Consider the following 230,686-nt stretch of genomic DNA (forward strand, 5'->3'; position numbering starts at 1 on the left):
AAGATGTCACAAATGATAACTATCAACAGCTTTTTCAAAGCCTGGGTATCATCAAAGGTGGATCAGCATTTAAAGCAAATCAGTTTATGGGCCGGAGGGGTGCTTTTTGGCAGTCGGAGAGTTACGACCATTATGTACGGGATGCTGCTGAACTTAAGCGGATTATAAATTATACGCTGCAAAACCCTGTTAAAGCAGGTTTTGTTACGAACTGGCAGGATTGGCCATACACGTATTTAAGTGAACGATTTTGACTGAATGAGACATAAAGAAATAACAGAATACGAAATGGGTGACGGGCAATACGGGCTAAAGCCCGTAGGTACACCTTCATATACATCAACCCGTCTGCTCTCGCTCGATTTTTTTCGGGGCCTGACGGTGGCCGCTATGGTACTGGTTAATAATCCCGGCGATTGGGCCCATATTTATGCTCCTCTCGAACATGCGCCCTGGAACGGCTGGACGCCTACCGATCTGATCTTTCCGTTTTTTCTCTTCATTGTCGGGGTGTCAATTACGTTTGCGCTGGACGGAGGGAAAGCGAAAAAAGGCGTTGTCGGTAAAATTGTGAAACGCAGCATAACCTTGTTTTTACTGGGCCTGTTTCTGAATTTCTTTCCCAAATTTGACATCTCCGTCGTTCGTATTCCGGGTGTTTTGCAGCGGATTGCACTAGTGTATCTGGCTTGTTCGCTCATTTTTCTAAAAACCAGTTCCCGGCAGCAGTTATACATTCTGTGCGGGTTACTGGTTGGCTATTGGCTTGCCATGACCGTAGTGCCGGTGCCGGGAGTAGGCTATGCTAACCTCGAACCCGAAACCAACCTCGCAGCCTGGTTCGACCGTGTTATTCTTACCCCCGCGCACGTCTATAAACCGGCCAAAGTATGGGACCCTGAAGGTATATTCAGTACACTTCCCGCCATTGGGACTGGAATTCTGGGTATGCTGACCGGCCGCTGGTTACAGAGCAATCGACCGGCAGCCGAGAAAGTAGCCTGGCTTTTTGCCGCCGGTTGCCTGGTGACCCTCGCCGGATTGATCTGGCATGGGTTCTTCCCCATAAATAAAGCCCTCTGGACGAGTTCATTTGTTTTGCTGGCGGGCGGTCTGGCCATGCTTGGACTGGCATTGAGCTACTGGCTCATTGATGTTCAATACCATACATGGGGTGTTTTGCCGTTTGTGGCGTTTGGCGTCAATGCGATCACGGTCTTTTTTCTGTCGGGGTTGATTCCGCGTATTATGAACCTGATTCACATTACGCAGCCCGACGGTACGGAACTGGGGTCGAAGGAGTATCTCTATCGTAATTTTATTGCCCCACCTTTTGCCGATCCAATCAATGCGTCGCTGGCGGGTGCCCTGACGTTTGTGCTGATCTGGTTCGGCATATTGTGGTGGATGTACCGGAAGAATGTGATCATCAAGGTGTAAAGGCGTCTTCGGTACGTTCTATAACCCAAGTTTTAGTTGAGCATTGGTTCCAAAACTCAATTTTTGCCCCGTATCGACATTTATCTGTCGGGCATTGGCTATATAACTGACCGGTACAAGTATTATATGCTTGATTAGTACTATATCAGTGCTAACGGGTACGCGGTTACAAGACCAGATTGTCGGGTCGTTCCAGGTTCCGCTTTGAATGGTATACATGCTGGAACAGGGTGTGCGGGTCTGAAAAATGGTTGATATTGTGAAGGCAGAACTTTCGGTGGCTGAGCAAATCGTTCTGATCTGCCATTCATACGTTGTGCCGGGTGTTAACCCGTTAAGAATTAGCGTACTGGAAATGGGCGTACCAAGTAAGTTAGTGAGTATTGTCCAGGTAGTAGAGCCCACTTCCCGGTATCGAATGGCATAGCGTGTGGATGCGTCTCCGTCAAAATAAGTCCAGTTCAGAGTAGCTGAAGTTGTCGTCACGTTCGTTGTAGGTGGCGATCCAAATCCAGGCAGACTACATGAGTACGTTGTAAATTGCACCAGTGAGGTGAAATCTGTATAGTCACCCAGCGCACATTTCGTTCTGACCTGCCACTCATACCTCGTATTGCCGGTTAAACCCGTTAGCGAACAGGTGTTCGTGAGCAGGTTACCAATGGTGGTCCAGTCCAATGTGCCCGACAGGCGATAGCGTACTTCGTAACGCACATCGATACCCATCTCATTCCAGTATAATGAGGCCGATGTAATCTTGACATTTGTATACGGAATAAGGGGAATCTGGCACTGGGTCGTGAATGTAGGGCCAGCGATATAGTGCCCCGGCTGATCGGGGCAAAGCGGAGCGATCAGCCATTCGTAGGTAGTATTGTTAGTTAATCCCGTCAGATTACAATAACCTCCTGTCAATGAGGCTGGTATTGCATTTATTTCAGTCCAGTTGGCTGCGCCTGCGGCTCTGTAGCTAATGTAATACTGAACCCCAGGATCATTGACGACAGTCCAGACCAATCGGGCCGACGATGAGGTGACAAGCAAACTTCTCAGGTTATTCGCTACCAGTTGATTGCAGCCAGTTGTAAATGTTTTGGTTATGGAGTAGCCAGACTGAACATTAGCGGTGCAATTTGTCAGCACATGCCACTCATAGGTAGTGCCGGCAGTCAGGCCGGTTAACGAACAGGAGGGTGTATTTCTGGCAACAGTGGTCCAGCCAGGCCTACCCACGGGTCGGTATTGCAGGGTGAATGCGGTAGCCGGATCTGGCGAAGAACTTACCGACCACTGGAGAGTAGCTCCTGTGGACGTAGTTGTATTGGTTAAGCCGTTGGGAATTCGGCAAGTGGTTAAAAAGGTACTCAGATAAGTATAGGTTGAACTTTCGAGGGCTCCGCAAACATTTTTAAGCTGCCATTCATAGGTCGTGTTGGTTGTCAGGCCCGTTACTGTGTAACTACCACCACCATACAGCACGTTGGGCAACCCGCTGACCGTATGCCAATCAGGTGCTCCCTGCGGTCTATAGCGAAGTTCAGCGTAGATGCCTGGTTCTATATTGCCTGTAGAAAAATAAATAGTAACCGACTCGGCACCTGGATTACTAACAGTTGTATAAGGAGAGGGGCAAGCCTCCGTTGTAAACGAACGAAGAGGAGTAAAATCCGAATTTACGGTAGGCGAACCTGGACAAACGCCCTGCACCTGCCACTCATAGGGTGTTTGGGAAGCGAGACCCGTTAGTGAGTAAGAGCCCGTGATACCAAATAGAGTAGTAGTGCTGGTCAGACCACTAATCGTATTCCAGGCAGTTGCGCCTATGGTTCGCCATTGAAGGGTATAAAGTTCGTTTATAGTCCCATTCCAGGACAGGGCTGCTGTTATCCTTGCCGGATAGCTGACAGGGTTTGTTGGTGTAGAACAGGGCGTCAGGAAGTTTATAGGGCCAGAATAGGCAACACTACCTATTCCTCGTACTTCCCATTCGTAGGCCGTATTACCGCTTAACGAAATTGATGTATACGTCTCATTAATGCCGGTGATTAATATCCAATTGGCTGCGCCTACCTGTCTCCATTGAACGTCATATCTTGTTCCTTCTCCCAGACTATTCCAGCTAAGCCGGGCACTGTTTCCGGTTAGTTCGGTTGTCATTAGTCCGGTTACGGGGGGGACAATGGGTATGACAAAAGACGCCGTCGAACTAATGCTGCCAGTCTTCGTATTGGAAGGGCGAATTCGGTAGTAATACTGTGTTAGCGGTGTCGTTTGGTTGTCTATGAATCGTAGTTCATCAGGCCCCGTTCCGCCAATTGGAACAAAATTGGTCGTGGGCGATGTAGATCGTTCAATGAAATACCCCATTTCATTAGTGGCATTATCCTGCCAGGTTAATAGTACGGCCCCGCCATTACTGGTTGCGGCCAAATGACTGACGGGATTTACATTAGTAGCTGGCGCGTCGAGGGTATAGGCTGTGTGGGTTTGACGTAGGGCTAACCCCGCCTGCATTCGGTCGTACTGACCGGGAGTGAAATCGTGTGTGCAGGGAAAATAGTATGACATGATGTTGGTAATGGACGGCGTGTAGGCGTCACCATGGGCATCTCGGGCCGTGCTGGCCGGATCATACTGTGGACAACCGTTAACAGAATAAAGGTTTGCGTCACCCATATTATAGGGGTCGGCGGGGGTATCGCAAATTAAGTCGCCTTCTGTGGCGCAGTTGGCACCGGCTCCCCGCGTGACTAACTCATTCGTTACGCCGGTACCAAGTATCCCGGTTCCTGAATTTTGGCCAAATGTGTGGATAAGGCCAAAAGTATGGCCTAACTCATGCGGAATCAGTCGATTACCTAAGTCATCTTCAGATTTAGAACCGGTCAGGATAAACGACCGGGTTGAGTTAATGGAATTGTTAGGATAAGAAGCATAGCCACCTAATGATGGATTCTGAAACCGATTGACATAATACTGGTTTAGCGCATCATGGGCATCATAAGCATCTACCGACTGACTGCCATACTGTTCATACATGTCGTCGTTATCAATGTAATCGGGCGTAGTTCCGGCAAAAGAAAATTGAATGCCGAACCCATTTAACAAGTAATATTTGTTGGTGGCTGCTAGTACATGATTCAAGCTAACTAGGCTGAACCCGCCTGTTCCATCACTCTGCCGAATGATGTGCGGGCGGATAGGTACATAAGTAATAGCGGTGAAAGCGGCATTGGAGGCACGCTTGCGTTGTAACGCCAGGTTTGCTTCCTGCACTAAAAATGTTGTCTGGGCTGGTGTCAGATCAACTGTACCGCAGGCAAGCGACGTTGACTGAGGTGTGCTTTGCCCTACTGATAGCTGATGTAAAGCCATCGACAGGAACAGGATAACAAGTGTATTAGTGCGGGATGTTCGCATAACTACCCCCAGGTGATCAGCATGAATTTAATCACTTGGAAGCCTCAAATGTCCACTTTAACTTTTGTTCTGGCAATAGATGGATAAGAATAATTCTACTAAACGGTTAAGAATAAACGTTTAGGTTTAATCTGCTGTAAATCAGTTACTTATTAAATTATTTTTTGAAATAAAAAAAGACTGCCAAAACGCCCTTTCTCCATCAGGTTTGTGTCATAGAAACTAATTTTTTCTTTTCTCTTCCAGTGCTATACGGATTAAATCGACAGTGTTTTTAACCCCCGCTTTGCGGATGATACTGGCCCGCTGATTGGCTACTGTGTTTGGACTTATACCAAATTTATTAGCTATCTCCGGGCTACTCATACCCTCGATCAGGCATGTAAGAACCTGGGTTTCACGGGACGTTATGCGATTCCAGATAGAATAGGAAACGGTGGTATTAGGCGTTATCGCGTCATTAAGCTGATTTCTGGATGGTAAAACCAGGCTCCGAATTATTACTGACGATGCATTGGGTGGGTAGTATAAATCACCTTTGACAACCGTTCGTACGGCCCGCAATATTTCTTCCAGGCCCGTGTCTTTAAGCAAATAACCCGCAGCACCGTGTTGCACGGCTTTCAGAATATAATCCGGGTTGTCGTGCATACTGAACATCAGCGTCCGAACAGTGGGGTATTGCTGCGAAATCACTTTTAGCGCTTCAATTCCCGACATACGGGGCATTGTGATGTCGAGTAGCAAAACATCTGTGCTGATACTGGCCAGCAAGTCGATCGCTTCGTCGCCATCGGCAGCTTCGCCCACGATTTGTATATCCGGTTCATCTTCCAATAACATCCGAATGCCTTTTCGTACTACGGAATGGTCATCAGCAATGAGAATTCGTATCGACATAACTAGTGAAGGTTATCAGATAAGTTGATGCTAACCCGCACTCTCGTCCCTTTTCGAGGCTTCGATGTAATGGTGAAATCGCCACTGAGCAAACGGGTTCGAGTGCGCATATTCTCAAGGCCGTTAATGATGGGCAATGGTTTTTTATCAGTTGGCGATGCCTTTATGACAAATCCTCTTCCGTCATCCTCAATCGTCAACAGGAGCTTCAGCGCATTCTGTTGCAATGTAATTTTTATCGTCTGCGCTTCTGCATACTTCAGGGAATTGTGCAAAGCTTCCTGTGCAATACGATATAAACCGATCTCCATAGCCGGACTGAGCCGTTTGGCATTCGCCGGGCCAATAAAAACGATAGAAATACCTGATGCCCGTGTCGTTTGCTCAGCCAGGAGTTGCAGGGTAGGACTTAAACCAAAGTCGCTTAATGTTGAGGGCATTAAGTTATAAGAAACCTGCCGGGTGGTTTGGATCGTATCGCCAATAAGGTCGCACAGTTCTGCAAACCGCTGCCGTTGTTTCTCGTCTGCGAAGGTGGTCGATTTTAGTTTTTCGGCATGCAGTTTCAGGCCGGTGAGCATCTGGCCAATGCCATCGTGAAGTTCGCGCGCAAACCGTCGACGCTCTTCCTCCTGTCCTTCCAGCAATGCCGCCGATCGAACGGTGTCTTCGGCCAGTTGTAACTGGTATTTTTCTTCCGTTGTGCGTACCAGTTCTTTCTGCGTGTCAACTAATTTTTGATTGGAAGCCGCCAGATTCAGGTTGGTTGCTTCCAGCTCCCGATTGGCAATTTCCATATGGCTGTTCGCCAGTTGCAACGCTTTCTCCGACCGGGCCAACCGGCGAATGACGTGCCTGGTGTGATTGACAACAGGCCTGAACACAAATAGACCCTCAATCAATAGTGTCAACAAAGTCGCAATAGTGAGCAGCCATTCAATGCGTTCAAGCCGTTTTACCTGATCAAAGCTTTCTGTATCAAACTGAAAGACGATGTCATTCATTTGCTGCAGAAACGAAAACTCATCCCGTAAAATGATCTGAAGTGCCGCTCTTTTCTCGTCAAGCGTCGTTGCCGGATTATTGATTCGCCCAAAGCTCTTGTAAATAGACTGAAATATTGGCTCGATACTGGTAAACATACGGTCCAGTTGATCGCTTTTGCGCACGGAATAAGCCTTTTCCATACGAAGCATGCCATTCCGTAACTGAATGTGGCTTTGGCTCCAGGAGTGAAGTAGCGAGTCGAACGAAACGGTATCGGCAGTAGCAAGCCCCTCAATTCGCAGCATGGCCAGTTTCGTTAGTCGCTGACTCAGCATCCGTTGCCGTCCGGCTACGTTTACCACCCGGCTGTCGTCGTAGTGGGTACTAATAGTTTTTTTGATAAACAGTAGCCCACTCAGAGACAGCACGGCAATGACAGTGAGGGCTATCATATAAAACCGTGTTAACCGATTGGCTACCTGTTGATCGAGTTGAGGCATGAAGTATTTGGGTTTTGCGTCTGGGCCAAGCCGCTATGGCAGACCGTTCTGGCCTGGCCCAGACAATCCTCACTATAGTCCAATATACACGACATCATCCACTACTTTGATGGGATATGTGGCAATTTCGTAGCCGTCATCGTTCAGGCATTCGCCCGTTTTGAGCGAAAACGTTTTTTTGTGGAAAGGACATGCCACTTTAGGCTCATTGCCTTGACTGCCAATCATGCCGCGCGACAAAGCCATTTGCTGGCGATGCGGACATTGATTATCAGTAGCATACCATTCGCCCCGACGCGCAAAGTTAAAGATAGCAATCTGCCGACCTCCGAGCAATACGCAGGCACCGCCGTCTTCGGGAATATGGTCGATTTGACACGCTGGGTGCCATTTAATTTCGTCTTTATTTATTGTGAGTGTTTCCATTTGTTTGATTTGCTTTGGACTGGCGCGGGTTTGAACCCGTGCCAGACCCACGTCAACTACGCCCATTCTTTGGCCCGCTTCTGATCGCGCAGTGACTCAAATTGAATTGTTGGGTCTTTTTCTTCAGGCACGTTGACGAAGTGAGCAAAGCGGGCGCGAAGTGCCGGATTATCCACTACCTCTTTCCATTCGCATTTGAACGTATCGACCAGCAGTTGCATTTCTCGCTCCAGATCATCGGCAATGCCAAGCACATCGTCGACAACAACGGCCCGCAGGTAGGTCATGCCGCCCTCCATCTTGTTGAGCCAGGTAGCCGTGCGGGTGAGCGGATCGGCGGTTTTGATGTAGAACATCAAGAATCGGTCGATGTAACGGATGCAGGTTTCTTTGTCCACGTCAGTCGCCAGCAACTGGGCATGTTGCGGTTTGGATCCACCATTGCCACCGATATATAGATTCCAGCCTTTCTCGGTAGCGATAATACCGAAGTCTTTACTCTGCGCTTCGGCACACTCCCGAATGCAACCCGACACGCCCGACTTGAGCTTATGCGGAGACCGAATGCCTTTGTAGCGCTCTTCGACTTCAATGGCAAACGAAACGGAATCCTGTACGCCAAACCGACACCAGGTGCTGCCTACACAGCTTTTCACCGTACGCAGTGATTTGCCATAGGCATGTCCACTCTCGAAACCAGCGGCTATAAGTTCTTCCCAAATGACGGGTAAATCGCCGACGTGGGCACCGAACAGGTCAATGCGCTGGCCACCCGTAATTTTGGTGTAAAGACCATATTTTTTGGCTACCTGCCCAATAACGATCAGTTTATCGGGCGTGATTTCGCCACCCGGAATGCGGGGAACGACCGAATACGTACCGCCTTTCTGAATATTTGCCAGATACCTGTCGTTCGAATCCTGAATCGTAGCGCGACCTTTTTCCAGAATGTTCTCATTCCAGAGACTGGCCAGAATGGAGGCCACTGCCGGTTTACAGACTTCACAGCCATCGCCATGACCAACATGGTCAATTACGGCGTCGAAGGTTTTCAGGCTGTTGATTTTCACTAAATCCAGTAATTCCTGCCGGTTGAAATCGAAGTGTTCGCAAAGGATAGTACGAACATAGACGCCCTTCTGCTTCATGACACCCTGAATGATGTCTTTCACCATCGGCGTACAGCCTCCACAACCGGTACAGGCTTTGGTTGCTTTTTTGAGCGCGTCGACGGTAGTATGTCCGTTCTCACCGATTTCGTGGCAGAGCATGGCTTTCGTGACGGCTTCGCAGGAGCAGATCAGCGCATCGTCGGGGAGGCTCATTACTCCGGCGCCACCTTCTTCGCCACCCCGCGAGCCTAGAATCAGGTCTTCGGGATCGGGGGGTAGAATGGTTTTATTCTTGCAGGTTTGCAGGAGCATATTATACTGTTCTGCATCGCCAACCAGAATGCCGCCCAGTAACTCCTTACCATCAGTCGATATATTGATTCGTTTGTAAACGCCTTTTGCCTTATTCTCGTAGACAATTGTTTTACAGTCCGACGCAAACGGGTCACCAAACGAGCCAACGTCTGTCCCGATCAGCTTGAGCTTCGTGGACATATCGTATGGCTTGAACTCCTTTTCTTCGCCAATCAGGCGCGACGCGACTACGTCGGCCATGTCATAGCCGGGTGCTACCAGCCCGTAAATCATGTGGTGCGCCACGGCACATTCGCCAATGGCAAAAATAGATGGGTCGGATGTTTGCAGGAAGTTATCGACAAGGATACCCCCGCGCGGGTGTGTTTCTATACCCGACGCTTTGGCCAGCTCGTCGCGTGGACGAATACCTGCCGAAATAACCAGCATGTCGACGTCTATGCGCGAACCATCGGCAAATAACATTCCATCAATAGCGTCGTTGCCGGTGATCTCCTGTGTGCTTTTGGCCAGGTGAATTTTCAGCCCCAGCGATTCAAGTTGTCGCTGTAAAACACCTGAGCCTGCCTCGTCAATTTGCCGGGGCATCAGGCGCGGAGCAAACTCTACCACATGGGCTTCGTCCATACCTAGATCGAGTAAGGCTTTAGCGGCTTCCAGGCCCAATAAACCACCGCCCAACACGGCACCTTTTCTGGCCTTTCGTGCATACGATTGAATGAGGTCGAGATCTTCGATGGTGCGGTAAACAAAGACGCCGTCCTTTTCGACGCCAGCAACCGGCGGCACAAAAGCGCCCGACCCTGTAGCCAAGACTAGGTAGTCATAAGGCACTACAACACCGTGGTGTGAACGAACCTCTTTGTGCTCCCGGTCAATGTCAACAACCGGGTCGGTGAGGTAAAGTGTGATGCCGTTATCGGCATACCAGCTTTTGGGGGCAAGCGTCAGGTCGTCGGCAGTTTTGCCATCGAAATACGCACTTAAATGAACCCGGTCGTAGGCTACACGAGGCTCTTCCCCAAAAATCGTCAGTGTAAACCGTTGTTCGTTTTTCGCTTTGGCTACTAATTTTTCGCAGAATTTGTAGCCCACCATGCCGTTGCCAATGACGACGACACGCCTGTTTTTGTTTGTGTTCATAGTTAATTATAACTATAACATTGTGAAAACCCCGTTTAAATATTGTATTATTCTTATAAAATAGCCTCCTTCCTCCCAAAATAGGCTAGTCAAAAGTAAGAGGTGTTTTTGGTAAATCCTAAAGAATTATTTCGTTATAGGGTGATTATGAAACATATTTTTTCGAAAAAGACTTGTTTTTAAGAATTTCGTCTCTACTTTTGGACGAGAAATTCACAATAGTGGTAAATTAATATTATAGTACAATACCACTATATAGCTACCAAGGAGGTAAAGTCAGATGAAGCCAAAGCTAACACTCGTGGGGGCGGGTCCCGGCGACGGCGAATTGATCACCTTAAAAGGGATCAGGACGCTCCGGCAGGCCAACGTTGTTTTGTATGACGACCTTGCCAACCATACTTTACTGGAGTTTGCGCCAGAGCAGGCTCTGAAAATCTATGTGGGAAAACGGGCTGGAAAAGCGTCGTTTACACAGGAAGAGATCAATGAGTTGATCGTTCGGTTGGCTCAGGAATACGGGCATGTGGTTCGGCTGAAAGGGGGCGATCCGTATGTATTTGGCCGGGGATTTGAGGAGTTCGAGTATGCCCGGCGGTATGCTATCGACTGCGAAGTAGTACCGGGCGTGTCGAGTAGTATTGCGGTTCCGGCTTCGCAGGGTATTCCGGTAACGAGCAGGGGCGTTAGCGAAAGTTTCTGGGTCATTACGGGAACTACGCGTAATGGTCAACTGTCCGACGATTTACAGTTGGCGGCTAAATCAAAAGCAACGGTTGTTGTTTTGATGGGCATGAGTAAACTGCACGAGATTTGTGAACTATTCTGTAAGGCCGGACGCGGTCATTTGCCCATGGCAATTATACAAAATGGTACACGTGCTGACGAACAGTGCGTAATTGGTCAGGTCTGTAATATGGAGTCGTTGGCCGCAGAGCAGGGCGTGGGGGCGCCCGCTGTGCTGGTTATCGGCGAAGTCGTTGCACTGCATCCGTCCTATCTGGCAGAATCCATGCGAAACTTTTCTATGGCCTACTAAAAAAGAAAAAAGCCGATCCGGTGTGGGGGCACCTTTGGATCGGCCAAAACAGGGTTTGTCTATGCGAAAAACACAAACATGTCAAAGAAAATGAAAAATAACAGGTAAAGCAAATCAACATCTTCCTGCCGTTGGTCACTCGCTGATCAATCTGCCCTTCTGTATTGTCTTCAGAGCCAATTCTTACGCTGCTCTACACGTCCTTACCCGAATTTGGGTAAGTCCCTTCCCTGTTGCCTTTACCGTTCGTTATCTTCTTAATCTGGTTGCCTATTTTTATGAAATCTACAATCAAACGGGTGTCATTAGCAGGGGTTATTCTACTGCTAGCCCAATCAACGATATACGCGCAGTTCTCACTCGTTGGGCAGGTTCGTACACGTACTGAATTGCGCAACGGGCTGGGTAACCTGGCACCGAAAAATGCCCCGGCAGCTTTTTTTACATCCCAGCGCACACGGCTTACGTTTGGCTACAAATGGGATCGGGTACAGTTTCAAACCTCAATTCAGGATGTTCGGGTATGGGGGCAGGATGCATCGACGATCAATAACGCCGACGGCAATCGCCTGATGGTTCACGAAGCCTGGGCCGAAGTGACACTGGCAAACAGTGCCGATACGACCATCAAGTTCAAACCAATTCAGAATCTTTCACTCAAAATAGGCCGTCAGGAGCTTGTTTACGACGATGTGCGGCTGTTGGGCAACCTCGACTGGCTCCAGCAGGGGCGCCGGTTCGATGCGGCTCTCCTGAAAGGTCAGCATATGGGCTGGGCACTTGACCTTGGCGTTGGCTTCAACCAGAACACAGACGCCTTCGGAACGGTGGGTGATAATTACACACCGGGCAATGTGGCCGCTTTGGCTCTCTCAAACAAGAACGTATCGCTGACTATCCCCGCTGGCTTTATTCCAACGGCGGGCAAAAGCGGGGCTCCGGTATTGGCAACGCCCCTGAGCACAAATGGACAGAATCAGCAGTTCAAGTCGTTTCAAATGGCTTATCTGACCCACAAATTCAATCAGACAAAATTCTCGGCCTTGTTCTTTAAAGACGACTTTCAAAAGTACCGGACCGACTCACTTGGGAGTGCTGCGGCAGGTTACGTATATGGGAGACGTTATGACGTTGCCGGTACTAATTCCCGCCTAACATACGGGGCAATGCTCACGGGGCAGCTAGGCAATACCTCGTCAAAATTGGGTAAAGTACAATGGCAGGCGTTTGCCTATGGGCAGGGTGGTAAAGACCGCGATGGCCTGAACATCAAAAAAGCCTATCACTACGGTGGTAACATCATGTTCCAGAAAGGACTGCTGAGTGTTGGGCCCGGCTACGAGGTGCTGTCGGGCAACGATGCGACCACGATTCAGTCGGGCGAAACCAGCCGATTTGACCCGCTGTACGGTACACCACACCGCCATTGGGGCTATATGGACTACTTCTATGTAGGGACAGGCTCGCCAGCGGGCGGGTTGAAAGATGCGTTCCTGAAGTTCAAATACGCCAATACCCGCCTTACCACAACTTTCGATATTCATTACTTCGCGCTGGCCGCTCCCACATACAACAAAATGACCGATGCGCCGGTCGGTGCGCTCTTGTCGAACAAGTTGGGTATGGAATATGACTTCGTGGCGAACTATGCCCTCAATAAGTTCACCAATCTGGAATTTGGCTACTCAGTCATGAATGGAACGAACAGTCTGGAATATGCCAAGCAGGGGACGATGGGCGAAAAGAACCATATCGGGACCTGGTCTTACCTGATGATCAACATCCGCCCGGATTTCCTTGCCGCGAAACCAGCCAATAAATAGACTCATCGAACGCATATTTTCTTATTTTCTAAACACAAACATCATGAATCTTACATCGAATAAACCGCTAGAGTCACTAAATGTATTCCGTTTCAGCGGAGTACAGATGCGCACTTTCCACATTACGTGGTTCACCTTCTTTGTCTGTTTCTTCGGCTGGTTCGGGCTGGCCCCGCTGATGCCCGCCATCCGGGCCGATCTTGGATTAACCAAACCAGAAGTAGGAAATACCATTATTGCGGCTGTGTCGGCTACAATTCTGGCCCGGTTGGTTATTGGAAAACTCTGTGATAGCTGGGGACCTCGCAAAACTTACACCGCTCTGCTGGTGCTGGGTTCGTTGCCGGTCATGTTCGTTGGACTGGCGCACGATTACACAACGTTCTTACTTTTCCGGCTGGCGATTGGCGTCATTGGCGCATCGTTCGTAATTACGCAGTTTCATACGTCGATCATGTTTGCCCCAAAAATAAAAGGAACGGCCAATGCAGTAGCCGGTGGATGGGGCAACCTCGGCGGGGGAATCACCCAATTGGCGATGCCGCTCATTATGGCCGCTATTGTTGGTTTCGGCTACACAAAACCTGAAGCGTGGCGACTGGCTATGATTTTTCCGGGCGTTATGATGCTCATCATGGCATTTGTATATTACCGCTTTACAAAAGATACTCCCTCTGGCAACTTCGACGAGATCGAACGGTCGGTAGTAACGGGCGAGAAAGTAAGTTTCTGGGCCGCCTGCGCCGATATCCGTGTCTGGGCGCTGGCCCTTGCCTATGCGTGTTGCTTCGGTATGGAAATTACCTTCGATGGTGTAGCCGCGCTTTACTTCTTCGATAATTTCAAGATGGCCGAAACACAGGCTGGGTTCTGGGCTATGCTCTTCGGTGGGATGAATATTTTTGCCCGCGCTCTTGGCGGTATCGTGGCCGATAAGGTGGGAAACAAATACGGAATGCGCGGCAAAGGTGTTTTGCTTGCGGGGATGCTGGTGCTGGAAGGGGCCGGTATTGTGCTGTTTGCCCAGGCCGGTAGCTTGCCGCTGGCTATTCTGTCGATGATTACGTTCGCGTTATTCCTGAAAATGTCGAATGGCAGCACCTACGCCATTGTTCCCTTCGTGAACCCCAAAGCTGTGGGCGTTATTTCGGGAGTTGTCGGTGCAGGCGGAAACCTCGGGGGCATGTTAATGGCCTTCCTCTTTAAATCTCAGTCAATCAGTTACGGACAGGCCTTTATGTACATTGGCTGTATCGTGGCTGCTGTCGGAGCGCTCTTATTTTTAGTAAATTTCAGTAAAGAAGTGGTCGTAGAACCGGCAGAAGTAGAATTGCAAACAGCTTAATTTTAATGAATAATTGATAATGTTCAATGAAGAATGAATAGGGTGTAAGGTGTGCACTATGGTTGGTAGGTTGCAAATAACAGACTTGATTTTCCATACATTATGCATTATCCATTTTTCATTATCCATTAAAAGACTATGCATCAAACGACCTGTTGTTATTGTGGTGTTGGCTGTGGAATTGTCGTCAAGCAGGAACCGAACGGACGATTGACCGTTGAGGGCGATAAGCAACACCCGTCCAATAAGGGAATGCTTTGCTCGAAGGGTATGAATCTGCACTATACCGTCATGGATCAGTCAGATCGGCTGTTGTACCCGCAAATGCGGCTCAACCGGAATATGCCTATGCAGCGCGTGAGTTGGGATGCCGCACTGGAGCGAACAGCCGCCGTTTTTAAAACATTTATCCAGAAATACGGCCCTGACTCGGTCGCGTTCTATGTGTCGGGACAGTGCCTCACCGAAGAATATTACCTGGTTAATAAGCTCATAAAAGGGTTTATTGGGTCGAACAACATAGATACGAACTCCCGGCTGTGTATGAGTTCGGCGGTTGTAGGCTATAAGCTATCATTGGGCGAAGATTCCGTGCCGGTCTGTTACGATGACATCGAAGATGCCGACGTTTTTCTGGTTCAGGGCGCAAACCCAGCCTGGTGCCATCCCATCATCTGGCGTCGGATTGAAGCGCACAAGGCAGCTAATCCGCATGTTAAAATTATTTGTGTCGACCCTCGTAAAACCGATACGGCCCGGTCTTCAGATCTCCATTTACCCATTCGCCCCGGCACAGACATTGTTCTGAATAACGCTATTGGCCGATTACTGATCGAGAATGGCGACATTGACGTTGACTTCATAACCAATCATGCCGACGGCTTCACGGCCTACCGCGAACAGGTCATGCAACGCTCAGTTGAGGAAGCCGCCGAAATTTGTGGAATTTCTGCCGGTGGTATTCGGCAGGCGGCCGAGTGGATTGGCCGCTCGAAAGGCTTTCTGTCGCTCTGGACAATGGGGCTGAACCAGTCGGTCATTGGCGTAAATAAAAATCTCGCGCTGATTAATCTGCACCTGATTACAGGTCGGATTGGTAAACCCGGTAATGGACCGTTCTCACTCACGGGACAGCCCAACGCAATGGGTGGTCGCGAAACGGGTGGTTTGGCCAATGTGCTGCCCGCTCACCGCGATGTAACAAATGCGACTCACCGAGCCGAAGTTGAAGCATTCTGGAACAGTCCGGTCAAAATTGCGTCGAAACCCGGCCTGACCGCTACCGAAATGTTCGAAGCGCTGGCTGATGATAAATTGAAGGCCATCTGGATTATCAATACGAATCCGCTGGTGAGTATGCCCGATGTGAATGCTACCGAAAAAGCCCTTCAACACGCTCGTTTCGTGGTCGTTCAGGATGTATCGAACCGCGCCGATACGGTGCAGTTTGCCGATGTGGTGCTTCCCGCTGCGGCCTGGCTCGAAAAAGAGGGCACCATGACCAACGCCGAACGCCGGATTGCGCACCTTCCTAAAGTTCTCGATGCCCCTGGCGAAGCCTTGCCTGATTCGGAAATCATCTGGCGATTTGCCCGGAAAATGGGTTACGCCGATTCCTTTACTTACGCAAACACTTCGGAAGTTTACGACGAATACGCCCGGCTCACCGCCGGAACAAACGTCGATATTACAGGCGTCAACTATGCGTTGCTCAAGGAAAAACGTACCATTCAGTGGCCTTTTAGAAAGGGAGAAGGGAGTAAGGAGGAAAGGGAAGAGGGGACAAAAAGACTATTTACCGATAATAAATTTTACACTCCTAATGGCCGCGCCCAAATCCATGCCGTACCCGACGAAAATACCTCTGAGCCTACCGATGCTGGCTTTCCGCTTGTCTTAACTACTGGTCGTATCCGCGACCAGTGGCACACCATGACCAAAACCGGGCGGGTAGCCAAGTTGAAACAGCACAGTCCGCAGCCGTTCCTGCAAATCCATCCCGACGATGCCAAAGCACGCGGTATCGAAGAGGGACAACTGGTTGAGGTGCGCGGACGCCGGGGAGAGGTTCGCGTAAAGGCGCAACTTACGGACGATGTACGGCCGGGACTATGCTTTCTGCCGATGCACTGGGGAAAGGTTTTGTCTGACAAATTGGGAGAAAACAACCTGAACCGGGCGAACAACCTGACTAACTCGCTCGTTGATCCCCGTTCGAAAGAGCCAGATTTTAAGTTCTCGGCGGTGGAGGTCATTCCCTATGCAAAGCCTGTTGAAAAAATTATTATTATCGGGGCCGGTTCGGCTGGTTTAGGCTTTATCAACTCGTATCGTGCCCTTAAGTCGGGGCGCGTCGACAGCCCCACGACGTCGGTCAATGACGAAATGCATGTTTTCTCAAAAGAGATCTATCCATTTTACAACCGCGTTCTGTTGCCCGACTATATCAGCGGGGCGCAGTCGTGGGAGCAGCTTGTCAAACTGCGCGAAGATCAATTCGAGGAAGCTCGCATCATCGTACATAAGGGTGTTGGCATCGCCCATATCGACCGAAAGGCTAAGGTTGTTGTCGATACGGATGGCGTTGAACACACCTACGACAAAATCTTGCTTGGAACGGGTAGCCGGGCGTTTATGCCCAAAGGAATACCCCGTTTGCCGGGCATTTTCAATATGCGTTCGCGGCTCGATGCCGATTCGCTCATGCCATTCCTTAATCAACAGGACCCCCATGCCGTCATTGTTGGTGGTGGGTTACTCGGTCTGGAACTGGCGGCTTCCCTTCGGCAAATTGACGTTCGGGTAACGGTTATTCAGCGAGTGGGCCGATTTATGGAACGTCAGCTCGACCCACTGGCCAGCGAACTGCTCTATCTGGAACTCCTCGACCGGGGTATCGACATCTATTTTAACGAAGAAGTCCAGACCTTTATGGGGACGGATCAGGTTGCGGGCGTTCAGTTAAAATCAGGTAAAAAGATTGATTGTCAGGTTGTTGTCGTTGCAATTGGTACGGTTCCTAATATCGAACTTGCCCGCGAGGCCGGTTTGACCTGCAACAGGGGCGTGGTCGTGAATGATTACCTGCAAACCTCCGATCCCAGCATTTTTGCCGCCGGCGAAGTGGCGCAGTGGAACGGCCAGATGTGGGGGATTACGCTGGCCGCCGAACAACAGGCCGAAACAGCCGCCCGTTACATCGCTGGCGATATTTCGCAACCGTACAAAGGCAGTCTGTCGATCAGTATTCTGAAAATGGAAGGCCTGCACCTGTGCAGCATGGGCATGACCGAGGTTCCAGCCAACGCCGGTCCTGAATTTGAAGAGATCATCTTTATCGACAAGTCGAAGCGGTATTACAAGAAGTGCATTGTGCAGGGCGATAAACTCGTGGGTGCCATTTTAGTCGGTGATAAGAACGAGTTTGCCGAATTCCGCGAATTGATCGCCAACGGTACCGAGCTATCCGAAAAACGACTCCAACTTCTCCGCGCCAGCAAACAGGTTGACCCCGTCGAAGGCAAGTTGGTATGTTCCTGCAACACGGTTGGACAGGGAAATCTGGAGCGGGCCATACAGGCTGGCTGTACCGATTTTCAGCAGTTATGCCAGAAAACCGGTGCCGGAACGGGCTGCGGCTCATGTAGGCCAGAAGTGCGCAGTATTTTAGAGAAAATGAGTGAAAGAGTGAAAGAGCGACAGAGCGCTATTACTGGATTAGCTCCCCTCGGCATATTCGCACTTTCACTCTTTCACTCTTTCGCTCTTTAAATTTCATGCGCGATTACTACACCCTGAAAGTCAACATGCCTGCCGGTATTGTTTCGCCCGGTACGTTGCAAACCGTATTGTCGCTTGCCTATGAAGCGAAAGTGCGGAAGGTGCGCTTTGGTGCCCGCCAGCAATTGCTGATGACGGTGCATTATGAAGACATGCGCTTTCTGGAAAAAGACCTGAAACAACAGCAGATTTCGTACGAACTGAATTCGGAGCAATACCCGAACATCATCAGCTCCTATTGTGGCGAAGACGTTTTTCGTACCGGTGCCTGGCTGCGGGAAAGTGAGTACCACACCGTGCTGGATCAGTTCGATTATCAGCCCCGGCTGAAAGTCAATCTGTCGGATTCGAACCAGAGTTTTACACCCTTTTTTACCGGAAACCTTAATTTTATTGCCTCCCCTGAACCGCACTTCTGGTATTTATACGTCCGTCCCAAACAAACAAATAGCCTGTTTCGCTGGCCGGATCTGATTTATACCAACGATATTGGCCGCCTTGCCAAAGCCGTCGAAGAATGCATGCTGGCCGAAGGGTTTCAGAGTGAGGATGCCCTCCATAAAGCGGTTACCGGCGGGCAAAATTTTATCACACAACCGGCTACGCAGGACATTGAATTACCCGAATTTTCGCTTCCCTATTACGAAGGTTTCAACCGATACGGGGAACGGTCGTGGCTGGGACTTTATCGTCGGGATGAACAATTTTCGATTGCTTTTCTGCTTGATGTATGTGCATTGTGTCTAAAAACCCGCCTTGGAGAATTGTGCATAACGCCGTGGAAATCCCTGATTATTAAAGGAATTGAAGAAAAGGATAGAGGGGCCTGGTCGTATATATTAGGCAAGCACAATATCAATGTACGCCATGCCGCCAACGAATTAGCCTGGCAAACAGAAGACAATACCGATGAGGGAATGGAGCTTAAGAACTATGTGATCCGGTATTTTGAGAAAAACGACACCCGCACCTTTGGGCTTTGTTTCGGAGTGCAAACACGTGCTAAATCAGAAGTATTTGGGTCGGTACTGATACGGAAACGCCCACTAATTCGGATTGGTCAGTTGGCCCTGTTTAGTGTTTATGATTTGTATTTTACAGAGAACTTTAACCCGAATAGCCGCACGCATCACCTGGCAGAAAAGGGTCTGCTTAAGATGCACGTTCCCAATCAACTAAATCGGTTATGCCGTAAATTCAACGCACGCCGGTCGCAGGAGCGAATCGACACGGTTCGGGCAGAGGTAGAAAAAGCAGAGCCTGTTTCGAATATGGCGGCTTCTGTGCATCAATGCACCCATTGCTTTACGGTCTACGACGAACAGTACGGCGATGCCCGGCGCGGCATTCCGGCTGGCACCCCGTTTGGGCAATTACCCGCAGATTATGCCTGCTCAACCTGCGATGCCCCGAAGCAGGACATCAAGTTAGTAAAACCAGCAACGTTAGTAATGGGGTCATAACCTAATAACACTGAAGGGGTTGACTGTGGATAACCCCGGACTACATCCGGGGTAGTGAGTATAGAGTAGTGCATCCGAGGTAGTGGCACATGCTACCTACCATAACCCCGGAGGGGTTGACTGTCTGGCTAGTAGCAGGACGCTGTCAGTGGCGGGATGCTCCCATCCGAGGGCTGTGCCCCCGGTTATCAATAGTCAACCTTTTCTGGGTTGGCAGGATGGTACGTTGTCGTCACTGCTATCCGAGGGCTTGTGCCCCCGGTTATCAATAGTCAACCCTTTCTGGGTTGGCCAATCAATTCTGTGCGCTACGCTTTTATACTAAAAAATCACTATTATTAAGGTATGACTCGGTATCATACCAACGACCTCAAACAGCAAATTGAACGTATTCTGCGCTGGGAACAATCGTCTCACTGGCGCCCGCGTGACTTTGTTCACCTGAGCGAACTCGTGTTCAGCCATACGCAACGACACGTTGATGCTCAGGAGTTAGAGTTGTTTTGGCTTTCGTCGGCGGTTCCGTCAGAAACGTCATTGGATACCCTTGCTATTTTTATTGATTATACCGACTGGGACGATTTCTGTTCCCGAAATTCATACGGCGTTGTTGAGGTTGACGAAGAAACCTCCATTCTTCATGCTCCCATGTGGGAAATTCCGGTTCGATGGGTCATTGCCATCTGCTGGTTTTCCGTTATCGCGTCGGTGGTCATCGGCGTTTTGTTAGTATGGAAACGCTAAACGATTCCACGTTTCGCAGCGTTATTGTTCCATAATAATGTCCTACGAACCACAACCCAATTCAAGCGACCGAATGGTACGTTTTCCTTTATGCCTGAGCCTGCTGCTCAGCGCAACGCTGGTGCTGGCTCAATCCACGCCAAAGGCCAAGTCAACAACGACAAAACCCGCCCCAAGGTCGGTGTCTTCACAGACCTCAGCCGGTAGCCTGAACAGTCTCATTCCCCTCGACCCCGATGTGAAGGTCGGTAAGTTGCCGAACGGGCTGACCTATTACATCCGTAAAAATGCCGAGCCGAAAAATCGCGCAGAACTACGATTGGTTATTCGGGCGGGGTCGGTACTGGAGAACGACAACCAGCAAGGCCTGGCTCACTTCATGGAACACATGGAGTTTAACGGCACTAAAAATTTCCCCAAGAATGAGCTTGTTAACTTTCTGCAATCGGCGGGGGTTCGCTTCGGGGCCGATTTGAACGCCTATACCGGTTTCGACGAAACGGTTTATCAACTGCCCGTTCCGACGGATTCGGCCAATGTATTCACGCAGGCGTTTCAAATTCTGGAAGACTGGGCGCACAATGCCACTATCGACCCAACTGAAGTTGACAAAGAGCGGGGTGTTATTCTGGAAGAACGTCGGCTTGGGCGTGGGGCTGGTCAGCGGATGCGCGATCAGTATTTCCCGATTTTGTTAAATAATTCGCAGTACGCCAAACGCCTTCCCATCGGTACCGAACAGGTGCTGACCACGTTCAAACCCGAAGTGTTACGTCAGTTTTATAAAGACTGGTATCGCCCCGATTTGATGGCGGTCATTGCCGTTGGCGACTTCGATATGAAGCAGGTAGAGAGCATCATCCGCGAAAAATTCGGACGAATTCCAGCCGTGAAAACCCCTAAACCCCGTACCGAATACGATATTCCGGCCAACAAAGACACTAAAGTGGTTATTGTAACCGATCCTGAACAACCCAATACGGTAGTGCAGGTGATTTACAAGCGCCCCGAAATCAAGGAAAAAACCCTGAATGACCTTCGGGAAAGTATTAAGCGCGGCCTGTTCAATACCATGCTCGGCAACCGGATTCAGGAGTTGACTCAACAGGCTAACCCTCCATTTCTGGGCGGCTATAGCAACTACAGCGATTTTCTGGGTAATCTCGATGCGTTTACTTCTATCGCGGTGGCAAAAGAAGGTAATGTTGAAAAAGCCATCCGGGCAGTGCTCGATGAGAATGCCCGCGTGAAGCAATTCGGTTTTACACCAACCGAATTAGCGCGTGCCAAGCAGGAGTTTATGACCAATGTGGAGCAGGCGTATAGCGAGCGTGACAAAACCCGGTCGGTTAATTACGTAAATGAATATGTTCAGAACTTCACTGACAAGGCCCCTTACACGAGCATTGAGTTTTACTATAATTTCCTGAAACGCGAGCAGGATGGTATCAAACTGGCCGAAGTCAATGCGCTGGTCGATCAATTCATTCACAATGACAACCGGGCGGTCATTGTCATGGCTCCCGAGAAAGACAAAGCCAAGTTGCCAACGGTTCAGCAGATTATCAGCTACGTGGACGATGCCGGAAAAGGGCTAACGGCCTATGATGACAAAACGCTGGACAGCCCGTTGCTGGCTACGCAACCTACGGCATCGCCCGTTGTGAATGAGAAGCAAATCAAGGATATTGGCGTAACAGAATGGACACTGAAAAATGGCGTTCATGTCGTGCTGAAACCAACGAATTTCAAGAACGACCAGATTCTGTTTTCGGCGAGTAGTCTGGGCGGAACATCACTTTATGATCTGAAAGATTTCCAGTCGGCGCGGTTCTCGTCTACGCTGGCAGCTATGGGTGGAACTGGGGCATACAACCAGATTCAGCTAGGGAAATTCCTGTCGGGCAAGCAGGTGAGCGTGTTCCCGTTTGTGGGTGAACTGAGCGAAGGTATCAACGGCAGCGCAGCCCCAAAAGACCTGGAAACGGCTTTACAGTTGCTTTATAGCTACTTCACACAACCCCGAAAAGACCCCGACGTAGTAAAAGGCTTCCTGTCGAACCAGCGGAGTGCCCTGCAAAATCGCATTAATACGCCAACACCACAAGGCGTTTTTCAGGATACTGTAACCGTTACGCTGGGCAATAACAACCCGCGTCGGCAACCGCTCAAACCCGAAGACTTAGACAAAATAGATCTCGACCGGGCATTGAAAATCTACCAGGAACGCTTCGCCAATGCAGGTGATTTTACGTTCTATTTCGTGGGTAACTTCAAAGAGGATCAGTTGAAACCGTTGGTCGAAAAATACCTGGGCGGCTTGCCTGCCACAGATAAACCGGAGAAGTTTAGCGACTTGGGCATCCGTGCTCCGAAAGGTCAGATCAGCAAGACGGTTTATTGGGGCCTCGACCCAAAGGCCAGCGTACAGTTAGTCTATACGGGCGACATAACCTGGTCGCCGGAGACGTCTACGCAACTGGACGCGCTGGCCGAAGTGCTGGAAATCAAGCTGATTGAAAAGCTGCGGGAAGAAGAAAGCGGTGTTTATGGCGTTGGAGCCAGTGCCGCCTACGCCAAATATCCGGTGCCGCGCTATACCTTCCGTATAAACTTTGGTTGCGCCCCCGAAAACGTTGAAAAACTCATCGCCAAAACGCAGGAGTTAATTAACAGCTTGAAAGAGAAAGGAGCCCTTCCCGCCGACATTGCCAAATTCAAAGCCGAAACCCGTCGTGAAACCGAAATACAGCTAAAAGATAACCAGTTCTGGCTGGGCTATCTTCAGAATCAGTACTACAACGGCGATGCACCCGACGAGGTTTTGCGCGAGGATGAACAGTTGAAAAAGGTAACAGTCGAAAGTACAAAAGAAGCTGCGAATCAGTATTTTGGCCCGAATTTGATCCGGCTGGTGTTGATGCCGGAGAAGAAACAGTAATTAGTTGATAAGCCTAGTCATCAGTAGTTTATGTCAAATAATACAGGCAGACTACTGACGGCTTTCTTTATATTTACGTAAAACCTCAAAAGCTATGGAAAGTACGCTGCTTGAAACTACAGAAGAGAAAGCCGTTCTCGGTATTCCAATGTCAAAGGAGCAGTTCATGAACTGGCATCCTGAAAGCAACTTTCTGTACGAATTTGAGAATGGATTGGCTATACCCACCGATGGAATGAAGAATGTTGAACGCCCTATTATTCAGAAAATTCTACGCAAGTTCACGCAGACATCCGCTTATCAGGAAATGGGTGAAATACTACCAGAAACCAAATGTTGGTTGGCCGATACACAAATGCGTATACCTGATGCAGCTTTCTTCACGTCGTCTCAAATTCGCGATTCTGGGGCTAATAAGCACCCCATTCCATCCTTCGTTATAGAAATAATTTCGCCCAGCGATACAGTTAAACGCGTTGAACAAAAAATAATTGAGTACTTCGATGCTGGAGTACAGGTTGTCTGGCATATTCATCCGGAACTTCGCATGGTCCGGGTATTTACGTCGTCTCGTCGGAATATAACGTGTTTTGAAAACGACACGTTTGACGCAAGCCCGGTTGTGCCAGATCTGCAACTAACAGTTGAAGAGTTGTTTATGCTTTAATATGGGTTATTTCCCAAGTACACAATAACCACTAGTGAGAAACGGGGGTATCGACTACAATCGGTACGCCCGTTTTCTTTATGGCCGCCAGACCGCCTTCCACGTTCACAACGTTGTCGAAACCCCGCGCTTTCAGGATGGAGTTAGCCACCATTGACCGATAGCCACCGGCGCAGTGAACATAAACCGGCTCGTTACGACTGATTTCAGCCATATGGTCATTGAGGTTATCCAATGATAGATTTTCGGCACCTTCAACATGTTCGCCCGCAAACTCGGCAGGCTTACGTACATCCACAACCGGAATAGTATGATTCTGCTGCCAGCGACTGGCAAACTCTTCCGCCGTGATAGACTCGACGGTATCGACTTCTTTACCTGATTTTGCCCAGGCTGAAAAACCACCCGCCAAAAAGCCGATACAATGATCGTAACCAACACGGGCCAGCCGCAAAACGGTTTCGCTTTCCTGACCCTCGGGCGCAACAAGGGCAATTGGCTGGGTTAATTCGGGAATTAACGCACCAACCCAGGGCGCAAACTGACCGTTAAGGCCAATATTGATCGAGTTTGGAATAAAGCCCTTCGCGAAATCGGCGGCCTCTCGCACATCCAGAATCAACGCGCTTGTTTCATTTACCGCCGTTTCAAACGCGTCGGGCGAAAGTGCCTGGCTACCTCGCTTCATGACGCGATCAATAGGCTCGTAGCCTTCTTTATTAAGCCGGGCATTTTCGGCAAAATAAGCGGGTGCCGCTGTCAGGCCATCGAGCACTTTCTCGACAAACTCTTCTTTCGACTTTGCCCGCAAAGCATAATTGAAGCGTTTCTGATTGCCGAGCGTATCGGTCGTTTCCTTGCTCATGTTTTTGCCGCAAGCCGAACCGGCGCCATGCGCCGGATACACGATCACATCGTCGGCAAGTGGCATAATTTTGGTTTGTAGACTGTCATAAAGCATGCCCGCCAGATCATATTCGGTCAGGTCGCCTTTTATTGCCAGATCAGGGCGGCCCACATCGCCGATGAACAGCGTGTCGCCGGTGAAGATAGCACGGTCTTTGCCGGTTTCGTCGATGAGCAGATAAGTTGTCGATTCCTGTGTATGACCGGGCGTGTGCAGTACCTTTATCGTTACGTCACCCAGCGTAAAAGTTTCGCCATCTTTGGCATGGTAAGCTTCATAGCTTGTGTTGGCATTGGGCCCATACACAATCGTTGCCCCCGTTTTCTTGGCTAAATCCACATGGCCCGACACAAAATCGGCATGGAAGTGTGTCTCGAAAACGTACTTGATTTTTGCACCGGCTTTCTCGGTTTTACGTATATAAGGCGAGGTTTCGCGAAGCGGATCAATGATAGCCGCTTCCCCCTTACTTTCAATATAATAAGCTCCCTGAGCCAGACAGCCCGTATAAAGTTGTTCGATAATCATAGTAACGCGGCCATCTTGTCCGTATTCGTATTGATATAGTTAATAACAGCGGACAGGATGCTGGAACGCCAGCCCGGCCGCGCTACATTAGTTCTCGCGTAATCATGTAAATCGCCACAACCAGAACAAACCAGCCAAAGCCTTTTTTGAGCCGGTCTGGTGCCACGAATCGAGATAAATATAGCCCAATGCCAATACCAATAATGGATAAACCTGTAAAGGGTAGTAGAAAATTCCAGTTCAAATCGGTGTGGTGAATATCACCCATAAACCCGACGAAGGAATTAACGGCAATAATCAGCACTGATGTGGCCACCGCCCGATACATGGGCAGGCCAGCCATTAAAACAAGCAGGGGAACAATTAGAAAGCCACCTCCGGCACCAATCGTTCCGGTCAGTAACCCAACGGCTAGTCCATCGAGTGCCAGACTCTTATAGCGCGGTTGCCCATCGGCGGCTTCGCCCTGTTCCGGTCGGTCGCTATGAATCATGGCACGAGCCGCAATAATCATAACGATAGCAAAAAAATAGAGGATAGCCTGACTTTTCGATAACGAAAATCGCTCAAACTGAAACAACGGATCGGGGAGGGCCGGAACCAGAAACCGGCGACTCAAATAGACGGATATAAAGGATGGTAGTGCAAACGCTACCGTTACGCGCACATCGACGCGCTTATTCCAGATATGGTTTAGGGAACCTATCAGCGACGTGGAGCCAACGACAAACAAAGAGTAAGTTGTTGCCAGCACCGTGGGAATATGAAAAACATACACAAAAATCGGTACCGTCAGAATGGAGCCTCCACCCCCCGCTAACCCAATAACCAAGCCTACAACAATTGCAGATGCATAACCAATAAGTTCCTGTCCACTCATCAGGGGACAAAACTACACTTGTTTAGTCTATAGACTACGGAAAACGCCCCCTAATGTTTGCATAAGGGGGCGTTTAATGAAATTTAGGCTAATAAACGTGATACCATCTATTGATGGTCGTCAGGGTTATTTAAGTGACTATGTTTGCGGCTGTACAGGAAGTACACAACGAGTCCAAGCGAACACCAGATAAGGAAGGAAATTTTGGTATCTGTCCGAAGGTTGTACATCAGGTACAGGTTGGCACAAATACCCAGTGTAGCCACAACAGGTAGAGCGGGTGTTTTGTAAGGACGTTCCAGGTTTGGCTCCCGAACGCGCAACAGCCACACAGCACCGCAAATCATAGCAAACGCCAGCAGCGTTCCCGATGAACATAACTCAGATACCTTGTCGATTGGGGTTAGAGCCGCAACGACCGAAACAATCGCACCGACCAGAATCGTACTCTTCCAGGGTGTTTTGAACGTTGGGTGAATAGATCCAAACAGGTTTTTTGGTAATAAACCATCTTTGGCCATGCCCAGGAAAATGCGTGTCTGGCCGAGCATCATTACTAGCATTACCGATGTCAAACCGGCAATGGCTGCAATCGTAATCAGGTAAACAGCCCATGTCAGACCCTGATCGGCAAACGCCTGCGCTACCGGCGCTTTCAAATCCAGTGCGTCATAACGAACCATACCTGTCAATACAAGGGAAACCAGGATGTAAAGGACAGTGCAAATGATAAGCGATGCGATAATGGCAAAAGGAACGTCTTTCTTTGGATTGATAGCTTCGCCAGCTTGCGTCGAAACGGCGTCGAAACCGATGTAAGCGAAGAACACAATACCAGCCGCCGTTACAATACCATTGAAGCCGTAGTGTTGTTGACCACCTGCATCCATTACCGGTGCCGGAATGAACGGTGTCCAGTTCGCAACATCAACATAAAATGAACCGGCGATGATAACGAAAATAACCGTTGCTACTTTCAGGATCACGATAGCGTTGTTGGTACTTGCGGCTTCTTTGATGCCTTTAACCAGTACATACGTCACGCACCAGACGATCAGGAAAGCAGGCAGGTTAACGGCAAAGGCAAAATCAGGAACATTCTCGCCAGCGGCCCGTAGTTTCTCCGCTTTTTCTTGGGCTGTAACGGGATCGTTCATCAGCCAGATTGGCGGATTGATACCCACTAAGTGAAGTAATTTCTCGAAATATCCAGACCAACTTACCGCTACTGTGGTGGCACCCATCATGTATTCTAGGATCAGGTTCCAGCCGATAAGCCAGGCAAAAATTTCGCCCACTGTACCGTATGAGTATGCATACGCTGAGCCTTCTACCGGTAGGATAGAGGCAAACTCGGCGTAACAAAGGGCGGCAAATGCACAAGCAACCCCTGCCATCACAAACGCCAGTGCCAGAGCAGGCCCCGCCCATTCGTTGGCCGCTATACCGGTAAGTACGAATACGCCCCCTCCAATAACAGCGCCAATACCAAGCGAGGTCAGCGACCAGCGAGTTAGTACACGCTTAAGTTCACTCTTTTTCATGTCGGCTTCATAAGCCGCCAGAGGCTTCTTGCGCCAGACACTGGTATCAATTGGTTTTAGTTTGGTTTCCATGCAGGAAGAATTAGAGTTTGGTGAAAGTGCTGTTTGGGGAAAGATTGTTGAGCATTTAGGCGAAATATACGAAATTAAATGAGCGAAAGAATGAAAGAGTGAAAGAGCGCGAAAAACGGTTAACAGGGTTTCGCTCTTTCACTCTTTCATTCTTTCGCTCATTTAATTACGATTGCGAAGGCCGGATCAGCGGCTTTTTGTCCTTCTTTTCTTTCTTCGTTGTAAACTCTTCCGGCGTAGCAGGTGCTGCGCTCGTAAAGTCGGCCGGGATAGCGTCGAAACCAGTTTTCTTTTCAGCAGCCGCAATAACGGTTGGTGTAATGGCTTCTTTCTCCTGAGCACTGGTCAGTGAGTCAACCACAATCGGTGTAGCAACGAACAGCGACGAATAGGTACCCACGATAACCCCGATCAGCATGGCGAAGGAGAAACCACGAATCGTTTCACCACCGAAGATGAAGAGGACTAATAACACAAGAATCGTAGAGAAACCCGTTACGGCCGTACGGCTCAGCGTGCTGTTCAGCGCATTGTTAATGATCGTTGCAATCGGCTCTTTCTTGCCTTTGTTCTCCGCCAGATACTCGCGAACCCGGTCAAATACGACAACGGTGTCGTTCATGGAGTATCCCATAATCGTGAGCAAGGCACCTACAAAGGCCTGGTCAACGTCCAGCGAGAAAGGTAAGATCCCGTTGAAAATCGAGAAAATAGCCAGAATAATCAATACATCGTGGAACATAGCCACAACCGCGCCATAACCAAAAGCCAACTTCTTGAATCGTATCAGGATATAAACAAACACAACGGCCACAGCCAATAGAATAGACCACAACGCCGATGTCAGCAAGTCGTAAGCGATTGTCGGTCCAACTTTCTGCGAACTTTCGATTTTTGCTGGATTGCCTTTAATACTGCTAAGACCCTGATAAACGACTGCTTCCGCTTTTTTATCAGCACCCTGCGAGTTGTCATCAACCAGGTATGGCGTTGTTACTTTCACCTGATTGGCACCGATACCCGTACCACCGTAGGTTTTTACCTCGGGCGAAGAGCCAAGTACTGCTTCCAGCGAATTACGAACATCGTCGGTACTAACCGCTTTCTCAAAGCGAATTACATATGAGCGGCCACCTTTGAAGTCAACACCCAGACCAAAACCTCTGAAAACAGCTGAAATGATACCCAGACCAATAATTACCGATGAAACGGTATAGTATAGTTTTCGACGGGATACGAAATCGAAATCAGAATCGGCAAACAGGTTTTTGGCCCAGGAAGAGCTAAACGACAGCGTCTTACCATTGCGGATGTAGTATTCCAGTAACAGACGTGTAATGAAGATAGCTGCGAATAACGATGTCAGGATACCGATTATCAGTGTTGTTGCAAAGCCCAGAATCAAGCCTGTACCGAAAATAAATAGAACAATACCCGTTAGGAAGGTCGTTACGTTCGAGTCAATAATTGAGGAAAGCGCATTCTGGAAACCATCCGAAACGGCCTGTTTGAACGTCTTACCCAATGCCAGCTCTTCTTTGATACGTTCGAAAATCAGTACGTTCGCATCTACGGCCATACCAATCGACAGTACGATACCGGCAATACCCGGCATGGTTAGTACCGCACCCAATGAAGCCATAACGCCCATCAGGAAGAACAGGTTGACAATCAGGGCAATGTCGGCAATCAGACCCGCGCGATTGTAATAGAACACCACAAAAGCCAGTACCAACAAAATACCGATGATCGACGAGAGTACACCCGCGCTAACGGCTTCTGAACCCAGCGTAGCACCCACCACATTTTCTTCAACAATGTTGGTCGGCGCAGGCAGTTTACCGGCCTTCAGCACGTTGGCCATGTCTTTGGTTTCTTCTACAGTGAAGTTACCCGAAATGCTCGACCGGCCATTAGGGATCTCGTTCTGTACGTTTGGCGCTGTATAAACCAGGTTATCCAGCAGGATAGCTACCGGACGACCTACGTTGGCAGCGGTCAGGTTTTTCCATTTACGGGCACCTTCGGGATTCATGTTCATCGTCACTTCAGGACGGCCACGGTCATCGTAGTCGTTCGACGCTTCGGTAATCACATCGCCTTCGAGTGGAGCACGACCACCGGCTTTTTTCAGGAAATAGATCGACAGGATTTCTTTGCCGTCGGTTGCTTTGAACGTCTTACGATCCCAGGCAAACATGACGTCAGCAGGGAACAGACCTTTTACTTCGGGGGCGTTCAAAACGGCATTCGCACGGGCGGTATCTTTCAAATAAACACCCAGTTGATCCTGTCCAACGGGTAAAAAGAGTTGGGTTAGCGCTGTACCTTGTGCAGCAGCAGCACTCGTGTCGTTTTTAGCTGTCGAATCTTTCTTGCTGCCCTGTGCCAGTTGCGACTCAAGGCTGGATGTTCCTTTTGCGGCTGTTCCGGCGGCAGGAGCCGTAGTTTTCAGAGCGGCTTTGCGAGCGGCTTCCTGGCTTAACAGATAAGCACCCATGCCTTCGAGAGCTGGAGCCAGTTCGCTTAGGCGATACACTTCGGTAAATTCGAGTTTGGCGGCACCAGTCAACAGACGACGAATACGATCCGGATTATCAACACCCGGTAATTCGATCTGGATACGACCCGACCCCGGCAAGCGCTGGATGTTTGGGTTGGCAACACCAAACTTATCGACCCGTGCCTGAATGATCTGAAACGCACGTGTGGTAGCACCGTTTACTTCGTCGTTAAGCAATTTCCGAACCTCGGTATCGGTAGACTGGTAGTTGATTTTGCCCCGGTTGGCACTGGTCGCAAATACGGTTGCCAGTTTAGTGTCTGGAGAAATTTTGCTGAACGCACTAGCGAACAGGTCGACAAAGCTGGTATTACTTGATTTCTGATCTTCAACGGCCTGTTTCAGCGCCTGATTGAATTTAGGGTCGCGGTTGTTGCCCGACAGACTGCGAAGAATGTCGGCAGGCGACACTTCAAGAACAACGTGCATACCACCTTGAAGGTCAAGGCCAAGGCCAAGTTCGCGCTCGGTAACTTCTTGCAGTGTACTGCCAAGGTAAACAGGCTCTTTCCAGAGCGAATCGAGGTAATGTTGTTTTTTCGCTCGATCAACTACGCCCTGCTTGGTTGTCGCGTACGCTTCGGCATCGGCCTTTATGCCCCGCGAGACAAATGTAAACGACAGGAAGTAAATGCAGATGGCTGCAATAACGCCTGTCAGAATGAGAATTCCGGTTCTGTTTTGCATTGGGATACACAGGCTGATGCCCGTGATTTGGCTATAAATTACTAAGGGTGATTAACGAATGGAGTCAGCTCCTGGCGGGCATTGACTCAATGAAAGGAACAGGCAGGCTACTGCGTAGACGCAAATTACAGCCTAAGCAAGTCATTAGGGGGCATTTGTGGCAATATGATGCCCAAATACGTGCTTGAAATACGAAAAATAGAAATGCGGGAGTGTAAAGAAGCGAAGCAGCGGAACGCTTAGCAACAATAAAATCAGAAGCGTTGGCGCTGGTAACAGAAAGGCCGTTTGGCCTGACTCGCCCAGTTGAATTGCGGGTGTCACAACGGCTTCAAACTCAGCCGCGCTTAGTTTGGCCGCTGATGGTACATCCGTTGCTTTACCTGATTTGGCCTGTTCGGTAATAGACTTATGCGCTGCCGGTATCTTTGCCTGAGTCACATTGCCACGGCCCCAAGCAGCTGTAAACAGCAGCAGGGTAGCCAGTGCAAAACTGGAAAGGCGTTGTATGACACGGGTTTGCTTCATATTATTCCTTAGCGGATGACAAATTTCGTACCAATTCCGGAGGAATGCAAATGGATAAGACAGGTTTTAAAGATGAAGCAAGGTATCAATCGAATGACTAAATGGATTTTGATGGTTCGGTAATTGAACACGCTACCAGAGACTATCAGTTGGTGGTTCTCTCATAGACGATCTTATCCGTTGCTACAGGCTAAGGCATATCAGACGGGTTTGTCTAAAACGTGTTTCATCAATCAGTAAACTGACTGGATTATAGCGAAACGTATCTAGTTCTTCAAGGCGGGTTAACATTTAAGAATAAATCTGGTTTTTTGTCTGTACTGCATACGGATAACCAACTGAAAGCATGAAAGAGTTTATCGTAAAACGGGAAATTCGAATCAAGGCAAAACCTGTTGAAGTCTGGAACGCTTTGACCAATCCAGAGAAAACGAAACACTATTTTTTTAACTGTGAAGTTTATTCTGATTGGGAGGTTGGTAGTACTATACGTTTTACCGGACGAATTTTCCTGATTAAAAAAATTGAGCTTACAGGTCAAATCATAAAAATTGAGCCAAACAAGCTATTAAAATATACCTTGACGAATGGAGATAGCGCGGATGAGCTGGATAATTTTTCAACGGTAACCGATGAACTAAGGTATGAAAATGGCGAAACTATACTGACCATTACCGACGACGTTGGGCAAGGAGAAGGGGCCGAAGAACGATATGAACGATCAGAAAAAGGCTGGGACAACATATTGAAAGGATTGAAAGAATTGGTGGAAACAGACAAAAAAGAATAATCTGCTACCTTGCGCCTATGAATCTACACGAGTTTATTCAGTTGGCCCTTGCCGAAGATGTCGGCGACGGCGACCATACTTCCTTATCGACAATTCCGGCTGATGCACAGAAACGTGCCCGGCTGTTGGTTAAAGAGCCGGGTATTCTGGCAGGTGTTGAGGTGGCTCAAGCCATCTTCGCTGAAGTTGATCCGGCCTTTGTGGTAGATGTACTTCTACACGATGGTGCCAGTATCAAACCCGGCGATGTGGTGCTGACCGTTAGCGGTAATGCCCGTAACATCCTTACTGCTGAGCGGCTGGTGCTGAACTGTATGCAACGCATGAGCGGCATTGCTACCCACACCCGCGAGTTAGTCAACTTGCTGGAGGGTACACGGGCAAAATTGCTGGATACCCGTAAAACCACGCCTAACTTCCGTATCTGCGAGAAAATGGCGACTAAAATCGGGGGGGCAGTCAACCACCGGTTCGGCCTTTACGATATGATTTTGATCAAAGACAATCACGTCGATTATGCCGGGAGTATTGAAGCGGCTATTACTAAAGCCGTTACCTATTTGAAGGAAACCGGTCGCCAATTGCGCATTGAGGTAGAAACCCGGAACCGGGCCGAAGTGGAAGAGGTGCTTCGGGTAGGTCAAGTCGATGTCGTTTTGTTAGATAATTTCGCACCTGAAGGCATTCGCGAGATGGTTCGGCTTATCAACGGCAAGTTCGTAACCGAAGCTTCGGGTGGTATTGACGAAACCAATTTGCGGGCCTATGCCGAAACGGGTGTTGACTTCATCTCATCAGGAGCCCTGACCCACCAGATCAAAAGTCTCGATTTAAGTTTAAAGGCATACTAACGGTAAATTTGGAGGTGTCAAACGCTGTAAAAAGCAGTCAAACGCCATATCTTTGAGATATGGCGTTTGACTGCTTTTTACAGCGTTTGACACCTCCAAATTTACCGGTCAGGATTCTCATCAATGCCCAACCTGGGTAACGCAGGGTTCAATACACGCGGAACGACTTTAATACGAAAGACCCGTGTGCCCGCCACGTTGAAATCACATCCATAAAATCCGCGTTGCTTCACGCCCCTGTATACGGCGGTGTAATTAATTTTGGGTGGCCAGTTATTCAGCGCCAGCTCGGCCGTAATGGCATCCACCGCTTTCCGAAGATTTGAGAAGTAAATGACGGTTGGCTCACGCTGCCGTAAAGCTGACAAGGAGCCGACATGTTGAATCGTAACCTCATAGATAATGCGGCCACTTAACCTTAAAATGGGTCCTTTTGGTGTGTTTTCTGTTAAATCATTCATACGTATCAATAATACGAAAAACTATGCGACTATTTTTCAAGACATAAACTATTTTAGCTCGACTGCCGTTTTACCTATAATTGCATCAAGCACACCGCCCGACCGTTGAAAAACGGTCGGGCGTTTTTGTTATAAAACAGATTTTTTGACTAAGTCTGTAGCAAAAAAAGCGTCGACCTGACAGGCCGACGCTTTTTTATGATGAGTGCTTCTCGCTTACTTTTTGTACATCACAGCTTCTACAGCTTGTAACGTCCGTTTCACGTTTGGCAAAATCGCTTCAATGAGTGTAGGCGCATAAGGCAACGGTAAGTCCATGCTGTTGACCCGTATTACCGGCGAATCCAGATAGTCGAACGCGTTGCGTTGAATATTATAAGTCAACTCCGACGAGATAGCCGCCAGTGGCCATGCTTCTTCAACAATAACACACCGGTTCGTTTTCTTCACCGAGTTGATAATGGTAGCATAGTCGATTGGGCGAACTGAGCGTAGGTCGATAACCTCAGCCGAAACGCCTTTTTTGGCTAATTCATCGGCGGCCTGAAGAGCCACTTTCATGATTTTGCCAAACGACACAATCGTTACATCGTTCCCTTCCCGAACTACATTCGCAAGGCCGATCGGGATCAGGTATTCTTCTTCCGGAACCTGGCCTTTGTCGCCGTACATTAACTCCGACTCCATAAAAATAACGGGGTCGTTGTCGCGAATACACGATTTGAGGAGGCCTTTGGCATCGTAAGGATTCGACGGCACGACCACTTTCAGGCCTGAAGTGTTGGCAAACCAGTTCTCGAAGTTCTGCGAGTGCTGCGAAGACAGCATCCCGGCATTACCCGTTGGTCCGCGAAACACGATGGGGCAAGAGTACTGACCGCCCGACATCGACATAATTTTAGCCGCCGAGTTGATGACCTGGTCAATCGCAACGAGCGAAAAGTTAAAGGTCATAAATTCGATGATTGGCCGCAGTCCATTGATGGCTGAACCAACGCCAATACCGGCGAAACCAAGTTCGGCAATAGGGGTATCAATAACCCGCTCCGGTCCAAATTCATCCAGCATTCCCTGACTGACTTTGTAGGCTCCGTTGTATTCGGCGACTTCTTCGCCCATCAGATATACTTTCGGATCCCGGCGCATTTCTTCCGTCATGGCCTCCCGCAGGGCTTCACGGAATTGTATTTCTCTCATAATGAGTGCGTTGATTGCGTTTGGTTGCTCATTCGGACTAGTTTGGTACCTGAATGAGATGGCAGAAAACCGACCAAAATTAGGCAAAATGCCCTGATTCATCAAATAGCAGTTACCCGCTTCTTTTAATACCTGTTTTATGGGTGCTTCTTCCAGACTTAGATAGGCACTTCGTCCGAAGAAAATAATGCTTATAGATGCAACATGTTGCGTCTTTCATTCATCCTTGATAGCAGAAGTTCGCCAGCCGTTAGTCAATAGAAATCGGGCATTGGTCGAAATGTTAAATTTCCATAACGACATATATCCTTGCTTTGCAGACATATAGCTTTGCATCATATTACTCTTCGACCTTGCCCTTTGTTATGAAAAACTTATTCCTGATTTTGTTCTTATTGCCCTCTTTTCTGGCGTTTGCCCAAACACCCCCCGGTCGTATCAGCGGTACGCTTACCGATTCGACCACAACGAAGCCCGTTCCTTTTGCAACAGTTGCTATCCAAACGCTGGATAATAAGCTTATTAATGGGATAACCACCGATGATAAAGGTGCTTTTATGCTTGATAAAATCGCTTTGGGTACTTACAAAGTGGTCATTTCGTTTGTCGGTTATCGAACGAAAACACTTGATAAAATAGCTCTCACCCCCGAAAAACCTGTTATCGATTTAAAACAAATCACGTTTTCTTCCGACAGCCGAAGCCTGAATCAGGTTGATGTAGTTGCGCAAAAGGCACTGGTGGAGGACAAAGGCGACCGGCTGGTATACAACGCTGAAAAAGATGTGTCGAATACCGGCGGAACTGCCGCCGATGTGCTAAGGAAAGTACCCATGCTGACCGTTGATCTGGACGGGAACCTGAAAATGCGCGGGAGCGGCAACATTAAAGTGTTGGTAAATGGAAAGCCATCCAGCATTATGGCCCGTAATCTGGCCGATGCTCTGAAACAGATGCCTGCCAACATTATTAAATCGGTGGAGGTCATTACCAGCCCCGGCGCCAAATATGACGCCGAAGGCTCGGCGGGTGTGATTAACATTATTACCAAAAAAGCCATCAAAGGCACCAATGGAACGGTTAACCTAACAGCGGGTAATATGAACCGTTCGCTGGGTGGCAACCTCAACATGAAAGGTAAAAAACTTGGCCTTGCTATTTCGCTCAATGGGTATCAATACCGAAATATTGGCGAAACATCCAGCACCCGTACGGCGCTGACCGAAGCTGGAGAACCATCCAGTATCTTACAGCAAAGTACCTACCGCGATAACACGGGCACAGGTGGCTATGGCGAAATGAGTCTCGACTACGACCCGGATTCTACAAACCGTATTAATTTTTCGGCTAACGCCTGGGGTGGAAACTTTCCAATGAACAGCACGCTGGATAGTCGCCTGACTAGTCCGCAGGGCGGGGTGTTGCAGGCGTATCACCGCGATATTCAGTTTCGGAATCCGTACGGTAATACGGAGTTTAATCTCGGCTGGACCAAATCATTTAAGAAACCCGGACGCGAATTTTCCGTATTGACTCAATACGCCCGGATGCCTGATAATTATTATTACACGATCCGGCAAACGAGTATGCAGTCTGAAGTGCCGACCTATCTGGAACGCAGTACTAACCTGAGCCGGAACAATGAATACACCTTCCAGGCAGATTATACGCACCCGTTTACGGCCCGCACGAAACATGACACGCTTAATTTTAAATTCGAAGCCGGGGCTAAAACCATTCTGCGCGGTATAGGCAGCGAGTTTGTCGTTGAACAAGCAACCACCGGCCTCGACGCCGATTATATGGTTGACCCGACTCGCTCGAATGATTTCACGTATGATCAGCGGGTTGTGTCAGGGTACACCTCGTTCAAAATGGATACAAAACGCAAATGGAATCTAACGGCGGGGGCTCGCCTGGAGCATACCAGCATTCAGGGCGATTTTGTGTCGACCCAGAGCGCCTTTAGCAGTCAATATCAGAATTTGATTCCAAGTTTTACGATCGCGAAGACACTTAAAGATAAGCACACATTTAAGGTAAGTTACACCCAACGGATTTCACGGCCACTGATCTGGTATCTGAATCCGTTTCGTAACTCCAGCGACCCAAAGAATATTCAGACAGGAAACCCCTTCCTGAATCCCGAGTTAACCCACGCTACCGAATTGTCGTACAGCACTTTTGGCAAAGAAGGTGCCTCATTTAATGCCGCCCTGTTTTGGCGGCAGACCAATAATTCGATTGAGTGGCTATCAACGGTCGATGAGCAGGGTGTGGCCGTGTCTACTCCTCAGAATATTGGTCGCAATGCCAGCTACGGTGCTAACCTGAACCTGTCCCTTCAACCCAACAAGAATTTTAACTTTAGCCTGGGGACAGATATCACCTATGTCGACTTGACAAGCGTTGCGCTTAACCAACGGACAAATGGATGGGTCTGGAGCGTTAGTCCCAATGCATCCTATAAATTGCCTAAAGACGTTACCCTGCAAGCCAACGGCTATGTTGGCTCGGGCTGGATATCGTTGCAGAGCCGTAACTCGGGCTGGTATTATTACGGTTTATCGGCGAAGAAAGAGATGATGGATAAGAAAATCAGTCTGACATTAAACCTCAATAATCCCTTTAACCGGAGTGTACGGATAACCGGGAATCAATTTGCGCCCACCTTCACGGCCCAAAATACATCACTATTTGTCAACCGCTCGGTACGGTTAACGCTGAGCTATAAATTTGGCCAAATGAGTTCAGGTGGTAAACAGAGTAAGAAAATTCGGAATGATGATAGTAAAGGGGGTGGGCAATAGTGGCTGGTCCAAATACGCTATTGTAACATCTGCCGACTTTCGTCAAGCAAGGACCGCTTTTGGTCAATGGACAAGCTAAGCGGCAGTTGTGCGGCCCCGATTAGTCGACGCATAATTTCGACACCCGTAAACCGTTGCCGCAGCGTTTCGTCGAAACCAGCTGGTTTTAGATAGCTGGTCAACACGGTATCTAAAGTCGTTGATGGTTGTTGGGCTATCATCAAATGGGCGATCAGCACACCCAAATCAAACTCAGCGGGGCCGTAGAAACAAAAACCGGGGTCAATTAATTTGATATGACCCTGTTGAGTTTGCAGCCAGCTTCCGGGATGGAAATCGCCATGCAGGAGCGTTTTTGTTGAGGCTGCCTGGTAGGATTGTCCGGATTGGGCAGGAAAACTATCTGCCAGATACACTTGCCCCAACTGACGAACTACTTTTTTTAGTGCCATATCCCGTTTATAGGGGAGGGCTAGTTCGGCCAAACCCGGCTGCACGGTGTCAAGATCGACACTGTTAGCCTGCAAAAAAGGGAAGCTGAAAATTTTTTCATGATTCAACAGCCGCATATCGGGATTGGCAAAGATTGGGTCAGGAACCTGAGTGGTAAAATGATAATGTAGTTCAGACAGGTAGTTGGTCAGCGTTAGCGTATCGGCTTCTGATAAAAATTGATCGGGTTCATAGAGAAACGTATAGTCTCGTACGTTCCCCAGATCTTCAAGGACAAGAATATTATTTTCACGGTCAACGCCCATCAATAAAGGCATCGCACTCGCCAACATAGGAATAGGCTGGATTTCCTGGTAAAAGCGCCCTTCAATAACGGCCCGGTTAGCCGGTGCTGCCAGAGCAGGGTTGGCTTCAAAATACTCTCTGGATTGTTTGATGATTAGCGACCGAAAAGGAGTCGTTACCCGAATGGTGTAATTTAGATTTTCTTTGCCGGGTGTTTCGACAGATGAGATAATTTCCTGATTATCAAGCCAACCAAGTCGGCGCAAGTAGTCTTGTAGGGTAGGCAGTTGTTGAGTATCCAGGTGCATAATCAGTATGCAGTTGAGTTATAGGCTGTGTTAATCTACAAACTATACAGCACTAATGCACACCTTTTTAACGCACGACCGCCAATTTACCCACCAATCCTTCCGAGCCATCCGTTTTAACGACCACGACTAAATAGATGCCCGTTTCGGCCATACGACCCCGGTAGTCCCGAAGATTCCATGTGGCCGTACCTCCCTGCGACCGGGTTTCGTAGACCAGTTGCCCGCCCGCATCAAAGATTTTTACTGTTATATTATCAAGCAAGCCATTGATACCCACGGTACCCGTAAAATCGGGTCGCACCGGGTTTGGGAAGATAGTGAGTTGACTAAGGGTTTCGGCTGGTTCGGTGGCTGGCCCCTGGTAGGAGACCAGGCCGCGAGGCTGGTCAGCGGTTCCGGTTCCTACGAATACCTTTCCACTTGTGGGCTCGATTGCCAATGTCTGAACCGTATTGTTAGGCAAAGGACTATTTTCTGCGGTAAATGTATCGAGCAACTGTGAGCCGTCGGGAGCCACATGATACAGGCCGCTGCGTGTGCCAATCCATTTTCGATTTCCGCCGTCAACGGCAATGGACGTAATAAGCTCATTTGCCAATAGCCGACGCCGGTTTAACAGGGGTGGTTGCGCGTCGATGCTCCCGTCAAATACCCCGGCCGGATTATCGAATACGGTTGGACCAAGATCGGTACCAACCCAGATTGCGCCATTTCGGTCTTTTACCAAAGCGCGGATGCTATTGGTTAACAAACCTCCCTGACCGGAAATGGTGCCTAAAGCAAGACTTCGATTGGCCTGAGGGTCAAAAACGAGCAAACCGCCACCAAGGTCGGGCCGGAGCCATAAAAAACCAGTATCGTCGGGCACAATCTGGACGATGTTCGTTTGGCTAATAGCCGGAAACGATTGAAACTGCCCATCGGCCCGACGTACGTGCAGGGTAGCCTGCTGCGTATTGGCGCGCCCGGTGGTTAGCCATAAATTTCCGTTAGTATCCGTTGCTAAACTGGTAATAAACGGGCTGATTGTAGCTGGTAAGGTTACGAGTGTGAGCGTTTGCCCGTCGGTCTGGCTCCAGAGACCTCCACCAAAATTGCCCAGATACAGTTTTTGTTCTGCCGGGGAGTAAGCCGCCGAATTAAATCCGCGCGTTATTCCGGTTGTTGAACTGGTTGTCCAGCGTTGGTTAGGTACGGAAAACAGATCGACGGGCGACTGATTAGCCGCAAGCGTAGTTGTTTCCTGCGGACCATTTGGTAAAGCCACCACCGTTTGTGGGTACGCGTATACTTGAGCAAACTGGTCGCGTGTTGGCCCTTCGGGGGCAATACGCTGAAAAGTGCCGGAGTTGGTAGTCAACAAACCATTCTGCGTATCCGCGACCCAAAGCGTATTCCCATCGGCAACAACCTCGCGTGGATCGGTCAGTAGTAAGCCGGTGAATGTGCCCGTTCCATCTAGTGTTATGGCCTGATTTGTCGCTAAAATTAGGCTCGATGGTCCCGTAAATTGCCTGATAATTGGATTTGTGAGCGATTGCGTGAGCACCCATCGGCCTTGTTGTCGCTCATAAATTCCCTGCCCATTGACCGTTGCGGATAATCGCCCCAGATTAACCGCAATCGACTCGGTTTGCAGGCCGGGGGCGGTAACGAGTTTCCAGTTTGCAGGGTCAACAATATTGACATTGGTTGCGAAACGAATTGCCCGAAGCCGTCGTCCGGACTCGGTCTGAACGAGAGGGGCGGTTAGCGCATAGAGACTATCGGTAGTAGCGGCTGTCTGAAAAATGGGCAGCGGTGTGCCATCTGCCCGTTGACTGAAATACGTATCCCGAATTTCGTCTTTTACTAAATCCAGCACAACAAGACCGAAATCGGTGCTGAGGTAGGCTGTCGTTCCAATGCGGTTGATGTGATTAATTCCTCGTGCACTGGGTAGTGATGAGGCTGTTACAATCGTATTGATATTGGTAACGGAACCTGGTTCACCCGTGCTAGTAAGGTTCAGAAGGTCAAGATTGCCGCTTCGATAGGCAATGAGCATCCTTTTCTGATCGGCGAGGTAGAGCAATCGACTGATGCCAACGCCACTCAAACCCTGTTCTTTGCCAACGGTTGTGGTTTCATGGGTGGTTTTGTCGTAATAGAAAAAACCATTTTGAGTAGACGCGTAAACGATGTTGCCAACAACAGCCACCGATTGCCCTGACTGATAACTAACGTGCGTTTGCCAAATCCCAATCTGGGCGAATGAGGAATGGTGAATGATGAATGGTAAGAATAGAGCGAATAAGTAATACCATAAGATTGACGGTAATCTCTTCCACACTACCCTTTTTTTAAATAAATATTTATTACAAATCATACATCATACATCATACATCATACATCATTATTTACGTCCTCATACGCCCATTCTTTCTGTCCGGCGTTGTCGCCAAGGTTAAAACACCGTCGGCAGCGGGCTTCGTAGCTATCGGTTTCGCCTAAAAGCACACGGTCCTTTGAGGGTACCAGCCGATAGGAGTATTGAGCTATATCGCCACAAATCACGCAAATGGCATGAACTTTAGTGACATATTCTGCGATACTCATTAGTTGAGGCATACACCCAAACGGCTGCCCGGAAAAGTCCATATCCAGCCCGGCAACAATAACGCGTTTGCCCTGATTGGCCAGCGAATTACAGGCATCCAGGATGTCTTTATCGAAAAACTGGGCCTCATCTATGCCAACCACATCACAATTACCGGCTAAGGTTAACATTTGGCTCGCTGTTTGTATAGGGATAGAATGAATTGTTAGCGCTGAGTGTGAAACGATATTTTCTTCGTGATAGCGCGTATCCAGGGCAGGTTTAAAAATTCTGACGTTCAGCTTCGCAATTCGGGCACGAGTAAGCCGACGGATCAACTCTTCAGTCTTACCCGAGAACATCGAGCCACAAATAAGTTCAATCCAGCCAGTACGCAGATGGGGCGGTTCGCGTCGTCGGGAAGGTTCAATAAACATATTGGGTTGGTCGGTAAAATAGACTATACAGGCAGGCCCCAAAATAATTAACGGTTTACCATGACAAATCGAAATGAATATTGTTTCATTTATCCACACGGTTTGCCCGTTGTGGGATTAAATCATGGTGCGCAGCCCGCTGCATTTGATTTCTTCATTGACAACAATCGGTTTGTAGCCGAAAGTTATATATTTACAAAACAAAGGCTTTTCCTAATGTCGAACAAGTTTAACGCCAACGCCCTTACGGAATACAGTAAATCCTATGCCCGTCGAATCGCATCGGATTTTTACCAGCAACATGCATCCATCAATGGCCAGCAGATTCTATCACTGACGCCTATTAATCAGATTAATCTATTCATAATTAGTAGTTTATCCGACAAATGGCAGGCCGATGCAGCGAAATTTCGCAGTCCTTATTTCGACTTCAAAGATGCCGACGTTGAAGAAGCTTTACGAAATTTTATGAACGTGGTATCGCAGCATATTTCGGTTCGGAGGGAACATCTCGAACCGTTATTAGCCGATGCCACGCGCCGGGCTATCATCATGATTTTCGATCCTCGGGCTTATTTCGATGACATGCTGCGCAGCCAGCCCGAGTTTACACTTACAGCCGACGTACTCAGGCAAATGGTGCGATACACGAAAATTAACCAGTTTATTCCGACGCACATCATGCAGCGAATGAACGGTAAACCGTTCGTGTATGTCAATCAGGCGTTGGGTTTTCTGGACGAAGCGTTGACGCAACGGGGTCACGATCTGGAGCATTACGATAAATTCGTGGCTCTATTCTCGGAGAAACTCCCTATGGATGTGTCGGCTCTACTACGGAGCCATGTTCCCGACACAATTCCTGGGACGCCTTTGCGGTCTTTTTTCGATACCGCTACCGAAACCAGCATTCCTCCAGCGCCCTTAGTGGCTACGGAAAGCGTAACGCTCGACTTAGAACAGGCCAACCCGTTACCTGTTCCGGTACAGGAATATCCTGCAAGTTCAGGTTTTGAGCATGCAACCGACAATTCAATCTCGGGCGGTGCTTTGTTTCTCAAGGATAGTGCCGGGCCGGACCCTGTTTCGCCCAGTAGCCAGCCATCACAGGTGGAGGTCAACGACATAGCGCGGGCAGTTGTAACAGAAATGTCAGCACCCGAGATTTCTATTGACACGCAGCCCACGTTGAACGATACATTACGGGAAAGTACGCCAGATGAACCCGCTACGGTAGCCGAAACATTCAACCGCGCACCCATCGAGAGCGTGGCCCGTAGTATTTCGCTGAACCAGAAATTTCGATTTATCAACCAATTGTTCAACGGGAACGCCAGTGCTTATAATCAGGCCGTTGAAGAAATTGATACCCTGAATAACTACGGTCAGGCGCTTGATTTGATCTCTTACCGCTATGCTTCGCAGTATCTGTGGGATATGAGTAGCGACGAGGTTAGTGAATTGGTTGAGATTCTAAAACGCAGGTTTGCGTAAAAATTTTTAGTATGATTTGTTTCCTCAGCTATGAACCACAAAGGTGGTTCATAGCTGAGGAATTTTTTATCCTTATGCGGTATGTATCCCTTTGTTGATTAGTGTATCTTTTGCGATGTGTATTCGTCTAACATCTTGTTAAGTTCACTTGACTGAGACGGGTTTTGCGAATCGTTTATGTATTTACACTTTTAGGATGGCTATCTTTTGGACCTGTTTTTGCTCAAACCGGTAGCCTTTCGTATCGAAACATCGACCAATCGGCCGATGCCATAAGCAAGCATTTGCAGGATCTTTTTCCCGTACAAACCGAAGGCATCGATTATCAAGCGGTCTACGATGCCCTAACGCAACTCTACGCTAATCCGCTCGACCTGAATGCTGCCACCCGCGACGAACTCGAAGCCACCTACCTTCTTTCCCAAAGGCAGTTGAGTAGTCTGGCAGCTTACCGCACTGAATTCGGCGATTTGTTATCGATTTATGAACTTCAGGCTATACCTGATTTTGACTTGTCGACGATTCGGCGATTGCTGCCGTTTATGACAGTGGCCGGTAGTAAAGGGCTGTTCGGCGCGATGGCCACACCAACAGACAATTACCTGATCGTGCGCTATGAACAGCTTCTTGAACAACAAAAGGGCTTTTCTGAAGCCATGCCAGATAAGAAAGGGAGCTTCCCAACCCGGTATATGGGTGGCCCCGGCCAGTGGTATGTTCGTTATCGATATAGTCGCCCACGGGCGTTTAGCATTGGGTTAACGATGGAGAAAGACCCTGGTGAAACTATGGGATGGCAACCAGCATCACGCCGATATGGTATCGATTACGTGTCGTTTCATGCGCAGATACAAAACCGGGGTAAGTGGCGAACGATAGTGATTGGTGATTATCAACTGCAAACAGGGCAGGGGCTGGTGCTGTCGGCGGGTTTTGTGCTGGGTAAGAGTTCCGAAACCGTACAAACCGTTCGTCGCCCTACGCTGGGTGCCCGGCCTTTTACATCACTTACGGAGTACGGTTATTTTCGGGGAGCCACCGCTACATATGCCATACGTCCAACGCTCGACTTAACCCTTCTGGTGGCCCGTAACCGGCGCGATGCCAATACATCCACCGATAGTTCAGATGTTGGCACGGTTGCTACCTCCCTGCAAACATCAGGATTGCACCGCACGCCATCTGAACTCGACGATCAGGGTAGTTTACTGGAAACCACCGTTGGAGCACACTTGCTCTATCATAATCGCCAGCAAGCTCAACTTGGTCTAACGGTTCTGCAAACTACCTTCGATACATTCTTACAACGACGTGATCTGCCCTATAACCAGTATGAATTTACCGGGAAGCACAACCTTGTTGTGGGCGTTCATGGTGGGTATATCCGGCATAACTGGAATCTCTTTGCTGAGTTAGCCCGCAGCGGTGGCTCGGCAACGAATTCGGGCGGGGTGGGTGCCGTGGGCGGGGCGCTGGTTAGCCTGTCGAAAACGGTTGATTTATCCGTTGCCCTACGGCATTATGACCGCAATTTTCATAGTTTTTATAGTAATGGATTTAGCGAAGGCACACGCACAATTAACGAATCAGGGGCGTATCTGGGACTAAAATACACGGTTTATCGAAAGGTGACGTTGGGTGGTTTTGTTGACTATTTCAACTTCCCGTGGTTGAAGTACTTGATAGATAAACCATCGAAAGGATTTGATTACTTGCTACAGGCACGCTACACTCCGAATCGAAAAACTACTTTTTATGCGGTTTATCATGAGGAGCATAAGCAAAAAAACCTCACTATTGGTAAAGACAAAGCGGTGGTTGGGACAACACGTCGGAGTTATTTACTAAATGCTGAGTATTCACCCCTGCGCCGACTATCGTTACGGTCGAGAGTGCAATGGAGTGGCTTTCGTTACGCCGGGCTATCGCTTTCGCGCGGTTTTGCCATTGTGCAGGATGCTACACTGGATTTCAGGCGGCTGAGTCTGAGCGGGCGGGTGGCCCTGTTCAGTACGGATGATTACGATAGCCGGCAATATGTTTACGAGCGCGATGTGCTCAATGCGTTTTCGTTCCCGGCCTACTTTGATCGGGGCGTTCGACATTATATACTGGCGCAGTATAACCTGAGCCGGCATTTGGATGTCTGGGTTCGCTGGGCCAGAACCGGCCTCACAAATCAGGATACGGTTGGGTCCGGTCTTGATCAGATCGATGCGTCCCACAAGTCAGAAGTAAAGGTTCAGGCCCGATGGCGCTTCTGAGCAAACCATTTTCGAAAGTAGTATCTTTACAAAGACGAACGATTGTGACGTTGGGTAGTAGTCCTATTTACTAATCAAATCAGTTTCGTTCTGACCTATCTGCAAACCAGCAACGTTTTATGGGCTTAATCAAACCAATCGGCACCCTTGACCGAAACATCTCGAAGACAGAAATTGTCAAATTAGCCAATGATCACGCGCACCAGATAATCGAGAGTGGCACCTACGACTTACTCAAGACCTACGTCGAGATGAAGCGGTATGAGTTGTACATAAAAACTATTATCAACAAACTCAAAGCAATTTCGACTTTGCAGGCTCAGGTGATGCGTGAAGACGATCAAAATCCGGTTCAGGCTGGAGAAATCGGCTCTCCACAAGCCAATCTGTCTACCCTAACCCCATTAGACAGCGACGAGAATTATGTTGATGAACAGGCTGTGGTACGTAAAAATACCATTCATTATGCCAGTGCCAGCGTTCAGATTACGAAGAAAAAGGTCTATGATTTTACACAGGATGCCGAGTGGCAACGCTTAACCACCAGTATCACCCAGTTGAAAGCGGAACTGAAACAGCGTGAAGAGTTTCTGAAAAACCAGGCAGATACACCCGTTCAACAAAGCGAGAATATTATGATACGGCTTTAAGCTTACCCCTTCGACATTTCACGAATCAGCTTATTCGCGTTAATAAACTCGTTTAGTTCTTTTACATGCGATTCTGTGAGCGTGTCGCTATTGCCCTCCCAGAGTTTATTGCCTTCGTAGAGGAACATAATTTTCTCGCCAATCTCCATCATCGAGTTCATGTCGTGCGTAATCACCACAGTCGTGATCTGAAACTCATCGGTAATTTCTGAAATGAGCTGATCGATCTTGATCGACGTTAAGGGGTCAAGGCCAGAGTTTGGCTCATCGCAGAACAAATACTTCGGGTTCAACACAATGGCACGGGCAATACCAACTCGTTTTTTCATTCCCCCACTAATTTCCGACGGCATCCGGTCGCCTGCATTTTCCAGCCCGACACGACGAAGGCATTCCTGCGCCCGGTCCACTTTTTCGCTTTCCGATTGTTCGGTGAGCATATCGAGCGGAAAGCGAACATTTTCCAGTACAGTCTTCGAGTCGAATAAGGCCGATCCCTGGAAAAGGACCCCCATCTCGCGTCGAATCGCTTTTTGTTCGTTCAGATTACTGGTCAGGAAGTTACGGCCATCGTACGTCACCTCCCCTGAATCGGGGGTGATCAAGCCAATCATGCATTTCAGTAATACACTTTTACCGGTGCCGCTACCACCAATAATCAGGCTCGTATCTCCCGGTTTGAAGCTACCGTCGATACCCGCCAGTACTTGTCGGCCGTTGAATGATTTCGTTATGTTTTTAATGTCTATCATAATAAAGAGCGAAAGAGCGAAAGAGCGAAAGAGTGGTAGGCGAATTAACGTTCGCTCATTCACTCTTTCGCTCTTCCACCTTTATTTACGTGAGTAATAACTGCGTCAGAACGAAGTCGGCGGCTACGATGGCGATGCAACTGTTTGTAACGGCGGAGGTTGACGCTGCTCCTACTTCAAGGGCTCCACCGCTCACGTTATAGCCCTGATAGGCCGAAATGGTCGAAATGAGAAAGGCAAATACGGTTGTCTTAATGAGGGCGAACGCAATGCCAAACGGTTTGTAGTCGAAGCGTAGACCAGAAATATAGTCTTCCGATGAAATTACCCCCGCCAGCGTTCCGGCGATATAACCGCCCAGAATAGCCAGAAAGGCGGCCATGATGACCAGAAGCGGAAACATCAGGACCGAGGCTATTACTTTGGGCAGAATAAGATAAGAACTTGAGTTAATGCCCATCACTTCCAGCGCATCGACCTGCTCGGTAATACGCATAGTACCTAGCTCACTGGCAATGTTTGACCCAACTTTACCCGCCAGTACAATACACGACAGCGTTGGGGCCAATTCCAGAATAGAACTGTCGCGCACGATGAGGGCAATTATATATTTTGGTACAAAGGGGTTTGTCAGGTTATAAGCCGTCTGGACACAGGTAACGGCACCGATAAATATATTGACCAGAGCAACGATAAAAATAGACCCGACGCCAATTGACGTACATTCATTCAGAATGAGGCCCATATAAACGCTGAGTTTTTCCCGATTGCGGAAGAGGGTGCCTAAAAAAATAAAGTAACTGCCTATTCGTGACATAAAAGCGTGTAGAAAAACATTTGGATCAATAAGTAGAGATCCTGTTAGTATCCATTCGGGAGAACCGCCATAAAGATAGAATGGTTTCTAACGTAACTTGCGGCATAACTTATCCTGTTCTTAACTGGTTTTTAAAATGAAGATGGGGTGGCTTTTAGAGGCTAACACAGATTCGATTTAGTCTATGAATTCATTGATTGTTGTAACTGGTGGTTCTAAAGGAATTGGCCGAGCTATTGCCAACCGATTTGTGGCCGAAGGATTCGATGCAGTTGTTTGCGCCCGTTCTGTTGACGGTATCCATGAGCCGGGATTGTTGCCCATTGCCGCCGACCTTTCCACCCGCGCCGGTGTCAATACCCTGCTTGACTACATTCAGTCGCTGAATCGGCCTGTCGATGTGCTGGTCAACAATACCGGCATATTTCATCCGGGCCAGATTCACAACGAAGCCGAAGGTACGTTTGAACAACTTATGAACACGAACGTAGCCAGTGCTTACCACCTCACCCGTGGGCTGGTAGGCGATATGATTACCCGTCGGAAGGGGCATATCTTTATGATGTGTTCTACGGCCAGTATAACGGCCTATACCAATGGGGGCTCGTATTGCATCTCCAAATTTGCGCTACTCGGTATGAGTCGCGTTCTGCGTGAAGAATTAAAGCCGCATGATGTAAAAGTGACGGCTATATTGCCTGGGGCCACCCTTACGGATAGCTGGGCGGGTTCGGGTTTGCCCGAAGAACGCTTTTTAAAGCCCGACGATGTGGCCAACAGTGCCTGGGCAGCTTATTCATTATCGAAAAGTGCAGTGCTGGAAGAAATACTTATCCGGCCGCAATTGGGGGATATTTAGAACCAATAGAGGCCCGATTTTGTCGGTAAACCAAATGGCCTGTTGGTAACAAATGCCTAACGACTACTGACTTTTTGTATCTTGCGTCCGATTTATCTATTCCTGACCTGCTAACTGTTCACAACTAACTGACTATTATTACGAATGGCTTCCGTTGAGTATTTGGGTATTGACGTCGGCGGCACGAACGTCAAAATGGGTATTGTTGATGCCAATACCGGTAAAATCTCTAATTTCTATAGCCACGACACCATCAGTTGGCGGGAATCGGGACACTTTGTTGAGCGTTTTGGCGACGCAGTTGCGTTGCAGCTACTGTCGAATAAAGATGTAAAGAAAGTGGGTATCGGTTTGCCGGGCATGCTTAATCGGGAGCGTACTGTTCCGCTCGAAATCACGGCTATTCCCGAAATCAACGATGTTCCAATGGTGGATTTGTTGAGCAAACGCTTTGTGGGTATCCAGTTTTTTCTGGCCAATGACGCAAACGCAGCAGCTTTGGGTGAATATTATTTCGCTGAAGAAAAAATTACTGAAAACTATATTTTCATCACGCTTGGAACGGGTGTTGGTGGAGCGGCTATCATTAACAAGAAAATTTTTACGGGCGGAGATGGCAACGCCATGGAGCCCGGTCATATTCCATCCCGGAATGGCCGGGTGTTGGAACGCAACATCGGCAAGAAAGAATTGCTCGATTTAGCCAATTTACGACGTAAGGAATTTAAAGGCGAAACGCACCTTGCCGATGACGATAGCATTTCGACAACAGGTCTGGTAGCGGCTGCTGCCGAAGGTGATGAATTAGCCCTTCAAATCTGGACCGAAGTAGGCGAAATGCTGGGTGAAGGGCTGGCTTCACTAATTAAAGTACTGGATATAAAACAGGTACTAATTGGTGGAGGGTTGTCTGCATCCTTCGATTACATTCTGCCAGCGGTTAACAAAACGCTCGAATACTGGCTCAATGATTATTATAAAAACGGATTGAGCATCAAGCGGGCCACTCTCGGAAACGATGCCGGACTACTTGGAGCCGCTTCGCTTTGTTTCGAATAAAGGAAAAAGGGAGTAAAGGGAATAGGGGGAAGAAAGAAACTAAAAGGAAATTACTCAGCGCGAAGTTTTCCCTTTAGTTCCTTTCTTCCCCCTATTCCCTTTACTCCCTTTTTCCTTCAGATAACATTTACTTCTGGCGATATTGTTACGCCGAATTTATCATGTACAGATTCCTGCACCTTTTTGGCAAGCAACAGAATTTCGTCGCCGGTAGCATTGCCGTAGTTGACTAAAACCAACGCTTGTCTGGCGTGCACGCCCGCGTCGCCGGAACGGTAGCCTTTCCAACCCGCCTGCTCGATAAGCCAGCCCGCCGGAATTTTCACCACATCGTCACCCATTGGATAGCCGGGTAAGTCTGGATGTTGGTCTTTTAGGGTATCGAACTGAATTTTTGGAATTTCTGGATTTTTGAAGAAACTTCCTGCATTACCAATTTGCGATGGGTCGGGAAGTTTACTTCGCCGAATGCGGATAACGGCTTCGCTGATGGCCTTTATAGACAATCTGTCATCCGACACGCCCATCTCGGTTAACGTTTCCTGAATGGCGCCGTAACGAGTGTGAAAGATTGGGCGCTTGTTCAACTGAAATGTAACACTTGTGATAATGTACTGCCCTTTTAAATCCCGTTTAAACACACTTTCCCGATAGCCGAATGCGCATTCGGCATGCGTAAAGGTCTTTCTTTCACTTGTCAGTATATGAACGGCGGTAAGTGATTCGAAGACCTGCTCCAGTTCAACGCCGTAAGCCCCAATGTTTTGCATAGGTGCTGCGCCCACTGTGCCTGGAATAAGCGCTAAGTTTTCCATACCAGCGTAACCACGTTGAACGCAAAACTGAACTAACTCATGCCAGTTAACGCCAGCCCCGGCCGTTATGTAAATATGGTCGTCGTCTTCACGAGAGACGTTTATCCCTTGGATAGCAACTTTTACAACCAAGCCATCAAAATCATGGCAGAGTAATACATTGCTGCCTCCGCCGAGTATAAGCTTGGGCTGGTTGATGAAATCGGTTAGTTGAAGTACTGTTTTAAGGTCATCTTCATTCGCAACCTCAACCCAATACCGAGCGTTGGCGTCAATTCCGAACGTATTATGTGGTTTGAGCGATACGTGGCTTTGTATATTTAGCATGTACTGGTATGCGTAGTAAGTGCCCAAAATTAACCAAAATCCGGGATGGGTTTATAAGGATTATACTTCGTTTGAGTTAATGCGAAGACAAATGGTTATTTTTGCCCTTAAATGTAAGGATGGCTATGCGTTTCCGATCGGGAGAAGTTATTGTATTGGGGTTAATGCTTATGACAGGTTGTGCCAGTAGTCGAACGACTACGTCGGCTGTTGATTACAATAGTTATAACGAAGACTTATCATCAACGCGGCCTGTTTACAATGCTGCCCCGGCGGTTGCGCCTACAGCTCCTGCAACGGTTACAACACCCGCTATGCCCGTAACGACTCCCCGAAGAACTGATACGCGCAAGCCCAGCATGCCTGTAGAAGCGCTTCACATAAACCGTCGGCTCGATATGGTATTGGATACCATTGCTACGCAGAATCGTTCTATACGGTATGCCCCCGGCTTTCGTATTCAGGTATATGTGGGTACGGTACGCAAAGAAGTTGATGACATCAGGTTGTTAATTTCTCAGAACTTTCCTGAGTTGAGCCCTTATCTGAGTTATAACCTGCCAACTTACAAACTGAAAATTGGTGATTTTATGCGTCGGATGGATGCCGAACGATACTATGCATCAGTGCGACGTTTGATTGGGTCAGCCCAGTTGCAAGCCGATAAAGTTGACATTCGAAGGAGCCTGTTAATAAAATAAATTAGTTGTGTATCGCACAATAATTTTTGCGATGTTACCTTTAAGTGCTACTAAAGATATTAGGTTTGTTATTTTACTATAAGTGTATATTATGAAAAAAGCGTTAGTTACCGGAATAACCGGACAAGATGGTGCCTACCTGACTGAACTGTTGCTGGAAAAAGGATATGAAGTGCATGGCATCAAGCGTCGGAGTTCGCTTTTTAATACGCAACGGATTGACCACCTGTATGAAGACCCGCACGAAAAAAATGTGCACCTTAAACTTCATTACGGTGATCTGTCTGATTCTACTAATATAATTCGTATCATTCAGGAAGTACAGCCCGACGAAATCTACAATCTTGGTGCTATGTCGCACGTACGGGTCAGTTTCGATGAGCCAGAGTATACTGCTCAAGTAGATGGAATTGGTACGCTTCGTATTCTGGAAGCGGTTCGACTACTCGGCCTGACCGAGAAAACCCGTATTTATCAGGCCTCAACGTCTGAGCTATATGGTGGTGTTCAGGGGCATGCTCAATCAGAAACGACTCCATTCTATCCACGCTCGCCCTACGCCGTAGCTAAACTATATGGCTATTGGATTACGGTCAATTACCGCGAGGCCTATAACATGTTTGCCTGTAATGGTATCCTGTTCAACCACGAGTCGCCATTGCGTGGCGAAACCTTTGTGACACGCAAAATTACACGCGCTGTATCACGTATTGGTCTGGGACTACAGGATAAAGTATACCTGGGTAATATGGATTCCCTGCGCGACTGGGGTCATGCCAAGGACTATGTTGAGGCAATGTACCTGATCCTGCAACAGGAGAAGCCTGAAGATTTTGTAATTGCTACAGGTGTTACAACCACTGTTCGTGATTTTGTACGGATGTCATTTGCCGAAATTGGTGTTGAACTGGAGTTTACCGGCGAAGGTGTTGATGAAGTAGGGACAGTTAAAAGTGCAACAAATCCAGACTTCGCGGTTGAAGTAGGTAAAGCAGTGGTAGCGGTTGATCCGCGCTACTTCCGCCCAACAGAAGTAGACCTGTTGCTTGGTGATCCAACCAAAGCGATGTCAAAACTGAACTGGAAGCCAAAGTATGACCTTCCTGCTCTTGTAAAAGACATGATGACTTCTGATATCAACCTGTTCCGTCGCGATCAGCTTCTGGCTAATAGCGGCCACCAGGTGCTGAACTACTTTGAGTAAGAAAAATAGTCAGCAAATCGATAAGTATCTATACGTGCGGTCGGGTTTGAGAACCCGACCGTTTTTTTGTCTGTTATCTACACAAAAAAGCGTCGGGTTTGAGAACCCGACGCCACTAATTAACTTACTAACTTATCAACTCTTATACGGGCACAGCGTAATAATACATCCGTGAACTGTTGGGGTACATCCCGATCAGCATCAGGCCTTCGCCTTCTTTTACTGACGCCATGATGGCTTGAAGATCTTTCGTCGTTTTAACGTTCTTGCCGTTCGCTTTCACGATGATAAACCCTTCTTCAACATCCGTCTCTGCCAGTTTGCCATCAATGATTTTCTTTACCCGAACACCACCCGTTACACCTAGTTGCTTGGCTTCCTGTGCGGATAAATCCTCGAAGCTGGCGCCCAGATTGCTCAACGATGTAGTGGCCGCTGTAACGTCGGTTTTTTTGATCACATCCCGACCACCATTCCGATTGCGAAGTTCAACTTTAACGTCGCGTTCGCTACCGTCGCGGTTAATCGTAACATTCACTATATCACCTGGCCGACGACGACCAATGATTTCACGCATTTGAACATCAGAATCCAACGGCTGACCTTCCATCTTAACGATAACGTCGCCTTTTTTCAGGCCAGCGGCTTCGGCAGCACCTTTTTCAACAACGCTATCAATATAAATACCACGACCTAATTTCAATCCTTTCTCTTTTGCTATCGTGCTGTTCAACTCGATAGGCAAAATACCGATATAGCCGCGTTGTACATTACCATACTTAAGCAGGTCGGACGATACTTTTTTAACCAGCGATACAGGTACAGCGAAACCGTAGCCGCTATAATATCCCGTGGCCGAGGCAATAGCCGAGTTTATACCGACTAATTCGCCACGAAGGTTTACCAAAGCTCCACCCGAATTACCTGGGTTGATGGCGGCATCCGTCTGAATAAAGGCTTCCAAGGGCATATCCGTTGCCTGTTTGTCAGTACGTCCTTGCTGACGTTGCGCATAATCCTGCTCCAGAATCCCGATTTTACGGCTCTTCGCACTTACGATACCGGCTGTTACCGTCGATTCCAGATCAAGCGGATAACCGACAGCCAACACCCATTCACCTAATTTCAATGCGTCAGAATCGCCCAGTGTGATAGCTGGCAGGTCTTTAGCATCTACTTTGATAACGGCTAGATCTGTGAGAGGGTCAGTACCAATTACTTTAGCTTTGAAACTCCGTTTGTCGGTCATAATCACTTCCACTTCGTCAGCATCCTGAACAACGTGGTTGTTGGTTACGATATAGCCGTCTTTGCTAATAATTACACCCGATCCTGATGCCTGACCCTGTTGACGGCGAGGTTGCCGCTGACCGCCGAGTTCGTCGCCAAAAAACTCCCGGAAAATATCAGGGACCTGTTGTTGGCGCACCGTCCGGGTCATTGTCGTGCGAATATGAACGACCATTGGTGTTACAGCTTCTGCTGCAGTAGAGAAGTCGCCAGGTACGGCAGAAGGCCCGCCCGGCATTGATGCCAGCCGTCCCGTAATCGCCTGTATTGGCGATGATTCGTTAAAAATTACATCCCGGTTGTTGAAGCCCAACAGGTTGTAAGCAGCCAACGTTACAACACTCGACAGGAGTGCCATTAACGCCAATAATTTCCAGTTGCTTTTCATAATTAATGGGAAAATCTAATTGCTTTCTTTTTGTGTTAGCGGCAGAGGTTTCTGTCTGATACTATAACGGAAAGTAACTTCCGAAAAATCCGATCTATGTGCGTCCTTAACAAAATTTAACAAGGGTTTGTTAACGAGATTTGAAGGTAATAAAAAGCCCGTGAGAACTACACTCATCACTCATCGGGCTTTTTCGTTTGCGATCTATACACTCAATCAGCCACCTATTTCGATCTGGCGCGGAGGCTTCACTTTAGCCTCTTCCCGTTTTGGTACATCAATTTTCAGAAGTCCATCAGCATAGGTTGCCTGAATGCGGTCGGCATTTATTGATGTGGGTAATGTAAACGTCCGCTGAAACGAGGAATAGCTGAACTCCCGGCGGGTATATTTCTCGTTACCTTGTCCGGGTTCATCTTTCTGCGTTTCCTGATAGGCCGAGATTGTAAGATTATTATGGTTCAGGTTGAGTTTGAAATCTTCTTTCTTCAGGCCTGGTGCCGCGACCTCAATACGAAACCCATCCTGATGTTCCAGTACATTGACCGCTGGAACGCTGGTCAGGCCTGAGGTGGTGTTGGTGTTGAAAAACTCGTTCATGTCGCGACCGAATAGGTTCTCGATCAACGACGGCAAGTGGTTGTTCGTGCGCATTAACGGATTCATGACTATCGTGGTTTTAGGTTTGAAAATACGTTAACAAATTCTGATAACTATTTTTCAAACTTTATGCCAGTTCTTGCGTCAGGTCAGATGCAGTTATTTTGTCATTCTACAGCCAGGGGCAAGACACGTTTATCTGTCAAAATGACGTATAGGATGCTAAAATGACCTATTCTACGCTTGCAGAGGAATCGTCTATGAAGGAAAGAAAACGAGGAAATGACACGACTACTTTATAGCCAGTGTCTCAAATGCCTTTTCGGCGGCAGCCTGTTCGGCTTTTTTCTTGCTGTAGCCACTGCCCGTTGCAAAGGGCTCATCATTAATAAATACCTGCGAAATAAACTCCCGGAAATGACTGTTACCTTTCTCCGAGACAATCTCGAATCGAATCTCTTTACCGTCGCGCTGAGCCCATTCAATCAGGCGACTCTTGTAGTTGCCGTTGTTTTGAACAACAGACTCAATATCGTAGTGGGCCAATAATTCTTTTAGAATAAATCCACGGGAGAACCGGAACCCCTTGTCCAGATACACAGCGCCAACCAGCGCTTCGAGGGCGTCGCCGTACATAGACGTGCGGGCCGGTAAACTACGCGTCCGGCTTCCGTCGTATTCAATGAGTTGATCGAGGCCAATTTTACGGGCAATGCCATTCAGGGTCTCGCGGTTTACAATGCGCGAGCGGACTTCTGTCAAAAAACCTTCGTCTTTGTAAGGATATTTTTTGAAGAGAAACTCGGCGATAACCATACCCAGCACCGCGTCGCCCAAATACTCAAGCCGTTCGTTCGATTCCCGAAACCCTTCGATAGCTGTGGCTTTTGAGGCCGATGTGTGGCGTAGGGCCAGTTGATACAAGCCCAGATTAGATGGGCGTGCGCCAATAATATGGGCGATTGAGCGACGCAGATTCTTACGTGGATCAGCGTTGCCAGACCGGAACCAGTCGAGAGGGTTAAATAAACTACGCGGCAGAGCGATTTGCACGACTCAGCTAAGTTTTCGGAAAATAACGATGGCGTTATGCCCACCAAATCCAAACGCATTACTCATCACGGTTGTTATCGAGCGTTTCTGCGCCGTGTTGAACGTCAGGTTAAAGCGGGAGTCTATTTCGTCATCGTCGGTGAAGTGATTAATCGTTGGGGGAACAAGTTGATGTTCCATCGCTTTAATACACGCAATGGCTTCTACAGCGCCCGCTGCACCCAGCAAGTGGCCCGTCATTGATTTGGTCGAGCTGATATTCAACTTAAATGAATGCTCGCCGAACAACTGATTAATGGCCTTTAGCTCCTGTGGGTCGCCAATGGGCGTTGAGGTGCCGTGTGTGTTAATGTAGTCGATTTCCTCCGGAGCGATGCCTGCATCGTTCAGAGCGTCCTGCATAGCCAAAAAAGCACCCAGCCCATCGGGGTGAGGAGCCGTAATGTGATAGGCATCTGATGACATTCCGCCCCCGATCAATTCGGCATAAATTTTGGCTCCGCGTGCCTGAGCATGCTCGTACTCTTCCAGAATCAGGGAACCGGCCCCTTCTCCCAGCACAAAACCATCCCGATCCTTATCGTAAGGCCGGGAAGCTGTTTCTGGCGAATCATTGCGCTCTGATAAAGCGCGATTGGCGTTGAAACCGCCAATGCCTGCCTGCGTTACAGCGGCTTCTGAACCACCTACTACACACATATTGAGTCTGCCCAACCGAATGTAGTTGAACGCATCAATAATAGCGTTGTTGGTTGATGCACAGGCCGAAACCGTAACATAGTTTGTTCCCCGAAAACCGTAGCGCATCGAAATCTGCCCCGATGCACTGTCGGCAATCATACGAACAATAAAGAACGGATTGATACGGGGCGTACCATCGCCTTTGGCGAAGCCAATCATTTCATCTTCAAATGATTTTAGACCACCAATACCTGAACCCCAAATGACGCCAACCTTATTTTTGTCGATTGTGTCCAGGTTCAAGCCTGAGTCGCGAACAGCTTCTTCGGTAGCAATGAGCGCATAGTGCGTAAACGCATCCATCTTGCGCGCTTCCTGACGAGGGATAAACTGGGTAACGTCTACGCCTTTCAATTCGCAGGCAAACCGCGTGCGAAATTTGCTGGCGTCAAACTTCGTAATGGGACCGGCCCCGCTTACACCGGCGGCTAAGCTGTTCCAGTAAGAGGCTACATCATTGCCGATTGGTGTCAACGCACCGAGGCCGGTCACTACTACTCGCTTGAGTGTCATACGGGTTTACTACGTAATGGGGAAATAAAATCAACGCCGATACCGTATTTGTTGGCGTTGGCTTCAATGCTCAGTACCTCTTCCAATTAATTTAACTGGATAGGTACCGAGTAATGCGTTATGACGTCTTCTAAATCTCGTAGAGACTTATTTGCCGATATTTTTCTCCAGATATTCGATGGCCAGGCCAACAGTAGAGATTTTTTCAGCCTCGTCGTCAGGGATAGGCAGATTGAATTCTTTTTCAAATTCCATGATCAGCTCAACTGTGTCGAGTGAATCGGCTCCCAAATCGTTGGTGAAGCTTGCCTCTGGCGTCACTTCTGATTCTTCAACGCCTAATTTTTCAACAATGATATTCTTTACTTTCTGTGCAATGTCCGACATTTCAGTATTCTGTTCTGAGTTAAAAAACTGCGCAAAGAAACGTATTTACCTTTGTATTATCAAACAATTTTTTAATGCGGGAATCGTTTTATAATACCTCAACTTGAGGGTTAATAATCTGATTGTTAGCTCTTTGGGCTTAAATTGAGGCCTCTGTTAACGAATTACAACTGACTTACAAACATAGGTAGGAATGATACCTGTGCTTCGAATCAGAACCTCTGCATCCTGTGGTTGTGTATTTCCGGTCAATACGAGAGCGGTATCCAGACCAAACTTATTGCCGCCCAGAATGTCTGTATGAAGCGTATCGCCCACCATCAGAATGTCGCGCTTACTAATATGAGCCGCATTTTCCAGCCGCTCGTAGGCAAACATGAAGAGTTGCGCATCGGGCTTTCCAAACTTGATAAACTGTTTACCAACTATAGACTCAATCATTTTGGCAACTGCTCCAATGGCAATGGCAATACGGGTTTTGGAAACAGGGTAGGTGTTGTCTGTATTGGCAACAATAACCGGAATGTTGCGCTTTCGGAGTAAGTTGACGGTTTTGGTCAGGTCGGCATTCCAGTCGAAGCCTTCATCATCCAGTAAGACCAGCGCGTTTATATCAGCTACGTCTTTGAGATCAACCTGGCTAATAGGCAATGTTTTCAAGCCCGTTGTTTCGAGATAATGGGCCGATTTTTCGGTGCCCAGATACGCTACCGTACCGCTGGGAACCTTGAGGTCCAGGTATTCGCGGGCCAGCATACCCGAAGAAATGATGCGTTCGGGTGGAATGGCGTAAAGACCTTGCTTGTAATAGGACTCGGCCAGTTCCTGCGGACTGCGCGATGCATCGTTGGTTAGTACATAAAACGTTTTATCGTTTTCCTTCAGCCAATCGAATGTGTGTTCAATTCCCGGCAACAGACCTTCTGAGTTTTTCAGGACGCCAAATGCATCGAAGAAAATTACCTTATACTTGTCCGCTACGGTTTTGAAATCAGTTAGTTGCATGAAGGCAAACGAAAAAAATGAGTAGCAATAAACCCGCCTTCTCGTTCAGGAAGGGAGATTTTTCGCCTTGGATTCAGAAGGATATTGGTAAAAATACGATCTATGCCGAATTTTTAATCATTTTTCCTTCAGTAGAGTTTGAATATCGGCGATTAATTTGTCGATGTCCAGTGGTAATGTACCATTATATATTCCCCGAATCCGGCGCGTTTGATCGACCAGGATCAGGTGCTCCGTATGCAGAAATTCGCTCGAATCTTTGGTAAAACCAATAGCCTCTTCGGCGAAGTACGACTTTCGGGCCAAATCATAAATACGACTTCGGTTGCCTGTGAGCAGATGCCACTTTGTTGAGTTGATGCCCTTACTTTTCGCGTAGCGCCGGAGTTGGGGTACCGAGTCCAGCCAGGGCGTTACGCTGAATGACAGCAATTGCACCTTTGGCTCATTTCGGAATGTATCCTGAACAGCTTTGAGCAGATTCGTCATCTTGGGCAAATGCTGGGGCAGGCCGTAAAGAAAAAATTGGCGACGTAGACTTTATTCGAAACGGTTTGCTCAGTAACGACCGCATCGGTTTGGTCCCGAAAGCTAAAGTCGGCAATTCGATGCGTAATTTGTTTCTCTACGTCAGCAGGGGCCGTCAGCCAGATGGGGGTGAAGTCGGGGGTGTTGTAGTAAGGCACTGCGTCGTCGGTAAGCTGGTCACTAGTGGTCGTACTGGCTGACTGGCAGGCGAGTAAATTTGGCAGTAAACTCAGCACTATACTAATGCGAAATAGCAATTGAATCCCAGACATTAACACAATTTTTGACTCCTGTAAAACCATAGTTCCGACCATTTCGAGCTACATAATTAACTTTCAGGACACCATTCGCAAACAACTGCTGCTGTGCCCCACTTTCCTGACCATTGTGGTAATGGCCATATAAAGCAGGTTGCCCGTTCCGATACCATTCTTTACGGATGCCTTCGTATTGATCATTTCGAAACTGATAAAAAAAAGCTTGCCTGCCGGATTCGAACCAGCCCCGTTGCTCCCCTTCTTGCCAGCCTTTCTGATAATGACGTATTTCTTTGAGCTGACGGTTGGCATGCCATTGCCGATGAAATCCCTCGGCCTGCCCTTGGTTGAAAGCGCCTACAAACAGGGTGTCTCTGGCAGGGCTAAGCTGGTATTGCCAGCCGCTAAACAGCGTATCGTTTCGCCACATGCGTCCTTCCCGTTTTTGCCAGCCGGATTGCTCTGTGGAAACATAAATGGTGGGAATGACACTAGTTGCCGGATTGGCTGGCTGACAGCTATAGAGGCCTAAAAACAGGGCCACCAACTGCCCTGGCCTACTGCGTGACAGTACCTGATTTGCCATAAAATCCGCTGCCGTTGAGGTAAGGATCTTCGGCGGTAATGTGATAGTGATAGATACTATTTGGATAGTCAGCCGTTGGTGCAGTGTGCCCATGGTATTTATCCAGATCGGTGTTGGTAATGGTTTTACCATTTTCCAGCGGGCCATAGACCGGGAACCCATCCAGCAGAAAACCCAGCAAAGCCTCTTTCCCTTTAAGTTTTGTTAAGTAGGTTGGCTCAACGTGGTAGTGATATTGACCTTGCTGTTGAGGGTGACCCTCGTATTGATCGAACCCGTTAATTTCGTTGGTTAACACGGCTCGCTGGGCTGCATACTGGTTGAAAAAGGCTACCCCATTAAGTGAAACGCCAATAGCACCCAGTGGTGTTTCGGCATGAGTCGCATCAACGACGGGGTTAAGTGGCATTTTGAAGGTCATGTTCACTTCGCTAATGGTGTTTGGGTTCACGCTGAATTTAGTGTTGGTGCCGTTATAGGCTTCGTAGAGTGTGCTTTCCCAGGCCGTTCCTTTATAATACGGGCTTTTGTGATCTGGACGCCCTTTGGTTTTAATAACAATGTTGGTGCCTTCTACATAAATCTCGGTGGCACCGTAGATTTTTTTGTAAACATCCGGTACACCCGAGCCAACAACTGTAGCCGTTGAACTGCTTGTGCCCGTTGTCGTGGTGGTTGGTGAAACAGTATCGTCGCTTTTCTGACAAGCCACAAACGCTACGATTGAGCAAAGGAGCACCAATATAATTGGTTTAAATGCGACTGAGAGCGTATTCATAAGTTACATTAGTTGACGTGTTACAGGCCTGAGTGAGTACTTGTTGTACCAAACAGCATCTTGCTGTTTGTGCGAAATGATTTTATAAATAGCCGCAAACAGCAAGATGCTGTTTGCTGTACAATCAATCTCGTCACTCAATACAGTTAGACGCCATTGGTTTACCCATTCCTACGGTCGCAGTAGTAAACTTTCGGACGAACCTCCTAATGACCCACCATCCGTTGGTCTGGGCGGACGCTGCTGGCCGAATAACCTGGATAAATCACCGACCAGACGGTTAAAACTGGCTAATTGATTAGGTCGGCAAATGGATTTGATTTGACTGAAATGAGTAAAATTGAGCTGAGCCAATTCACGTTGGTTTATCGCAATCTGCTCACTTAAGGCACTTGCCTTTAGTGAATCGGGTTGGACTGATTCAAGAAGACCATAGTAGTCCCGAAACAACTGAGCCGATTGGTCGCGCAACGCACGAACCTGACTCCGGTGCTCACGAACTAACGTCTGATAGGCTACCTGTTGATCCGTGTCGAAATGAAGTCGCTCGATAATGACCGCTACCGGACCTTCGGCGTCGGGCGGCCCGTCTGGATGGTCGGGCTTGAGTACTAAATAGCCAATAGTCAACAGGTTAAGGAGAAGTAAGCCTATAATCGCGAGGGTTAGTAGTTTTGTCCGTTCCATACATCATACAGTTGATTGCTTGCCGGGTAGAGTTGCATCTCTGTTACAACTGTATTTAACTCAGCTTCCCGATTCGTTGGCGCAGAAACTCGTTGTGTCGTCAACTGCCAGTTTAACAAGGCCAATAAGGCGAAAGAAGCCGCTGCAAGCCACACCGTTCGGGCTGGTACATAAACGGGTCGTTGCGGGACATTCAGTCGGTCCCGGATTTTTGCGAACAGAAATGAACTTGGTTCAGGCCGTTGAATCCCCTGTGTACTAGCCAGTACATCCTTGATCCATTTTTCTTGTTGAGGGTCCATAGTTAGGTAGACGACAAGTGTTTTCGATTCCTACGGGTTGATCCTTAATTGTACCCACGGGCTTCAGCCCGTATTTTGTACCTATGTTAGGAAAACACGGGCTGAAGCCCGTGGGTACAACTATTAATTCCTTAATGTTTTATAAAGCCCTGCCAATTGTTTTCTAAGATTATCAATAGCCCTTTGCAACAACGATTCAACCGCGCCAACGCTTACTGTCATGATTTGGGCTGTTTCAATATTGTCTAATCCTTCAATTTTTGTGAGGATGTAGGCTGTCTTTTGCTTTTCAGAAAGTTTGTCGATCGCCTTGAATAGCATGGCAGCTTGTTCTTTGTTTTCCAGTGTAATGCCGGGATGTGTAAAATCGGTGGGGTGGTGAAGTGTCTCGCCCGTTTGGGCATCGAATAAGCTCGTCAGGAAAGCAAACCGTTTTTGGCGTTTCTGGTGTTTAAGGAAGTCCAGTGACTTATTTACCGCAATCCGATAGAGCCAGGTTGTTCCGCTGGCTTCGCCTTTGAAAGCACCCACCGAACGAAATAACTCCACATATACATCCTGGGTAATTTCCTCTGCATCTTCCCGATTATGGACATAGCTGAGCGCCAGATTAAAAACCCGGGTTTTGGTTTGCTCATACACTTGACGAAAGGCCAATTCATTGCCTTGCCGTACAGCCTCAATCAATACGACCAGGTCGTTTGCGTCGGTCACGTTTACTCGAACTGCCGAAGCGGCTAAATACCCAACGCCTTCAGAATTTTGTCTGCATCGAAGGTCGCAATCGACGGGAAGTAAATGTCATAGGCTTCCTGCTGGAGTTTGATGGCGTAGGTACGGTGGAAAAAATAACGACCGTACTTTATGACGTAGTTGAGTATGAAAAAACGATAAGCCTCTGGTAGAAAACGAATTTCGGTTTCTGTGAGTGGAAACACTCGATGGTATTCTTTTAAAAACAATAAAAACCGATCTTCCATTAACGGTCCAATCACGTAACTAAACACTGTGCGATCGCCCGCGTTGGAAACCACCCGACTGAAAAAGTAAAAATCCATGACCCGGTAGCTGATCCTAAACCAGTCATAATCCCAACGGGAATACAGTTCCAGATTGTCGGTAACTGAAAAATTGCCAATGTTCCAGTCTACAAAAACGGGCATGGTTTCAACTGACTTAGCGACAAGTTTTTGCCGGTTTTCCAGAAAGAGTTCACACTGCCGTTTCAATTCGTCTACGTGCATCCGGTGTTCGAACTGCCCGACCTCGGTCTCCAGCAAATCGAGTAAATCCCAAATATCTGAACGTAGTGTTTTGCTGGATTTGGGCAATACCGGGCTCACTCTCGAAGAGGCTTTATGAAACCGGGCAACTTCGCGGCCAAGCAGCCTGATGTGGTGATCCTCTAACCGGCGCGGCAACTTTAACTGGATCCGGATGGGGTTATAAAAAACAACCCAGGCATCAATGAAACCATCTTTATGTCGATACGTATATACCTGTCCGTCACGCACCAGCGATTTAGCCAGCACGTTTTCAAACGGGTAAAGTAAATTATTAGCCAGCGCGTGAATGATTCGGTGATCTTCCAGAAATTGCTCGTAAGTGCCGAAGTAAGATAGTTTGGCAATAATACGTTCGCCATCTTCAAACGTGACTCTGAAGACGTGATTAGTCGAAACTTTGGCACTGATATCTTCAATAGTATCGATCTGTATAGAGCCATCAAACTCCGCCCAGGCCTTTTTTATAATGGATGAATAATCGACAAGACGCATCGTTTTTTGTAAAAAGGTGTAGTGAGTGAATATGTGCAGTAGGTATGGTGCGTATAGAGTTACCAAACCTTACTGCACCTTTTTACTGACATCACTTATTACACAAACTCCACTAGATAATCTCAAAATATCGTTTCAATTCCCAGTCGCTTACTTGGCGAATGTACTGTCGCCATTCCCAGTCGCGCGAGCGGGCAAAGTGGTCAACAAACGCTGCCCCAAACAGTTCAGCCGCTACCGGCGAATTTGCCATTGCTTGGGTGGCCTCGGCCAGATTTTTAGGCAGAACGCCGTTCCGCGTATCGTCATACCCATTACCAACCGATGCGGGAATGTCGAGGGGTAGTTTGTGGCGAATGCCGTACAAACCGGATGCCAGAGCCGCAGCGATGGCCAGATACGGGTTGGTATCGGAACCTGATACCCGATGTTCAACGCGGGTATACGCTTCTTTGTGGTTGAGAATTCGAAGCGCTGTAGTGCGGTTGTCAATCGACCAGGTGACCGTGGTGGGTGCCCAGGCCCCTTCGACCAGTCGTTTGTAGCTGTTGATAGTTGGCGCAAACATGGGCGTAATGTGCGGCAAACAATATAGTTGCCCGGCTATGAACTGGCGCATTAACTCGCTCATGCGATCGGGTTGATCAGCGTCGTAAAACAGATTATTTGTCTTATCGAGGTTCCACAAGCTTTGATGAATATGGCCGCTGCAACCCGGCAGGTCGGCATCCCACTTCGCCATAAAGGTGGCTATTGCACCATGGCGATAGGCAATTTCCTTGACCGCCGTTTTAAACAAAGCAGCTTTGTCGGCGGCCTTAATAACCTCATCGTGCATGATGGCGGCTTCATAAACACCCGGCCCGGTTTCGGTATGTAAGCCTTCGAGCGGTATGTCAAATTGAGCCAGTGAGTCGAACAGATCATGGTAGAAGGCACTTTCGAGCGATGGGCGCAAAATAGAGTAGCCAAACATACCCGGCGTTAATGGCTCCAGTTGCTGAAAGTTTTTTTCCTGCAAACTTTGGGGCGTTTCGCGAAAGTTGAACCATTCGAACTCCTGCGCATACTCAGCATGATAGCCCATTTCCTGACATTGAGCGGCAATACGTTTCAGTAAACTACGCGGGCAGGCCGCTGTTGCATATGTGCTTGGTTGCCCGGTTGGCGAAGGACTGAAATCGGCCAGAAAAAACGGAATATTGCCCTCCCAGGGTATTTGTCGGAACGTTTCGATATCCAGACGGACGGGGGCATCTGGGTAGCCGGAATGCCAGCCCGTTGTTTTTCCGTTATCGTAGGGCGCATCCGCCGAATCCCATCCCCAGACAACATCACAAAACCCAAAGCCGTCGGCCAGCCCATCCAGAAACTTTTGCCGATGAATGATTTTGCCACGTAACACCCCGTCAATGTCCGTAAAGGCATATTTGATTTTCGGGCTGTCGCTTTGTTTGATGAAGTCAATAATATCTTGCTGGTTCATGGATTTCTGGTTGGTTGACGACTGGGGGCGGCTAAAGATAATTACATCGTCCCAAACTTAGCCCATTTCCTCCCAAAGTTACGGGTGTTCGTCACACCGATTTCAAGGCGCGAAAGCTATGTGCTTGTTTTGATTCATCGAAACGGCGCAGGTGTCGCCGAATGCAACTCAACCCTTAACAAACTCAGGTGTATGAAAACGACTAATAATGCTTTCGCCCTTCTTTTTGCTACTTTTTCGTTTACGGCTTGCACGAACCAATCCATCGAGCCTGTGCGTTCGGCTACTCCCATTCAATCAACAGTTCAGTCCGACAGCCTCTCACCCGTCCACATCTTACCAGAGAAAACGCAACAATCTGAAACACCTTACCAGTATGGCCTCGAAACCGTAGACCAGAAAGAAGAAAACACGCCCTATCAACAACCTCATGTGATCACGCCATTGCCCCGGCAAACGGTGATGCCGGTCATGAAATCGGATACTCTCGACCAGTACTAATCATTACCCGGACGTTCCTGAAAACTTAATCGCCAAGTCAGATCATGAACACATTACAAACTACTTTTATCGACTTTCAACGCTACGTTCGTGAGCCGAAGTACAGCCAGCCGCTATCCGATCGGCCCGGCAACAAGTCGGTGCTGACGATCCGCCGTTTTTTGGCAGGCTATCCATTGATTCTTGGCATACTGTTGATTACCGTCGGAAACATTGTCCTGGCGCAGTTTATAACGGGGCAAGTCATCTTTAAACCACTTCTGGAGCGTTATAGCTCGTCTGTGGGTATCCTGCTGGTTTCTGTGTTGATTGCTGTTACCCTTGAGGAAGCGGTGTTCCGGGCCATACTCAGGCTTACCCCAAACCGGCTTCGTACTATTCTCGCTTTGGCTTTGTGGATATTATCAGGCAAGTATTATCAATTTATAAAACAGGAAACCAATGAATTTGCACTGTTGTGGATGATACTCCTGTGGTCGGCTATTGTTTATGGGCTGAATCATTATTTAAAACGTCCGGCTGTATTTGCCCGTATCGAACACATTTGGCAAGCTAATTTTCGCTTGATCTTTTATGGTATTGGCTTGCTCTACAGCTTCATGAAAATCATTGACGACGTAGGTACATTGAAAGACGCACAAGTGCTTTTGCTACCCGTGTTGTTGCTTTCCAGCTTATTGAATGGGTTTTATTTTGGCTATATCCGCATGAAGTACGGGTTCTGGTATGCGGTGGCAGTGCATATGCTGGTGCTACTGGCCGCGTTGGCACCGGAAGCCATACTTATCCTGTAAATTTGAAAACGCTAATGGAAACTACCCTGGAAAAAGTGCCGCAACAAACTATAACTCCTGGTACGAAGCAACCGATTTCTCCCCAACTTATTCAGTTCTGGGAAACATGGGGAATATGGATCGTTATTGTCGCCTGTACTTCTATTCTGATCCTATTCACAGATTTCGGAAACTTTGTAAAGGGCATAAGAGATGGTTATGCAGATGCTGGCAGTAAGAAACCAATGTCGCTCACCAGTACCATTATTGGTGCCACGTTTACGCTGATTTTTCTAGTGGGTATACTGTTTGGGCTTGCACATGGGTATTATGCACTATTTCATCGGCATGTATTCAAAAACAATAAGGTGACGTATACCGTGTTATACATCGTGTGCCTGCTTCTATTGTGGAATTTCAGCAGTGATGGGTTGACGGTCGTATTTGAAAAATATAGTCTGGTACAGAAGAAAAGTGACAAGGCTTATAACGAAATGTTTGCCTCATCATTAACGTCGCTGCTGCTGATATGCATGGTTGTTTATGGATTTATTATTGATTTTCGTAAGAGCCGGAAGGTACAGCTTGCCCTCATTCAGCAGCGCACTCAGGCCGAACTCGATGCCCTTAAAGCCCAGGTCAACCCCCATTTCCTGTTCAATTCTCTGAATAATATTTACGGTACGGCTATTCTGGAAGATAGTCCCCGAACGGCCGAAAGTATTCAACAGCTATCGGGTATTGTGCGCTATGTAATGGAGGAATCCCGGCTGCAAACGACCGATATTAAACGGGAGCTTCGGTTTATCGATGATTTTGTTGAGTTGCAACGGCTCCGACTGCCGAATCAGGATAACATTGACATTCATGTTGACATCGACTGGGACGAGAAGCCCGCGCAGATTGTGCCTCTGTTGCTAAATCCACTTATCGAAAATGCCTTCAAATATGGCATCAGTATGCAGTATCCCTGCTTTGTTCATGTTTCCCTAAGCGTGCAGGCGGGTGTACTCCATCTAACAACCCGAAACAGTGTTCTGTCTCGAACAGACCTGGAAAAGGGAACGGGTTTGGGACTGGCCAACGTTCGGCAGCGGTTAACTCTGGCCTATCCAGACCGACATACATTAACCTCTCAGGAAATTAACAGCACATTTTTAGTAGACTTGATTATTAAGCTTTGAGCGTTTTAAAGCCTCTTTAGGAGGTAGTTAAATGACTCATATTCCAAAGTATCATCAATACGTCACAAACTACCAGACGGCTGTCCCACTTTTTTGTGAGCCGTCATCAATTAGCCTTGTTTTGGTTTATTAATCACAAAAAAAATAGTTTCAAGCATGACATCTGATATGTCTTCTCCATCTGAGGATTTTAAGGTAGTTCCTGATAAGTTTACCAACGCCTATCCAACACTCAGCCAGATTTGGGCGCTATTGGGCGTTTTCTTTCTATCTCAACTACCGGCTGCCTTGCCTATGGTGGGCTTTAAAGCAGTGGCAGAAAGTTATGGTTTGCCCTTTCTGGATACGATTGGGCAAACGCTGGCCTATACCATTAGCTTAGTAATCACCATATGGTACGCATTCCGAAAGCGCGGTAGCCGAAATTTGTCCTTTGCATCGGTTCCGGTGGCTGCTTATCTGGTGGCAGCTGTCGGACTCGTTGCGATGGGTATGTTGGCCGAGCCAATTGTAAGTGCCATTCCCATGCCCGATGCGATACAGGAAATCATAAAGAATACGTTTACAAAGCATGTCATTTTATCGGCAGTCATTGCCGCCCCTATTCTGGAAGAAATTCTCTTTCGGGGCATTATTCTGGATGGATTCCTGAAAAACTACAGTCCAGCCAAAGCTGTTATCTGGTCGGGGGTGATTTTTGGGGCTATTCACCTGATTCCGGCACAGGCACTAAACGCAGCTTTTATCGGTATCGCGCTGGGTTGGTTGTATTACCGCACCCGTTCTCTTACACTTTGCATGTTCCTGCACTTTGTAAACAATGGCCTGAGTTCGCTCACATTTCTCATGGATGATAAACTGGACATGAGCCATAATCAGACCCGCGACTGGGCAGGAAACGATTTGCTATATGGGGCTTTACTCGTTGGGTGTGCGCTAATCTGTGTGGCCTGTTACTCGTATTTGAACCGTATTTTGCCAACTGCACAGATTAATTAGCCGCAACCCATGCCGCCTACTCTCCGCTGTATTGCCATCGACGACGAGCCGATTGCACTCGACATTATTAAATCCCACGCCAGCAAAGTGCCCTTTCTGGATCTCAAACGCACCTTTGTCAATGCGTTTGAGGCATTGACATTCCTGAAAACCGAACCCGTTGATTTGATTTTTCTGGATATCAATATGCCCGACTTAACCGGTCTGGACTTTGCGCAGGTTGTTGGGAATAAGTCGCAGATTGTATTTACGACGGCCTATCCAGACTATGCGTTGCAGGGTTTCGAGCTAAGTGCGCTGGATTATCTGTTAAAACCTATTGGCTTTGGTCGTTTCATGCAGGCCGCTAATAAAGCCTACGAACGCTTGTCGGGCGATACTAAAAAGTCGCCCTATGTGTTTGTGAAAGATGGATATGACTGGGTTCGGATCAATCTGGACGAGTTGCAATACGTGGAATCTGATGGAAACTACCTGACCTTCCAGGAAACGGGCAAGAAAACACTTACGCGCATGACCATTGGCGAAGCGACAGAAATGCTGCCTAAAGATCAGTTCATGCGGGTACACAAATCCTATATCATTGCCCTCGACCGTATCGAAAAGATCGAGCGGCACCAGCTTACCATTGGTAAAGTACAGGTGCCGCTCGGCGGAAATTATCGCGATGACTTGCTGGAACGGGTGAAGTAATGTACCGAACGGCCTCTGGCTGTTCGGCAACGGAACGTTGCAAAAAGGGCTCCTTGTCTCATAAGCCAGGATGAGAGCTAATCAACCTTTTTTTGCAACCTATCGGTTGCCGAACGGCTGGAAGCGGTTCGGTACATCTACTTCACATTATCCAGATTGAAATGAAGACCGCTGTTTTCGCGTCGGGCCATCGCCATTTTGATAACAAGATAGGCTACTTCGATCATGTTCCGGAGTTCGCAGATGGGAGCGGATACTTTCGACTGGCGGTAGAGTTCTTCATGCTCTAAATAGATGAGTTCGAGTCGATCCATTGCCCGTTTCAACCGTCGGTTCGAACGAACAATGCCTACATAGTTCGACATAATAGACTCCAGTTCTTTTTTCATCTCGGTCACTAACACCAGTTCTTCAGGGTGGGTCGTACCGGCGTCGTTCCAGGCGGGGATGTTTGCGGGCATAACAGCCTGGTCGAGTAGCTCAACGGTTTTCTCATAAGCCCGATGACCAAACACAACGGCTTCGAGCAATGAGTTTGAGGCCAGTCGATTGGCTCCATGAAGGCCCGTGCAGGAACATTCGCCAACGGCATATAGGAACTGAATGTTGGTTTGTCCCCATTCATTTACCCGAATACCCCCACAGAGGTAATGCTGGGCTGGCACTACAGGGATGTAGTCTTTCCGTATATCCAACCCCAAATGGTCGAGGCAATAAGCGGTTATGTTCGGAAAATGCTCGATAAATTTCTCATAATCGCAGTGAGTCACGTCCAGATACACGTGCGGATCACCAGCCTTTTTCATTTCGGAGTCGATGGCGCGGGCTACAATATCGCGGGGTGCCAGCGATAGGCGCGGGTCATAGTTTTCCATGAACGTTTCGCCTTTTCGGGTGCGCAATATGCCTCCAAATCCCCGAACGGCTTCCGAAATCAGAAAGTTGGGTTTCTTGCCCGGTTCGTATAACGCCGTGGGGTGAAACTGGATAAACTCCATATCCTTACCAATGCCTTTAGCACGGTAGGCCATCGCGATGCCGTCGCCGGTAGCAATGCTGGGGTTAGTGGTATTTTGGTAAATATTGCCAATCCCGCCCGTTGCCAGCAAGGTCGTCTTGGCTAAAAATTGCTCGACCTTGCCCGTTTGTGTATCGAGTACATAGGCTCCAAAGCATTTATTATCCGTATCGTAGCGGTGCACCGTTTCGCCGAGTTGGTGGCGGGTGATCAACTCAACAGCGTAGAAATGGGTGAAAATCTCGATGGATTTCAGGGAGTTAGCCTTTTCGAGTAAAGCCCGTTCAATTTCGGCCCCGGTAATATCTTTAAAGTGCAGAATCCGAAAGTCGGAGTGGCCCCCCTCTTTGGCGAGGTCGTACTCATCACCACCATGTTCTTTGTCGAAGCGCGTGCCGTAGCTAATCAATTCCTGAATACGGCCCGGCCCTTCATTCACCACGATTTCGACAATATGGCGGTCGCTTAGAAAATCGCCCGCCACCATCGTGTCTTCAATGTGTTTCTCGAACGAGTCATCTTCTGACCATACAGCCGCTATGCCACCCTGTGCATATTTGGTGTTGGTTTCGTCGGCCTGCACTTTCGTAATGACGCCAATACGAACCGATTGCTGCAACTTTTCAAAGTGCATGGCCAGTTTTGTGGCGTAACTCAGGCCCGCAATACCGGAGCCAATAACTAAGAAATCGAATTGATGGGGCATTGGTATGTCAATTGAACGACTCTGTACTATAGCACAACCTGTCGCTAGAAGGTAATAGATGTTCCTATTATTTATTTAGCCACAGCCTTATATGGCGAGTTATTTACTCAACTCCAGCATCCGTGCCACCGATTCATACGCTTTCAAACGCACATCCTCTGGCACAATAATTTCCGGCTGTTCGTAGAGCATAGCGTTATAGACCTTCTCCATCGTATTCATTTTCATGTATGGACACTCGGAGCAGGCGCAGGTGTTGTTCTGGGTGGCTGGGGCTGGAATAATCTTTTTGTGCGGCACAGCCTGCTTCATCTTATGCAGAATGCCCGCTTCCGTTCCCACAATGAACGTTTGCTCCGGGCTGTCGACTACATATTTTAACAAAGCGGTTGTTGACCCAACAAAATCGGCTTCGCTTAGAATATGCTCCTGACACTCGGGGTGGGCAATGAACTTAGCTTCGGGGTATTCGGTCCGAAGTCTGTGCAGTTTCTCCAGCGAAATGTCGATGTGAACGATACAGGCGCCGTCCCAAAGCACCATGTCGCGGCCGGTCTTCTTCGACACAAAACGGCCGAGGTTGGCATCGGGAGCAAAAATGATCTTCTGCTCTTTGGGCAGGCTCTCGACAATTTTCAGCGCATTGGACGACGTAACAATAATGTCAGAAAGCGCCTTTATTTCGGCGGAGCAGTTAATGTACGACAGAACAATATGATCGGGGTATTGCGCCTTAAAAGCCGCGAACTTATCGGCAGGGGCAGAGTCGGCGAGGGAACAACCCGCGTTGAGGTCGGGAATAACGACTTTTTTCTCGGGGGATAGCACTTTAGCCGTTTCGCCCATAAAGTGAACGCCACAAAAGACGATCATATCGGCGGGGGTAGCGGCTGCCTGCTGGCTTAGTCCAAGGCTATCGCCAATATAATCGGCAATATCCTGAATGGCGCCGTCTACATAATAATGCGCCAGAATAACAGCGTTTTTCTCTTTTTTGAGCCGATTGATTTCGGCGACTAAATCTATATCTTCGGCAACGGGCTTGTTCACATAGCCAACTCGTTGAACTTCTTCCAGGAGTGCTTCCATTAAGGGGTATTAAAAGCGATTTTATAATAAACAACGAATTTGGGCAAAATGTCACGCTACTGGAAAAATGCCCCGTTAATTCGGCCCATGCATTTACACAAATGACCAGTCGCGTAGCGACGAAATGTTTGTAGCAATCGTGTCGATTTAGCCGTTATTCGTGCCTTTAGGTACGAGACATCCTTTAATTTCGTACCTAAAGGCACGAGCGTAAGGAGTCGGGGTCCTGACACTACAAACATCTCGTCGCTACGCGACTAACCCGGAATAATAAATGCCGGCCGGTTAACCAATGACGCATAGCAGCAACGGGGTAAATTTCAGTAAATCGGATGGGCTTTCAAACAACGACCCGTATTTGATTAGTTTTGGCATAAAGCCGAGCTATTTTATGACCGACGATTTCCTTAAACTTCGTGTTGTTCGTATTCACGCAGAAACGTCAGATACCAAAAGTTACTTCCTGGAACCTACCGATGGAAAACTCGTTCAGCATCGTGCCGGGCAGTTTCTGACGTTAATACTGCTCCATAACGGCCATGAGGTACGACGGTCGTATTCGCTCAGTTCTGCCACAAATGAACCGCTCCGGCTGACCATCAAACGTATTGAAAACGGAGAAATTTCCCGCTATCTACTCGATACCGTACAGGTCGGGGATGTCTTGACGAGTTTGCATCCGGCCGGGCGTTTCACCCTCAACGACAATCTCTCCGGTGACCTTGTTCTCTTAGGCGCTGGTAGTGGAATCACGCCTTTGTTTGCCATTATCAAGCAAGTTTTATGGACGGAGCCGCACCGACGGGTGACGTTGCTGTACAGTAACACCCGCGAACGGAGCATTATTTTTCGGGAAGAGCTAGAGGAATTACAACGTCAGTTTCCTGATCGGTTTCGGCTTATTAACCTGCTTAGTAATCCATCCGACAATTGGACTGGGTTACGCGGACGCTTGAACAATGTAATGCTCGAACGGATGTTGCCCGAATTGGTCGGTACATCAGACTGGCAGACAGTTCAGTTCTACGTTTGCGGGCCGGGTGATTATATGCGAATGGTGCAGTTTACAGTTGTATTTAGCGGCTTTAGGCCCGACCAGATTCGTCGGGAGAATTTCGTAGTGGAGCCGGTTGTCTTAACACCACTGCCCGCTTTGGCACAGGATCGAACCGTATTGCTGAAATTCAGAGGGCGTGAGGTGGAGATTCAGGTGCCTGCTTACAAGTCTATATTACAGGCGGCTTTGGATGAGGGCATTCAGTTGCCGTATAGCTGTCGGGGTGGACGATGCTCGACATGTGTAGCCCGTTGCCAGTCGGGAAGCGTTCACATGACTATCAATGATGTATTAACGGAGCGTGATCTTCGCGAAGGCTGGGTACTCACCTGTACGGGGTACCTGGAAAGTGACGGAGTTGTGATAGAGGTGTAGCGCGGACATCCTGTCCGCATAGCTATTTGCTTTAATCTATGGCTATGCGGACAGGGTGTCCGCGCTACATCAAACCTTCGTTTTCAAAAACTCAATAACCACATTCAAGCCTTTCTGATAGTGATTATTGTTTGGAATCACGATGTCAGCTTCGGCGCGGTAGGGCTTGATAAACTGACGATAGGTAGGTTTTACATGGTATTTCCAGCGGTACATCACATCGTCGATATCGTAGCCGCGTTCTTCGGCGTCGCGTTTGACACGTCGTTCGAGTTTAATGCTGTTTTTAGCGTCGATGAAGATTTTCAAGTCCATCTGGTCGGCCAGTTCGCGGAAGTGAAAAACGAAGATACCTTCCACAATGATAATAGGCGCAGGATGGAACGTTAACATCTTTGGAACAATATTCGGGTTGTTAAACGTATATTCTTTCTGTGTGACCATTTCGCCACTGCGCAATTGCCCGATATGTTGCGCGTAAAGATGATGATTGATGGTTTCTGGTAAATCGAAGTTATGTATTCCCTGATCGTCGACAGGAATAACGTCGCGGCTGAGATAGTAATTATCCTGCGAAATCAGGCAGATTTGATCATCGTTGAACGCGTTAAGTACTCCTTTCAGGAAAGATGTTTTTCCCGAAGCACTGCCGCCGGTAATGCCAACGATAAATGGTTTTTTGGTCATGATAGCATCAAGGCTAAATAACGAAGAAAGCAGAAATTGATGAAGTATCAACAAAAAAAGCGGTCCACTTGCGGCAAGTGAATCGCTTTTAAGATAAGCTATTAAATTGGTTAGGCCACGATTGCTTCTGCAAGCACAAGGACCTTATTCTGAAGTACTTCGACTACGCCACCGTCAACCTGAAAAGTTTGCTCTCCAGAGGCTGTTTGCACAATGACCGGTCCTTTATCCAGGGTGCTAACCAATGGTGCGTGATCGTTCAGAACCTGAAACTGACCTTCGCTACCTGGAAAGGTAACGGCAGTTGCTTCACCTGAGAAGACTTTGCGGTCGGGAGTAATAATATCTATTGTCATAATAATGTACAATGAATAATGGTTAATGTATAATGAATGAGTTGTCTGTATTATTCATTGTACATTATTCATTCATTTATAAAGCTCCTTTTACAAAATTAAGTACGCTGCCAAGTTGGGATTTCACAGCGGGTTCGGCGGCTTTGGCTACCATACCGCCCTGGTCTAGCTTGCTTACGCTACCCAAAGCCGACGAAATCAACGATTTGCCGGCTGAGCCTCCACCGCCCAGTACCGACATGGCACTGCTGAGACCGCCTAAACTACTTGTCAACTGGCTGCCTTTACCAATCAACGAACCGGCTGTCATTAGTCCTTCAAGCTGGTTCCCACCCGATGCGAGTTTTGCCAATCCAACGGCTTTGCTCAGAACACCACTGCCTAACGCCCCTGTTGGAATGAGAGGAAGTAATGCTTTTAGCTTACCGACCTGCGCCAACACTTTGTCTTTGAACGAGGTCGGTTTCTGTTGAACAGAAGCCTCCAGAGCGGCAATTCCTGTTTGAAGTTCCTGCGTCGTAGTGGCTTTGTCGCCTTTATCAAGCGCTGCTACGGCCATGTCCAGATGCGTATCTGGCGAATCTGTCGATTGGGTAGCGGCCTGCGACGTCGCCGTTGTTGCGGCTACACCAGGCGTAACGGCCGTGTCTTTAATGGCGCCAATTACTTTCGGGGCTTCCGTAGTTGTTGGAACGGCTGGAACGGTCGGTGTTGTAATCTGCGCCGATAGGCTGATTGTGCTTAATAAGCTGGCCAGTAAACAGGCGGTTCCCACGCTGAATCGAATCGTTTTCATAAAAACTGAACGGTTTATTTATGAATAAAATAGACGTGGGCGAGGAAAGCCCGATTTAGTAGCTAACGGCTTACGCCAACAGCTTGTAAACTGTTAGCGTAAACCGCTGGCTGATAATGTTATTGACCGGCCTCTTTCATCAGACGTTCGCCTTTGGCGATCGCATCTTCAATCGTACCAACCAGGTTAAAGGCAGCTTCTGGCAAGTGGTCATACTTACCATCAATGATTTGGTTGAAGCCTTTGATCGTATCTTCGATAGGTACGAGAACGCCTTTCAAGCCAGTGAACTGTTCGGCTACGAAGAACGGCTGTGACAGGAAACGTTGTACCCGACGAGCGCGGCTTACAATAAGTTTATCTTCTTCCGATAATTCTTCCAGACCCAGAATGGCAATAATATCCTGCAATTCTTTATAGCGTTGCAGAATTTCTTTTACCCGTTGAGCAGTATTATAATGTTCGTCGCCAAGTACTTCGGCCGACAAAATCCGCGAGGTAGAATCAAGTGGGTCAACGGCAGGATAGATACCTAACTCGGCGATTTTACGGCTCAATACGGTCGTAGCATCTAAGTGAGCAAAGGTTGTAGCCGGAGCCGGGTCAGTCAAGTCATCGGCAGGTACATAAACGGCCTGTACCGAGGTGATCGAACCGCGCTTGGTCGACGTAATCCGCTCCTGCATCACACCCATTTCGGTAGCCAGCGTAGGCTGGTAACCTACAGCTGATGGCATACGACCCAACAGAGCCGATACTTCAGAACCCGCTTGGGTAAACCGGAAAATGTTATCAACGAAGAACAGGATATCACGACCTTCGCCTTCACCGTCGCCATCGCGGAAGTGTTCGGCAATGGTCAAACCTGACAGGGCTACACGAGCACGTGCTCCCGGTGGCTCGTTCATCTGACCGAACACGAATGTAGCCTGGCTGTTGGTCATTTCAGCCAAATCAACTTTGGACAAATCCCAGCCGCCTTCTTCCATCGAGTGTTTAAACGCGTCGCCGTACCGGATAATGCCCGCTTCGATCATTTCACGAAGAAGGTCATTTCCCTCACGGGTACGCTCGCCAACACCGGCAAATACGGAAAGACCCGCATAGGCTTTAGCAATGTTGTTGATCAATTCCTGAATCAATACAGTCTTACCAACACCGGCCCCACCGAAGAGACCGATTTTACCACCCTTAGCATAAGGCTCAAGAAGGTCAATAACTTTAATACCGGTAAACAGTACTTCGGTCGAGGTAGCAAGATCTTCAAATTTTGGTGCAGCGCGGTGAATAGGCAAACCAACACCGGTCGTCTTAGGCTGGGGGATACCGTCAATGGCTTCGCCAACGACGTTAAAAAGCCGCCCCCGGATGCCTTCGCCCGTTGGCATTGTAATCTGATGGCCCAGGTCAACAACCTCAATGCCACGGTATAGACCGTCTGTCGAGTCCATAGCGATTGTCCGAACACGGTCTTCGCCTAGGTGTTGCTGAACTTCCAGAATTACCTGTTGTCCATTGGCTTTAATTACTTTGAGGGCGTCCAGGATGGCGGGAATTCGTGAGCCTTCGCCCTCGAAACTCACGTCCACGACCGGCCCGATTATTTGCGTAATCTTACCCGTATTCACTGCCGTTGCCGTACTCATTTGTATAGGATATTCTTTTAATTATATGTTGCCCATTGTTTGGGACTGCAAAAGTAGGAGAAAAACAGCGTAAGGTCAAGGAACGCTCTAGTCATTTTCCTGCTGATTCTTACCGGAATAGGTTTAGCAATAAGGTTTTTACGATAAAAAGTAAACAAAAGCGGCTTGGAGCGGATTTGTACAAAAGTTAGTTGACTCCAATTTCTCGCTGGTCAATAGTCGTCTGTGATGATATACTAGTCACAGGCCCCGACACCTTGGCCGTTGTTAACTCTGCATTACTAACCATAGACTCACGACAGACGACTTCTTTTTCATGCTGCAACAACGTTCAAGTGGCTTATTGCTTCATATAACATCATTACCCTCGGCACACGGCGTTGGCGATTTAGGCGCCGAAGCGTACCGTTTTGCCGATTTTCTGGAGGATTCCGGGCAAACGTACTGGCAGATTTTGCCATTAACGCCTGTTGATCCCGGTGCAGGTTTTTCTCCTTACAGTAGTCCGTCTGCTTTTGCCGGTAACATCTTAATGATCAATCTGGAAAAGCTGGCTGAAGAAAATTTATTGAGTCCTGATCAATTGGCGATCTTTAACGAACAGCCTGTTCGTGATGTAACCGTAACCGAAGCACCCGGTACATCGGGCGATACAGCTACGGGAGTCTTGGCTGGTCCACTCGTTTTAGCTCCGTCGACACTCCATGCGGCCTGGATAAAAAAACGACCTTTATTAGTTCAAGCAGCCGAAACCTTTCTGCGCGATGCTACGCCCGCTCAGCGTAGTGACTATGATCGGTTTTGTGCCTTACAGGCCGATTGGCTTGACGATTATGCTCTTTTCACTGCCTTGCAGGAGTCGACGGGTGAGCCAGCATGGGTGCGCTGGCCCACTGAACTCGTCCGACGTGAACCGGTTGCGCTGGCTCAGCAAACAGAGCTGCTGCATGAGCAAATTGAGATTCTGAAAGTGCTTCAGTACTTCTTTACACAGCAATGGAATGGGCTTATGGCCTACTGTTATGCAAAGAAGATTCACCTCATGGGCGATATTCCCATTTACGTTCAGTTCAACAGTGCTGACGTTTGGGCAAATCCAGACTTGTTTAAACTCGATGCCAATTTCCAGCCGCTATTTGTTGCTGGTGCTCCCCCCGATTATTTTAGCGAATACGGACAGCGTTGGGGCAATCCTATTTATGACTGGGCCGAACACGAGCGCACCGGCTTTGCCTGGTGGATGCGCCGGTTGCGTCACCAAATGTCTTTGTATAGTCTGACCCGTCTGGATCATTTCCTGGGTTTTGCTGTCTATTGGGAAATCCCGGCCAGCGAGCCAACAGCTAAAGTTGGGGAGTGGGTAAAAGCGCCTATCGAAGCGTTTATGCACGCCATGCACCGGCAGTTTGTGCAGTTGCCTATTATTGCTGAAGATTTAGGCGCTAAAGCCGCCGATATCCAGCCGTATCTGCGCCATTACGGCATACCGGGTATGCGGGTGATTCAGTTTGGGTTTGGTCATGATATGCCGACTTCGACCTATGCTGTGCATAATCACGCAGAGAACTTTGTAGTCTATTCCGGTACCCACGACAATAATACGACCTTAGGGTGGTTTCGGGAGTCAGATGAGTTGCATCGCCAGCGAATGAACGACTATCTTGGTATTGAGGTAACGGAAGAAAACGTGGTGGATCAGGTATGCCGTCTGACGATGCAATCGGTGGCACGGCTGGCCATATTACCTGTTCAAGACGTATTGAACCTTGACGAAACAAACCGAATGAATACACCCGGATTGGGGGGGCGAAGCTGGCAGTGGCGCTTGCAATCCGGGCAGTTAACAAATGAAGTGGCTCAAAAGCTTTTGGCACTAACAAAAATGACTGGTAGGGTATAACAGGTTGATAGCGTGTGGTAAATCACGCGCTGATTGTTTTCAGGCACTTTGCCGGTATCACATTGATAAGTAAGAGGGGCGTTTAGACCAGACCTGGTTTGAACGCCCCTCTTTTTTGTATGTAGGCCATTCGATACAATTAATTGACGGGTAATGACAGCGTTGCAAATACCCGTCAATGTCAATATATTACGTATTACGTTACTTTGGCATTATAAATGCTTTGTTAAAAAATAGATTGCTCAGATACCCCTTACTAAAAGTTTGACATCTCTCAAATGGTACACAACCTCTACACAGCTTTCTATTTAAACGTATGTCCTTAATCGCTCTGATGGTTTAGCTGACTTATTCACATTAATTTACATGACTAATGTTTAAAAAATTATCCACCTCACTGTTACAACTGACTGGATTTGTTTTATTGGTAACTGCCTGTAAAACTTCAATTGACACACAGCCAGTTAGTTCAGGTAAAGCTATCGAATCATTTACATTTGCCGGTCTGACCCCAACCGTAACAGGCGTTGTTGATTCGGTTATACACACTGTAAGAGCCACGGTGCCGGTTGGTACAGATTTGGCCAAATTGGCTCCAACATTTATCCTCTCGCAGAACGCTATAATATCTCCTGCGTCAGCGGTTGCCCAGAACTTTAGCAAACCTGTTTCGTATACCGTAACGGCAATGGATAGTTCAGTTCAGCCATACACCGTCACCGTTAGTACAGCGAGCACCATTACAAACGGAGGCTCACTGGTTTATATAGGCAGTGGGTCTGGTAACTTTTTTGCCATTGATGGTGGTACAGGTGTAACGAAATGGCGGATGTCTACAGGCACATCAATTTCGTCTAGTGCCTTTGTTGCGGCCGGACTGGTGTTTACCGGTAGCGAAAATGGCAATATCTATGCGTTCGATGCCGAAGCGGGTACTCAACGCTGGAAATTTGGCACCGGAAGTAGTGTCCTGTCAAGCCCGGTCGTATCGGGCACACTGGTATATGTAGGTAGCGAAGACCAGAATCTATACGCCCTCAATGCGTTGACGGGTGTGCAGCGATGGAAATTTGGTACGGCGGGTGGTGTTACATCCAGTCCGACAGTGGTGAACGGAACCGTTTATTTTGCCAGTAAAGATCAAACGCTGTATGCACTCGATGCCGCTACGGGAACTCAACGCTGGAAATTTGGTGCTGGCGGAAAGATCACCTCCAGCCCGGCCGTGGTTGGCGGTCTGGTTTATATCGGTACTAACGATTATAACCTATATGCCCTTGACGCTGTAACAGGTGTCATTAAATGGAAATTCAGTACGGGTGGTATTATTACATCGAGCCCGGTTGTTGCTGATGGCGTTGTTTATGTAGGAGGAGAGGACCAGAATCTATATGCCCTTGATGCGGCTACCGGTGTTTTACGTTGGAAATATGGTACCAGTGGCCGCATAACCGGCAGTGCTGCCATTGACAACGGGCTGGTTTATTTCGGAAGTGACGACAAAACGTTTTATGCGCTCGATACCGCTACCGGAAAATTCCGCTGGAAATTCAGCACGGGTAGTGTCATCAGCGCAAGCCCCATAGTCTATAATGGGTTCATTTACATCGGTGGTCAGGATACAAGTTTATATTGCCTGAATTCGACAAGTGGCGTATTGCGGTGGCGTGTGCCGCTTGATGCGAAACTCTTGTCGAGCCCTTGCTTAGCCACAACAGATTTAGTCCCTTTTGCCGCCGGCATTAGTGGCGGACATCAGTAACCGTAATCTTTCTTTGTATTGATACTTCTTCCGAAACGCAGTAGGCACTAACACGCTGTTACCTGCGTTTCTTTTTTATGTCATCCTTATTTTTCTGGAAAGAGTGGAGTCGTGTCAATCGGCTTACCTATCTGATTAGTGCTATTGGTTTCATTATCAGCCTTGTTCTATTTGCTGTTGCCTGGGCGCAGGGTCTGGGCAATGTTGTTCGTTGGGATGTGCTGAGCGAGCTTAACGAATTGCCGATCACCTTTCATACTTTCTCCGACGGTCTGCTCGACTATGCTGTCAATGGGAAAGCTTACGCTATTTCAGAACAATTTATGGCGGGTGCCATGCAGGTACGACCGGGCGTGGCTACTGCGTTTCTGATTGGTATTTGTCTGGCCTTTGTGCTCCTAATGAGTGCCATCACCCGGTTTAGTCGGATTCGTTATTTAATCAGTATGGCCGTATTAATTCTCGGTCTGGCGTTTTTTCGGTGGGAGATGCTCGAAATACCGGGTCTGGGTAGCAATTACCTATTTCTACTGTTGGCGTTTGTGTTCGGCTCGGTCAGTTATTATTTCCATGCTTTCCGCCCCGATTATACGGTTGCGATTCGACTTGCTGCGTTTAGTGCGTTAATGATCCTCGTCGCCATAGGGGTGGGGGCACTCTCGCCTGTGAAGTTCCCCGCACTGGTTCTTGTGAGTTATGGAATGCCGGTTCTGCTCGTGTTCAGCATCGGCTTCGTTTTCTTCATCGCCACCGAAATTATTGCTGGACTTGTCTGGCTTACATCGGCCGGTCGCTCAGAAGGCACAAGTACACAAGTGGGCCAACGGCGTGTGCTGGGTATCAATAATTTCCTGTTTATCAGTGCGCTGTATTTGATTAATCTGGCCCTTATCTGGCTTAAAAACACGCGCTCCATCGACTGGGATGTACTGGCCATAAGTCCATTTATTCTCTACATAATCTCGGTGACGCTGGGCATTTGGGGGTTCCGCCGGTTGACTCAGCAGCAGGACGCTTTCTCGTTTCGCGATGCGGGTGCTTACCTGTATACGGGCCTTGCATTGCTCACGACGCTGACGATTGGGTATGCGTTTGCTACGGCAAATGACCCGTTAGTCGAGGTTTTTGAGGATATAATTGTGTACACACATCTGGCAATGGGACTGGTCTTTGTCGCCTATGTCGTTATCAATTTCCTGCCAATCTATCAGCAAAGTCTCCCTGTTTATCGGATTCTTTATAAGCCCAAACGGCTTGAATTGAGTCTGTTCCGGATAGTGGGTGTCGTGGGTGTTGTTGTCCTGCTGGCATCGGGCGGTCTGATCACGTTTCGTCAAAGCGTGGCCGGGTATTACAATGGACTCGGCGATGTGTATACAGCTACGAACGAACCACAATCGGCCAATGCCTTCTATCAACTTGCGCTCGAACAGGAATTTCAGAACCATAAATCGAATTATGCGCTGGCATCTCTGGCCTTATCGCAGAATAACCAGACGGCGGCTGCTTTCTTTTTTCAACAGGCCCTTTTGAAGCAACCCAACCCACAGGATTATGCCGGATTAAGTCAGACTTATCTGCAAACGAACTTGTTTTTCGAAGCCGTCAAAGTTCTTCAGCGGGGTATTCGGGCATTTCCGAAAAGTGGCGAGTTACAGAATAACCTCGGATTTCTGTATGCACGCACCAGCGTAGCCGATTCAGCTTATTACTACCTAAAGTCGGCAACTGGTCTGGCGGGTCGGGAGGAGGTTCCCGAATCGAACTTGCTTTCTTTTTATGCGCGTAACCCAAACGTGCTAGCGGCCGATTCAACGTTGATTTCGGAACGGAAAGACTTTTCGTATGAGTCGTATCAGGCTAATGCGCTGGTTCTTCAACTCATAGACCCTGCCAAAGCCGCCAAAGCTGGTAAACCCGGCTGGCTGGAAAGTGAGTCTGCTAAGCAGGGACTAAGCGTTGGGCGTTTTGCCAGTTTGTACAATTATACCCTCGCCGGGGAGGAGATTGACACCGTTTTGACGAGTACGCTACAGCGGCTATCAGAGAACCCTGTCAATCAGGATTTTACGGACGATCTGTTGTTGGCCCGAGCTGTAGCCGAATACAAACGACACAACCAGCCAGCCGCCTTTAGCCTGCTGAGTCAACTGGCCGAAAACGATCAGCGAAACGGCTCTACATATCGCTCCATCACAGGTTTACTGTTGTTAGAACAGGGTTTATACCGACTGGCTGCCGAAACGTTTGGCGCTAACTCCGATACAACGTCTATTTATTACCGGGCCATAGCGTTTACTAAAGCAAATGATCCGGCTCTGGCGCAGTCGTTCTGGGAAGTCGCGGCCAAAAATGATCCGGCTGTGGCAGCCTTGAAACAAGTGTTGTATCAGGAGCGCAAACCGCAAACGGATTTAGAAAAAGCAGTTTACGCTACCTATAAAACCGATGATTTTAACCGGGGTGCATACTGGGAAACCATTCAGGAACCTAGTCTAAAAACAGTAGCGGGTGTTGCCTTGATTAATGACTACCTCGATCAGTTACAGTGGCGTAATGCCCAGTTGGTGCTTTCTGGATTGCCCGATTCAAAAAAGGTAAGCTCCGTGGCTGCTTCATTGCGGAATGTAGCAGCTATTCGTTTATCGGCCTTTCGGCGGAGTGTTGGCTCGGCAGAAACGATGGCGAAGGAGCTTATCTTACCGCAATATCAGGCCGAACGCGATTATTGGCTTGGGCAGACGTATGAACGTACCCGCCGAACGGCTCAGGCACAAAAGGCCTATCGGCAGGCCCTGCAGCTGGCTCCTCTGAATGCCCAGATCGTTACATCAGCTGCACAGCTTGCACGGCAACAAAAACAAACCAAATCAGCCTATGATCTCGTCCTTACAGCTTTGCCATTTAACGAAGACAAGGCTGATTTGCTGAAAACGTATATTGCCTTATGTCTGGACTTAAGCTTGCCCGACTACGCCGAAAGTGGCTTGACCAAGCTTCAGGCTGCCACTACGCCTGCCGACTATCAGGCGTTTATGGCGACTTATCAGGAAAAATTAGCGTCAATCGAAAAGAGTAAAGAGAAATTTCTGCAATAAGGTAGATTTGTCTATTCAGCCCAACCGAATTATGAACATTATTGAAACCCGCGATATTGCCAAGCGCTATGTAATGGGCACCGAAGTTGTAGAAGCCCTCAAGTCGATTACGATTAGTATTCAGAAAGGCGAGTATGTCGCGTTTATGGGACCATCCGGCTCGGGAAAGTCAACGCTGATGAATATTGTTGGTTGTCTGGATACGCCAACCTCCGGCCAGTATATTCTGAATAATCAGGACGTAAGCGGTATGGGCGAAAACGAACTGGCTGAAGTTCGTAATAAGGAGATTGGGTTTGTGTTTCAGACGTTCAACCTGCTGCCCCGCCAGACGTCCCTGGAAAACGTAGCCCTGCCACTCATTTATGCGGGTTATAACAAAGCTGACCGTACTGAAAAGGCGATGATGGCGCTCAAAAATGTTGGCCTGGAGAACCGGGCTGGCCACCGGCCAAACGAACTTTCGGGTGGTCAGCGGCAACGCGTGGCCGTTGCACGGGCGCTGGTCAATGATCCAAGTATTCTGCTTGCCGATGAACCAACGGGTAACCTAGACACCAAGACATCCTACGAAATCATGGATCTCTTCGACCAGATTCACAGCAAAGGCAATACCGTGATCATGGTTACCCACGAAGAGGACATCGCCGAATACGCGCACCGTATTGTCCGGCTTCGCGATGGCCTCGTTGAAACCGACCGGGCCAATGCAAACATTCGTAAAGCTCAGGTGCTTATGCAGTCGCTAGGCCAATAAGAAAGTAATTATTTAACCGTACTTTTTCATTTTTCATGATTATATTTCGCTCTAATCATGACGAAAAATGCGCCGTAAAATCCTCCTTACCCTGCTCGGAGTTTTTGTCCTTATTCAGTTTGTCAGACCAGAGAAAAACCAGTCGACGGGCATGTCGGTTAACGATATTACAACTAAATACGCTGTTCCTGCTGATGTTCACAACCTGCTGAAGCGGTCTTGCTTCGATTGCCATTCCAATAATACAGTTTACCCCTGGTACGATACTGTTCAGCCCGTTTCCTGGTGGCTCAATCACCATATTAACGAAGCAAAAGGAGAGCTTAACTTTTCAGAGTTTGCCTCTTATTCACCCAAAAAAGCCGATCATAAACTGGAAGAGATAGGGGAGTCTGTTACCGAAGGCTGGATGCCCCTAAGCTCATACCTGTGGATTCATCACGATGCTAAACTCAAACCCGAAGAAGCCAAACTAATTGCTGATTGGGCGAGCCAGTTGCGGGCAAAACTAGACGTTCCTGCTGATCCAAAAGGAGAGGAGCATCACGAGGGTCATTTATAGATCAGTGTCTTTTTTTTTGATGTCGGGTCTGAGGACCCGACATCAAAAAATACACAGAATTTACGCTTTCAAATTGATCTTCCGGCCTGTTTCTGCGGCTTGATAAATGGCTTGTAATAGCTTCGTATCCCGCAGACCTTCTGCGCCCGTAACATGGTCGGGGAGTTGCTTGCCGTCGAGAAGGTCTTTGCAAACGCCATCCATATGGGCAGCCTGATGGTTGACAACGGGCATCTCAATGGGACCTTTACTGGTACGCCCTTTGAGCGGGCCATAGCCAAAAGCGGGCGATAGTTCAAACCAGCCTTTCTCGCAGGACGCATAAAGTCGCTCAACACCCGATGCGTAACTTGTTGTGGAGTTGGAAACGGCACCCCCCGGAAATTCAAACTGCCAGAACATCGTTTCTTCGACATCCTTAAATTTTACGGGGTCTGTTTTTGGAGCAAACTGGGCGGTTACCGAAATAGGTTCTTCGCCCGTTACATACCGGGTGCCCTGTACAGCATAAATACCTACGTCCATCAGGGGGCCGCCACCCGCCATGCTTTTTTTCAATCGCCATTGAGTAGGGTCGCCACTCCGAAAGCCATCGCTGCTTTCTATAAACTTAACGGCACCGAACACTTTTTCCTGTCCAAGCCGCATAATCTCTTTAGTGAATGGCTCATAATGCAGCCGATAACCAATAGCCAGTTGCTTGTTTGCCTTCTTGCAGGCATCAATCATGGCCTGGCACTCTTTCGGGTAAATTGCCATTGGTTTCTCACAAATGACGTGCTTCCCCGCCTGCGCGGCCCGAATTACATACTCGGCGTGCATTGAGTTTGGGAGCACCACATACACGACGTCTATATCTTTGTTATCCGCAATCCGGTCGAAGTTTTTGTAATCGTAGACATTGGCCTTTGGGATGTTGTATTTCTGCATCCATTCAGTGGCTTTTGACGGCGTACCCGTTACAATGCCAGCCAGTCGGCAGTTTTTTGTCTCTTGCAGTGCCGGTGCCAGCAGGTTTGCGCTATAATACCCGAGCCCAACTAAAGCGATGCCCAGTTTGCGGCCCGGCTGGCCCAAACTTTCGTTATCTGCATTTTTCAGCAATGAATAAAGGCCGCTGGATTCATTCTGGGCAAATTGATTATTGCCATAGCCCAGGAGCGGTAAAGATAAGGCCGATGCACCTGCGCCAAGATTGCGTAGAAAGGTGCGCCGGGAATTCGCGTCTTGATTTTTCATGAGTAGCCGTTTAGGGAAACTCGGTGAAGCTACGGAATGTGCTGCACTTCAGAGTCTATAAAAAAAGCACCAAAGCCGGGTTTTCTACCAGCTTTGGTGCTCTGTCATCCACGTTTTAATATTGCTTTATACAAGTCAACTCTGTGTCTATACCACACAGTTTGTCGAATTTGCCAGGTCAGGAACATGATAAATCTCACGGCTATGGATCGACGGCCTGTTCGCCAGGATTCGTGGCTAATTTACTGGCAATCCTGACTGCAACCGGGGAGCCATACAACTAGTTGGTATTGGCGCGGCCACCTGCGACACGCTCGAATTCTTGCAGATGATTATATGCTAGACAACTGAAGTTGTGCTTCAAAATGGGCTCGAACCTGTTGAGTGACTTTATGCTTATACTCTCGTTTCCGTAGGGTACGGCTGCGGTGGTTAGCCTTGATTAAGGTGAGCGGCTTCTCAGGAAAAGGAATTGCTAAAGTATATAACTGATTTGGTTGTTTTTCTCCTCCTAGCGCATCCCAAAATGCATCAAAGTTAAAATGAGTCGCCCCATTCGCTAAATTTCTCTCATTGCCCGCACCCCAGATGCACTTCAGATCACAAGCTAGAGAGATCCCTTGCAAGGCTGCCATCAGTAGAGCAGACGGAGAAATATCAAATAGAGCTTTAGTAGCTTGTTTGACAAGGTCAGGGTTTCTAACACCTTGGATCCCTCCTACAAAAAGGCTTTGACCGAACAACGAGTTCTCCAACTGCTCACCAACAATTGTAAATCGAATGGAGTAAACAGGAATCTTATTAAATTCCAATACGACGGCTAATTCACCCTCCCAGTCTATACCGGATGGAAATAACAGACTAATACTAAATGAGTCAGTGCCTTGGCAATCTTGCCAGATATAGGTTTTGTGAAGAATATCCTTAAAAAAGTGGGGATGCACGCATTTGGTGAAATAGCGGTAATGACTAGTGAGTAAAACCAGTTTATCTTTAGTAGGCAAATTAAGGGCTAAATACTGACCTAGATATTTGTATAATAGGCGGGGGTTTTCTTGCACTAAAGCCGCAACTTGTGGATTGATTTTTAGTAATTGAGTCAGTTCATAATGTTCCGGAAAGTGCCAAATAATTTGCCTGAATCGGAAGCCTGTTCTTAATGTGTACAGCATCCCTCGACGAATTACCTGATTAATTACCTTATATAAAGTTGTGAAATTAATAGAATTGGTATGTTTTGATAAGGATACAGAACCAGTAAATAGTTTCATTATACATTCGCAATTGGTGCAAGCGGACGAGTATTGCTTTTAAACGGCAAGTTATTCACTAATCTGAAAACTTGACTTATTATTTGGTCAACTTTACTAAGCGGTAGTTCAAACAGGTTTATCGACTTACCTTGGATTTATATACAAAAAGGTGCAAAAACCGTCAAAACTTCACCGCAGCTATACCATGAATTGGTCAACAGTATCCATTTGAAAAAACAACTCGGTGTCATTTAAGAACATGAGTTTGTTATAGCCTATCTTCAAGATGGCACCTCGCTTCCATCGAAACCAATACCTCCTCCAATCAATGCTTCGCTCAATGTCTGACTGAAACTGCCGTCTCAATTTATAATAGACAGCTTATCATCTCGAAGTAGAATAAATGAGTTCTATTTTTATATTTCTGTTGTTTTACATCAAACTCAGCGGGGCCGTCACCAGCCCCGCTGGTCTTCAGAACAGTGCATGAAACTGTCACTTCACACGGCTCTTCAATGAAGCGGTAATTGTCACCTATACCTTGCCGGACAACATCTCATGTTAGGATCCCTCCTTGAGTCGGGATGACAAAAGCAACGCATTGAATTTTTAATACTTAATTAGAAATCTATTTGTAATTCACACTGACTTTAAAAAATATACTTGTTCTCGGCAATCATGGCGTCGGCAATCTGACGGCGGGCATCTTTCAGATTCAACGGCTCAATTTTGGTGAACCGTTTCAAACCCATCAACATACCCCGTAGTTCATCTCCCTCGGCAAACGACGTTATTGCTGACCGACCGGCGTTATTAACTTTCTCAACAGCTTCATGCAGGTACACTAGCGCCATTTGCTTTTGCAGGGCAACAGCTTCCTCGCCTTTAATCCCGATCAATTTCTCAACACGAAGCAATACAGATTCAGCCACGTAGATTTCTATGGCCATATCAGCTACGTTCATCAGGATTTCCTGCTCGTTGGAAAGGTTCATCATGAACTTCTGAACGGCGGCACCCGATACCATCAGGGCAGCTTTCTTCAGGTTGCGGATAACTTTTTTCTCGGCAATAAATACGCCCTCTTCCTCGTCCGAATTGAAGTCGGGAATAGACATAATTTCTTTGGCAACTGCCATTGCCGGGCCCATCAGGTCGAGTTCGCCCTTCATGGCCCGCTTCAACAGCATGTCTACCACAAGCATCCGGTTGATTTCGTTCGTGCCTTCAAAAATCCGGTTGATGCGGGCATCGCGGTAGGAACGATCCATTGGTGCATCGGCCGAATAGCCCATACCACCATATACCTGAACACCTTCGTCGACCACATAATCCAGTACTTCCGAACCATGTACTTTCATGATGGCGCACTCAATCGAAAACTGCTCCAACGCCTTCAGTTTAGCTGACGAATCATCCAGACCCTGGCTTTTCAGGTCCTCAATCAGGTCGTCAATATTTTGACCAGCCCGATACGATGCTGTTTCAGAAGCATACACTTTAAGGGCCATTTCGGCCAGTTTATGCTTGATAGCCCCAAATTGAGAAATGGCTGTTTTGAATTGCTTCCGTTCGTTGGAATAGCGAATGGCATGGTTGATTACTTCTTTTGAACCTCCAACAGCGGCAATACCCAGCTTTATACGACCAATGTTGAGGATGTTTACCGCGATTTTGAAGCCATTCTCACGAGTCGACAATAAGTTTTCAACAGGCACTTTGCAATCGTTGAAGAAAATCTGACGCGTGTCGGAGCCTTTGATACCCATTTTGTGTTCCGGCTCGTTCATTGTGATGCCTTCGTAACCACGCTCAACAATGAAAGCGGAGAGATTTTTGTCGGCATCAATTTTGGCAAATACGATGTAGATATCGGCAAAACCACCGTTAGTGATCCACATCTTTTGTCCATTCAGAACATAATGAGTGCCATCTGCGGTTAGCGTTGCTTTGGTTTTTCCTGAATTAGCATCAGAACCAGAATCGGGTTCAGTGAGGCAGTAAGCGGCTTTCCATTCGCCTGAGGCTAGTTTAGGTAAATACTTGGATTTTTGGTCTTCATTACCATAATACACAATAGGTAATGTACCGATACCCGTATGTGCGGATAACGCAACCGAAAATGAATGGCCTGCGCCTGTCACTTCGGCAACCAGCATGGAAGTGTTGAAATTCGTGCCAAACCCGCCGTACTGCTCTGGTACGGATGTGCCCAGAATGCCCAGTTCACCGGCTTTGTCCATTAAAGATGAAATCAATTCGGGAGATTTAGCATTGTCTATTTCATTCAGACGCGGCCAGATTTCCCGTTCCAGGAACTCGCGGCAGGTAGCCGCAATCATTTGCTGCTCTTCGGTAAATTCTTCAGGGATAAAAACCTGCGCTGCCTGCGTTTCTTTGATCAGAAATTCGCCACCTTTCAAGGAGGCTTTTGGTTCTGTCGCAATCATGTTGAAAAGAGTTTATTATGCTTGCATACTAATTCGTTAACAAAGAAAATCATTTCAAAATTAGTATGCAAGCATACTAATAATATTTTTTAGCTAGAGCTGAGCTTGTATACAGGTAAACAACCTTCATGTACAGTAATGGCTGAATTAGCCAGTAAGAAAGGTTTATTAATCACAGAGGCATAAAGAACACAGAGATTGTATGGGTTAATTTCTCCCCGTTCAATCTCTGTGTTCTCTATGCCTCTGTGATTAATAAACCTTTCTTACTGGCTAATTCAGACGCTCAAAAATACCGGCTCTGGCGCAGGTATTCACCCATGCCGGTTCATGTGGCGAGCATACGCTCGCGTTTATGTGTAGGCACGTGTGAATACCCGCGCCAGAGCTTGCATTCTATTAATTCAAACGCTCAAAAATTCCAGCAACGCCTTGGCCGCCACCTACGCAGGCCGATACCATGCCATATTTCTGATCGCGACGACGCATTTCATTCAACAGTTGCACAGATAAGCGTGCGCCTGTCGAACCGAGTGCATGGCCTAAAGCAATGGCACCCCCGTTCGGGTTGATCTTACTAGGATCAAGACTCAGTTCCTGAATAACCGCTAATGCCTGAGCGGCAAAGGCTTCATTTAACTCAATAAGATCAATGTCGTCTTGCTTCAAGCCGCCTTTTTTGAGAGCGATTGGAATCGCGGCTACTGGTCCGATACCCATAATTTTGGGTTCTACACCGGCTGTTGCATAGGATACCATCCGGGCAACCGGCTTCAGGTTCAACTCATTGATCAGGCGTTCCGACATCACTACGACAAAAGCTGCTCCGTCAGACGTTTGCGAAGAATTTCCGGCGGTAACTGAGCCACCTGCTGCAAAAACTGGTTTTAGTTTGGCCAGGCCTTCAGCGCTAGTGTCTTTGCGCGGACCTTCGTCCTGGGCCACGGTCCACTCACGGGTTTTCTTTTTGTTGCTTTCAGCGTCGAAATACGTTTCACTCACCTTGATAGGTACGATTTCGTCTGTGAATTTCCCGTCTTTTTGAGCCGCCAGTGCCTTTTGGTGAGAGGCAAAGGCAAACTCATCTTGGGCATCGCGGCTAATGTTAAATTGCTGGGCAACTTGTTCGGCTGTCAGGCCCATACCAATATAATAATCCGGGTGTGTCTTCGCAATTTCGTAGTTCAGAGCTGTTTTCCAACCCATTACCGGCACCATCGACATTGACTCGGTTCCTCCGGCAATGATGCAATCGGCCAGTCCAGCGTGGATTTTTGCTGAGGCAATCGCAATCGCTTCCAATCCCGAACCGCAGTACCGGTTGATCGTCATGCCGGGAACGCTATTGGGCAACGACAGCAAAGCTATGTACCGGGCAATCTGCATTCCCTGTTCGGCCTCAGGCACGGCATTTCCAACGATGAGGTCTTCAACACGTGTAGGGTCAAGGTTAGGAACCTGGCTTAGTAAGTGCTTGATAACTTCAGCCGCCATATCATCAGGGCGGGTAAAACGGAGACCTCCGCGAGGTGCTTTACCCACGGCTGTACGATATCCGGCTACAATGTATGCGTCCATAAAAATGCGATGTTGATTTTACTGGTTAAGCGGGGAACCTAAAGCAATAACTTATTTGGTAAACGAAAAATTACAGATGATTCATAAATTATTATGCAAGCATACTATTTTCTTCTGAGAACTGCAACTCTTGGGCTCGAGGCAAATGTCGCCTGGGCGTTCAGATAATCGTTTGTAACGTGTACGGTCGGCCGCTGCCGTGGAAACCCGAGCAGTTAGAAGCCGGGTTGACGCTTGAATTGTTAGCCTTTGGCTACGCGGGTTTCCACGGCAGCGGCCGACCGTACACGTTACTATGCAAAAAAGCCGCTCGATGAGCGGCTTTACAATCAAAAATTTGGTAAATCTCTGTTAGAAGTGACGGTCTCCAGCTTCGCGCTTGCCAAGCAATACTGCACCAACCATTGCAACTAAAAATAAGACTGAAGCCAGTTCAAATGGTAAGATATAGCTGCTATAAAGCAACTGCCCAAGGTTTTCTACAAGCCCTGTTTTAGCATTGAAAGTTGCTGAATTAACTTCTGGCACCTGAGCACTTTTGGCCCGAAAAATCGTAATCAACATAATCATCAACAAACCGCCAACAACAACCGAAGCCATTTTTGTCAGATTGGTTTTCGACTCTTCGTCTTCTTTACGCAGGTTCAAAAACATGATTGTGAATAGGAACAGGACCATGATAGCCCCTGCATATACAATGATGTTTACCGCTGCCAGAAACTGAGCATTGAGCAGAATGTAATGACCCGATAGGCAGAAAAACGTGGCAATCAGCGCCAGAACGCTATAAATTGGGTTACGGGCTGTTACAACGCCAATAGCACTAAACAGAGTAAGTACCGTTAGGCCAAGAAACAGGTAGCCAGTACCCGTCAACGATTTGAAAAAGGTTATAAATTCAGTCATAGCTCAGTCGAATAGAAAACAATAGGGAGAAAGGCGATTAGGTCGCGGCCCGTGTCAAACTAGGTTCGGTTGGGGTGGCCTGTACCTCAGCGTTAGCGATGCGGATATAACGGTCGTCCATTTTTTCGACCAGCTTATCTTTGCCGTAGATAACATCGTCGCGCTCCATAAATACCGGTACCATAAGGTCGTGGCGAAGGTATACAGCCTGTTTTGGGCACGCTTCTTCGCACAAACCGCAGAAAATACAACGAAGCATGTTTATTTCGTAAACAGCCGCATATTTTTCTTCCCGGTATAAGCTTTCTTCTCCCTTTTCGCGCTCTGCTGCCACCATCGAAATAGCTTCGGCAGGGCAGGCAACGGCACATAGCCCACAGGCCGTACAACGCTCGCGACCCTGTTCGTCACGTTTCAGAATGTGGTGGCCACGGTAAATGGGTCCAAGGTATTTTTTTACCTCTGGATATTGAATCGTCGGCTTTTTTCGGAAAAAGTGGCTGATCGTGATGGCTAACCCGCCAACAATGGCAGGCAGATACATCTTCTCCGCCAGTGTCATTTCCTTATTGCTGACTTGTTTTGACCGATTAGTGAGTTGCATGTTAGTTTATAGTCCGATGTTTGTCGTTCAAGATTAACGACAAACCGTTTAAACGCTTTGCGGAATAACTGCCTGCTTTGGTGCCCGTGCTGATGATACCATAACTACGACCACTGTAACGATAACAATTAGCCAGGTGGCGTATTTGAAATCATAGAGTAAGCCAGCACCGGTTATAACCACGTTCAGAATTGACAAAGGTATAAAGGTTTTCCAGCCCAGATTCATAAGTTGATCGTAGCGGAAACGCGGTAGCGTCCAACGAACCCACATGAAGAAGAAGATGAAAAAGAAGATTTTGCCAAAGAATGTGATTACACCAAGGGCTGTCGCCACGTTATGCCCTGTAATAGCACCCAATGAGTTTTCGAGTGCAGTGCCAATCTCGTTCATGAACGGATAATGGAATCCGCCAAAGTACAGCGACGAGATGAAGGCCGATGAAACAAACATATTGATGTATTCCGCAAACAGATAGAAACCTAGTTTCATGGAACTGTATTCGGTATGGTAACCGCCAACGAGTTCTGTTTCGCACTCAGGCAAATCGAATGGGGTACGGTTACACTCGGCGAATGAGCAGGTCAGGAAAATAATGAACCCTACCGGTTGCGTAAAGATATTCCATTCGAAGAAGCCTGCCTGCTGATCGACAATTGCCCGAACCGAGAGCGAGCCGGTCATCATTAAAATCGCAATCATCGAAAGACCCAGGGCAATTTCATAGCTGATGTTCTGCGAAGCAGCCCGTATAGCACCCAGCAGCGAGAACTTGTTGTTCGATGCCCAACCGCCCACCATAACGCCATATACGCCCAGCGACACAACACCAAAAATGTATAGTACACCGATGTTGATTTCGATACCCTGTACCGGAACCGAGTAGTCACCAAACCGGATGCTGTCGCCGAACGGAATAACCGCGCTCGACATCAGGGCTGTAAGCATGGCTAGGCAAGGGCCCAGAATAAACAGCCATTTGCTTGACTGCGACGGGATGAAATCTTCTTTAAAAAACATTTTGCCCGCATCGGCAATGGGTTGTAACAGCCCCCACGGACCGGCACGGTTTGGACCAAGGCGATCCTGTAAAAAAGCCGCCACTTTCCGCTCAGCGTAAGTAGAATAGGTCGCAATGAGAAGCGTTATCCCAAATATGACCAGGATAATGATTCCTTTTACGAGTAATACGGTTAAGTCCATTTTTTTAAGTTTTTGGTTTTCCGTTTTTGGTTAGCTTACCGGTAATCACTGATGTGTTAGCCAACCAAAAACCGTAAACTATATACCTATAATAATCAAGGTTCTGGCTCCATAGCCGATGGTAACACTTTCGCGAAACGTTCGGCCGGTAGTTGTTGAATAGACAATTGCGACGTATCGCGTTCATCGTGAATCTGCTTGTAATCGGCTGCGGCCAACCGCTGGCCAAAACTTGGCTTTATGGTATCGGCCCGGTATTTGTTTGCCGAGATCACCGAACTCCGCGATATTTTTGTTGGTCCTTCGATGGTCCAGTCGCTGGTTTTCTTTGTTTCGAACCGGCAGGTGTTGCAGATAAACTCGGTTATTTCGCTCCATTCATTTTTACGGGCTGTAACACGAATAACTTCATCACCCCGATACCACAGCGTTACGTTTCCTGAACAGGTTGGGCAATTGCGGTGTGCATCGACTGGTTTTGTAAACCACACCCGGTTTTTGAAGCGGTAGGTTTTATCTGTCAGCGCACCAACCGGGCAAACGTCAATAACATTTCCGGAGAAATCGTTATCAATTGCTTTCTCGATGTACGTGCTGATCTCAGACGCATCGCCCCGATTCATGACGCCATGTACACGTTTTTCCGTAATCTGGTCGGCCGTATACACGCAGCGGTAGCACAGAATGCAGCGCGTCATGTGTAGTTGGATATACGGACCAATGTCTTTTTTCTCGAACGTACGGCGATCTTCTTCGTAACGAGTCGTTGCCTTACCATGATCGAACGCAAAGTTCTGAAGATCACACTCACCAGCCTGGTCGCAAACGGGGCAATCGAGCGGGTGGTTCAATAGCAGAAACTCCACGATACCATTACGGGCGTCAATCACCTGTGGACTGGTTTCGTTCTCAACGATCATACCGTCCTGAACGGCCGTCAGGCAAGAGGCTACCAGTTTAGGCATAGGCCGTGGGTCTTTAGCCGACCCGGCAGCTACACGCACCAAACACGCCCGGCATTTGCCACCGCTGCCTTTTAAGGGCTGATAGTAGCACATGGCCGGAGGAGCTACCGCCGGACCAATTTTGCGAGCGGCCTGCAAAATGGTCGTTCCAGGCTCCACTTCAACTTCAATTCCGTCAATAGTGACTTTTAATAGTTGCGGCTTTACGTCTTCCATATAGTTACTGCGACTAAGAAGCCGCAAATCATTCTGTTCTAAAACGGCTATCCAGCCGCGTTCCTGTTAGACCAATGCCATCTCACCGCGATAAACAGCACCCGGTTGAGTTGCTTCGGTTGGGTGATCAATGTGCCATTGAAACTCGTCGCGGAAGTGCCGGATGGCGCTGGCAACAGGCCACGCAGCGGCATCGCCAAGCGGGCAAATGGTGTTTCCTTCAATTTTTTTCGCCACATCTACCAACAGATCAATATCCTGCTGATGTCCGTGGCCATGTTCGATACGATGGAGAACTTTCTCCATCCAGCCCGTTCCTTCTCGGCAAGGGCTACACTGTCCGCAGGATTCGTGGTGGTAGAAACGGGAGAAATTCCAGGTATTGCGAACAATACAGGATGTTTCGTCGAAAAGAATAAAGCCGCCAGATCCAAGCATGGTTCCTGTGGCGAAACCACCATCCGACAGCGATTCGTACGACATTAACCGTTTCTCCCCATTAGCAAGTGTAAGTGCCAGATGGGCGGGTAAAATGGGGACAGATGAACCACCAGCCACCAGTGCTTTAAACTTATGACCCGGACGAATACCTCCGCACCATTCATCTGCATAAATGAAATCTTCGACCGGAACGCCCAGCTCAATTTCATAAACGCCCGGTTTGTTGATATGACCCGATGCCGAAATCAGTTTGGTGCCGGTACTGCGCCCAATGCCAACAGCGGCATAGGCGTCACCGCCATTATTCACAATCCAGGCCGTTGTAGCAATAGATTCAACGTTATTAACAACCGTTGGCGACTGATACAATCCTTTTACAGCCGGAAATGGTGGTTTGTTGCGGGGATTACCCCGTTTGCCTTCCAGCGATTCCAGCAAGGCTGTTTCTTCGCCACAGATGTATGCACCGCCACCGGGTTGTACGATCAACTCAAGATCGTAGCCGCTACCCAGAATGTTTTTACCTAAAAAACCTTTGGCGGTGGCTTCGGCAATGGCTTTTTCGAGGATGTGAATGACATACATCAACTCACCCCGCACATAGATAAATGACTTATTGGCTCCCAGCGCAAAGGAAGAAATAATCATCCCTTCAATAAGCAGGTGGGGGAGGTTCTTCATCAGGTAGTGATCCTTGAATGTACCTGGCTCCGATTCATCTGCATTGCAGACAAGATACCGGGGAACGCCTTCGGGCTTGGCCAGAAAACTCCATTTCATTCCCATCGGGAATCCGGCACCACCCCGACCCCGAACACCCGCTTTCTTAACTTCTTCAACAATGGCTTCGGGAGTCATTGTCTTGATTGCCTTTTCTACGGCCGTATAGCCGCCCTGCTTCCGGTATACATCGAAGGTCTCAATGCCGGGAACGTTGATATGTTCGGTAAGTATTTTAGTCGCCATGATGGGTTATTTCGACAGTTCGTCAATGATCTCGTCCACACGTTCGTTGGTGAGGTGCATGTAATATTTCTCCCGAATCTGGAAAACAGGCCCCATGCCGCAAGCAGCCAGACACTCTACTTCTTTGAGTGTAAACCGACCGTCTACCGTGGTTTGACCCGTATCAATGCCGAGACGTTGTTTCAGGTGAGCGTATACGTCTTCGCCCCCCATCAAACAGCAGGGGCCAGTTCGACAGTATTCGATAACGTGCTTACCAACCGGATTGAGGTGATACATGGTGTAGAATGACGCTACTTCATATACCTCAATCGGCTGAATATCGAGCATCCGGGCTACATAATCCATGCCTTCGGGGCTGGTCCAGCCTTCCTGTTCCTGCAATAAATGCAACAACGGTAACAAGGCCGATTTCTGCTTGCCCTCCGGATATCGGGCAATAATTTCCTGCGCTTTACTAACCCGCTCCGGGGTGAATGTTACGGCTTTATTAGTTTCGGTCGTCATAATATAGTGGCAGGTTTATGCGTCAAGTTCGCCTGCAATCACGTTCATGCTACTCATAATAACAATGGCATCTGACAACGTCAGTCCTTTGCACATTTCAGGAAACGCCTGATAATAAATAAAGCATGGACGACGGAAGTGGAGTCTGTAAGGAGCACGGCCACCATCGCTGATCAGGTAAAAGCCCAGTTCACCATTGCCGCCTTCAACGGCATGATAGACTTCGCCAACTGGTGCGTCGATTTCACCCATCACAATTTTAAAGTGATAAATGAGTGCTTCCATGTTCTTGTACACTTCCTGTTTTGGCGGCAGGTAATATTGAGGAGCATCGGCAAAATAGGACCCTTCGGGCAGGTTATCTATGGCTTGTTGAATGATGCGAAGGCTCTGCTTCATTTCCTCATTTCGAACCATGAAACGGTCGTAGGTGTCGCCACTTTGACCGACTGGAATATCGAATTCGAAGTCTTCGTATGACGAGTAAGGGTTCATCACCCGAACATCGTAATCAACACCCGCAGCCCGCAGGTTTGGACCTGTAAACCCGTAGCTTAGAGCCCGCTCTGCCGAGATAGCCCCAACGTTTACGACGCGATCCATGAAGATACGGTTGCGATTAAACAGGTTTTCAAACTCGTTCAATACTTTTGGAAAGCGAACGAGTAGTTCTTTGATCTTGCGAATAGCCGTGGGAGAGAGGTCGCGTTCCATCCCGCCAATACGACCCATGTTGGTCGTAAGACGCGCTCCACAAACTTCTTCGTAGATTTCGTAGATGTTTTCCCGCTCCTGATAGATGTACAAGAAGCCTGTGAAGGCACCGGTGTCTACTCCCAAAATGCCATTACAAATGAGGTGATCGGCCAGACGGGCCAACTCCATCATAATAACGCGTATGTACTGCGCCCGTTTGGGCACGTCAACGCCCAGCAACTTCTCTACTGTCATGTGCCAACCCATGTTATTAATGGGTGACGAACAATAGTTCATGCGGTCGGTGAGGGTGGTAATCTGGTAAAACGGCCGACGTTCGGCAATTTTCTCAAAGGCCCGGTGGATATAGCCGATTGTCTGCTCTCCTGACACAATTTTTTCGCCATCCATTTGCAGGATGTTCTGGAAAATACCATGTGTGGCAGGGTGAGTAGGGCCGAGGTTAAGTGTCGTTAGTTCATTAACGTACTGAATCGGGCCTTGCTCGGCGGGTAAGTTTTTATTCGCAATATCGAGTTCTTCAGAAACCATAGTTAAAAGAGCGAAAGAGCGAAAGAGTGACAAGCAGCAGACAAGCACCGCTCTTTCACTCTTTCGCTAATATTTATCGTCCAAACAGTGCGTCAATTTTGTCTTCCCGTGTTGCGTCTTCGAGTGGATACTCTTTGCGCATCGGGTGGTAATCCATTTCTTCCATATTCAATATCCGTCGTAAGTCGGGATGACCGTCGAAGATAATACCAAACAAGTCGAAGGTTTCTCGTTCCATCCAGTTTGCACCGGCATAGAGTGGAATAGCCGTTGGAATGTGAACATCGTCTGTCGTCAGATAGACTTTAAGACGTATCCGAAAATTGTTCGTCAGGCTATGCAGATGATAGACAACACAGAACTCTTTACCAACAGAATCCGGATAGTGAATCGCTGTAATATCGGTTAAGAAGGCAATTTTCAGTGTCGGATGCTCTTTCAGGTATTTAATGAGCGGGATAATCTGATCCCGGCTGGTCGAGCACGTTAATAAATCATACGGATCATCAAAGTCCGTAACGCTCTCGCCAAACTGGTTAATTATTATCTGCGCAACTTCTTCGTTGGTCAGCATTGTCAATGAGTGAATGAGTGACTGAGTAAATTAGTGAATGACAAAATAGACTGCCTGGTCAGGATCTGTTCACCAATTTGCCATTTATTGAATGCTGTATGAATTCAGCAAGTGCTGATACTCTTCAGTATTACGCCGACGAAGTGACTCGTTTTTGGCTATTTCCTGTAACTGCAAGATGCTATCCAGAATCTGTTCGGGACGTGGTGGACAACCAGGCACATATACGTCTACCGGAATGATGCGATCAATTCCCTGCAAAACGCTGTATGTATCAAAAATGCCACCACTGGAAGCACAGGCACCAATGGCAATCACCCAGCGGGGTTCAGCCATTTGAAGGTACACTTGCTTCACGATAGGCCCCATCTTTTTGGCAATCGTTCCGGCTACAAGCAGCATATCGGCCTGGCGCGGTGAAAAGCTGGGGCGCTCGGCACCAAAACGGCCTAAATCGTAGTGAGAAGCCATTGTCGACATGAACTCGATGCCACAACATGAGGTAGCAAATGGGAGTGGCCAAAGCGAGTTTGCTCTGGCTAATCCAATAATTTTATCGAATGAAGTAGCCGAGAATCCCGGGCCATCATAACTCGCGGGTGATTCTGCCAGCTTAATATCTGTTGCCATAAAAAACACGGTCCGCCGTTGCGGTTCTAGTTGCTTACTGTAACAACGAATAAATATGTTCTAAAATTCATTTAAATGCTTATTCCCAGTTCAATATCCCTTTGCGGATAACGTAGTAAAAACCAGCCAGAAGAAGGCCCATAAACAGAACCATCTCAATAAACCCGGTCATGCCTAATCCCTTAAAATTGACAGCCCAGGGGTACAAAAAGATTACTTCAACGTCGAACAGGACGAACAGAATAGCAATCAAAAAATATTTGATAGAAATAGGTGTGCGGGCATCTCCCTGAACAGGAATACCGCATTCGAACGGATCATCCTTTTTCTGACTATGGCGTTTTGGCCCAATATTGTGCGTAACAAGCATCGTTGTTACGATGAAACCAAGCGCCAAACCTAATTGGATCAGGACCGGCAAATAATCGACCGGGAGGTAGGTTGCGTTCATATAATTAGTTGATAGGATCGGCGCAAAGGTAACGATAAAACCAATAAGCCTATTTACTTGCGGGCAAACGATACACCGACTAGCCTTCAAATATACGTGACAACAGTTGTTTTATCAACCCGTATACATTTGGTTAAAGGCGTTAAAACAACAGAAGCCCCTTTTCCATCAGGGGCTTCTGTTTATAAGTAGAGTAAAAGAGCTTATCGGTTAATAATAACCCGTCGGGATATGTCGAAACCTGCTGAACGCACTCGGATGAGGTAAACACCCTGAGCCAGGCCCGACACATCTATAATTTGTCGTGTATTTAATAAAGGAACCTGCGATGTAAAGAGTTGCTGGCCGCTCAGCGTGAACACACTAATATCTGCATTTTTAAGGTCTTCGATGGTTTCAATTGCTACTATACCAGATGCCGATGGATTCGGGTAAATACTCAACCCACCATTCGATCGATCGAATGTGAATGGTTTAGGAACACTATAGTCCGATGAGCAGGTGATAGAGGTACCAGCCAATGTATAGGTTGAATTCGTACGGGCTGAATAATTGGCCGAAACAATTACTTTTACCACCGCGCCATTTTGTGGAATCACCTCGGCTCCACGGCGCCAGTCGAATAAGTCAGGTTGGCCACCTGTTGGTGTTGGTAAGACGGCTTGTAAGCTATAAGCCCCTATTTGTTCGACACTTGGTACGGGTACTTTTGGCCGTACGGTTAAAGCTATAGTAGCGGGTTGCGTCGATTTACAGCCATATACGTTTATAGCCTGTAGTGAATAGTTTCCCCCTTTGTTTAGCGTGATGGCTTTACTGATCGTTGTTGTTGTGCTCAAGCTCCATAAACCTGTGCTGTTTGCCGATGTATTGGCAACCAGCGATAAGCTTGAATCGGCGCATACCTGTTGTTGGTTAGCAACTACTTTTCCGGGCTGACTGGCTAATGATATAGTAGGCGTTGCTGGCTGAAGAGGGCTCTGTAGTTCAAGTGCCGGCGACAGGTACGTATTCCCATGACTATCCTTTAACGTAGCACGATACGTGCTGGGCTGAGAAACGGTAATGTTCTGAGTAGCTTGCCCCGAATTCCAACTGTATGATTTGTACAAACTGGGCAAACCAAGAGTTAAATTCGTACTGGATGTAGCACAGGCCACTGTAATGGTTGGCTGTGGAAGGGGAGGGAGTGGGCGTGAACTCGAAAAGAAAACCGCATTCATGCTGTTAAACCATGCCTGACCCAGATCATTCAGTCCTTTGTCACCCGGATTATTTGTTTCCCGGTTGCCAAAGTGAACATTATCGAAGCGTGGTATCATGAGGTTATCCAGGAACGGTCCGGCAAAAACGTTATTGTTATAGGTGTTGATAACATCGTTCTGTGCCTGAATGATATCCTCACTTACCGTGCCATTGAAGTAAGATGACCGAGCTAACACCCAGGCTGGATATCGGTCTGTATCAAGACGGGTCTTGTTGACCAGATACTGCATATTTTCGGAATAATCCTTTCGACTGGAATGCAACGGAAAATTATCAAACTCTCCTTGCTGCCATAAAACGGCCCGTAAGCCCTGTAACGAGCAATAATAACGAAGTGCAATAACCAGATTGGAATAAGGCATGCCCTTTGGAAAATCTTCATTGGGTGTACCTATTGCAAACAAGTTTTTTGTCGTCTTGCCATCAGCACTTTCCCGCCAATTCTGGATGGTCGTTCCCTCCCAGGCCGTATTGATAAACAAGACTGGAACATTATACTGTTTTACAAGCAGATCGCCCAGATAACCCCAACACCAGGCACTCTGACCACGAGGTCCAATGAGCGAGGTGGCGGCTATCTGTTGAAACGTTGGTACTGGCGGATCGTTTAATGAATTGAGCTTGCTATTATCGTAAGTCAAGCAATTGACGCGGTCATCTGTAGCTCCTACAGCACCAAATCCCTGAAATCCCTGTGCGTTTGATTGGCCGGTTATGATAAACACTTCACCAATTCCCACTTTACGGACTACATCGCTATTTACCACTACACCATTAACAAAAGCCTGCACCTCCAGGCGATACCAGCCACCCTTTCCCCGTAATGACCCTTGGAAAATTCCTCCCAGTGAATTCTTCTGAATAGTTAGCCAGTTGGTATTCGTTCCCTGTCCAGCCTCTTCGGCTTGTAAACGGGCCTGAACACTATCAACCGGTTGATATAAACTTCCTGAGAAATAAATAGTACTGGTATTGTCATTTTCCCGCTGGAAAATCGCCCGACTTTCTGGGTAAGTAATTTTTAACACCTGATTGGCAGTCTGCGCCGATGTTCGTATACTAACGGCCATCAAACAAAATGCTACTAGGTGTACTAGAAAATAACGATTGTTCATCTTTTGTTTTTCAATAACTTCTTAATTGTATTCTACTGTTTGGGTTGTGCAGTAGCTAAAAATACATATAAAAATTAGACTGCTCTTCAGGGTGGTTGAACTGCCCGAAAAAGTTTGAACGCTTTCCCGATAAAGTGCAAAATTAAGGCTTATTTCTATGACTAAACGGCCATAGTGAAATTAATATTACAATCCCATTATAATTCGTTTAGAAACGTCGAAATCGGCAGACTGAACGCGCAGAATATAATAGCCCGAGGGTAAACCCGTAAGAACAAGTTGTTTCCGTTCATCGAACGAAGGGACCGCCGTTGTAAACGCTGCCTGGCCGCTCAATGTATAAATTGTAATAACAGCATTGGTTAAATTAAACTGTGTTTCAAGCGTTATAATTTTGTCTGGATTTGGGTTCGGATATATACTTAACCCGTTCATACTCATATCGAGTGTAAACGTAATTGGTGCCGATGGTACTGAAAAACAGGTTAACGTTTGGTCATAGATAATTGATGAACGGGCTGTGTAAATACCCGATTGGCTAGCTTTAATAATAGCTGTTTGAGCCGCTAGTGAATCGCTGCCTACCCGCCAGCGGAATTGAGTGCCGTTAGTAGAACTTACAGCTTCCAGGGTGTATGTACCTATAATATTAATCGTTGGCGGGGGTGGCAGTGGCCTTAACGCAACGGTAACTGATCCTGCCTGTAATGACATGCATCCATTAGCGTCCCGTACCGTGGCCGAGTAAGTACCTGCAGTGCCTGTTGTAATTCGTTGTGTTGAATCGCCGGTACTCCAAAAAACGGTGTAAGCTCCATCAACACGTAAGGTGGCCCTATCACCTTCACAAATAATTGGAGATGGGTTGGCAAGTATAACAGGAGTAGCAGGCAGGGAATTAACTTTTACCGCTACAATGCTTGAGAAGGGTGATAGACAACCATTCTGATCAAGAGCCTGTACCGCATAATTGCCAGATGAACCAACGGTAATGATTTTATCAGTTTGCCCGCTCGACCAAATAATACCAATTGGACTGGTGGCACTTAACATGACAGTGTTACCATCACAAAAGGTGGTTGCTCCACCAGCGGTAACTGTAGGAGTTTGCGGCAGCGGATTTACCTTAAGCGTTAGAACGTCCGATTGTACAGACGAACAGCCAAACTGATTGGTGGTACGCACTGCAAAATCACCTGATTGGCCAACTGTAATACTTTGACTGGTTTGTCCGCTAGTCCACTGATAGGCTACATCCTGCGGAGCAGTTAATGTAATCGTTCTATCTGCACAGAACGTCGTCGGGCCATTTGTAGCAATGACGGGCTTAGCAGGTACCGGATTTGCTGTAACAGCAATGGTATTCGACTGAGCAGACGTACACCCATTCTGGTCGGTTACCGTCAGAAAATAGGCTCCTGAATTACCTACACTAATCACTTTATTCGCTTGCCCATCGCTCCAGTTATACTGAATATTATCAGCGCTGGCTCGTAACGTTGTGTTATCCCCCTGGCAAAAGGTCGTTGGCTTGTCATTGGCAATTGTAGGGGTAGGAGGTAAAGGGTTCACCGAAACGTTAAGCACATTTGAAGTAAAATCGCACCCGCTTATATCCCGGTATCGTACGTAATAAGCCCCCGCCGAAACTGTAGAGAAGGTTCGGGATGTTGCTACCGTTGTATTTGTTTTCTGATCGAACCAGGTGATGTTATCATAATTGGTTGTCAGTCCTAAACTACTTCCGATACAAACCGAAGGAGGCCCATTATTAACAACTGCAGCCACGGGGGCATCGGATACCCGAACCTGTCCTGTAAATAATGTATTACCTAAGGCATCTTTAACTTTGGCCCGGTAAACGCCTGCTCCTTTAGTTATACTATTACCCGATTCTCCCGATTCCCATTGCACAGATGAATAAGTGCCGTTTACATTGAACGTAAGGCTATTATTACTTGCACAAGCGACCAAAATGGTAGGTGGAAGTGAAGGGCTTGCCGGGGTTGAGCTTTGGAAAAACGAGTCATTCAGGCTATTATTCCAGGCACCGGCAACTTCAACAAGGCCGTCGAAGTCGAAATGGAAACCTTCCGCATCATTTAGCGGTGGACGTCTGCGAGGGACCTGAATATTATCTGTATTGGGTCCTGCAAAAACGTTGGCTGTTGAGGAAATAACCTGATTCTGGCCATCAATGATATTGGCGTCAGCACCAACATTATCACCATAACTTGATCTGGCCACAACCCAGGAAACAGCTCTGCCATAATCTCTTCGACTCTGGGCAATCACTGTCTGGAGTTGAGCTACATATTGGCTGGTTGGTACATTGAGCAGGTTGTCTGTTTCGCCCTGTTGCCAGAGTATGGCCCGAACTCCAAGGGTATTGGCATAAAACTGGAGCGCAATTTTTAAATTTATATAAGGCTGACGGGCTTCATAAGTCCCCCCTGGCCCATAAGCAATGCCACCATCAGGAGTAGTATCGCTCCAGTTCTGCGATGATGTACCGGTAAAGGCAGCATTGAAAAACATGACGGGTACATTCAGCCGTTTTACCAACAGGTCACCTAACTGCCCCCAACACCAGCTGCCAACACCTCTGGGAGCAATCGTAAATCCAGACGAATTGTCTAGCAGTGAAAAAGCAGGTGTGGGCGGGTCATTCGGAAATCCATTATCCGGATACCGATAGTTCACACAATTGACCCGGTCGTTGAGCGGGTTAGGTGCCGATTGGTGTATACCCTGTGCGTTTGACTGACCCGCAATAATGAAGACCTCGCCAATACCCACGCGTTCAACGGTAGTTGTATTGCCCACCTGCTGATCGCCATTCATACCACGTACTTCGAGATTGTACCAGCCGCCCGACCCGGTTACGTCACCAGCAAATGCACCACCGGTTGGATTATCCTGAATAGTTTTCCAGTCGGTGGTTGTTCCCTGACCATCACGCGCTACTAAATGTGCTTCGACTCGTGTAACAGAAGCCGTGTAAAAACCCGTAATACGAAGGGTAGTCTGGTTAGCACTATTTCGTTGTAGAACCGCCCGACTTGTTGGGAACGAAACCTGAATCTGAGCTATTGCCAGTATTGGAAGCAAAAAAAGAATGGCCGTACCCAGGGTTACGGAAATGTGTTTCATAGTCATTAATGGCGAGACCAGCCAGGGAGGCCAATTGTTGATAAACAGACAGGCGTCTTATCATACCGGCTCAATACTTGTCAGATTATGCCAGATAACATCTTTTAATTCGTCTAAACCGCGTTGGCTAACTGCCGAGATATAAACAACAGGTAATTTTTTAGGTAAATCACTTTCCAGCTTTACCCTGGTTTCTTCGTCAACGAGATCAATTTTTGTAATGGCCAGCATACGAGTTTTATCCATCAACTCAGGATTAAATTCGCGTAGCTCGTTCAATAGTGTATTATATTCCTGCCGGATATTCTCACTCGTAGCTGGAATAAGGAAAAGTAAAATCGAATTCCGTTCAATGTGCCGCAGGAAGCGTAATCCCAAACCCTTCCCTTGAGAAGCACCTTCGATAATACCCGGAATATCGGCCATTACGAACGATTTGTAATCTCTATAAGCTACGACCCCTAAATTGGGAACAAGGGTTGTAAACGGATAGTCGGCAATTTCTGGACGGGCAGCCGACAAGACAGAGAGCAAGGTTGATTTTCCGGCATTAGGGAAGCCAACCAGCCCAACATCAGCCAATAGTTTCAACTCCAGTACAACCCATTCTTCCTGGCCAGGTTCGCCGGGCTGCGCATAATCAGGAGCCTGTTGGGTAGGCGTTTTGAAATGGTCATTACCCATTCCGCCCCGACCGCCGGGGAAAAGAATAATCTCCTGACCCTCTTCTGTAATTTCGACTATTTTTTCGCTCGTTTCGGGGTTGCGGGCAATTGTGCCCAGCGGTACATCCAGAATGATGTCTTCGCCCTGAGCGCCACTGCGTCGGCCACCCTCACCGGCAACACCATTGCCTGCTTTAATGTGCTTACGGTATTTTAAGTGCAGCAGTGTCCAGAGCTGAGAATTGCCACGTAGAATAATGTGTCCTCCCCGACCACCATCACCACCATCCGGCCCACCTTTGGGGGTGTGTTTTTCCCGACGAAAATGGACGGATCCTGCTCCGCCCGCTCCCGAGCGGCAATTTATTTTTACGTAATCAATAAAATTCGATGAAGCCATACACTATAGTTACTGCGCAATTGACTCATCAATGTGTTGACATATTTCTTTGAAAATACTGTCAATCTCACCGATACCATCGATTGCTGCAAATTTCCCCTGCTGACTGTAATAGTCGGCTACTGGGGCAGTTTTGTCATTATACTCCTGAACCCGGCGTCTAATCAGATCTTCGTTCTGATCATCCGGCCGACCGGAGGTTTGTCCTCGTTGTAATAAACGTCGTGTCAGTTCTTCACTGTCTACAGCGAGGGCAATCATGCTAGTTATTTTCGTATTATGTTGACTCAGAAGTTCATCTAAAGCCACAGCTTGCGGTACAGTTCTTGGAAAACCATCGAAAATAAATCCCCCAACGGATGTTGCCCCAACGGATGTTGCATTTATTGATTGATTCTCTCGCAATTTTGCCTCAATCATACCAATTACGACTTCATCAGGAACCAGCAATCCCTGATCCATGAGCTGTTTCGCCCGCAGACCAAGCTCCGTTCCTGCCGCAATTTGTGATCGCAATAAATCACCTGTTGATAGGTGAACCAGATTATATTTTTTAATTAAATATTCACTTTGGGTGCCTTTTCCGGCACCCGGTGGGCCAAACAGTACAAGGTTAAGCATACGGTTCAAAAGGTAGTGTCAGTTTGGGTCTGTCAAAAGATATACTCGCAAAGTTACGATACCCATTGAGAATATTAACTGTAATCACTGACAGTCACGCGCTTTATTATATACAAACAATAAAAGCGTAGGTTTGATACCTACGCTTTTGTGACTCTTGGCTAAAAAATTCTATTATTTACTAGCTACTTTCTTTTTAACAGGAGCCTTTGTTCCAGGTTTCGCGGCTGGTGCAGGAGCTGCTTTAGGTCCTTCCAATGCCTTTTTGGCACTTTCATCATTCGGGTCCAGCGTTAGTACTTTCTCTAAATACTCTTTTGCTTTATTCTCGTCTTTTTTCAGAATTGCGAAGCCAGCTAAAGCCTTATACGATGTTATTAAGTATCGTTTATAGTCCGTCTTATCTGAAGAATCGGGAGCCATTGCCTGTTCAATGAATTTTTCATAAAGTGGACCTGCCAAGCTAGCCGCTTTATCCTGTTCTTTTGGATAAGCATAATAATTAGCGCCTGCCCGATAATAGTAAGCCAATGGATACTTTTTACCATCTGCTTCTATCTTCTGTGCCATCACCGAAAATGCAGAATCAGCACGTAAGTAATACTGTTGCTTTACCTGCCGAATCTGTGCGGTATCCATCGGGGCAGCAGAGCTATCCCGACCCACTCGTGGAGCGTACTGATAGTTGGCAAGACCTAACCACAGGTAGTCATTATTTTGGGGCTTCTTATCGTTGCTAATTGTCTTAACATAATAGTTGGAAGCCTTATCATACTGCTTCGTGTCGTAGTACTTTTTGGCAATCTCACGATATAGATTTTCTGTTGTATCCATAGGCGCTGCTTTCTCCAGGTTAACAATGCTTAAAGAGTCACCTTCGGGCGTTCCTAATTGAGCCTGAGCACGACCTAGATACTTATAATCGTCAGACATTACTTTCTGAGGAGCTGTTGAGATAAAACGATTCAACGACTCAACAGATTCGGCGTTTTTACCTAAAGCAGAATAGGCCCAACCATACATACGATCAATGATTGGGTTATTGATCTTCCCTTTCAACTGATCAAGATAGGCAATGGCACCCTGATAGTCCTGTGCCAGGAATTTATAACGAGCTACGTCAAGTAGCTGCTCAGGATCTGTCGTTCCGCTTTTCTGAACATACAGTTCATAGTTTTGAGCTGCTGCTTTGTAAGCCCGTGAATTAGCCAACGCATCGGCATACGTGCGATAAGTAGGGGCAAATTCAGGATCATTCTGGATAGCCAGTTTAAAGAAATCCTGTGCTTTCTGATAGTTTTTACCACGCAGATATAAACGGCCAATCTTATAATTGGCTTCAGCAAGGGCAGGATTAATAGCCAGCGCGTTCTCGTACTTGGTGATAGCGTTACCGCCGTCATTTTTCAGGAAGTACGCATCGCCCATTAACATCTCAATTTCGGCGTTTTCGTTCTTCTTGTCTTTCTCGTCAGCAACTGTTAAAAGGCTGAGGGCAGCTGCCGGATCGTTTTGTTTCGGTTGTTCAGACAATGTGTACATTTCAGCACCACGGATCAAGACATCCTGATTCTTACTTTTTGTTTGCGCAACGGCATTGTCAATAAGTGACTTAGCAGTAGCTCCATCGTTTTTTGCCAGGGCTACACCAGCCAGACCAATATTATTCAATTGGTTTTTTGCATCGGCTGCAGCTCCTTTTTCAAACGTTGCTTTTGCTTTGTCTAGCTGGCCGCTTTTTAGATAATAGTAGCCCAGATAAAATTGATTATCAGCCGTCGGCGAGCTGGTGGCCAACTGTGTTAGCGTTTGCCCCGCCTTAGTATATCGCTCTGCCTCTACATCCTTCAAGGCCGTCTGGACGTCCTGTGCTACTATAGGGGCCGTCATTGTAGCTCCAAAGAACAGGATCGTCATCAGCGATTGCTTCTGGTTGTTCATCATGTAATTCAAGTTGGAAATTAAGGAATTGGTTAGTATCTATTAAACGAATTAACAAATCTAAAAATTTGTAAGTAAATCTAAAAACTTACTTACTTGGTCAGATTGATGATTCGATCATATGGTATTCGAGGCCAAAGGCCCAATTTACGAATGATTAACGAGCCAGCATCTCTAACGACATAGTTAATTAATCCTCCGCCTAGGCCCGGGTGCGTTTCGCGGCTCAATATATATACTGGTCGCCGTAATGGATAACGCAACATACCTAAATCTTCCTGAAACGGTTGAAAATAATCATCACGTTTCGTAGGATTTAGCTTGTCTGAAACGCCCACAACCCGCAAATCCTTGGCTAACTCTACAGAAAGCGGTTCATCACTATCACTAATCCAATTAACGCCGATGAACCCCAACGCTGATGGATTTTTACGCACAAAGTCGATAACTTCCCGATTAGAGTGCGTCGTGAAAATGCGTATGTTTTTAAGGTCTTTAATCTTAAAGGTATTTAAGACAAACTCTAAATTGCTGGAATTGTTATTGTCAAATACCAATGTAATAGGTGTGTTTTGATTACCACCTTTAAGTTGTCCCCAGAGTTTTGTTTGCCCGTTAAAAATGCTTTGCAATTCTGTCATCGTAATCAGGCTGTCTGTATTGGCCTTATTTATGATGAGTGCCACGCCATCGGTCGCAATTTTTTCGTTTGCTCCCTTTATCTTTCGCTTATCGAGGACTGCACGTTCATTTGGCTTTAGAAGTCGAGTTGTAAAAACCATCCGGGCACTATCATGAAGCATCATATTGATAGCTTCCTGTTCAGGCCTGAAGACTACGTCGAAATGCACGTCTGGATAAATACCGGCATACGCTGACGTTAACTGAGTGACCAATGGTTGAAAAGATTCGTCAGCAGCAATAACGATAGATCCACGCGAAGGATTATCCAGAGGTGGCTTACCATTGCAGCCAATAAGGCCCGCCAATAGCCCTGCAATACCAAAGAATCGTTTAATCATTTTCCTGAAAGCGTTGGTAGGCCCTGTAGGCACGGAAAGCGCCATAAATAATCAATAACACCCCCATTCCGTATCGGAAGGGACCTGTGGGAGGAAGCACCCCAAAAGACTGAGAGGAGGCAATCAGTCCGATGCCTCCTCCCAAGTATGCCAGTGAAGCCAATACTGAAATATACAGCGTTAGCCGCGCTGGACCTCGATTTTGTCCGCGCATAGATGTTATTCCAGCGTGAAGTTAATCGGTAGGTTGTATTTTACCCGAACCGGACGACCTGACTGTTTACCAGGGCGCCATTTCGGCATGCCTTTCACTACGCGCTGTGCTTCTTCATCTGTGCCAAAGCCCAGACCTTTCAGCACTTGCACGTCCTGAATACTACCATCGGTATTAACGACAAAGCTTACAAACACACGTCCTGAAACGTTGGCCCGTTGAGCAGCCGCCGGGTAGCGCAGGTTTTTGCTTAGGTACTGGCCAAGAGCAGCCATACCACCACTAAATTCTGGCTGTTGTTCTACTACCGTAAAGATTTCTTCTTCTTTAGGAGCAGCTTCTACAGCAACTTCCACCTTCGTTGGAGCCGCCGAAGCTTCGGGAGCTGCAATGATGTTATCGGCATTAGGGTCACCTTCCTGCGTTTTTTCGGCAGCAACAGCTTCCTTTAGTTCCTCAACAGCTGGTGGAGGTGTTTCTTCAGGTACTTCCTCATCCGGTTTTACTTCCGGTGGCAGGAATTTCACCGTGTTCACCTTCGGTACTTCTACCGGTGGTGGTGGTGGCGGTGGCGGCTCATTCGGATCAATGGGCGGTGGTGGAAGTTTCATCAAATCCACCTCCGTCATCGATACTTCTTTCTCTACCGGTGTCAAAGCAGTGATGATAGTCGGCGTCAGTACTCCCAGCGTAAACAGGATACCCCCAATAATCAGGGCACGCGTCATCGTTTTGGGATACGTTTTCCGTAGATCGTAAGCACCATATGCTTTGTTCCGGTTAGCAAACACGATATCATCGAGTGTTGCCTGGGGGTTTACTTCTGCCATGGGTTTATACGTCTAATTTTGCTTTGTCTTTGAGAAGTTTCTTCTCGTCTGCAGTTAAGGCATCCACCAGAGCATAACGCTTCAGCTTCGTAATTGCCATCTCATCGAGTACGTCGACCATGTTTTTATAGGTCGATTGCTTCGTTGGTTTGATAACGACAACAAACTTTTCGCCACCTACCTTCTTTACATTTTCCTGAAGCGCCTGCCGAAATTCGTAGCCGTATCCAACGGTTTTCAACTCCGGATCTTCATTGGCGGCTTTACCAAAAATGTAATAGGCCTTGTTGTCTTTTCCAAGAAAGACCGTCATTACGTTGGACGCCTTAATAGGCTCCGTTTCTTCTTTTAGTGTTTTATCCGGCACGTTGAGCGTCATCGAAGATGGTTTGCTCAATGTGGTGGCCAGAATGAAGAAGGTAATCAGGAGAAATCCCAGATCAACCATGGGGGTCATATCCACCCGGGTTGACGCTTTCTTTGACCGTACCTTACCACCATCATGTTTACCACCACCACCGCCGGTATTAATTTCTGCCATGTTTTCTTAACAGATTCGCGTGGTGAAAATCAACTATAGTTTGCATTCGCTACGCGCTTAATCAGCTTTCCAACCGGCCGGGGGCGCTTCGGTCCCCGTAATCAGGTTGAATTTGTTGATGTTCTGCGCTTGTAGCGTAGCCAACACATTCTTGAATTCGGGGAATTTAGCGAGGTTATCGCCTTTCAACGCAATTCGAAGATTGTTGTTAGCCTTCCGGGCATTGTAAACCCATTCTTTTAACTCATTTGTCGGACCTGCGCCGGTCGTATCCGTTGGAATACCTGCCTGATTTACTTTAGCCTGCTGCTCCTTCGGGAGGTTGAGGTAGGCTTTCAGCTGATTGATAGGCAGACCAAAGTTCGACATCAGGGAAAATTCCTTTTTCTCGTTGTTCGTGAAGGATAATCCCTTTGCGGCAGCAATGTTATCCAGCATGGCAATGCGATTTTGTGCGTTGTCAATGCCGAAATAGACCTTGCCATCTCTACCAAGACCAATGGTCATGATATCGTTATCTGGAACTTTGATCCCTGATATGGACGAAGGCGTTTCGATGGCGGCAGCATCCTGCGACCGAAACTGAGCCGTCAGGATAAAGAACGTCAATAAAAGGAACGCCACGTCGCACATCGCGGTCATGTCCACTGCGGAACTGGCGCGTTTTACTTTAACTGCTGGCATAAGTGATTCTTATTGTTTAATAATGAGCTGCGAAATTCTGCTGAATGCTCAAGCCGATTTCGTCGATGTTGTAGGTCAGCACGTCAATACGGCTTGTAAAGTAGCTATACATGATCGTTGCGATAGCAGCTGTACCAATTCCAAGCGCCGTGTTTACAAGGGCTTCAGAGATACCAGTCGAAAGAGCACCTGTGTCAGGTTGGCCCGTAGCACCCATGGCTGCGAACGCGCGAATCATACCAAGTACCGTTCCAAGCAGGGCGATCAGTGTCGAAACCGAAGCTAGCGTAGCAATGATGGTCAGGTTTTTTTCCAGCATTGGCAACTCAAGCGTAGTCGCTTCCTCTACTTCTTTCTGCAGAGCAACTAATTTCTGCTCTTTGTCTAACTGGGTGTCGGTAGCTAGCTGTTGGTATTTTACCAAAGCGGTTTTCACAACGTTGCCAATCGAGCCTTTCTGCTTGTCGCACTCCTGGATGGCAGCAGCCACTTCATTGCGATCAAGCTGGCTTTTAACTTTCCGAACGAAATCGTCGATAGAACCTGTACCCGTTGCACGGCCAATCGTGATGAAACGCTCAATGGAGAACACCAGTACCGTTAGAAAACAGGTAAACAGAATTGGTACGATAAATCCACCTTTGTAAACGGTACCGAAGTAGTCGCCAGGTAGTGGTTCTTTCGTATTGTCGCCTTCCTGGAAGTGGCTGCCATCACCGAAGACGAACATGTACGTCAGGATACCGATCAGCAACAATACCGGAATTACGAACGCGGGGTTAAGACCACCTGACTTCTTTTTTGGTGCCGCTGCTTTGGCGGGTGCTGGAGAAGGAGTTTGTGTTTTCATTGGAACTGGACTGTAGGGTTAAAAATTAAAAGTTGGTTTACCCGGTAAAAAAAGTGAAAAATTTAGACTCTTTCGGTTTGTGCATCTAAATTTTTAAAGGAAATGCCTTCAAACCTCCACAAAAATATGTGTTTTCCGTTAATAACAACACAATTCAATGAGTCAATTGTTTCTCTTTAATTGCAATCCAGCAACAAATACTAGGACATAACCCACTCCTTCATTTTAGGACTAGCTTTAACGCGCTTATCCTAACGTCTTGTTTCTCAAGCGGCATACAACGATTATTTATCGTTCGACGTACTTATTCATAACGCGCTAGGGTGGAGCATAAGACATAAAATAATTGTTAAGATTATTGAAATGGTTCTCCAGAACTAATTTTTAAATTCTTTTAGGATAGATGCAGCAGTAGGCTAAATTCCACAACGAATTTGGAAAATAGTTTGTGATGGGTATGAAAAAAAGAAGCTGGTCGAAGCACTGACATGTTTAAACAAAGGGAAAATGAACCAGTAAACTGGGTAATTACTAACGTAGAATTGGGCAAGAATCGGCAAAATTACCTATCAAAAGGGACTCTATGAAGTGAGGATTAACAGTATAAACTCCACAAAACGACGGTTGGCTTTTCTTAACGACTCGCAATAATTAGTTAGCTTTACCGCTATGGCAATCCCCTGTTTAGATATTCAGCACCTGAAGACCAGTCATCAGAACGAGCCCTCAGGCTTGATAAATCGGTATTGGTTTCAGTGGAAAAACCGGCGTCAGCTGGGCAATGTTACGGTCCGACTTGATTTGCTGGATGTGAAAGGAAAAATATTGGTGACGAGTCGTACCAAGCTTCCCAAAGTAGCCGTAACAGATTACATTCCCGCTACGGCTACCGAACCAGCCTTACCTATCTATGCTGGCTCTACGTTAATATCGATTGATGAGCCAGCCAGTGATGAAAAACCCACCTCATTCCGGTACACGACTGAATCAGGAGCCTTCAAAAAATCTGATCTGGCAACTGGTCCTCTGGATGGTATATATGAGGATTTATCCATGAACAGCTAATGCGCACCGTTGCTATTCTTCTCTTCAATGAAATTGAAGTGCTCGACTTTGCCGGGCCATTCGAAGTATTTGGCGTAGCTGGGCGCCATGATGATCCCAAGCCATTTCGGGTATTTACCGTTGCCGAGCGTGGGCCAGTATATGCACGAAATGGCTTAAGCATTAATCCAACCTATTTGCTTAATGACCATCCGAAGGCCGACATCATTATTGTTCCGGGTGGGGGTGGCAATCATGCTGATGGCACCTCTTATGGTTCCAGACGCGAAATGGACAATCCTGCGGTGCTAAACTGGGTACGACGGGCGGGAGTAACTGCTGAACTGATTCTGTCGGTTTGCACCGGCTCGTTTATTCTTGGAAAAGCCGGTCTATTGGACGGTCTGGCGGCCACGACCCACTTTTTAGCTGTTGAGGGTATGAAGCAGGCTGCGCCAAAAACGGACCTGCGCCTTACCGAACGTTACGTCGATAATGGCAAAATCATTACATCGGCTGGCATTTCGGCCGGTATTGATATGTCGTTATACGTTGTCGGGCGGTTGCTTGGTAAAAACGTTGCTGACGAAACAGCCCGGTATATGCAGTATGACTATTGGACGTGAAAGGAGCCTGATGCTTTAATGAGTGCAGTATGTTATCTGTAAAGATTTTTAGCTACCGTGGTTCTAACCGAAATATCTTAGTGTCAGATCTGGGTACCTAAAAATAAATCAGCCACTTACAAAGTATGTAAGTGGCTGAATATAAAAGTCGGGAAGGCGGGATTCGAACCCACGACCTCTTGCACCCCATGCAAGCACGCTACCGGACTGCGCTACATCCCGAATTGGATTGCAAAGGTAATGAAGAGTGAAGAATGAACAATGAAGAATATCGAAAATTTGTATTCTTCATTGTTCATTCTTCACTCTTCATTTAATTCTTCCCACTACCCTGCACAGCGGGAGGCTGTGTTGCCTTCTTTTGTTGTTGCATTGGATTCGGGCCTTGCGGGCCGAAGCGCTGCTGTTGCTTGAACAACTGGAAACGCGTGGGCTGCGCCATCCGGGGGAATGCATTATTCTCCGTGTCGATGTCGGCGATTTCCTGATAAGGGTCAAGAACCCACTGCGTAACTTTTTTCGGCGTTGCAATTACTTTCTTGATCGATACATCGTTGAAACGCCAGATTTCGGCCGGGAAGCGAGCAACGGAGTCCGTGCCATCTTCGAACTGCATCCGAATAATAACCGGCATGGGCAGGCCACCTTTGTTCTTCAGCGACAACGTATAGAAATTAGTTGCTGCGTTTGTTTCCAGTGTCTTCCGCTCATCTGGGCTCAGGGTTGCCAGATAATCCTGATATTTCTTCTTGTCGGCTTCCGTTACGGCATACGGATCGTAGCTGTTGTAGAAGTCTTTCATAGTCGAATCCTTTGCAACAACCGTTTCGGCTTGCATAGCGGCATCCCGCTGCTTACTAACGGTACCGGCGCGACGTTTGGCTTCGGCGCGGGCAGCGGCTTTCGTCACCTCTGGATTGCCCGAATCAACCTGGAACCAATCGACCTCTACCAAATCCTGATCGACCGGTTCAACACCGTAGAACCAGCCTTTCCAGAACCAGTCAAGATCAACGCCCGAAGCATCTTCCAGTGTGCGGAAGAAATCGGCGGGTTCGGGTGATTTGAACGCCCAGCGACGCGCATATTCCTTGAACGCGTAATCGAATAGTTCACGGCCCATCACCGTTTCGCGCAGGATATTCAGGGCCGTTGCGGGTTTTGCGTAGGCATTTGGTCCAAGACCAATAACGTTATCGGACGAGGTCATGATTGGCGACAATACGGCTTTGTCAGATTTCATGTAATCGACAATGTACTGAGGCTCACCCCGGCGGCTCGGGAAATTATAATCCCACTCTTTCTCGGCCAGATACTGACAGAATGTGTTCAAGCCTTCATCCATCCAGGTCCACTGACGCTCATCTGAGTTAACGATCATCGGGAAGAAGTTATGGCCCACTTCATGAATAATGACCCCAATCATGCCCGCCTTGGTCTGGTCTGAGTAGGTTCCATCGGCTTCCGGGCGACCACCGTTGAACGAAATCATGGGGTATTCCATACCACCACCAGCGGTAGCATGGCAGGAAATAGCTACCGGATAGGGATATTTAATGGTCCGGTTACCGTACGATTTCAGCGTATGCTCAACAACACGGGTCGAATATTGTCCCCAGAGTGGGTTGCCTTCCTTTGCGTAATAGGACATCGACCAGATTTTACGCCCATCGCCGTAAACATCGGTTTGCATCGCATCCCAGATAAACCGGCGGCTGCTGGTGAAGGCAAAGTCACGTACATTCTGCGCGGCAAATACCCACGTTTTCTTGGCTACTTTATCCGTTGGTTTTGTTTTTAGAGCTGCCTCCGCTTCTTCCTGCGTTACGATAACAACCGGGTTCTTGGAGGTAGCTGCCTGAGCCATACGCTTTTGCTGCGTGGCAGATAATACCTGCTTGTAGTTCTGGCATTCGCCGGTGGCACCAACAATATGATCGCCGGGGGCGGTAATCGCTACTTTATAGTTACCGAAAATAAGCGTGAACTCGCCCTGGCCCAAGAACTGCTTGTTCTGCCAGCCGTTCACGTCATTGTAAGCGCACAAGCGAGGAAACCAGTGGGCAATGAAGTAGTTATAGTTGCCATCTTTGGCAAAAAACTCCATACCACTCCGACCGTAATATTCCGTGACGAAGTAGTTCCAGTCTACATTGAACGAATAGGTACCACCGGGCTTAATGGCCGTTGGCAGATCAACCCGCATCATCGTCTGATTAATGGTGTATTTGAGCGCAGTACCTGATTTGGTATCTTTTACCGATACGATTTTATAGCCGTATTTATCGGAAGCCTGCTGGCTGCTACGCTCACGAACCGATGTAAGATTCTGCAACTGCGCGAAGCTCATGCCGCTTTCGTTTACGCCACCTGTGCGGGTTACGCTGCCGATAGAGCCTTTTGCAAACAGATTCTGGTCGAGTTGAAGCCAGATAAACGGCAACTCATCGGTCGAATTGTTATGATACGTAACGGTTTCGGTGCCAATGATTTTCTGATTCGCATCGTCAAGTTCGACTTTGATGTCGTAATCGGCACGATTCTGAAAATAGTCTTTACCCGGTGCGCCGGATGCCGTACGGAAGGTATTAGGTGTTGGCAGAACCGGGCCTAGTTGTTCAAAGCGCGTGTTGGCGTTTTGGGTTGGGGCTGCCGGTGCCTGCGCCATCGAAGCGACGGACCAAAAGGACAGGCCAGCCAGTAACAAGAGTTGTTTCATGGTTTATTAGAAGTTGATGTCTGCTTAGTTTCGACCGGTGCCTTGTTTAGCCGGTGCCTGTTGACGTTGTTGCTGCATTGGGTTCTGGCCAGCGGCTCCGCCACCCCGTTGCTGTTGCTTAAACAACTGAAAACGAGTTGGCTGGGCAACTGGCGGGAATGAGTTGTCGTCGGTGTTAATATCCGCAATTTCGTAGAATGGATCAAGCGTCCACTGCTTCACTTTTTTTGGTGTGGCAATGACTTTATTGATGGATACATCGTTGAAACGCCAGATTTCGGCCGGAAAGCGGGCTATCGAATCGGTGCCATCTTCGAACTCCATCCGCACAATAACGGGCATTGGAATGCCGCCTTTGTTTTTTAGCGACAGGGTATAAAAATTCGTACCTGCTTCGGCCAGCGCCCGTTCTTCGGCAGATAGTGTCGTCAGGTAGTCCTGATATTTCTTCTTGTCTTCTTCGGTTACGGCATAGGGGTCGTAGCGATTGTAAAAATCCTTCATGGTACTATCCTGAGCCACAACAGTTTGGTCTTTGCTCAGTGCATCGCGCTGTTTGCTGATGGTATTGGCTCTCTTTTGAGCGGCTGCGCGGGCTTCAGCTTTTGCAATTTCCGGATTCTGCGATCCTGCCTGAAACCAGTCAACTTTCACCAGCGTCTGATCAACGGGCTGTACGCCGTAGAACCAGCCTTTCCAGAAGAAGTCCAGATCGACGCCGGACGCATCTTCCATTGTCCGGAAGAAATCAGCGGGTTCGGGCGATTTGAAGGCCCACCGACGGGCATATTCTTTGAAGGCATAGTCGAAGAGTTCGCGGCCCATGATGGTTTCGCGCAGGATATTGAGTGCGGTAGCTGGTTTGCTATAGGCGTTCGGGCCGAAAGTGCCTCTCGGAATATTGTCTGAGCTGCTCATGATAGGCACCTGTAAGTTTGAGTCGAGCCGCATGTAGGGCACAATACCCTGTGGGGTGATGCCCCGGGCTGGATAATCGGCATCCCACTCCAGACTGGCTAGTCCATCCATGAAGCTGTTCAAGCCTTCGTCCATCCACGACCATTGGCGTTCGTCGGAGTTGATAATCATGGGGAAGAAATTATGACCTACTTCGTGGATAATTACCCCAATGAGGCCATTCTTGGTACCAACAGAGTACGTGCCATCGGCTTCCGGGCGAGCCCCGTTAAAGCTGATCATTGGATATTCCATGCCGCCAACCGGTCCATGAACCGAGTACGCAACCGGATACGGATACGCAATTGTCCGGCGTGAGTACGAGATAAGGGTATGTGCCACAAGTCGGGTCGAATATTGGCCCCAAAGTGGATTGCCTTCTTTTGGGTACAACGACATGGCCCAAACACGTTTACCTTCTACATTAGGCTGCAAGGCATCCCAGATGAATTTGCGGCTGGTGGCAAAAGAAAAATCACGGACGTTATCCGCTTTGTAAACCCAGGTTTTGGTACCCGTTGGTTTGCCCTTTTCGGCGGCTTCGGCTTCGGCCTGTGTTACGATAACAACTGGATTCTCGCCGGGCTTATCACCTTTGCCTTTTGCTTCGTTCCAGCGTTTTATCTGCGTTGGGGTCAGTACCTGCGTCGGGTTTTGCAATTCGCCGGTGGCACCAACAATGTGGTCGTTTGGTACGGTCAGGGCTAATTTGTAATTACCGAATATCAGGGTGAACTCGCCCTGCCCCAGAAATTGCTTGTTCTGCCAGCCCGTTACGTCGCTGTAAGCACACAGGCGCGGAAACCACTGCGCTATTTCATAAATATAGTTACCATCCTTCGGGAAATACTCGTAGCCACCCCGAGCGCCTATGGCTTTAACATCAACGATATTGAAGTTCCAGTCGATGGAAAAAGTAACTGACTTACCGGGGCCTACCGGCTGGGTCAGGTCAATGCGCATCATGGTTTGGTTGATGGTGTGCTTGAGGGCTTTCCCTGCCTGGTCGCGCACTGCCGTTATTTTATGCCCGTAATCTTTTGCTGCCAGCGACGCACCCGCGCTGATCTGTTGGAAACTGGCACCCTGTTCGCTGATGGTGCTGGTTTGGGTTGTCCGGCTGTCGGCATCAGCCCTGAAGGTGTTCTGATCTAACTGTATCCACAAATAGGGGAGCGCATCGCCCGAATTATTGTGGTAGGTAATGGTTTCAGAACCCGTTATTTTTTGTTTTGTATCGTCGAGCGTAGCTTTAATATCATAGTCGGCACGATTCTGGAAGTAGTCTTTTCCGGGGGCTCCCGATGCCGTACGGAAGGTATTCGGCGAAGGCAGCATGGGACCCAATTGCTCAAAGCGCGTGTTGGCGTGTTGCGTGGGTGCCTGCACTTGCGCTTGCAATGCCGCTAGAGGAATGGCCAAAGTTGCCACCAGCAAAATTATCTTTTGCATATAACAGGTTGTAGTTGTTGATAAGAGGGGTAAAAATACAAAAAAAGAGGTAGCAAGACGTATTCAATTATGACAAAGCTCTATTCCGATCTGGCTTATCTGTATGATGCCATGTACCAGACGTTTATCGACTACGATAAAGAGTTTGACCTTTATGCGGACTTACTAAAACAACACAGGGTAGCATCGGTGCTGGAAATTGGGTGTGGAAGTGGTCACCTAGCTAAACGGTTCACAGACCGGCAATACGATTACCGGGGAATGGATATCAGTACCCAAATGCTGGCTATTGCCCGCCAACGCTGCCCAACGGCTCAATTCGAGTGCGCCGATATGCGAACATTCACGACCGATCGCCTGTTCGATGCGGTGATCATTACAGCACGGAGTATCAGTTACGTTGTTCATAATCAAGACATACTGAGCACGTTTCGCCATGTTGGACAATGCCTTTCTAATAATGGAAAACTGATTTTTGACTTTATTGACGCCGGTTCATTTTTGCCGGATATGGACCCTGAGTTGTTAATCGAACACCGAGCGGTGCACGACCGGCAGCAGTACCTTCGGCAAAGTCGCTACGTCCCTAACTTAGCAACAGGACTAACGTGGGACTGGCATTCTGCATTTTTCACGGAATCGCCTGATGGGCAGTTAGAGTCGATTGCTACTGATCTGGCCACATTGCGGGCTTTCCTCCCCGCCGAAATTCGGTTATTGCTTCAACTGTCGGGCTTTCAAATCATTGATGAACAGGTAATTGACACTTATGCTTTCCGTACGGTTGTAGTTGTGGCAACTAAGGTGTAAGAAAAGCGTCATGGCTTACTTCATGATAATCAATGATAAGGCCATACCGGCAACAATACCCGACACAACGAGTGTCCAGCGAAGTCGGGTACTTTTAAGGATGTTGATTACGATAAACGACAGCCCCAGTACAAGGCTCACGATAACTAACTGACCAATTTCCAGCCCAATATTAAAGGCCAATAAAGGCTTCACGATTTCGGCTTCGCGGCCCAGAAGGCTCCGCAGATAATTGGAGAAACCCATGCCGTGAATCAATCCAAAAGCTAAAGCCAGGCCATATCGCCAGGAGCGGTTTGTGGTTGGCCTGGGTATTCCCCGCGATTTAGGCTCCTGAAAAAAGAAGTTACTAACGGCGGTGATCAGGATTGTAATGGGGATAAGCAGCTCGATCAGTGCCGTTTTGTAGTGGATAAGTTGCAGCGTTGCCAGGGCCAGCGTAATGGAATGGCCAATGGTAAAAGCTGTCACCAGAATCAGCACCTGCCGCCATTGCCCAACGGTATAAACCGCACAGAGTGCCACCACAAATAAAACGTGGTCGTAGCCTCTTGGGTCGGTAATGTGGTCGAAACCTAAGCGTAGGTAAATGAGGAAATCTTCCATGCTTATTCCTTAAACCAGTCAGCGTACATGACATAATTATTGGCTGTACGGGCAAAGACCTCAGCCTGCTCAGGCGAAACTGCTTTCAGGAAGCGGGCTGGATTACCTGCATAAATTGAGCTGGGAGGAATGACTGTATTCTGAGTAACAATGGCCCCGGCGGCAACGATACTGCCCGACCCAATAACGGCCCCGTCCATTACAATAGCGCCCATGCCTATAAGTACATTATCCTCTACCGTACAGCCATGAACAATGGCGTTGTGGGCAATGGAGACATTATTGCCAATGGTGGTCTTGTGCTTCTGGTAAGTGCAATGGATAACGGCCCCATCCTGAATGTTCGTTCGGTCGCCAATGGTGATGGTATTAACATCGCCCCGAATAACGGCGTTGAACCAAACAGTACAGTCGCGACCCATGATTACCTCGCCAACGATGGTAGCGTTATCAGCGAACCAGCAGTTGTTGCCAAATTGTGGGTGATTCCCCCGAACAGCTTTTATTAATGCCATAGCGCAAATATAATGTGGTGTTGATGGTTTGCGCTTTGTCGGGCTATTTCCCAACAAAAAAAGGCCGATTCTATGAATCAGCCTTTACCCTGTAATACCGACCGTCCCGGTCGGGAGAAAAATTGTTGCCTATGCAATTCTCCCGACCAGGACGGTCGGCACTACACAACTCTTACTTCTTGTCCAGTTTATCGGCGGCTTTGTCCAGATCCTTGCCAATGTTATCGACAATTTTGCCCGCGTCTTTCTTCACTTTATCAAAGTCATCGGCACTTGACCGTTGAACTTTGTAATACGAGTCGGCTAATTGACGACGTTTGTCTTCCAGATCCTTAACGCGATCTTCGCGTTTCCGGCGATCCCGCTTGCTTTCATTCTTTACCTCAGCTTTTGCATCGTCGAGCTGTTTGTCAACTTTGTCCATCTGCTCCGAAATACGGTCGGTCAGGTCACGCTTGTCGCGATCGCTGGATTGATCATTGTTGCGGTTATTATCGCGGTCATTCTGACGATCGTTCCGATCATCATTCATGTTCCGGTTATCGCGGTTATCCTGATTCTGGTCAGAATTACGACGGTTATCCCGATCGTTGGATGTTGTGGACTGACGGTCGTCGTTGCGGTTGTTGCTGTCCCGATTGTTCCGGTCATCGTTCTGACGATTATCCCGGTTATCGTTCCGGCGGTCGTCGTTCATGTTCCGATTATCGCGATCGTTGTTCCGGTCGTCCGAATTGCGTCGATCATTGTAGCTAAACTGGTTGTTGCGATCCGACTGCATGCGGTCGTCATTCCGGCGATTATCATTCCGGTCGTTTGATGAATAGCGATCATCGTTTTGACGATTATCATTCCGGTCGTCATTCCGATTTCGGTCGTTATTGGAGTCCGAACGGCCATTATATGAATCGCGGGAATTACTACGGCTATCATACCGGTCGTTTGATGACCGATCATCATAGCGGTCGTTATACGAATTACGGTTGTCATTTGACCGACTGTCGTAAAGATCATTGTAGGAATCACGACGGTCAGATGAACGGCCATTTGAGTTCCGGTCATCATAGCGATCATTGTATGAATCGCGTCGGTTATCGTAACGGTCATCATTATTGCGGTCGCTGTATGAATCATTCCGATCATCTGATCGGCTATTGTAGCGATTGTTGTACGAACTGCTACCCGACTGACGGCTTGGACGGTCTGAGTCGTTACTCCGATAACTCATCCGATCATCCGAAGAGCTATATGGGTTCCGATACGAATCATTATCCCGCGAACTGCGCGAATCATTTCGGCCTGTGCGGTCGTCGTCCCGATCTCTGTTTCGGCGACTAAATATCCCCCCCTCATCATTGTCATAGGCCCGGTTGCGAGAATCCCGGTCGTTGCGCGAGTTGCTGCTGCGGTCACGTTGAACAATATCCTCCCGGCTATTTTCATTGTTCCCATAAATCATACGTTCAGTCGAAGCGCAGGATGACAAGCCCGCCATTGCCACCAGTAAAGCGCCTACTAACCATGTTTTCCTTTTCATAACGTTGTGTCTTTTGTTGAGTATACAGACTATATCAGCTCATACATGCATCAATTCTGTTTCGTCTGGTATAACCAACCAGACCACGCAAATGTTAGGAATAAAAAGGAGTTTGGCCGGGTGTTATATCAGGAGTTATAATGCCTAAACATGAATCCTGATATAATACCCACCAAACTCCTGAAGAACGAGATCTATGTCTTATCTCATTAACCTGCTTACCGAATGGTAATGACTCCCGCCCCATTATAACTTCGGTACTCGGCATTATACATCGCATCGGCAGAAACCGGCCCTACTACGAAACGACCTTTCGACACCGCGCGAGCCAGGTAATAGAACGTTCGTTCGGTGCCTGTAGCGGACGTGTAAAAATTGATTCGATCATCGCGCAGGTCGAAATGATCAGGTGCGGATGGTTTGACAATCCAGGGCATATCGCGTGCTTCGCGGCCCGGCGTTCCGGTCAGTCGTGGGTTTTCAACTTCCAGACCCGCCGGGAGCAAATCCGTTACCACCACGTTTTGGACATTCAGCCCGTTTTTACTGCTCAGGGTGATTTTTACAACCACCAGATCATTCTGTCGAATGGCGTTCATGGGTTTCCCGTCGCGGCTGAGGTATTGCCGACGTACGTGCAAGCCATTGTCTTCGGCAGTGATTTTTCCGCTCGATGGCACGCCTTCGCTCTGGGCGAAATAATAGACATTGCCGGAGCCTTTTGCACTCAAACTGAGCGGAACGTTTGTTGGCACTCGTTTCAGATTCAACAGATTACCATTCATGATACCCAGCGATTTGCCTCCCGCCGTTACATCTGCCGTGGCGGTACTGCCAGTCGTTTGTCGGGCCAGTTTGCCGAGCGCCAGGAAGGAAAATGCCGCTTCCTGCGTGTTCAAATAGGTTGTTTGTTTTACGGCTTCGGACAACTGCCGGGCCATTGTTGGAATCTGGATGTTGTCGCGGTCGGTATCCACGAGGGCGTCGAGAACGAGCGCCAGATTTCGCAGGGGCGAAGCATAACTGCCGCCCGATTGCCGCCCTGTCGTATTATCCGTAAAGCGTTTGGGTAACAGAGCCGCATAATTACGGGTATCGCCAACACGGAAGAAGGCCGAAGCCAGCAAATAGTGGCTGTCTATTGTCAGTAAGCCCGCGTTTTGTTTGTAGTAATTCATGGCCGACCGATTCGGCTTTCCCGCTACGGCCAGTGCATAAAGCGAGTAAATACTGGTGCGGCTTGCCACTTGTTTCACCGTTCGACCACCTGTTTCGTCAAACGTAACCGCGTTCTCCGTAGCAGGGCTGTTGGTAATAGTTGTCAGAAAGTCAATGGCCGAACTCAGCACCGAGGAGCGAACTTCGTAACCGGCTTCCTGCGCTTCGGCCAGGAAATGAACGGCGTAGGCAGTAGCCCACGGATCAACAGTCGATTGGCCAGCTGCATCGGCCATCCCCGGCCACATCGTGAAACCACCATTTTGTACTTGTTGACCCTCAATTTTTTGCACTGCTTGCCGGATGTTAGTAGCAGGGTTCAAATCACTCACTCCCGCTCGAACGAAATACGTGTTGGTCGATAACTGTTTCGATAAATCGGCGAAATACAATTGCGGAAAGGCTTTGGAAATCGTCTGTTCCAAACAACCATGCGGATAGCCTAACAAATACGACAACTCGCGGCCATACTGCGCCACCGGCGACCGACTTACCGTTAGACTTGCCTGCGCCGTACCCGGCAGGAAACCCCCCGTTAATTGCAATACCTGCGATTTCCCACCAGCAATAGCTCCCGAACGTGTTGTTTTCTGTAAGGATGCCGCCGGGCGAACGGTTACGTCGGTTTTCTCGGTAAACGTCTCGTTCAAACCATTCACCGTTACTGTAATCGCCCCGGTACCAATGGCCTGAGTGGCGGCTATACGGAAAATGGCCCGGCTTTCCCGACCGGCCTGAATGGTAAGTTTCTGGGAGATTACACTATCGGCTCTCAGCGGGCCGGTTAGGCTCAGGCGGGCAGTAACGGTGGCTGCCTGTTTTGTGGTGTTGCTGAGGTTAACGGGTAATTCGAGTTGATCGCCGGGTGTCAGAAAACGGGGAACGCCCGTGCTGATCACAATAGGATCGGCCACTTTCATGTTGGTGTTGGCAGAACCAAAAGCATTGTCTTTGTAGGCAACCGCCATCACGCGTAAATCGCCTGAAAACTGGGGAATATCGACCGAGAATTCCGCTTCTCCATTGGCACCGGTTTCTAAAATGCCACTCCAAAGGGCTACCAGCCGTACACGCCCGTTGCTGAGCGGATTCACACGCCGTTCGAGATCATAGCCATCGCCCCCCGTACTCGACGCAGGCTTCAGCGAAAGTTCAGGGTAAAGCAAGGCGTAGAGGTCGTGACTGTCGACTTCGAGCGCACGTTTCTGATAAAAAAAGCCGTGGGGATCAGGCGTTTTGAAATTTTTGAGTTGTAAAATTCCCTCATCCACTACCGCCACCGTTACCTGTGCGTTGGCCGCCGTTTTGATGCGAATGGTCTGTTTCGTTTTCGAGCGAGATTGCGGTGCAGCCGTGAGGGTTACGGGCAATTTTGTATCGGCATCCTGCACCGATACGGGCGCAAATCCGTGTGCTACTGTGAGCGGAAGATTGGTGGCGTCCATGGCCCGAATAAGTGTGGCCGTAACGTACACGTTGGGTAAATGCTCGGCTCCAACGGAAAAACTCCATTCCGCCGATTTATTAGTAGTCGTAAGCCAGTGCTGTTCGAGAACGTGATTGCGCTCGACAGTTACCAATAGCTTACCGTCGAAGGGCGCTTTGAAGAGCACCGTCGCTTTGTCGCCGGTTTGATACGTTGGCTTGTCGAGTGTTATCAATACCTGACCTTCCTGACTCACATCGAACGACGAGGCCGACGTGCTGCCAAAGCCATAGGCATAAAAGCTGGTTGTCGTGTAGGTCGTTGCCGACGCACCGGGCCGACGAACGCGAATTTCGTACTCGCCCGAAACCGTTGGTACATACCGAAAGTCGGCTTTCCCGGCTTTGAACAATAAGGTATTGCTGTAAACCGACTTCTCCCGACGTTTTGTTGTGTATTTAATTCGCGACTGCCCACCGCCATTATCTTCTTTCTCAATAACGGTCTGGTAATCATAGCGAACGACTTCAACCAGAGCCGAAGCGGAGGCCCGTAACTGTCCATTGAAATCGAGTGCTACAAGGTCGGCGGCAAGGGGTGTATTGGTTGCAACATAGCTATCGGGTAATCGCACCCCAAAAAACGTGTCCTGCGTCAGGATATTCAATCGACGGAGCCGGTTAACAGGACGCCCGTTTTCGTCAAAGACCGTTACAAAAAGTTTGCCTTCCAATAACCCAATGTCCTCATAGAGAGCCGGAATTGGAAACCGTTCAGTAGCCTGCCCGTTGGCATTCGTCCGGCCCTGTCGAAGTTCTTTCGGGAATAGATCCGTTTTGGCCGCATCGCCCGTTGGCGACTGGCTGTTGGCAATGTCGAAATCATACTCGCCAAAACCTTTGGGCGCAAATGCCTTACGTTTAAGCTGAAGTTCGACTTCGTAGGCCCGATCAGAAGCGGGTGGGCCAAACAGGTTCATGGCCGTGAGCGACAGCGTAACCGTCTGCCCCGCTTTGTAGTTGGCTGGTATGGTGGGGTCGGACTGTCGATCTGTTACAACATCGACTTTGATCCGGTCGGGCACAAATTCTTCAACACTAATCGACTGTGAGGTGAGCAGGACGTTGTTCGCATTTAAAATCTCGACGGTATAGGTGCCGGTCACGGCCGCCGGGTCGAGTGGCACATCGGTGGCAACGGCTCCCTGGGCATTGGTTGTTTTGCGGATAGCCCTCACTTCGCGTCCGTTGGGGGCCAGCACACGAATAAGTACCGGAATTTCGCCGGGCGTGGATTCGCCCCGCGTGGACAAACCCACACGTTGCCAGCTTTGCGACCGGATGACGGTGTTAAAATGGATAGTTTCGCCGGGTCGATAAATATCGCGGTCGCCATATACGAAGGCATCGAAACCGGATTCGTTATCGCGTTTACCTTCTACCTCAAAACGCGATGTTTCAACCTGTGTATCGGGCAAAGACAGGAAATTAAAATCGTCCTGTTCCGACCGGACTGCTGCGGTACTGGTTGTGCGGGCCGTTAGCAACGCAATCTTGAAACCGGGGGCTTTTTCGGTTACTTTCTCGAATTTGACAAAACCAGTTCCGTCGGTTTTGAGTGTATAAACTGATTGGTTATTACTGCTGATCAGTGTTACCTCAACACTCTGTAACGGCTCGCCGGTACGGATTGAGTTCGCCCAAACCAGTACCTCATCATTTGTATGACGGGCAATCAGTCCAATATCTGATACGGAAACCAACTGACTTGCCTGCAAAAAGGCTTCGTCTTTTGAGCTTACCGAAACAAGATAAACGCCCCGGAGTGGATGCTCACGGAAATTATTGTTCTGATCGGGTAGCGCCAGATTCAAAGCTGACACGCCCCGAACTTTGGGCAGATCGGTTGTTTCGACGGTTTTGCTAACAAGAACATCGCTCAAATCGCCAGCCTCATCGTCGCTGTAATTGAATATGCCCGATGGCCCCCACTCGCCATTGGCGTTTTCTTTATAGTCTTCGTAGCGGTTCGAGCGCAGGTAGTTCAGGAGGTTGTTTTCGTACACCTTCGCAATTTTGACCTGTACTTTGGGCACGTTAACGATGTTCAGACCAATATTACGTGCGCCCTTCGACGACAGATACATGGCCTTTTTATTGGCGAACTGAATACTGGCGGGCATTTTCCCGAAAAACAGATCACGCGTTACGGGTTCGTCCAGTTTTGTGCCCAATACGCCACGAATCTGGTCGGTGAGGGTTAGCACATAGGTGTCCACTTCGTTAAAATTTCCCCGAATAACGAAGCCGTTTTCAGATAATTCGGCTGTTGTTTCTACCTGTGGCTGGATGGAATAGTACTGACTCAGCTCTCCCGGCTGAAGCTCCTGCGTTGTAATGACACGCACGACCCCGCGGTTATTCTCAAAACTCGTTTGCACATCAGCAATTTCGACCTTGTAGCGCGAGGGTAACGTACTCGTTTCGCTAATATCTTCTTTGCTGACGAAAGCCGTTTTTGGCACTTTTAGCCCTTTGTTCAGCTTTATTGCCAATGGTTGCTCATTTTTTAAGCCCGGCGCATTCGTGAGGGTCAGTGCAACCGAATTCTGAGCATCGTTGGGCGCACTCAGCACCGATAGGGGGTTGCCATCTGTAGACACAGCCAGTTTGCCAACGACCTCTTCTGCCGAAACCGGGTAATTGAAATTAAGTCGGCTTTTGGCAACGGGCTGGCCGCTTTCGCGGGCGCGTGTCCACCAGTTTTCAACGCTGGTTAGTTGAAGGTAAGGTGTGTGAAACTCGATATTATCACCCGAAATTTTCAGGTCTTTATCGTCAGAGCGCTTTAATAAATCATTGGTAAGTTCGGCGCGGTAATCGGTAGCTGGATCGAAGGCGAGAGCAGGCGAAAAAACCAGTTCGTTGGGGGCTGTCCATTTGAATTTGCCGCGCACTGCCGGAACAAAGCGCACATACTGCGTTGAATCCCAATCGCCAAACTGCGTTGTTGGGCCAATATTTTTATTAAAAGAAAAAGTCAGATTCTGGGTCTGTTGTACCTCCTCATCAAAGTTTCGACCAACCACCGACACCTCATTGAATGATAAGCGCGAACAATCAAAAAGCAGAAAAGGAAGCAGAGTAACAAACAGGTTACGGAGGTAAGGCAGTGTTCGCATGAATAGTAGTTGTGAGGTGCCGAAGATAGACGAAAAAGCCCACTCAGAATTATTGAGTGGGCTGAATTTCAAGAGGTCACTTAGTGAACGGTTACTGACGTATGGGTGTAAACTGCACATTCACGATTTTCCAGGTGCCGCCCTGTTTGGCACTTACCACCGAAAAGGCTACACTGTTGTCAAATGCCTGTCCCTGAATATTGCCCTTCGATTTCCAGGTGCCTGTCATAACGGCGGAATCACTGTTGTATTGGCGGGTAACGGCATCTGATACAGTGCCGGTTTCGATGATAACGGCTCCACCCCCAACACCCTGTACCAATAAATCGCCATCAACAGATTGCCCATCGAAGCTAATAATATCCAGATCGCTTGAAATAAGGTTTCCCAGGGTTTTACTGTCTTCGTCGAGAAGCGCTTTGAAAAACGCATTACCGAGAGCGGTAGGGTCCTGAGATGTTGTTGCGGCTTGTTGGGCAAACGTGGCCGTTGTGAACAATAAAGCGATAATAACTAAGGAAATGCGTTTCATAGATCAATTAATTGACTTTTAGGGTGGAAAAATGTAAATAATTTAGGTGAAAGCAAAGGTCTTACTCATTTTTAATCGTGACCCGTATATCACGATTTCGGCCCTTGTCATCGGCGCAGGAAACTTTTAAGGTGCCCGGCCGGGGTTTAAAAAATACTGCTTCGGTAGGTTTAGCGCGGCAATACAGTTTGTCGTTCAAATACCAGAATACGGTCTGCACATCATTCGCTGCCTGACATCCCAACTCCAGTTCAACTGGTTGTTTGGGGTTGATAAAATAGTCGCTGCCATCGTTGAGGCTCGTTATAGTCGGCCCTGCCTGACCAACTCCCTCACTGCCGAATACGCGCTCGCAAGCCGGATTATGCGGGGGTACAACCTCAATCGGGATGTGATGGCTTTGGTAAAATGCCATAATTTCGGGTGATACATTCGGGTACGATTGGCGAATTGCCCCACTGTCGGGCATACAGTGAGCGCAGTAAGATAGTGTTCTGGCTACGTTGGTAAAAACGGCTTTCCGGTGCTGACAGTGCCGGTAGCGCGAAACCCCAACAATGTAATAATCAGTTATCGGGTTGGTGCAAAACTCGCCCGGCACATCACCTGTTTCAGGACAAATAAGCCGCATACTTAATTTAGAAGCGGCTTTGGGGACTTTGAACCAGCCCGTTGGCGAATTGTAATCCAGTACATTGAAAAGCTGGAACAAGAGTGGTGTGGCTGTATTGGCACCACTTAGTTCGGCCACGCCCACCCCCGAAAAGTTGCCTACCCATACGCCAATCGTATACCGCTGGTTATACCCTATACTCCACGCATCGCGCCGACCGTAGGACGTTCCGGTTTTCCAGGCAATTCGCGGCAGGTGGTAACTATTGTCGAAATTGTTGGGCAGATCGGGCCGGGTAATTTGCGTAAGCGTATGGGTAACGAGGTAGGCGGCTTCGGGAGAGAGAATGGATATCTCCCCTTTTTTTAGGCGGTCCGATGGGGTAAGCTTTAAGGGCTCTATGCGCCCTTCATTTGCCAGACCCGTATAAAGCCGTGTCATTTCTTCGAGTGTAACGCCACAGCCCCCTAAAATCATAGAAAGGCCTAACTCGTTGGCTTGCTTTTTTATGGATGAGAACCCGGCTTTTCGTAAGGTCGAGACAAGCGTTGGGGTGCCCACTTCTTTCAATAAAGCCACCGCCGGAATATTAAGTGAGTTTGCCAGGGCAAATTCTGCCGTAATGAGCCCGTTGAAGCGCCGGTCGTAATTATCGGGTTCATAGCCGCCAAAATTAGTTGGTACATCGGCCAGTTTGGTTTTCGGCGTGATGATACCCGCGTCAAAGGCCAATCCATATAGCAGCGGTTTCAGGGCACTTCCCGGCGACCGAACCGCCCGAACGCCATCTACCTGCCCGCCGTCGAACGAATTGCTAAAATCGGCCGAACCTACATAGGCAACCACCTCGTGCGACTGGTTATCCACAACCAACACCGCCGAATTGTGGATATTGTAGGCTCGAAGGCGGTTCGCGTATTGTTGCACCAGCCGTTCGGTAATCGATTGGATAGTGGGCAAAAGGGACGAGTGTACAATTGGAGCATCCGGGTTTTCGGCCCGAAGCCGACGTGACAAATGCGGAGCCAGTTGCGGGGCTTCGCGTCTATACGCCATAAGTGGCTCATTCAACGCGTCGTCGATAGTGGCGGCATCGAAGATATTCCTGGCCTTAAAGCGGGTAAGCCAGCGATTACGCTCCTGCACAACCAGCGCATTGTGTGTGCCCAACCGCAAACTCGACGGTCGGTTTGGGATAATGGTCAGGGTTGTCAGCTCGGCCAGACTCAGCAGGGTGGGCGATTTGCCAAAGTACAGTAGCGATGCCGACTTGAGTCCTTCAATGTTGCCACCATAGGGAATCAGGTTCAGGTAGAGTTGCAGAATCTCGTCTTTAGAATAGTGGAGTTCGAGTTGAAGGGCGCGAAATAGCTCAATCAGTTTGCTGCCATACGTTCGTTCGCGGGGTTCGAGCAGGCGAACAGTTTGCATCGTAATGGTCGAAGCGCCCGATGTTCGTCGGCCTTTCAGCATATTTCGGCTAGCCGCCCTGAGCATAGCTACGGGGTTGAATCCGGGATGATAGCGGAAATATTTGTCTTCTTTAAACAGAATGGCATCACGGAGGGTGGGTGTAATTTCGTTTAGTTCAGCATACATTCGCCACTTGTCGTCACGGCTCAGAAAAGTGTGTAGAATGGAGCCATCGCGAGCCGTAATAATGGTCGAATACGGAACGGTTGTATTGATAGGAAACGAAAAATCCAGTCCTAAAAAAATCAATAAGGCCAAAAGTAGGGTTTTTACCAGAAGGTGTCGCCAAAGCCGTTTGCCGACACCGATTATGTTACCCCAAAGTGGCTTGAACGCTATCATAATTGTTGTGACTTGTTTATGTCCTTCGGTCTTTACAGTAAAAAGATTTTTTAACCACAGAGGCACAAAGAGCACAGAGTTGTAAAAGGGAACAAAGTCTGCAATTTAATCTCTATACTCTCTGTGCCTCTGTGGTTAAAATTTTGCTTTAAACGTTAGACAAATTCCTTAACCAACGAAACCTTATTCTAAAATGACCATTCAATTTTTCGGTGCGGCCCGAACCGTAACTGGCAGCAAACACCTGATTACAACCGTTGGCGGTAAACAAATTTTGCTCGATTGCGGGCTATTTCAGGGTATCGAAACTGACGAGCTTAACCAGCAGTTTGGGTTCGATCCGGCTCAGGTCGATTATATGGTGCTTTCTCACGCGCACATTGACCACACCGGGCTCATTCCCCGTCTTGTTCGGCAGGGCTTTGCCGGGCCAATTTACACGACTTCGTCTACAATTGATCTTTGCGAAGTGATGCTCCTGGATAGTGCCCGTATTCAGGAGCACGATCTTGAGCGCGTAAATAAACGCCGTGTTCGCCGGGGACAACCAGAGCTAGACGTGCTTTACGACGAAAAAGACGTCCAGCAGGCGCTCGACCAAATGCAAGCTGTAGACTATAACAAGCCATTTGTTATTTGTGATGAAGTTACGGGCTTGCTCACCGATGCGGGCCATTTACTTGGCAGTGCCTCGGTAAGCCTGACAATTCGGGAAGGTGCTCAGGAAAAACACCTGTTTTTTAGTGGCGATATTGGCCGCCCCGACGATAAAATTCTGCGCTCGCCACAACCGTTCCCGCAAGCCGACTATATTATTTGCGAATCGACCTACGGCGACCGCCTTCACGAAGCGGAACCCGATATGAAGGCGCACCTGTTGCGAATTGTACAGCAAACCTGCGTTGAAGGAAAAGGTAAACTGATTATACCGGCCTTCGCCGTCGACCGTACGCAGGAGCTGATCTATGCCCTCGATCAACTATCGAGTGAAGGCCGTTTGCCGCGATTGCCTGTTTATATTGACAGCCCAATGTCGGTGAAAGCGACGGATGTGATGCGCGACCACGAAGAAGATTTTAATCCTGACATTCTGGCTTATATCAAAAAAGACGGCGATGCCTTTCAATTTCCCAATCTACATTACATTACCGATGTAGAGCAGTCGAAAGCGATCAACGACATGAAGGAGCCCTGTATCATTATTGCGCCATCGGGCATGGCCGAAGCGGGGCGGATCAAGCACCATATCAAAAACAACATCAGCAAGCCCAACACAACCATATTACTTGTTGGGTACGCATCGCCCAGCAGCCTTGGGGGCGCGTTAAAACGGGGCGACAAAGAGGTAACTATTTTCGGCGAACGCTACCCGGTTATTGCTCAGGTTGCTATCATGGACTCGTTTTCTGCCCATGCCGATTACCGCGAAATGCTCCAGGTTTTAAGCTGTCAGGAGGCAAGCCGCATTAAAACCGTGTTTCTGGTACATGGCGATTACGACAAGCAACTCATCTGGAAAGATCACTTGCAGGCGGCCGGGTTTAAACACATCGAAATTCCGGAAATGCGGCAGAAAGTAACCTTGTAGTAGTCATTATAAAACAGAAATGCCCCGGCTCATAAAGCCGGGGCATTTCTGTTCGGGACAACCGGCAACACCGTCAGGTGAAGCGTACCCGTGCGAATCGGCGATTTAAAACAGCACGATAAATTTTGCCGAACTGGAGATAACACCAGCGTTTAAGTTGCTTTACCTCTTTTGGAATGAGCATTTTAATGGCTTTGGCCAGCTCTTTATCAAAAAGACTTTTATCAAAACTCACCTTCTGAAGGATCGTCTTGATATACTCAAGCATGGAAAGCATAGGATAACATTTTTTTCGGTTAAAAGAAGCTAAAGGATATTAAGAGAGGATAGACAGTTCGTTCTTACCTTTGATACCTTATTTCGTAACGGCTGATCTTGTACTTTGTTGCTCAAAAATACTAATGTTCTTTGTAATATTCCGAAGACTTCTTGTATTATTTTTCTTTTACGCCTATATAGGCTTTGGGCAATCTATTGGTAATGTTGCTTCTATCGAATTGGGGTCAACTACTTTTTCGATTGAACGGCCTTTTACCATTTCGCTGCTTATTCCAAATAGCGAAACCCGCGCCACAGTGGCTTTCCCCGACATTCCCGGCTTCATCAAAAAAGGTACATCAACGAGTGTAACGCCCGTTGAATCAGGCGATAAAACAGTTACGAATCAGGTTATTACCCAAAATTATCAGGCACAGGCAGCGGGTCGTTTTCGGCTGCTGCCGTTTACCATACTCGTCAACGGCGAACCAGTACATTCAGATGGAGCCATTCTTATTGTGCAACCGTCGGCAGTTGCATCCGCGCCGGGCAGCGTTACGCTGAACACGATTGAGGTAGTCCCCGCCGGAGCCGCATTTTTGTCGTTGCGGACATCGAAATCAACAATCTACATGGGCGAGGGCGTGGCCCTGACATTGTCGTTCATTGTTGCAGATAATTACCCTTACGAGCTCAACTTTCAGGCACTTGATAAACAATTGCAACGTATTGTCAAGAAAATCAGGCCGGTTAATTCGTGGGAAGAAAACGTGCCGATCAACGACTTGAAACCCATTCCGGTTCGTATCAACAAAAAGAAATTTCGCGAGTATCGAATCTTTCAGTCGGTGTTTTTTCCGCTGTCGAGTCAACCCCTGCGCTTACCCGCCGTAGCGCTTCAACTAGGCCGTCGACCGGTAATTGGCCCGCCAGCATCGCAGCCTGAAACGGTCTTATTTACCAGTAAGCCACTATCCATCGCCGTCAAACCATTACCTTCTCACCCGTCAGGAGGGCAGGTATCGGTTGGAGCCTTCCGGTTGGAAGAGGGGCTGGAACGTCAGCATATTGTGGCCGGTAAGAGTGTTCGTTATACGTTTTCTATTATTGGTACTGGTAATGTGGCTACGTTGCCAGCTCCCACTGTGCCAGGCGAGCGTGCCGAAATTGATGTATTCCCGCCCGAGGAGCGGCATACAATTGCTCATGGGGGCGATGAGATAACGGGCCATAAGACGTTTACCTATTTTATTGTGCCGCACCAAAATGGAACGGTTTCGTTGGCAAATTACTTTCAATGGATTTACTTCGACCCGAAAACCGCGCGTTTTGACACGCTTCGGCCACGTATGGAACTTTACGTTGGAGGTAATGGGCAGCGTGTCGCTCTCAATACGGATTTATTGAGTGGGTCGGCCGTTGCCAACGGTGAAGCAGTGCCAGTAGCGTCAGTTAACAGTTCAATTTATGCGGGTATCGAAGCTATGGATAGCGGTCGTCAGTCCATCAGCATTTCGGTTTTGATTCGATCTGTTGCCAACGTGATAATTGCCCTGATGTTACTGGGGATGGTTTTTGTATTAGTGAGGAAATAGATATAGCGGGGAAAATGCCCCAAATCGGCAGCATGAGCAGTACATACGGAACAATCTTTAAGATTTCTACATTTGGCGAATCGCACGGGCCAGCTATCGGCGTTATCATTGATGGTTGTCCGGCAGGACTGGCTTTCGACACCGATTTTATCCAGCACGAACTGGATCGTCGTAAACCCGGCCAGTCGCGCATTACGACCCAACGGCGTGAAGCCGATGAGTTTGAGGTGTTGTCGGGTGTTTTTGAGGGCTACACACAGGGAACGCCTATTGCGCTGATTATTCGAAATACCGACCAGCGCAGTAAAGATTACGGGCACATTTCGGAGCAATTCAGGCCATCCCACGCCGATTATACCTATCAGACGAAATATGGCTCCCGCGATTATAGAGGAGGTGGCCGATCGTCGGCCCGCGAAACGGCCGCTCGGGTAGCGGCCGGGGCTGTTGCTAAACTAATGCTTGCTCAACAAGGTGTTCAGATTACCGCCTATGTCTCGCAGGTAGGGAAATTGAAACTCGAAAAGCCGTATTCAGAACTGAACCTCGCTCTTGCCGAAGAGAATGCCGTTCGCTGTCCCGACCCCGAAACGGCCGAACAAATGTTTGATTATATTGATGGTATCCGAAAACAGGGCGATTCTGTTGGCGGTATTGTTGACTGCGTTATTAAGGGTGCACCCGTTGGCCTGGGCGAGCCTGTGTTTGATAAGCTCCACGCCGAACTGGGTAAAGCCATGTTGAGTATCAACGCCGTGAAGGGATTTGAGTATGGCAGTGGTTTTGCTGGTGTCGAACAGCTTGGATCCACGCACAACGACGAATTTTATACCGATGAATCTGGCCGGGTACGGACAAAAACCAACCAGTCGGGTGGTATTCAGGGGGGCATCAGCAACGGCGAGGACATCTACTTCCGAACGGCCTTCAAACCCGTTGCTACCATCATGCAGGATCAGGATAGTGTCGATGTAAACGGCCAGCCGGTAACCGTTTCGGGTAAAGGTCGGCATGACCCCTGCGTCGTTCCTCGCGCGGTGCCCATTGTCGAAGCAATGGCTGCCCTGGTGCTCGCCGATCTATATTTACGGAACAAAGTAGCGAAGGTGTAGTGCCCTTTATCGGCTCAAAATCAGTATATTTGATTAACCAGCAAACGCTCAACATGGAAATAACAGCAACGCCCGTCCCCAGAAAACGCCCGTCGGCTCCGCAAACAGTTGCTGAGTTTGAGAAATGGCTTTCCCGTAAGAAAACAGACGCAAATTACGAGTTTGTGCGGGGTCGGATTATTCGAAAGCCACCCATGATGCAGGAAGAACTATTTATCGTCGACTTTTTGGTAAGACGATTCGTCAAAACGCAGTCATTTGAACTCGGAGATAATCTATTGACCGAGTTTGATTCATATGTAGACGCCTACAGAAAGCGCGTGCCAGATTTAGCATTTTTCAATGCAAGCCAAATCGCGAGCACACGAATCGGCGAACGAGTGATGCCCATTTTTACAATCGAAGTCCTATCCGATTCTGAATCCCAGAATGATGTGCTCGAAAAAGTGCAGGATTACTTCGATGCCGGTGTTCAACTGGTATGGTACATCGCCCCAAAGCAGCAGAAAATCTACGCCTACACCTCGCCCGACGATATTAAAGTGTATAAGGGGCCGGATGTCTGTTCAGCGGCACCTGTTGTTCCCGATTTTCAGTTTGTCATTCAGGATCTGTTCCAGTCTTAAATGGAACCGCTGCTGTGCGGGGCTATTTCTTCTTGAAAACAGCCTGCATAATGGCAAAGCCCAGAAAGCCGAAACCAATGGCTTGCGCCGAAATGCCTACGGTCAGGAGTGTGCCGGTGGCCTCCCAATGATGGCTTTTTCCATACGCGCCTAAACCCGTCAAAAGCAAACCTGACAACCAGAAACCGGCTGCCAGTAAAATGTACTTATTTTTGATCGTAACCATTGGTCGGCCGGTTTGAGACTTTCCTGCAAAAATACGTTGAATACCCGTTTCTCTCTCTGCTTATTGACCGGAATGAGCCTGATGGGCTTTCTTTGGCCCGGGAAAGCTATTTCGCAACCTGAAATGTCCCGTTTTTCGTTTCATCGGGGCCTTATGGGTACGCAATTCAATGTCATTTTCTATGCGCCCGATAGCCTGACGGCCCTTCGCGCCAACGCGGCCGTGAACGCCCGCATGGACTCGCTCAACCAGATTATGAGTGATTACATGGATGGGTCAGAAATTAATCAACTCTCAAAAACAGCGGGTTCCGGCCGATGGGTTCCGGTGTCATCCGACTTGTACAATGTTCTGAAAAAAGCGCAGGCAATTGCCCGGCTCTCCAATGGGCGTTTCGACCCAACGGTTGGGCCTTTATCGCTGTTGTGGCGCAGAGCCGTCCGGCGGAAAGAGTTTCCTACAAACACTGAACGCAAGCGGGCCAGACGGTCTGTTGGCTATAGGTTTATGGAATTAGACAGCGCAACCCGCTCGGTACGATTAAAAAAGGCGGGTATGCGTCTGGATGTTGGGGGTATTGGTCAGGGATTTGCCATTGACGAAGCCCTGGTGGTGTTGCATCAATTTGGGATTAAATCGGCCCTCATTGACATTGGTGGTGATATTCTGGCTGCTGATGCGCCACCGGGCAGTTCAGGCTGGCGGGTTGGTATTGGTTCGGGCAAAGCCGGAGATACGGATACAACCACTATTTTACTCAGAAATGCGGCAATCACAACATCGGGTGATACATACCGGTTTCTGGAACACAATGGCCGACGATATTCGCACATCATGGATCCTCGTTCGGGTTTGGGGTTACGACATTTTGTTCGGGCAACGGTGCTGGCTCCCGATGGTTATCGTGCCGATGCCCTGACGAAGGTATTCAGTGTAGTTGGACTTCGGAAAAGCCGCCGACTCCTGACCCGTTTTTTGGGCGTAAAACTGCTGATCCTGGAAAATACAAAGGGCCAACTGCACAAATGGCAGTCGGCCCCGTTCTAAAGACCAGATGATTGATTAAACATAAAGACACAAGATCACAGAATTTTATGTAGAATCCTTTGTGACCTCCGTGCCTCTGTGTTGAATTGAATTTACACCGTCACCGTTTTACCGGGCACCGCAATTTGGTATAATCCATTGGCATCGGGTAGGCTTTTGGGCATTGCATCCCAGGCCAGTGTTGTTGGGAAAAGGTCAATTTGCGAGTTTAGCGCTTCGTCCCATTTCACAACTTTACCCGAATAAGTAGCCATACGGCCCATAATGGCTGTCATAGTGCTTTTGGCTACACGCTCGGCATCGGCAAATTTATATTCGTTCTTGGCAATAGCCTCGAAGAGTTCGTCGTGTTCGATCTGATATGGGTTGCCATCTGCTTTCGCATTATGCGTATAAAGCGTCTGACCATTATAGCCCATTAAGGCGCTACTTTTCTTCTCCATACCCTCAATCTTGCCTTTTGTACCGAGGAACATTTCGTCGACGCGGCTGTACGTGCCTTCGTAGTGGCGGCACTGGCTGTTGATTGTCGTTCCATCGGCATAAACGAAATCGACAATATGGTGATCGAAAATCTCACCGTAATCTTTACCCGTCCGAACCTGCCGCCCGCCTGTTCCTTGGCACGAAACGGGGTAACTATTTTTTACCCAGTTGGCTATGTCGATATTGTGAACGTGCTGCTCATTGATATGGTCGCCACAGAGCCAATTGAAATAATACCAGTTGCGCATCTGGTAATCCATTTCGGTTTGGCCGGGTTTGCGCGGCTTCTGCCAAACGCCCCCACTGACCCAGTACACCTGCCCGCCAACAATGTCGCCAATAGCGCCATCGTGGATGCGTTTGATCATATCGCGGTAACTAGGCTGATAGCGACGCTGTAGGCCGACAACTACATTTAGTTTTTTACGTTTGGCTTCTTCCGCAGCCGCCAGCACCCGCCGAATGCCGGGTGCATCAGTGGCAACAGGTTTTTCCATAAATACCTGCTTACCCTGCTTCACGGCTTCTTCAAAATGACTCGGCCGGAAGCCCGGTGGTGTCGCCAGAATAACCACATCAGCCAGGGCCATTGCCTGTTTGTAAGCATCGAAGCCCACAAACTTATGATCTTCCGGCACATCTACTTTAAGCGAACCATCTGCGGCCTTCAAACCGCGTTCGGTAAGTGCTTTATACGCATCGTCTAACCGATCCCGATAGGCGTCGGCCATCGCTACGATTTTAACATTTTGCTTCGTGTTGAGTGCTTGTTGGGCGGCACCGGTGCCACGTCCACCGCAACCAATCAGGGCTACTTTTATTGTATCATTTACCGAGAAATGAAAACCTGGATTTCCGGTTGAGGCCTGCGCCTGAAAAGGTAAGCTGCCTAATAAAGCACTACCTGTTAGCAATCCGGAAGCTTTGAGAAATTCCCGGCGCGCCTGATTTGATTCATTTTTCATATATATAAATTCCAGATTAGAGAGTTGTCGATTTATAAAGCTAGCGTATCAGTGAATTTACTATCTATCAACATAATACAAGCATACCATTAGTTTACTACTCACTAAATTTTGTCAATTGCAAGAAATTGTTGCACGAAAAGAAGACTTATATGTATGTTTAGCACCACAGAAAAAGAATGATCATTCACCAACCGTTTTTGTAGACAAATATGAGAAAAACAACTACTTATAGGCTCTTTTTTGGGCTGTTATTCGCTTTCTGTAGTCTCGGTGCACAGGCGCAAACAAAAATTGCTGGGAAAGTTACCGACGAGACGAAGAAAGAGGAATTGGTAGGCATTAACATCGCCGTAAAGGGGAAAGTCATTGGTACGATCACCGATCAGAAAGGTAACTTTTCGCTCTCAACCAATACCCCAACTCCTTTTACTATTGCCGTTTCGGCAGTTGGTTTTCAAACACAGGAGTTTGTTATCAACGGAAATCGCACCGATCTGAATGTGGTTATGAAAGAGCAGGTGACGATGGGGCAGGAGGTTATCGTGTCGGCATCGCGGGTGGAAGAAAGCGTGCTTAAATCGCCGGTATCGGTTGAGCGGCTGGATATTCGCTCGTTCCAATCTACACCGGGAGCAACGTTTTATGATGCCTTGCAGAATGTCAAAGGTGTTGACATGAACACACAGAGCCTGACCTTTAAAACGGTTAACGTGCGGGGGTTTGGCTCGAACGGAAATACGCGTGTTGTGCAGTTGCTGGATGGTATGGACAATCAGGCACCCGGCCTTAATTTCTCGGTGGGTAACATTGCCGGGGTGTCGGAGCTTGATCTGGAAAGCGTAGAACTGTTGCCCGGTGCGGCATCGGCACTTTACGGACCTAACGCCATCAACGGCCTGTTGCTAATGAATTCAAAAAGCCCATTTCAATATCAGGGCCTGAGTGCCTATGTGAAGGGGGGCGTTATGAATGCGAGTAACCGTAGTACCGCCACCACGCCATTTTACGATGCGGCTTTTCGCTATGCCAAAGCGTTCAATAACAAATTAGCTATCAAAGTCGGGGTGTCGTATCTGACCGCAAAAGACTGGCAGGCAAGCGACTATCGAGATCAAAGTTACTCGAACAACTTTACCCTCGATAATGGCAATCGGGCTAATAATCCCGGTTATGATGGGGTAAATATTTACGGTGATGCCAGTGCTAACCTGTACTCCAATCTTTTTGGTAATGGTCAGCCCGGAACGGGCGCCAATGGCACATCGGCCATTTTAGGGGCCATTGCTACGACTCAGATTCCACAGGCAGGCAACGCAACCCTGCCGCAACTTACCGGCCTGACACCACAGCAGATTTTCAATAACATCATTCCGAACCTGAATATTTCGCGGACGGGCTATCAGGAAAGTGATCTGGTTAGTTACAATGCCACGAATCTGAAACTGAACGGGGCATTGCATTATCGCCTGAACGACAATGTAGAGGCTATTATACAGGCCAACTATGGTACCGGCACAACCGTCTACACGGGTGCTGACCGGTATTACATTAAAGGCTTTAAACTCGGGCAGTACAAACTCGAATTACGCGGTTCTAATTTCTTCGTGCGGGCTTATACCACGCAGGAGCGTTCGGGCGATTCATATGCTACGTCAACGCTGGGGCAGGGCATAAACGAAGCCTGGAGCGGTAGTGCTGCCAAATGGTTTCCAACCTATTTCGGAACGTATGCACAAACGGCATTTCAAGGATATGCAGGGGCTTATTTGACAGCACTGGGATCAGGTCAGTCGCCTACAGCAGCATTGGCAGCGGCCCAAACGTATATTAGTGGTCAGCAAACTAATTTATTGAATCAAGCGCGTGGTGCTGCCGATCAAGGCCGATTGATGCCAGGCAGTGCCGGTTTCCAGCAGGCATTCGATGCCGTAACGGGCAAGCCAATTCCGGGCGATGCAACAGGCGTGGGCGCTAAATTCCTGGATAAAACCAACCTGTATCACGGCGAATTTATGTACAACTTCAGCAAGTTGATCGACCCCAAAACGGTTGAATTGATTGTGGGAGGAAATGTTCGTCGGTATGCGTTGAATTCAGAGGGTACGCTGTTTGCGCGTGACGAGAATGGCAAAGAGTTTACCATCGATGAGTTTGGCGGCTATGCGCAGGCATCCAAAACGCTGGCCGATGTGCTAAAACTAACGGGCTCTATTCGGTACGACAAAAATCAGAACTTCAAAGCGCAGGTAAGTCCACGCTTCTCGGCTGTACTTACTCTGGCTAAAGTGCATAATTTCCGGGCGTCGTTTCAGCGCGGCTTCCGTATCCCAACTACGCAGGATCAGTATATTGACCTGAACACGCCTACGGCCCGGTTAATTGGCGGATTGCCGTTCCTGAAGGATAAATATAATCTTAACACAAACCCGACCTACACCCTTCAGTCGGTGCAGGCATTTGGCGCCACGTTACAACAAGGTGGTACGGCTGCGCTGCCACAGGCACTTGGAAAACTACAAAAAGCACCTGATCTTGGTTATGATCCCGAGCGTGTAGAAACCTATGAGGTTGGTTATAAAGGGTTGTTGGGTAATAAGTTATTTATCGACGCCTATTATTACTACAACCGTTTCCTGAATTTCCTGGGTAGCCAGATCGTTGTGCAGGGTAAAACGCCGGTCTCTATAGCTGATCCCCTCTCAACACTCCAACTGATTAGTGGTTCGACTCGTACTGTCTATTCATATCCGACAAATTCGCCAACTCAATTGAAAAACGCTGGTTGGGCCATTGGGGTTGATTATGTGCTGCCCGGTAATTACATGATTGGCGGTAATATATCGTCGAATTACCTTATGAATAAGGATCAGATACCAACGGGTTTTGTTACGTTTTTCAACACACCCAAAAATCGGTATAATTTATCGTTCGGTAATCGGAATGTGCGGGGTACGGGCTTTGGCTTCAACGTTGTTTACCGCGCTCAGGATTCGTTCCTGTGGGAAGGGAGCTTTGGTAACGCAGAGGCTACCGCTCGTCAGCAAACGATCATTCCGGCCTACAGTACACTCGATGCCCAGCTAAGCAAAAAACTGTCTGGATTCAAGTCGATTCTTAAAGTAGGTGGTACTAATCTGACGGGCAAACTTTACACGCAATCGTGGGGTAACCCCAGCGTTGGTTCGATGTACTACATAAGCCTGACGTTCGATCAATTAATGAATTAAGTTTTTGGCCATTAGTGAACGCTCTGTCTCCGATCGGAAGCAGAGCGTTCTTTGTTTTCAATGGTCGTCATTCTCCGAACTTTTAGGCTGTTTCTATACTTTGTCAGATAAGTCAGGGCCCTTTTCGTAGACCATACTGTTCCTTCAGTAGCGGAATGATCGAATCTGGGAGTTTCTGTCAAAGCCTATTATCCAGTACGCTATTGAGTAACACTACCCCGCCAGATCAACAATCCGATACATCATCGGCTGCTTTGCCCCGTAATTTGACGCTGCTGCAAGGCACAGCGTTGAACATGATCGACATGGTTGGCATTGGCCCGTTTGTGGTATTGCCATTGGTTATCAAGACCCTTGGTGGACCGCTTTTCATGTGGGCCTGGGTGCTGGGGGCATTCGTATCCTTAATCGATGCCTTTGTATGGGCTGAGTTAGGAGCCGCTTTTCCGCAAGCGGGAGGGAGTTATAATTTCCTGAAGATTTCGTACGGTGAACGACGCTGGGGACGCTTGCTGTCATTTCTATATGTCTGGCAAACGCTTATTCAGGCGCCGTTGGTTATGGCCTCTGGTGCCATTGGCTTTGCGCAATATGCATCGTACCTGATGCCGCTGGACGAATGGCAGCGTAAAGGTGTTTCGGGTGTGGTTGTCCTGATCATTATTGGGTTATTGTATCGAAAAATTGATTCGATTGGGAAGATTGGTCTGGTAATGTGGGGGGCGGTTTTACTAACGCTAGGCTGGATCATTGTTGGGGGCCTCACCAATGCCCGAATTCCACTGGCCGAGACCTTCGATTCCATCGGTTCTGTGAGTGGTGGGGTGCTGGCAGCCGGACTAGGGCAGGCTTCCGTCAAAACCATTTACTGTTATCTTGGCTACTACAACGTTTGCCATCTGGGTGGGGAAATTCAGCGGCCTACACGTAATATTCCAGCCAGTATGTTCATCTCCATTGTGGGCATTGCCGGGCTGTACTTGCTTATGAACCTGAGCGTGGTAAGTGTTGTGCCCTGGAAAATTGCCCAAAACAGCAATTTCATTGTCAGCACGTTTGTCGAAACGCTATATGGCCCACAGGCTGCTCAACTGGCCACAATTCTGGTGTTGCTGGTTGCTTTTTCTTCCTTGTTCGCGGTGTTGCTTGGCTATTCACGGGTTCCCTATGCGGCCGCGGTGGATGGACAATTCTTCAAGATTTTCGCCAAGCTGCATCCAACCCGTCAGTTTCCATATATCTCGTTACTTTTCCTGGGTGGGATGGGCTTTGTATTTAGTCTGTTGTTCCGTTTGGGCGATGTGATTATGGCTATCCTTGCCATGCGAATTGTTGTGCAATTTGTAGGGCAGGCTATTGGCTTGATGCTGCTGCATCGTCGACGGGCCGCTTCTGAATTTCCCTTCCGAATGCCGCTTTACCCCTTTCCGGTTATTCTGGTTATTGGTATTTGGCTGTTCATCTTTTTCTCTACGGGCATACCCTTTATGCTGTCGGGATTAACTGTTATCGGATTAGGCATCGTTGCTTTTCTGATCTCGGCAGGGGTGCGTAAACAGTGGCCATTTGAGAAATAGTGGGCCTTGTTTAAAAAAAGGATTTTTAACCACAGAGGGACAGAGAGCACAGAGGTTTCTAGAGGGTAGAAGATACCCCGTTAGATCCTCTGTGCTCTCTGTCCCTCTGTGGTTAAAAATCCTTTTCCTTTTTATCAACTAATAGAGATACCTATACGCTGCAAACACTTACACCAGTGCATCGAATAAAATTTCGGCGGGGTGTTGAGAGCTGCGTTTTGTGCCGTCTTTGATTTGATGTCGGCATGAGGTTCCGGCGGCTGCAATGATCACGTCATCAGGCTGTTGACGAACGGTTGGAAACAAGACTAATTCGCCTACTTTCATCGAAACTTCATAATGCTCAGCTTCGTACCCAAACGAACCAGCCATACCACAGCAACCCGATGGAATCAACTGCACCGTATAATTCCTTGGTAATGACAACGCTTTTTTGCCCGGCACCAGCGACGATACCGCCTTTTGCTGACAGTGCCCGTGCAGCTTAATAAGCCGTTCTTCGGTTGTGAACTGTTCGGATTTAATACGCCCTAAATCCAGTTCCTTGGCTATAAACTCTTCGAAGGTCAAGGCGTTTTCGGCAATTCGTTTGGCATCGGCCATCAGCGATTCGCCTACCAGGTCAGGATATTCATCGCGGAAGGTCAGAATAGCCGATGGCTCCAAACCAACCAGTGGCGTTTCTGCCGACACGACGTCTTTCAACAGGCGAATATTTTTCTCGGCCAGCGTTTTGGCATAGGTCAGCATACCTTTTGACAAAGCCGCCCGTCCGCTTTCGCCGTGTTCGGGAATGACAACCGTATAACCCAGCCGCTCGAATAATTGAACAGCCTTTTGGCCAACCTCAACATCGTTGTAATTAGTGAATTCGTCGCAGAACAATAGTACGGTTTTCGGTTCGCCGTTTGCGACTCCGCCAGACAATTCCCTGCTTCTGTTTGTAAACCATCTTTTCAGGGTTGTCTTACCCATCATTGGCATAGTGCGGTCGGGGTGGAAGCCAACCATGCGATTCGCGATGCGCCGGAGCGCGGGGGTGCCTAACACGCCATTCCAGGCCCAGGGAGCGAGGGAGGCCAGACTCGACAACCGGGCAAAGTTGGCAATGAGCCGCGACCGTATAGGAACGCCGTTTGCATCGTAATAATGCTGCAAAAACTCAGCCTTCAGTTTGGCAACGTCCACGTTGGAAGGGCATTCGCTTTTGCACGCTTTACACGACAGGCAGAGGTCGTAAACTTCTTTGATTTCTTTATGGTCGAAGCGGTTTTCCTTTGGCGAACGCGTCAGCATTTCGCGCAGGATATTGGCCCGCGCCCGTGTGGTGTCCTTTTCGTTGCGGGTGGCCATATAACTCGGACACATGGTGCCGCCCGAAGCCTCCGTTTTACGGCAATCGCCCGAGCCGTTGCATTGCTCAGCGTGTTGAAGGACGTTTTGGTCTTTATACCGAAAATACGTCTTGAAATCGGGAGTTTGCTGACCGGCCTCATACCGCAAAAAAGTATCCATTGGGGGCGTTTCCACAATTTTTCCGGGATTGAAAATGCCGTCCGGGTCCCAGGTGTGTTTAATCTGCCGCATCAACTCGTAGTTGTGCGGCCCCACCATTTGCGGAATAAATTCGCCCCGAAGCCGCCCATCGCCATGTTCGCCCGACAGCGAACCGTCGTATTTTTTTACCAGCGTGGCAATTTCCTCGGCAATCATCCGGTACTGCCGATGTCCTTCTTCGGTTTTAAGGTTAATTATCGGACGCAAATGCAACTCCCCCGAACCAGCATGGGCGTAGTGAACCGCGTGCATGTGGTGCGTTGTCAGGATCTCGTTGAACTCCCGAATAAAGTCGGGTAAATCATGAACATCTACGGCGGTATCTTCAATAACGGCTACTGCTTTCTCGTCGCCGGGAAGATTACCAAGTAAGCCCAGACCCGCCTTGCGAAGCGTCCATATTTTCTTGCTGTCCTCGCCAAACAGCAAGGGGTAATGATAACCCATTCCGGCAGCCTGCATGTCGGCAATCATACTGGCCGCCAATTGCTCAATTTCGGCCCTTGTTTCGCGGGATAGGTCAACAACCAGAATAATCGGGAAGTGATCTGAGGGTGTTTTCTGGACGAAGAAGCTGTTTTTTTTCTGTTCTGGATTCGAATCGGCCCGTTCCAGAATAATATCGTCGATCAGTTCGACTGCATACGGTTTATAATTGAGTGCTACCAGCGTGGCGCGTAAGGCTTCGTCGATGGAGTGGCAATGAACGCACACCAACCCGCTCTCTTTGGGAGGCAACGGGACAATGTTCAGCTTGATCTCGGTCATGAAACAGAGCGTGCCCTCCGACCCGGCAATCAGCTTGGTCATATTGAAGGGCTCTCCCTCGGGCGCAAATGGCTGTAGGTCGAGCAGGACGTCCAAGGCGTAGCCTGTATTGCGTCGTTCAATGGATTTCTTTGGAAAATTGAGCCGGATTTCTGCCTGATTTTCCGGGTCCGACAAAATAGCATTCGTCTTCAGCAGAATCTTATCGGCCAAAGAAGCCGAGCCGTTCTTACGACTTGCTTCGCTAACCTGCTTGGTAAAATCCCAGCCAGTCAACGGGCCAAATTCGGCTTCGGAGCCATCGGCCAGCAAGACTTTTACAGACAATGTATGCTCGCGGGTGGCCCGGTACACCACTGAGTTCGACCCGCAGGAGTTGTTTCCTACCATACCGCCAATCATGGCACGATTGGCGGTCGACGTTTCGGGGCCAAAGTATAAACCGTACGGTTTGAGGAACTGGTTCAACTCATCCCGAACAACGCCCGGTTGCACCCGTACCCATCGCTCTTCGGGGTTTATTTCCAGAATTTTGGTAAAGTGCTTCGATACGTCGACAACAATGCCGCTGCCCACCACCTGACCTGCCAGCGATGTGCCGGCGGTACGGGGAATGAGGGCCGTTTTATACTGTCTGGCAAAGGCAATTAAGTGTTTAAGGTCTTCAACTGTTTTCGGGATGGCAACAGCCGTAGGCATTTCCCGGTAAGCTGACGCATCGGTTGCATAAAGGGTACGGTGTGTATTGTCGTCAAAAAGGTCGCCTGATAATTGGGCAGCCAACGCGCGAAGGTCTTCTATATTCATAGAAATAGACTGGTATCTGTTGGAGGGTAACCAGTAAATAAAATTTCAGCAAAATTAACTGTAAATACGACAAACATATAAGCCTATACGTTCCTATTAGATTTTGCTGGTTTATAGCAAAAAAGTCATACTTACTTTTATATTAGTATATAACGTAAATTCTGCTAGTCAGCTACTTATCTAGCGCTGCTCCTTTTGTACTCGTTAAATAATTTAAATTAAAGAACGAAGTTTATAAGGTACGTATAATACAATTTTGACACAAATTAATTCGATTTTAACTGAAACCAATTTGGGTTTTTATCGTTTGCATATGTACTTTGCTAGATACATAGAGTTTGTGTACTACTGATTTTGAGCAAGTTGCTAACTATTAGACAGTTATAATTCTGAAGAGAATACTGGCTTTTCAAACGCAAAAATAACCACAATCACAGTCACATTAAGCTATGTATGTATTTTACTATTTACTCTCGTTTATTTCACAATTTAGCGTTAACCTATGATGGAAAAATCCTACAAGAAAAGTCGCTTTGGCGGTAACGTAGGTCAGGTCGGGATTACTCAACTCCCGGTATTCAATTGGAAAGGCCTCCAACGTTTTGTAATGGCACTGGCACTTTTAGGGTTGCTCGGCAATCAGGCAGCATGGGCGCAGGAGCGTACCGTGACAGGAAAAGTGACAGACCCAACGGGCTCGGTTTTGCCGGGTGTTAGTATTCAGGTTAAAGGCACACAGCGCGGCACGAACACAAACGGTGATGGGGTGTACACGCTCACCAACGTGCCCGACAATGCCACGCTGGTGCTGAGTTTTATTGGCTACACAACCCAGGAAGTTGCTGTGGGCAATCGCACGACCGTAGATGTCAAATTGGCTGATGATACCAAAGCACTGCAAGAAGTTGTAGTTGTTGGTTATGGTACTCAGAAAGCGAAAGACGTTACCGGATCGGTAGCAACGTTAGGACCGAAAGACTTCAACAAAGGGGTCATCTCATCGCCCGAGCAACTGTTGCAGGGCCGTGTGGCGGGTGTTCAAATCACGCCAGCCAGTGGTGAGCCGGGTGCTGCCAACAACATCCAGATTCGGGGGGCGGTTTCGCTTCGGGGTGGTAATACACCTTTGTACGTTATTGACGGCGTTCCGCTCGATGGGGGGGACTTCAGCAATGGTACGCCCGATTTCGGTACGGGTACAACTACGGCGCGTAACCCGTTGTCGTTTTTGAACCCGAGCGACATTGAAAATATTTCGGTCCTGAAAGATGCCTCTGCTGCGGCTATTTATGGAGCGCGGGGTGCCAATGGTGTTGTGCTGATCACCACGCGCAAAGGGCGGGCTGGTGCACCACAATTCAATTTCTCGGCATCGGCGGCTGTTTCTTCTTCACTGAAGAAATACGATTTATTATCGCCTACCGATTTTCTGGCGGGGGTGAAGGCCGCTGGTGGCGATCCAACCTTGTCGACTGTAAATGCGGGAGCCAATACAAACTGGCAGAATGAGATTCTACGCACCAGTGTTTCGCAAATTTACAACGCCAGTTTTGGTGGTGGTACGAATGACACCCGTTACCTTTTCTCATTGGGTTATCAGGATCAACAGGGACTTGTGAAAGGCACGGGTCAGCAACGTATTACGGGGCGTATCAATGCATCGCAGGATTTATTCAACAAGAAAGTGACGCTGGCTGTAAATGCGACCACATCTTCTGTTACTGATGCCTATGCGTTAACGGGAAATCAGGCGGGTGCCCTAGGGAACCTGTTCGGTGCCATGATTGGGGCCAATCCTACCTATCCGGTCTTCAGGAACACAAGTGATACCTCGGCATACTACCAGTTAGCGGGTGGTTCGTACCGTAACCCGCGGGCTATGCTGGACTATTACCACGACAAGGGCGTAACAAACCGCACACTAGCCAACGTCAGTGCTACCTGGAACGTATTGCCCGGCCTGTCGCTTAAGGCAAACTTCGGCGTCGATAATTCAGCTTCGACCCGCACAACCTCTATCGACTCACGCTTGAACGGCCAGTTCACAGTTCCCCTGGGTTCTGTAACGAATCAGGTCTTTGCCGATGCAACCACGGGTTTAGGCGGGGCGGCTTATATCAATTCGCTGAATCGTCTGTCTAAACTGGTTGAATACACAGCAAACTACAACCGCGACCTTGGTCCCGGTAAACTGGAAGCTGTTGCTGGTTTTGCCTATCAAACGTTCGGTACAAGAACCAGCTATGTAGCTGCCAGCCGTTTTCCCTTCGATGAATCGGTTATTTCATATACCGATAATATAGGAGCGGCAAATACACTGACCGGAACGGCCATTGGTGGTGGTTCGTCGCGCTCGCAGAATGACTTACAGTCGTATTTCGCCCGGGCCAATTACAATTTTAAAGAGAAGTATCTGCTGACGGCTACCGTACGGGTCGATGGTTCGTCGCGTTTCGGGGTGAATAATAAGTATGGTACGTTCCCATCGGTGGCGGGTGCGTGGCGGATTTCGCAGGAGAGCTTTATCCCGAAAAGTATTTTCGATGACCTGAAAATTCGGGCTAACTACGGGATCGTAGGTAACCAGGATTTCACGGGTGGTGCGTCGAAAATTATCTATACGTATAACAGTTCAGGATCGCAGATTCAGCAGAACAACCCGAATCCAGACCTTAAGTGGGAGCAAAATACAACCACTGGACTCGGTATCGACTTTAGTGTGCTGAAAGGTCAGTTGTCGGGTTCGATTGATTATTATCACCGGGCTGGATCAAACACGCTCCTTCAGGTATTCTATGCACAACCGGCTCCTGTAAACTACAAGTGGATCAACCTGCCAGGGCAAATAGTTAGTCAGGGTATTGAGTTAAACCTGATCTATCAGGTTGTGCAAAAGGCACAATTTGGCTGGGAGGCTGTATTTAACCTGACAACGCTCAACATCAAAGCGCAGGACATCGGTACAGATCAGGCCGTTGGAGCTGTTAGCGGACAGGGTCTTTCGGGCGCCTATGCAGAACGTATTACGAATGGATATGCACCATTTTCATTCTTCATTCCTCAGTTCACCGGCTTCGATTCCAATGGGTACTCAACCTATGCCGACAATGGCCGGTCTACGTATCAGGGAAGCCCATTTGCCAAATTACGTCTGGGTTTAACCAATAACTTTACGTTTGGCCTGTGGACTGCCAGCCTGTTTGTGAACGGTCAGTTTGGCGGCAAAATCTACAACAATACGGCTAATGCGCTGTTTGCAAAAGGTGCTCTAAAGAACGCCCGGAACGTGACGTATGATGTAGCGAACAGTACGGAGAATGGCCTAAATCCTGCCTCAGTATCGACCCGGTTCCTTGAGAAAAGCGATTATGTACGGATTACCAATCTAACGATTTCCCGCCGATTTGATCTGCCTCAGGGTGGATTTGCCAAGTCGCTGTCATTGTCGCTCACTGGCCAGAACCTGTTTATCTTCACGGGATATACGGGCTTGAACCCAGATGTGAACACGGTGACTTACAATGGAAATGGTAATGGTATTCCATCGCTGGGTATCGACTATACGCCTTATCCAACGCCCCGCACAGTGACGTTAGGTTTAAATGTTGGGTTCTAATCAACCATCAGGCTATCTGGTATTTTGACTCTGTTTTAGGTGTCAAAATACCAGATAGCAAACAGACTACTTACAATTTTCAACGACATGAATTCATTTAAATATCAGACCATTGGCTTATTGACAGGCACTATATTGCTTGGCAGTGTTGGCATCAATGGTTGTACCAATCTGGACGATAAAGTGTTCGGGTCATTATCATCGACTGATGCTACCGTAGGTGCTATCAGGTTAGACCCAACGGCTACCCTACAGGGAGCTTATCAGGCATTGAATGCCATTGCTACCAACCAGGGCCGCGCCTATTCTTTACAGGAACACCCGTCCGATGAGATGATGGGACCGACCCGGGGTACTGACTGGGACGATTTCGGCGTCTGGCGTAAACTACACCAGCATACTTGGGATTCGCAGCACGTGGAGATTCTGAATGCCTGGAATGACCTGAACACAGGTGCTTTTCGCGCTACGCAGGCAGTTTTTGCTGCTGGCTCTAATGCCCAACTGGTTGCACAGGCGCAGTTTTTGCGTGGCTTCTTCACATCAAGTATTGTCGATTTGTGGGGTCGGGTGCCGGTTCGTCAGGTGACCGATGCCGCCGATGCCAATCCACAGGTGTTGAGTCGGCAAGCGGCTACTAACTTTGTTCTTAGCGATTTACGGGCGGCTTTCAATGTATTGCCAGCCTATACGCAGGCAACAGCCAATGTGGCAAGCAAAGAAGCCGCAGCGGCCATGCTCGCTAAAATGTATTTGAACCGGGCGGTATACAATCAGCCGTCTTCTACGCCAGCGGGTCCGTTCACGTTTGTTAAAGCAGACATGGATTCGGCCGTATATTTTGCCAATCAGGTCATTGCATCCGGCAAATTTGCGTTGACAACGAAAGGAAATTACTACGATAATTTTCACTGGGATAACGACCAACGCTCCAAGGAGTTGATCTTCACGATTCAGAACACTTCAACGGCGCAGCCAGGTAGCGTTCAGAACCGCTATTTCATGACAGAGCACTACAATCAATATATTGGTGCCTGGAATGGATTTACTACGCTGGCGGACTTCTACAATAGTTTTGAGGCTACTGATGAACGGCGTGGTGCACAACCTGCCGATTTGACCCCGGCAACAGGTATTACCGCCGGATTCCAGGTTGGTCAACAATATGGTCCTACCAAGGGAACAGCCGCTGCGCCCCAATTAAAAGATCGCAGCGGCAACCCGCTGGTCTTTACACCACAGGTCAATATTGCGTTAGCGAATGAAGTGCAGGGTATCCGGGTCGTCAAGTACCTGCCCAACCCGCTCACATACAATAACCCAACCAATGACTATGTATTCCTGCGGTATGCCGATGTATTGCTGATGAAGGCAGAAGCTATTCTACGTGGTGGTACTGATTCGCAGGGTCAAACAGCCGCTGCCATTGTCAATAATCTCCGCCTAACGCGTGGTGCTTCGGCTATTTCTACGGTTGATTTGCCCGCTTTGCTGGCTGAGCGTGGTCGTGAATTGTACTGGGAAGGCTGGCGCCGGAGCGATGAAATTCGCTTTGGTACGTTCCTGAATCCTGTTGATCAGCGGCCAACTACATCGCCTGCAACGGCTGTGTTGTTCCCTTTCCCACAACAAGCAATTGACAGTAACCCGAATTTGCAGCCGCAGAATGCAGGCTATTAGGGTTTAATTAACTGGTAAATGAATTATCAAACAGCAGCCTGATTGTGGGCTGCTGTTTGATTTTGTTATGGGCCTATTTGCCGCACGACACCGGCCAGTGTAGCGTTATTATAATACTATGAGTAAGAAACCTGGCCTGCTGGCCATTATCTTTTTGGGGCTTCTATCATGTCACAAACGGCCAGACCCGCTGTTTGTGACATTGCCTGCCTCCGAAACGGGTGTTGGTTTTATAAACCGAAGCCTCGACAAAAAGAACTTCAATATTTTCAACTACCGTAATTTCTACAATGGTGGAGGTGTCGCTATTGGCGATGTTAATAATGATGGTTTATCAGACGTGTTTCTGACGTCCAATTTTGAAGAAAATAAACTGTACCTCAACAAGGGAGGGATGAAGTTTACCGATGTGACGCAAAAAGCGGGTATTGTCGGAAAGAAATTCTGGTCGACGGGCGTCACGTTTGCCGATGTAAATGGCGACGGTCTGCTGGATATTTATGTCTGCAATTCGGGCAGCCGCGATGAGCGGGGAAACCAGTTATACATTAATCAGGGGGTTAAAAATGGGGTGCCTGTTTTTGCCGAAAAAGCCAAAGAGTACGGTTTGTGGGATGGAGGCTTTTCGACTCATGCGGCCTTTTTTGACTATGACCGCGACGGCGATCTGGACATGTATCTGCTCAATAACAGCTTCACCCCAATGGATCGCCTGGGATACGCAAACATGCGCACTACCCGGGATAAACTGGGTGGGCATAAATTGTTTCGAAACGAAGGTCCCGATAAACCATTCACCGATGTGTCGGCCCAGGCTGGTATCTACGGAAGCTTGATTGGCTTTGGACTGGGCATTACCATTGGGGATGTCAACAATGATAACTGGCCGGATATTTACATTTCTAACGACTTCTACGAACGCGATTACCTCTATATTAACCAGAAAGACGGCACCTTTAAAGAAGATATTGAGAACGAAATGGGGCACACTAGTCTGGCCTCTATGGGGGCCGATATTGCCGATGTCAATAATGATGGCAACCTCGATATTTTCGTGACGGATATGCTCCCTGATGACGACTATCGACTGAAAACCACCACTGCCTTTGAAAGTTATGAACTGGGCCAGTTGAAGGAATCACGGGATTTTTTCTACCAGGACTCCCGCAATATGCTCCACCTTAACAACGGCGATGGCACGTTCTCCGAAATTGGCCGAATGGCGGGCACATCGGCCACCGACTGGAGTTGGGGAGCCTTATTGTTCGATATGGATATGGATGGCAAGAAAGATATTTTTGTAGCCAACGGTATCCTGAAAGACCTTACCGATCAGGATTATATGTCTTTTCTAGCCGATAACCCGGATTTACGATCCATGATTGACGGGACAAAGAAATTCGATTATAAAGCATACGTCGATAAAATGGGCTCCCGCCCTTTGCCAAACTATGCGTTTCGCAACATGGGCGATGGTATGAAATACGAAAACAAGGCCGTTGACTGGGGCCTGGGTGAGCCATCATTTTCGAACGGATCCGCTTATGGCGACCTGGACAATGACGGTGATCTGGATTTGGTGGTCAACAACAATAACTCGGCCGTTTCGATCTTCGCAAATACATCGGTTGACAAGAATCATAAAAACTTTCTACGAGTTAAACTCAACGGTTATGGCCGCAACCTGAATGCGATTGGTGCCAAAGTGTACGTATATCAGAAAGGCGCCGACGGAAAACCTCAAACGCAGTATTTACAACAAATGCCGAACCGGGGTTTCGAATCATCAGTCGATTTAACAATGGTATTCGGCCTGGGCGATAATCCCCGCATTGATTCGCTGGTCGTTATCTGGCCGGATGATAAGAAACAGCTTATACCACAACCCAGGGCTAACACGACCCTAACGCTGGCCCATGCAAAGGCCGATCAAACGATACTGCCTGCGGTAGCCATCCCTGTGGCTAATCGCCTTTTTCAGGATGTAACAGAGTCGTCGAAATTGAACTATGTGCATAAAGAGAACGCATTTGTTGATTATGATCGGGATGGTTTGTTGAAACAGATGTTATCGCGGGAAGGGCCTGCTTTAGCCGTAGGCGATGTAAATGGAGATGGATTGGACGATGTGTTTCTGGGTGGCGCGGCTACTATGCCACGGTCATTGTATGTCCAGGAGGCCAATGGCACCTTCCATCTTCAGAAGCAACCCTTTCTGCTCGATGCCCTTTATTCTGAAGATATAGCGGCCACGTTTTTTGATGCTGACGGCGACAAGGACATGGATTTATACATTGCCACGGGCGGGAATGAGTTTGAAGATCCCACGTATATGGCCGACCGTTTTTATGTAAACGACGGAAAAGGAAATTTTACATGGGATAGGAATTTGCCTCGTAGTACAGATAATAACTCCTGTGTTGTGGCGGCAGATTTCGATCTGGATGGCGATCAGGACCTGTTCGTGGGATCAAGAATGATTTCGGGGCAATACGGTAAAAATCCAGACCAGTTGCTTCTGGTAAATGATGGAAAAGGCCATTTTCGCAAAGCTACCAGCGAATTGATGCCCTTCTCAAAGGACATTGGTATGGTTACCGATGCTGTCTGGGCTGATATCGATCATGATCGTTATCCCGATTTAATACTGGTTGGTGACTGGATGCCCATTACAATCCTCAGAAACAAGCAGGGAAAAGGCTTTGAAAAAATAGATAATGAAACTCTGGCCAATACAGGGGGCTGGTGGAATACAATCCAGGCCGCTGATCTGGACAATGACGGCGATGTAGACTTTATTGCTGGTAATTTGGGGCTCAATAGCCGTATGGTTGCATCAGCAAAAGAACCGGCACATCTGTACAGCAATGACTTTGACCGGAATGGTTCATACGATCAGGTCATTACCTGTTTTCGACCCAGCCCCGACCTGGGCGATGGGCCGGGAGAAGCCCGCGAATGCGTGATGGTACAGAAGTCAGACCTGCAGAAGCGGATTCCATCTATTAAAACCAAATACCTCAAGCATACCGATTACGCCAAAGCGAGCTTTGACGATATCTTTTCGGCACAGCAACGGCAGGGTATGAGCGTCAAGACCGTACAAACGGCAGAAACATCAATCCTGATAAACGATGGAAAGGGTAATTTTTCGATCAAGTCATTGCCTGTTCAGGCGCAGACCTCACCTATCCACACCATTCTGACTAGTGATTACAATGGCGATGGCAAAATGGATATTCTATTAGCTGGTAACTTCTTTGATGTATTGACCGAACTTGGTCGGTATGATGCCAATTACGGTTTGCTGTTGGCGGGGAATGGGAAAGGTGATTTTGTTGCTACAAAACCTGTCCAGACGGGCTTTTTTGTGCGAGGTCAGGTACGGAAGATGCTGCCTGTGGGCGGTGCCAACGGCAAACAATTTATTTTATTGGCTAAAAATAACGACAAGGCTCAGGTTTTTACGTTGGCGAAAAAGTAAGTTTTAAAAACAGGCATCTTCAGATATTAATTACAATAAGCTCTGCTGGCTGGTGCTTAAAGAGGTTGTAACTGTCCCCCTGTTGCATTATTCCAGATTAGGGGTAATGCAACAGGGGGACAACTATTTATAGGAGGATTGTAACTCATATAAATAAGCAAACACTGAAGGAATCAACCCAAGTTGCTAAATCAAAGACGAGGTATATAGAGTAAAACTGTGTATTTGCTAATATGCATTGATGTATGACTATAGATTAGGTCAAAATACTGAATATAAAATGGAGTAATTACTTACTGATAGTTAAAATTATGCTTATACCAAAAGTACCATAATAAATTAATTTATTTATTCAATATACTCTATAAATCAAACAGATAGATAATTGTAGTTATATGATTAATCTTATTTTTTTCATAAATTTTAACAATATTTATGACTCAATTTTGACAGCTGGTAATACAATTTTGACCAGCATTATTTGTATTTTATTCTTAACATGATGTAATTCGCTAAATGGTTAAGGATTAATTCTATAAAATCTCGTCAAGTTGATAGAATTGCGTGAGTTAGACATGGTAAATGGCTAATATTCACTATGATCAAATAGAAGAGTTAAGTAGAAGTTAGACTTTAATCATAAATCACAAATCAATCATTTTTATCGTAAACCTATGATGAACAACTCCTACAAAATTAACCGTTTCGGCGGCAACGTAGGTCAGGTTGGAGAACTCCAACCCCAGTCATTCAGTCAGAAAGCGTTCGCTCGTTTTATGGCCATGCTGGTAATGGTAATGCTGTTGGGTAATGCCGCAGCATGGGCGCAGGGCCGCACCGTAACGGGTAAAGTATCGGATCCATCAGGCGCATCGCTACCTGGTGTAAGTGTACAACTAAAGGGTACCCAGCGCGGCACAAACACCGATGCCGATGGTAAGTACTCGCTGGCCAACGTGCCAGACAATGCAACGATTGTGTTGAGCTTCATTGGCTATACTTCGCAGGAAGTAGCTGTTGGAAACCGCACGACTGTAGACGTAAAACTATCTGACGACACCAAAGCGCTCGACGAAGTGGTTGTCGTTGGTTATGGTACGGCAAAACGGAAAGATTTGACCGGTTCTGTTGTTCAGGTTTCGGCCAAAGACTTCAACGCTGGTGTGAACCCAAACCCACTGCAAGCCATTCAGGGTAAAGTTGCCGGTCTGGTAATCACGTCTCCTTCGGGCGATCCGAACCAGCAACCAACGGTTCGTCTGCGTGGATATACCTCGCTGGCCGGTGGTAGCGATCCGCTTTATGTAGTAGACGGTATGATTGGTGTTCCAATCAACACAATTTCTCCTTCCGACATCGAGTCGATGGACGTATTGAAAGATGCCTCTGCTGCAGCTATTTATGGCTCACGGGCAGCTAATGGCGTTATCCTTATTACCACCAAGCGCGGTAAGTCGGGTAAAACAACGGTTTCCTTTAATAACTACGTAGGTATATCGACCATTTCAAAGCGGTATGAAATGCTGGACGCACAAGGGTATCGGGATGCCGTTACTCAAATTAAAGGAGCTGCGTCATTGAATGATTTACAGCGTTTCCCCGCTGGAAATTACAATACCGACTGGACGAAGCAGGTTACACAGAATGGAACCGTCAATAACCATGATCTTTCGATTGCGGGTGGTTCACCAACGTTCAGCTATCGGGGTTCGCTCAACTATATAAACCAGAACGGTATTATCAAAAATACGGGTCTGGATCGTCTGACGGGTCGTATCAACCTTGATCAGAAAGCCTTCGATAACCGACTGAATGTTCAGTATAATCTGTCGTACTCTGAAACGAACAAGAAATATGACAGTGGCATCATTGGCCGTGCCGTTACGTTCCTGCCAACATTGCCTGTGAAAAATGCGGACGGATCATATTACGAAGTAGGTGGTAGTTTCGACCTCTTCAACCCGGTTGCCATGCAGGAAAATGTTATCAATAACGGCGTACAGCGGTATTTACAGGGTGGTATGAACCTGCGCTACGAAGTACTGGACGGATTGACGCTGGGCGTTAACGGTCAGATACAGCGGGATAACAGCGTCGACAACTTCTATACCAATCCAGCTATAAAAGCCTATGCCGCTAACAATGGCCGGGCTAGCCGGAGATTTTACGAATCGAATACGAAATTGCTGGAATTAACAGCAAACTATACCAAAGCATTTGGCAATCAGAGCAGCAATTACTCGTTATTGGGTGGGTACTCTTACCAGAGCTTTGATAATGATGGTTTTACAGCAGCTAACTCAGGTTTCGTAACCAGCGATATCAACTATAGTAACCTGGGCTTAGGGTCAGGTACGCTGGTTAACCCTGGTAACAACTACGCTACTTCATACCGCAACAACGCAAAGTTGATCTCTTTCTTTGGACGGGCGTCGTTGAATCTGAATGATAAGTATAACGTAACGGCTACGGTACGGCGGGATGGTAGTTCTAAATTTGGTGCCAACAACAAATGGGGCGTGTTCCCATCGGTGGGTGCAGGCTGGACCATTACCAACGAGTCGTTCTTCCCAAAGAGCAACACGCTTAACTTCCTGAAACTGCGTGTTGGTTATGGACAAACGGGTAATTCAGAAGGTATTGCGGCCTATAACTCGATTCAGTTATATGGTCAGAAAGGTACTTATTATGATGGTACGCTGGGTGACTTCCTGCCAGGTTATGGTATCACCCAGAATGCAAACCCGAACCTGAAATGGGAAGTGCTGACCACTTCGAACGTTGGTTTGGACTTCCAGTTACTGGGCGGTCGATTCTCTGGTACAGTTGAGTATTATAACAAGCTGACCAAAGACATGCTCTATCCGTACTCAGTACCTGCCGATGGTATCAAGTACTTTACCAACACGATTCTGGCCAACGTAGGCTCGATGCGGAACAGCGGGTTTGAATTATCTTTTGGCGGTGATGTCATCCAGAAAGGTAATTTCTCCTGGAACTCACGGGTTGTAGGCGCTTATAACAAAAACACGATTGTTTCGCTGTCAAATGATGAGTTCAGCAACGGACAGGTTCGTTTCAACGCCTTTAATGGTCGTGGTCTGTCCGATGTGTATGCATCTTACCTGGTACCAGGTCAGCCATTGGGAGAATTCAATAACGTACCAACGTTTACAGGTGCCTATTCGGCAGATGGTCAGCCATTATTGAAAGCGGGCTCTGGTGACACGCCGGTAACGGAGGTAGGGAAGGCGGATGCCGCTGCTGGGGTTAATTCAGGAAATTATGTCAAACAGGGTAACCCACAGCCATTCCTGAATGCTTCGTTTATCAACACATTCCGCTACAAAGGATTTGATGTATACTTCCAGTTGCGCGGCACGTTTGGTAATACGATCCTGAATGCCATCCGGTCCAACCTGTTGATTCCAGGTTCTATCCTGGAAACCAACATGCTGAAAGGTGTTACGGACTACCCTAAAAACTACGGTGTGAACGTATTGACGTCAAACTGGCTGGAAAGCGGTTCATTTGTGCGCTTCGATAACTGGCAGGTGGGCTATAATATTCCATTGCCAGCCAGCAAGTACATCACAAATGCCCGGATCTATGCGGGTGGTAATAACCTGTTTATCATAACTAAATACAAAGGTATTGATCCTGAATTGCAGGTTAAGGCTGATTTACAAAACAATGGAACAATTCAGCAGGCACCTAATGCTGTTGGTTTAGATGGGGGTGGCTATGGAAACGTTGTTTACCCAAAAACACGCACGTTCCAGTTAGGTCTTAACCTAACGTTCTAAGTGGTTCAATCACAAACCGGATGTTGTTCAAAAAAATCTCCGGTTTGTGAAAACTTTTTTAGTTAACATAGCGTACATGATTTGTCTACATAACGCTGTAACTGATTAATTGTCAAAAACTTATATGAAACAAATAAATATAAAATTGCTTCTGGGCTGTTCGGCGCTGATGCTGGCAGGCCAATCCTGTACCGATCTGACGGAAACAACCTATGACGTTATTCCAACCAGTGGTACGTTTGGTAGTACTCCCAATCAGGCTGCTGCTTTGATTGGCCCGCTTTATAATGGTCTGGGTGAATATTGGGGAAACATGTCCAACCTGAACACAACTACGGATGAGCAGATCGTGCCAACCCGTGGTGGTGACTGGAAAGATGGAGACAACTGGAAACGGTTATATACCCATACCTGGGATCCTATTACAGACAATGGTCAGTTTAATGGCCCCTGGACCTGGTGCTACAACAACATCACCAGTATCAACCAGCAGTTAGGCACCATTACTGATGCCAATACGAAAGCTGAGCTACGGGCACTACGGGCATTTTTTCACTACCAGGCAATGGATTTGTTTGGCAATGTGATTATCTCCGATGCTGTTACCGCTGCTACGCCTAAGCAAAACACACGGGCAGAGGTATTCGCCTTCGTTGAGAAGGAGTTACTGGCAGTTTATCCAAACCTGAGTGATGTATCGGGTGGCGCGTATTATGGCCGGATGAACAAGTATGTAGCCGACATGATTCTGGCTAAACTGTACCTGAATGCACAGGTTTACACGGGTACTCCCCGTTGGGCTGACGCGATCACACGGTGCGATAACCTCATCAAATCGGGTAAATTTCAGATTTCCGGTGATTACCTGAGCAACTTTGCTGTTCAGAACCAGAACTCACCAGAAACGATTCTGGCAACGCCATTCGACAAGTCGAAACGGGGTGGATTTCACCCACAGATGCAGGGACTCCACTACCTGAACCAATTGACATACAATATTGGTACAGCTCCCTGGAATGGATTTGCTACAGTAACGGAGTTTTATAACTCATTCGACGCTAAAGATTTGCGTAAGAAGCAGTGGCTTGTTGGTCAGCAGTACAAAGCTGATGGTACACCTTTGAAAGATGACGCTTTGGACATGGTATTCCGCCCAGAAGTTGAGTCGTTCGTTTTTGATGCCGGTGCTAATGGCCGTTTGGCCGGTGCTCGTAGTCAGAAGTACGAAATTCAGAAAAACAACTCGTTTACAGAGCAGGATAACGATTTCGTCGTCTACCGTTTGGCTGACGTGTATCTGATGCGGGCAGAAGCCAACATGCGCTTGGGTAATATGGGTGCTGCCCTGCCTGACTTGAATGTGATTCGTGCCCGTGCCGGTATGCCTGCCTATACAACCATTACGCTGGATGAGTTATTGGCAGAGCGTGGTCGTGAGCTGGCATGGGAATACCACCGTCGTCAGGATTTGATCCGTTTTGGGCAGTTTGGAAAAGCATGGCGTTTCAAAGATGCTGAGGCTGACAATCATCGGACACTGTTCCCAATTCCGAAGGATCAGCTATCGTTGAACCCGAATTTGAAGCAGAATCCAGGCTATTAATTTTCCTTACTTAGGGTGAAAACGAGCAGGCTCATCTGGGCCTGCTCGTTTCATTTCTGGCTGATTAAAAGCCAATTAATCCAAAATATGCCGTTCAACAACCTTTGTAATTCGTTATCTTTGTCGTCCTTATTTCCTAAGTGAATCCACTTGAGCGATAACTTGTCTTAAACATAAAAATTTATAATTCACGTACTTGTGCTAATGCGCATCAGTTTGATATTACTGGCAGTAGGCCTGCTTGCCGCTTGCCGTTCCGAACAACAGCCACCGTCAGACCCTCTGTTCCGAAAGTTACCTGCCGACGAAACACACGTCAATTTTAGCAATACCGTTACCGACGATAAAGACTTTAATATCTTCAATTACCGTAATTTTTATAATGGCGGAGGTGTCGCTATTGGCGATGTTAATAATGACGGTTTATCAGACGTGTTGATGATCGCCAATATGGGCGACAACAAACTCTATCTGAACCGAACAAAACCCGGGCAGAGCGGCATTCAATTTGACGATGTTACGACCAAAGCGGGTGTGGCCGGTAAGCGAGCCTGGAGCACTGGAGCCACATTTGCCGATGTGAACGGTGATGGGCGACTCGATTTGTATATCTGTAATGCCGGGAATCGCAATGGAGACGACCGCGCCAACGAACTCTTTATAAATAACGGCAACGACGCCAACGGCATCCCTACCTTTACCGAGCGAGCAGCTGAATATGGGCTGAATGATCGCGGGTATTCAACCCACGCGGCCTTTTTTGACTATGACCGCGACGGCGATCTGGACATGTATTTGCTCAACAACAGCTTTATGCCCGTTGGCAGGCTGCAGTATGCCAACCTGCGTGCAGAGCGGGATTCATTGGGGGGACATAAGCTGTTTCGGAACCTAATGAGCGAAAGAGCGAAAGAGCGAAAGAGTGGCTTGGCCATAGATAAATCATCGGCTCCTGTTTTCGCGGATGTTTCGGAGCAGGCCGGTATTTACGGGAGCCTGATTGGCTTCGGACTGGGTATTACCATTGGCGATGTTAATGACGACAACTGGTTGGATATTTATATCTCCAATGACTTTTACGAGCGCGACTATCTATACATCAATAACCACGATGGCACCTTCAAGGAGTCGATCAAAGAGTCGATGCCGCACACGAGCCTGTCGTCGATGGGAGCCGATGTGGCTGATGTGAATAACGACGGGAAACTCGATATTTTTATAACCGATATGCTCCCCGGCAACGATCGGCGGTTGAAACAAACGTCGAGCTATGAGGGTCATGACTTGGAACAGATTAAAGTTGGCCGCGACTTTCACTACCAATACATGCAGAATATGCTGCACCTGAATCGGGGCATTCAGCCTGGGTCTGGTGGCTTACCCGTTTTTAGCGATGTGGCCCGTTTTGCGGGTGTTCATGCGACCGACTGGAGTTGGGGTGCCCTCATTTTCGATATGGACAACGACGGGCAAAAAGATATATTCGTTGCCAATGGCATTGCCAAAGACGTAACGGATCAGGACTTCGTGAACTTCCTGGCTGACGGCGAAAACATGGCGCAAATTGCCCGTTTGCGTAAGTTTAACTTCAAAGAGTTTTTGGATAAAGCCCCCTCGGAAGGCGTTCCGAATTACGCCTTTCACAACGATGGCGGTCTACAGTTTACCAACAAAGCGTTTGATTGGGGACTGTCTGAACCTGATTTTTCGAACGGGGCTGCCTATGGCGATTTAGATAATGATGGCGATTTAGACTTGATCGTCAATAATATGAACGCCCCGGTAGCCATTTACCAGAATCAATCAGTCGAAAAGAATAAAACAAATTTCCTGAAGATCAAGCTGGAAGGACTTGGCATGAATCGGAACGCCATTGGTGCCCGTGTGCTTGTTTACCAGCCTGCACAAACGCAACTGTTACAGCAGATGCCCAATCGCGGGTTTGAGTCGTCGGTAGACCTTAATCTGGTATTTGGGTTAGGCGCATCGCCCGCAATTGATTCATTAATAATCATCTGGCCGGACGATAAGATGCAAACTCTGCGCAAACCGAAGGCCAACCAATTGCTCACCCTGCGGCAACAGGAGGCCAACCAGCTCTGGAAACCAACGACTACCAAACAGGAACCCTTTTTTCAGGACAATACCGCAGCATCGGGCCTGAACTATGTGCATAAAGAAAGTCCCTTCGTCGATTACAACCGGGATGCGTTGCTTAAACAGCAAGTCTCGACGCAGGGCCCCGCTTTGGCAACTGGCGATGTAAATGGCGATGGGTTAGACGATGTGTTTCTGGGTGGTGCCAGTGGACAGGCTGGACACCTATATATGCAGCAATCGGCTGGTCGGTTCGTTGATAAAACGCCAGCACAAATGGGTCAGGATACAGCCTATGAGGCTGTAGATGCTGTTTTGTTCGATGCCGATGGCGATAAAGATCTTGACCTGTATGTCGTGTCGGGCAGTAACGAGTTCAGTGAGGAGTCCGACGAGTTGCTGGACCGATTTTACCTGAACGATGGAAAAGGCGGCTTTACCCGTTCGGAAACAGCGTTGCCAAACCTGAAAGCAAGCGGCTCCTGCGTGGCTGCTGCCGACTTTGATCGGGATGGCGACATTGATTTGTTCGTTGGGTCGCGGTTGATTCCGGGGAAATACGGTCAAAATCCACCCAGTTATCTGCTCACTAACGGTGGCGCCGGAAACTTCAAAAATTACACGAAGCGGTCATTGCCCGACGTGGATCAGTTGGGTATGGTCACATCGGCTACCTGGGCCGATCTGAATGGCGACAGCTATCCCGAACTGATTGTTGTTGGCGATTGGGAGCCCGTAAAAATATTCGAAAACAAGCACGGTAAACTAAGTCAGAACCCGGCACTAGCGATCAAGAATGCGAAAGGGGAGGTACTGAAGACCAATGGCTGGTGGAACTGCGTAAACGCAGGTGATGCCGACGGCGATGGTGATCTTGACTTAGTAATTGGGAACTTGGGCACTAACTCCCGGATTAAGGCTACCCAAACTATTCCTGCCGAAATCTACGTTGGTGATTTTGACCATAATGGTACAGTCGAGCAGATTATCAACTGCGCCGATGAAACAGGCGAATTGTACCCAATGGTGCTGAAGCAGGATTTGCAGAAAGCCATGCCTACGATCAAGAAAAAGTATGTGAAATTCCATGACTATGCCGGTAAAAAGATTACCGATATGTTGGATGAAGATCAGTTAAAGCAGGCAGTTGTCAAGCAATCTTTCATGGGTACAACGGCTATTCTGATGAACGATGGCAAAGGGAATCTGACGTTTCAGGCACTACCTGCCGAAGCCCAGTTTTCGCCCGTTTGTGGTGTCCTTTTCACAGACTATGATAAGGACGGGCGCACGGACCTCCTGTTGACCGGAAACTTTCTGGATGTGCTTCCCGAAATCGGGCGGTATGATGCTAACTATGGCATACTGTTACGCAATAAAGGAAAAGCCGCCGATGGTTCGATTACTTATGAATCCATTAATCCGACTGTGTCGGGATTCTTCGTGCGGGGGCAAGTTCGGCGGATAGCAAAGCTGGCACAAGGGCAAGTCGTTCTGGCCAAAAACAACGACCGGGCGCAGATATTTAAAATGGATAATGGAAAATGAACAATGAGCCTCAGCTTATAAATCATTGTTCATTTTCCATTATCCATTATCCATTTTTCTTATGAAACGTATTGCTTTATTTCTGTTTGTTGGCGCTGTGGCGTTGACGAGTTGCAACCCTTTCAAATCTGAAAAAAAACTTTTCCAGACACTCGACTCCACCCAAACGGGCGTGGGTTTTGTGAACCAGTTGAAGCCGACCGAGAAATTGAATATTCTCGATTATCTGTATTTCTACAACGGTGGGGGCGTATCGGCGGGCGATATCAATAACGATGGCCTAACCGATCTGTACTTTGTTTCTAACCAGGGTAAGAACAAATTATACCTCAACAAAGGAAATTTTAAGTTCGAAGATATCACCGCCAAAGCGGGAGTCGAAGGATTTGCCGATTGGCAAACGGGCTCTACTATGGCCGATGTTAACGGCGATGGCTTGCTCGATATCTATGTTTGTGCCGTGGGCAATTTCCGTGGGCAGGAAGGGTCCAACGAGCTGTACATCAATAACGGCGACGAAACCTTTACCGAAAAGGCCGCTGATTATGGTCTTGACTTCACCGGATTTTCGACCCAGGCCGCTTTTTTTGATTATGATCACGATGGCGACCTGGATTGCTATCTGCTTAATCACGCCATTCACACATCGCGCAGTTATGACCGCGTGTCGGCCCGAAATTTCCGGAACAACGAGTCAGGTGACTACCTGTACGAAAACCAGATCATAACTAAAGCCGGGAAAGCTCCGGCGGGCAAGATTACCCGTTTCCTGAATGTAAGCGAACGAGCCGGTATTTATGGTGCCGCTATGGGCTACGGCCTGGGCATCTCGGTTGCCGACATGAATAATGATGGATGGGAAGACCTGTACATCTCCAACGATTTTCATGAAGATGACTATTACTACGTCAACAACCACGACGGCACCTTTACGGAAAGCGTTAGAAAAGCGTTTCAGCATACCAGCCGCTTTTCGATGGGCAACGACATTGCCGATGTGAACAACGATGGTTTTCCGGATGTGATGACGCTGGATATGTATCCCGAAGATGAAACGGTTGAGAAATCGTCGCTGGGAGAAGATCCTCTGGATATCTATGTGTATAAACTGGCCTATGGCTACATGAATCAATACAGCCGGAACTGCCTTCAATTGAGCCTTTCGGGTAAGAAATTTATGGATATTGGAGCAATGTCGGGGGTAGCCGCCACCGACTGGAGCTGGTCGCCGTTGCTGGCCGACTATGATAATGATGGTATAAAAGACCTGTTCATCACGAACGGCATTGTCCGTCGGCCAAACAACCTTGAATACGTTAAGTTTGCAGCTGATGACTCCCTGCGCTATGCGATGGAAACCTCGAAATCGCTCGATGAACGGGCGACCAAGCTAATGCCCGAAGGCAAGGTACACAACTATTTGTACCGGGGAACCCCTTCCCTGCGGTTCGAAGATAAGTCGGTGGCTTGGGGTTTCGAGACACCAAATTATTCAAACGGTTCCGCATACGCTGACCTCGATAACGATGGTGATCTGGATTTGATTACCAACAATATCAACGATCCGGCCAGCCTGTATCGGAATGAAGCGAATACGATCTTTCCGGACAACACCCACCTGACCGTTAAACTGAGCGGTAATTCGCCGAACAACTTCGGCACAGGGGCAAAGGTTATCTTAAAATATGGTAAAGACAGCCTGATGATGCAGCAGTTGATGCCTACACGCGGCTTCGAATCGTCGGTTGCGCCCGAGTTAGTATTTGGGCTTGGCAAACGGGCAACTGTTGATTCGCTGATTGTAATCTGGCCAAACCAAAAGATGGAAGTTCGCACGAAGGTGAAAACTAATCAGTCGCTGACGTTGAAACAGGCCGATGCGAAACTTGATGGAACCAGCTTTCGATACGCAGCCCCTGCCATTCATCCGCTCTTCGCCGATTTGACTACTGCTGATTCAATTCCGTATAAGCACCAGGAAAATAATGAGTATTTCGATTACGTTCGGGAGTCGTTGATGCCGTTTAAGGTGTCGACCGAGGGGCCACATCTGGCGGTGGGTGATGTTAATGGTGATGGACTGGACGATATTTATGCCGGTGGTGCTAAGTGGCAGGCGGGCAGTTTATTAATCCAGCAACCCGACGGCAAATTCAGCCCATCAGTTCAGCCTGACTTCAAAAGGGATTCGACTTATGAAGATGTAGACGCCGTTTTCTTTGATGCCGACGGCGACAAAGACCTGGATTTATATGTAGTATCGGGCGGCAACGAGTATTATAATAAAATGCCCGAGCAACTTGACCGCCTTTACCTGAATGATGGTAAAGGTTCGTTTGCTCGGTCAGCGAACGCGCTACCGGACATGTTCGACAACAAAAGCTGTGTCCGACCGGTCGACATTGATAAAGATGGGGATCTGGATTTATTCGTCGGCGGTCGTGTGGTAGGATTCGGCTATGGAAAATCGCCAAACTCCTATTTGCTCGTTAACGATGGCAAAGGGCATTTCTCAGACCAGACCGACAAACGGGCCGATGGGCTTCGAAAAGCCGGTATGATTACCGATGCTGTCTGGGTAGATTATGATGGCGACAAAGACCAGGATTTGATTCTGGCAGGCGACTGGATGCCGATTCGTATTTTCGCTAACGACAACGGCAAGTTTGCCGAAGTCAAACCCATTACTGAAGACGAAACCCCATTGAGCGGTTTCTACCAGCGGGTCATTGCTGCCGACTTCGACCACGACGGTGATATTGACCTGATTGCGGGCAACATGGGGACGAATACCAAGTTTCGCAAAACTCCCGATTCACAGCTACGGATGTGGGTGAAGGACGTAGACAACAACCAGAGCACCGAGCAGATCATTGCTTATAATCGCGGCAAAGAGTGGTATCCACTGGCTTTTAAAGACGAGTTGGGTAAACAGATGCCGAGTATCATCAACAAGCGCTTTACGGATTATGTCTCCTTTGCTGGTAAGCCCCTCGACGATGTATTTAAAAATGATGAACTGAAAGATGCCGAAGAGTTTACCGTCAATCAATTTGCATCGGTTTATCTGGAGAATAAAAATGGGAAATTTGTTGTACACGAACTGCCCATGATGGCGCAAGTCTCGAAACTATTTGCCTTACACGCCATCGACATTGACCACGATGGCGACCTCGATATATTGGGCGGAGGTAATTTCTACGGCGTAAGTACGTATCAGGGGCGTTACGATGCCAGTTATGGTCTGGTATTGCGTAACGACGGCAAAGGCAACTTCACGGCATTGTCGCCCGTTGATGTCGGTTTTCTGCTCAACGGCGAAATTCGGGATATTCGCCCCGTTCATACGGGTCAGGGTGTATTGATTGTTGTGGCGCGAAATGATGCCGGCATGCAGGTATTCAAATCATTATAGCTAACATAAATCCTAATTTTGTCTGATATTTTCCGTTAATTTTGTAAGTGAGAATCAATCATATTGCGGTCGATTACCACGTTAACTTGTCATTTTACTATGAAATCTTCGCTTCGCTTAGGCTACCTGCTGGCTGTTTTGCTGGTCGGATTAACCGGTTGCAAGAAGCCCGCATCCCCTGCTGAATATAACGCAAAGGCTGCCAATCCCGAATATTATAATTCGGCGTTGAACAAGCTTACTGAGGTCGTCATTCACGATATTTTCTCACCACCCGTTGCCAGTCGGATTTATTCATACGCGAATCTGGCAGGTTATGAAGCCCTTGTGCCTTTCGATGCAAACTATGAATCGCTGGGTGGTAAACTGAAACGGTTTGAAAGCGGTCCAAAGCCCGAAGCGGGAAAGGACTATTGTTTTCCACTGGCGAGCACCCATGCGTTCATGACCGTTGCCCGTGCATTGACGTTCTCGGTTGATTTTTATGACACATTCGAGAAGCCATTTTATGAGCAATACAAGAAGGATGGCGTTCCTGATGAGGTCTATGACCGCTCGATGGCCTATGGCGAAGCAATAGCCAAGCACGTGCTGGACTATGCAGCCAAAGATAGCTATAAGCAAACGCGGGGATTCAAACACACTGTCACGAATGAAGAAGGTACATGGGTGCCTACACCGCCCGCTTATATGGATGCAGCAGAGCCTCAGTGGAACAAACTCCGTTGCTGGGCTATGGATACCTGTAACCAGTTTATGCCGCCACGGCCATTTCCATATAGTCTGGCCAAAGGTAGCCCTTACGAAAAAGAACTCGATGAGGTGTACCAGCTAGGTAAAGATCTGGATAAGCAGAAACAGGATATTGCGTACTTCTGGGACGATAATGCGTTTGTGATGAACGTGGCTGGTCACGTCATGTATGCCAGCAAGAAAATGACACCCGGCGGTCACTGGCTGGCCATTGCGGAGAGTGTTGCGCGCCAGAAAAAGATGACCATGATGCAATGTGTAGAAGCTTATGCGCTTACCTCGTTTGCGCTGAGTGATGGCTTTATTTCGTGTTGGGATGAGAAGTATCGAACCAAAACGATTCGCCCCGAAACGGTTATCAACAAGTCACTCGATCCAAAGTGGACGCCCTTTCTGCAAACGCCCCCTTTCCCCGAATATCCAAGTGGACACAGTGTCATTTCTACCGCAGCCGCTACCGTAATGACTCATCTGATGGGCGACAATATTGCCTTTACCGATTCGACCGAGTTCCCGTACGGGCATGGCGTTCGGTCGTTCACATCCATTCGGGGCGCTGCCGATGAAGCCTCGATTAGCCGGTTATACGGCGGTATCCACTATCGCTCTGCGCTGGAGAATGGACAGGTTGAGGGCGAAAAAGTAGGGAAGTGGGTTATTGAGAAAATCCGTACCCGCAAATCAGGGGTTGCCCAACGATAGATATAACTTTGTTATATGAACGAAATTCGCTGTTGATCCGGTCAAAAGCGAATTTCGTTATTTAGATGGGTTCCCATCCGCTGAACTATGCAATTGGTGCTGTATTGCCTGTAGATTATGAATAATGATTTCAATGCGTTCCTGCTCTTTCCTGAGGGTTCGTTTTCCCAGAATGAAATAGGCGTATAGCATCCAGGCAAGATACATCCCTAAAGAGATAAGTCGACCTGCGAGTGGCATAAGCCCTAAAATTTCGATAAAATACAGCCCGAAGGCACCGTTTAATAACAGGTAATAAAGTGGCAAATTAATGCGTATCAACTGTTTCCGATAGGCATAATAATGTTGCCACTGATCCAGATGCTGAGTGGTCGACATTGAAATGTCTATCCGGCGTAGACGCACAAACAAGCCTACGTTGATGAGTCCCTGAGTAGCAGAAATAGCAGAAATCAGCACGATTGCTACATACGTAAGCGTCGATTGAAAGTGAATAGGACTAAAGAATCCCATCCAGATTATTCCTACGGGCGTAAGAAGCAGTGCAATGGCCGATAGAAGCTGCGTTCGTTCCAGTTTGCGCTGATGATCGACATTATCTTTATTCAATTCGGCCGGGTTAATCGTTTGGGCTGGTATTATCTGCTGCTGCCAGACCTGCTTTAGGTGGTCAAAGTTGTCCATGACGCTGGAAAATGCTTGTAAGTTGTTGTTTGATGCGGTGAATTTTAACACGCAAATTGCCCTCCGAAATGCCAACCACCTGGGCAATCTCACCGTAGGACGTGTCGTCCAGCACAAGCGTAATAATAAGTCGATCCAGTTCGGCAAGTTGGTGGATGCAGGTGTAGAGAAGGCTTATTTGCTGCTCTGTGTCGTTTGGTTCGTCTTGCGCCTGTTCGTTGTGTTGCATTTCCAGCGTATCAGTTGGGTGCTTACGAACTGTGCGTAGGTGATTAAGGCAAGTGTTTACCGCGATTCTGTAGAGCCACGTACTTAGGAGCGACTCCCCTTTGAACTTAGCCAAATTCTGCCACACCTTTACAAACGTTTCCTGGGTTAAGTCCTGCGCCTGTGCGTAATCCCCCGTATAACCTAAGCACAGTTTCAGTACTTTTTTATAATAGGACTGATAAAGTGAGTCGAAGTCTGGTTGTGGCATAGAATCACAGGTCAGTTTGAGCTTGATAGGAACTGGTCTATCTGCTGGTAAAACCAATTTGGATCGTCATACATAATAAAGTGCTTGGTATGCGCCACCCGAATTGTTTTTGGTTTCAGTAGCTTGTACTGCTCATTCAGAACACGTTCTGTCGTGGCTTCACTATTGAAATATAAACTTCCCAGTACAAGGGTTGGTGTTTGAATGGCAGCAATATCATTCCGCAAATCAGTTGTGCTCATTTCAACATACGTATAGCCAAGCGTTCGACGGTCGCTCATCGCCGACCAGTGAGCAATTTGCTGCGCCCGTGTTGAGTCGCTCACTTGCCAAAGCATCGACTTCGTCATGTTTGCTTCATACGAAGCCGCAGGCATATTGACGAAATTTTGAGCAACAGCCTCCGCATTAAACATAGGGTTTTTGGTCAATGAATCGGCAGTAATGGCTGGGTTGGACATCGCTGAAATAAACGGGACTCCATCCACACAAATTAATTTACTAAGCAAGGATGGTGCTTTACTACTAATCCAGAGCCCCATGAAAGCTCCCAGGCTATGACCGATCAACATGGGTCGTTTGAGTTTCTGGTCATTTATGTACCGAATGATTTCGTCGCGAACCGTCTGTAAAACAGGCGTTTTTATTGGTGCTACACCGGCAAATCCCGGTAGAGTAAGCACATGGCACTGGTAGTGATCTTTCAGGTGGTCGACCGTCTCATTCCATACATCGCCACTACACGAAAAACCAGGTATCAGAATGACGGGCTGGCCCTTACCTGTAACTGTTACGCTAAATGACGTCGGCTGCGTAAAGCCCGCATGAGTTATGAAAATCAGGATAAATAATAAGAGCGTTTTCATACTATTGTCTTGTTAAGAAATGAAGAGAAAAGTTGCGTTAACACGTCGAAGTGCCTGAACGCTGGTATCAAGTATTGGAAACCGATTCTCATCAAATGTTACAGCCAGGCAATACTTTTTTCAGCGTCATAAAACGTGCTGGACGGTTTCGGTGGTTTGGATAGTTGGGACGATGATATTATCCAGCTCAAAAAAAAGCTCCCCAGGCAATGATTTGCATTGCCTGGGGAGCTAATCCTCAACTAAAGATGATTCTGGTGAAATAAAAACGAGCTGCTTACCCTAGATCAAAACAACCACGCTGGTTAGTTAAAATCTGGTATAAGGGCTTTTTTATGTCTACCATTGTGCCACTGGCAGATTGGCGGACTGGAGTTCCAGTTCAACATCTTTTGTGCTAACTGCCATTTTATTTAACGAAATGTAAATTGCTTTCACGGCATTCTCTATACGCTGCCAGCCTTCTTCACTCCGCAAGTCGATGCTAATCATTGTGCGGTCATTTTGTGCCATGATAGTAAGGTAGGTCATAGCACCAAGAACAACGGCTGAAATCGCTTCCGTATCCGCTCCTTTTACAAAAGAGAGCTGATGAACAAGCCGGGTCAGTTCTTCATCCTGCGCCTTAGCTGTCGTTTCGGCAATGGGATCATTTTCAATGACACTTGCTTTAAGAACTTCACGAGCAGCTTTGAAGGTACGGAAATATCTGTAGGTTTGAATAACCTGACGGTACCAGATTCGAGCTATATCGGAGTCATGTAGCGGACGAATTTGGTCCAGAATAGCAGGTGTAAAGACAGGAAACAGTTTCCCCATTTTTACGTAGTATTCCAACAAGCCTTCCATGCCGCCAAAGTACCGATAGATTAATACTTTGCTAACATTCGCTTTTTCTGCAATACGGTTAACACCTACCCCTTCCAATCCACGTTCCGCAATGACTTCTTCCAACGCTTCAACTATGCGTTGAGTAGTCTTGGAACGATTCCGTCTGATTTTCTCATCCTTCTCCATAATAACTGCATCCATTGTAATTAAGTTGATGTCACCCTCTTTGACTATAAATAATCATGAAAGTCACTTTAGTAAACTTTTATTTACCAATCAATTCGTATTGGTTGGTTAGAATTTAGTTTGTCAATATTATTAGAGAATTTGGTCAATTACTAATTATGCCTATACACTTTTTGTGGATACATGGTGAATGACTATAAAAAGGGGATAAAAAACATTAACTGCTCAGTAAGGCTGATAATTAATAATAATTTTTGAAATACGATACATAAAATAAATACGTAAAAATCAAGTTTCCATTGCTTCTGCAAAAGCAATGGAAACTTGATTTAAGGTTTTCATACAGCAAACAGTATAAATTTGGCTTTTAATGATAACAGCAGTGCAGGCGAGTCGTTTGTTCAGTTAAGTATTAAGTATATAGATAGGCCCACCAGATAAGTACGCCTTGTAAGGGTAACCTTGCCCATCGAAGCCAGGCTGGAAACTTCCGGAATCGACTCGAAGTAGCCATGTATACATTGGCTGGAAACACCACAATCAACATCAGAATCAACCCCCAGGCCGACAGTGAACGGGTAGCTGGAAAAAGGAGCCCAATACCCAGAACTATTTCTGCAATACCACTTAATGTTACCATCAGATTGTGTGATGGAACATAGGGTGGCATAATGGCTAAATAAGTTTTGGGACTAATGAAATGATTGGCTCCCGCAGCAATGTAGATAGCGGTCTGGATATAAAGACTGAGATTGGACATGAATGTAACGTAAACAGGAGTTTGCTATTTATTGATTTATCAGGTTTATATCATCTACTCAATAACGTGCCCCACAAAACTCGCTGTATTATCCAGGATCAGACCACCCCGGCGAAAGCCTAATCCACAGGCTTCGCCCGCATAGAAGACGCCCCCCTGATAGGCATTCCCCGCCGAATCTTGTGGGAATTCAACGTATTCCTGATAGATTTTCGAGTAATCACCATAATCCCCGGATGTAGCCTGACGTTCGGTACCGTCGGCGTTCAGAATACGGGTATTAGCGCCTTCACGTCCAAACAGTACTTTTTCAACACAGGCTTTACCAATCAATGGTTTGGTATCAGTTTCGAGAAGAAGCGGATGATTCGGATACAGCTCCCACAGGATTTTTAGGATATATTTAGATTGGAAGAGAAGTGTATAGGCCGGGTTCAATACCACGGCCAGCCGCTTACGGACAATTTCGGTTAGAATTCGGAGCAGTTCGGGTTCATCTTCGGCAATGGATTCCCAGGGGACCAGTTTAAACCAGAAATCCAGTTTTTCGAACTCACCGTTTTTAGGGTTCTGCCAGAAAATACCCTCTTCGGCCGAAAAGTCGACATTGTCCACAAAATCAAGTTCAATGTCAAAGCCAGCTTCACGGGCTGCTTCGCCCAATAAGGCTACGTTGGCATCGTCCTCAGGCGAGTCGCGGATAGCCGACAGTAAAAGCGTTGGCTGCAAATCGGGATTAAGGGCTAGCAACTCTTCAAACTGGCCTGTTAATGTTTCAAATACGGCGTTGAACTGCTGACTTTCATCGAGGCCGTTTGCCCGTAAGTGCGCATGCTGAACAACCGCCGTTTCGGGGAGGCAGGTGGCCGTATCGGCATTAAACTCAATAAGTTTGATGGGTTGGCCGCCAACGCCCCCAACCAGATCGAAGCGTCCGTACAGGTGAATATTCCGGTCGTCGTCCCAGGTTAATTTTATCAGTTCGATAAGGTTGTCCGGAATACCTGCTTCGGCAAAACGATTCTTGTCGATAATGTCCTGCCCGGCAGCGACAAACATCTCGAATAAATCGTTGGCCGCTTCATAATAGGCGTCTGCTTCGGCAGTTGTTACGCTCACTACCTCATTTGTTAGATAGGGCAATGTATCCTGGCCTAGCATCCAGTCCCAACCGAGATTACGTAGTTGGGCGTCGGGCTGTGTCGTTAACTTTTTGAGAGAAATCATAGTAGTCGATAATTTACGGCGAACGAATTACGATTCCTGCAAAAACAAGTCGTAATTCGTACCAGAACGGCTGGTATCACACCTATCCATGGTATTGGGTTGTAACCGTCCTGTAAATCTCGCTTAACCAAATGATTCGAACGTATTTATTTTTCGTGAGTGCGCTGCTAATTCTGACAGCCGGTTTGGTTCATGGACAATCGGCTCAAAAAAAGCAGGCCGTTCCCGTTATTTTCGATACCGATATGGGCCCCGATTACGACGACGTAGGCGCCATTGCTATGCTTCACGCGTTTGCCGATGCCGGACAGGCTCGGATTCTGGCTACTATTGCCAGTACGAACTACTCCAACGTAACGCCGGTGCTGAGTGTGTTGAACACCTATTTTAACCGACCAGACATACCCATTGGTGTGCCAAAGGGAAAGGCCATTGGCGATAAAGACACGCAACACTGGTCTGATACGCTGGTGGCCCGCTATCCACACACTGTTCGGTCAAACGATGATAGGCCCGATGCCGTTGCTTTGTACCGTCAGATTCTGGCCAAACAACCCGATCGTAGTGTTACGGTTATTACGGTTGGCTTTCTAACAAATCTGGCCAATTTGCTGGACTCTAAACCCGACCAATACTCACCGCTGTCGGGGAAAGCGCTGGCGGCTAAAAAAATTAAACAGGTCGTCAGCATGGCGGGCAAGTTCCCGGCTGGTCGGGAGTACAACGTGTTTCGAGATACAGAGGCCTCAAAAATCGTGTTTACCAACTGGCCAACACCCATTTTAATGAGCGGTTTCGAAATTGGCGAGCAGATTCATTCGGGTCTGCCACTTACACAGAACAAAGCGATCAAAAATAGTCCTGTGAAAGATGTTTTTCGGATTTCATTGCCAAAATCGGCCGAAGATAAAAATGGTCGGATGAGCTGGGACCAGACCGCCGTGCTGGTTGGCGTTAGAGGATATGCGCCGTATTACACCGTTAAATCCGGTCGGTTGCTCATGAATGCCGATGGCTCGAATGGATGGGATGATGCTGGCAAAGGGCACCAGCATCTGGTCGTGAGGATGCCCGTTCCTGAAGTGGAAAAGCTGATTAATAACTTGATGCAGCATCAACCTGTAAAATAGAAATCGAAAAATACCACCCACTCACAAGGTATAAACCGAGTGATTTTAGCGTGGTCTGTGTTATCATTTAGTATGACAGATTCAGTAAAAGACGCGCTTCGTAAGGCAGCCATGTTTTGCGCTTATCAGGAGCGTACCCAGCAGGAAGTTCGTGATCGGCTGAAGGATTGGAGCGTTTTGGGGGATGATGCCGAAGAAGTAATTGCCGAATTGATTCAACAGAATTACCTGAACGAAGAGCGATTCGCCACAGCGTTTGCGGGCGGGAAATTCCGGGTAAAAGGATGGGGTAGGCGTAAGATCAAACAGCATTTGCAACAACGGGGAATATCGGGCTACAACTTGGAGCAAGCCATGAAGGAAATTGCCCCGGACGACTATCGGGGCACGCTCACGGACTTATTGGCAAAAAAACGGCAAACATTACGCGACAGCAACCCATTGGTAATTAAACAAAAACTAGTTCGATATGCGCTCAGTAAAGGCTACGAGCCGGACTTGATATTTGCTGTTTTGGGCGAAGAGTAACGCGGTTGGAAAGCCGCGATTGTATATTTAATTAATCGCGGCTTTCCAGCCGTGCTACTTTTGCCGCATGATTCCTCGCAAAGTTTCTATTGTTCTTATTAACTACAACTCCCACCAGTTCACATACGACTGCGTTGATTCGATTGTTGAAAAAACCGCAACCGCCGATCAAAACGGCGTTGATTATGAAATTATTATTGTTGATAACAACTCATCTTCCCAGGATTATGAATCCCTGAAGCCCATTGTAGACCCTACCCGACACAATGGGCTTCGGATAAAACTTATCCGCAGTCGAATTAATCTTGGTTTCTCGGGCGGCAACATGCTCGGCGTTCAATTCACCGATCCTCAGGCCGATTATTACTATTTTCTGAATAATGACTGTGTATTGCGAACAGATGTATGTAATCAATTAACTGCCTTTATGGACGCTACTCCCGATGCCGGTCTGTGCGGAGCGCAGATGTTTGCGGGCGATGGCTCCCGGCAGGTCACCTTCGGGTATTTGCCTACGTTAGGTAGTAAGATTCTGGGTCATGGCTTTGTGCGCATGATCAATCCGTCGCTTTATCCAAACGTTAGGCAGATCTATACAGGGCCGGTCCAGGTGCCGTTTGTTATGGGCAGCACGCTTTTCTTGCGGGCAACGGCTTTTAATCAACTTGGTGGATTCGATATTGCTCATTTTCTGTATGTTGAAGAAGAAGATCTTGCTAAGCGGCTTCTGCTACAAGGATTCACCTGTTATTTGGTGCCGCAGGCGGAATATGTGCATTTTACCGGCCAAAGTACGATTCGTAATTATGACGTAGAAAAGGAATATTACATCTCGCTCTTTCACTATTTCCGCAAATACCATTCCTGGCCCGAACGGATCTTATTCCGGGCGTATTACTTCATCAAGAATGGCCGAAAATTTCGCCGAGACCCCATTTATGGTCGATTGGCATGGTTTATTGGAAGGGGTAGCCCCATGCGTGAAAGCTTACGGTATAGGCAGTCAATTGGTCTATGAAAGAAGCCAGTAAGCTGTTTGTTAACTATTTAAGTACATTATGTTAATAAAGTGCGCATAAATAGTATTATTTTGTTAAAATTGTACCGCTAAAAAGTGCTGTATACGCCCAAATCAGTTAAAAATGTTCAATTACCTGAAAGAGTCATTTGCGCGAAAGAAAGCTCGTCGCGTTACGGCTAAATACCCATATGAAATTGACTCGTTTCAACTGGCAAAAGAAGGAACTGTACAGTTTGCTAATTGGAAAAACCCATTGATTCCGCCTAAAGCCATCACCCAGGCTGAGATAAACTTTTTTCGGAGGTTTGCTACGCCCGGTAGCTTCAGCATCGATGTAGGGGCTAATATTGGCGATACAACGGTGCCTATGGCCATTGCCGTGGGAAAAGATGGACTAACGTTAGGGTTTGAACCTAACCCTATGACTCACGAAATTCTGGACGCCAATGCCCAGTTGAATAAGACAAAGACCAATATTGTGCCCCTTGCCTATGCTGTTACTGAAGAAGAAGGCGAGTTCTTTTATTCGTCATCCGAAGCATCGTTTGGCAACGGCGGGGTATCGGCTAGTGCTGCTGAAGCCGACCAGCATGGAAAATTCAAACTGGAGAATAAGGTGAAGGGCATTAATTTAAATCGCTACCTAAACCAGTATTATAAAGCCTATTTGCCAAAACTATCCCTCATCAAGGTCGATGTAGAGGGGCATGATATCGATGTACTTCGGTCAATTTCGACATTGATAGATGAGTACAAGCCCACAATAATTGCTGAGTGCTTCAGTGAAGCAACGCTGGAGGAACGGGTTGATTTATACAATCTGGTAGCTAACCATAATTATACACTTTATTACTTCGGCGATTTTGATGAGAATACTGAAATAATAAAGCTGTCGGCACAGGACATGATTCGCTGGAAAAACTTCAATTTCTACGCGATACCAAATAAATAAGTTAGCGTCTGGCGCGGGCATTTGCCCGTGCCCATATATAAACGCGAGTATATACTCGCAATATTGACGGGCACGGGCAAATGCCCGCGCCAGACACTACTTAATCAACCCAAAAAACTCATAGAAATAAGCCGCTGGTTTAAGGTTAAGCCATTTCTCCCGGTTCTGAACCAGCTCATCATACGTTAGAGCCTGAATTTGATCGGGCGTAAACTCAAGTATAGATTCAGGTTTTTTGCGGGTTACAATACCCAAACCCTGATCAAAATCCAGTACAAACACGGTAAGATCGGGACGTTGACTGCGGAGGTGAATAATTGTTCGCCAAACATCGCCATTCCATTCACCCACTTCCCAGTCTTCAAATCGTCCGGCGGCACCAGCCGTTTTGGGATTGCAGTCGTGCATGATAATAACGCCATCGTCCTGCATATACTTAAGCGTGTTTTCAACATCACGTAGGGCAAACTGATACTCGTGCATGCCATCGACGAGAGCCAATTGAAGCTTTTTAGCCGTAAAAACCCGTTGGGCATCCTGCGCAAAAAAAGCGTCGCTGGTTTTCTCGAAATACTGATTATTGAAGTTGTAAGGATTAATAATCGCTTTCCCTAATCGACGGGTGGCGTCGAAGATGAACTTCGGATCGACCGCAACCTTGAAGGTGCTCTTGATGCGAAAGAAAATGTGGCCGTTTTCCACCCCGATTTCGAGGTAATTTTTCAGGTTTTTCTGACGCATTAGCGTCTGGATAACGTCTAGCCGATCCATTCAGGAAGTTTAGTGTCTATCTGATGTGTACGGATAGCGAGCTAAAATAGAAAAGTCCCGGTAGAGTGCAATCTATACCGGGACTTTTCTATTTGATGATGCCTTTGCTGGCTCTTAAAAATCAGCGTCAAATGTAATGCCTTTGGGTTCTTCGGCAACCTGAATGGGCATTGAGTTTTCGGCATCCTGTGGCTGCGAAGCGGCCGCTTTCATGGCCTTGAACTTCGACATTACTTCGCCCCGCTGGTATTCGCCAACGCGTTTTTCGAAGAAATTGGTTTTGCCCTGCAGCGAAATCATATCCATGAAATCGAAGGGGTTTGCTACATTATACAGTTTGCGCAGGCCAAGGGTAGTGAGCAGGTGATCGGCCACGAAAGCGATATACTGCTTCATCAGTTCGGCGTTCATGCCAATAAGCGATACCGGCAGCGCATCGGCTACGAACTCCTGCTCAATTTCGACCGCGTTACGAATGATGTCGTAAATCTCCGATTCCGGTAATTTATTGACAATATGGTCGGTATAAAGCATACACGCAAAATCGCGGTGCAGCCCTTCATCGCGTGAGATCAGCTCGTTCGAGAACGTCAGGCCGGGCATCATACCGCGCTTTTTAAGCCAGTAAATGGAGCAGAACGAACCCGAAAAGAAAATACCTTCGACCACAGCAAAGGCAATAAGCCGCTCGGCAAACGAACCGTTGTCAATCCAGCGCAGTGCCCACTCGGCTTTTTTCTGGACACACGGAATCGTGTCGATAGCGTTCAGGAGCCGGTCTTTTTCCGTCGCATCTTTAATGTAAGTGTCAATCAGCAGGGAATAGGTTTCAGAGTGGATATTCTCCATCATGATCTGGAACCCGTAGAAACACTTAGCCTCGGCATACTGCACCTCCGACAAGAAGTTTACGGCTAGGTTTTCGTTCACAATCCCGTCCGAAGCGGCAAAGAACGCCAGTACATGCGAAATGAAGTGGCGTTCGCCATCGTTGAGGCTGTTCCAGTCTTTCATATCCTGACCGAGGTCAATCTCTTCGGCTGTCCAGAACGAGGCTTCATGGGTTTTGTAGTACTCCCAAATGTCCCAGTGTTTAATGGGGAACAGCACGAAGCGGCCTTTGTCTTCTTCTAAAATCGGTTCAATTACATCAGTCTGTACCATGAATCTGGAATGCGTTGTTTTATGTAGATGTTCAACCGGGTAAATGGACTGAACGTATGTCTAAGCGATGAAAATCAGATTAACAAAATTAAGGTTTCTGGTCGCTTCTGCAAGCCTGAAGAGCAAGATAAATGGCATCAGAAAAAAGGTTAAATCTGACAAGCTTCAGATAGACAGTTAGTTAGGCTTGATGTATGTGAGTAAGTTTTTGGAATAGTTCCGTGTGATAGGCTGTAGTAAAACAAAAAACAAATTTGGCATATGACTAGGCGGTTGGGCTAAATCCTCGGGAAATAAGTAAAACTATTTTATCGGTCGTTAATTGCCTGTTGGAGCTGTTTAGAGTGGTTCGTTCCTCTGCAATGCTTTTAAGTAAAAGGTGATATTTAATCGATAGAATTTTATGTCGTCTGTCCCAAGCAACAGCTTCTTTTATCAGTTCGAGCGATAAAGAAATTTCTTTTTCAGAACTTTTGAAGGCGTGCGCATGAATTATTGGTGAAGTATCGTCCGGCATGTTTTCAAGTAGTTGAGGGGCATGTTCTATAACAAGCTCTATAACGTATAAGCCGGAGTTGATTTCACTCGTTGTAAGTCTATTAGTAGTTTGATCTTTCCACTGTCTAATTTTCTTTGCGATGTCAGATGAGATTTGCTGTTGATGAAACGTTAATTTATTTGTCAATCTGCCCCATTCACAAATCTGCTCCCAGACAATAGCTGGAATACTACACAACCAATTTGCATTGCTTAGTTGTTGTAATTTCTCTGTATCGTCGTCCGTCATCGACTTACGTATGGGCGGGTTTGCCGGATCAATCAGATCGGAATAAATTGAGCTAAGGTCAACAGGAAACTCTTTTCCGCGTAATTGCTTCCAGCAATCTTCTTTCTTAGCCCACTCTCCATAAAGTGCGCCCGTTGCACTGGCTTTGATAGCTTTTTCTACAGAAACCATCAAGTCATAAAGCAGAGCGCGAAGAGCATCAGAAATGCGTTGTTGTTTCCAAATTTTCAGTAAGTCCAGTCTTCCATTAAGAGTTCTGCTTAACCAAGCCAATGTGTAGGGAACCGTTACATAACGCAGGTCACCAATGGCTTTAGGTTGTCGACCATATACTTCTTCTGCGGTTCTGAATAGAACCGCTTTAGCAATTGAATCCTCAAAGAATACACTTGTTGGTTTTTGATCTTTAGTCTTCAAATTAGTCATGAAAATGCCATAATTCTTTTGACTACCGCGCACAACGTGCCAAGGCAATTCATTCCAGACGTTAACATATTTCGCGAGATCTTCTTTGACAAATAGTTGCTTGCGGGGGTTTTGCAACTCAAATTTTTTGCGATTTGCTGCACTAAATTCCCGTGCCAGCGCATTTTTGTATTGTGCCCGTGCCCGTTCGTAAAACCAATGAGTTTGATAGCTTTGCCCCGATTGTGCAGGTGTCCAGATAGTACGCGATAGTTTCTCCAGTTCGGTATGAAATGGGTTATTCGCGCTCAAATCTGATTCAGAAACCTTATTTTGCGTGTTGGCATAGCGCGAAATGTTGTTGACAATAGAACCAACATCATCGCGGGTTTTAATGACCGACAGTTTCATCTGCACATAAATTCCACTAACGTCCGCTTTGTCTTTACGATGCGTATAGAAAATGCTCGCCGTTGTTTGTCCACCATTTACGATCTGTAGACCTGTTAATGACTTTATAGCTCGATTATCAGGGGTTAACTCAACAGACTCGGCAGTGGCTGCAATGCCATTGTTATACGCCAGGAACATGTGTGGTTCCTTAAGAATCGTTTGTCGGATGCCCTTGTTTGTCCCCACTGTAAACTGTAAAAACGAACGTACATTCATTTCCAGTAAGCGCGCTCCGTACTCCTCGTATACGTTAGCTAGGATATCGCCCGGCACAGCGGCCAAGTAAGTTTCATACTGGTCATTACCAGTTGGAATCGGTAAACAGGGTAAACTTTTTCCGGTTCGCTGGACAAAATCAATAAAAATTGGGGTGGGTTCACCTTGTTCAATTCTGGCCAAATACCGGATGTCTATAATTCGATACGTAAGCAGCAGATCGGTTTTGTCTAAGCGATCGCTTTGTGAGGGCTCCACTGAACATTCGCCATCCGTCAAAATAAATAGATTAGCCCGTACCAATGCATTTCGATTGTGACAGATTTCTTTGGCAAAATCATAGGCCGATGCCGATTCGTCCATGTCCTGCCAGTACCCTTTAAAGGCGTTGTTCAGAAAACGGCGACACTGGTTAAATGCACTTGTAATCTCCTCCTTACCAATTCGTTGCGGCTCGTCATACCCCTTGTAAATGGTGACAAACAAATCAAGATTTTCGGCTCCCTCGCTAAGTGCATATCCGTTAATCTTATGCATCTTCTGACCGGCAGCATTCTCTTTCACATCACGGCACTCGCGGGCGTTTTCGGTGTCGCCAGTTGCCGACAGGTAGTCATCCAAAACAATGCTCGTAAATATTTCTTCCTTAAAACCGCCTTGTTCACCCGCTTCGGCGGTGGCATTGATTCGCTGACGGAGATCTGTGTAAAATTGAAGTAGCTGCGTTTGTTCGCGTTCGGTTGACATGGTGTAGTAAGGATAGAAATTTATAATTGGGCGAAAACATCGGCTGCTTCAACTTGAAAAGGCTGGCAAGCCACTAGGGCAATGGCGTAACGAACGGCACTTACCCCGGCAGGAAGGTGGTTAAGCTTTAACCGTGGAAATCCTTCACTTACCCGAAAAACCTGTTCAGTACGTAGCGTATACGTGGGCGTATCGTACGTATGACGATGAACGGGCTGATAACCAACCTGATAAAGTTTTAGACGAAACTGAGTTCGTAGCGTAGGCGATGCACTCAATTTGTTCAGCAACAAATCAACCAACTCGTTGAGTGATTGACCGCCATTAGGACGAACGTCCAGTGTAAGCAGCCAGAGCCACAAATGCGATAAGCCGCTATCATCTAATTGTCGTTCGTTACTGATTTGAATATGTTGCGGATTAACGGCAGATGTTGTTTTAAGCTCAACAGCCCGGTCGGAAAGCTGAAAATCGTGAATACTCCCGCCCGGTCCCGCCCAGGCAGTTAGGCAGTCAGCCGGATTGCTACCCGTATCGAGCCAGCGATTTAGAAACCATAACTCGCCAAATAAACCCTGTCGCTTTTCGACCGACAGGCCACCCGGCGATAGACTCTCAAATAAAGTCGTCCACTGTTCCAATCGGCCAAGCAATGCACTCAATACATTATTAGGCTCGGTTTCATCGGCGATTTGAGCAATCAAATCTTCGCAGACTACACCGAACAAATCAGCCTGTGTGGCATCTGTGAGCGTAATTAAAACCAGTTGGTGCCCAGGTCGGGCAGTGTCGCTTTCAACGTTAAGCGTGAGGCCATTTAGGGTTAACGGCTCCGTGACGACGGGTGCTGGCAGGCTTACGGCCAGCAAACGCTGCACTGTACTCGCGGTTCGACGAATACCGGCGAAAATATCAGGTTTTACTGATGCAGCATACCGACGATATAGTAGACCGGATGTGGCAGTCGTATCCGCTTCGAGATCAGTCCAGAGCGTTTCAATCTTCGTTGTCATCGGGCTCATCATCTGAAGCATCTTGGAGGTTGATGTAGTCTACCAATTGCTCGTGTACAGCGTAAGAAATTGCACTGTCATGATCGCTCGTTGGGAAACTGATTGCGTACCCAATAATGGCCGGACTGTCAACAGGTAGCTTAGCCCCTTCCGGGTCAAGGGTGTATAGTAGTAGTAGAGCGGTTTGTTTACTCCTGATTTTATCGTTAGTACGGACAATTTCACCATTTGGGTAGTCCGGTTCGCCTTTTTTCTTGTCTGCTTCTCGTTTGAGTGCTGTCAATCGCATGGCTTCGGCGTATTGCTCCGGTGTCAGGTCGATGAATTCGTGGTCGGGACTGATGATGTGCGATTTCTTAAGATAATAAATTCCGTCACCTGTGTTCTTATTATCAGCCGTTCGCAGAAGATTGCCCACTTTTACAAGTCGGCCACCAATTGAGTAATCTGTGGTTCGGTTGTGGTCAGGGTTTTTTCGTGCCATGAGGGCAACCGTCCAGCTTACAAGTTCGTTGTGGCCAAGTTGTGCTCCGATAAATTTAGCTATTGTTTGTGCGTTAGCTCGGTAAAGCGTTTTGGCCACCCGGTATTCGTTCAGAAATGCCACCACCGATACGGCCGGTACGCCCTCCCAAATGTAATTAGCCACTTTCATGCGGCTCTCTGGGCCAAGTCCCGCCACAAACCGGCGCGTTGCGTCAAGATTACTGTTGATAAGTTCAGGCTGAGTTTGGAACAGGTACGTTTCGACCAGACGCCCGGCAAAGGATAGCCGCATCTCAACGGCCCGGCGCATTTTATTAGCCGCCGTAACCTGTAGTACCCCATCATGCGTTTGCACACCCAAGGCGTATTCATCCGGTGTGCTGCGCATACTAGCCATTCGGTCGAACTCCGAGCGGAGGTCTTCCGATGCTTTGGTAATGTGGCAGAACCACTCATTCAGTTCGCGGCTAGTAAACAACCGACATAGATCTACAAAGCCGGGTCGGTAACCAAACCAGCGGCCCATCTGCATGAGGGTATCATACATTTTTGACGGACGCAGGAAATAGCTGACTGACAGCCCCTCAAGCGTTAGTCCGCGCGAGAGTTTGTCCCCCCCAATAGCGATTACGGACAGACCTTCTTTTTCTTCGTAGTAATCCAGAATGTCACCCGACCGACCGTTTATCTCTTTTACTTTTATGCGGGCCGCAGCCGGATACAAATGAGGTAATACGTCGGTCCAACTGTGAACCTGCATAGCCGGGTCAAGCGTCTGCAAAGGGGAGTTCAGAATACGCTGTGTAGTTGTCCTAAAAGACAGATAGCCGGGTGAATCCTGCTCAAATGTTTGACGCATCAAGGTCAAAACAATCGGGTCATTCTGATCTAGGCCACGCTTGTAATAAGCGAATACACTGTCTACTAACTCTGTGATCTGCTCCTGCCTAACATTGAAGCGGGTAACGTGAATTAACATGGAGTTATGTTTGCTTCCCTGCCCGCGCAGTCGCCGAATGGCACATACTAGAAGAAAGCACCGAATAGCTCGCTTCAATGATTCTGGAATGGCGTCGGGCAAGGGCGCTTCCCGCTCTTTTTCAGGCATAAACGACCCAGCATCATCGACCCGATGTACAATGGGAAGTGTATCATCTAAGGTGTCATCATCGCCTAATACATCAAACCCAAATACCTGTTCCGGGCCAATGTAGTTGGTAGGTGCTGGAAGATTGATAATAAAATCACGCGGGAAAAGCTGATCGGCGGCAATTGGTACAAAAATATTGGCAAAAGGAGTAGCCGTATAGCCCACGTAAGCACTCTTGTAGAACAGCCGCAGCACATCGCGGATTTGACCGTTGATTCGGGTGCCCTTGTCGGGGTCTTTATTGGTGTTAATCGAGGCATGATCGGCCTCATCGTCAATTAGTAACAGCGATTTGGACGCAATATATCGGTTTCCTTCTGCGTCGGTCTGTCCCTTTGACCGGAGCCAGGTGAGCAATGATTTAAGAACGCTGGGATTCTTCTTAACGACTAGCAGTATTGGCTCTCTTGTGTCAAAATTTGTAATGCCGGATGTTGCAAACGCTTTAGGCGTAAAATCGCCCAAATCATGACTTGATGTAATCGAATGAACGACTAAGCCTTTTCTAATCTGACTGACCCCGAATTCATGGGTCGCTTTATAATAATCACGCTCTGACTGCGTATCGAAACCCAGAAAGCCCTCGTCTAAACGCAGTTGGGTTTGGGCCCGCAGGTTGTTATGAACTCCCGCCAGCACGATTACCAACTTAAACCCGGCGTCAACCGCTTTACAGATTAGCCCTGTGTAGTTAGCCGTTTTGCCCGACTGCACTTGTCCTACTACCAACCCGCGCTTGTCTATTTTTACATCTGCTACACTCGGGTCGAAAAGCTGATCCACAATATCATCAGTCAACAGGTCGAGCCGACGCAGCGTATTGGGCGCAAACCCGTTGAAGTCTTCGAGATAACTTTCATACCGTTTCCAGAATGACCAGTCGATGGCTTCCCTGCGGGCGTTGAGCCATGGGCGACGCGAGTCTTTACCTTCCAGTGTAATCCAGCCTTCGGCTCGGATATTATAGAGAGTTTCTACCTCTTTAATCAGCATCTCCCGGTCGATATGACTAAACTGAGGAATGCCTAAAACTATGTTCACATTTTGATCAATAATATCACGGGTAAGCGACGTGTTGGTAGGCAGAAGCGTTCGTAACGTCCGTAAAGCATTTTGCATACAAAATCAGCAGGTAAGGGATTGAACGTACTCCGGAAAGAGTGAAAAGGGATGGATGCTAAAAATAAGATTGCGGGCTTCGTCGGGCGTTTTGCCTTTGGCGCACTGTGCCTGAAACATGGCCGATGCTGCTTGCTTTATGGGTTCATGGCTGACTTGCTCAAACGGCTGGGCTTGCTCTTCGGGAGACTCAGTTTCCCGAATCATAATCGAACGAATAGGAATCGTTTCTTCAACAAATTTTAGCAGGTTATTCAATGCCGAACCCGCGTCGGGATACTTGGCTATAAATGCTGTTACAAGCGGATGATGGCGATTGATTTCATAGTGCCGCTTGTCGTGGCGTTTACGTTCGAGCCATAATTCCTGGTGAGCAATCGGAATGCCGGGGTTGTTGATGCGCCCTACGTTTCTGTACACCGCTATAGCTTTGTCGCGTACCGCTTTAGCGAAGGTTTTTAATGGCCCTGCGCTTCCATAGGGTGGATGCGCCATCGACTTTTTAACGTCAATGTGCCAGTCTGTATCGAGCGTATTGGGGATGTCGACCTGAATGCGGGCTAGTTTTACATGTTCTTCTTTTTTGAACATGCCCAGCCAACTACCAGCTACTAAGAGTCTTTCGTTGCGGTATATATAAAAACCTTGCAGATCATTCCAGCCCCGGCTGCCACCCGCTTCGGCAAACTTATCCGTCGTTAATCGTTTGTGATATGGTAGTACGTAGCCTTTCACACTCACGGCCCCGTTTTGATAAAATTCTTCGCCACAGGGTTGTGCGCCGTCGGCTCCCTTCAGAAACGGGTCCCATGGTTTGATTGGGTTCTCATTGAAATAGAGTTTGAACCGGCCTCGCTCCAAAAACCGATGAAATACCATTGCTAAGTGTTGCTTTACCGTATCGGCAATACTCAGAAATTGGGCATGGGCTTTCTCGTCATTAGCAGGGGCATTGGTTACGACGCGGTCGAGCAGTTCCCAAAGTACAATAGTGCCACTTTTTTGCTGGTTCAGTAAAACGGGAAGACCATAAGCAGGCTCGGGCTTGACCAAATTCCAAAAGCCGGTGTCGGCTACGTAATCTAAATCCCATGCCCAATAGCAAACGCTGCTGCCTTCTGGTTTTGAGAAGACAGTTACCTTGCGGCACTGCGAAAACGAAGCTGTTTTTAAACCCAGTCCAAACCGGCCTAAATCGCTGGGGTCGCGAGGTTCGTTGGGGTTGCGGGAACCCGGACGAAGCGCCGTAACTAATTCGGCCTCCGACATGCCGTGACCACTGTCACGAATACTGATGTATGAACTGGCTCCCTGCCAAATGAAATCAACGTATATATCGTGAGCCCCCGCCGAAATAGAGTTATCAATAATATCGGCGACAGCGGTTTCAATTGTGTAGCCAATGTCACGAAGGGTTTCAATGAGTGCCGACGGGTTCGGCGGGGCTGGTTAAAAATGTGGGTCGTAGTATTCTTCCCGGAAGCCAATTTTCAACAAATGACCACCGAGGTAGTAATTTCCATTTTTTCGTAAATACGCCTTTCGAAGAGCGGGCGGTTGATTATCACGGCTGACAACTACATATGATTTCTTTACGTCAACCACAGTAAATGCTTGCCGGTCTGACCACAGTATAAGCGTAGCACCGTCACCAATTTTTGGATCAGCGGGTTTACTTTCAGCATACACGAGATTAGTTAGAGTGCCGTAAGTCATCTGTCGAAAAGATTTAGTCTGTATTCCAAAAATTCTTTCTTAGGTTGGTAAGACCGGGGTAGGTGTATAGGTTTGTACTCAAAGCGACCAAAAAAGTCATTATAGAATTCTTTATGCGAAGTCGCTTTTAGGCGTCTTGATATAAGAACTTTATAATCAGTGTCGATACAAATTAATCCCTTTTCATAAGCTCGATCATATAAATTAGATAAACATATTCCGTTCTGAGGATTTAATCGTTCTTTTTCATTTTCAGCCCAGGGAATAATATGACCAGCCACTAAAAGTTCAGGTGTATTTATGCCTGAAATCGCACATTTACTTGCATAAGTTTTTAGAATCATCTTCCGAAAAACGTTCTGATTTATTCTGGTTTTTACATTCCTTACTATATAATCACCTTTCAGATCAGAAACTTGAAAATCTACATCAGAGTCTGATTCTTCAATACGTTTATCTTGGTATTCAGAAAGCTTACGTTCGCTTTCATAAGTTAAATCTTCTTGATTGCTCAAAAACTCATCCCATATGGGTTTTACTTGTCCCGCGCCCTCCTCTAATCCAATTATGCCATTTTGTTTATTGTATGGATCGGTGAAAGCAAAATTGTTTAATTTCATTGCAACAGAGCTCTCACTTTTTCCAATCAATTTTGCCAGTTTTTTTATTTCCTCATTGGTTAGATTAAGTTCACCAGGTGGAAGTTTCAAGTACAAATTAAACACAGACAAAAGTTGAGCTCGATTCCATTGTTCGGATACAGTATTATAAGTTACATCGGAATAATACTCGTTTAAGTGAAATATAAACTTACTTGGATACTTAGCTTTCACCTCTACATCTATAACTTCTATTCTGCCAAAATATATAAAATTGGTGTGATGAATTGCTCTAAAAAATAGGTGTATTTCTTGTCCGTTAGACCTGGCATGAACCATTCTTTCTTCGGCAAAATGATCGTTTGGGCCTTCCCAGTGCAAATATTCGTCTAATAATTTATCTGCGTATTGTTCTGAAGAGCCTTGTTTTTCAGCCGTGACGAACAGGATTATCTTTGAATCACCTTTGGGAGTTACTACACCGCGAGCCAAAGCCTGATATGCGGCATATCCCCAAACTTCTGCTAAGAATTTGCGGGAGTATTCTTCGCCAATCTTTATTAAATCAAAGGAAACAGGCATTTACTGGAATGATAGTGGGATGTTTTTTTACATTTTGACATGTCGCATCCTTCGTTTTACGATTCAACTCACACTCAAATATGGTTATAATTCTCCAGCCTTCGGCTACTAATTTGGCTTGATTTTCGGTGTCACGGCGTTTATTTCCATTGATTTTATCAAGCCACCATTCGGTACGGGTCTTAGGGACAACAAAGTAGCGACAACCGTCGTGGCCGTGAAAAAAACGGCCATGCACGAAAATTGCCGTTTTGTACTTGGGTAGCACTACGTCGGGCTTACCGGGCAGTCTTTTATCGTGAAGTCGATAACGGAAACCATGTGCATGAAGAAACTTGCGGACAATAAGCTCTGGTTTTGTGTCTTTGCTTCTTACCCGAGACATATTGTAACTACGCTGCTCAGGTGTGTGTACGTCGGTCATTGAAAAGGGCGTTGAGTTGGTCTGCCTATAACAAGATCAGCCCGCCCTTTGTCTCACAACCACCGCTTCACCCCGCCATGATGCGAACAGGTGCCACGCCTTGACTGGCTGAAACTATACGAATTATCCCGGCATTGAGCTGTTGCTCCGGCCCGTGGAGCGGTATAAAAGGTTGGCGACTGAACCCGATTGCCCTCGCTGTTGGTGTAATAATGGGTTGAACCAGATGATGGGCGAGCCGGGCGATGGGCGCGATGATGACGAACAGAGGTTCGAGAACGGTGAGCAGGTGTTTGCGCTTCGGCAATTCCCAAAACAGCGTTGATCAGGAAAACAGTCGCAAGGGTCAGGAAGCGAAGGTGGTGGCCCATGAAAGTGAAAATGTTGAGGGAGAGTAGGACTGGTTTACCAGATTACATCTACTACATCACTATAGCGACTAAATTTTTCATCTGCCAAGATAATTGGTATTCGTTCCGCTAGAGCCGTAGCCAGAATCAATCTATCGAAGGGATCTCGATGGTCTTCAAAAAATGGCACCTGATCATAAGCCAATAAATGATCGTTCGTGATGGGTAGTATCTCAATTGCCTCGTTCTTGCAATCTAAAATCAACCCTGCCAGCCCGCGCCTGAGATTTAATCGACCACCAATTTTCAGTTTGATAGCCACTTCAAATAAGCTGATTCGCCTAACATAAATTTCATTTTCAGAGTCGCTAATTCGGGCATATATCTCCTTTGTGAGCCGCTTATTGCCTTCTAAAAATCATATAATTATCTGTGTATCGATCAGTAGCCGCATTACATATATTCATTTAGATCATCTAGCGGCTCGTTGAATTCATCTGACATCCAGACTTCCCCTTTCATGCTCCCACCTTCCCGTTTTTTTATCTGATTTAGTTGAGAAGGTGAACTCTCCTCCAAAAACGTCACGATTACTTTTGTTCGTTTTTGAACGGGGGGGACTTCATCCCAGATAATCTGGACATTGTCATAAATACCTTTTATTGCAGTAAGCATAACCAATATGTTTTTAGTAAATTAATCAATCTGTGTCTACTTAAGCTGCCAGCAAGCTTTCTGCCGGAATGTGTAACTGTTGAAACAGGGTTTTTATCATTTTCAAAGTTAGGGGGCGTTTGCGGTTCAATACTTCTGATAGACGATTTTTGCCTCCCAATAAAGCCGCTAACTCTTTTGAGGACAAACCTAACTCATCGGCCTGATAACGAATGGCATCAATAGGGTCGGGGGGTAGAATTGGTGTTGTTTTGTTTTCATAATCATCTGCTAAGATTGACAGAACTTCCAGCAAATCGGCTTCTGGTGAGTTAGGCGGACAATCCAGTAACTGATCAATCTGCCTCATCACCTGAGCATAATGTTCGGTGCTCTTAATAGGCTTAATTATCGTTTCGCTCATGGTTTCAGAGAGTTTGTATGTCATTTATGGCATCATATTCTTTATGGTTACCAATGAACCGAATATATGCAACTTGAATATCGTATCGAAAGAAGATAATCAGACAGTATTTGTTTTTACAAATGTTGAAGACTATCCGACCGTTACCTACAGTATCTGCACCGTTAAAACCATTAATAACGTCATTAGGAGTATTACAGTCGTTCTTGCTGATTTTGGTATACCAAAATCGTAAACCTGTTTCAGCATCGGGATTCTGTTCCCAAAATTCTCGCGAAGTACCTTTGGCAATGATTCGCATTGGACAATCGTATTGAATTAGTTTCGTGTTCCCAAATCTGGAACAATCCTTTGAAAGCAGTCTGATTTCCCGGAAACTACCCCAGCCTGTTTTACGTTGTTCTTTAGAATAAGCCAACCGAACGTGACAGAAGAAAAAACAGTCGAGCGTCAGCCCGGACTTACTGATATTGACCTCACAGGCTACGACCAGATTGAAGTGCTGGGTGCCCGCGAACACAACCTCAAAAACATTGACGTCGTTATTCCCCGTAACAAACTGGTGGTCGTAACGGGTATCAGCGGAAGCGGCAAATCGTCGCTGGCCTTCGATACCATTTATGCCGAAGGTCAACGGCGATACATGGAGAGTTTTTCGGCCTATGCCCGCTCGTTTATCGGCGACATGGAGCGGCCCGATGTCGACAAGATCAACGGCCTGAGTCCGGTGATTTCCATCGAGCAGAAAACAACGTCTAAAAACCCTCGCTCAACGGTTGGGACGACTACTGAAATCTACGACTTTCTGCGTTTGCTCTACGCCCGTGCGGGTGAAGCGTATTCGTACGTAACGGGCCGCAAAATGGAACGGCAGTCGCAGGACCAAATTATCGACACGATTCTGGGGCAATACGAAGGCCAGAAAATAACGCTGCTGGCCCCCATCATCCGAAGCCGAAAAGGACATTACCGCGAACTATTCGTGCAGATTGCCAAAACGGGTTATACCAAAGTGCGGGTCGATGGCGCGGTGCAGGACATCGTGCCGAAAATGCAGCTGGACCGCTACAAAATCCACGATATCGAAATTGTTATTGACCGGCTGGTCCCTAAAACGGAAGATCGGTATCGGCTCAGTCAGTCGATTCAAACGGCTATGAAGCAGGGCAAAGGAGCCATGCAAATGCTGGACGGCGAAGGGAAATTGATTTATTTCTCCCAGAACCTGATGGACCCCGAATCGGGGATTAGTTACGACGAACCATCGCCAAACTCGTTCTCGTTCAACTCGCCCTATGGAGCCTGTCCGGTTTGTAACGGCCTGGGTGTAGTTGAAGAAATCACGGAAGAATCGGTTATTCCCGATAAATCGCTGAGTATCAGTCGGGGAGCTATTGCCCCGCTGGGTGAATACCGTGAACTGTGGATTTTTAAGGAGATTGAAGCGATTCTGAAAAAATACAAACTCAATCTCACCACGCCGGTTGTCAAGTTTCCCGAAGAGTTGCTCCACGCGCTCATGTACGGAACGGAAGAAGAAGCCACGGTTCCGTCGAAAAAGTATGTCGGTGAGGATTATTACAGCTTCAAATTCGAAGGCATTGTCAACTTCCTGAAACGTCAGCAGGAAAACAGTACCGACAAAATTCAGGAGTGGCTAAAGGATTTTATGGTCGTGAAAAAATGCCCCGAATGCGAGGGCGCACGGCTAAAGAAAGAGTCGCTGTTCTTTAAGGTCGCCGAGAAAAACATCTCTGAACTGGCCCGGATGGATATTTCGGAACTGACCGAGTGGTTTGAGGACGTAGAGAGCCGCATGACCAACCGGCAGAATATTATCGGAAAAGAGATCCTCAAAGAGATTCGCAAACGCATCGGTTTCCTGCTCGACATTGGTCTCGACTACCTGACGCTCGATCGTCCCCTACGGACATTGTCGGGGGGCGAAGCACAGCGTATCCGGCTGGCTACCCAAATCGGGACGCAGTTGGTGGGCGTGCTGTACATCATGGACGAACCGAGTATCGGTTTGCACCAGCGCGACAACGTGAAGCTGATCGACTCGCTGAAAAACCTGCGCGATTTGGGAAACACCGTTCTGGTTGTTGAGCACGATAAAGACATGATGCTCGAATCGGACTTTATACTTGATATTGGTCCCGGTGCCGGGCGGCATGGCGGTCAGGTCGTCAACCAGGGAACACCTGAAGAGTTCTTGAAAAATCAGTATGTTGGCGTTGCGGGAAGCAGCACCACCGCCGATTACCTAAGCGGTCGGCGGGCCATTGAGGTGCCCAAAGAACGCCGGAAAGGAAATGGTAAATTTCTGGTCATCAAGAATGCAACGGGGCACAACTTGAAAAATGTAACGTTGCGTTTGCCGCTTGGCCGTATGGTCACCATTACGGGCGTTTCGGGTAGCGGCAAGTCATCGCTCATTCACGAAACCTTGTTTCCAATTCTGAACCGGCATTTTTTTAGATCGAAGCGCGAATCCTTGCCGTTCAAATCGGTTGACGGACTGGAACATCTGGACAAAGTGATCGAGGTCGACCAGTCGCCCATTGGCCGGACGCCCCGTTCGAATCCAGCCACTTACACGGGTATGTTCTCGGAAATCAGGACGTTGTTTGCGGAGTTACCCGAAGCGAAAATTCGGGGCTACAAACCCGGTCGGTTCTCGTTCAACGTGAAAGGTGGGCGATGTGAAGACTGCGAAGGCGCGGGGATGAAGAAGATTGAAATGGAATTTCTGCCCGATGTTCACGTCATGTGCGAAACCTGCAAAGGCAAACGCTTTAACCGCGAAACCCTGGAAGTCCGGTTCAAAGGCAAATCCATTGCCGATGTCCTCGATATGACCGTTGAACAAGCGCTGGATTTCTTCGCCAGTCAGCCCAAAATTCTGCGCAAGGTAACGACGATGAACGACGTTGGTCTGGGCTACATTACCCTTGGCCAACATGCCACCACGCTATCGGGAGGAGAAGCCCAACGGGTAAAACTTGCCGAAGAATTGTCGAAGAAAGACACAGGTAAAACGCTTTACATTCTCGATGAGCCAACTACTGGTCTGCATTTTCAGGACATAGCGCACCTGCTCGATGTATTGAACAAACTCGCCGACAAGGGCAATACGGTACTGATTATCGAACACAATCTGGACGTGATTAAAGTATCCGACCACCTTATCGACCTCGGTCCTGAGGGCGGTAATAAGGGCGGTTACATCATCGCCGAAGGCTCTCCCGAAAAGGTGGCTGAGGTGAAAGGAAGCTACACCGGCAAGTTTTTGAAGATGGAGCTGGCGGGTTAGTGAGCCGCAAAATCTGTTATCTTCGCCGGTACTAACAACCTGCGAAAAATAGATTCATGCGTAACCCATTTTTTTATGTTTTGCTCCTGGTGCTTGTCGTTCTGGACGGCTGGCTCCTGGCACACCCCAACCTGATCGGTCAGGCTGGGGTGTTCTTTTTTGATTACACCTACCTAGACACATTTCCCAAAGCATTAGGCACCGTGTCGGCTGTTGTTGGTATTGCTTTGTTAATCAGCTGGAGTATCGGACGATTAAGCCGCCCGGCGGCATTAGGCATCACGGTTGCCCTATTGGCAGCATCGGTGTACTACCTGTTTCAGAGTTTCACGCAGTACAACACGGGTATCTACAAACTAACAGGTGCGGGTTTCCGGGCCGGAGCTATTTTGTTGCCGGGTTTAATTGTTTTGGTATTTGGCGAAGGGTTGCTTCGGCGGTTACGGTAGCTTTGTACCCGACAGCATCTTGCTGTCGGTGTGTAGGTTATTTTATGTACTTTACACACCGACAGCAAGATGCTGTCGGGTACACATTTGCTTACTGGGTCTAGTGTTTGGCGAAGGTTGCTTCATGGGTAAGTGTGTACCCGACAGCATCTTGCTGTCGGTATTTCCAGATCTCCGGCCTGTGTACTCAGCCTATGGCGATGGTCGGTGTGTATGTTATTTTATGTACTTTACACGCCGACAGCAAGATGCTGTCGGGTACATTTATGAACGAACCTTTCCGTGCCTTTTACCGAACGAAATTACCGCATATTCAGCCATTAGGCGGGACGTTCTTCGTGACGTTGAGCTGTTTGATTCATTGCCGCAATCAGTAAGAAAGACATTGCGGGAAGAATTTGATTGGCAGCAAAAACAGCTTTTGGTGCAGCCTGATTACATACCTGAACAGTTAGACCGGCTTCACCGTCAGTTTTTCGGACGATATGATGCTATACTTGACAAAATAGATAATGGATCACATTACTTCAGGCTTGACGCAGTTGCGCAGATTGTAGCCGATGCTTTACATTTCTTTGATGAAAAGAAGTACGATTTAATTGCCTTCACGATTATGTCGAATCATGTACATGTTGTATTTGGACTCAATCCTGTTCCGGAAACCAGACCATCCATCACCCTCGACAAAGTCATGCACAGCCTGAAAAGCTATACAGCTACTAAATGCAATGAATTGCTCGACAGGTCGGGTAGTTTTTGGGAACACGAAAGCTACGACCGGCTCGTGCGCGACCGGAACGAACTCCACCGCATTGTACAATACACGTTGCAAAACCCGGTGAAGGCTGGTTTGTGCGAACGTTGGCAAGACTGGAAATGGACATACATAAAACCAGACTATAATGACTTTGAATAAGTGGCTACTCATGTTCTTGCTTGTACCCGACAGCATCTTGCTGTCGGCGGGAAAATCACATATTGATATCACTCGCCGACAGCAAGATGCTGTCGGGTACCTACTCCGTCCCGATCGTGTTTTCGATGGCGAAACTATGCACGAAAGCTGGGTAGTACGGGTGAAAGGTGACAAGATAGAAGCCGTTGGCTCAGCTAATTCCGTTTCGGCAACGGGTGTTGAAGTCGTCGATCTGAAAGGGATGACTCTGATGCCCGGACTCATCGAGGGCCATTCGCATTTACTGTTGCATCCCTATAATGAAACACCTTGGGATGATCAGGTATTGAAAGAAGCCCGGTCGCTGCGGGTAGCGCGGGCCACCGTTCATGCACAGAAAACGCTGATGGCGGGTTTCACCACTGTGCGCGACTTGGGTACAGAAGGGGCCGAGTACGATGATGTGGGATTGAAACAAGCCATCAATCAGGGTATTATTCCCGGCCCGCGCATGATGATTGTGACAAAGGCACTCATTGCCACCGGTAGTTATGGACCAAAAGGATTTAGCCCGGATATTACTGCGCCACAGGGAGCCGAAGAGGCCGATGGACACGACGCGCTGATTCAGGCCGTTCGGCGGCAGATCGGCAAAGGGGCCGATGCCATAAAAATCTATGCCGATTACCGGTGGGGGCTGATGGCCGAAGCCCGCCCAACGTTCACGCTCGACGAGTTAAAGCTTATTGTGGAGGTGGCCCGGAGCAGTGGCCGGGGCGTGGTTGCCCATGCCGGTACGGCAGAGGGTATGCGCCGGGCTATCCTGGCCGGTTGCGAAACCGTAGAGCATGGTGACGCCGGAACCCCCGAAATCTTTGCGCTTATGAAACAACAGGGTACCGCTCTTTGTCCTACACTGGCCGCTGGCGACGCGATCAGTCAGTACCGGGGTTGGAAAAAAGGACAAGACCCGGAGCCCGAACGGATGAAACAAAAACGAGCAACCTTCAAACAGGCACTGGACGCGGGCGTAACCATTTGCGCCGGGGGCGATGTAGGGGTGTTTAGCCACGGCGATAATGCCCGTGAATTGGTGCTCATGGTCGACTATGGTATGAAACCACTGGATGTAATGCGCTCAGTCACGTCAACTAATGCCGATGTATTTCACCTTGCCGACCGGGGGCGGGTTCGTACCGGTTTACTGGCCGATCTGGTAGCTGTAGATGGCGATCCAACCCGAACAATTACCGACGTTCAACGGATACGAATGGTTATGAAAGGAGGTACTTTCTTTAAACGATAACCGGCAAACTTATTGAAGTTTCTTTAAGTTACATGTTAATACAAACGTAACATGGCTTTTTTTGTACCATTTCATCTGTCGTTTAGGTTTTTGGACTAATTTCGCCCGACCGATTCGCTTGTACGTTGGGCTCGCTCGGTTACCATGCTTCAGTATTATAACTGCTGTATTGGCTCTGATAAAATGGGCTTCCTTTTTGAAGAGGCATCCCTGGGTTCAACAAATACCTAATTCATTATTTCTGATTACTCTACCCTTATTTTTTGTATGGCAAACTCCGCTGAATTAACCGTCGATGGTAAAACGTATTCATTTCCAACCCTAGAGGGAACTGAACATGAAAAAGCCTTCGACATCTCGAACCTTCGTGATCAGACTGGCTACGTTACCTTAGACCGTGGTTATAAAAACACCGGTGCCACAAAAAGTGCCATCACCTTTCTGGATGGTGAATTAGGCATTCTGCAATATCGGGGGTATTCTATTGAAGATTTGGCTGCCAAAGCGTCGTTTTTGGAAGTTGCCTATCTGTTGATTTATGGTGAACTCCCAACTCAGGAAGAGTTTACCAAATTTGAAACGTCAATTCGTCGCCATACGCTGGTAAATGAGGACATGCGGAAAATCTTCGATGGTTTTCCGGTTAAAGCCCACCCAATGGGTGTTCTGTCGTCGCTGGTAAGTGCTATGAGTGCTTTTTACCCCGATTTGGAGGGTGGTAAAGAAGACAATACCGATCAGCACATTATCCGGTTGCTGGCTAAGCTGCCAACCATTGCCACCTGGTCTTACAAGCGGGCGCTGGGACATCCGGTCAATTATCCTAAAAATACCCTCGACTACATTCCGAACTTCCTGAACATGATGTTCTCGTTGCCAGTCGAAGACTATAAAGTTGATCCGGTTGTTGCCGAAGCCCTGAACGTATTGTTGATCCTGCATGCCGACCATGAGCAAAACTGTTCGACATCGACGGTACGGCTTGTGGGTTCGTCGCAGGCTAATCTTTATTCGTCTATTTCGGCGGGTATCAGCGCCTTATGGGGACCGTTACACGGTGGCGCCAACCAGGAAGTAATTGAAATGCTTGAAGATATCAAAGCCGATGGTGGCGATGTATCCAAGTATATTGACATGGCCAAAAATGCCAAAACAACGGGTTTCCGTCTGTTTGGATTCGGCCACCGGGTGTACAAAAACTTTGACCCCCGCGCTAAAATCATCAAGAAGGCTGCGGATGACGTGCTGTCTAAACTTGGTGTCAACGATCCTATTCTCGAAATAGCCAAAGGTCTGGAAGAAGCCGCATTGAACGACGAGTACTTCGTGTCGCGCAAACTGTACCCGAACGTCGATTTCTATTCGGGTATCATCTACCGGGCACTGGGGATTCCAACGAACATGTTTACGGTTATGTTTGCCATTGGCCGGTTACCGGGCTGGATTGCACAGTGGAAAGAAATGCGTGAAACGAAAGAACCAATCGGTCGGCCACGCCAAATATACACGGGTTCTACACTACGTGAATTTGTTCCACTTGAAAAGCGATAGTTCTTGTGTAGTACCGACCGTCCCGGTCGGGTGTGAACGAGAGACATAACTGTCATCTTACTCACACCCGACCGGGACGGTCCATTTTACGTGGGTGTGACGGTAACAAGGTGTAGCTGTCTTACACATATGGAACCCGAAGTATACCGCCGTAAGCTCCCTCACATTCAGCCTCTCTTAGGGACATTCTTCGTTACATATCGACTTCACAATTCCATACCTGTGCATGTGAAACAGCAACTTCTTGACAAATTTCAAGCCGAGAAAGCGCGTGTAATAAGACTAGAAAATCATTCCATCAAAATAATTGATGAACTGAACAGACGGTACTTTGGTCAATTTGATGCATTGCTGGACTTGTGTGCTTACTGTCCCGCTTACTTATTGGATAATGGAGTGGCACAGATAGTCACGGACTCTTTGCATTTTTGGAATGACGAGAGAATCGACTTGATTGCTTATTGTATTATGCCTAATCACGTTCATGCGGCTTTTACACTCATTACAGAAACAACCAAATCGGGAAGGGCAAACTCATTAAAACAGTTAATGCACTCAATCAAAAGCTATTCGGCACACGAAGCCAACAAGGTACTAAAAGTAAATGGTGACTTTTGGGAGGAGGAAACCTATGACCGGCTGGTGCGTGATTCAGATGAGTTACGTCGTATTGTGCGTTATATATTGACAAATCCAGTCAAGGCTGGTTTATGTTGTGATTGGAAAAATTGGAAGTGGACTTACATAAATCCAGAATATGATGAATTCTCATAAAACCGACCGTCTCAGTCAGGTGTGAAAAAGAGACATAGCTGTCATCTGACTCACACCCGACCGGGACGGTCGGTACTACACTAAAACTTTAAGCTTAATCGTCGATTTCACCTTCGTCGTCCTCGGCAGTAGCGGCAAGGACAGGGTCAAGAAGAATATCGTCATCGACGGCAATTTTTGCCCGAATCTTGCCTTCGATTTCACCCATCAATTCTGGGTTGTCAAGAAGCAGTTCTTTAACGGCATCGCGGCCCTGCGCCAGGCGACTGGTGCCATACGAGAACCAGGAACCCGATTTCTTAACAATCTCCATTTCAACAGCCAGATCAAGGATCTCACCAACTTTGGAGATACCCAGGCCGTACATAATGTCGAACTCAACAACTTTGAAAGGAGCCGCCAGTTTGTTTTTGACAACCTTTACTTTTGTGCGGTTACCAATGATATTATCGGCACCCTCTTTAATCTGGCCAATGCGTCGGATATCCAAACGAACCGATGCATAGAATTTCAGCGCGTTACCACCAGTTGTCGTTTCGGGGTTACCGAACATAACACCGATTTTTTCACGAAGCTGGTTGATGAAGATGCAACAGCAACCCGTTTTGTTGATGGTGCCTGTTAATTTCCGTAACGCCTGCGACATCAAACGAGCCTGAAGACCCATTTTGCTCTCGCCCATTTCGCCTTCGATCTCAGCCTTTGGTACAAGGGCTGCCACGGAGTCAATAACGATAATATCAATAGCGCCTGAACTAATCAGGTGTTCGGCGATTTCAAGGGCTTGTTCGCCGTTATCAGGCTGCGAGATAAGCAGGTTTTTAACGTCGATACCAAGTTTCTCGGCATAAACCCGGTCGAAAGCGTGCTCAGCGTCAATAAATGCGGCCAAACCACCGGCTTTCTGCGCTTCTGCAATTGCGTGCAGGGTCAGTGTGGTTTTACCGGATGATTCTGGTCCATAAATTTCAACAACACGACCCCGTGGTAAGCCACCGATACCGAGGGCTAAGTCCAGACCCAGCGAACCGGTCGAGATAACGGGAACATCAACGACTTTGCTTTCGCTCAGGCGCATGACTGTGCCTTTACCGAACGCTTTATCCAGTTTTTCGATGGTCGTTTGAAGTGCTTTTAATTTACTGTCATTAGCAGATGCTGTGGCTTGCGCCGTATCTGATTTTGCCATGTTAGGATGGTTGTTTAAACAGATAAAATTACCCAAAAATGGGCAGATTACCAAATGAGTTTTGAAAATAGTTAAGGCTTTTGGATGCCTTTTCTGCTCGATAATTCTGGCACGAAAAGAGCCCGTCAACTGTCTCGTTTTCAGACTGTTTGATGGGCTGCTTAGTCTCCATTTGCTTACAGGGTCGAATCAGCGGTAGCTGGTTGCTGAACGGGAGCCGGTTGCTGGCTCTGGGGCTGCGTTTGTTGCGGCTGAGCCGGTTGCTGCTGCCCTTGCTGATAGCCCGGATAAGCTGATGAATCACTGTAGGGACGAGCGGGCGGACCAACTATTTCGACCGATGTGATGTAATATTTTGTTTCGCCGTTCCAGGGAAATTTCAGGATTTTTTCTTCGTAGTGCAGCGTAACACGCTGACCGGTTTTGACCGCCTGCGTAACCTGAGCGGCTACAGCATCGTCTTTTACCGAAAAATCAAAATACTGGGGTGTCAGCGAGCCGGTTTCTCCCGAAAAGCCACCTACGTTCAATACACCCTCGTAGGTTTTGAAAACGAAGCCACGGCGGCTGAATTTGGAAACTGTTCCGGCACGTTCGCCATCACTATAACTCCAACCGGTAAGCGCATATAACAGACCGAAAACAACTAATAAGAAAAACAAAAAATATAAAAGCCCTCGCATAGGTATAGTTGGTTTAGTGGCAACTCATGAGCACACAAATAGACAACATTTTCTGATAACTTCTGTTTCAGGACACTGTAGACAATGAATTATTCATTAAGTAACACACCAATCCTGCTCCAGTTCTAAAGTTTTGACCTGTTTTGCGTTACTTTGCGGCTGGTTAGCTAGCGAGTCTAACAACTTGGTAGTCAAACCCGATAAACCGGTACGCCGGAACGATAAAATAGTTCGTTGTTAACCCTTCTTATTTTTTTGCAATGAGTACTATCCAAAGCATTCATGCCCGGCAGATCCTGGATTCGCGTGGCAATCCAACTGTTGAAGTGGACGTCCGCACCGAAAATGGCTATCTGGGCCGTGCCGCTGTGCCATCTGGCGCATCGACGGGAACCCACGAAGCCGTCGAACTTCGCGACGATGACCCAAAGGTATATGTTGGTAAAGGCGTTCTGAAAGCCGTTTCGAACGTAAACGAGTTGATTTTTCCAGAACTGGTTGGCATTTCGGTTTTTGAACAGAGCATGATTGATAAAATTATGCTTGAACTGGACGGTACGCCAAACAAGGGCCGTTTAGGTGCCAATGCTATCTTGGGGGTTTCGCTGGCAGCTGCCAAAGCAGCCGCTCAGGAAGCAGGTTTGCCACTTTACCGGTACATTGGTGGTGTTAATGCCAACACGCTGCCCGTGCCGATGATGAACATCCTGAACGGTGGTTCACATGCTGATAACTCAATTGATTTCCAGGAATTCATGGTTATGCCTGCCAATGCCGCCAGTTTCTCGGATGCGTTGCGGATGGGTACCGAAATTTTCCATACGCTCAAAGGTGTGTTGAAAAAGATGGGTCTGGCTACCAACGTAGGTGATGAAGGTGGTTTTGCACCAAACATCAAATCGAACGAAGAAGCGATTCAAACCATTATTCAGGCTATCGAAAAAGCAGGCTACCGCCCGGGCGAAGACGTCTGGATTGCTATGGATGCCGCTTCGTCGGAGTTCTACGATGCTGAAGCTGGTGTTTACCACTTCAAAAAATCGACCGGCGACAAGCTGACTTCGTCGGAAATGGCTGGCTTCTGGAAAGATTGGGCTACGAAATACCCAATTCTGTCGATTGAAGATGGTATGGCCGAAGACGATTGGTCGGGCTGGAAAGCACATACCGACGCCCTGAAAGATACGAAGGTACAACTGGTTGGCGACGATCTGTTCGTAACCAATGTAACACGCCTTCAGGAAGGTATCGACAAAGGTATTGCCAACGCTATTCTGGTTAAAGTGAACCAGATTGGTTCATTGACCGAAACGATTGATACCGTTAATCTGGCTAAGCGTAACGCATACAAGAACATCATGTCGCACCGTTCGGGCGAAACGGAGGATGCTACCATTGCTGATTTGGCTGTAGCCCTCAACACAGGTCAGATCAAAACGGGTTCGGCTTCGCGTTCAGACCGGATGGCTAAATACAACCAACTGCTTCGTATTGAAGAGGAATTAGGCGAAACAGCGTATTTTCCAGGACTTAAATTTTAAATGTAAAATGCATAATGAGTAATGTATAACAAAACAGATGTAGAAACCACTGTTCATTAAACATTACTCATTATGCATTAATTAGCCTCATGCTAAACCGTCTTCTCCGTTACGGGCGCAATTTCTACGTCGCCACTGGCTTAGTGCTGCTGGGGTGGATGACGTTTTTCGACGCGAATGATCTGACAACCCAGATTCGTAACTGGTGGAAACTACGTGAGCTGGATGGAGAGGCCAGCTATTACCAGGCTAAAATTAAAGCTGTTCAGACCGAACGTAGAGAAGTGCTTGGTAATGATCGCCTTCGGGAGAAATTCGCCCGCGAAAAATACCTGATGAAAAAGCCTGGCGAAGATGTGTTTGTCATTGTCGATGAACAGAATGAACCACTAGAAAAATGATGAATAATGCCTAATGGATAATTAATAATGCTGACTCGGTTCACCGTTAATTATTCATTAGGCATTATTCATTGTCCATTATGATAAACGTCCTCTTCGTTTGTTACGGTAATATATGCCGGTCGCCGGTTGCGGAAGGGGTGTTCCGAATGCTGGTTGCCGAAGCCGGATTGGATAAGCAGATTCAGGCCGATTCAGCGGGTACCGCTTCCTTTCATATCGGTCAGTTGTCAGACCGTCGAACCCGTGAAAATGCGCTTGAACATGGTTTGACACTTACGCACCGTGCCCGTCGTTTAATTGGTGAAGACTTGGCTCAGTTTGACTATTTCGTAGCTATGGACGAAACAAATCTGGAAGCCATCGAAAAGCTAAATTATAGAAGCACAGGGCTTTATACGAACGACACCATCTTTTTACTTCGTGAATTCGACCCGGATGTAAGCGACCAGCCCAACGTGCCGGACCCATACTACGAAGGCCCCGAAGTTTTTGAGGAAGTTTACCAGATTACCCTTCGCTGTTGTCGTCAATTGCTTATGTATTTGGTTCAGCAGCATAATCTTAATGAGCGAAAGAGTGAACCGGAACGCCGGACCGGAGCGAAAGAGTGAGCCACATGATTTCGCTCTTTCACTCCGGTCCGGCGTTCCGGTGCGCTCTTTCGCTCTTTCGCTCTTTATTTTTATGGACAAAAAAGTAATTCTCATCATTCTCGACGGCTGGGGCATTCCGCTCAAGCCCGAAGTATCGGCTATCGAAGCGGCTCACACGCCGTTTATGAACTCGCTTTATCCCAAATACCCGAATAGTAAGCTGGAAGCGTCTGGATTAGCCGTTGGGCTTCCGGCTGGCCAGATGGGAAACTCCGAAGTTGGCCACATGAATCTTGGTGCCGGTCGGGTGGTGTATCAGGATTTAGTCAAAGTAAACAAGGCTGTAGAAGAGCACACGCTGGACAAAGAGCCCGTATTGGTCGATGCCCTGGCCTATGCTAAAACAAATGGCAAAAAGGTACATTTTATTGGTCTGGTGTCTGACGGTGGTGTTCACGCCCACATCGATCATATAAAAGGCTTGCTGTCGATTGCCCAGGCGCAGGGATTGACCGATGTGTTTGTTCATGCCTTTACAGATGGACGAGACACCGACCCTAAAGGGGGCGTTGATTATCTTGCCGATTTACAGGCACATATGGCCGTGTCGACCGGGCAGATTGCCAGTGTTATTGGTCGCTATTACGCTATGGATCGGGATAACCGATGGGAGCGGGTTAAGATAGCCTACGATGCAATGGTGAAAGGCGAAGGCGAGAAAATTGTTGCTGCCGACGTAACAAAGGCGTTGCAGACCTCCTACGATGCTGGCGTTACAGATGAATTTATCAAGCCGCTTATTGTTACCAATGCCGATGGTTCGCCTGTGGCTGTTATCGAGGAGGGCGATGTGGTTCTGTGTTTCAACTTCCGCACCGACCGGGGGCGCGAAATCACCCAGGCCCTCACGCAGAAGGATTTCCCGGAGCAGGGAATGACGAAATTATCGTTGAATTACATCACCATGACCAACTACGACAGTGAGTTTGTTGACGTGAAGGTAATTTTCGATAAAGACAACCTGCAAAATACCCTGGGCGAAGTTATTGCCGGGGCAGGTCGGAAACAGATTCGGATTGCCGAAACCGAGAAATATCCCCACGTTACCTTCTTTTTCTCGGGTGGTCGTGAGGAACCTTTTACGGGCGAAAAGCGACTGTTATGTCCGTCGCCAAAAGAAATGACCGTTCTTGACGAACATGGCGTAGAAATAACCATTCCGGTGAAAACCTACGATATGAAGCCTGAAATGGCGGCTTATGACATTCGGAATGCGATTATTCCGGAGTTGGAGAGCGAAGAGCCGGACTTTATCTGTCTCAACTTCGCCAACACCGATATGGTAGGCCACACGGGTGTATTTGACGCGGTAGTCAAAGCCGCCGAAACCGCTGACGCCTGCGCTCAGGCTGTTACCGAAGCTGCTCTGGCTCATGGTTACACAACAATCATTATTGCCGATCATGGTAATGCCGAGTTTATGGCCAATGAGGATGGGTCACCCAACACGGCCCATACCACCAATTTAGTGCCCTGTATTTTGATTGATAAAGATTATCATCCAACCTTGAAAGACGGTAAACTCGCTGACATTGCCCCAACGATTTTACACTTAATGGGTATTCCCCAACCCACCGAAATGGGTGGTGTAAGCTTAATTGTAGAGTAGTGCCGACCGTCCCGGTCGGGCGAAGAAACGTTTACTGTAGCATGGAGTGGTACTCCGTGCAGCCGTAGGCTAATTTGTAGCTCAACAATGTTAGCCTACGGCAGCACGGAGTACCACTCCATGTTATAATAAAAATGCCGCTCCGAATCTCGGAGCGGCATTTTTATTGTAAAACTTTACAGATTACATATCGAAAAGAATCCGGGTTGGGTCTTCCAGAATCTGTTTTACGCGAACCAGGAAGCTAACGGACTCTTTACCGTCAATAATGCGGTGATCGTACGATAAGGCTACGTACATAATTGGTCGAATCACGATCTCCCCATTGACTACCACGGCGCGTTCAACGATGTTGTGCATACCTAAGATAGCCGATTGTGGCGCGTTAATGATAGGTGTCGACAGCATTGAGCCGAAGGTCCCACCATTCGTGATCGTGAACGTCCCACCCGTCATTTGCTCGATTGTCAGCTTATTGTCGCGGGCCAGACCTGCCAGACGTACAACCTCTTTTTCAATTTGTGCAAAGCTTAATTGCTCGGCATTGCGAATAACGGGAACTACCAGACCCCGATCAGACGAAACGGCAATTGAAATATCACAAAAATCGTTGAAGACCATTTGGTCTCCGTCGATCTGGGCGTTCACAGCCGGGAAGTCTTTCAGGGCAATGCAAACCGCCTTTGTGAAGAAGGACATAAAGCCAAGCCCGACGCCGTTTTTCTCTTTGAATTTCTCTTTGAATTTATTCCGCAGATCCATGATCGGCTTCATGTCCACCTCGTTGAAGGTAGTCAGCATAGCCGTTTCGTTTTTAACAGCCACCAAACGACGGGCAATTGTCCGGCGAAGAGACGTCATTTTTTCACGACGCTGATTACGGCTACCCGGTACGGCTGGAGCTGCCGGAGTGGGAGCTGGTGCCGCAGGTTTCGCTGCGGCTGGCTGTGGAGCCGGGGTACTCGCCGGAGCGGCTGGTGCCGGAGCAGGCGATGCTTTTATCGCATCTTCTTTTGTCAAACGTCCGCCAACGCCCGAACCCTGAACCTGCTGGGCATTAATGCCTTTTTCGTCCAAGATTTTGGCCGCTGCCGGCGATGGGTAATGAGCAGCATACCCATTGCCATTTTGTCCATTGGTTGCCGCTTCGGGCGCTGGTGCGCTCGTTGCGGGTTGAGGAGCAGGTGTACCAGCCGGAGCGGCTGCCGCAGCCCCTACTTCAATTTTAGCGATCAGTGCCCCAATTGCCAGTGTTTCGCCAGCTTCGGCCACAATACGGAGAATCCCGGCCGCTTCGGCAGGAAGTTCGAATGTGGCTTTATCCGATTCAAGTTCGCAGAGAACTTCGTCCAATGCAACCTGATCCCCGTCTTTTTTGCTCCAGGAGGCAATCGTTACTTCGGTAACAGACTCGCCAACAGCCGGAACTTTCATCTCAATAACACTGGTGGCTGCCTGTGCAACAGGAGCCTGTGCTGGTTCGGCTACAGATTGTAAGGCAGGCGCAGGCTGTGGCGCTGGCGCAGCCGCAACAGGTGCTTCTACCGCAGCTGGTTCGGCGGCAGGGGCAGGGCTTGGGGCGTTACCACCATCGTCAATCTTACAAATGCTGGCTCCAATAGGCAATACATCACCTTCCTGTGCCAGAATATGCAGAATACCATCGGCTTCGGCCGTTAATTCGAACGTAGCTTTGTCGGAGTCAAGTCCGCAAAGTACATCGTCCATTTTTACGTGATCACCTTCTTTCTTGTACCAGGTGCCAACGGTTACTTCGGTAATGGATTCCCCCACAGGAGGGATTTTCATGTCAACGGCCATAATAATTAGTCGGTAAGTCAGTAAGTCGATAAGTCAGTAAGTCAGTTGTGAATGCGTCAGCCTTACTGACTTATCGACTTACTGACTTACTAACTCACTAACTATTTTTTTATTCAAACGCTCTCCGAACGATGTCGGCTTGTTCCTGAGAATGTATTTTTGGGTAACCGGTTGCGGGTGAAGCCGCGGCTTTACGCGAAATAACCGGGTAATGCAGCCCGATACGTAACAGATACGTCCAGTAACCCATGTTTTCGGGTTCTTCCTGTACCCAGAAGACTTCGGCTTTTTTGTACTTTGCCAGTACGGCATCCAGCTGTGTTTTCGACAGTGGAGCAAGTTGCTCCAGCCGCACGATAGCCACATCATCACGCTGATCGGTTTGTTGTTTGTCGAGCAGGTCATAATAGACTTTACCCGTACAAAGCAGCACCCGTTTCACTTTTTTCGCCTGTGCGTAGCTATCATCGATGATTTCCTGGAACGAGCCTGTTGTCAGGTCTTCCAGTGGCGAAACGCATTTTGGATGACGTAGCAGTGATTTTGGCGACATGATCACCAGTGGTTTTCGGAAATCCCACACCAACTGACGACGCATGATATGGAATAGATTGGCAGGCGTAGTAATGTTAGCCACCACCATATTATAATCGGCATACAACTGCAAATATCGCTCAGGGCGGGCGTTGGAGTGCTCCGGTCCCTGACCCTCATAGCCGTGGGGGAGCAACATAGTCACGCCATTCTGAATACCCCATTTCGACTCACCAGCCGCAATGAACTGATCAATGATCAATTGAGCGCCATTAGAGAAATCGCCAAACTGCGCTTCCCAGATTACCAGCGCGTGCGGGTTTGCCATAGCATAGCCATACTCAAAACCAAGTACGCCATATTCTGACAGCAACGAGTTATAGACCTGAAACTTCTGCTGGTCGTCCTGAATGAAGTCGAGTGACGAATATGACGCGTTCGTTTCCGAATCGTGCAGCACAGCATGGCGGTGCGAGAACGTACCCCGCTGAACATCCTGACCACTTAATCGAACCGGTTTGCCGTCGAGTAGCAGCGATCCATAAGCCAGCAACTCAGCTGTGCCCCAGTTCACCATCTTGCTGTCGGTGAGCATGGTTTGCCGGTCTTTCAGGAGCTTGTCAATCTGCTTGAGCGGCTTGAAGCCTTCCGGCAGTTTCACCAACGCTTTGCCAATGGTTTGCAGTGTTTCGGCAGAAACACCCGTTTCGGGCGATTTCTCGAAATCCTGCGGCTCGCTAAACCGAAGTTCGGCCCAATCGAGGTCAAGGCGAAGCGGCTTGTATGGAATTTCAGCCTTCTGCTTCACGCGGTCGAGCCGATCCTGCAACTGCTTTTTAAATTCCGTATCCATACGCGTTGCCAGTTCGGCATCTACATCGCCCCGTTTGATGAGCAGCTCTTTGTAGATTTCGCGTGGATTCTGGTGCTTTTCGATGATGTTGTACATCGTTGGCTGCGTAAACTTCGGCTCATCGGCTTCGTTGTGGCCGTAGCGTCGGTAGCAAACCATGTCGATAAACACATCGCGGTTAAATTTCTCCCGGAACTCAACGGCTAGCTTCGCGCAGAAAATAACCGCTTCCGGATCGTCGCCGTTAACGTGAAAAATAGGGGCGTCAATGATTTTGGCTACGTCTGAGCAATAGATCGACGAGCGGGCATCATCAAAATCGGTAGTGAAACCAATCTGGTTATTAATCACAAAATGGACGGTACCACCGGTTTTATACCCGGCCAGTTTCGCCATCTGCGTTACTTCATAAACAATACCCTGACCAGCCACGGCGGCATCACCATGAATCAGAATCGGCATGATTTTCGTGAAATCACCCTGATATTCTTCATCGGCCTGCGCCCGGACAAATCCTTCAACAACTGGATTAACCGCTTCTAAGTGAGATGGGTTAGGCGCCAGTTTAACACTGATTTGTTTGCCCGACTTGGTTTCGGTCAGGCTCGAATAGCCAAGATGGTATTTTACATCGCCATCGCCGTGTACCTGTTCGGGTACATTGCCTTCAAACCCGTCGAAGATAGATTCGTATGATTTGCCCAGAATATTGGCCAGGACGTTTAACCGACCCCGGTGGGCCATACCAATCATTACCTCTTCAACGCCCATATCGGCGGCTTGGCTAATGATCGTGTCCAATGCCGGGATTGTTACTTCACCGCCTTCGAGCGAGAAGCGTTTCTGTCCTAAGTATTTGGTGGCGAGGAAGTTTTCGAAAACGGTTGCTTCGTTCAGTTTTTCCAGAATACGCTTTTTCTCATCCAGCGAAGGCATGAAAACGAGCGCTTCTTTCTCAATCTTGTTCCGCAACCAGTTCTTAACATCCAGCTCGCGGATGTACATATATTCAAATCCGATGTCACCAGCGTATATTTTCCGCAGCGACTCCATGATAACCCGAAGCGTAGCGGCTCCGATACCAAGCAATTTGCCTGATTCGAACACCGTATCCAGATCCGCTTCCGACAGCGCATAATCTGGAAGATCAACGCGTGGTTGACGGTCTTTACGTTCTTTAAGTGGATTCGTCTTGGCCAGCAAGTGGCCGCGTGACCGGTATGCCTTAATGAGGCTGGCTACCGATACTTCCTTTTCTGCGTGACTGGCATCTACCGGCTTACTGGCCGTGTTTTGTCCATTCGCTGAACCAGTTGACGAAACACCATTTGGTTTCACTGATCCGGCCGATTCACCGGAGTTGTTTCCGTTAGCTTTTTCACCGTAGGCGAGAGAAAACTCAAACCCTTTGAAAAATTGCTGCCAGCTTTCGTCAACTGTCTGTGGGTCTTGTTTATAAGACTGATAGAGTTGGTCTACGTAAGCCGCGTCGGAGTTGGCGATATATGAGTACTGATCCATGACGGGGGCGCGTCGTTGTTATGAGCCGCAAAGGTAGCGTTTCGCCCATACACTTGATCGCAAAATTTCTGTTTTTATTCCTATTGGCTGTTGGTAACAACCCGTTTCAGTGTACAACAACTGAAAATTAATTTTTATTGCCAAAAAATAAATTCAAAATAAAAATTATAGACCCCTTATTCCACAAAACCAATGATTTGGCTCGGCATGGACAACCGGGTACTAACCAAAAAAGCCATCCCCAGTAGAGACGGCTTTTTAAATTGGGCATTCGGCAAATTAAGCCAGTACTCTCTTGCGACGAGCCGCCAGCGGGTGAGCGGACATTGGCTTATGTTCATCAAGATTTATAACATGGAAGTCGCCACCAGCCAGTTGAAAATCACGCTCGTAATTGTGCAGGTTTTCCATTACTGTATGGTCAACATACTGTGCATGGTGAAGGTCAACTGTTACATGCTGACCTGCTTCCTGCGGAATGCTATCCAGTTGCTTTTTAATTGACAGGTAGTTTGTAAACACGGCTGCTCCGTTGATTGTCAAAATATGGTGCGAACCGTTCGAAACCAGTTCTTGATCAGGATTGAACAGGTATTTCAGGGGCAAACCGAGTACTAACTGAATGATGAGCTTAGTTATAATGCCCACCGCAATGCCAATAAGCAAATCAGTTGTCAGGGTAGCAATTATTGTAATGACAAATACAATTAATTGTTCGGCTCCCGTATGGTACATGTGACGAAACTCCTTAGGGGCAGCCAGACGGAAACCAACAGCAATCAGGATAGCAGAAAGGGCAGCTACGGGTACGAGTTTAATGAGCGGCACAAGCGCAACGACAAACAAAAGCAGGAAGCCGCCGTGAAAGAAGTTAGCCCAGCGGGTTTTGCCACCATTGGTCAGGTTTGCCGATGAACGAGCCACTTCCGAAATCATAGGTATGCCACCCAATAATGCGGCTCCTATGTTGCCAATGCCAACGGCGGTCAAATCTTTGCTCAGGTTCGATTTACGTTTGTAAGGGTCCAACAGGTCAATAGCTTTACCCGTCAGGAGTGATTCGAGTGTGCCGATCAGGGCAAACATAGCCAGGTATTTTAACGCAATGGGTAAGCTGTCGCCAGACCAGGCACCAAAATCGGCATTGTAGGACAGCTTAAACTCGCCAGGATTTACCAGCGGCTTAATAGCACTGTAAAGTTTTGTATCAGACAAGTGAAAATATAACCCTAGAGCAACCGCAACAACCAACACAACCAGCGCAGAAGGAACGCGTTTGACAGCGGCACTTTTAATGTTTGGCCACGTAAAGAGAATAATCAGACTTACGATACCGATAACCGCCACGTGCCATTCCATATGCGACAGGCTGTGAGGTACCATTGCAATTAATTCGAGGGGTTCTTTCCCTTTTAATTCCGAGGGAGCGATGCCTACCGCAAGATGAAGCTGTTTCGACATAATGATAATGCCAATAGCCGCTAACATGCCGTGTACGGCAGATAGTGGGAAGAAATCAGCTAGTTTAGCCACCTTCAACATACCCATTAGCACTTGTACAACACCGGCTGCCACAATGACGCCCAGCGCCAGTTTCCAGCCCAAATCGTTATCGCCCTTGCCAAGTTCGTCAACGCAACCGGCAACGATCACAATCAAACCAGCAGCCGGTCCCTTGATCGTTGGTTCTGACCCGGCAAAAAAGGCAACGACCAAGCCACCGATAATGGCCGTGAGTACGCCCATTATTGGTGGAAAATTACTGGCTGAAGCGATTCCAAGACTCAGTGGCAAGGCAATCAAGGAGACTAGAAAACCTGACAATAAATCAGACTGCCAGTTTTCTTTGAATCCGGCAAGACCTTTCGCCGGAACGAAGTGCGTAATTGGTTTTACTTGTGTATTCATTCAAATGTACGGTAGGAGTATAAGTGTCAAAAGACAGTACAACATTCGGTCGTTAGCATTAAGCTGTTATTAAGTATGGATTAAAAAGGCATTAATAATCACCTTTTCGTTCAATTTTCGTTATATTATTTGGCATAACTGCAATAAAGCAATAGTTTATACTTAAAACTACATATGTATTTATATTGTTATTTAGTTACATTAGGCGCTTATATAATTCTTGGAAGACCACTTTACCGTGATTGATACAATGCTTTTTTTTTGTCTTGACGGATAGGGAGCGACTTATTCGCCGACGGTCTATCGGCTTCTCATTTGTCGATGCTTATATTTGACCATAAAATCGCGTCGTAAATCCTGCTTATGCTTGTTGGTGCAGACTCTGTTTCTCAATCTACTTCCTCTACTCAACGGTGGTACCGCGTGTTAGGCATTCGGCCGGAGGAAAGTCGGACGGTAGGGTTATTTTTCATTCACAATTTCTTGTTGGGTATTGGCACAATCCTGATTTATGTGGCGGCCAATGCCATCCTGCTGGAAAATAATCCGGAAACAAGCCTGCCTGTGGCGTATATCGCTTCGGCCATAGCTATGATTGCCGTAGGTAAGGTGTATGCCTATTATGAGCACCATCTGGTTTTACGTAGTCTGGCCGTTCGGGTACTTATGGCCGCCGTTGTCATGACTGTGGTGGTTGGTATTCTGGTTGTTTTTGGTCACTCGGTGGCGGCTGCGGTGGCGATTATGACCGGTTATCGCCTGATTTACCTGCTGACGAATCTTGAATTCTGGGGCGTTTCGGCCGTTGTATTCGATACGCGACAGAGTAAACGACTGTTTGGCGTAATCAGCTCGGGCGATATGCCCGCCAAAGCCATTGGTGCCATCCTGGCTGCGTTGGTACATGCCCATGCCGATGTATTAAGGCTGCTTATGGTTGCATTCGGGGCGTTTCTGGCCGCCTTGTATATCCTTCAGTTAACCATTCAGTCGCACGATGTCCATGCACCCCAGGGAGCCGACCGGGTTGCCCGTCGAGAACCATCACGGCTGGTTGGCAAGCGGTTCGGTGGCAGCGAATTGATATTTTACATGTGTTTGAGTCTGGCGGTATTAGCCGCTGTAGCCACCGAAATCGAATACAATTTTTTCATCAATGTGAAGCACCGCTTTCATGACCAGACCGATGTTATCCGGTATGTTAGTTATGTGCTGGCTTTAACGTATGGTGTGGCTATGCTGGCCAAGCTCCTGCTATCGAGGCAGGTGCTGGATAAATTTGGTGTACAACGCTCATTATTAATGTTACCCTGGGTAGCGTTGACGGGCTTGATTATCCTCACGGTCATGCGCTATTTTGTTACCAGCGAAACCGTTCTGCTCGTATATTTTTGCGGCCTTTACCTTGTTTTTGAAGTCGTACGGCGTGCCTTATTCGATCCCGTATTTCTGGTATTGTTTCAGCCATTATTGCCTCCGCAACGACTCAAAGGGCATACGCTGGCCAAAGGCTTGTATGAACCTATTGGCCTTGGATTTGCGGGTTTGCTGATTTTTCTGCTTCACACAACCCTAGCTTCCGGGAGCACGCCCGTCTGGATTCTGCTGCTGGTCGGGGCTGTGTGGCTGTTGCGCCATACCTACAAACGGTATCTGCATGAACTCAATGATGCCATTGGTCGTCGCTTTTTAGAACGTGATCAATTGGCAATGCCTGCGGTTGCTCAGGCGAGCCTGGTGACCCAGCTGCAAAGTACCAGACCCGACGATGTACTGACCGCCATTAGCTGGCTCGACGCACACAACCCGGCCGAATTAGCCCAGCAACTACCCGCATTGCTTACGCATACCAACGTAAATGTTCGCCGACGAACATTAGGTGCCATTGCGCATACCGACCAGAAGGTGCCGGTTCAGCAACTAACCCATATTGCGCTGACAGATGAGGAACCCACTTTACGTCAACAGGCCGCTTATTTGCTGGGTAGGCGTATCAATGCAACAACTGTCGAACTGGCTCCGCTGATTCATCATACCGACATCGCAATTCAACAGGGAGCCATAAAAGGTGTTCTGGAATTGAACCCGCATGATGCAACGGCACAGGCTATTCTGACTCAGTTAGCCAACGATAAAGACCCGGCACGCCAGCAAATAGCCCTAAGCTTAATTGCCACACTGCACCTGAATGACCTGGCACCCCTTGTGAATGAGCGGTTGACAAGTGTGTATCCTGATGTAAAAAAGGCGGCTATTGCCGCTGCCGGTCAGGTTACCAGCGCAGGGCTAACGACGTATCTGCTTCAGAATCTTACGAACAAGGCCCTTGGCCGGGCGGTAACACAGGCGCTTAAAACGCGGGGTGCCGAAACGATTCCTGCGTTAAAGTCGGTGCAGCATGCTACCAAAGACCGGTTGACGCTGGAACGAATAGCCAGCGTTTACGGAGCCATCAATACGCCCGAAAGTCGCCATCTGTTAAATGAACTTGCTCAACAACCCGATCTGGTGGTTCGAAGCGCAGCCTTACGAGCCTTACGTCGTTTCCCGAATGAACCCGATGATGATGCGCTGTTTCGCACCATTTTGCACGAAGAAGTTCTGCTGGCACAGCGGCTTTTGCACGGGAGTCTGACCGATGCTGATTTAACCGATACGCTCGATTACGAACTATCGATGCTGGTGCAACGGCTGTTTGATGTGCTGATGCAGCTTTACGATTCAGAAACCATTGCCGGGGCACGACTGGGCGTAGGGCATCCTGCCCGCGAACGTCGGGCCAATGCGCTCGAAATGCTCGATAACCTGATTCCCAGGGCTACCTATCAAACGCTGCAGGTGTTGGTAGACGACCTGCCCCGGCTCGAAAAAAATCGTATTCTCGACGTTGAACTTGGTTCATTTGATGGTGCTGAGCCTATTCGGACGTTTATCCTGCACAAAGGCGAAACTGTCTTTTCGGCCTGGACGGTTGACGTTGTGCTGCGAAGCCTGCCAGCCGATAACGCGTTGCTGGCGCGACAGGCATTGGAATCTCGTTTTGCTTCTTTATCCCCCTTGCTCATGGCTCATACTACCCATTCAATCGACCAGATTTCAGCTTACGACCGGGTTCTGTTGCTGGCTCAAACCAGCCTGTTCGCGCAAACACCCGAAAACGTACTGGCCAGTATTACGCCCATCATGAAAGAAGAGGCACACCCGGCAGGTGAGTCGATTTTCCATAAAGGCGACCTGGGTACGGGTATGTACGTTATTTACACGGGCGAAATAGCTATTCTTGATGGTGAAACCGAACTGGCCCGTTTTGGTCGGGGCGATTTCTTTGGTGAACTGGCATTACTGGACACCGAAGCCCGCTCGGCAACCGCCGAAGCCATTACAGATGTGCGGCTGCTGCGTATTGACCAGGACGATTTCTACGATCTGATGGAGGAACGAAGTGAGGTACTTCGTAGTATTGTCAAGAGTTTATCGGGGCGTATTCGTCGGCAAAACGAGCTGCTGACCAATCGGTCCAGCCCGCAATAATCGCATTCGCATCTGAATACGTAAATGAGCAATGAAAAATTGATAATGAACCGCGCGGGTGGCCATGTGTAATAATTGACTGATTTTTAGTTTAAAATTCATTATTCATTGTTTATTCTACATTTGCTTATGTTAGTAGCATCAACGCTGGTTAGCGGTTGCAGGACAGTTTTTTGATAAGCCTTGTCAGTTAATAATTTCTTTCGTTGACTTGTCGTATGAACCCATCGTCACCCGAAGGTATTGGAACCGTTTTACTGGCCGCTGGTGCGTTTCAATTCGCCCGTCGTTTTCTGGACACGCCCACCCGCCTGCCCGACTGGGAACCTTACTTCAAGCGAGGCTGGGTCCTTATTGGTTTGCTTATTGGGGCTTCTGCACTCTTCTCCATCACTCTGGCGAATGGCTGGGTTGCACTCGGTCTGAGTCTGCTATTCGTTTACATGCTGTGGCAATTGAAAGCGTTTCAACCGTCGCGAACGGTATTACTGGCCGTAGCTCCTTTTCTGCTTTTGTGGATTTTGGGGAGTTTCCTGGAGTACTATGCGCCCAAATATTACGAGGCAAATGACGATTTTATTGATAATTCGATTGGCTTTTCGACAATCTGGCTGGGCACTTTTTTGCTGATTGCCAGCCGCCAGAAAAAGACACTGGTCAAACAAGAACAGGAGCGTGCACTCGAAGCCGAACAACGGCGTATTATTGAAGCTAAAAAACAGGAACTTGAGTATTTAGTTGCTGAACGAACGGCTGAGATTACCCTGCAAAAAGAAGAGCTGGAACACGCACTGGTTGAATTAAAGACGACCCAAAACCAACTCATCCAGAGCGAAAAAATGGCCTCCCTAGGCGAACTGACCGCGGGCATCGCCCACGAAATCCAAAACCCCCTCAACTTCGTCAATAACTTCGCCGAGGTCAGCATCGAACTCATCGACGAACTGGCCGACGAACAGGCTAAAGCCCACCGCGACCCCGAGCTGGAAGCCGACCTGCTGGTGGACCTCAAGCAGAATCTGCAGAAAATCAACCATCATGGGGGGCGGGCCTCCTCCATCGTCAAAGGCATGCTCCAGCACTCACGGGCCAGCACGGGGCAGCGCGAAGCCACCGATCTGAATGCGTTGTGTGATGAATACCTGCGGCTGGCCTATCATGGCCTGCGGGCTAAAGACAAAACCTTCAATGCCTTGTTCACCGTCGATCTGGATGCTAATCTGGGTCAGGTGAGTGTAGTGCCCCAGGACATCAGCCGGGTGTTGCTGAACCTGTTCACCAATGCGTTTTATGCGGTTCAGCAGCGCCAGAAGCAGGCGGGCAGTGAATCGGGTTACCAGCCCACGGTGAGAGTGAGCACGCGCTGTGCCGGTAGTGAAGTGGTGATCAAGGTGATCGACAACGGGACGGGTATGTCGGAGGAGGTTCAGCAGAAGATTTTCCAGCCCTTTTTCACCACCAAGCCCACGGGGGAGGGGACGGGGTTGGGTCTGTCGCTGGCTTATGAGATCATCACCAAGGGGCATCAGGGCAGCCTGAAGGTAGCCAGTAAAGAAGGAGACTAGCTAGCTAGGGATCAATTCCAAAAGTTGTGGAGAGCGTTGTATTTTTCTAGGTTTGTGTTCTTAATCAAACCTACTTGCTTTGGAGAGTTTCTTACCCATCATCCAGTTCCTGTTGCCTGAGTTTATTCTGGAAAATTTCGAATTGACATCCATTGACCGGCTCCAGGGCGTCTTTCACGTTCATATCGAAGAGAAAAATGCCGATCAGCGGGATCCGGAACGTAAAAACCTACTCTCCAAAGGTTTCTTTCCGACTATCACGGTTCAAGATTTCCCCATTCGTGGGCACCAGGTTTTCCTCCACATCAAGCGCCGTCGGTGGCTTAATACTAAAACCGGAAAAGTCGTATATCGCGACTGGACACAAGTAGCAGAAGGAACGCGGATGACCAGTGAGTTTTCCGCTTTTTTAAAAGAAATCGGTCGATACCAACCCGATTAACTGCCAAACGATTGGCGGATTTTATGGCGTCTGTGGCCGTGGCTTATTGCGCCAATACCGTGATTACCAGAGTGGGTTTGCCAATTGGGATCAACGAACACACGCCAAAGCCTGGCTGCTGTATCCCCAAAACCTGGGTACGCATCTATCAATTGATGAGACCAGCCTATCCCATGGAGAACTCTATACCATCCTGACTAATAAAGCGGCTAAAGGTGGGCCAGGAAGCATTGTGGCTATTGTAGCGGGCACCAAGGCTGATACGGTGATTGGTGTACTGAGGCAACTGCCTAAAAAACAGCGCGATAAGGTAGGTGAGATTACTCTGGACATGGCGGGTAACATGGCGCTGATAGCCAAAAAATGTTTTCCTAAGGCCACTCAGGTCACCGACCGCTTCCATGTCCAACAATTAGCCCTGGCTGCCGTTCAGGATATGCGTATTAAGTACCGGTGGGAAGCCCTGGAAGCAGAAAACGAGGCTACTGAAGCGGCTAAGTTGAGCCAGATCGACTATCAACCGGCGGTCCTTTCCAATGGCGACACGCTGAAACAACTACTGGTGCGTAGTCGCTATGTGCTCTATAAAAAGACGACTGACTGGACCCCAAGTCAGCAAGAGCGGGCCGCCCTGTTATTTGAGCGGTATGCTGACCTGAAGACGGCTTATGAGTTGAGTCAGGCCCTGAGCCACATCTTTGAGAAGACGACCGATAAGCTTTATGGCTTAGCCCGCTTGGCCAAATGGCATGAAAAAGTACGCCAAGCGGGATTCAAAACTTTCAACACCGTGGCCCGTTCTATCCAAAATCATTATGAAACGATTCTCAACTACTTTGACAACCGCAGTACCAACGCTTCAGCCGAGTCGTTCAATGCGAAGATCAAAGCATTTCGAAGTCAATTCCGCGGGGTGCGAAACATCGAATTCTTTCTGTACCGCCTAACTCAGTTATATGCTTAATCCTTGATGCTCCACAACTTTTGGAATTGATCCCGTTTGTGTCGTTAGAACGGATCAAGGTTCAGTTCCAAATGTTGTAGAAAGCATTGAATTTTCTGGGTTTGTGCGTTGAATCAAACCAAGTTATTTTGGAGAGTTTCTTGCCCATCATCCAATTTTTATTAACTGAGTTCATCCTGGAAAATTTTAAATAGACGACGGCTTATGAATTGAGTCAGTCCTGAGCCATACCTTTGAAAACACCACCGACAAACTTTACGGCTTAGGGCGGTTGGCTGCGTGGCATGAAAAAGTGCGACAAGCCGGATTCAAAGCCTTCAACATGGTAGTCTGCTCCATTCAGAACAACGGTGAAACGATTTTTAACCACTTTGACAACCGCAGCACCAATGCCCCGGCCGAGTCATTCAATGCTAAAATCAAGGCCTTTCGTAGTCAATTTCGTGGGGTTCCAAATGTGGATTCCTTCCTTTATCGACTAACTCTATTATATGCTTAATCTAAGTTGGTCCACAACTTTTTGACTTTAATCCTCAAAACTCCCCTCACTCCACAAAACTCCGCTTACTGGTTGCTGTAGCAGTTGGAAAATCAGCAGGTACTGGGATATCAACTTTACCCGTAGCGGCCCACTGAGCGCCCCGTTGTAAACAGGTGATAAACCCAACGCATTCGACGGAGTAATCGACGTGGCCTAAGGGTGTGTGAAAAATCCGCCCTTTGCCATAGTTGATTGTTATTAACATGGGTTCGTTGCGGTCGGTACCTTTGTTGTCTTTCGACGAGAAAGCCGTTGCCAGCACAGTCATGTTATCGGCCGGTCCGCGCAGGCGGTCATACATCTCGTCTTTGGTGTGCATCCAGGTTAGCGGCATGCCTTTGGTGATGGGATGATTAGGTTCCCGAACCGTTATCAAAAACTCGCTCTGCGCCCCGTGCGATCCGGCCTGTCCAGCGGCTGTATCTCGGATAAGTTTTCCGTCTTTATCGTAATACACATAGGGACCGTCTTTTTCGGTACGGTCGCCCCAGCCTCCCAGACCGATCATTTTGTTGTAAGCGGGCCACATCGGAAACGAATTATCGGCTGCATGAACTACGACCAGACCACCGCCGTTTTTCATGAATTTCTCAAAGTCGGCCTGCGTTTCGTCCGACCAGGGCGCGGCATTCCAGCCAAAATTGCAAACCACGAGGTCGTACTTCGAGAAATCAGGGTGAAAGCTGGAGTCGGCCCTGGATTTAGATAGCGCTTTCGTAGCCTGAACACCCGCAATTTTGTACTTCTCGATCAGGTCAGCTCCATTCCATGTATAATACGAGCGTTTGACATCGACCGAGAACTTGCCCGTTTCTTCGAGGTACCGCTTCATCATAAATGTGATTTTCGGCCACTGTTCATGGTTGTTCTGCCCATCCACAATCAGTGTTCGGATGACTTTCCCGTTGCCCTGTTTGGTCAATTGTGCCTCCGCGCTACTCGCCACCAAGGCAAAAACTAGCAGTATAAGAGCGTGTACTGGTTTCATGCGAACTCTTGTCTGGAAATGCCTGGTCATGACAAATTGGTTTGTTAAGCGGGTATATTTTACTCATTCAGATTACAGCGTTTAAACAAATAAATCCATTGAATCTACTTTAAAACCATCTTCTCCCAGGCGATTATATAATTACTCACCACACAGGGAATGCTACAATAGAGCATGCGTAAGTCGTCGGATATTTGCGCTATGAGACCATGACGTTTCAGTAAGTTCATTTTGTCTACCGATAAATAAAATGAGATCAAATTATTGACAGTCAAGTATTTACTTTATTAAAACTAAACTCCTCTCAGCCATGCCTGCTACCTTGACGCTCGATGATTACCAACTGGCTGCAAAGAGCCTGAATACCGAATTAGCCGTTATCAAAGCGGTAACCGAAGTTGAATCTGGTGGACGTGGATTCCTGACAGATGGCCGGGTTGTGATCCGCTTTGAACCACATTTGTTTCACCGCTATACACAGGGAAAGTTCGACGCAACTCATCCACAATTGAGTTTTTTGAAACTCAAAACGGGTTATCCAAAAAATGTATCCCAAAGCTGGGAGCTATATGATGAGGCAAAAGTCCTGAATTTACAGGCAGCCCGAATGGCCTCTTCATTTGGTTTGTTTCAAATTCTGGGTTCCAATTGGCCTGATTGCGGCTGTAAATCATTACCCGAATTTGTGTCCCGCATGTCCAAATCCGAAGCCGAACAGCTTAATCTGTTTTGCAGCTTCATTAAGAATCAGGGTCTGAATGATGAATTACGCGATCATCAATGGGCGCGATTTGCCCGAATTTATAATGGCAAAGACTTTAAACTGATGCATTACGATACGAAGCTTAACAACGCTTATAAAAAATTCAGCGTATAGAGGTTGTCTGTTCTATCATCAACCGTTGAAGCTGTTTTCCAGGGTCGCAGCCAGTCAGTCCCATACGAATACATCACCTTTAACAACCCTATGGTATGGTGGAAGTTGATTCGCAACCCGTCAGCCAGCCTCCCGACGTGCATTGTACTCTTGTTTTGTCCAGACTTTAACCGTGAAATCGGGGCATTCCACCAGCTTTAAAGGCCATTCCGCTTGGTTAATTTTATCTTTTACCAGCAATTATCGACATTTAAGGTAGACTATATAAATAGGACGCTAGAATGGTATACAGTCGGGAAGTATACTTTGACGGAGCTCCACCTTCTATCCCTCTCATCATAGAAGTGGTTCAACAAAGGACAGGAATTCAGGCAACCTACTTAACCAACAAGTGGCTGGTCACGAACCCCGTTGATCCAAACGATGTATTTAGCCTCTATCAGGAGGGAGAAAGCAGCCTCTTACTTTTAAACGAAGGCACCGAAACGGCCCTTTTTCGAGCAACGTTATATACACTGCTCGAACTGGGTGGCTATTATCAGGATTGGTTCGAGTAGACCGTTTAGCAGAACCGTAAACAGGTATGCCTGATTTACCAGCTCACTCGAAAAATCGACCACTCACTCAAAAGAAGAGAAAGTTCGCCTGCGAATGACGCAACCTAGGCCTGTTTATCAGTACCTTGCCTATAGTCACTACGTGCTCATCTCCATGAACAGGCAACTGATTATCCATACGGCGTTGGCAATTCTCTTTGCGCATTTGCTGCTGTCAGGCCAGGCTTTTTCCCAGAAAAGAAAGCCCTTACCACCCATACAAGGATCAAAAACCCTCGACCCAAACAAGCCACCATTTAGTTTGACGAGCCTTAAAAACCCTACCTTTCAAACGAAAGAGAAATTACTGCTGGACCCCTGCGGAAACCCGGTTATCCTGAAGGGCGTCAATAAATTGTCGGTGTTCGATGATGACGACCCAACAGGCACGAGCTATTTTCCCCAGATTGCAAAAACGGGCGCTAACTGCGTCCGAATTGTTTGGGAAATGAATGCTGCAAACCCACTCACGCGGCTGGACCAGCTTATCAGCAATGCCAGAGCCAGCAATCTTATTCCGATTGTGGGCCTCTGGGATTTTACCGAAACCGACGACGGAGGCTTTAGCCACCTGAATGATTACGTCAATTACTGGAAAAGTCCTGCTGTGGTTAACCTGATCAAAAAACATCAGGCCTACCTGATCGTCAACATTGCCAATGAAGCCGCAACGGGCGACGAAACGAACTCCGCCGATTTGACGACCTATGCCACGGCCTACAAAAGTGCCGTGCTGAAACTTCGAAGCGCGGGCATCAATGTACCCCTGATGATCGACGGTATGGATCGTGGCAAGAGCTTACTCTGCTTTGCGCAGAAAGGACCGGAAATCCTGAACGCCGATCCCAAACACAATCTTATCTTTTCGTTTCACGCCTATTGGCCCAAGACAGATACAGATAGCGACCCAACATTTATTGCCAATGCCTTCGCAAAAGTCAGTTCGCTGCCCATCGTGCTTGTCATTGGCGAACTGGCGGGTTTTGGGGCCGGGCAGGATAACACAAAGTGTGCTGCGCCCGGAACGGTCGACTACCTGCAGTTTGCCCAGCGAGCTGACACGGCCCGCATGGGCTGGATGCTCTGGGAGTGGGGTCCCAAAGGTGACCCCAATTGTGCATCAATGGACATTACTACCGATGGCACGTTCTCGTCTATTCTGACTACGCCCAACACATGGGTGCGTGACCTCGTTCTCGATAAACCGTTTAGCCTGAAAAACACGCAGAAAACGCCCTTCATTACCAGCGGTCTTAAGTCCTGCCCCCGTCCATGAAAGGACACGTTTACATTATCTGCGCCAGTTTACTTTTTTAGGCATTGATTTTCAATACTACAGTTTCTCTACAGATTTAATTATTAATCTTACTTCCCCAAACTATTTAGTAAATAAGTGAATGGATAATATAAAATGAAAAATAGATATTGAAAAATGGTAAGAATCTGATTTCCAGATTACAATCCATTTTTCAATATCTATTTTTCATTTTATATTATCCATTCTTCATTTAATAGACAACTCTTGATCAGCGTATGGAATCTGAGCAGAAACACCACCAAAAGGCGGGTTTTCCCCTTTTGGTGGTAGAAGGTAACAAGGATCATCAACTATTAATTGGCTACTGCTTACGCGCAAAAATCCCTCAGGCGGAACCAATTTTTGCGTCCACGGTTCAGGAAACGCTCTCTTTTTTAGAACTTGCATTTGCCCATCAAAAAACATTCCCTCGTCTGGTCCTTCTCGATTTCTATTTGCCCGATCTGACGGATGGATTGAAATTAATGAATCAGTTACGAACCCGTTATCCGCTTCTTCCTATCATCATTTTAAGCAGTCAACCCGAACAAGGTCTTGTTAACAAAGCCTATCAGTTAGGTGCTAATTCATTTTTAGGCAAACCCAAAAGCCTGGAAGAATGGGAACATATGTTTCAATCCTTACGAGAATACTGGTTCAATACCGTAACCCTATCCAGCTATAGCCTGATAACTTCGGGTGAAGAATAAAGGGTACGACCAAAAAGTCAGGTTAACGTTTCACTTCAGCCGTTGAGGGACCGGATTTCGCTTCGATCAGGCGAACCGGTCCCAGCAGGCCCGATGGCAGCAGGGGCGAATCGGCTTTGTAGAATGGTATGGTAGTAAACGTAATCTTAGTGGTTACGCCGGTCTGAGCATCCCCAATCAGGCGATTGACCCATAAGTTAGTCACCTTGATCTGCACGGTGTTACGACCCGATCTCAAGGCCTCTGTAATATCGATCCGGAACGGTTTCTTCCAGAGCGTCCCTACTTTTTTACCATTCACAACCACCTCGGCAATGTTTTTCACATCGCCCAGATCCAGTATGTACGATGCGTTTTTAGTTACCGCCGGTACATCTAATATGTTATCGTAAGTGGCCGTTCCGGAAAAATACTTGATACCTGGGTCAGCATTTTCGGTTAGGGAAGCAAGCGTCGTCAACGTGGCTTGTTGCGGGGCACCCCTGCCCTCCTGGAAGGTGACTTTCCAGGCATTGGCCACACTACCAACGGGCGATTCGGTCACGGCGGGTTTAGTATATGAGGCTACCGTGGCCTTGTCGCGAAATACAATAAAGTAAGCCTGCCACGACTCGAACTTGAGTGGCACAATGGTCCGCCCGTCTTTGATCTGGTACGATACGGTTTCGATTTTGCCCGTTTCGGGATTCCACAACTCCGGCACTTTGCCCGTTATCCGAAAACTAACCGTGGCTTCGTTGGGGGTCTCACTGCGGTTATCAAGCCAGTAGAGATCGGCCTCAGGGGTTTGGCGGTGTACGTACAGCACCTTCGACTTCGCCCCGCTAATGTCCACATCTTTCGGAATGGTCATTCCCGTTAATACGGCTTCCAGTGGTTTTGACGATACATTCGGATTGCTCCATATCTGGTTTACCAGTGCTGTAAACTCCGATGCATTATCGGTCAGGCTGGGTGAACGTTCGGGTTTAACTCCGGCCACTTTCATACCCGCCTTGACCAGTTCACCCAGCTTTTTGAGCACAGGCAGGGTCATTGTTCTTGCCGTCGAATCCAGCACAAGCAGGCGGTAGGTTTGCCCGCCCGGCGTTACAATTTTGCCTCCGTCAATACGCAGGGCATTTTTCACTACGGTTGCGTTGGCAAAATCGAACTCATAGCCAGCCGGAATGGCAGGTAACTTCTGGGCGAAGGCCTGCGTAATGTTATTGTTCTCGCCGTAATAGTAGAGCACGTCCACAACGGGTTTGCCCTGTTGCAACATATAACAGCTCCGACCCAGATAGCCTGTCCAGGCACTGGCTTGTTCGGCCCAGGTTTCCTGCCGGGTAAAATACTGCCCGAAAGGCCCAAGAGATAGACCAGGTTTTTTATCGTCCAGCGGCTGGTGTACCGACGTATGCACCACAAAGCGGTTCAGTCCCGACGCCATTTCCAGATCGGCGGTGCGTTTGAGTTTTTCGGGGTGCCAGCTAAAGGCATTTTGAACGGAGGTCATCGACTCGGCCGCTACCAGATTTTGCCCGTAGATGTGCGCTACCGAAGCGGCTTCCCGAATATCGGCCTCACTGCGAACTTCCTCGTCTGCTCCATCCGCCAGACTACCTGGCGTCCACATAGCCGACATTGGAATATCGGCTTTCCGCTTCACATCCATGCCATCGGCGAGGTAAATCCGACCATTCTCATGCGATTCGGTGTAGCGTTTCATACCGCGGGCGTGCAGCGCGTCGCCAATAACCTCGTAATGATTTTCGACAATTAGTTCGCCAATAGTCTTCCGAAAATCCCACAGGAATTTCTCACTGGCTTCGGCACTCTGTATAATCCGTCCTGTCAGCACCGGAAGCCAGGGCTTTATGTCGTAGCCACGCCGTTTCAAAAACTCTTCTGGCATGGCCTTTGTCCAGGTCATGTGTCCCGCTTCGTAACTGTCCAGCACCATATATTGCAACCCCTTTTCGCCCATTTGCCCCCCGGTAGCATCTTTATACATGTCCAGATAGGTATCAATGTATTTTCTGACAGCCACTTTGTCGAGCTTATCGACTTCCAGCCCCGTAGCCTCCGGCGAAGCAGGGTGATTTTTCCGACCTGTAATCGAATACCCCAATCGCATCACCACCCAGTCTCCCGTGGGTGCGTTCCAGTTCAACGAACCATCGGCGCTCATTTTGGCGGTTAAATCCACTACATCCTGGGTTGGAATGGCATCGGCACCGGCTTTTATGAGGGAGTGTGTACTTTCCTGCCAGGGAGTGAATCCGGCTTTCTGTTCAAACAAGTCAACACGGTCGGTATTGTATAACACCAGTTCGGCTACGGGAACACCCTGCGGCTTTCCGGGTTCGGCACTACCTCCCATCATCGCGGCAAATGGATTACCTTCAGGCTTTTCGGTTTTAAACGTAAATCGAAAGTATTTGGCTGTTGTTGGCAGGATTCCCATAGTGCTTTGCGGAATTATACTGCCCCGGATAATGACGACATCCCGAAAACTTACCCCGTCGTCGCTCACTCTTAGCATTCGATTGTCAGGCATTCCCCTGAATTCGGCCAGCTCACCCGCAGCCGCCGAACCCACAATGGTAAACGCCTTGATTGTTTGGGGGCTGTCGAACTCATACTGAATCCACATATCCTGCCCAACTTCCATTGGCGGCAGTAGATTGGCATTTGTCAGGTTGCCGTCGGTCAATTCCGGCAGGCTGAATGTACCCCCACTCGATGTGATTTTTGGATTCAGCGACGCCACCGGTTTCTCAGTGGTGGGCAGGCGATAAGCGATTACAGCAGCATCAGCGTAGTAGCTCGACTGTTCGCCAGACGAATTGCTCAACACATCGGGAGCCAGTGCCACATTCTGGAATTTACCCGTTGTTGCCGGCGGCTGGGATAGTTTACCCGAAAACGGCTGTCCGCCCTTAAGTCGTGTTTCAGACCAGACATACTTTTTCATGGCGTCGCTGGCAGGCACCCAGGGTCCACCCGTTACGCTCCAGCCCGGCGAACCGGCAATGGCCATTTCAAGCTGGAGTTTCTGGGCCAGATCGGTGGTGTGCTTGAAGGCATCTTTCCACTCGGGCGTCATGAACACCAGCTTTTTGGGCGTAACGGCAGGGGTAAACAGGCTGGCATCGAAATTTTGAAAGCCACCGATACCTGCACGGTTCATCCACTCCAGGTCTTTGGTGATGCCCTCTTTGGTGATATTGCCGTTCATCCAGTGCCACCACACACGGGGTTTAGCCGCATTGGGCGGCACCTGAAAGCCCTTTTGCAGGGGCGAAGGCTGCGCAAACGCCAGGGCCGGTAGCAGCCAGGCCAGAAAGGTAATTTTCTTCATGATAAATTGGTCGTAGGGATTTAGGCTTTGCTTCATAGGCTTCCCAAAAAGTAGGTAGCAGTTTATTGCTACTTGCTCTTATTGTAGGAAAATACCTAAACTTCAGGCGGGTACTACATTGACTTCACTGCTGGATTATAGAGGTTTATAAATAAATCAGACGAATCAGGGCAAGCCCGATTCGTCTGATTTAGGGTTTATCTACCCTCAATGTACGGCTGGCTATTTGACCCGCAGGGCAGTGGAATCGAACATATTCATCAGCGACCCTTTCAAGTGGTCATTATCCACTTTAGTCAGTTCAACCGGAATTTCTCCGGCCTGTGCCGTATCGAAATAGATCGTCAGTTTATCAGCTGCTTCTTCAATTTTAGTGATCGGCGTAACAGGTCTTGTTCCCGTTGGATCTTTTAGTTCACCCGTAAGCTTTCCGTCTTTACGGATTAGCTCAGTCACCATTTTAGCATCACCTTCGGGTGTACCTACGATTGTAATTTCCCATTTACCCGCAAAAAAGTCAGTTGGTGGAGTTGCTTGAGAAAACCCTTTGACACAGATGCCAAGCAAGAAAATGAACAGAAACAGGCTTACTTTTTTCATTATTGGAATTGGTTTAAACGTGAAATTTTGGATTTGATGGATTACTTACTCCCTTTAAAGGTCATTCCCTGAACGTTTAGCGTAATGGACATGACCTTTTTATCAGAGTTCCGGCCAAATTTGAAAACCGTATTGCTTCCCCCTTTAAACTCATCGGCTTCCGCTCCGGGCATAAGTTCGCTCTCATTGGTTCCGGCTGTCATGAACAGATGGCCTTCTTTGGGGGTAATTTCGATGTATTCGAAAGGTAGGCCGGTCATTTTGTATTTCCCTGCATAGGCGTCCAGATTCTGAGCCGACGAGCCTGCTGAGGCAGCCGGTGGATTCAGGCTTGCACTTGCTGACTGGCTCGTTTGAAATTCCAGATCCATCAGAACGAACAGGGCCTGACCAGCGGGGGCTTTATCATTTTTAAAGACCAGATAAACATCGTGAACACCCGATACACCCGACAATTTTGCCACTACGGGCGGGGGCATGTTGGTTAAGCTAGCTCCTTCGGCTGGTCCAATGAAAGCGGTTTCCCCCATCAGCTTGCCGGTTGGTTCATCCAGTCGGACCTCGATACTGCCACCAGCCGCGTTTAACTGGGATTTAGGTGCCGAAGCCGTAAATTTTATCTGCTCAATGCCCGTCAGGTCAATGTTACTGAACCCGATATTACCCCCTTTCACTGAGGCAATGATAATGGTACCATATTTCATCACGCCATCGGTCTTCTCCGCTTTGGCGGCTGGAACTTTGGCGCTGCGTAGCAGAAGCGTTTTTTCGGCCATAATGGGCGGAACACCCTGACTTCCTTTGTCGGTATAAGCAGCCCGAACCAGATACCGGCCTTCGCCTTTATCATCTTTAGGCGGGTTCATGGTATAGCTTCCCTTAACCGGCAGCGAAGGGGCCGCCTGTTTCTTTTCGGCCAGACTCAGAATGTAGCCAACCATTTCCTGCGCGTCGGTTGGCGACAGTTGGGGGTGGGCACTCATGGCTACCTGACCCCAGGCACCACTACCACCCGAAATCACTTTTTTGGCTAACCGGTCGGCTGCTCCAGCTTCGCCTTTGTATTTAAGAGCGACCTGCTGGTAGGCTGGCCCCACCGATTTTTTCTCGATGCTATGGCAGGCTTTGCAGTCATTGGCCTCAATCAGCGTGAGGCCTTTGC

At 47.9% G+C, this 230,686-nt stretch carries 174 protein-coding genes, 1 tRNA gene and 1 pseudogene (2 of these 176 cut by a window edge); 72 read left to right on the plus strand and 104 right to left on the minus strand.

All coding sequences use genetic code 11. The annotated features are described in order from the left end of the window. Positions 1-254: the end of a transposase gene (locus CWM47_RS10995; RefSeq protein WP_100988023.1), read on the plus strand. 403 nt of this gene lie to the left of the window's left edge; the window shows 254 of its 657 coding nt (coding positions 404-657); its start codon lies off the left edge, out of view; the stop codon is at positions 252-254. Positions 255-288: 34 nt separating this feature from the next. Beyond that, entirely contained in the window at positions 289-1,440 is a 1,152-nt protein-coding gene (locus CWM47_RS11000; protein WP_100988024.1) for an acyltransferase family protein, read from the plus strand. An 18-nt stretch (positions 1,441-1,458) separates the two neighbouring features. On the opposite strand, the gene CWM47_RS11005 is transcribed toward CWM47_RS11000, so the two are convergent. The 5 genes from CWM47_RS11005 to nirB form a co-directional block, all read right to left on the minus strand. Next, complete coding sequence (locus CWM47_RS11005) at positions 1,459-4,860, minus strand: fibronectin type III domain-containing protein (protein WP_100988025.1); 3,402 nt, start codon at positions 4,858-4,860, stop codon at positions 1,459-1,461. A gap of 222 nt (positions 4,861-5,082) precedes the next feature. After that, entirely contained in the window at positions 5,083-5,760 is a 678-nt protein-coding gene (locus CWM47_RS11010; protein ID WP_100988026.1) for a response regulator transcription factor, read from the minus strand. Between the two features lie 2 nt (positions 5,761-5,762). Further along, on the minus strand, positions 5,763-7,247 hold the full coding sequence (locus CWM47_RS11015; RefSeq protein ID WP_100988027.1) for an ATP-binding protein: 1,485 nt from the start codon (positions 7,245-7,247) through the stop codon (positions 5,763-5,765). Positions 7,248-7,319: 72 nt separating this feature from the next. Beyond that, positions 7,320-7,673 (minus strand): nitrite reductase small subunit NirD, encoded by a 354-nt coding sequence (gene nirD / locus CWM47_RS11020; RefSeq protein WP_100993830.1) that lies wholly within the window; start codon positions 7,671-7,673, stop codon positions 7,320-7,322. Between the two features lie 56 nt (positions 7,674-7,729). Continuing rightward, positions 7,730-10,243: a nitrite reductase large subunit NirB gene (gene nirB, locus CWM47_RS11025; RefSeq protein ID WP_100988028.1), complete on the minus strand. Its 2,514-nt coding sequence runs from the start codon at positions 10,241-10,243 to the stop codon at positions 7,730-7,732. Between the two features lie 280 nt (positions 10,244-10,523). Here nirB and cobA point away from each other — a divergent pair, with 280 nt between their 5' ends. The 8 genes from cobA to CWM47_RS11065 all read left to right on the plus strand — a co-directional run bounded on the left by cobA (position 10,524) and on the right by CWM47_RS11065 (position 24,045). Continuing rightward, positions 10,524-11,282 (plus strand): uroporphyrinogen-III C-methyltransferase, encoded by a 759-nt coding sequence (cobA, locus tag CWM47_RS11030; protein ID WP_100988029.1) that lies wholly within the window; start codon positions 10,524-10,526, stop codon positions 11,280-11,282. 278 nt (positions 11,283-11,560) lie between these two features. Next, entirely contained in the window at positions 11,561-13,105 is a 1,545-nt protein-coding gene (locus tag CWM47_RS11035) for an alginate export family protein (protein ID WP_100988030.1), read from the plus strand. Between the two features lie 43 nt (positions 13,106-13,148). Next, a complete protein-coding gene (locus CWM47_RS11040; protein ID WP_100988031.1) occupies positions 13,149-14,450 on the plus strand; it encodes an MFS transporter in 1,302 nt (433 codons plus the stop codon). 138 nt (positions 14,451-14,588) lie between these two features. Then, positions 14,589-18,221 carry a nitrate reductase gene (locus CWM47_RS11045; protein WP_240625840.1) on the plus strand — a complete coding sequence of 1,211 codons (3,633 nt, stop codon included), beginning with the start codon at positions 14,589-14,591 and terminating at the stop codon, positions 18,219-18,221. A gap of 5 nt (positions 18,222-18,226) precedes the next feature. After that, positions 18,227-19,693, plus strand: coding sequence for a rubredoxin domain-containing protein (locus tag CWM47_RS11050; RefSeq protein WP_100988032.1), 1,467 nt, complete (start codon positions 18,227-18,229; stop codon positions 19,691-19,693). Between the two features lie 345 nt (positions 19,694-20,038). Beyond that, the gene (locus CWM47_RS11055) at positions 20,039-20,437 is read left to right on the plus strand and encodes a hypothetical protein (RefSeq protein WP_100988033.1); all 399 of its coding nucleotides are present in this window, start codon (positions 20,039-20,041) and stop codon (positions 20,435-20,437) included. 73 nt (positions 20,438-20,510) lie between these two features. Further along, entirely contained in the window at positions 20,511-23,378 is a 2,868-nt protein-coding gene (locus CWM47_RS11060) for a M16 family metallopeptidase (RefSeq protein ID WP_100993831.1), read from the plus strand. A gap of 94 nt (positions 23,379-23,472) precedes the next feature. Further along, positions 23,473-24,045 carry a Uma2 family endonuclease gene (locus tag CWM47_RS11065; RefSeq protein ID WP_100988034.1) on the plus strand — a complete coding sequence of 191 codons (573 nt, stop codon included), beginning with the start codon at positions 23,473-23,475 and terminating at the stop codon, positions 24,043-24,045. A 31-nt stretch (positions 24,046-24,076) separates the two neighbouring features. Here the strand turns inward: CWM47_RS11065 and CWM47_RS11070 are convergent, their stop codons facing one another. The 5 genes from CWM47_RS11070 to CWM47_RS11090 all read right to left on the minus strand — a co-directional run bounded on the left by CWM47_RS11070 (position 24,077) and on the right by CWM47_RS11090 (position 31,754). Then, positions 24,077-25,480 (minus strand): MBL fold metallo-hydrolase, encoded by a 1,404-nt coding sequence (locus CWM47_RS11070; protein WP_100988035.1) that lies wholly within the window; start codon positions 25,478-25,480, stop codon positions 24,077-24,079. 82 nt (positions 25,481-25,562) lie between these two features. Next, entirely contained in the window at positions 25,563-26,360 is a 798-nt protein-coding gene (locus CWM47_RS11075; protein WP_100988036.1) for a sulfite exporter TauE/SafE family protein, read from the minus strand. A gap of 107 nt (positions 26,361-26,467) precedes the next feature. Next, on the minus strand, positions 26,468-27,976 hold the full coding sequence (locus CWM47_RS11080; RefSeq protein WP_100988037.1) for an APC family permease: 1,509 nt from the start codon (positions 27,974-27,976) through the stop codon (positions 26,468-26,470). Positions 27,977-28,142: 166 nt separating this feature from the next. Next, positions 28,143-31,226: a protein translocase subunit SecDF gene (gene secDF / locus CWM47_RS11085; protein WP_100988038.1), complete on the minus strand. Its 3,084-nt coding sequence runs from the start codon at positions 31,224-31,226 to the stop codon at positions 28,143-28,145. A gap of 144 nt (positions 31,227-31,370) precedes the next feature. Continuing rightward, complete coding sequence (locus CWM47_RS11090; protein ID WP_100988039.1) at positions 31,371-31,754, minus strand: hypothetical protein; 384 nt, start codon at positions 31,752-31,754, stop codon at positions 31,371-31,373. 346 nt (positions 31,755-32,100) lie between these two features. On the opposite strand from CWM47_RS11090, the gene CWM47_RS11095 reads away from it, so the two are divergent. Continuing rightward, entirely contained in the window at positions 32,101-32,544 is a 444-nt protein-coding gene (locus CWM47_RS11095) for an SRPBCC domain-containing protein (RefSeq protein ID WP_100988040.1), read from the plus strand. 17 nt (positions 32,545-32,561) lie between these two features. Beyond that, positions 32,562-33,395 carry a carboxylating nicotinate-nucleotide diphosphorylase gene (gene nadC, locus CWM47_RS11100; RefSeq protein ID WP_100988041.1) on the plus strand — a complete coding sequence of 278 codons (834 nt, stop codon included), beginning with the start codon at positions 32,562-32,564 and terminating at the stop codon, positions 33,393-33,395. Positions 33,396-33,496: 101 nt separating this feature from the next. On the opposite strand, the gene CWM47_RS11105 is transcribed toward nadC, so the two are convergent. Both CWM47_RS11105 and CWM47_RS11110 read right to left on the minus strand, forming a co-directional pair. Continuing rightward, the gene (locus CWM47_RS11105; protein ID WP_100988042.1) at positions 33,497-33,856 is read right to left on the minus strand and encodes a hypothetical protein; all 360 of its coding nucleotides are present in this window, start codon (positions 33,854-33,856) and stop codon (positions 33,497-33,499) included. Positions 33,857-34,072: 216 nt separating this feature from the next. Further along, positions 34,073-35,155, minus strand: coding sequence for a pyruvate dehydrogenase complex E1 component subunit beta (locus tag CWM47_RS11110; protein ID WP_262512010.1), 1,083 nt, complete (start codon positions 35,153-35,155; stop codon positions 34,073-34,075). Between the two features lie 263 nt (positions 35,156-35,418). Here CWM47_RS11110 and CWM47_RS11115 point away from each other — a divergent pair, with 263 nt between their 5' ends. Further along, positions 35,419-37,863 carry a TonB-dependent receptor domain-containing protein gene (locus tag CWM47_RS11115; protein WP_100988043.1) on the plus strand — a complete coding sequence of 815 codons (2,445 nt, stop codon included), beginning with the start codon at positions 35,419-35,421 and terminating at the stop codon, positions 37,861-37,863. A 17-nt stretch (positions 37,864-37,880) separates the two neighbouring features. Here CWM47_RS11115 and CWM47_RS11120 read toward each other — a convergent pair whose 3' ends face one another. The 3 genes from CWM47_RS11120 to CWM47_RS11130 form a co-directional block, all read right to left on the minus strand. Beyond that, entirely contained in the window at positions 37,881-38,909 is a 1,029-nt protein-coding gene (locus CWM47_RS11120; protein WP_100988044.1) for a phosphotransferase, read from the minus strand. Between the two features lie 67 nt (positions 38,910-38,976). Further along, positions 38,977-41,244 carry a type IX secretion system anionic LPS delivery protein PorZ gene (gene porZ, locus CWM47_RS11125; protein WP_240625842.1) on the minus strand — a complete coding sequence of 756 codons (2,268 nt, stop codon included), beginning with the start codon at positions 41,242-41,244 and terminating at the stop codon, positions 38,977-38,979. A gap of 53 nt (positions 41,245-41,297) precedes the next feature. After that, complete coding sequence (locus CWM47_RS11130; protein ID WP_100988046.1) at positions 41,298-41,927, minus strand: thymidine kinase; 630 nt, start codon at positions 41,925-41,927, stop codon at positions 41,298-41,300. A gap of 216 nt (positions 41,928-42,143) precedes the next feature. Here CWM47_RS11130 and CWM47_RS11135 point away from each other — a divergent pair, with 216 nt between their 5' ends. From CWM47_RS11135 to CWM47_RS11145, 3 genes are all read left to right on the plus strand, one after another. Further along, complete coding sequence (locus CWM47_RS11135; RefSeq protein WP_100993833.1) at positions 42,144-43,421, plus strand: hypothetical protein; 1,278 nt, start codon at positions 42,144-42,146, stop codon at positions 43,419-43,421. Between the two features lie 164 nt (positions 43,422-43,585). After that, on the plus strand, positions 43,586-45,685 hold the full coding sequence (locus CWM47_RS11140; protein ID WP_100988047.1) for a ComEA family DNA-binding protein: 2,100 nt from the start codon (positions 43,586-43,588) through the stop codon (positions 45,683-45,685). A gap of 119 nt (positions 45,686-45,804) precedes the next feature. Continuing rightward, positions 45,805-46,335, plus strand: coding sequence for a hypothetical protein (locus tag CWM47_RS11145; RefSeq protein WP_100988048.1), 531 nt, complete (start codon positions 45,805-45,807; stop codon positions 46,333-46,335). 2 nt (positions 46,336-46,337) lie between these two features. On the opposite strand, the gene CWM47_RS11150 is transcribed toward CWM47_RS11145, so the two are convergent. Both CWM47_RS11150 and CWM47_RS11155 read right to left on the minus strand, forming a co-directional pair. Continuing rightward, entirely contained in the window at positions 46,338-47,087 is a 750-nt protein-coding gene (locus CWM47_RS11150; protein ID WP_100988049.1) for an ABC transporter ATP-binding protein, read from the minus strand. 85 nt (positions 47,088-47,172) lie between these two features. Beyond that, on the minus strand, positions 47,173-47,904 hold the full coding sequence (locus CWM47_RS11155; protein WP_100988050.1) for an MlaE family ABC transporter permease: 732 nt from the start codon (positions 47,902-47,904) through the stop codon (positions 47,173-47,175). 184 nt (positions 47,905-48,088) lie between these two features. Between CWM47_RS11155 and CWM47_RS11160 the strand changes: the two genes are divergently transcribed. Then, on the plus strand, positions 48,089-48,763 hold the full coding sequence (locus CWM47_RS11160) for an SDR family oxidoreductase (RefSeq protein ID WP_100988051.1): 675 nt from the start codon (positions 48,089-48,091) through the stop codon (positions 48,761-48,763). Positions 48,764-48,907: 144 nt separating this feature from the next. Continuing rightward, a complete protein-coding gene (locus CWM47_RS11165) occupies positions 48,908-49,822 on the plus strand; it encodes an ROK family protein (RefSeq protein ID WP_100988052.1) in 915 nt (304 codons plus the stop codon). A gap of 116 nt (positions 49,823-49,938) precedes the next feature. Here the strand turns inward: CWM47_RS11165 and murB are convergent, their stop codons facing one another. Continuing rightward, the gene (gene murB, locus CWM47_RS11170) at positions 49,939-50,964 is read right to left on the minus strand and encodes a UDP-N-acetylmuramate dehydrogenase (protein ID WP_100988053.1); all 1,026 of its coding nucleotides are present in this window, start codon (positions 50,962-50,964) and stop codon (positions 49,939-49,941) included. Between the two features lie 125 nt (positions 50,965-51,089). Here murB and CWM47_RS11175 point away from each other — a divergent pair, with 125 nt between their 5' ends. Together CWM47_RS11175 and gmd are read left to right on the plus strand one after the other, a co-directional pair. After that, entirely contained in the window at positions 51,090-51,665 is a 576-nt protein-coding gene (locus CWM47_RS11175; protein ID WP_240625844.1) for an SPOR domain-containing protein, read from the plus strand. Positions 51,666-51,756: 91 nt separating this feature from the next. Next, on the plus strand, positions 51,757-52,869 hold the full coding sequence (gene gmd / locus CWM47_RS11180; RefSeq protein WP_100988054.1) for a GDP-mannose 4,6-dehydratase: 1,113 nt from the start codon (positions 51,757-51,759) through the stop codon (positions 52,867-52,869). Between the two features lie 142 nt (positions 52,870-53,011). On the opposite strand, the gene CWM47_RS11185 is transcribed toward gmd, so the two are convergent. The 14 genes and pseudogenes from CWM47_RS11185 to CWM47_RS11250 all read right to left on the minus strand — a co-directional run bounded on the left by CWM47_RS11185 (position 53,012) and on the right by CWM47_RS11250 (position 65,248). After that, positions 53,012-54,547, minus strand: a complete 1,536-nt coding sequence (locus CWM47_RS11185) for a Do family serine endopeptidase (protein ID WP_100988055.1) — start codon at positions 54,545-54,547, stop codon at positions 53,012-53,014. Positions 54,548-54,763: 216 nt separating this feature from the next. After that, positions 54,764-55,213, minus strand: a complete 450-nt coding sequence (locus CWM47_RS11190) for an Hsp20/alpha crystallin family protein (RefSeq protein ID WP_100988056.1) — start codon at positions 55,211-55,213, stop codon at positions 54,764-54,766. Positions 55,214-55,438: 225 nt separating this feature from the next. After that, complete coding sequence (gene rnc, locus CWM47_RS11195; RefSeq protein ID WP_100988057.1) at positions 55,439-56,200, minus strand: ribonuclease III; 762 nt, start codon at positions 56,198-56,200, stop codon at positions 55,439-55,441. Between the two features lie 3 nt (positions 56,201-56,203). After that, positions 56,204-57,454, minus strand: coding sequence for a beta-ketoacyl-ACP synthase II (gene fabF / locus CWM47_RS11200; protein ID WP_100988058.1), 1,251 nt, complete (start codon positions 57,452-57,454; stop codon positions 56,204-56,206). Between the two features lie 147 nt (positions 57,455-57,601). Continuing rightward, positions 57,602-57,841: an acyl carrier protein gene (locus tag CWM47_RS11205; protein ID WP_012929621.1), complete on the minus strand. Its 240-nt coding sequence runs from the start codon at positions 57,839-57,841 to the stop codon at positions 57,602-57,604. Between the two features lie 156 nt (positions 57,842-57,997). Next, positions 57,998-58,846, minus strand: coding sequence for a TIGR01459 family HAD-type hydrolase (locus CWM47_RS11210; protein WP_100988059.1), 849 nt, complete (start codon positions 58,844-58,846; stop codon positions 57,998-58,000). A 117-nt stretch (positions 58,847-58,963) separates the two neighbouring features. Then, positions 58,964-59,688 (minus strand): annotated as a pseudogene (locus CWM47_RS40205) (SCO family protein). Further along, positions 59,615-60,217 carry a toxin-antitoxin system YwqK family antitoxin gene (locus tag CWM47_RS11220; protein ID WP_100988060.1) on the minus strand — a complete coding sequence of 201 codons (603 nt, stop codon included), beginning with the start codon at positions 60,215-60,217 and terminating at the stop codon, positions 59,615-59,617. The pseudogene CWM47_RS40205 and the gene CWM47_RS11220 overlap by 74 nt, the downstream one beginning before the upstream one ends. Next, complete coding sequence (locus tag CWM47_RS11225; RefSeq protein WP_100988061.1) at positions 60,189-60,995, minus strand: YHYH protein; 807 nt, start codon at positions 60,993-60,995, stop codon at positions 60,189-60,191. The genes CWM47_RS11220 and CWM47_RS11225 overlap by 29 nt, the downstream gene beginning before the upstream one ends. A 171-nt stretch (positions 60,996-61,166) precedes the next feature. After that, positions 61,167-61,682 (minus strand): periplasmic heavy metal sensor, encoded by a 516-nt coding sequence (locus CWM47_RS11230; protein WP_100988062.1) that lies wholly within the window; start codon positions 61,680-61,682, stop codon positions 61,167-61,169. Beyond that, complete coding sequence (locus CWM47_RS11235) at positions 61,661-61,984, minus strand: hypothetical protein (protein ID WP_100988063.1); 324 nt, start codon at positions 61,982-61,984, stop codon at positions 61,661-61,663. Before CWM47_RS11235 ends, CWM47_RS11230 begins: the two co-directional genes overlap by 22 nt. A 123-nt stretch (positions 61,985-62,107) precedes the next feature. Beyond that, entirely contained in the window at positions 62,108-62,698 is a 591-nt protein-coding gene (locus CWM47_RS11240) for an RNA polymerase sigma factor (RefSeq protein ID WP_100988064.1), read from the minus strand. 23 nt (positions 62,699-62,721) lie between these two features. Next, positions 62,722-63,762, minus strand: a complete 1,041-nt coding sequence (locus tag CWM47_RS11245; protein ID WP_100988065.1) for an aminoglycoside phosphotransferase/kinase family protein — start codon at positions 63,760-63,762, stop codon at positions 62,722-62,724. Between the two features lie 112 nt (positions 63,763-63,874). Continuing rightward, positions 63,875-65,248 (minus strand): glutamine synthetase family protein, encoded by a 1,374-nt coding sequence (locus tag CWM47_RS11250; protein WP_100988066.1) that lies wholly within the window; start codon positions 65,246-65,248, stop codon positions 63,875-63,877. A gap of 192 nt (positions 65,249-65,440) precedes the next feature. Here CWM47_RS11250 and CWM47_RS11255 point away from each other — a divergent pair, with 192 nt between their 5' ends. The 5 genes from CWM47_RS11255 (at position 65,441) to CWM47_RS11275 (ending at position 69,398) form a co-directional block, all read left to right on the plus strand. Continuing rightward, positions 65,441-65,749, plus strand: a complete 309-nt coding sequence (locus CWM47_RS11255; protein ID WP_100988067.1) for a hypothetical protein — start codon at positions 65,441-65,443, stop codon at positions 65,747-65,749. A 44-nt stretch (positions 65,750-65,793) separates the two neighbouring features. Beyond that, positions 65,794-66,543, plus strand: a complete 750-nt coding sequence (locus CWM47_RS11260; protein WP_100988068.1) for a CPBP family glutamic-type intramembrane protease — start codon at positions 65,794-65,796, stop codon at positions 66,541-66,543. A gap of 14 nt (positions 66,544-66,557) precedes the next feature. Further along, entirely contained in the window at positions 66,558-67,706 is a 1,149-nt protein-coding gene (locus CWM47_RS11265; RefSeq protein WP_100988069.1) for a sensor histidine kinase, read from the plus strand. Positions 67,707-67,874: 168 nt separating this feature from the next. Continuing rightward, positions 67,875-68,705 (plus strand): CPBP family intramembrane glutamic endopeptidase, encoded by an 831-nt coding sequence (locus tag CWM47_RS11270; protein ID WP_157815949.1) that lies wholly within the window; start codon positions 67,875-67,877, stop codon positions 68,703-68,705. A 9-nt stretch (positions 68,706-68,714) separates the two neighbouring features. After that, complete coding sequence (locus CWM47_RS11275) at positions 68,715-69,398, plus strand: LytR/AlgR family response regulator transcription factor (RefSeq protein WP_100988071.1); 684 nt, start codon at positions 68,715-68,717, stop codon at positions 69,396-69,398. A gap of 137 nt (positions 69,399-69,535) precedes the next feature. Here the strand turns inward: CWM47_RS11275 and nadB are convergent, their stop codons facing one another. Further along, positions 69,536-71,122: an L-aspartate oxidase gene (nadB, locus tag CWM47_RS11280; RefSeq protein ID WP_100988072.1), complete on the minus strand. Its 1,587-nt coding sequence runs from the start codon at positions 71,120-71,122 to the stop codon at positions 69,536-69,538. Positions 71,123-71,221: 99 nt separating this feature from the next. Continuing rightward, the gene (nadA, locus tag CWM47_RS11285; RefSeq protein ID WP_100988073.1) at positions 71,222-72,211 is read right to left on the minus strand and encodes a quinolinate synthase NadA; all 990 of its coding nucleotides are present in this window, start codon (positions 72,209-72,211) and stop codon (positions 71,222-71,224) included. Between the two features lie 391 nt (positions 72,212-72,602). Here nadA and CWM47_RS11290 point away from each other — a divergent pair, with 391 nt between their 5' ends. Further along, positions 72,603-73,643, plus strand: a complete 1,041-nt coding sequence (locus tag CWM47_RS11290; protein WP_100993835.1) for a ferredoxin--NADP reductase — start codon at positions 72,603-72,605, stop codon at positions 73,641-73,643. 69 nt (positions 73,644-73,712) lie between these two features. On the opposite strand, the gene udk is transcribed toward CWM47_RS11290, so the two are convergent. From udk to atpD, 4 genes are all read right to left on the minus strand, one after another. Then, on the minus strand, positions 73,713-74,330 hold the full coding sequence (udk, locus tag CWM47_RS11295; RefSeq protein ID WP_100993836.1) for a uridine kinase: 618 nt from the start codon (positions 74,328-74,330) through the stop codon (positions 73,713-73,715). 110 nt (positions 74,331-74,440) lie between these two features. After that, positions 74,441-74,686, minus strand: a complete 246-nt coding sequence (gene atpC, locus CWM47_RS11300) for an ATP synthase F1 subunit epsilon (RefSeq protein ID WP_100988074.1) — start codon at positions 74,684-74,686, stop codon at positions 74,441-74,443. Positions 74,687-74,762: 76 nt separating this feature from the next. Beyond that, positions 74,763-75,482, minus strand: coding sequence for a hypothetical protein (locus CWM47_RS11305; protein WP_100988075.1), 720 nt, complete (start codon positions 75,480-75,482; stop codon positions 74,763-74,765). 119 nt (positions 75,483-75,601) lie between these two features. Beyond that, entirely contained in the window at positions 75,602-77,128 is a 1,527-nt protein-coding gene (atpD, locus tag CWM47_RS11310; RefSeq protein WP_100988076.1) for a F0F1 ATP synthase subunit beta, read from the minus strand. A gap of 316 nt (positions 77,129-77,444) precedes the next feature. On the opposite strand from atpD, the gene malQ reads away from it, so the two are divergent. The 5 genes from malQ to CWM47_RS11335 all read left to right on the plus strand — a co-directional run bounded on the left by malQ (position 77,445) and on the right by CWM47_RS11335 (position 85,207). After that, positions 77,445-79,028 (plus strand): 4-alpha-glucanotransferase, encoded by a 1,584-nt coding sequence (malQ, locus tag CWM47_RS11315; protein WP_100988077.1) that lies wholly within the window; start codon positions 77,445-77,447, stop codon positions 79,026-79,028. Between the two features lie 373 nt (positions 79,029-79,401). Continuing rightward, entirely contained in the window at positions 79,402-80,790 is a 1,389-nt protein-coding gene (locus CWM47_RS11320; RefSeq protein ID WP_100988078.1) for an outer membrane protein assembly factor BamB family protein, read from the plus strand. A 77-nt stretch (positions 80,791-80,867) separates the two neighbouring features. Beyond that, the gene (locus tag CWM47_RS11325; RefSeq protein ID WP_100988079.1) at positions 80,868-83,888 is read left to right on the plus strand and encodes a tetratricopeptide repeat protein; all 3,021 of its coding nucleotides are present in this window, start codon (positions 80,868-80,870) and stop codon (positions 83,886-83,888) included. 31 nt (positions 83,889-83,919) lie between these two features. After that, positions 83,920-84,645, plus strand: a complete 726-nt coding sequence (locus tag CWM47_RS11330) for an ABC transporter ATP-binding protein (RefSeq protein WP_100988080.1) — start codon at positions 83,920-83,922, stop codon at positions 84,643-84,645. 67 nt (positions 84,646-84,712) lie between these two features. Next, complete coding sequence (locus CWM47_RS11335) at positions 84,713-85,207, plus strand: heme-binding domain-containing protein (protein WP_100988081.1); 495 nt, start codon at positions 84,713-84,715, stop codon at positions 85,205-85,207. Between the two features lie 60 nt (positions 85,208-85,267). Here CWM47_RS11335 and CWM47_RS11340 read toward each other — a convergent pair whose 3' ends face one another. From CWM47_RS11340 to CWM47_RS11460, 24 genes are all read right to left on the minus strand, one after another. Continuing rightward, positions 85,268-86,446, minus strand: a complete 1,179-nt coding sequence (locus tag CWM47_RS11340; RefSeq protein WP_100988082.1) for a Gfo/Idh/MocA family protein — start codon at positions 86,444-86,446, stop codon at positions 85,268-85,270. A gap of 332 nt (positions 86,447-86,778) precedes the next feature. Beyond that, entirely contained in the window at positions 86,779-87,717 is a 939-nt protein-coding gene (locus CWM47_RS11345; RefSeq protein ID WP_100988083.1) for a DUF535 family protein, read from the minus strand. A gap of 632 nt (positions 87,718-88,349) precedes the next feature. Continuing rightward, on the minus strand, positions 88,350-90,149 hold the full coding sequence (locus tag CWM47_RS11350; RefSeq protein WP_100988084.1) for an acyl-CoA dehydrogenase family protein: 1,800 nt from the start codon (positions 90,147-90,149) through the stop codon (positions 88,350-88,352). A gap of 399 nt (positions 90,150-90,548) precedes the next feature. After that, entirely contained in the window at positions 90,549-91,727 is a 1,179-nt protein-coding gene (locus tag CWM47_RS11355; RefSeq protein WP_100988085.1) for an acetyl-CoA C-acyltransferase, read from the minus strand. Between the two features lie 351 nt (positions 91,728-92,078). Next, positions 92,079-92,633 (minus strand): NADH-quinone oxidoreductase subunit J family protein, encoded by a 555-nt coding sequence (locus tag CWM47_RS11360; RefSeq protein WP_100988086.1) that lies wholly within the window; start codon positions 92,631-92,633, stop codon positions 92,079-92,081. 37 nt (positions 92,634-92,670) lie between these two features. Further along, entirely contained in the window at positions 92,671-93,237 is a 567-nt protein-coding gene (locus CWM47_RS11365; RefSeq protein ID WP_100988087.1) for a NuoI/complex I 23 kDa subunit family protein, read from the minus strand. Between the two features lie 48 nt (positions 93,238-93,285). After that, positions 93,286-94,440, minus strand: coding sequence for an NADH-quinone oxidoreductase subunit NuoH (gene nuoH / locus CWM47_RS11370; RefSeq protein ID WP_100988088.1), 1,155 nt, complete (start codon positions 94,438-94,440; stop codon positions 93,286-93,288). Between the two features lie 95 nt (positions 94,441-94,535). Then, on the minus strand, positions 94,536-95,621 hold the full coding sequence (locus CWM47_RS11375) for a 2Fe-2S iron-sulfur cluster-binding protein (protein ID WP_100988089.1): 1,086 nt from the start codon (positions 95,619-95,621) through the stop codon (positions 94,536-94,538). A 66-nt stretch (positions 95,622-95,687) separates the two neighbouring features. Next, positions 95,688-97,028 carry an NADH-quinone oxidoreductase subunit NuoF gene (gene nuoF, locus CWM47_RS11380; protein WP_100988090.1) on the minus strand — a complete coding sequence of 447 codons (1,341 nt, stop codon included), beginning with the start codon at positions 97,026-97,028 and terminating at the stop codon, positions 95,688-95,690. Positions 97,029-97,034: 6 nt separating this feature from the next. Beyond that, on the minus strand, positions 97,035-97,535 hold the full coding sequence (locus CWM47_RS11385; RefSeq protein ID WP_100988091.1) for an NADH-quinone oxidoreductase subunit NuoE family protein: 501 nt from the start codon (positions 97,533-97,535) through the stop codon (positions 97,035-97,037). A 15-nt stretch (positions 97,536-97,550) separates the two neighbouring features. After that, positions 97,551-98,783: an NADH-quinone oxidoreductase subunit D gene (locus CWM47_RS11390; protein ID WP_100988092.1), complete on the minus strand. Its 1,233-nt coding sequence runs from the start codon at positions 98,781-98,783 to the stop codon at positions 97,551-97,553. A 73-nt stretch (positions 98,784-98,856) separates the two neighbouring features. Then, entirely contained in the window at positions 98,857-99,357 is a 501-nt protein-coding gene (locus tag CWM47_RS11395) for an NADH-quinone oxidoreductase subunit C (protein WP_100988093.1), read from the minus strand. A gap of 84 nt (positions 99,358-99,441) precedes the next feature. Then, the gene (locus CWM47_RS11400; protein ID WP_100988094.1) at positions 99,442-99,987 is read right to left on the minus strand and encodes an NADH-quinone oxidoreductase subunit B; all 546 of its coding nucleotides are present in this window, start codon (positions 99,985-99,987) and stop codon (positions 99,442-99,444) included. Between the two features lie 79 nt (positions 99,988-100,066). After that, the gene (locus CWM47_RS11405) at positions 100,067-100,438 is read right to left on the minus strand and encodes an NADH-quinone oxidoreductase subunit A (RefSeq protein ID WP_100988095.1); all 372 of its coding nucleotides are present in this window, start codon (positions 100,436-100,438) and stop codon (positions 100,067-100,069) included. 203 nt (positions 100,439-100,641) lie between these two features. Continuing rightward, a complete protein-coding gene (locus CWM47_RS11410; RefSeq protein ID WP_100988096.1) occupies positions 100,642-102,819 on the minus strand; it encodes a T9SS type A sorting domain-containing protein in 2,178 nt (725 codons plus the stop codon). Between the two features lie 186 nt (positions 102,820-103,005). After that, on the minus strand, positions 103,006-105,972 hold the full coding sequence (locus CWM47_RS11415; RefSeq protein ID WP_100993837.1) for a T9SS type A sorting domain-containing protein: 2,967 nt from the start codon (positions 105,970-105,972) through the stop codon (positions 103,006-103,008). A 60-nt stretch (positions 105,973-106,032) separates the two neighbouring features. Then, a complete protein-coding gene (gene obgE / locus CWM47_RS11420) occupies positions 106,033-107,037 on the minus strand; it encodes a GTPase ObgE (protein ID WP_100988097.1) in 1,005 nt (334 codons plus the stop codon). 9 nt (positions 107,038-107,046) lie between these two features. Next, a complete protein-coding gene (locus tag CWM47_RS11425) occupies positions 107,047-107,658 on the minus strand; it encodes an adenylate kinase (protein WP_100988098.1) in 612 nt (203 codons plus the stop codon). Positions 107,659-107,832: 174 nt separating this feature from the next. Further along, the gene (locus CWM47_RS11430; protein ID WP_100988099.1) at positions 107,833-109,602 is read right to left on the minus strand and encodes a tetratricopeptide repeat protein; all 1,770 of its coding nucleotides are present in this window, start codon (positions 109,600-109,602) and stop codon (positions 107,833-107,835) included. Between the two features lie 89 nt (positions 109,603-109,691). After that, positions 109,692-110,621, minus strand: coding sequence for a PstS family phosphate ABC transporter substrate-binding protein (locus tag CWM47_RS11435; RefSeq protein ID WP_100988100.1), 930 nt, complete (start codon positions 110,619-110,621; stop codon positions 109,692-109,694). A gap of 219 nt (positions 110,622-110,840) precedes the next feature. Next, positions 110,841-111,665, minus strand: a complete 825-nt coding sequence (locus CWM47_RS11445) for an energy transducer TonB (protein WP_100988102.1) — start codon at positions 111,663-111,665, stop codon at positions 110,841-110,843. A gap of 4 nt (positions 111,666-111,669) precedes the next feature. Then, positions 111,670-112,206 carry an ExbD/TolR family protein gene (locus CWM47_RS11450; RefSeq protein WP_100988103.1) on the minus strand — a complete coding sequence of 179 codons (537 nt, stop codon included), beginning with the start codon at positions 112,204-112,206 and terminating at the stop codon, positions 111,670-111,672. Positions 112,207-112,263: 57 nt separating this feature from the next. Beyond that, positions 112,264-112,890: an ExbD/TolR family protein gene (locus tag CWM47_RS11455; protein WP_100988104.1), complete on the minus strand. Its 627-nt coding sequence runs from the start codon at positions 112,888-112,890 to the stop codon at positions 112,264-112,266. A 16-nt stretch (positions 112,891-112,906) separates the two neighbouring features. Next, entirely contained in the window at positions 112,907-113,740 is an 834-nt protein-coding gene (locus tag CWM47_RS11460; protein ID WP_100988105.1) for a MotA/TolQ/ExbB proton channel family protein, read from the minus strand. 669 nt (positions 113,741-114,409) lie between these two features. Here CWM47_RS11460 and CWM47_RS11465 point away from each other — a divergent pair. Further along, positions 114,410-114,805 carry a hypothetical protein gene (locus CWM47_RS11465; RefSeq protein ID WP_100988106.1) on the plus strand — a complete coding sequence of 132 codons (396 nt, stop codon included), beginning with the start codon at positions 114,410-114,412 and terminating at the stop codon, positions 114,803-114,805. After that, positions 114,805-115,410 carry a DJ-1/PfpI family protein gene (locus tag CWM47_RS11470; RefSeq protein ID WP_100988107.1) on the plus strand — a complete coding sequence of 202 codons (606 nt, stop codon included), beginning with the start codon at positions 114,805-114,807 and terminating at the stop codon, positions 115,408-115,410. The genes CWM47_RS11465 and CWM47_RS11470 overlap by 1 nt, the downstream gene beginning before the upstream one ends. Before the next feature lie 148 nt (positions 115,411-115,558). Here the strand turns inward: CWM47_RS11470 and CWM47_RS11475 are convergent. From CWM47_RS11475 to CWM47_RS11485, 3 genes are all read right to left on the minus strand, one after another. Then, positions 115,559-115,632, minus strand: a tRNA-Pro gene (locus CWM47_RS11475). A 91-nt stretch (positions 115,633-115,723) separates the two neighbouring features. Beyond that, positions 115,724-118,129 (minus strand): M1 family metallopeptidase, encoded by a 2,406-nt coding sequence (locus CWM47_RS11480; protein ID WP_100988108.1) that lies wholly within the window; start codon positions 118,127-118,129, stop codon positions 115,724-115,726. A gap of 24 nt (positions 118,130-118,153) precedes the next feature. Next, positions 118,154-120,538: a M1 family metallopeptidase gene (locus tag CWM47_RS11485; protein WP_100988109.1), complete on the minus strand. Its 2,385-nt coding sequence runs from the start codon at positions 120,536-120,538 to the stop codon at positions 118,154-118,156. Positions 120,539-120,607: 69 nt separating this feature from the next. Here CWM47_RS11485 and CWM47_RS11490 point away from each other — a divergent pair, with 69 nt between their 5' ends. Continuing rightward, a complete protein-coding gene (locus CWM47_RS11490; RefSeq protein WP_100988110.1) occupies positions 120,608-121,348 on the plus strand; it encodes a class I SAM-dependent DNA methyltransferase in 741 nt (246 codons plus the stop codon). Positions 121,349-121,363: 15 nt separating this feature from the next. Here CWM47_RS11490 and CWM47_RS11495 read toward each other — a convergent pair whose 3' ends face one another. From CWM47_RS11495 to pbpC, 6 genes are all read right to left on the minus strand, one after another. Then, a complete protein-coding gene (locus tag CWM47_RS11495; RefSeq protein WP_100988111.1) occupies positions 121,364-121,954 on the minus strand; it encodes a HupE/UreJ family protein in 591 nt (196 codons plus the stop codon). Between the two features lie 2 nt (positions 121,955-121,956). Next, positions 121,957-122,469 carry a gamma carbonic anhydrase family protein gene (locus CWM47_RS11500; RefSeq protein ID WP_100988112.1) on the minus strand — a complete coding sequence of 171 codons (513 nt, stop codon included), beginning with the start codon at positions 122,467-122,469 and terminating at the stop codon, positions 121,957-121,959. A gap of 172 nt (positions 122,470-122,641) precedes the next feature. Continuing rightward, positions 122,642-124,006 (minus strand): hypothetical protein, encoded by a 1,365-nt coding sequence (locus tag CWM47_RS11505; protein ID WP_100988113.1) that lies wholly within the window; start codon positions 124,004-124,006, stop codon positions 122,642-122,644. A 218-nt stretch (positions 124,007-124,224) separates the two neighbouring features. Then, entirely contained in the window at positions 124,225-129,831 is a 5,607-nt protein-coding gene (locus tag CWM47_RS11510; protein ID WP_100988114.1) for an alpha-2-macroglobulin family protein, read from the minus strand. 91 nt (positions 129,832-129,922) lie between these two features. Beyond that, complete coding sequence (locus CWM47_RS11515; RefSeq protein WP_100988115.1) at positions 129,923-130,363, minus strand: nuclear transport factor 2 family protein; 441 nt, start codon at positions 130,361-130,363, stop codon at positions 129,923-129,925. 61 nt (positions 130,364-130,424) lie between these two features. After that, entirely contained in the window at positions 130,425-132,791 is a 2,367-nt protein-coding gene (pbpC, locus tag CWM47_RS11520) for a penicillin-binding protein 1C (protein ID WP_100988116.1), read from the minus strand. Between the two features lie 193 nt (positions 132,792-132,984). Between pbpC and CWM47_RS11525 the strand changes: the two genes are divergently transcribed. After that, the gene (locus CWM47_RS11525; RefSeq protein WP_100988117.1) at positions 132,985-134,379 is read left to right on the plus strand and encodes an MBL fold metallo-hydrolase; all 1,395 of its coding nucleotides are present in this window, start codon (positions 132,985-132,987) and stop codon (positions 134,377-134,379) included. A 73-nt stretch (positions 134,380-134,452) separates the two neighbouring features. On the opposite strand, the gene CWM47_RS11530 is transcribed toward CWM47_RS11525, so the two are convergent. Then, positions 134,453-134,656 carry a hypothetical protein gene (locus CWM47_RS11530; RefSeq protein ID WP_100988118.1) on the minus strand — a complete coding sequence of 68 codons (204 nt, stop codon included), beginning with the start codon at positions 134,654-134,656 and terminating at the stop codon, positions 134,453-134,455. A 124-nt stretch (positions 134,657-134,780) separates the two neighbouring features. Here CWM47_RS11530 and CWM47_RS11535 point away from each other — a divergent pair, with 124 nt between their 5' ends. From CWM47_RS11535 to CWM47_RS11545, 3 genes are read left to right on the plus strand one after another with little or no spacing between them, the layout of a single operon-like run. Continuing rightward, the gene (locus CWM47_RS11535; RefSeq protein WP_100988119.1) at positions 134,781-136,232 is read left to right on the plus strand and encodes a BatD family protein; all 1,452 of its coding nucleotides are present in this window, start codon (positions 134,781-134,783) and stop codon (positions 136,230-136,232) included. 32 nt (positions 136,233-136,264) lie between these two features. Next, positions 136,265-137,344 carry a chorismate synthase gene (gene aroC / locus CWM47_RS11540; protein WP_100988120.1) on the plus strand — a complete coding sequence of 360 codons (1,080 nt, stop codon included), beginning with the start codon at positions 136,265-136,267 and terminating at the stop codon, positions 137,342-137,344. A 53-nt stretch (positions 137,345-137,397) separates the two neighbouring features. Next, positions 137,398-137,970 carry a Uma2 family endonuclease gene (locus CWM47_RS11545; protein ID WP_100993838.1) on the plus strand — a complete coding sequence of 191 codons (573 nt, stop codon included), beginning with the start codon at positions 137,398-137,400 and terminating at the stop codon, positions 137,968-137,970. 22 nt (positions 137,971-137,992) lie between these two features. On the opposite strand, the gene CWM47_RS11550 is transcribed toward CWM47_RS11545, so the two are convergent. After that, positions 137,993-138,196 (minus strand): hypothetical protein, encoded by a 204-nt coding sequence (locus tag CWM47_RS11550; RefSeq protein ID WP_100988121.1) that lies wholly within the window; start codon positions 138,194-138,196, stop codon positions 137,993-137,995. 36 nt (positions 138,197-138,232) lie between these two features. Between CWM47_RS11550 and CWM47_RS11555 the strand changes: the two genes are divergently transcribed. Then, positions 138,233-139,243, plus strand: a complete 1,011-nt coding sequence (locus CWM47_RS11555) for an FAD:protein FMN transferase (protein ID WP_240625854.1) — start codon at positions 138,233-138,235, stop codon at positions 139,241-139,243. A gap of 92 nt (positions 139,244-139,335) precedes the next feature. On the opposite strand, the gene CWM47_RS11560 is transcribed toward CWM47_RS11555, so the two are convergent. Then, complete coding sequence (locus tag CWM47_RS11560; protein WP_100988123.1) at positions 139,336-140,694, minus strand: Gfo/Idh/MocA family protein; 1,359 nt, start codon at positions 140,692-140,694, stop codon at positions 139,336-139,338. 212 nt (positions 140,695-140,906) lie between these two features. Here CWM47_RS11560 and CWM47_RS11565 point away from each other — a divergent pair, with 212 nt between their 5' ends. Together CWM47_RS11565 and CWM47_RS11570 are read left to right on the plus strand one after the other, a co-directional pair. After that, positions 140,907-143,924, plus strand: a complete 3,018-nt coding sequence (locus CWM47_RS11565) for a TonB-dependent receptor (protein ID WP_100988124.1) — start codon at positions 140,907-140,909, stop codon at positions 143,922-143,924. A 203-nt stretch (positions 143,925-144,127) separates the two neighbouring features. Continuing rightward, the gene (locus CWM47_RS11570) at positions 144,128-145,501 is read left to right on the plus strand and encodes an APC family permease (RefSeq protein ID WP_100993839.1); all 1,374 of its coding nucleotides are present in this window, start codon (positions 144,128-144,130) and stop codon (positions 145,499-145,501) included. A gap of 168 nt (positions 145,502-145,669) precedes the next feature. Here CWM47_RS11570 and CWM47_RS11575 read toward each other — a convergent pair whose 3' ends face one another. Beyond that, positions 145,670-148,633 (minus strand): FAD-binding and (Fe-S)-binding domain-containing protein, encoded by a 2,964-nt coding sequence (locus CWM47_RS11575; protein WP_100988125.1) that lies wholly within the window; start codon positions 148,631-148,633, stop codon positions 145,670-145,672. A 502-nt stretch (positions 148,634-149,135) separates the two neighbouring features. Here CWM47_RS11575 and CWM47_RS11580 point away from each other — a divergent pair. The 8 genes from CWM47_RS11580 (at position 149,136) to CWM47_RS11615 (ending at position 171,337) form a co-directional block, all read left to right on the plus strand. Beyond that, positions 149,136-152,249: a SusC/RagA family TonB-linked outer membrane protein gene (locus tag CWM47_RS11580; protein WP_100988126.1), complete on the plus strand. Its 3,114-nt coding sequence runs from the start codon at positions 149,136-149,138 to the stop codon at positions 152,247-152,249. A gap of 87 nt (positions 152,250-152,336) precedes the next feature. Beyond that, positions 152,337-153,929: a RagB/SusD family nutrient uptake outer membrane protein gene (locus tag CWM47_RS11585; protein ID WP_100988127.1), complete on the plus strand. Its 1,593-nt coding sequence runs from the start codon at positions 152,337-152,339 to the stop codon at positions 153,927-153,929. Between the two features lie 118 nt (positions 153,930-154,047). Beyond that, positions 154,048-157,413, plus strand: coding sequence for a VCBS repeat-containing protein (locus tag CWM47_RS11590; RefSeq protein WP_100988128.1), 3,366 nt, complete (start codon positions 154,048-154,050; stop codon positions 157,411-157,413). Between the two features lie 674 nt (positions 157,414-158,087). Beyond that, entirely contained in the window at positions 158,088-161,219 is a 3,132-nt protein-coding gene (locus tag CWM47_RS11595; RefSeq protein ID WP_100988129.1) for a SusC/RagA family TonB-linked outer membrane protein, read from the plus strand. Positions 161,220-161,343: 124 nt separating this feature from the next. Continuing rightward, on the plus strand, positions 161,344-162,822 hold the full coding sequence (locus CWM47_RS11600; protein ID WP_100988130.1) for a RagB/SusD family nutrient uptake outer membrane protein: 1,479 nt from the start codon (positions 161,344-161,346) through the stop codon (positions 162,820-162,822). Between the two features lie 204 nt (positions 162,823-163,026). Continuing rightward, positions 163,027-166,467 carry a VCBS repeat-containing protein gene (locus tag CWM47_RS11605; protein ID WP_100988131.1) on the plus strand — a complete coding sequence of 1,147 codons (3,441 nt, stop codon included), beginning with the start codon at positions 163,027-163,029 and terminating at the stop codon, positions 166,465-166,467. A gap of 61 nt (positions 166,468-166,528) precedes the next feature. Then, positions 166,529-169,882: a VCBS repeat-containing protein gene (locus tag CWM47_RS11610; protein WP_100988132.1), complete on the plus strand. Its 3,354-nt coding sequence runs from the start codon at positions 166,529-166,531 to the stop codon at positions 169,880-169,882. Positions 169,883-169,981: 99 nt separating this feature from the next. Then, complete coding sequence (locus tag CWM47_RS11615; RefSeq protein WP_100988133.1) at positions 169,982-171,337, plus strand: vanadium-dependent haloperoxidase; 1,356 nt, start codon at positions 169,982-169,984, stop codon at positions 171,335-171,337. A gap of 57 nt (positions 171,338-171,394) precedes the next feature. Here CWM47_RS11615 and CWM47_RS11620 read toward each other — a convergent pair whose 3' ends face one another. The 6 genes from CWM47_RS11620 to CWM47_RS11645 all read right to left on the minus strand — a co-directional run bounded on the left by CWM47_RS11620 (position 171,395) and on the right by CWM47_RS11645 (position 176,369). Then, positions 171,395-172,021 carry a hypothetical protein gene (locus tag CWM47_RS11620; RefSeq protein ID WP_100988134.1) on the minus strand — a complete coding sequence of 209 codons (627 nt, stop codon included), beginning with the start codon at positions 172,019-172,021 and terminating at the stop codon, positions 171,395-171,397. After that, positions 172,008-172,499: an RNA polymerase sigma factor gene (locus CWM47_RS11625; protein ID WP_100988135.1), complete on the minus strand. Its 492-nt coding sequence runs from the start codon at positions 172,497-172,499 to the stop codon at positions 172,008-172,010. The genes CWM47_RS11620 and CWM47_RS11625 overlap by 14 nt, the downstream gene beginning before the upstream one ends. A gap of 11 nt (positions 172,500-172,510) precedes the next feature. Then, a complete protein-coding gene (locus CWM47_RS11630; protein WP_100988136.1) occupies positions 172,511-173,365 on the minus strand; it encodes an alpha/beta fold hydrolase in 855 nt (284 codons plus the stop codon). Between the two features lie 339 nt (positions 173,366-173,704). Further along, positions 173,705-174,397 carry a TetR/AcrR family transcriptional regulator gene (locus tag CWM47_RS11635; protein WP_100988137.1) on the minus strand — a complete coding sequence of 231 codons (693 nt, stop codon included), beginning with the start codon at positions 174,395-174,397 and terminating at the stop codon, positions 173,705-173,707. 397 nt (positions 174,398-174,794) lie between these two features. Beyond that, positions 174,795-175,142: a DoxX family protein gene (locus tag CWM47_RS11640; RefSeq protein ID WP_100988138.1), complete on the minus strand. Its 348-nt coding sequence runs from the start codon at positions 175,140-175,142 to the stop codon at positions 174,795-174,797. Between the two features lie 54 nt (positions 175,143-175,196). Further along, complete coding sequence (locus CWM47_RS11645; protein WP_100988139.1) at positions 175,197-176,369, minus strand: glutathionylspermidine synthase family protein; 1,173 nt, start codon at positions 176,367-176,369, stop codon at positions 175,197-175,199. Positions 176,370-176,500: 131 nt separating this feature from the next. Between CWM47_RS11645 and CWM47_RS11650 the strand changes: the two genes are divergently transcribed. The 4 genes from CWM47_RS11650 to CWM47_RS11665 all read left to right on the plus strand — a co-directional run bounded on the left by CWM47_RS11650 (position 176,501) and on the right by CWM47_RS11665 (position 180,000). After that, a complete protein-coding gene (locus CWM47_RS11650; RefSeq protein WP_100988140.1) occupies positions 176,501-177,499 on the plus strand; it encodes a nucleoside hydrolase in 999 nt (332 codons plus the stop codon). Between the two features lie 72 nt (positions 177,500-177,571). Then, positions 177,572-178,027: a regulatory protein RecX gene (locus CWM47_RS11655; protein WP_100993840.1), complete on the plus strand. Its 456-nt coding sequence runs from the start codon at positions 177,572-177,574 to the stop codon at positions 178,025-178,027. Between the two features lie 67 nt (positions 178,028-178,094). After that, on the plus strand, positions 178,095-179,045 hold the full coding sequence (locus tag CWM47_RS11660) for a glycosyltransferase (RefSeq protein ID WP_100988141.1): 951 nt from the start codon (positions 178,095-178,097) through the stop codon (positions 179,043-179,045). A gap of 124 nt (positions 179,046-179,169) precedes the next feature. Beyond that, positions 179,170-180,000 carry an FkbM family methyltransferase gene (locus tag CWM47_RS11665; protein WP_100988142.1) on the plus strand — a complete coding sequence of 277 codons (831 nt, stop codon included), beginning with the start codon at positions 179,170-179,172 and terminating at the stop codon, positions 179,998-180,000. Positions 180,001-180,096: 96 nt separating this feature from the next. Here CWM47_RS11665 and CWM47_RS11670 read toward each other — a convergent pair whose 3' ends face one another. From CWM47_RS11670 to CWM47_RS11735, 14 genes are all read right to left on the minus strand, one after another. Next, entirely contained in the window at positions 180,097-180,771 is a 675-nt protein-coding gene (locus CWM47_RS11670) for a class I SAM-dependent methyltransferase (protein ID WP_100988143.1), read from the minus strand. Between the two features lie 114 nt (positions 180,772-180,885). After that, entirely contained in the window at positions 180,886-181,935 is a 1,050-nt protein-coding gene (locus CWM47_RS11675) for a ribonucleotide-diphosphate reductase subunit beta (protein ID WP_100988144.1), read from the minus strand. Positions 181,936-182,200: 265 nt separating this feature from the next. Further along, on the minus strand, positions 182,201-184,543 hold the full coding sequence (locus CWM47_RS11680) for an AIPR family protein (RefSeq protein ID WP_100988145.1): 2,343 nt from the start codon (positions 184,541-184,543) through the stop codon (positions 182,201-182,203). Positions 184,544-184,563: 20 nt separating this feature from the next. Further along, entirely contained in the window at positions 184,564-185,556 is a 993-nt protein-coding gene (locus CWM47_RS11685) for a PD-(D/E)XK motif protein (protein ID WP_157815950.1), read from the minus strand. Then, on the minus strand, positions 185,540-188,311 hold the full coding sequence (locus CWM47_RS11690) for a Z1 domain-containing protein (protein WP_100988147.1): 2,772 nt from the start codon (positions 188,309-188,311) through the stop codon (positions 185,540-185,542). Before CWM47_RS11690 ends, CWM47_RS11685 begins: the two co-directional genes overlap by 17 nt. 6 nt (positions 188,312-188,317) lie before the next feature. Next, complete coding sequence (locus CWM47_RS11695) at positions 188,318-189,733, minus strand: ATP-binding protein (RefSeq protein WP_100988148.1); 1,416 nt, start codon at positions 189,731-189,733, stop codon at positions 188,318-188,320. A gap of 27 nt (positions 189,734-189,760) precedes the next feature. Continuing rightward, positions 189,761-190,027, minus strand: a complete 267-nt coding sequence (locus tag CWM47_RS11700) for a hypothetical protein (RefSeq protein WP_100988149.1) — start codon at positions 190,025-190,027, stop codon at positions 189,761-189,763. After that, positions 190,024-191,208 carry an HNH endonuclease gene (locus CWM47_RS11705; RefSeq protein WP_240625856.1) on the minus strand — a complete coding sequence of 395 codons (1,185 nt, stop codon included), beginning with the start codon at positions 191,206-191,208 and terminating at the stop codon, positions 190,024-190,026. The genes CWM47_RS11700 and CWM47_RS11705 overlap by 4 nt, the downstream gene beginning before the upstream one ends. Further along, positions 191,192-191,632, minus strand: coding sequence for a very short patch repair endonuclease (locus CWM47_RS11710; RefSeq protein WP_100988150.1), 441 nt, complete (start codon positions 191,630-191,632; stop codon positions 191,192-191,194). The genes CWM47_RS11705 and CWM47_RS11710 overlap by 17 nt, the downstream gene beginning before the upstream one ends. Positions 191,633-191,685: 53 nt before the next feature. Continuing rightward, positions 191,686-192,003, minus strand: coding sequence for a DUF3761 domain-containing protein (locus CWM47_RS11715; RefSeq protein WP_100988151.1), 318 nt, complete (start codon positions 192,001-192,003; stop codon positions 191,686-191,688). A 34-nt stretch (positions 192,004-192,037) separates the two neighbouring features. Beyond that, the gene (locus CWM47_RS11720) at positions 192,038-192,367 is read right to left on the minus strand and encodes a type II toxin-antitoxin system VapC family toxin (RefSeq protein ID WP_100988152.1); all 330 of its coding nucleotides are present in this window, start codon (positions 192,365-192,367) and stop codon (positions 192,038-192,040) included. A 68-nt stretch (positions 192,368-192,435) separates the two neighbouring features. Continuing rightward, positions 192,436-192,657 (minus strand): DUF2281 domain-containing protein, encoded by a 222-nt coding sequence (locus tag CWM47_RS11725; RefSeq protein ID WP_100988153.1) that lies wholly within the window; start codon positions 192,655-192,657, stop codon positions 192,436-192,438. 40 nt (positions 192,658-192,697) lie between these two features. Further along, positions 192,698-193,060, minus strand: coding sequence for a helix-turn-helix domain-containing protein (locus tag CWM47_RS11730; RefSeq protein ID WP_100988154.1), 363 nt, complete (start codon positions 193,058-193,060; stop codon positions 192,698-192,700). A 4-nt stretch (positions 193,061-193,064) separates the two neighbouring features. Then, positions 193,065-193,361, minus strand: a complete 297-nt coding sequence (locus CWM47_RS11735; protein ID WP_100988155.1) for a type II toxin-antitoxin system HigB family toxin — start codon at positions 193,359-193,361, stop codon at positions 193,065-193,067. A 123-nt stretch (positions 193,362-193,484) separates the two neighbouring features. Here CWM47_RS11735 and uvrA point away from each other — a divergent pair, with 123 nt between their 5' ends. The 6 genes from uvrA to CWM47_RS11765 all read left to right on the plus strand — a co-directional run bounded on the left by uvrA (position 193,485) and on the right by CWM47_RS11765 (position 201,351). Continuing rightward, entirely contained in the window at positions 193,485-196,376 is a 2,892-nt protein-coding gene (uvrA, locus tag CWM47_RS11740; RefSeq protein WP_100988156.1) for an excinuclease ABC subunit UvrA, read from the plus strand. 56 nt (positions 196,377-196,432) lie between these two features. Next, positions 196,433-196,825 (plus strand): hypothetical protein, encoded by a 393-nt coding sequence (locus tag CWM47_RS11745; RefSeq protein WP_100988157.1) that lies wholly within the window; start codon positions 196,433-196,435, stop codon positions 196,823-196,825. Between the two features lie 124 nt (positions 196,826-196,949). Further along, positions 196,950-197,741 (plus strand): transposase, encoded by a 792-nt coding sequence (locus CWM47_RS11750; RefSeq protein ID WP_240625858.1) that lies wholly within the window; start codon positions 196,950-196,952, stop codon positions 197,739-197,741. Positions 197,742-197,751: 10 nt separating this feature from the next. Then, positions 197,752-199,026, plus strand: coding sequence for a metal-dependent hydrolase family protein (locus CWM47_RS11755; RefSeq protein ID WP_240625860.1), 1,275 nt, complete (start codon positions 197,752-197,754; stop codon positions 199,024-199,026). Between the two features lie 267 nt (positions 199,027-199,293). Beyond that, positions 199,294-200,577 carry a citrate synthase gene (locus CWM47_RS11760; protein WP_100988159.1) on the plus strand — a complete coding sequence of 428 codons (1,284 nt, stop codon included), beginning with the start codon at positions 199,294-199,296 and terminating at the stop codon, positions 200,575-200,577. 129 nt (positions 200,578-200,706) lie between these two features. After that, positions 200,707-201,351, plus strand: a complete 645-nt coding sequence (locus CWM47_RS11765; RefSeq protein WP_100988160.1) for a transposase — start codon at positions 200,707-200,709, stop codon at positions 201,349-201,351. A 94-nt stretch (positions 201,352-201,445) separates the two neighbouring features. Here the strand turns inward: CWM47_RS11765 and recA are convergent, their stop codons facing one another. Together recA and CWM47_RS11775 are read right to left on the minus strand one after the other, a co-directional pair. Then, on the minus strand, positions 201,446-202,540 hold the full coding sequence (recA, locus tag CWM47_RS11770) for a recombinase RecA (RefSeq protein ID WP_100988161.1): 1,095 nt from the start codon (positions 202,538-202,540) through the stop codon (positions 201,446-201,448). A 176-nt stretch (positions 202,541-202,716) separates the two neighbouring features. After that, a complete protein-coding gene (locus CWM47_RS11775; RefSeq protein WP_100988162.1) occupies positions 202,717-203,223 on the minus strand; it encodes a hypothetical protein in 507 nt (168 codons plus the stop codon). Positions 203,224-203,483: 260 nt separating this feature from the next. Here CWM47_RS11775 and eno point away from each other — a divergent pair, with 260 nt between their 5' ends. The 4 genes from eno (at position 203,484) to gpmI (ending at position 207,430) form a co-directional block, all read left to right on the plus strand. Further along, positions 203,484-204,764, plus strand: a complete 1,281-nt coding sequence (eno, locus tag CWM47_RS11780; RefSeq protein ID WP_100988163.1) for a phosphopyruvate hydratase — start codon at positions 203,484-203,486, stop codon at positions 204,762-204,764. Between the two features lie 89 nt (positions 204,765-204,853). Next, positions 204,854-205,165, plus strand: coding sequence for an FtsB family cell division protein (locus CWM47_RS11785; protein WP_100988164.1), 312 nt, complete (start codon positions 204,854-204,856; stop codon positions 205,163-205,165). 80 nt (positions 205,166-205,245) lie between these two features. Next, complete coding sequence (locus tag CWM47_RS11790) at positions 205,246-205,779, plus strand: low molecular weight protein-tyrosine-phosphatase (protein ID WP_100988165.1); 534 nt, start codon at positions 205,246-205,248, stop codon at positions 205,777-205,779. Between the two features lie 73 nt (positions 205,780-205,852). Next, on the plus strand, positions 205,853-207,430 hold the full coding sequence (gpmI, locus tag CWM47_RS11795) for a 2,3-bisphosphoglycerate-independent phosphoglycerate mutase (protein WP_100988166.1): 1,578 nt from the start codon (positions 205,853-205,855) through the stop codon (positions 207,428-207,430). Positions 207,431-207,613: 183 nt separating this feature from the next. On the opposite strand, the gene odhB is transcribed toward gpmI, so the two are convergent. The 3 genes from odhB to CWM47_RS11810 form a co-directional block, all read right to left on the minus strand. Beyond that, complete coding sequence (odhB, locus tag CWM47_RS11800; protein ID WP_100988167.1) at positions 207,614-209,251, minus strand: 2-oxoglutarate dehydrogenase complex dihydrolipoyllysine-residue succinyltransferase; 1,638 nt, start codon at positions 209,249-209,251, stop codon at positions 207,614-207,616. Between the two features lie 109 nt (positions 209,252-209,360). Next, complete coding sequence (locus tag CWM47_RS11805) at positions 209,361-212,159, minus strand: 2-oxoglutarate dehydrogenase E1 component (protein WP_100988168.1); 2,799 nt, start codon at positions 212,157-212,159, stop codon at positions 209,361-209,363. A gap of 279 nt (positions 212,160-212,438) precedes the next feature. Further along, entirely contained in the window at positions 212,439-214,067 is a 1,629-nt protein-coding gene (locus tag CWM47_RS11810; protein ID WP_100988169.1) for a SulP family inorganic anion transporter, read from the minus strand. A 363-nt stretch (positions 214,068-214,430) separates the two neighbouring features. Here CWM47_RS11810 and CWM47_RS11815 point away from each other — a divergent pair, with 363 nt between their 5' ends. The 5 genes from CWM47_RS11815 to CWM47_RS11840 all read left to right on the plus strand — a co-directional run bounded on the left by CWM47_RS11815 (position 214,431) and on the right by CWM47_RS11840 (position 221,068). Then, entirely contained in the window at positions 214,431-217,598 is a 3,168-nt protein-coding gene (locus CWM47_RS11815; protein ID WP_100988170.1) for a cyclic nucleotide-binding domain-containing protein, read from the plus strand. Between the two features lie 218 nt (positions 217,599-217,816). Then, positions 217,817-219,163 (plus strand): ATP-binding protein, encoded by a 1,347-nt coding sequence (locus CWM47_RS11820; protein WP_100988171.1) that lies wholly within the window; start codon positions 217,817-217,819, stop codon positions 219,161-219,163. A gap of 79 nt (positions 219,164-219,242) precedes the next feature. After that, entirely contained in the window at positions 219,243-219,605 is a 363-nt protein-coding gene (locus CWM47_RS11825; protein ID WP_100988172.1) for an ISAon1 family transposase N-terminal region protein, read from the plus strand. 10 nt (positions 219,606-219,615) lie between these two features. Then, the gene (locus CWM47_RS11830) at positions 219,616-220,569 is read left to right on the plus strand and encodes an ISAon1 family transposase (RefSeq protein ID WP_206170674.1); all 954 of its coding nucleotides are present in this window, start codon (positions 219,616-219,618) and stop codon (positions 220,567-220,569) included. A 220-nt stretch (positions 220,570-220,789) separates the two neighbouring features. After that, positions 220,790-221,068, plus strand: a complete 279-nt coding sequence (locus CWM47_RS11840) for a transposase (protein ID WP_449448547.1) — start codon at positions 220,790-220,792, stop codon at positions 221,066-221,068. 46 nt (positions 221,069-221,114) lie between these two features. Here CWM47_RS11840 and CWM47_RS11845 read toward each other — a convergent pair whose 3' ends face one another. Then, positions 221,115-222,098: a ThuA domain-containing protein gene (locus CWM47_RS11845; protein WP_100988174.1), complete on the minus strand. Its 984-nt coding sequence runs from the start codon at positions 222,096-222,098 to the stop codon at positions 221,115-221,117. A 310-nt stretch (positions 222,099-222,408) separates the two neighbouring features. On the opposite strand from CWM47_RS11845, the gene CWM47_RS11850 reads away from it, so the two are divergent. The 4 genes from CWM47_RS11850 to CWM47_RS11865 all read left to right on the plus strand — a co-directional run bounded on the left by CWM47_RS11850 (position 222,409) and on the right by CWM47_RS11865 (position 225,578). Then, complete coding sequence (locus CWM47_RS11850) at positions 222,409-222,975, plus strand: N-acetylmuramidase family protein (protein ID WP_100988175.1); 567 nt, start codon at positions 222,409-222,411, stop codon at positions 222,973-222,975. A 344-nt stretch (positions 222,976-223,319) separates the two neighbouring features. Further along, a complete protein-coding gene (locus tag CWM47_RS11855) occupies positions 223,320-223,532 on the plus strand; it encodes a hypothetical protein (RefSeq protein ID WP_157815953.1) in 213 nt (70 codons plus the stop codon). A 94-nt stretch (positions 223,533-223,626) separates the two neighbouring features. Then, positions 223,627-224,847, plus strand: coding sequence for a cellulase family glycosylhydrolase (locus CWM47_RS11860; protein ID WP_100988177.1), 1,221 nt, complete (start codon positions 223,627-223,629; stop codon positions 224,845-224,847). Between the two features lie 257 nt (positions 224,848-225,104). After that, positions 225,105-225,578, plus strand: a complete 474-nt coding sequence (locus tag CWM47_RS11865; protein ID WP_100988178.1) for a response regulator — start codon at positions 225,105-225,107, stop codon at positions 225,576-225,578. Between the two features lie 22 nt (positions 225,579-225,600). Here the strand turns inward: CWM47_RS11865 and CWM47_RS11870 are convergent, their stop codons facing one another. From CWM47_RS11870 to CWM47_RS11880, 3 genes are all read right to left on the minus strand, one after another. Beyond that, complete coding sequence (locus tag CWM47_RS11870) at positions 225,601-228,924, minus strand: glycosyl hydrolase (protein ID WP_100993842.1); 3,324 nt, start codon at positions 228,922-228,924, stop codon at positions 225,601-225,603. Between the two features lie 222 nt (positions 228,925-229,146). Beyond that, positions 229,147-229,524 carry a hypothetical protein gene (locus CWM47_RS11875; RefSeq protein WP_100988179.1) on the minus strand — a complete coding sequence of 126 codons (378 nt, stop codon included), beginning with the start codon at positions 229,522-229,524 and terminating at the stop codon, positions 229,147-229,149. 41 nt (positions 229,525-229,565) lie between these two features. After that, positions 229,566-230,686: the final stretch of a ThuA domain-containing protein gene (locus tag CWM47_RS11880; RefSeq protein WP_100988180.1), read on the minus strand. Its footprint extends 2,644 nt past the window's final position; only the last 1,121 of its 3,765 coding nucleotides appear in the window; its start codon lies off the right edge, out of view — the gene reads right to left on this strand; its stop codon occupies positions 229,566-229,568.

The organism is Spirosoma pollinicola (assembly GCF_002831565.1).
Taxonomy (GTDB): Bacteria; Bacteroidota; Bacteroidia; order Cytophagales; family Spirosomataceae; genus Spirosoma; species Spirosoma pollinicola.

What these genes read in the sequence shown, in the direction of transcription:
- CWM47_RS11000 (WP_100988024.1), top strand. Translation starts at nt 289, where the DNA reads ATGGGTGACGGGCAATACGGGCTAAAGCCCGTAGGTACACCTTCATAT.
- CWM47_RS11005 (WP_100988025.1), bottom strand. Translation starts at nt 4,860, where the DNA reads ATGCGAACATCCCGCACTAATACACTTGTTATCCTGTTCCTGTCGATG.
- CWM47_RS11010 (WP_100988026.1), bottom strand. Translation starts at nt 5,760, where the DNA reads ATGTCGATACGAATTCTCATTGCTGATGACCATTCCGTAGTACGAAAA.
- CWM47_RS11015 (WP_100988027.1), bottom strand. Translation starts at nt 7,247, where the DNA reads ATGCCTCAACTCGATCAACAGGTAGCCAATCGGTTAACACGGTTTTAT.
- nirD (WP_100993830.1), bottom strand. Translation starts at nt 7,673, where the DNA reads ATGGAAACACTCACAATAAATAAAGACGAAATTAAATGGCACCCAGCG.
- nirB (WP_100988028.1), bottom strand. Translation starts at nt 10,243, where the DNA reads ATGAACACAAACAAAAACAGGCGTGTCGTCGTCATTGGCAACGGCATG.
- cobA (WP_100988029.1), top strand. Translation starts at nt 10,524, where the DNA reads ATGAAGCCAAAGCTAACACTCGTGGGGGCGGGTCCCGGCGACGGCGAA.
- CWM47_RS11035 (WP_100988030.1), top strand. Translation starts at nt 11,561, where the DNA reads ATGAAATCTACAATCAAACGGGTGTCATTAGCAGGGGTTATTCTACTG.
- CWM47_RS11040 (WP_100988031.1), top strand. Translation starts at nt 13,149, where the DNA reads ATGAATCTTACATCGAATAAACCGCTAGAGTCACTAAATGTATTCCGT.
- CWM47_RS11045 (WP_240625840.1), top strand. Translation starts at nt 14,589, where the DNA reads ATGCATCAAACGACCTGTTGTTATTGTGGTGTTGGCTGTGGAATTGTC.
- CWM47_RS11050 (WP_100988032.1), top strand. Translation starts at nt 18,227, where the DNA reads ATGCGCGATTACTACACCCTGAAAGTCAACATGCCTGCCGGTATTGTT.
- CWM47_RS11055 (WP_100988033.1), top strand. Translation starts at nt 20,039, where the DNA reads ATGACTCGGTATCATACCAACGACCTCAAACAGCAAATTGAACGTATT.
- CWM47_RS11060 (WP_100993831.1), top strand. Translation starts at nt 20,511, where the DNA reads ATGGTACGTTTTCCTTTATGCCTGAGCCTGCTGCTCAGCGCAACGCTG.
- CWM47_RS11065 (WP_100988034.1), top strand. Translation starts at nt 23,473, where the DNA reads ATGGAAAGTACGCTGCTTGAAACTACAGAAGAGAAAGCCGTTCTCGGT.
- CWM47_RS11070 (WP_100988035.1), bottom strand. Translation starts at nt 25,480, where the DNA reads ATGATTATCGAACAACTTTATACGGGCTGTCTGGCTCAGGGAGCTTAT.
- CWM47_RS11075 (WP_100988036.1), bottom strand. Translation starts at nt 26,360, where the DNA reads ATGAGTGGACAGGAACTTATTGGTTATGCATCTGCAATTGTTGTAGGC.
- CWM47_RS11080 (WP_100988037.1), bottom strand. Translation starts at nt 27,976, where the DNA reads ATGGAAACCAAACTAAAACCAATTGATACCAGTGTCTGGCGCAAGAAG.
- secDF (WP_100988038.1), bottom strand. Translation starts at nt 31,226, where the DNA reads ATGCAAAACAGAACCGGAATTCTCATTCTGACAGGCGTTATTGCAGCC.
- CWM47_RS11090 (WP_100988039.1), bottom strand. Translation starts at nt 31,754, where the DNA reads ATGAAGCAAACCCGTGTCATACAACGCCTTTCCAGTTTTGCACTGGCT.
- CWM47_RS11095 (WP_100988040.1), top strand. Translation starts at nt 32,101, where the DNA reads ATGAAAGAGTTTATCGTAAAACGGGAAATTCGAATCAAGGCAAAACCT.
- nadC (WP_100988041.1), top strand. Translation starts at nt 32,562, where the DNA reads ATGAATCTACACGAGTTTATTCAGTTGGCCCTTGCCGAAGATGTCGGC.
- CWM47_RS11105 (WP_100988042.1), bottom strand. Translation starts at nt 33,856, where the DNA reads ATGAATGATTTAACAGAAAACACACCAAAAGGACCCATTTTAAGGTTA.
- CWM47_RS11110 (WP_262512010.1), bottom strand. Translation starts at nt 35,155, where the DNA reads ATGAATCAGGGCATTTTGCCTAATTTTGGTCGGTTTTCTGCCATCTCA.
- CWM47_RS11115 (WP_100988043.1), top strand. Translation starts at nt 35,419, where the DNA reads ATGAAAAACTTATTCCTGATTTTGTTCTTATTGCCCTCTTTTCTGGCG.
- CWM47_RS11120 (WP_100988044.1), bottom strand. Translation starts at nt 38,909, where the DNA reads ATGCACCTGGATACTCAACAACTGCCTACCCTACAAGACTACTTGCGC.
- CWM47_RS11130 (WP_100988046.1), bottom strand. Translation starts at nt 41,927, where the DNA reads ATGTTTATTGAACCTTCCCGACGACGCGAACCGCCCCATCTGCGTACT.
- CWM47_RS11135 (WP_100993833.1), top strand. Translation starts at nt 42,144, where the DNA reads ATGTCGAACAAGTTTAACGCCAACGCCCTTACGGAATACAGTAAATCC.
- CWM47_RS11145 (WP_100988048.1), top strand. Translation starts at nt 45,805, where the DNA reads ATGGGCTTAATCAAACCAATCGGCACCCTTGACCGAAACATCTCGAAG.
- CWM47_RS11150 (WP_100988049.1), bottom strand. Translation starts at nt 47,087, where the DNA reads ATGATAGACATTAAAAACATAACGAAATCATTCAACGGCCGACAAGTA.
- CWM47_RS11155 (WP_100988050.1), bottom strand. Translation starts at nt 47,904, where the DNA reads ATGTCACGAATAGGCAGTTACTTTATTTTTTTAGGCACCCTCTTCCGC.
- CWM47_RS11160 (WP_100988051.1), top strand. Translation starts at nt 48,089, where the DNA reads ATGAATTCATTGATTGTTGTAACTGGTGGTTCTAAAGGAATTGGCCGA.
- CWM47_RS11165 (WP_100988052.1), top strand. Translation starts at nt 48,908, where the DNA reads ATGGCTTCCGTTGAGTATTTGGGTATTGACGTCGGCGGCACGAACGTC.
- murB (WP_100988053.1), bottom strand. Translation starts at nt 50,964, where the DNA reads ATGCTAAATATACAAAGCCACGTATCGCTCAAACCACATAATACGTTC.
- CWM47_RS11175 (WP_240625844.1), top strand. Translation starts at nt 51,090, where the DNA reads ATGCGTTTCCGATCGGGAGAAGTTATTGTATTGGGGTTAATGCTTATG.
- gmd (WP_100988054.1), top strand. Translation starts at nt 51,757, where the DNA reads ATGAAAAAAGCGTTAGTTACCGGAATAACCGGACAAGATGGTGCCTAC.
- CWM47_RS11185 (WP_100988055.1), bottom strand. Translation starts at nt 54,547, where the DNA reads ATGAAAAGCAACTGGAAATTATTGGCGTTAATGGCACTCCTGTCGAGT.
- CWM47_RS11190 (WP_100988056.1), bottom strand. Translation starts at nt 55,213, where the DNA reads ATGAATCCGTTAATGCGCACGAACAACCACTTGCCGTCGTTGATCGAG.
- fabF (WP_100988058.1), bottom strand. Translation starts at nt 57,454, where the DNA reads ATGACACTCAAGCGAGTAGTAGTGACCGGCCTCGGTGCGTTGACACCA.
- CWM47_RS11205 (WP_012929621.1), bottom strand. Translation starts at nt 57,841, where the DNA reads ATGTCGGACATTGCACAGAAAGTAAAGAATATCATTGTTGAAAAATTA.
- CWM47_RS11210 (WP_100988059.1), bottom strand. Translation starts at nt 58,846, where the DNA reads ATGCAACTAACTGATTTCAAAACCGTAGCGGACAAGTATAAGGTAATT.
- CWM47_RS11220 (WP_100988060.1), bottom strand. Translation starts at nt 60,217, where the DNA reads ATGGCAAATCAGGTACTGTCACGCAGTAGGCCAGGGCAGTTGGTGGCC.
- CWM47_RS11225 (WP_100988061.1), bottom strand. Translation starts at nt 60,995, where the DNA reads ATGAATACGCTCTCAGTCGCATTTAAACCAATTATATTGGTGCTCCTT.
- CWM47_RS11230 (WP_100988062.1), bottom strand. Translation starts at nt 61,682, where the DNA reads ATGGAACGGACAAAACTACTAACCCTCGCGATTATAGGCTTACTTCTC.
- CWM47_RS11235 (WP_100988063.1), bottom strand. Translation starts at nt 61,984, where the DNA reads ATGGACCCTCAACAAGAAAAATGGATCAAGGATGTACTGGCTAGTACA.
- CWM47_RS11245 (WP_100988065.1), bottom strand. Translation starts at nt 63,762, where the DNA reads ATGCGTCTTGTCGATTATTCATCCATTATAAAAAAGGCCTGGGCGGAG.
- CWM47_RS11250 (WP_100988066.1), bottom strand. Translation starts at nt 65,248, where the DNA reads ATGAACCAGCAAGATATTATTGACTTCATCAAACAAAGCGACAGCCCG.
- CWM47_RS11255 (WP_100988067.1), top strand. Translation starts at nt 65,441, where the DNA reads ATGAAAACGACTAATAATGCTTTCGCCCTTCTTTTTGCTACTTTTTCG.
- CWM47_RS11260 (WP_100988068.1), top strand. Translation starts at nt 65,794, where the DNA reads ATGAACACATTACAAACTACTTTTATCGACTTTCAACGCTACGTTCGT.
- CWM47_RS11265 (WP_100988069.1), top strand. Translation starts at nt 66,558, where the DNA reads ATGGAAACTACCCTGGAAAAAGTGCCGCAACAAACTATAACTCCTGGT.
- CWM47_RS11270 (WP_157815949.1), top strand. Translation starts at nt 67,875, where the DNA reads ATGTCTTCTCCATCTGAGGATTTTAAGGTAGTTCCTGATAAGTTTACC.
- CWM47_RS11275 (WP_100988071.1), top strand. Translation starts at nt 68,715, where the DNA reads ATGCCGCCTACTCTCCGCTGTATTGCCATCGACGACGAGCCGATTGCA.
- nadB (WP_100988072.1), bottom strand. Translation starts at nt 71,122, where the DNA reads ATGCCCCATCAATTCGATTTCTTAGTTATTGGCTCCGGTATTGCGGGC.
- nadA (WP_100988073.1), bottom strand. Translation starts at nt 72,211, where the DNA reads ATGGAAGCACTCCTGGAAGAAGTTCAACGAGTTGGCTATGTGAACAAG.
- CWM47_RS11290 (WP_100993835.1), top strand. Translation starts at nt 72,603, where the DNA reads ATGACCGACGATTTCCTTAAACTTCGTGTTGTTCGTATTCACGCAGAA.
- udk (WP_100993836.1), bottom strand. Translation starts at nt 74,330, where the DNA reads ATGACCAAAAAACCATTTATCGTTGGCATTACCGGCGGCAGTGCTTCG.
- atpC (WP_100988074.1), bottom strand. Translation starts at nt 74,686, where the DNA reads ATGACAATAGATATTATTACTCCCGACCGCAAAGTCTTCTCAGGTGAA.
- CWM47_RS11305 (WP_100988075.1), bottom strand. Translation starts at nt 75,482, where the DNA reads ATGAAAACGATTCGATTCAGCGTGGGAACCGCCTGTTTACTGGCCAGC.
- atpD (WP_100988076.1), bottom strand. Translation starts at nt 77,128, where the DNA reads ATGAGTACGGCAACGGCAGTGAATACGGGTAAGATTACGCAAATAATC.
- malQ (WP_100988077.1), top strand. Translation starts at nt 77,445, where the DNA reads ATGCTGCAACAACGTTCAAGTGGCTTATTGCTTCATATAACATCATTA.
- CWM47_RS11320 (WP_100988078.1), top strand. Translation starts at nt 79,402, where the DNA reads ATGTTTAAAAAATTATCCACCTCACTGTTACAACTGACTGGATTTGTT.
- CWM47_RS11325 (WP_100988079.1), top strand. Translation starts at nt 80,868, where the DNA reads ATGTCATCCTTATTTTTCTGGAAAGAGTGGAGTCGTGTCAATCGGCTT.
- CWM47_RS11330 (WP_100988080.1), top strand. Translation starts at nt 83,920, where the DNA reads ATGAACATTATTGAAACCCGCGATATTGCCAAGCGCTATGTAATGGGC.
- CWM47_RS11335 (WP_100988081.1), top strand. Translation starts at nt 84,713, where the DNA reads ATGCGCCGTAAAATCCTCCTTACCCTGCTCGGAGTTTTTGTCCTTATT.
- CWM47_RS11340 (WP_100988082.1), bottom strand. Translation starts at nt 86,446, where the DNA reads ATGAAAAATCAAGACGCGAATTCCCGGCGCACCTTTCTACGCAATCTT.
- CWM47_RS11345 (WP_100988083.1), bottom strand. Translation starts at nt 87,717, where the DNA reads ATGAAACTATTTACTGGTTCTGTATCCTTATCAAAACATACCAATTCT.
- CWM47_RS11350 (WP_100988084.1), bottom strand. Translation starts at nt 90,149, where the DNA reads ATGATTGCGACAGAACCAAAAGCCTCCTTGAAAGGTGGCGAATTTCTG.
- CWM47_RS11355 (WP_100988085.1), bottom strand. Translation starts at nt 91,727, where the DNA reads ATGGACGCATACATTGTAGCCGGATATCGTACAGCCGTGGGTAAAGCA.
- CWM47_RS11360 (WP_100988086.1), bottom strand. Translation starts at nt 92,633, where the DNA reads ATGACTGAATTTATAACCTTTTTCAAATCGTTGACGGGTACTGGCTAC.
- CWM47_RS11365 (WP_100988087.1), bottom strand. Translation starts at nt 93,237, where the DNA reads ATGCAACTCACTAATCGGTCAAAACAAGTCAGCAATAAGGAAATGACA.
- nuoH (WP_100988088.1), bottom strand. Translation starts at nt 94,440, where the DNA reads ATGGACTTAACCGTATTACTCGTAAAAGGAATCATTATCCTGGTCATA.
- CWM47_RS11375 (WP_100988089.1), bottom strand. Translation starts at nt 95,621, where the DNA reads ATGGAAGACGTAAAGCCGCAACTATTAAAAGTCACTATTGACGGAATT.
- nuoF (WP_100988090.1), bottom strand. Translation starts at nt 97,028, where the DNA reads ATGGCGACTAAAATACTTACCGAACATATCAACGTTCCCGGCATTGAG.
- CWM47_RS11385 (WP_100988091.1), bottom strand. Translation starts at nt 97,535, where the DNA reads ATGACGACCGAAACTAATAAAGCCGTAACATTCACCCCGGAGCGGGTT.
- CWM47_RS11390 (WP_100988092.1), bottom strand. Translation starts at nt 98,783, where the DNA reads ATGGTTTCTGAAGAACTCGATATTGCGAATAAAAACTTACCCGCCGAG.
- CWM47_RS11395 (WP_100988093.1), bottom strand. Translation starts at nt 99,357, where the DNA reads ATGCTGACCAACGAAGAAGTTGCGCAGATAATAATTAACCAGTTTGGC.
- CWM47_RS11400 (WP_100988094.1), bottom strand. Translation starts at nt 99,987, where the DNA reads ATGGCAACAGATATTAAGCTGGCAGAATCACCCGCGAGTTATGATGGC.
- CWM47_RS11405 (WP_100988095.1), bottom strand. Translation starts at nt 100,438, where the DNA reads ATGAACGCAACCTACCTCCCGGTCGATTATTTGCCGGTCCTGATCCAA.
- CWM47_RS11410 (WP_100988096.1), bottom strand. Translation starts at nt 102,819, where the DNA reads ATGAACAATCGTTATTTTCTAGTACACCTAGTAGCATTTTGTTTGATG.
- CWM47_RS11415 (WP_100993837.1), bottom strand. Translation starts at nt 105,972, where the DNA reads ATGAAACACATTTCCGTAACCCTGGGTACGGCCATTCTTTTTTTGCTT.
- obgE (WP_100988097.1), bottom strand. Translation starts at nt 107,037, where the DNA reads ATGGCTTCATCGAATTTTATTGATTACGTAAAAATAAATTGCCGCTCG.
- CWM47_RS11425 (WP_100988098.1), bottom strand. Translation starts at nt 107,658, where the DNA reads ATGCTTAACCTTGTACTGTTTGGCCCACCGGGTGCCGGAAAAGGCACC.
- CWM47_RS11430 (WP_100988099.1), bottom strand. Translation starts at nt 109,602, where the DNA reads ATGATGAACAACCAGAAGCAATCGCTGATGACGATCCTGTTCTTTGGA.
- CWM47_RS11435 (WP_100988100.1), bottom strand. Translation starts at nt 110,621, where the DNA reads ATGATTAAACGATTCTTTGGTATTGCAGGGCTATTGGCGGGCCTTATT.
- CWM47_RS11445 (WP_100988102.1), bottom strand. Translation starts at nt 111,665, where the DNA reads ATGGCAGAAGTAAACCCCCAGGCAACACTCGATGATATCGTGTTTGCT.
- CWM47_RS11450 (WP_100988103.1), bottom strand. Translation starts at nt 112,206, where the DNA reads ATGGCAGAAATTAATACCGGCGGTGGTGGTGGTAAACATGATGGTGGT.
- CWM47_RS11455 (WP_100988104.1), bottom strand. Translation starts at nt 112,890, where the DNA reads ATGCCAGCAGTTAAAGTAAAACGCGCCAGTTCCGCAGTGGACATGACC.
- CWM47_RS11460 (WP_100988105.1), bottom strand. Translation starts at nt 113,740, where the DNA reads ATGAAAACACAAACTCCTTCTCCAGCACCCGCCAAAGCAGCGGCACCA.
- CWM47_RS11465 (WP_100988106.1), top strand. Translation starts at nt 114,410, where the DNA reads ATGGCAATCCCCTGTTTAGATATTCAGCACCTGAAGACCAGTCATCAG.
- CWM47_RS11470 (WP_100988107.1), top strand. Translation starts at nt 114,805, where the DNA reads ATGCGCACCGTTGCTATTCTTCTCTTCAATGAAATTGAAGTGCTCGAC.
- CWM47_RS11480 (WP_100988108.1), bottom strand. Translation starts at nt 118,129, where the DNA reads ATGAAACAACTCTTGTTACTGGCTGGCCTGTCCTTTTGGTCCGTCGCT.
- CWM47_RS11485 (WP_100988109.1), bottom strand. Translation starts at nt 120,538, where the DNA reads ATGCAAAAGATAATTTTGCTGGTGGCAACTTTGGCCATTCCTCTAGCG.
- CWM47_RS11490 (WP_100988110.1), top strand. Translation starts at nt 120,608, where the DNA reads ATGACAAAGCTCTATTCCGATCTGGCTTATCTGTATGATGCCATGTAC.
- CWM47_RS11495 (WP_100988111.1), bottom strand. Translation starts at nt 121,954, where the DNA reads ATGGAAGATTTCCTCATTTACCTACGCTTAGGTTTCGACCACATTACC.
- CWM47_RS11500 (WP_100988112.1), bottom strand. Translation starts at nt 122,469, where the DNA reads ATGGCATTAATAAAAGCTGTTCGGGGGAATCACCCACAATTTGGCAAC.
- CWM47_RS11505 (WP_100988113.1), bottom strand. Translation starts at nt 124,006, where the DNA reads ATGAAAAGGAAAACATGGTTAGTAGGCGCTTTACTGGTGGCAATGGCG.
- CWM47_RS11510 (WP_100988114.1), bottom strand. Translation starts at nt 129,831, where the DNA reads ATGCGAACACTGCCTTACCTCCGTAACCTGTTTGTTACTCTGCTTCCT.
- CWM47_RS11515 (WP_100988115.1), bottom strand. Translation starts at nt 130,363, where the DNA reads ATGAAACGCATTTCCTTAGTTATTATCGCTTTATTGTTCACAACGGCC.
- pbpC (WP_100988116.1), bottom strand. Translation starts at nt 132,791, where the DNA reads ATGATAGCGTTCAAGCCACTTTGGGGTAACATAATCGGTGTCGGCAAA.
- CWM47_RS11525 (WP_100988117.1), top strand. Translation starts at nt 132,985, where the DNA reads ATGACCATTCAATTTTTCGGTGCGGCCCGAACCGTAACTGGCAGCAAA.
- CWM47_RS11530 (WP_100988118.1), bottom strand. Translation starts at nt 134,656, where the DNA reads ATGCTTTCCATGCTTGAGTATATCAAGACGATCCTTCAGAAGGTGAGT.
- CWM47_RS11535 (WP_100988119.1), top strand. Translation starts at nt 134,781, where the DNA reads ATGTTCTTTGTAATATTCCGAAGACTTCTTGTATTATTTTTCTTTTAC.
- aroC (WP_100988120.1), top strand. Translation starts at nt 136,265, where the DNA reads ATGAGCAGTACATACGGAACAATCTTTAAGATTTCTACATTTGGCGAA.
- CWM47_RS11545 (WP_100993838.1), top strand. Translation starts at nt 137,398, where the DNA reads ATGGAAATAACAGCAACGCCCGTCCCCAGAAAACGCCCGTCGGCTCCG.
- CWM47_RS11550 (WP_100988121.1), bottom strand. Translation starts at nt 138,196, where the DNA reads ATGGTTACGATCAAAAATAAGTACATTTTACTGGCAGCCGGTTTCTGG.
- CWM47_RS11560 (WP_100988123.1), bottom strand. Translation starts at nt 140,694, where the DNA reads ATGAAAAATGAATCAAATCAGGCGCGCCGGGAATTTCTCAAAGCTTCC.
- CWM47_RS11565 (WP_100988124.1), top strand. Translation starts at nt 140,907, where the DNA reads ATGAGAAAAACAACTACTTATAGGCTCTTTTTTGGGCTGTTATTCGCT.
- CWM47_RS11575 (WP_100988125.1), bottom strand. Translation starts at nt 148,633, where the DNA reads ATGAATATAGAAGACCTTCGCGCGTTGGCTGCCCAATTATCAGGCGAC.
- CWM47_RS11580 (WP_100988126.1), top strand. Translation starts at nt 149,136, where the DNA reads ATGATGGAAAAATCCTACAAGAAAAGTCGCTTTGGCGGTAACGTAGGT.
- CWM47_RS11585 (WP_100988127.1), top strand. Translation starts at nt 152,337, where the DNA reads ATGAATTCATTTAAATATCAGACCATTGGCTTATTGACAGGCACTATA.
- CWM47_RS11590 (WP_100988128.1), top strand. Translation starts at nt 154,048, where the DNA reads ATGAGTAAGAAACCTGGCCTGCTGGCCATTATCTTTTTGGGGCTTCTA.
- CWM47_RS11595 (WP_100988129.1), top strand. Translation starts at nt 158,088, where the DNA reads ATGATGAACAACTCCTACAAAATTAACCGTTTCGGCGGCAACGTAGGT.
- CWM47_RS11600 (WP_100988130.1), top strand. Translation starts at nt 161,344, where the DNA reads ATGAAACAAATAAATATAAAATTGCTTCTGGGCTGTTCGGCGCTGATG.
- CWM47_RS11605 (WP_100988131.1), top strand. Translation starts at nt 163,027, where the DNA reads ATGCGCATCAGTTTGATATTACTGGCAGTAGGCCTGCTTGCCGCTTGC.
- CWM47_RS11610 (WP_100988132.1), top strand. Translation starts at nt 166,529, where the DNA reads ATGAAACGTATTGCTTTATTTCTGTTTGTTGGCGCTGTGGCGTTGACG.
- CWM47_RS11615 (WP_100988133.1), top strand. Translation starts at nt 169,982, where the DNA reads ATGAAATCTTCGCTTCGCTTAGGCTACCTGCTGGCTGTTTTGCTGGTC.
- CWM47_RS11620 (WP_100988134.1), bottom strand. Translation starts at nt 172,021, where the DNA reads ATGGACAACTTTGACCACCTAAAGCAGGTCTGGCAGCAGCAGATAATA.
- CWM47_RS11625 (WP_100988135.1), bottom strand. Translation starts at nt 172,499, where the DNA reads ATGCCACAACCAGACTTCGACTCACTTTATCAGTCCTATTATAAAAAA.
- CWM47_RS11630 (WP_100988136.1), bottom strand. Translation starts at nt 173,365, where the DNA reads ATGAAAACGCTCTTATTATTTATCCTGATTTTCATAACTCATGCGGGC.
- CWM47_RS11635 (WP_100988137.1), bottom strand. Translation starts at nt 174,397, where the DNA reads ATGGATGCAGTTATTATGGAGAAGGATGAGAAAATCAGACGGAATCGT.
- CWM47_RS11640 (WP_100988138.1), bottom strand. Translation starts at nt 175,142, where the DNA reads ATGTCCAATCTCAGTCTTTATATCCAGACCGCTATCTACATTGCTGCG.
- CWM47_RS11645 (WP_100988139.1), bottom strand. Translation starts at nt 176,369, where the DNA reads ATGATTTCTCTCAAAAAGTTAACGACACAGCCCGACGCCCAACTACGT.
- CWM47_RS11650 (WP_100988140.1), top strand. Translation starts at nt 176,501, where the DNA reads ATGATTCGAACGTATTTATTTTTCGTGAGTGCGCTGCTAATTCTGACA.
- CWM47_RS11655 (WP_100993840.1), top strand. Translation starts at nt 177,572, where the DNA reads ATGACAGATTCAGTAAAAGACGCGCTTCGTAAGGCAGCCATGTTTTGC.
- CWM47_RS11660 (WP_100988141.1), top strand. Translation starts at nt 178,095, where the DNA reads ATGATTCCTCGCAAAGTTTCTATTGTTCTTATTAACTACAACTCCCAC.
- CWM47_RS11665 (WP_100988142.1), top strand. Translation starts at nt 179,170, where the DNA reads ATGTTCAATTACCTGAAAGAGTCATTTGCGCGAAAGAAAGCTCGTCGC.
- CWM47_RS11670 (WP_100988143.1), bottom strand. Translation starts at nt 180,771, where the DNA reads ATGGATCGGCTAGACGTTATCCAGACGCTAATGCGTCAGAAAAACCTG.
- CWM47_RS11675 (WP_100988144.1), bottom strand. Translation starts at nt 181,935, where the DNA reads ATGGTACAGACTGATGTAATTGAACCGATTTTAGAAGAAGACAAAGGC.
- CWM47_RS11680 (WP_100988145.1), bottom strand. Translation starts at nt 184,543, where the DNA reads ATGTCAACCGAACGCGAACAAACGCAGCTACTTCAATTTTACACAGAT.
- CWM47_RS11685 (WP_157815950.1), bottom strand. Translation starts at nt 185,556, where the DNA reads ATGACAACGAAGATTGAAACGCTCTGGACTGATCTCGAAGCGGATACG.
- CWM47_RS11690 (WP_100988147.1), bottom strand. Translation starts at nt 188,311, where the DNA reads ATGCAAAATGCTTTACGGACGTTACGAACGCTTCTGCCTACCAACACG.
- CWM47_RS11700 (WP_100988149.1), bottom strand. Translation starts at nt 190,027, where the DNA reads ATGACTTACGGCACTCTAACTAATCTCGTGTATGCTGAAAGTAAACCC.
- CWM47_RS11705 (WP_240625856.1), bottom strand. Translation starts at nt 191,208, where the DNA reads ATGCCTGTTTCCTTTGATTTAATAAAGATTGGCGAAGAATACTCCCGC.
- CWM47_RS11710 (WP_100988150.1), bottom strand. Translation starts at nt 191,632, where the DNA reads ATGACCGACGTACACACACCTGAGCAGCGTAGTTACAATATGTCTCGG.
- CWM47_RS11715 (WP_100988151.1), bottom strand. Translation starts at nt 192,003, where the DNA reads ATGGGCCACCACCTTCGCTTCCTGACCCTTGCGACTGTTTTCCTGATC.
- CWM47_RS11725 (WP_100988153.1), bottom strand. Translation starts at nt 192,657, where the DNA reads ATGCTTACTGCAATAAAAGGTATTTATGACAATGTCCAGATTATCTGG.
- CWM47_RS11730 (WP_100988154.1), bottom strand. Translation starts at nt 193,060, where the DNA reads ATGAGCGAAACGATAATTAAGCCTATTAAGAGCACCGAACATTATGCT.
- CWM47_RS11735 (WP_100988155.1), bottom strand. Translation starts at nt 193,361, where the DNA reads ATGCGAATCATTGCCAAAGGTACTTCGCGAGAATTTTGGGAACAGAAT.
- CWM47_RS11745 (WP_100988157.1), top strand. Translation starts at nt 196,433, where the DNA reads ATGCGTAACCCATTTTTTTATGTTTTGCTCCTGGTGCTTGTCGTTCTG.
- CWM47_RS11750 (WP_240625858.1), top strand. Translation starts at nt 196,950, where the DNA reads ATGGGTAAGTGTGTACCCGACAGCATCTTGCTGTCGGTATTTCCAGAT.
- CWM47_RS11755 (WP_240625860.1), top strand. Translation starts at nt 197,752, where the DNA reads ATGTTCTTGCTTGTACCCGACAGCATCTTGCTGTCGGCGGGAAAATCA.
- CWM47_RS11760 (WP_100988159.1), top strand. Translation starts at nt 199,294, where the DNA reads ATGGCAAACTCCGCTGAATTAACCGTCGATGGTAAAACGTATTCATTT.
- CWM47_RS11765 (WP_100988160.1), top strand. Translation starts at nt 200,707, where the DNA reads ATGGAACCCGAAGTATACCGCCGTAAGCTCCCTCACATTCAGCCTCTC.
- recA (WP_100988161.1), bottom strand. Translation starts at nt 202,540, where the DNA reads ATGGCAAAATCAGATACGGCGCAAGCCACAGCATCTGCTAATGACAGT.
- CWM47_RS11775 (WP_100988162.1), bottom strand. Translation starts at nt 203,223, where the DNA reads ATGCGAGGGCTTTTATATTTTTTGTTTTTCTTATTAGTTGTTTTCGGT.
- eno (WP_100988163.1), top strand. Translation starts at nt 203,484, where the DNA reads ATGAGTACTATCCAAAGCATTCATGCCCGGCAGATCCTGGATTCGCGT.
- CWM47_RS11785 (WP_100988164.1), top strand. Translation starts at nt 204,854, where the DNA reads ATGCTAAACCGTCTTCTCCGTTACGGGCGCAATTTCTACGTCGCCACT.
- CWM47_RS11790 (WP_100988165.1), top strand. Translation starts at nt 205,246, where the DNA reads ATGATAAACGTCCTCTTCGTTTGTTACGGTAATATATGCCGGTCGCCG.
- gpmI (WP_100988166.1), top strand. Translation starts at nt 205,853, where the DNA reads ATGGACAAAAAAGTAATTCTCATCATTCTCGACGGCTGGGGCATTCCG.
- odhB (WP_100988167.1), bottom strand. Translation starts at nt 209,251, where the DNA reads ATGGCCGTTGACATGAAAATCCCTCCTGTGGGGGAATCCATTACCGAA.
- CWM47_RS11805 (WP_100988168.1), bottom strand. Translation starts at nt 212,159, where the DNA reads ATGGATCAGTACTCATATATCGCCAACTCCGACGCGGCTTACGTAGAC.
- CWM47_RS11810 (WP_100988169.1), bottom strand. Translation starts at nt 214,067, where the DNA reads ATGAATACACAAGTAAAACCAATTACGCACTTCGTTCCGGCGAAAGGT.
- CWM47_RS11815 (WP_100988170.1), top strand. Translation starts at nt 214,431, where the DNA reads ATGCTTGTTGGTGCAGACTCTGTTTCTCAATCTACTTCCTCTACTCAA.
- CWM47_RS11820 (WP_100988171.1), top strand. Translation starts at nt 217,817, where the DNA reads ATGAACCCATCGTCACCCGAAGGTATTGGAACCGTTTTACTGGCCGCT.
- CWM47_RS11845 (WP_100988174.1), bottom strand. Translation starts at nt 222,098, where the DNA reads ATGAAACCAGTACACGCTCTTATACTGCTAGTTTTTGCCTTGGTGGCG.
- CWM47_RS11850 (WP_100988175.1), top strand. Translation starts at nt 222,409, where the DNA reads ATGCCTGCTACCTTGACGCTCGATGATTACCAACTGGCTGCAAAGAGC.
- CWM47_RS11860 (WP_100988177.1), top strand. Translation starts at nt 223,627, where the DNA reads ATGACGCAACCTAGGCCTGTTTATCAGTACCTTGCCTATAGTCACTAC.
- CWM47_RS11865 (WP_100988178.1), top strand. Translation starts at nt 225,105, where the DNA reads ATGGAATCTGAGCAGAAACACCACCAAAAGGCGGGTTTTCCCCTTTTG.
- CWM47_RS11870 (WP_100993842.1), bottom strand. Translation starts at nt 228,924, where the DNA reads ATGAAGAAAATTACCTTTCTGGCCTGGCTGCTACCGGCCCTGGCGTTT.
- CWM47_RS11875 (WP_100988179.1), bottom strand. Translation starts at nt 229,524, where the DNA reads ATGAAAAAAGTAAGCCTGTTTCTGTTCATTTTCTTGCTTGGCATCTGT.